Source organism: Streptomyces sp. NPDC021093, assembly GCF_044333135.1.
GTDB lineage: Bacteria > Actinomycetota > Actinomycetes > Streptomycetales > Streptomycetaceae > Streptomyces.
On the sequence record NZ_JBIRQJ010000013.1, the window covers coordinates 1 to 230686 of the forward strand.

The window sequence follows — 230686 nt, forward strand, 5'->3', positions numbered from 1 at the left end:
GCGCGCGGTCTGCTCCGCAGACACGACGCGCCGCCGCTACGCGGCGGGAAAGATGCAGCGCTTCGCGCTGCTGGCCGCCCGCTCCGCGGTCGTGGTGGCCAACTCCGTTGGCCATGGCTCGAATCGCTCCGCGATTCGGCCTGACGGAATTCGCTCCGCGAATTCCTGAAACCCACGGCAACAACAGGAGCGGTGCGTCAGGTGTTCCGGATTCCTTGGGAGTTGCTCAGTGGTCCAGCTGAGTCGGGTCGGCATCACGTCAGTTCTCAGCAGGGCTGACAATGTGGCGGCCTTACCTGGTGGGCGCAGACCGATCTGCTTCCAGAGCAGTCTTGGCGGTCTGTGAGTTCCTGCCCGGAGTTGTCGACCGGCTCACGGACGCCGTTTCCCCATCACCGTGGTTTGATCCCGCATGAGCGTGGCGTGTGGGTTGCCGGCGGGGTCGGTCACCACGATGAGCGTAGCGGCGCAGTCCTGTCGGGGCAGTGTCTGGAGCATTATGGAACTGTGTTAGATGATCCCAGAGGGTGGGTGGCTGTCCCGGGCCGCGTAGCCCCGGTCCGGATAGGGGGCCGGTACAGAGGCTGATGCCGCATCAGACGGTGGGAGTGGAGGCGGTCGTTCGTGCCCTGGAAGCTCCGGCCGGTGCAGTCCCTGACTACGGTCTGCGGGCGCAGGTACGGATGGCGTGTGGGACGGGTAAGACCCGGCTCGCGGCCGAGGTCGCCAACCGGGTAGCCAGGGGCGGACGGGTACTCATGGTGGAACTCGTACGCCAGAACCTGTCCGCCTTCCGACACGGAGGCGGACGCCGCGGCACGATGGCCACGGTGTGCTCCCTCAGGACTGGCGATCGGGCTTTGGTCCGGTACGGCGTCTCCTCCACTTCTGTGGCTCAACTGGCGTGGTGGCGGCAGCAGTTGGAGAAGCGGGGTCATCGGACCTGGACGGTGTTCACCACCTACGGCACCACGGGTCGGCCTGCCGCGGAGTTCTCGGCGGGCCGGAGCATCTCGTTCGCCAGCGACCGGAACGTCTCTTCAGGGTCCCGCCCGTCCAGCGGGCCGTCCAGGTTGTGGGAGAGCAGCAGCGTCGCGAAGCCGTGGGCCATCGACCAGGCCGCCATGAAGCCGACGGTCGGGTCGCCGCCGTAGCCTTTCACCGCCGTGCGGAGCTGACTCCGTGTCAGCTCGCGTGCCGTGAGCAGTTCCTGGTCGTCCGGGTGCAGAAGCTCCGGGCGGAACATGGTCTGGAAGTGTGCCGGGTGCACGGTGGCGAAGCGCACGTACCGGACGCCCAGGTCGCGCAGGCTCTCCGCTTCGGCGAGGGTGGCGGACAGGAGGCCGTAGCCCTCGGTCGCGATGACGGTGAGCAGGCCCGTGCGGTCCTTGAAGTGGTGTGCGGGCGCGGCGTGGGAGACGCCCGCGCGGCGGGCGAGGTCTCGCAGGGACAGGGCCGCTGGCCCTTCGGTGGTGATGACGTCGAGAGCTGCGGTGAGCACGGTTCGTCGCAGGTCGCCGTGGTGGTAGGTGCGCTCGGTGGTCATGGTCAGAAGGTTACGCTCAATCTAGGCATTGACAAGTTTGCGTGCCCGAATGCAATCTAGCCAGTGCCAAGATGTGCGGGTCGTGGGAAGAGGGATCGCCATGGTTATCGACAACGGACGCGTACGGCAGATGTGGCACCTGCTGGAGCCCCTGCACGCCGTCGTCTATTACGCGCCCGAGGTCTTTGAGGAGGTCAAGGCGCTCGGTTACGGAACCGGCGAGCGCTGGCCCAGCTACTTCGCCCTGCGGGCGGCGCCGCTCGGGACACCCGGATCCCGCCAAGCGGCCTCTGCCTTCTACAGCTTCAGCCCGCGCATGGTCGCCGAGCACATCCCCGCCGCCTGGGACGTCGCCGCACCACACGAGGTACTCGCGGCCCGGACGCGCGGCGTCGACCGGGCGTACCGCGCACTCATCGGCAGGCAGGCGGACAGCCCCGGTCTCGCCGAGGCCGCCGTGCTCGCCCGCCGGGCGGCGGAGGCCGCGCACACCGAGGGCCGCCCGCTCGCCGCCGCCAATGCCGCGCTGCCCTGGCCCCAGGAGCCTCACCTCGTGCTGTGGCAGGCCGCGACGATCCTGCGCGAACACCGCGGTGACGGCCACCTCGCCGCCCTCCTGACCGCGGGGCTCGACCCCGTGGAGGCGCTGGTGTCCTTCGCCGCGATCGGCGCGGCACCGGCCGAAGTCTTCGCAAGCCGCGGCTGGAGCGAGCCCCAGTGGGTGGCCGCCCGCGAACGGCTCGTTACGCGGGGAATGCTGGACACCGACGGCACGGCGACCGACGCAGGGCACGCCCTGCGCGCCGAGATCGAGCGCCGCACCGACGAACTGGCCACTGCCCCCTGGCAGGCGCTCGGCCCCAAGAGCACCGCGCGGCTCGCCGAACTCCTCGGCCCGCTCTGGCTGCAGATCCTCGACTCAGGAACACTGCCCCGCGAGACCACCCTCGGCATCGGAAAGATCTGACCTCTATCGGGTCCTGACATGACAAGTCGTGAGCGCTTCAGCCGGCCCGGTAGGGCCGGCGATTGTCCCGGCCGGTATCGGTATGTGGCCCTGGGGGGCGTCAGCCCTGCGTGGGGCGCGGTAGCGCGGGCGGGTGGAGGAGTCGCAGGCCGGCCTCGACCAGAAGCCAGCCGAGGCGGGTCTGGACCGGCCTGCCGTTTCGGCTTGGACGGTCGGCGGTCGCGGTCTGGCGCAGATCCCAGGCGCGGGCCTGTACGCACAGATCGGCGGCGCGGGCGGCGTGGAGGTAGGAGTGGATGTCCGGGTGGTGACTCATGACGCCTCCCCTCGGCGGTTGCGGAATGCGATGCGCAGTACGGTCACCGGCTCAGCCCCTTCCGGGCGTCGTGACGGGTCGTCGAACCTCTCGCCGTAAGGCTCCAGGAGCTTCGAGAACTTCTCTTCCAGCTCGGCGAGTTCGGTGGCGGTCAGGTAGACCAGGTCGTCCCCGAACTGCTCCGCCTCGCGCCACTCGCGCGGCAGTTGCTGCTGCGTCTCGATCGCGTGCGTGATCCGCTCGAAGTACAGCTCTGCCACAGCCATGTTGAGATCCTCGGCCGCCTCGCTGTCGGCACCTTTCCAGGTGGTGTAGCGGGCTGTGGCCCGCCAGGGCTTCGCCCGGCCCTGGCCTCCCTCTGCCTCCTCGACCAGACCGTACTTGGCGAGCATCCGAAGGTGGTAGGAGCAGCTGGCGACGGACTCGCCTGTGAGCTCCGCAGCGCGGGTCGCGGTGAACGGCCCCTCGGTGCGCAGCAGCCCGACCAGCTTCATCCGGGTGGGGTGGGCGTAGGCGCGCAGGGCGCGAGGGTCGGCAAGGTGGACGGAGTGCTGGGGTGTACTGGGCTCCGGCATGCATCTAAAGCTATCTTTCTAAAGACTCCTTTACAAGGAGTCGAGCGGACGGACCCATCCAGACGCGTCGTCCGGTGCATGCAGGGACAGGGGCGGAGAGGTCCGGCTGCGGCGGGCCTTCGTTGCAGACGACAACGGCGGGCCACGGCTGTGCCGGAAGTGCGGTGTGAACTCTCGCCCATCCTGTCGCGCTGTTCGCGGTCATCCCTGGGGCCAAGAGAGCGCACCTCCCCCAGATCACGTATCCGCGCGTGGACAAAAACGTTGGAGAGATCGTGACTCTCCCCAACCCCGCTCCGCTGGCGCACAGCATCCCCTGCCAGAACATCGCTCCCCGCCTGGCCCTGTTCACCCTCCCCGAGGCCCACGACCTCCTGCGGCTGCTCCAACTCGTCGCGGACGGGGACGACGAACTCGCCGAGGAGGCCCGCTGGTTCATCCAGCAGCTCGACGCCCGCATCCCTCCGGAGGACTGACCCCGGCGTCCCGGCCTGCCAGTCCCCTTGATCATCACGGCCTCAGCACAACGACGGCAAGAACAGCCGAATCGTCTGCTCGCGCAGGAGCGCGGCGATGACACACGTCGCTCCGACCGGTCAGGCCCGGCCTCGCCCCCGAGGCGACGAGGCCGGGCATAATCGCCGAGTCCCGCGTCGTCAGGCGACAAGGAAGCTCACCGTGATACGCACATCGCACCAGCCCCTGGCTGCCGCCGTCCTGGCCCTCGGGCTCCTCACGCTCACTGCGTGCGGCACCACGCACGCAGGCACAGGAACCGGACCGACACCTCCGGCCGCCCTCTCCTCACCGACGGCCCCCGACCTCGCGGCCAGCGCCGCCAAGACCGCCCATGACAAGGCGTTCCCGGGCGTCGCGGCCCGCTGCAAGGGCGTTGGCGGTACGAACCCGAGCACCGGGCCCGGTAAACCGGAGCCGTTGCCCACCGATCCCGAGGCTGCCAAGTACGCCGAGAACCACGCCTTCAAACAGCAGGTACGCCTCGCGCCGGAGGCGCGCTGCCGCGGCGAGGCCCATGCCCAGCGGATCAAGAAGGCACTCACCGGCCCGGGTGCTACTGCACCCGCTAACGAGGCGGACCTGACCACCGCCCTCACCCGGCTCGGCTACGAAGCCGACAACGGCAGCGTCCACCGCACCGGTGACGCACTCGGCTTCTCCCTCTTCGTCCCCGGGATCGGCCCCTGCGTCACCGGACAACTGGGCACGCCGGCCACGTTCGAGGCCCACGGGGCATACGTCGAAGGCGGCTGCACGGAACCCCGCGGCGGTCACTGACCCCGGACGGCGCCGCGGCGGAACGCTGCCACTCCAGCGCGGCCCGGTTGTCCGGCGGCTCATTCGTTCAGGCGGGTGATGAGGCCGTCGAGCGAGACGCGATCGCGGCCGGCCCCACCGGCCCGTCTTCGCACCGCGTGCGCAGTCGAGCGTCGCGATGCTCCGCAGGCGGCGTACGACCGTGGCCACGTGCTCCTCGTTGGCGGCCAGGCGATCGGCAGGACGGTGATCGTGTTCGACTGCTCGCCGATGAGGATGACGACGGCAGCGCGTCTGCGGGCCACCATGTGGGTGATCCCGTCGTCCTCGCCGCCGTCTGCGAAAGCGTCTGACGCACCACCCCAGGCACGACGGGGCAATTTCCAGGTCCTCTTCCCCGATCACGTCTGTCTGCGGGCCGCCCGTAGACTCAGCTCATGCCGCCCGAAGATGACTCGCAGAGCACCGTCAGGCACTGGCAGCAGCGCACTGATGTGTACGACGTCCTGGAACAAATCCGCCTGCGCCCCGGCATGTGGCTGCCGCCGCAAAGGTCCCTTCACCATCTGGAATCCATGCTCGTCGGCTACCAGGTAGCGCTGGGCGTGCACTCCATCGACGAACCCTTCCCCTTCCGGGGCGAGGGCCCGTTCAGCCAGTGGCTCTGCCAACACTTCGGCCGACCGAGCTCGCTCAACTGGGCCACTCAGATCGAACGGGAAACACCCGACGGAGCCTCGCCCGTCGAAAGGTTCTTCCGGCTGCTGGACGAGTTCCGCAGCCAGGAACACAACTCTGGCTAACGAGTTGGTGCGTGATAGCGGGTGAGCCATCTTTGCCCTGCCCACGGCCTGCTTCAAGTCATGCCCGACGGTCGGAGACGAGGCTGACGACGGCACGGTAGGTATCGGGAAGCCGGTCGCGCCGGTGAGTCCATCGGCGGAGTTGCTTCCAGTACTTGTGGTGAGCGAGGGCGTGTTCGACGGTGATCCGGTCGGACGAGTGCGCGTGTCGGTCGTGGTCCCACTGTTCGATCCTGCGTGCAGGCACACCGGGACGTGGTTTGCGAGGCGGGGTGATGGCTTGTCCGGGGTAGTCGCGGCTCAGGCCCAGATATCCGTCGTCCAGGAGCACTTCGACCTCGCCGAAGTACTCGAAACAGCCGGTGATGCCTGCGGCGCGGGCAGCCGTTGCGTCGTGCACCCGCCCCGGCCTGAGGGCATCGGCCCACAAGGTGCGGCCACGCCAGTCGGCGATGACGGTGGCCTTCATTGTGTTCTGCTTCTTCTTCCCCGAGACGAAAGCGCGCCGGCCGCCACGTCCGGCGGCGGGTCGCCGGACCTGGACCTCCGTGGCATCCAGGCGGAGCTCGATGCCCTCGGCCTGCGCGTAGGCGAACACGTCCTGAAGAGTGCGAAGACGCAGTCCAGGACAGTCCGGAACGGCGCATCCCCGCTGAGCGAGCAGCGCGCGTACCTCGCCGATACCGCGGGTGACCGTCGACCGGTCGACGTCGAACAGCAGGGCCAGCACCGCATGCGGCAGGTCGTGACGCAGATGGATCAGCGTGACGATCACCCGGTCCACGAACACCAGCCGGTACCGGGCGCCCGCGCCCGGTGCACGCCTCCTGAGCCCACCACGAACTTGACAGCGCCGTCCCTCTTCGGCAGCCGTCCACGGACTGGCCAACTCGGCCACCAGAGCAGCCAGATGCTCCATCGAGACGCCCGTAAACAAAGGATGCGCCAAGACCGCACGATCGACCATGCCCTCCATCACCAGAGCATGCCCACCCGCTATCACGCACCAACTCGTAAGAGTTGGGAAGCGCTTCCAGGGCGGGCGGCCCTCCAAGGTGGTGCCAGTACCCACCCGTGCAGAAGCGCCAACGGCGTCGTTCGTCGGCGACTCCCAGTACCGCGATCAACAGCCGGAACGCCTTGAGGCGTTCGTGGTCAGGGGACAGGAATGCGATCTTCCGGAGCTGCTCGTCGATCGGCCCACGGGAAATGAGGACGGCAGAGGGATGGGTTGGTCGGAGCCCGGAGCTTTGAATGCTCGCCGGTCCGTCTGCACTGGTGACGCCCGCCCGCGCACAGAAAGGCGCCAGAAGCCGCAGAGCCGCGGACTTCTCTTCGTCCTCAAGACCCGCGAACCGCCCGATGCCCTGCGGCGTCGGACGCAGCCCCTGGGCGAGCTCGTTGAACATCACGGCGGCTTCGGTCATTCCGGCACCCTTTGAAGGCCATGGAAGCAGCCACTGCGGGGGCATCCGGTGGGCTCGCACCGTTCGTCACGTAGCCGTGGCTCTCCACGCTGCGGTGACGCACCCTTCCTCCCAATGCCACCACCCCTTCATCTCACCGTGCTCCAGGAGCTTGCGGATCTTCTGAAGATCCGCACCCGGCGGAGCGTCCAGAGCAACCATCTGGAACCGGTCGATTCCCTCACCCGTCGTTCCCAGACCGTGAAATACCTTCAGCACGCTCTGCCGGACAGCGGCAGAGCCCTCATCCTTCAGAACCACGCGGATGACGTCGCCACATGCGACTTCGCGTACGAACCAGGGAGTGTTGTCCTACCGCACCGTCCCGTCGCCAAGGTCTACAGCCCACAGACTCTCGACAGTGCCGCGGCCGCGTGCGCAGAAACAACATCTGGGACGAGTCCTTCCCGTCGTTCCACTCATCGGCGGCGATCATCGACCATACGCCCCACTCAAGGAGCATGTACCGCTGCGACCTTCACCACGCCCAGAACCCGCAGCGCATCGCCGGGCAGCCTGTTGGGGATCCCGCCTCGTTCGTCGTCCGTCTGCCCGCCGTCCAGCCCTCCCTCCCCGGCTCTACGCCTCACCGGCGCTCACGCACGGCGACATGCATTCGGCGGTCGGTCGTGGCAGGGGGCTACGGGGACAGGGGGCGGCTTGGGCCGAGGACGGCCTGCATTTCTTGTTCGATGATCTGTGGGAACGGTGCGCCGTCCTGGTTGCCCAGGATGACGCCGACCCAGCCGGTGTCCGGGTAGATGTTCCAGCTCGCGAAGCTGCCGGGGTTGACGCCGGCGCGGCCTTTCAGCCATTGGCCGTTGACGATGCCGACCGGCATTTGGTACGCCCCGAACGACGCGTCGACGACGGTGGCCTGCCTCCTGGGTGCCAGGCCGCCGCCCTGTGGGGCGTGGGGGATCTTCGGCCCGGTGAGCAGTTCGGCGTAGTGCCGGTCCAGCACCGTTCCGTCGGCCAGCGCGTGCGCGAAGCGGATGAGGTCCGGCGCGGTCGCGAACCCGCCGTCCCCGGGAGCGTCGATGAAGGTGCGGGCAGGGTTCTTGCCCAGCTGGTACGGGTCCGCGCTGCCCTTGTCCAGGTTGCGGACGGCGTCCACCAGGCTGCCGTCGGCCTGCTGCATGTACGAGTGCGCGATGTGCTTGTCGGTGAGCCACTGCGGTCTGGTGAAGAACGCCGTGCCGGTCATGCCGCAGCGCCGGAAGATGTTCTCCTCGACGTAGTCCCAGTACGTCGTGCCGGTCACGGCCTCCACGATCATCGCGGGGATGGCGATCTCGGCGCCGACATGCTCGGTCGGCGTGCCGGGGGCGGCCACCAGTTTTGCTTGGCGGGCCCACCGCTCGTTGTACTCGCGTACCTCCTCACGGCTCTGGAAGACGCGTTCCAGGTCCTCGGGCGGGTTGTCCAGGCCTGAGGTGCCGGAGAGCAGGTGGTGGATGGTCACCTTCTCGGCGACCTCCTTGGCGAAGCCCTTCAGGTGGGTGCCCACCGTGTCCCAGAGGTGTATTTTGCCCTGCTGCACCAATTGCAGGACCGCCACCGGGCCGAACGGTTTGCCCGCCGAGGAGAGGTTGAACGCGATTCCCGGGTGGTTGCGGATGCCTCTCTCCTTGTCGGCCATGCCGTAGCTCCGTGACAGCACCGTCTGGCCGCGGTGCGACAGCATCACCACGCCGGAGAACTTGTCCTCCGCGGCCAGCTTCGCCACGTACCGGTCGTAGGCACCGCCGGGCCGGGTGTCCGGTGGGACAGTTCCCGGGTCGGCCGCGGCCACGGCCGGGGCGGCGTGACCCAGCCCGGCGCCCATCAGCTGCGCGCCGCCGGCCACCACTCCGGCGGCCGCCATCCCGCTCCATCCGAGCAACTGCCGCCTACCGACCCCACCTACGGAACCCGAGCCCATGACCACACTTCCCTTCTGATGCACTGTCTCCTGGCTGCCCGATCGACGAACCGGCCCTGCACACAGGGTGGTTCGTGTCTCCACTGAAGCCGGAGCGCTGGTGCGCCCGTGTATGCGTTCTTCGATACGCCCGCGATACGTGCGGACTGCCGTCCTCCCGCCGGGGTCCCTTCGTCGGGAGGACACGGTGGCGGCGCGATGAGATCACGACGCTGGTCGCGGGCCTGATCGCGGAGGTCGTCACCCGCCCCGTCCGCCTGACCGCGTCCGCTTGAGCGCGCGGCCGGTTCCGCCGCGAGCGCCGCGGGGAAAGCGCCGCGGGGCTATTTCGCCGACAGTACGATCCGTACCAGATAGGGAAGTTCTCCGCTCACCGGTGCCTCGTGGTCCAGCAGCACCGCCACCGGACTGTGGCCTTGGGAGCGTAGGGCGTCCAGGGGGTGGGACCACTGGACGCAGGGCTGCGGGCGGGGAGCGTCGCTTTCCTGTTCCCGGCCGACGGCGGGGAACGCGTGCGGGACGGGGCGCCCGGCCTCGCGGGCCCGTCTGCGGGACAGCGCGCGCTCGGTGGCAGTACGTACCGCCTCGGCCAGGGTCGCGCCCGTGGCGACTACCGTGTCCCGCGTGTCCCGCTCCGGATCCGGGGCGTGGTCAGCGGCCGGGGCCGGCTCGGTGCGCGGGATCGGTTCGGTGGGTGAGTTCCGTTCGGTGGGCGGGTTCGGTTCCGCGTGCGGGACCAACGTGAGTGCGCAGGCGGGCAGGGAGAGCAGTTCCGTCAGGTCGTGCGCGACGGGCTCGCCCTCGGTGTGCAGGGCGCGCAGCAGCGCGTCGGGGACCGCGTGGCGCTCCTCGGCGAGCCGCAGTCGGGGCACGCGGGTTCCGGGCGTGCCGAGGCCGCGGGCGAGGAGCGATTCGCAGTGCTGGGCGAGACCCGATTCGAGGGCGCTCACCCAGGTCAGTCCCGCCGCGACTCCCGCCGGGGGGCCGGATGCGGGGACGCGCACCTGGCGCAACGCGCCCGTGGACAGGTCGAGGCCCCAGACCGTGGGCGTGGCGGGTGTCGCGGGATCGGCGGGTGCCGGAAGCACCGTCGCCCGGGCGCGCATCGTCGCCCGGGCGGCCAGCTCGGTGAGGACCGTCTCGATGTCCGAGGCCGCGTCGACCCTGTCGGGCAGCAGTTCCGCCGCCCGGTCCCGCACCGTGCGTGCTGCGAGCGCGGGCCCGCCGGCCCGGGACAGGAACGCGGCCCGGGCCTCGGCTTCGGTCGCAGCGGCGCTCGAAGCCGCCCTCACGGCGGTCAACTCTTCGGTGGCCATTTTCGGTCGTCCCCCTCCATGGTGTTATTCAAGGCACCCCATGGAAGCGAGGGGGGATATTCACCGGATAGACGCACGGTCTCGGCCACTCGCTCACGTGGCCATGCTCCGCCCCTGTGCGCTCAGTTCCCGCCCCTGCTGCATGCTCAGTGCGCGGACAGCACCAGGCGGCGGGCGTCGTTGCGGTATCCGACACGCTCGAAGGCCGCGGCCATCGGTGTGTTCGTCAGGTCGGTGTCGGCGCGGACCTTCTCCGCAGCGGTTTCGGACACCAGGATCCGGGTGATCTCGGTCAGGATTTCGTCCACGTACCCATGGCCCCGGTGTTCGGGCAGCACACCCAGGTAACCGACCACGGGGAAGGCGGGGTTGCGCGAGGGGAGGCCGAAGCCGACGGGCTCTCCGTCGGGCGTACGGGCGACCCGCCACCAGGACCGGTCCCCCGGCATCGTGTCGCGGTAGAACTCCACGTCCCCGCGGGCCTGCACCTCGGCGCCGACGCTCTCGGCCTCCTTCACCGAGTCCGTGTCCAGGCTGTCGGTCAGGACCCGGCGGAAGAGGTCGACGAAGACCTCGTCGTCCGGTTCGGCGGTGAAGACCAGGCCTCCGGTGGGCTTCGGGAGAACGGTGCTCGGCGTCCACTCGTAGCGCAGCCGCTCCAGCGACACCGGGAGTCCGGCGCGCCGGGCCGCTTCCTGGCGCCAGGCCACGGCCTCGACTGCGTCGGGCCGGTCACGCCAGTCACCGGGAAGGGAAAGGTGGTACTCGGGCGCCGTGCTCGCGCCGGCATCGGCGAAGGCCGCGTGCGCGGTGACGAGCAACCCGGCTGCCAGCTCCGTACGTTCGTCGGACGACCTGACCGAGTCGTGGACGAACAGCCCGTCGAGGGCGCCGGGCAGGTCCGCGTCCGGGTCGCCCCACCAGACGGCGAGGGCCAACGGTGCGGCGTCGGCGGCGTCTTCCGCGATCCAGGTCCTGTCGGGGCGGTACTCCCCGGCCGACAGCCGGGCCGTGTAGGTGTCAGCTGTCATTCCGCCGGCCGCGTCGGTGACGATCAGCGGGAGGAAGCGGTCGAGGTCGGATGCTTGGGTGGGGCGGAAGATCACGGTGGCTCCGGGCGTTGGGGGGTGGGGGCGGGGTTGAGGGGCCTGGTCGGGGCGGTTCATCCCCGAGGGTAGGCGGGTCGCGGCGTACGGAAGGCGTGGCGGCCGAGGAGTGTCCGAAGTGTCTTTCAGGGGCGGGCAGGTGGGCTCGTCGCGACCGGGGGCCCGGCTGTGTTCACCGCGCTCTCCTGGTCGGCGGGTAGTGGACCCCCGGCAGGTGACGGGCACTCAGCGGGTGGCGAACTCCCTGCGGGTGACGGGCACTCGGCGGGCTGTGCGGGCAGGGCTGTGATGGTGTGGTGGCGTCCGGCCAGTGCGGTGACGGCCAGGATCAGGCCCGTACAGCAGAGGAGCAGGGCGCTGCCGCGGTCGCTGGTCGTGCCGAGGAGGCGGCCCAGACTGTCCGCGAGCGGTCCGCCGGGGTCCACCAGCGGGCCGAAGACGTGCGAGGCGAGCGGTCCGGCCACCAGGTAGCCGAGCAGGATGCCGCCCTGGGTGAACATGCGGCGCAGTGCGAAGACCCGGCCCTGGGCCTCCGCGGCCACCGCGGACTGCCAGAGCACCTGGGCGCAGCTGCTGACCACCGGCAGACCGACGAAGAAGACGAAGGCGGCCGCGGCCAGGGGAACCGGGCGCGGGAAGAACCCGGCCTGCAGAACCGCGATCCCGCTGAGGACGGTGGCCCCGGTGACCCAGGGCAACGGACGGCGCGGGGTGCCCCAGACGGACAGGGCGACGCTGCTGATCGCCAGACCCAGTCCCCCGGCGGTGCTGACCATGGCCACCGCGGCGTTCTGCTCCGCCTCGGGGGTGCCGGCGAGAACCAGGGGCAGCAGCAGGGCCGTGGCGGTGGCCTCGGCCGCGTTGAGGACGGTGACCAGGCGGAGCAGGTGTTTCAGTCCGGGCTGGTGGGTGAGCACCCGTCGGCCTTCGGTCAACTCGGCACGCCATCCCGGGCGTTCCCGGTGGCTTTCGGTCTGCTTCGGACGGCCGGTCGGCTCCGGGAAACGGGCGAACAGCAGGGTGAGCAGCCCCAGCCCGAACGAGGCGACGTCGACCACCAGGACGGCGCGCAGCCCGCCCACGCCGAGCAGGACAGCGGCGAGCATGGGGCCGAGCAACTGGGCTCCGGCCAGGGCGGTCTGGGTCATCGCACTGGCTCGGCCGCGTTGTTCCGGCCGGACCATACCGGTGACGGCGGCGGCGAGCGCGGGCCATTGGAAGGCCGCGCAGCCGGACTCCACGATGATGACCGCGTACACCTGCCAGACGGCCAGGTGTCCGGTCGTTTGGGAGACTGCCAGGGCCACGGCGCCCAGCATGGCCACCGCGTCCGCGCAGAGCAGCACGGTGCGGCGCCGGTAACGGTCCACCAGGACCCCGGCGGCCGGTGCGGCCAGCATGCCGGGGGCGAACGCGAGCAGCAGGCCGGTGGCGAACTGGGTGACGGATCCGGTCTGTTGGTAGATCCAGAGGCCGAGGGCGAATCCGGAGATGCTGGACCCGAGTGCGGTGGCCAACCGGCCCGCCCAGACGAGCACGAAGGTGGTCATGGCAGACCCACGGGGGACGGGGCGAGGGGCAGGGTCATGGACGGGCTCCGTTCGGAGACTGCGGCGGGCGGGAGGGAAAGGAAAGGCAATGGGCGGTGCGGGAGTACGGAGGTGCGGGGAGTACAGGGGTGCGAAATGCAGGGCTCTCGGGTCGAGTCGGCCGGAGGGCAGTCGGGCCTGGGAGGGGAGGGGGTACGGGAGTACGGGGTGGAGCGTCCGACTCAGGGGCCTTGGTCGGTCGGCCGGGGCCGGGGCGGGGGGACGCGTCCGGCGCCGGGTACCCCGGCCGGGTCGGTCGGGACCCAAGGCAGCCAGGCCCGCGGGGACGGCCAGGTCCCGGGATCAGCCGGGGCCGGCCGGGCCCGGGCCCAGGCTCGGACTCGGGCTCGGGCTCAAGCCCGGACTCGGACTCAAGCCCAGGCTCGGGCTCGGACTCAAGCCCAGGCTCGGACTCGGACTCGGACTCGGGCTCAGGCACGGACTCAGGCCCAGGCCCGGACTCAGGCCCGGACTCAGGCCCGGACTCAGGCCCAGGCCCAGGCTCAGGCCCGGACTCAGGCCCAGGCCCAGGCTCAGGCCCGGACTCAGGCCCAGGCCCAGGCTCAGGCCCGGACTCAGGATCGGGCCTGGGCCCTGGCTCGGACTCGGGATCGGGCCTGGTCCCTGGCTCGGTTGCGCCGTCCCCTGACACCACCCGTCAGCGCAGGTGGGCGGCCAGGACCGGGCCGATCTGGGCCAGGGCCTCCGGGGTGGTGAAGCGGCTGTGCGGGATGTCCAGCGGGTGGTTCTCCACCGGGCCGTCCACGTGCGCGGCCCAAAGGTCGGCCAGCGGGGTGCCGTCGGCGCCCCGCCCCGGCAGGGCCTCGAAGAAGAGCACGGGGCCCCGGTAGCGGCCCGGCTGCTCTCCCTGGGCCAGCGCTATGTTGTTGGCGGTCACCCTCACCAGTCGGCGCAGGGCCGCCGGGTCCAGCCCGCCCAGCACACTGCCGCGTTCCCGCAGCAGCTCCAGCACGGCGCCGGCGCCGGGGAGTCCGTCGCCCAGGACGTCCGTGGCGTCCGCCGGAGTGGTGGCGGCGAGCGCGTCCAGCTCGTCCAGGCCGAGTCCGTCCAGCGCCAGCGAGAGGATCTCCGCCGCGCTGGGGCGCCCTGCGTGCCGGAAGCGTCCGGTCGGGTGCGAGTCGAGCATCGCCAGCAGCGCCACCTCCTCGCCCGCCTCCTGGAGTTGACGGGCCAGTTCGTGCGCCACCGTGCCGCCGAAGGACCAGCCGAGCAGGTGGTACGGGCCCACGGGCTGTACCTCGCGGATCAGCCGCAGGTAGTCGGCCGCCATCTCCGGTACGGAGCCGGGCAGTTCGCCGTTCCCGTCGAGGCCACGGGCCTGCAGTGCGTACAGCGGCCGGTCGCGGTCCAGGTGCCGGGCCAGCCCGGAGTAGCACCAGCCGAGGCCGCCACCGGGGTGTACGGCGAACAGCGGCGGACGGGTGCCTCCGGCGCGCAGCGGCAGCAACTGGCCCAGCCCGTCGGAGGATCCGGTGTCGGGATCGGCGCTGATCCGCTCTGCCAGCAGGGCCACGGTCGGGGTCTCGAACAGGGCCCGCAGGCCGATCTGGACGCCCAGTTCCTCGCGGATCAGGGCGGTCAGCCGGGCGGCGAGCAGTGAGTGGCCGCCGAGGTCGAAGAAGTTGTCGTCGATGCCCACGTGGTCGACGGCGAGGGTGGTGGCGAAGAGCCCGCAGAGGATCTCCTCGCGGGGCGTGCGGGGAGCCCTGGTGGAGGTGGTGAACGTGCCGGGGACGGGCAGGGCGCGCCGGTCCAGCTTGCCGTTGGGAGTGAGCGGGAGGGTGTCGAGGACGACCAGGGCGGAGGGGACGAGATACGCGGGCAGGTGCGCGGCGGCATACGCCCGCAACTCGGCCGGATCGAGGACGGAACCCGTGCCGGTGCCGGTGCCAGCTTCGGCTCCGGAGGTACCGGCGCCTGTACTGGTCCCGGTTCCGGCGGTGTCGTCGGCGTCCGTGGTGGGGACGACGTACGCGACCAGGCGCTGGTCGCCCGGGCTGTCCTCCCGCAACACCACCGCAGCCTGCGCAATGTCCGCACGGCCGGTGAAGTGCGCCTCGATCTCGGCGGGTTCGATCCGGAAGCCACGCAGCTTGACCTGGTCGTCCGTACGCCCCAGGAACTCCAGCCGCCCCTCCCCCAGCCCGTCGTACTGCCAACGGCCCAAGTCGCCCGTACGGTACATCCGCCCACCCGGCACACCGAACGGATCCGGCACGAAACGCTCCGCCGTCAGACCCGGACGACCGAGATAGCCGCGTGTCACCAGGTCACCGGCGATGAAGAGTTCACCGCCGACGCCGACCGGCAGTGCGCGCAGGGACTCGTCCAGCACGTACATCCGGGTGTTCCAGATCGGGCGCCCGATGGTGATCACGCCGGAGGGCGCACTGTCTCCGGGCTCGATCCGGAACTCGGTGCAGCCGACCGTGGTCTCGGTCGGGCCGTACTCGTTGATCACGGTGGCGCCCGGGTGCCGCCGTCGCCACTCGTCCAGTACCTCGCCCATCAGGGACTCGCCGCCGAGCACCAGCTGCTCGCTGGGCGAGAAGCGCTCGGGCAGCGCGGTCAGCAGGGCCAGGTGGCTCGGGGTCGCCTTGACGAAGCTCGGGCGGTCGAACTCCCCGGCCGTGGGCGCCTGGTCGTCGAGTTCGATGAGGTGGACGGTGCCGCCGCTGGTCAGCGGGGCGAAGAGGCCGGTCACGGTGAGGTCGAAGGAGACCGGTGAGTGGACCAGCGCCCGGCCGGCCACGCTGCCGTAGGCCTCGCGGGCCCAGGCCAGATAGGCGTCGAGCGAGTGGTGCTCGACGACAACTCCCTTCGGGCGTCCGGTGGAGCCGGAGGTGTAGATCACGTAGGCCGGGTTGCGCAGCGACAGGGGGGCCGAGCGGTCGTCGTCAGTGAGGTCGTGGGCGGGCAGCGCGGCCAGCGCGGCAGCCGTGTCCGGCGCGTCGAGCAGCAAGTGCGGGTCGTCCGTGGCGGGAAGCTGCGCGGCCGCCCCGACGGTGGTGAGCACGCACAGCGGACGTGCGTCGGCCAGGGTGTACGCGATCCGCTCGGCAGGGTGGGTGAGGTCGATCGGCAGGTACGCCGCACCGGACTTGAGCACGGCCAGCACCGCGACCAGGGTCTCCGCCGAGCGCGGCACGGCCAGCGCGACGAGGCGCTCGGGACCCGCCCCCCGGGCCACCAGGTGGCGGGCCAGCCGGTTGGCGGCGGTGTCGAGCTCCGCGTAGCTGAGGGCGCCGGTCTCGCAGATGACGGCGGTGGCGTCGGGGGTACGGGCGACCTGGGCGGCGAACAGCTGGGGCAGGGTCCGGCCGGGGAGGGCGCGCGAGGGCCCGTTCCAGTCCGTGAACAGGGCCTTGCGCTCGTGCGCGGCGAGCAGGTCGATGTCGTGGAGGGGGGTGTCGGGGTGTTCGGCGGCGGTGCGCAGGATCCGCTGGAACTGGTCGGCCAACCGCGCCACCGTGGTGGGCTCGAAGAGGTCGGCGGCGTACTCGATCGTCACCGTCAGCCCGGCCGGAGCACCGTCGACGGTGCGGTGCTCGGTGACGGTGAAGGACAGGTCGAACTTCGCGGCGCTCCCCGACTCGGCTTCGGTCGTGGTGGGTTCACCGACGACGGGTCCGCCGAGGGTGGGGTCGCCGAGAGTCGGTTCGCCGTCCGCCCCGGTGGTGCTGTTGAACGTGAGGATGGTCTGGAAGAGCGGGTGGCGGTGCGGGGTGCGGCTGGGGTTGAGGGCCTCGACGAGACGCTCGAAGGGCAGGTCCTGGTGGGAGAGAGCCGAGAGGCCGACGTCCCGGGTACGGCGGAGCAGCTCGGTGTGGGTGGGGTTGCCGGTGGTGTCCGTGCGCAGGACCAGGGTGTTGACGAAGAACCCGACGAGCTGGTCCAGGTCGGCGTGCGTACGGCCCGCGGTCGGCGTACCGATCGGCAGATCCGTACCGGCACCGTTACGGGTCAACAGCACCGCCAGGGCGGCGTGCACGGAGTGGAACACGGTGGCCCCGTGCGTACGAGCGTGGGCCGTGAGGTCCCGGTGCACGGTGGACCCGGTGTGGGTGGTGAGGGTACGGGCCCGGTGCGTGGGGTGGGCGGGCCGGGTGTGGTCGGCGGGAAGAGCGATCTCCTCGGGCAGGTCTGCCAGTTCGGCTGTCCAGTGGGCGAGCTGCTGGTTCAACGGGCTGCCGGGGGTCTCCGGGTCACCGAGGTACTGGTGCTGCCACAGCGCGAAGTCCGCGTACTGCACCGGCAACGGCGACCAGTCCGGGGCCTCCCCGCCACTGCGGGCCTGGTAGGCGGTGGTGAGGTCCTCCATCAGAGGGCGCATGGACCAGCCGTCTCCGGCAATGTGGTGCAGGACCAGAACCAGCAGGTGGTCCTCCGGCGCGAGCGTGAACAAGGCTGCTCGCACAGGGAGTTCGGTATTGAGGTCGAAGGGCCGGGCCGACAGCTCCCCGATCCGCGCACGGGCACCGCTCTCGTCGGTCTCGACCCGGTCGAGGCGTACGAGCCCCGGGGTGGCGGGCCGGACCAGCTGGCACGGCGCACCATCGGCCTCGGGGAACACCGTGCGCAGGGTCTCGTGCCGCGCCACCACGTCGTCCAGCGCGGCCTGGAGCGCACCCGGGTCCACCGCTTCGGTCAGCCGCAGTTCCACCGGGATGTTGTAGGAGGCACGCTCGGTCTCCTCCATCCGGTTGAGGAACCAGAGCCGGGCCTGTGCGTTCGAGAGCGGGATGCGCGCCGGGCGGGGCTCGGTGCGCACCAGCGGCGGCAGTGCGGCGGTCGGCAGGGTCCGGCCCAGCCGCTCGGCCAGTGCGGCCACCGTCGGCGCCTCGAAGACGTCCCGGACACCGATCTCGTCACCCAATTCGGCCCGCACCGCCCCGACCAGACGCATCGCCAGCAGCGAGTGACCACCGAGGTCGAAGAAGCTGTCGTCGATGCCCGGCTCGCGCTCGGCGCCCAGCACCTCGGCGAAGAGCCCGCAGAGGATCTCCTCGCGAGGCGTGCGGGGAGCCCTGTTGGAGGTGGTGAACGTGGTGGGGGCGGGCAGGGCGCGCCGGTCCAGCTTGCCGTTGGGGGTCAGCGGGAGGGTGTCGAGGACGACCAGGGCGGAGGGAACGAGATACGCGGGCAGGTGGGCAGCCGCGTGGGCCCGCAGCTCGGCCGGATCGAGAACGACGTCCGTTCCGACGGTGGGGACGAGGTAGGCGACCAGGCGCTGGTCACCCGGGTTGTCCTCCCGCAGCACCACCGCAGCCTGCGCAACATCCGGACGGCCGGTGAAGTGCGCCTCGATCTCCGCGGGTTCGATCCGGAAGCCGCGCAGCTTGACCTGGTCGTCCGTACGGCCCAGGAACTCCAGCCGCCCCTCCCCCAGCCCGTCGTACTGCCAACGGCCCAAGTCGCCCGTACGGTACATCCGCCCACCCGGCACACCGAACGGATCCGGCACGAAACGCTCCGCCGTCAGACCCGGACGACCGAGATAGCCACGGGCCAGTCCTGCACCGGCGATGAACAGCTCGCCGGGCGCCCCGGGCGGCGCCTGCCGCAGCGCCGGGTCCAGCACCTGGACCCGCATGTTGTCCAGCGGCCGGCCGATCGGCACGGTGCTGCCGAGCGGGTCCCCGGCAGTGATCGCGTGCCGGGTGGCGAAGGTGGTGGTCTCGGTCGGCCCGTAGCCGTCGACCACCCGCAGTCCCGGGTGGACGGTGAGCACGCGGCGTACCGCGGCGGCAGGGACGACGTCGCCCCCGGTCATCACCTCGCGCACGCCGGCCAGAGCCTCGGGCGCGTCCTCGGCGAGCAGCCGGAACAGGCCGGCGGTCAGCCAGAGCGCGGTGACCCGGTGCTCGGCGATCAGCTGTCCGATACGGTCGGCGTCCAGGTCACCGGCGGGTGCGACGACGACCTGTCCGCCACTCAGCAGCGGTACCCACAGCTCGTAGGTGGCGGCGTCGAACGCCTGCGGGGAGTGGAACAGCACCCGCTCGTGGTGGCCGTCGCGCCGCCACCAGTGGTCGGCGGCCAGCGCGGCCACGTCGGCGTGGGTGACGGCGACGCCCTTGGGGGTGCCGGTGGAGCCGGAGGTGTACATCACGTAGGCGAGCCGGTCCGACTGGACGGCCGGGACGGGCAGGTACGGAGCGTCCGGCAGCGGGGCCGAGACGTCCACCACCCGGAGCCCGGCCGCAGCTTGGGCCCGGACGAACGGGAGGTCACGGGTGGCGGCGTCCACCAGGAGCAGTTCGGCGCCGGTGTCGGCCAGTACCAGGGCCGCCCGCTCGTCGGGCCAGCTCTCGGACAGCGGCACGTACGCGCTGCCCGCCCGCACCACGGCCAGCGTGCTGACCACCAGCTCGGCCGAGCGCTGCTGGAGCAGGGCGACCCGGCGCTCCGCTCCCGCTCCGAGGGCCACCAGGTGGCGGGCGAGACGGTCGGTGGCGGTGTCGAGCTCCGCGTAGCTGAGGACGCCGGTGTCGCTGACGACGGCGGGGGCGTCGGGGGTACGGGCGACCTGGGCGGCGAACAGCTCCGGCAGGGCGGTGTCGGGCAGCGGGTGGACGGATCCGGTGGCCAGCGCGGTCAGTTCGGCCCGGCCGGTCGTGCCCAGCAGGTCGATGTCGTGGAGGGGGGTGTCGGGGTGTTCGGCGGCGGTGCGCAGGATCCGCTGGAACTGGTCGGCCAACCGCGCGACGGTGGCGGGCTCGAAGAGGTCGGCGGCGTACTCGATCGTCACGGTCAGCCCGTCGGGAGCACCGTCGACGGTGTGCTGTTCGGTGACGGTGAAGGACAGGTCGAACTTCGCCGCGCTTTCGAACTCGACGTCATGGCTGGTGAGTTCGGTGGTCGCGGCGGTCGTGTTGTTGAGGGTGAGGATGGTCTGGAAGAGCGGGTGGCGGTGGGCGGTGCGGCTGGGGTTGAGGGCCTCGACGAGGCGCTCGAAGGGCAGGTCCTGGTGGGAGAGGGCTGCCAGGCCGACGTCCCGGGTACGGCGCAGCAGCTCGGTGTGGGTGGGGTTGCCGGTGGTGTCCGTGCGCAGGACCAGGGTGTTGACGAAGAAGCCGATGAGCCGGTCCAGGTCGGCGTGCGTACGGCCCGCCGTGGGGGTGCCGATCGGCAGATCCGCACCCGCGCCGTTGCGGGTCAGCAGCACGGCGAGAGCGGCGTGCACGGAGTGGAACAGGGTGGCCCGGTGCGTACGGGCGTGGGCCGTGAGCTGGTGGTGGGTCGCGCGGTCGGTGTGGAACGTGTGCGTGGCGGCCCGGTGGGTGGGGTGGGCGGGCCTGGTGCGGTCGGCGGGAAGAGTGATTTCCTCGGGGAGCTCCGCCAACTCGGCTGTCCAGTGGGCGAGTTGCTGGTTCAACGGGCTGCCGGGGGTCTCCGGGTCACCGAGATACTGGTGCTGCCACAGCGCGAAGTCCGCGTACTGCACCGGCAACGGCGACCAGTCCGGGGCCTCTCCACTACTGCGGGCCTGGTAGGCGGTGGTGAGGTCCTCGGTCAGCGGGCGCATGGACCAGCCGTCTCCAGCGATGTGGTGCAGGACGAGAACCAGCAGGTGGTCCTCCGGCGCGAGGGTGAACAGGGCCGCACGCAGAGGGAGTTCGGTGTTGAGGTCGAAGGGGCGGGCAGACAGCTCGGCGATCCCCGTACGGGCACCGCTCTCGTCGGTCTCGACGCGGTCGAGCGGCACCAGCGCCGGGGCGGCGGGCAGGATCAGCTGGCACAGCTCGCCGTCGGCCGCGGGGAACACCGTGCGCAGGGTCTCGTGCCGTGCCACCACGTCGTCCAGCGCGGCCTGGAGCGCGACGGCGTCCACCGCCTCGGTCAGCCGCAGCACCACCGGCATCGTGTACGCGCTGGCCTCGCCCTCCATCCCGTTGAGGAACCTGAGCCGGCGCTGAGCGAAGGAGAGCGGCAGGACCTCCGGGCGCTCGGCCCTGACCAGCGGCGGCAGCGCGTCGGCGGGCAGGGCCCGGCCCAGCCGCTCGGCCAGCCCGGCCACCGTCGGCACCTCGAACACGTCCCGGACACCCACCTCCGCACCCAATTCGGCCCGCACCGCCCCGACCAGACGCATCGCCAGCAGCGAGTGACCACCGAGGTCGAAGAAGCTGTCGTCGATGCCCGGCTCGCGCTCGGCGCCCAGCACCTCGGCGAAGATCCGGCACAGGGCGGCCTCCCGCTCGTCGCGCGGGGCCCGCCCGGCCTCGGCCTCCTGGCGCGGCGGGACCGGCAGGGCACGGCGGTCCAGTTTGTTGTGCGCGGTGAGCGGCAGCGCGTCGAGCGCCACCAGTGCGGACGGCACCATGTAGCCGGGCAGGATCTTCGCCAACTCCCTTCGCAGGCTGGCCGGTTCGATGTCTGCTCCCGGGTGCGGGACGAGGTAGCCGACGATCTGCAGGTCCCCCGGCCGGTCCTCGCGGACCACCGCGGCGGCCGCCGCCACCGGCTCCAGGGCGGCCAGGGCCGCTTCCACCTCGCCCAGTTCGATCCGGAAGCCGCGGATCTTCACCTGGTCGTCGAGTCGGCCGAGGAACTCGACGGCGCCGTCCGGCAGTCGGCGGGTCAGATCGCCGGTGCGGTACATGCGGGCGCCTCGCGCGCCGGCCGGGTCGGGGACGAACCTCTCGGCGGTCAGGCCCGGGCGGCCCAGGTAGCCCCGGGTGACCTGGGCGCCGCCGACGAACAGCTCGCCGGGCACGCCGACCGGCACCGGCTCGCCGTGCCCGTCCAGTACGTACGCCCGGACGTTGCCCAGCGGGCGGCCGATCGGCACGGTCGTGGTGGCGGCGAGTTCCGCGGCCAGGGGCCGGTGGGTGGTCACGCCGACGGTGGTCTCGGTCGGCCCGTAGTGGTTGAGCACCTCGCACTCGGCGCGGCCCAGCAGATCGCGTACGAAGGTGCTGGTCGAGCCCTCGCCACCCAGGATCAGGCCCTTGCGGGGCAGTACCCGGTGCGCGGCGCCCGGCCCCTCCAGGGCTGCCAGGTGCGAGGGGCTGATCTTCAGGTAGTCGATCGCGTGCTCGGCGAAGTAGGCGGCCAGCAGGCGTCCGTCCGATGCGGTGTCGGCGTCCACCATGTGCAGCGTGCCGCCGCCGAGGAGCGCGGACGCCAGGACCGTCACGCAGGAGTCGAAGGTGAAGGGCTGCACCATCGCGTACCCGGCTGCTTCCAGGCCCAGTCGGGAGACCACGGCGGTGTGGTAGTTGAGCACCTGCCGGTGCTCGACCACGACGCCCTTGGGCCGTCCGGTGGAGCCGGACGTGAACAGTACGTACGCCGCCTGGCCGGGGTCCACGGCCGCGTCCGGGGCGGTGTCGGGGGTTGCGTCGAGGGCGAGTTCCTCCACCGCGACCGCCCGCACGCCGGACGGCAGCCGGTCGGCTAGGGCGGTGCGGGTGATCACGACGGGGGCGGCGGTGTCGGCGAGTATCATCGCCATCCGGTCCTGCGGCTGGGCCGGGTCCACCGGCACGTAGCAGCCGCCGGCCTTGAGGACGGCGAGCAGCGCGACCACGGTCCAGGCGCCGCGCTCCAGGCAGATGCCGACGGGGGTCTCGCTCGCGACGCCGAGACCGCGCAGGTGGTGAGCCAGCCGGTTGGCGAGTCGGTCCAGTTCGGCGTAGCGGAGGGTGGCGTCGGCGCCGACCACCGCGACGGCGTGCGGGGTGCGGGCGGCCTGTTCGGCGAAGCGGCCGTGGAAGGTCCCGGCGGGCACCTGCAGCGCGGTGGCGTTCCAGGTGTCGAGGAGCAGTGTGCGCTCACCGGCGCTCAGCAGCGGCAGGCGGCCGACCTGGCGGTTTGGGTCGGCGCAGGCCTCGCGCAGCAGGGTGGCGTAGTGGGCGAGCAGGCGGTCGGCGGAGCGCTCTTCGTAGCGGTCGGTGCGGTGGACCAGGGTCAGCGTGAGGGTGTCGCCGGTCTCCGACACGGTGAAGGTCAGGTCCCGCTTGGCGTCGGCCGGGCCTTCTCCGTCGAGCGGGCGCAGGTGGAGTGCGCCGGGGTCGGCCGCGTCCCGGGTGAGGTCGGGCGCGGCTTCCGGGGTGTTCTGGTCGAGTACGAGCATGGTGCGGGCCAGGCCGTCCGGCGAGCCGGACCGCAGCTGGGCTGCCAGCTGCTCGAAGGGGACTTCCTGGTGCTGGAAGTCGCGTCGGGTGGCCTCGGTGGTCCGGTCGATGAGCTCGGCGAAGGTCGGTTCGCCGGACAGGTCGCCGCGCAGCAGCAGGGTGTTGACGAAGCAGCCGATCAGGCCTTCCAGCTCGCTGTGCCCGCGGCCGCCGACCGGGGTGGCGACCACCGGGTCGGGTCCGGCGCCGTACCGGTGCAGCAGTACGTGGAGTGCTGCGAGGGACACCGTGAAGAGGGTGGTCCTGTGCCGTGCGGCCAGCGCCCGCAGACCGGCGGCGACCTCGGCGGGCAGCTCCAGGCTGTGCGTCGCGGCGGCCGGGGCGTCCTCGGGCCGGCCCGTGGCGGTGGCGGGCGGCGGGGTGTCGGTCAGGCCGGCCAGCCGCTGCTGCCAGTAGCCGAGGCTCTCCTGGTGGGCGGCGCCTTCGAGGCGGCCGCGCTGCCAGGCGGCGAAGTCGCCGTACTGCACCGGCAGGGGCGGCAGCGCCGCGGCGGCGGTGTCGTCCGTGAGCCGGTAGGCCGTCGCGGCCTCGGCCAGGAGGACGTTCACCGACCAGGCGTCCGAGGCGATGTGATGGATCGTCAGCGCCAGGACGTGTTCCTGGTCGCCGGTGCGCAGCAGCGCGGCCCGCAGCAGTGGCCCGGCCGCGAGGTCGAAGGGAGTGTTCGCCTCCTCGGCCAGTCGGGTGCGCACCCGCGCCCGTACCTCGTCCGCCGTCAGGTCCCGCAGGTCGGTCACCGGAAGCTCGAACGCGGCTTCCCCGTGCACCAGTTGGACCGGCAGGCCGTCGGCACCCGCGGCGAAGGTGGTGCGCAGCACCTCGTGCCGGGTGATCACCGTTCGGAACGCCCGCGCCAGCCGCTCGGTGTCGAGCGGGCCCGAGCAGGTCACCGCCATCGGCACGTTGTACGCCGCCGACTCCGGGGCGATCTGCTGGGCCAGCCAGATCTGCTCCTGGGTGAAGGACAGCGGCACCGGCGCCCCCTCGGGGCGGCGCGGCACCCCGGCCGGCGCGGCCGGGCGCCGGGCCGACCGCTCGCGCAGCCGGGCCTCCAGCCGGGCCCGCTGGTCGGGCGACAGCTCGGCGATGCGGCGGGCGGTGTCGGCGGCGGTGGCCTCGGCGACGGCGGTCTGGGTGGTGCTCACGGTGCTCTCCTCGGAGGAAATCGGGCGGGCCCTGGGGCCCTGAGGCCGTGGGTGGAGGACGGGGATCGGTCGCCGGTGTCGGCGGTGGACGGGGACTGCGGGCCCCCGGTCAGGACGGGGGCTGCGGGCCCCCGGTCGGAAGGGGCCGCGGGCCCCCGGTCAGAACAGGACGCGGGAGGAGGCGGTGGCCCGTGCGTCCCGGGACCTGCGCAGGTCGCGGGTGACGTTGACCCGCTTGAGCCAGCGGTCGGTGCCGTCGAAGCGCGCCGCGAAGGAGCTACGGCCGTGCACGGCCCGGTAGTTGTCGACGAAGACGATCTCGCCGGTGGCCAGTGCGGCGCCGCCCAGGCGGCGGTCGATCTCGTCCGAGAGCCGTTGGAGGGCTTCTGCGGCCTGCGGGTCCAGCCGGTCCAGGTCCATGAAGTACGGGTCCAGGCACAGGTACGGATCGGTCGCCGAGCCGAACAGCACCGGCACGGGTGCGGCGGCGTCGCGCATCCGCTTCAGGCGCTCGTACGCCGCGTCCAGCAGGCGCGTACCGCCCTCCAGGGGGCGGCCGGGGCCGGTGTCGAGCATCTGGAGGTGCGAGTTGTCGGGCAGCATGTAGAAGCGCGGCTCGGCCAGCACCCGTCGGTCGTCGGCGGAGATCTCCAGGTCCTGCACGCCGACGAAGGTGGTGGGCACCCGGTCCGGGTTGCGCAGGCAGAGCAGGCCCACGTAGTCGCCCCGGTAGGGGTGGAAGGCGTCCTCGACGTGCCAGAAGATGGTCTGGTTGCTGCCGGTGCCGATCTGCTCGTCCTCGTGGCCCTTGACCGGCAGGACGTCGTGCACCAGGTAGCCGTCCTGCTGGGTGGCCCAGGCGACCGGCTCGCCGAGCAGCGCCCCGCACAGCAGCAGGAAGATCTCCTCGCGCAGCGCCGGGGAGACGCCGGGGCGGTCCTGCCAGTGCGCCGGGGTGGCGCCGATGCGGTCCTGGTCGACGCGGTATCCGGAGACCACGCAGGCGCCCGCCGGTTCGTGCAGCCGGAAATCGGTGAGGAATCGGCGCAGCGCGAGGGGCAACCGGTGCGACTGCAGGGTCAGTTCGTCCTGGAGGGCCTGGTCCTCCACGCTGTCGTGGCGCGCGGCCAGTTCGTCGAGCAGGACGGCGATCTCGTCGGCGTCGGCGGGGTCAAGGGTGAGGGTGTGCATGGGGTGGATCACCTCGGTCATCGGGTCTGCGGGGCGTGGTACTGCGGGTCGCGAGTACGCGGGCGCGGGTCGCTGGTCGCGGGTCGCGGAAGGGGTCAGCTGGGGTCGGGAAGCAGCGCGGCAAGCCGGTCGAGTCCGGCGGTCAGCTCATCGGCGGCGCCGCCGAAGCCGAGCCGGATGTGCCGCGGGGTGCCGAAGCAGACGCCCGGCACGACCAGCACGCCGTGCTCGCGGTCGAGCCGGTCGGCGAACGCGGTCACGTCCGCCACCGTGGTCAGCTCGGGGAAGGCGGTGACCCCGCCGGCGGGCAGGTCGGCCGAGACCCGGTCGCCGTGTGCGGCCAGCCAGTCGGCCAGTACGGCGCGGTTGGCGGTGGCCTGGGCGAGCCGGGGGCGCAGCAGTGCGTCGGCGTGCCGGACGGCGTGCGTGGCCACCGCTTCGACGAGCGGGGAGAGGGCCAGGCTGGTGTAGTCGCGGCGGCGCACGCAGCCGGCCAGGACCTCGGGCGCAGCGAGCGCCCAGCCGACCCGCAGCCCCGGCAGCCCGTACGCCTTCGACAGGGTGCCGAAGGAGATCGCCCGGGGGTAGCGGGCCGTCGGGTCGGGCAGCGGCGTGCGGTCGTACACCAGGTGCTGGAAGGCGTTGTCCCAGGCGAGCCAGGTGCCGTACCGGGCGCAGGTGTCGACGATCGCGGTCTGCTGGTCCTCGGTCACCGTGGCGCCGGTCGGGTTGTGCGGGAAGTTGACCACCACCATGGCGGTGTCCTGGCCGATCAGCTCCAGCAGTTCGTCCTCGTTGGTGACCACGCCGTGCTCGGTGCGCATCGCCCAGGGCACGATCCGGCAGCCCAGCGAGACGGCGACCTCGACCAGCGCGTGGTAGGCGGGCGCCTGCACCACGACCTCGTCGCCGGGCTTCAGCAGGGCGTGCATGACCAGGTAGATCGCCTCGCTTGAGCCCTGGGTGGCAATCACCGAACCGGGGTCGGTGTTGTACCGCTCGGCGAGCGCGGCGCGCAGCGGCTCGCCGCCCAGCGAGTGGCTGTCGCGGAACATGACGTCGCCGAGCGAGGCCGCGCTGGTGCCGGCCAGGGCGAGGACCTGGTCGACGGTGTAGTTCTCGACGCCGCTGCTGCTGATGTCGTACGTGGTGGTGAAGTACCGCTCGCGGAGCCAGTCCTCCAGCAGGGCCGGGGCGATGGTCATGGGGTTCCTCCAGTGGCCGGGGGGCCGGGGTTCGGGGTTCGGGGTGGGCGAGGGGACGGCACGGGCGGGTGGGGCGGGCCCGGCCGGGTCGGGGGCCGGGCCCGGGTTCGGGCCGCTTCGGGCTCAGGTGGGGCGGGTGAAACAGGCCTGTGGGGCGGGCCGGTCGGGGTTCAAGCCGCGCCGGTCTCCGGCCGACCGGACTCCGGCCGACCGGGCTCAGACGCACCGGGCTCAGACGCACCGGGCCCCGGCCGACCGGGCTCAGGTCGTGACGGGGCCTTCCTCCGCCTCCAGTTCGGCGAGCAGTTGCAGCAGCTCGTCCTGGTCGGTCGCCTCGGCCTGGAGCTGCACCACCCGCAGGGCCAGTTCGGCCACGGTGGGCGCCTCGTAGAACACCCGCAGGGGGACGTCGACCTGGCAGCTCTCGCGCACCCTGGCGGCGAACCGGGCGGCCAGCAGCGAGTGCAGGCCCAGGTCGAAGAGGTTGTCGTGGACACCGACGGACGGCAGGCCGAGCAACTCCCCCGCCAGTTGCGCGATTTCTGCTTCTGCCGGGGTACGGGGCGCCACCGCCGCGCCACCGGTCAGCTCGGCCCGGCCCGGCCGGGGCAGGGCGCCGCGGTCGAGCTTGCCGTTGCCGTTCAGCGGCAGCGCGGGCAGCAGCACGATCGAGGAAGGCACCAGGTAGGCGGGCAGCCGCTCGCGCAGCGCGGCGCGCAGCTCGAAGACGTCGGGCTCGGTGCCGGGGGCGGCCACCGCGTATCCGACCAGCCGCTTCTCCCCCGGCTCGTCCTCGCGGACGATCACCGCGGCGGCGCCGACCCCGGGCAGTGCGGCGAGCTGCGCCTCCACCTCGCCCGGCTCGATCCGGTGACCGCGGATCTTCACCTGCTGGTCCGCGCGGCCGATGAACTCCACGGCCCCGTCGGCCCGGTGGCGCGCCAGGTCGCCGGTGCGGTAGAGCCGGGCGCCCGGCTCGCCGAACGGGTCGGGGACGAAGCGTTCGGCGGTCAGTCCCGGGCGGCCCAGATAGCCGCGGGCCAGACCGGCACCGCCCAGGTGGAGTTCGCCCGGGGAACCGATCGGTACGGGTGCTCCGGCCGCGTCCAGCAGGTAGACGGTGGTGTTGGCCAGCGGGTGGCCGATCGGCAGGCCGTCGCCGGTCACCGGTTCGGTTTCGACCCGCAGGGTGGTCGAGGTGCAGGTCACCTCGGTCAGCCCGTACACGTGGACCAGCGGGACCCCGAGCCGCTGCCAGGCGGCCAGCCGGTCGCGGCGCACCCGTTCGCCGCCCATCGCGACGAACCGGAGGTCCGCGGGGAGCGCGGCGCCGGTGCGCTCCAGTTCGGCGGCCCAGTCGTGCCAGTAGGCCGTGGTCAGCTCCAGGCCTGTGATCCGGTGCTCGGCCAGGTAGCCGGTCAGGTCGATGCCTTCGGCCAGCAGCCGGGCGCCGGGCAGCACCACGGTGGCGCCTGCGGCCAGGGCCGGGAACAGCTCTTCCAGCAGTACGTCGAAGCCGGTGGAGGCCAGTTGCAGGAAGCGGTCGCCGGGGGCCAGGCGGAATTCCCCGGCCATCGCGAGGGTGAAGTTGACCAGACCCTGGTGGGTGAACATCGAGCCCTTGGGGGCACCGGTGGTGCCGGAGGTGAAGAAGACGCACGCCAGCGCAGACGGTGCGGTCGGGGCCGTCCTCCCTGCGGGCGCTACCGCGGCGTCGGCCGAATCCTCGATCGGGGCCACCGGGACCGCGTCCAGGAGTCCGCCGGACGGACTGCCGTCGGTGAGCACCAGCTGTGCGCCGGAAAGTTCGAGCAGCAGGCGCAGCCGCTGCTCGGGCAGCGCCGGGTCGAGCGTGGTGAACGCCGCGCCCGCCTTCAGCACCCCGAGCAGGGCGGTGACCAGCTGGGGCGTGGGGGCCGCGTGCACTGCGACCACGCTCTGCCCGCCGACGCCGAGGGCCCGCAGGCGGGTGGCGCACCGCTCGGCGGCGGCCTCCAGTTCGGCGTAGCTCGTCGTACGGCCCTCGTGCTCCAGCGCCGGGGCGCCGGGGGTACGGGCGGCGGCCGCCGCCACCAGGTCGTGCAGGCCGCCGGCCGGGAGGGGGCTGGCGGTGGCGTTCCAGTCGGTGAGTACCGTACGGCGCTCCGCGGCGTCCAGCAGCGGGAGCCGGGACAGCGCGGTGCGCGGTGCGTCGGCGGCGGCCTCCAGCAGCACGCCGAAGCGGTGTGCCAGGCGGCCGACGCTCTCCGCGTCGAAGAGGTCCGTCGCGTACTCGACCGTGAAGGCCAGCCGGCCGTCCCGCTCGGTGGCGGTGAACATCAGGTCCATCAGGCAGGAGCCGGTCTGCGCGTCCACAGGATCGACGTCGAGACCCTCGAATCCGGCCCGGGGCGGGCGGGCGTTCTGCAGGGTCAGCATGGTCTGGAACACCGGGTGCCGGGCGGGGTCGCGCTCGGCTCCGACGGCGTCCAGCACCTGCTCGAAGGGCACGTCCTGGCATTCGAAGTCGGTGAGCGCGCGGTCCCGGGTGCGCTCAAGCAGCTCGGCGAAGGCGGGGTCGCCCGAGAGGTCGCCGCGCAGTGCGAGGCTGTTGACGAAGCAGCCGACCAGGCCGTCCAGTTCGGGCCGTCCGCGGCCCGCGACGGGGGTGCCGACGATGACCTCCTGGGCGCCGGAGAGCCGTCCCAGCAGTGTCTGGTAACCGGCGAGCAGCACCATGAACAGGGTGGCGCCGTGCTGGGCGCCGAGGGCGCGCAGCCGCTGCGTCAGCTCCTCGGACAGGGTGAACTCGTGGACCGCCCCGGCCAGGCTCGGGGTGGCGGGGCGGGGCCGGTCGGTGGGCAGTTCGAGTACCGGCAGCGGTCCGGCCAGCCGCCCGCGCCAGTGCTCCAGCTGCTCGGTCCAACGGCCCTCGGCGGCCCGGTCGGCCTGCCACACGGCGTAGTCGGCGTACTGCACGGGCAGCGGGGGCAGGTCGTGGCCGTCGTAGAGCGCGGCGAGGTCCTCGACCAGGACACCCATCGACCAGCCGTCGAGCGCGATGTGGTGGATCACCAGGACCAGCAGGTGCTCGGCGGGTCCCGTGCGCAGCAGCAGGGCGCGCAGCGGCGCCTCGGCCGCCAGGTCGAACGGACGGGTGACGAACGCGTCGGCCAGGTCCTCGGCCCTTTCCCCGGTAGCGAGTTGACGGATCGTCAGCGGGGCTTCTTCGACCGGCAGGACGCGCTGCGCCGGGGCGTCATCCGTCTCGTACGCCACCGTGCGCAGCACCTCGTGCCGGGCCATCAGCGCGCGCAGGGCGGCGGCCAGCGCCACCGGGTCCAGGTCGCCGCCGATGCGTACCGCGGTGGGCACGTGGTAGGCCGGGTTGCCGGGGGCGAAGCGGTCGAAGAGCCACATCCGCTGCTGGGCGAAGGAGAGCGGCAGGGGGCGGGAGCGGTCCGCGGGGGTGACGGGCGGCAGCGGGTCGGCGGCCGCAGGGGCTTCGGCGGAGCGCAGCCGTCCGACGAGTGCGGCCTGCGCGGCCACCGTGGTCGCGGCGAACACCTCGCGCAGCCGCACCTCCACGCCGAACTCCGCGCGCACCGCGCTGACCAGCTGGTTGGCGAGCAGCGAGTGGCCGCCGACGGCGAAGAAGTCGTCGAGCACGCCGACCTCGGGCCGGTCGAGGAGACGCTGCCAGATCGCGGCGACGGCGGCCTCGTCGGGGGTACGGGGCGCGACTCGGTCGGCGGCGTCGTCCGCCGTGGCCGGCGCGGGCAGCGCGGCCCGGTCCACCTTGCCGTTGGGCGAGAGGGGCAGGGCGGCCAGCTCGGTCCACAGCGCGGGGACCAGGTGGCCGGGGAGGCGTTCGCGCAGCCAGGCGGCCAGCTCGGCACCGGAGACGGGGGCGGGGGCGCCGTCCGGGCGGGAGGCGTCCGGGCGGGAGGCAGGCACCCAGTAGGCGGCCAGACGCCGGTCCCCCGGGGTGGTCCCGCGCGTCACCACGACCGCTTCGGCCACTGCCGGGTGTCCGAGCAGGACTGCGGTCACCTCACCCGGCTCGACCCGGAAGCCGCGGATCTTGACCTGGTTGTCGGCCCGGCCGAGCAGTTCCAGTTCGCCGTCGGCGCGGCGGCGGGCCAGGTCGCCGGTGCGGTAGAGGCGCTCGCCCGGCACCCGGCCGAACGGGTGCGGTACGAAGCGCTCGGCGGTCAGTCCCGGGCGGCCCAGGTAGCCGCGGGCCAGGCCCTCGCCCGCCACGCACAGCTCGCCGGGGACCCCCGCGGGTACCGGACGCAGCAACTCGTCGAGGACCAGCAGGCGTTGGTTGAGCAGCGGGCGTCCGTACGGCACCGGGCCGTCCCCTGCGTCCTCGGGCACCAGGTGCTCGTTGTTGCAGAAGGCGGCCTCGGCCACGCCGGCCGAGTTGACCACGCGGCAGCCGGGGGCGGCGGCGCGCAGCCGCCGCGGCAGCGCGGGCGGCAGGACGTCGCCGCCGATCATGGCGGTACGGAGGCTGTCCAGGGGCAGGCCGTGCTCCTCGGCGGCGGCCAGCATCGCTTCGGTTCCGGCCGGCCCCATCGACCACACGGTCACCCGGTGGTGCGCGATCAGCTCGGCCCAGTGCCGCGGGTCGCGGACCGTGTCCTGGGCGGGGAAGACGACGGTGGCTCCGGCCACCAGCGGGGCGAGGCAGTCGTGCACGGCCGGGTCGAAGCTCGGCGAGTGCACGGCGATCATCCGGTCGCCGGGGCCGAAGCCGTGCGAACGGGCCAGTCCGGTGAAGGTGTTGACGATGGCGCGGTGGGACACGGCGACGCCCTTGGGGCGGCCGGTGGAGCCGGAGGTGTACACCAGGTAGGCCAGGTTGGCCTCGCCCGCCGTCGTCGGCCCGCCCGCGGGCGCGGCGCCTTCCCCGTCCGTACGGCCGAACTCGGGCCCGTCGTCGGGGATGTCCTCCAGCAGCAGGACCTCGGTGCCGGGCGGGAGCGCACCCGCGGTGGACCGGTGGGCCAGGACCACGGCCGGGTCCGCGTCGGCGAGCATGAAGGCCAGCCGGTCGGCCGGATAGGACGGGTCGAGGCCGAGGAAGGCGCCGCCCGCGCGCAGCGTGCCCAGCATGGCGGCGCTGAGTCCGGCCCCGCGCTCCAGGCAGAGCGCGACCGGTACGTCGGGCCCGACGCCCGCCAGGCGCAGCCGGTGGGCGATCCGGGCGGCCCAGGCGTCCAGGGTCCGGTAGTCGAGGGTCCCGGCCGCGTCGGTCACGGCGGGGGCGTCGGGGGTGCGGGCCGCCCGGCGGGCGAACAGCTGGTCCACCCGCAGTCCGGCGGGGAACTCGCCGTCGGTGTCGTTCCAGCCGTGCAGCTCCTGCTCCAGCTCGGCCGCGGTGAGCAGGGGCAGCGCGGACAGCCGGGTGCCGGGTGCGCGGACGGCCGCGCCGAGCAGGGTGGTCCAGTGGCCGAGCAGCCGGGCCACGGTCGGGGCGTCGAACAGGTCGAGGGCGAACTCCGCGAACCCGGTGAAGCAGCCGTCCTCCTCGGCCAGTTGGAGATCGAGGTCCAGGTGTGCGCTGTCCCGGGCCACGGGCACGGGCTCGACGGCCAGGCCGGTCAGCGCGGGGGTGGTGGCGGGCGCGTTCTGGAGTACGAAGCCGACCTGGGAGAGGGGGTTGCGCGACAGGTCGCGGCTGGGTGCCAGCTCCTCGACCAGCCGGTCGAAGGGCAGTTCCTGGTGGTCGAAGGCGTCCAGCGCGGTCCCCCGTACCCTCTCCACCAGCTCGGTGAAGGTGGGGTCGCCGGCCAGCGAGGTCCGCAGCAGGACCGTGTTGACCAGGGAGCCGACCAGCAGTTCGGTGCCCGGGGCCCGGGTGGCGGGCCCGGTCGCCACCACCACGTCCCCGGTGCCCGCGTGCCGTCCCAGCACCGCCTGGAAGGCGGCGAGGAGCACCATGAACGGGGTGGCCCCCGCCGCCTTGCACAGGTCGCGCACCGCCTGCGAGGCGGCCGCGTCCAGCCGCACCGGCACGCTCGCACCGCGGAAGGTGCGCACCGGCGGCCTCGGCCGGTCGCCGGGCAGCTCCAACGCCTCGGGCGCGCCGTCGAGTTGGCCGCGCCAGTAGTCGAGCAGCCGGTCGCCGAGGCCGCCGTCCAGCAGGGCCTGCCGGCCGGCCACGTGGTCGGCGTAGCGCACCGTCAGCTCGGGCAGCCGTACCGGCCGCTGTGCCACGAGGGCGGCGTAGCACTCGGAGAGTTCGGACATCATCAGGCCGAAGGACCAGCGGTCCACCACGATGTGGTGCAGGACCACGACGAGCAGGTGCTCCTGCGGGCCGAGCGCGATCAGTTCGGCCCGCATCAGCGGGCCCTTGGTCAGGTCGAACGGCTGCTCGGCGAGTTCTCCGGCCAGGGCGCGGATCTCGTCCTCGCCCGCGTCGGGGGCCTCGGTAAGGCCGAGGTCGAAGACGCGGCGCGGCAGCACCAGTTGGACCGGGGCGCCGTCGCGGGCCGGGAAGACGGTGCGCAGGGCCTCGTGCCGGTCGACGAGGAGCTGGAACGCCCGGTGCAGGTGCTCGGTGGCCAGCGGTCCGCGCAGCCGCAGCGCGGCGGCGGTGTTGTAGACGCCGCTGGGGCCCTCCAGGCGGTCGACCAGCCAGAACCGGCGCTGGGCGGCGGAGGTCGGCAGCACCTCTGCGGTACGGGGAGGGGTGGCCACGGGGTGCTCCTTCACGGGGGTGGGGGTCGGGGTGGGGACGTCGACGGGTACGGGGGCGGCGTCCGGGGTGCTCTCGGCGGTGCTCACAGGTCCCCGCCCATCAGTGCGGCCAGGTCGTCGGCCGACAGGTCGTCGAACCCGGCGTCGGCGGCCGGTACGGCCTCGCGCTCCGGTCCCGCCGCTGCGGCGGGCGCCTCGGCGGCCGGGGCGCTGCGCACCGTCTCGGCGTACTCGCCCAGGACCGGTGCCTCGAACAGCGCCCGTACCGTCAGTTCGCGGCCCAGCGCCTCGCGCACGGCGGCGGTCACCTGGACGGCGAGCAGGGAGTGGCCGCCCAGGTCGAAGAAGTCGTCGGCCAGGCCGATCCTGGCCACGCCCAGGACGGTGCTCCAGATCTCGGCGAGCGCCCGCTCGGTGTCGTCGCGCGGGGCGAGCAGTGCGGTGGAGCCCGTGGACCAGTCCGGTGCGGGCAGTGCGGCCCGGTCGAGCTTGCCGTTGGCGGTCAGCGGGAGCGCGTCCAGCGTGACGAAGGCCTCCGGGACCATGTAGTCCGGCAGCCGCTCCCGCAGGTGGGTGCGGAGCCTGGGCACCAGGCCGCGGGCGGCGCGGCCCTGGTGCGGGTCGTTGGCCCAGTGCGGCCAGGGCAGGTCCGTACTGTCCCCGGCGGGCGCCGGGGCCTGCGCCGGGTCGGTGCCCGCCGGGCGGAAGGCGGCGTCGAAGCGGCCGAGCGGGTCGCCGTCCGCCCAGCTCAGCTCGACGGTCAGGCCGAGGGATTCGGCCAGCTCGCGCAGCTTCTGCGGGTCGAGGGCGGTGAGGGCTGCGAGGTCCTCGGCGGCCCGGACGTCCTGGCCCCCGGTGGTGCCTTCGGCCGGGACCGTGCCCGGAACCGTGGCGGCGAGCCGGGCGGCGGTGCGGGCGTCGGCGTCCACCCGGGCGTTGGGGATGCCGGTGATCACGAGGGGGGAGCCGTCCAGCAGGGCCCGCGGGTCACCGCCGCTCCACGGCACGGTGCGTACCGCTGTCGTGGGGGTGGCCGGTGCCGTGTCCAGGTGCAGGACCACGTCGTAGCGGTACCGGGTCATCTCGTTGGCGTCCCGGCCCGGCTTGAGCAGCACCTCGACGCGGCCGATCCGGGGGATCTCCCGGCGCAGCGCCTGGAAGAAGCGCGGGTCGAGGAGCAGTTCGTCCTCCTGCCGTACGGCGAGGCGGACCTGGCGGGCCAGTTCGGCGTCGTCGGACCCCTCGGGCAGGCCCGGCCGGAGCACCGAGACCTGGAAGGCGTCGAGGAGGGCCAGGTGGCGTACGTCGCCGACCACGATCCGGCCGCCGGGGGCGAGCACGGCGGCGGCCTTGGTGAGCACCTCGACCAGGTAGCCGGCGCTCGGCAGGTACTGCGCCACCGAGTTGACGATCACGGTGTCGAATTCCTCGGCCGCCAGGTCGTCCACCTCGTGCCCCGCCCTGCGCAGCAGCCGTACGTGCGCCCAGTCGGCCGGGAGGTGGCTGCGTACGTGGGCGACGGCGGTCTCCGACAGGTCGAGGCCCGTGTACTGCTCGCACGCGCCGGCCAGCCGGAAGAGGAGCAGTCCCGTGCCGCTGCCGATCTCCAGGACCTTGCGCGGTCCGGTACGGCGGACCAGGGCGACGGTGTCGTCGACCCAGCGCCGCATCTCTTCGGCCGGGATCGGCTCACCGGTGTAACTGCTGGTCCAGCCGCGGATGTTGAAGGTGGGGTCGGTGCCGCCGACCTGCTCGTACTGGTCGTAGGCGGTGTCGAAGACGGTCTTCCACCGGTCGACCTGCTGGGTGTCGGCCGTGCGTCCCGCGTCCGGCGCCCGCTGTCCGGCCTCCTGGCCGGGGACCAGGTAGGCGACGAGTCCCGTGCCGCCGTCCGGGGTCTCGCGGGGCAGCACGGCCGCGTGCCGGATGCCCGGGTGCGCGCCCAGCTCCGCCTCGATCTCGCCGATCTCGACCCGGTGGCCGCGGACCTTGACCTGCTGGTCGATGCGGCCCAGGTACTCCAGCGTGCCGTCGGGCAGCCGCCTGGCCAGGTCGCCGCTGCGGTACAGCCGGGCGCCGTCGCCGAGCGGGGAGGGGACGAAGCGTTCGGCGGTCAGGCCGGGGCGGCCCAGGTAGCCGCGGGCCAGGCCGGGGCCGCCGACGCACAGTTCGCCGGGGACGCCGGGCGGCACCGGTTCGCCGCGCCGGTCCAGCAGGTGCACGGCCAGGTCGGCGAGCGGGCGGCCGATCACGCTGCCGGAGCCGGTCAGGTCGGCGGGGGCGAGGGTGTGCGCGGTGACGTGGACGGTGGTCTCGGTGATGCCGTACATGTTCACCAGCCGCGGTCCTTCGGGGTGCCGGGCGGCCCAGTCGCGCAGCGTGCCCGGCTCCAGTGCCTCGCCGCCGAACACCACGTGCCGCAGCGCGAGCGACGGGCCTCCCTGCACCTCGGCGTCGGCGTCGGCGAACTGGCGGAAGGCGGTCGGCGTCTGGCTGAGCACCGTGACGCCCTCGTCCCGTACCAGCGCGTGGCAGGCGGCCGGGGTGCGCCGGGCGTCCTGCGGCACCACGGCGATCCGGCCGCCGTGCAGCAGCGCACCCCAGATCTCCCAGACCGAGAAGTCGAAGGCGGCCGAGTGGTAGAGCGACCAGACGTCGTCCGGGCCGAAGGACACGTCCGCCGCGGCCGCGTCGAACAGCCGCAGCACGTTGGCGTGGGTGAGGAGCGCACCCTTGGGGCGGCCGGTGGTGCCGGAGGTGTAGATGACGTACGCGAGGTGGTCGGGGCCCAGGGGCGCGGGTTCCAACGGACGGTCGGACAGCGGCTGGTCGACGTCCAGGACCGCGATCCCGTCGGCGAGCACGGCGTGTTCCGGGTCGGCGACCAGCGCCACCGCGCCGGAGTCGGCGAGGGTGAAGGCCAGCCGCTCGGCCGGATGGCGCGGGTCGAGCGGAACGTACGCGCCGCCGCTCTTCAGGATGCCCAGGATCCCGGCGACCAGCCGCACCGACGGCTCGACGCAGATCGCCACCCGGCTCTCGGGGCCGACCCCCAGCTCGCGCAGCCGCCGGGCCAGCGCGTCGGAGCGGCGGTCCAGTTCGGCGTACGTGAGGCGCTGCGCACCGCAGCCGACCGCGATCGCGTCGGGCCGCAGCCGGACCTGTTCGGCGAAGGCCGCAGGGAGGCTGCGCGCGCCCGCCGCCGTGGCGGGCCGGGTTGCCGCGCCCGCCTCCTCGGTGTGCCGGGCCGCGGCGCCCGCCGCCAGTTCGGCGCTGCGCTCGGCGCCGCTCAGCAGCGGCAGCGCGTCCAGCCGGGTGTCCGGGTCGGCGGCCGCGGCGGCCAGCAGGCGCAGCCACTGGTCGATGAAGCGGCGTACGGTGCGCTCCTCGTACAGCTCGGTGCTGTAGTCGGCCAGGCCGGTCAGGCCCTGCGGTGTCTCGGTGACCTGGAGGTGCAGGTCGAACTTGGCGGTGCCGGTGTCCACGGCGGCCACGTCCATCCGCAGCCCCGGCAGCTCGATCCGCGTCTCGGGGGTGTTCTGGAGGACCAGCAGCAGGTTGGCGAAGGGGGTGCGGCCGCCCGCGTCCCGGTCCGGGCGGACCTCCTCGACGATCCGCTCGAACGGCACGTCCTGGTGGGCGTACGCGGCGAGCGCGGACTCCCGTACCCGGCCCATCAGTTCCCGGAAGGTGGGGTTGCCGGAGAGGTCGGCGCGCAGCGGCAGCATGTTGACGAAGAAGCCGATCAGGCCTTCGGTCTGCGGGTGGTTGCGGTTGGCGACCGGCGAGCCGACCACCAGGTCCTCCTGGCCGCTCCAGCGGTGCGCCACGGCCGTGAAGCCGGCCAGCAGGGCCATGTACAGGGTGGCGTCGTGCTCGCGGGCCAGCGCGGTCAGCCGGGTGGCGAGGTCGCCGTCGAGCTGCCACGGGAAGCTGGCGCCCGCGAAGCTCTGCCGGGCGGTGCGCGGCCGGTCGGTGGGCAGGTCCACGGTGCTGGGTGCGCCCGCCAGCCGCTCCCGCCAGTGCGCGAGTTGGGCGTCCAGTGCGTCGCCGGACACCCGCTCGTGCTGCCAGAGCGCGAAGTCGGCGTACTGGACGGGCAGTTCGGGCAGTGCGGCTGCGTCACTGCGGTAGTGGTGGGCCAGTTCGCGCACCAGGACGTCCAGGGACCAGCCGTCCGCCACGATGTGGTGGATGGCGAGCAGCAGCAGGTGCTCGTCGTCGGCGAGCCTGACCAGGCTGCCGCGCAGCAGGGGTCCCGCGGCGAGGTCGAAGGGGCGGCGGCTCTCCTGTTCGGTCAGTTCGGCGAGCGCGGCCCGGCGGGCGTCGTCGGCCAGGGCGGACAGGTCGGTGAGCGGCAGTACGACGGGGGCCGGGGCGTGGACGACCTGCTCGGGGCGGCCTTCCTCGACGCGGAAGGTGGTGCGCAGCGCCTCGTGCCGGGCCACCACCCGGCCCAGTGCTCCTTCGAGCGCGGCGGTGTCCAGCCGTCCGGTCAGCCGGACGGTGCAGGCGATGGTGTAGAGCGGGCTCGGACCTGCGAACTGCTCGACGAACCAGAGGCGCTGCTGGGCGAAGGACAGCGGCAGCACGGCCCCTTCGGGGCGGCGGGCGATCAGGTCGGCGGTGCCGGTGGCGAGGCCCTGCTGCTGGAGCAGCTTGGCGAGCAGGCGGCGCTTGTCGGAGGAGAGCGCGGAGCGCTGGGGTGACTGGCTCATAGGGTGGTCCCGGGTGGGTGCGGTGGCGGGAGGTGGGTCAGGCCGGCAGGTGGTGCGGCAGCGGGAACTCCCGGCAGAGCCGGGTGACTTCGCCGCGCACCTCGTCGCGTACGGCGGGGTCGAGGGTGAATTCGCGCTCGCCCCGGGGCACCACGGCGCCGAGCACCCGGTCGATCAGTGCGGCGCAGCGGCGCATTTCGGCCGGTCCCATGGCGCGCAGCGCGAGGGTGTTGGTGCCGAAGCGGATGCCGCTGGTGACCCGGGGGCCGTGCGGGTCGTCGGGTATCCGGTTGCGGTTGACCACGATCCGGCAGTCGGCCAGGGCGGTTTCGGCGATCGCGCCGGTCAGGCCGCTGGGGCCGAGGTTCAGCAGCACCATGTGGTTGTCGGTGCCGCCGGTGACCAGGGTGTGGCCGAGCCCGGTGAAGGCGTCCGCGAGTGCGGCCGCGTCGGCCACGACGCGCTGGGCCAGGGTGCGGAACTCCGGCTGGGCCGCGATGTCGAAGGCGCGTGCCTTGGCGGCGACCGCGCCCAGGTCCGGGGTGCCCTGGAGGAAGGGGAAGGTGCCGTGGGAGATCGCCTGGGCGAGGGTCCGCCGGGTGCCGGGCAGCGGGAGGTCGGCGTCCCTGCCGAGCAGGATCAGGCCGCCGCGCGGCCCGTACAGCTGCTTGTAGGTGCTGGTGGTGGTGGCGTGCGCGTGGTCCACCGGGCTGGGGTGCAGTCCTGCGGCCACCAGTCCCGCGATGTGCGAGATGTCGGCGAGCAGGAAGGCGCCGACCTCGTCGGCGATCCGCCGGAAGCGGGCGAAGTCCACGGTGCGCGGGTAGGCGCTGGCCCCGCAGACGATCACCTTGGGCCGGTACGCGCGGGCCAGTTCGGCGACCTGGTCGTAGTCCAGGATGCCGTCGGCGTCGGTGCCGTAGCCGACCGACTGGAAGAACCGGCCGGACACCGAGGCCGGGGAGCCGTGGGTGAGGTGCCCGCCGGCGCTCAGCTCCATGCCGAGGAGGGTGTCGCCCGGCTTCATCAGGGTGCACAGCACGATCTGGTTGGCGGTGCTGCCCGAGTGCGGTTGCACGTTGGCGTACTGGGCGCCGAACAGGTGCTTGGCCCGGTCCACCGCGAGGCGTTCGACCTCGTCGACCAGTTCGCAGCCCGCGTGGTAGCGGGCGCCGGGGTAGCCCTCGGTGGTGACGTTGGAGATGGTCGCCCCGGCGCAGGCCAGGACCGAGGGGTCGGCGCTGCTGGAGGCGGCCACCATGGCCAGGGTGTCGTTCTGCCGGGCGTGTTCGCGCTCCAGCAGGCCGGAGAGGTGCGGGTCCGCGGTGGCGAGGCGCCGCGCGCCGAGGCTCGCGTAGTCGGCCAGGACGCCGGTGCTCGTGGCCGTGCCGGAAGGCGTGCTCGTCCCGGAGGCCGTGCTCGTGCTCGCGCCGGAGGCCGTGCTCGTGGTCGTCGTGGTGGTGCTCATGCGTTGCTCTCCTCGTGTGCGGCCTCATGCGCGGCCTCGTGTGCGGCGAGCAGCCCGTGGGCCTCCTCGTCGGTCATCTCCAGCAGTCCGGCCGCGATGTGGGCCACGGCGGCGACGTCGGTGCCGCTCTCGCGGCCCCTGGCGGCGAGGCGCACCGCCTGTGCGGCGAGGGTGGGCGCCTCGAACAGGTCGCGCAGCGGCAGTTCGACGCCGAAGGTCTCGCGCAGCGCCGAGGCGAGCCGGGTGGCGAGCAGCGAGTGCCCGCCGAGGGCGAAGAACTCGTCGTCGGCGCCGACCCGGTCGACTTCAAGGAGCTCGGACCAGAGCGCGGCGAGCACCCGCTCGGTGTCGTCGCGGGGGGCCACGTACGCGGCGGTGGCACGGTCGGCCCGTGCGTCGGGCTCCGGGAGCGCGGCGCGGTCCACCTTGCCGTTCGGCGACAGCGGCAGCGCGTCCAGCGTCACGAAGGCCGCCGGGACCATGTGGGCGGGCAGGTCCGCCGTGAGCAGGGCGCGCAGCTCGGTGGCGGACGGGACGGCCGCGGCGTCCCCCGCGGGTACCAGGTAGCCGACCAGGCAGCGGTCGTCGCCGCTGCCGCGGGCGGTGACCACGGCCCGTTCGATGCCCGGGTGGCGGCGCAGTACGGCCTCGATCTCGTCCAGTTCGATCCGCAGGCCGCGCAGTTTGACCTGGTGGTCGAGGCGCCCGATGAGTTCGATCACGCCGTCGGCGCGGGTGCGGGCCAGGTCGCCGGTGCGGTACAGCCGCGCCCCTGCCGGTACGGGTCCCGTGCCTGCGCCCGGGTGGGGGCGGTAGCGGTCCGCGGTCAGGCCGGGGCGGTGCAGGTAGCCGCGGGTCAACCCGGTTCCGGCCAGGCAGAGTTCGCCCGGAACGCCGACCGGGGCCGGTTCCAGCGCGGGAGTCAGGATGACGGCCTGCTGGTTGGGCATGGGGCGGCCGTACGGGATGCTCGTCCACGCCGGGTCGCACTCGCCGACCGGGTGGGTGATCGAGTGGATGGACGCCTCGGTGGCCCCGCCGAGCGCGATGAAGGCCATGTCGGGGGCGAGGCGGCGGAAGCGCCCCGGCAGGGTGACGGGGATCCAGTCCCCTCCGAAGAAGGCCGCCTTGAGCCGGGGCAGGCGTACGCCCCGCTCCTCTCCGGCCCGGACGAAGGCGTCGGCCAGGGCCGGGGCCGAGTTCCACACCGTCACCTTGTGGCGGCGCACCAGGTCGACCCAGTGGTGCGGGTCGCGGGCCTTGTCCGGGTGCGGCATGACCACGGCGCCGCCCGCGGCGAGGATGCCGAGCGTCTCGTAGACGAACATGTCGAAGCTGGGGGACGACAGGCCGAGCACCCGGTCGCCGGGCTCGATGCCGTAGGTGTCATTGAGGTCGAGCAGGTTGTTGACGACGCCCCGGTGGGGGACGGCGATGCCCTTGGGCGTTCCGGTGGAGCCCGAGGTGTAGATGACGTACGCCAGGTGGTCCGGGGCGAGGCCGGCCGGACGCCGCCGGGCGACGGGCCAGAGCTCCGCGTCCTCGACCTCCAGCACCTCGGCCCCGACGGCGGGCAGCAGGGGGGCCAGGGCCCGCTCGGTGAGGACCACCGGCGGCGCGGCGTCCTGGAGCATGAAGGCCAGCCGCTGCGCCGGGTAGGCCGGGTCCAGCGGCAGGTAGGCGCCGCCCGCCTTGAGTACGCCGAGCACGGCTGCCACCAGGGCCGGGCCCTTGGCGAGGCAGAGGCCGACGGTGGTGTCGGGGCCCACGCCCAGCTCGGTCAGCCGTCCGGCGATCCGCTCGGCGAGCGCGTCGAGTTCCGCGTAGTCGAGCTCTCCCGCGGGGCCGACGACGGCCGGTGCCTGCGGGCTCCGGGACAGCTGCTCCTCGAAGAGTTCGTGCAGGCGGGCTCCGGCCCGCGGGTACGCGTGGGCCGTGTCGTTCCACTCCACCAGGGCGCGGTGCCGCTCCGCCGCGGTGAGCATCGGCAGGGCCGACAGCCGGGTGCCGGGGGCCTCGACGGCGGCGGCCAGCAGGGTGTGCCAGTGGCCGAGCAGCCGCTCGACCGTGGCCGCGTCGAACAGGTCGCTCGCGTACTCGACGGTGCCGGTGAACACACCGTCCGCTTCGCGGATCTGGAGGTTGAGGTCGATCTGCGCGCCGCCGCGCGGCACTTCCCGCACGGTGACCGCCAGGCCCGGCAGTTCGGGCGGTGCCAGCGGCGCGTTCTGCACCAGGAGCAGCGACTGGACCAGCGGGTTGTGGCTGAGTGCCGGGCCCGCCGCCCGCTCCGGGAGCATCCGCTCGAACGGCAGCTCCTGGTGCTCGAAGGCGCCCAGTGCGGCCGCGCGGACCCGGCCGAGCAGCTCGTCGAAGGTCGGGTCGCCGGCCAGCGAGGTGCGCACCGGCAGGATGTTGATGAAGCAGCCGATCAGCGCCTCGGCCTCGGCGGGGCGCACCGCCGCGCCGGTGCCGACCACGATGTCCTCGCTGCCGCTGTGCCGGGCCAGTACGGCCTGGAAGGCGGCCAGCAGCGCCATGAACGGGGTGACCCCGGCGCGTCGGCACAGGGCGCGGACCCCGGCGGACAGGTCCGCCGGGAGGGTCACGGGCAGCGCGGCCCCGCGCAGCGACTGCACGGCCGGGCGCGGCCGGTCGCAGGGCAGTTCCAGCAGCTCGGGCGCACCGGCGAGGGCGCGCTGCCAGTACGCGCGGCCCGTCCCGACGGTGTCGGAGTCGGTCTCGGTCTCGGTCTCGGTGTCGGCTTCGGCTTCGGCTTCGGCTTCGGCTTCGGCTTCGGCTTCGGCTTCGGCTTCGGCTTCGGCTTCGAGCGTCTCGCCCTCCCAGACCGCGAAGTCACCGTACTGGAAGGGGAGTTCGGGCAGTTCGGCGGAGCGTCCGGCATAGCACTGGGCCAGTTCGGCCAGCAGGATGCCGATCGACCACATGTCGGCCACCAGGTGGTGCACGGTGATCGCCAGTACGTGCCGCTCGGGCGCCGTCCTGTGCAGTACCGCGCGCAGCAGCGGGCCGCGCGCGAGGTCGAAGGGGCGCGCCGCGTCGGCTGCCAGGACGCCCTCCAGACCGGCGTCCGTGGTCTCGCGGACCTCCAGCGTGAACGGGGCGCTCTCGCCGACCAGTTGGACCAGCTCGCCGTCCGCCTGCTCGAAGCAGGTGCGCAGCGACTCGTGCCGCTGGACCAGTTCGGCGAGCGCGGCTCGCAGCGCGGCGGTGTCGAGCGGTCCTTCCAGGTGCAGGGCGAACGGCAGGTGGTAGGCGCTGGTGCCGGGGATCAGCCGCTCCACCAGCCAGATCCGGCGCTGGGCCGAGGTGGCGGGAAAGGCGAACTGCTGCATGGTCTGCTCTGCTCTCTGCCGACCGGACGGAGTGCGGTCGGAGTCGAAGTCGGGTACGTGGTCGGGGGCGGCAGCGGGGCCGGGGGCGGTCATGCGCCGGTCACCAGGTAGGCGGCGGCCTCGGCGCCCAGTCCGGCCGGGATGCGCAGGTCGGGGTGGACCGGGACGGGCGGGTGGGTGGCCGCGCGGCGGGCCCGGCCGCCTCCGGTGACGTGCAGCAGGACGGTCTCCCCCGGCCGGACGCGTCCGGCGGCGACCGCCTGTCGCAGCCCGGCCAGGGCGACCGCCGCGGCCGGTTCGATGTCGGTGCCCTCGGCCGCGGCGAACAGCCTTCCGGCGGCGGCCGCTTCGTCGTTGTCCACCGCGCGCATCTCCCCGCCGCTCTCCGTGAGGCACTCGCGCACCCCGCCGGCCACCGCGTACGGCGGCTTGCGCGTGGTCAGTTCCGGGGCGTGCGCGGCGGCCACCGCCGCCCGCACCTCGGTCCCCGAGCCGATGAGCGGCTCCGCCAGGCCGTCCTGCCAGGCCCGGACCATCGGCGCGAACGGAGCGCTCTGACAGAGCGTCAGCCGCGGCAGGTCGCCGGACAGGGTGCCCGGGTGCGGTGCCGCCGGGTGGAGCGCGGCCCGGTGGTGCGCGGCCGAGTGTTGCGCCGCCGAGTGGTGCGCCGCCGGGAAGCCGGCCGCCAGCAGCCGCTTGGCCGCCTGGTGCGCGGCGATCGCCCCGGCCCCGCTGCCCACCGCCTGCACGTAGTGGTCGGGCAGGCGGCCGATGGTCTCGGCGGCGGCCAGCAGGGCGGTGCCCAGGCCGTCGCGGCGGGCCACGTTGCGGGTGCCGCCCTCGGCCTGGAAGCCGGGCCTGGCGGCGACCGCGTCGGCCAGCTCGATCGCGTCGGTGTAGTCACCGGCCACCGTCACCAGCCGTACGCAGTCGGCCCGTTCACCCGCGGCGGCGAGTGCGGGCAGCGCCGCCTCCGGTACCACCAGCACACAGTCCACCCGCTGCCGCGAGCAGGCCCGCAGGAAGGCGGCGGCGGTGTTCCCGGCCGAGGCGACCACCAGGACCGGCGGGCGCTCGGGCAGCCGGGCCAGTACGGCCTGCGCCTCCAGCTCCTTGAAGCTGCCGGTCTCCAGGGCCGCGCCGCGCTCGGGCCAGTGGCCGCTGAACGCGACCCACAGCTCGGTCAGTCCCAGCTCGCGGCCGAGCCGCTCGGCCCGGTAGGTGGCGCCGATGGCGCCCTGCGGCAGCTCCCGGCCCGCGGTCGGCAGCCAGCAGGCGTAGCGGAAGGGGCCGCTGCCGGGGCCGGGGGCGAAGGCGCGGGCGTACTCGGTGCTCAACAGCCCCGGCCGGTGCGCCGGGCCGGTCCTGTGCGCCGCGGCGCAGTCAAGACGCAGCCCGTCGTCCTGGTGGCTCTCGTGGCAGACCGGACATCGCAGCTGGTACGGGCGGTCCGCCGGGGCGGCGACGGGGCCGCCGGCCGGCAGGCCGGCCCGCTCGGCCGGAAGGGAGGGGACGGAGGTCATCGTGCGTCTCCCTCGGCGGCCGCGCCGGTGAGCACCGGGCGCAGCGCGCCGTCGGCGCCGCGGCTGACGGCGTAGCGGGCACGGTCCACCCGGGCCGGGGCCGGCCGGGCGGCCGGTGCGGTCCCCCGCCGGTCCACAGCGTCGGCCGACGCGTCGACCAGGGCGGCCACCGCGGCCACCGTGGGCCGGTCGAAGAGCAGGTGCAGGGACGGTGCGGCGCCGAACTCGGCCCGCAGGCGCTCGGCGAAGCGGGCCAGCAGCAGCGAGTGCGCGCCCCGCTCGAAGAGGTCCTCGTGGCGGCCGATCCGCTCGGCCCCGAGCAGCTCGGCCAGCAGCGCGGCGATCCGCTGCTCGGTCGCCCCGACCGGCTGCTCCACGGCGCCCGTCGGGCGGGGGGCCTCCGGTGCGGGCAGCGCCCGCCGGTCCACCTTGGCGTTGGCGGTGAGCGGCAGCTCGTCGAGGGTGACCAGCAACGAGGGGACCGCGTATCCGGGCAGGGTGCGCCGCAGCAGCTCGCGCAGCTCGGCGGGGACCGCGGGCGTCCCGTGCTGTTCCAGGTAGCCGACCAGCCGGGCCCGCGCGCCCTCGCCGTCCACGACGACCGCCGCCCGGCGTACCGAGGGCAGCCGCTCCAACGCGGTCTCGATCTCGCCCAGTTCGATCCGGTGCCCGTGCAGCTTGACCTGGGTGTCGGCGCGGCCCACGAAGAGCAGCGCACCGTCGGGCCCGCGCCGCACCAGGTCTCCGGTGCGGTAGAGCCGTGCACCCGGAAGAGCACCGAAGGGGTCGGGTACGAAGCGCTCGGCGGTCAGTCCCGGCCGGTCCAGGTAGCCGTGGGCCAGGCCGTCGCCGCCGATCAGCAGCTCGCCTGTGACCCCGGCCGGGACCGGGTGCAGGTGCGGATCGACAACGTACAGCCGGGTGTTGGCGAGCGGTGTGCCCAGCGGCAGTTCCCCGTCGGCGGCGGTCAGTTCGCCGCGCGCCGACCAGACGGTGGTCTCGGTCGGGCCGTAGACCTGCCACAGGCGCGCGCCGCGGGCCAGCAGCTCGGCCGCCTGCTCCGCGGGCAGCCGCTCGCCGCCGCACAGCGCGGTCAGTCCCGGGGTGCCCTGCCAGCCCGCGTCCAGCAGCAGCTGCCAGGTCACCGGCGTGGCCTGGAGGTGGCTGATCCCGTCGTTCTCCAGGCAGGCGCGCAGCCGCGAGCCGTCGCCCGCCGTCGCCGCGTCCGCCAGGTGCACGGTCGCGCCGTTCACCAGCGGCAGGAAGTACTCCAGTGCGGCGATGTCGAAGGCCGGGGTGGTGACGGAGAGCCAGCCCGCACCGGGGGCGAGAGCGAGGTCGCGCCGGAAGGAGGCCAGCAGGTTGGCCAGGGCCCGGTGCGGGACCACGACGCCCTTGGGGCGGCCGGTCGACCCGGAGGTGTGCAGGACGTACACGGGGGATTCCGGGGCGATCTGCGTGTCGGCCGTGCGCCGTGCCTCGCCGATGGCGTCGGGCGCCAGCACGGTCCAGTCCCCGGCGGGGACCCGGTCGGCGGGCAGGTCAGTCAGGACCGCGGCGGCGGCGCCGTCGGCCATCACCAGGGCGAGTCGCTCCGCGGGGTGGCCGGGGTCCAGCGGCAGGTAGGCGGCACCGGACTTGAGCACGCCGAGCAGTGCGGCGAGCAGCCGCGGGGTGCGGGGCAGCAGGACGGCGACGGTGCGGCCGGGGCCGACGCCCAGGGTGCGCAGCCGTGCGGCGATCCCGTCGGCCAGCCGGTCGAGGGTGGCGTAGTCCAGCTGCTCACCGCCCTCGGGTCCTGCGGCGCGGACCGCCACGGCCAGCGGGGTGCGGGCGGCCTGGGCCTCGAAGCCGCGCACCACCCCGTCGGCCGGGTCGTAGGTGAGGGCGGTGTCGTTGCCCTCGGCGAGGACGGCGGCCCGCTCGGCCGGGGCGAGCAGCGGCAGTTCGCCGACCGGTCGGGCGGCATCGGCCGCGATCTCCGCCAGCAGGGTGGCGAAGTGGGCGGCGAAGCGCCGGGCGGTCTCCGGCAGGTAGCGGTCGGTGTCGTAGCGGACCGCACCGGTCAGGCCTGCCGCGCTCTCGCCCAGGGTCAGCTGGAGGTCGAACTGGCTGCCGCCGGTCGGCAGCGCCAGCGTCGAGCAGTCCAGGGCGCCGAGGGCGAAGGGGACGCCGCCTTGGCCGGTGGCCATCGCCACCAGTGCCTCGGCGTGCTCACCGGGTGCCTGCTGGAGGCTGAACAGGCTGCGCACCAGCGGTCGGCCGCCCTGGTCCCGGTCCGGGCGGATCAGCTCGACAAGGGCGGGGAACGGCACGTCCGCGCCGTCCAGCGCGAGCCGCGCGCCGTCGCGCACACGGGTCAGCAGGGCGGTGAAGGGCTCGGCGGTCTCGATCCGGGTGCGCAGCGGCACCGTGTTGACCAGGCAGCCGACCGTACGGGCGAACGCGGCGTCGTCCCGTCCGTGGGTCGGGGTGCCGACGACCACGTCCTGCTCACCGGTGCTGCGGGCCAGCAGGAGCTGGAAGGCGGCCAGCAGCACCGTGTACAGGGTGCTGCCCTCGCGCCGGGCCAGTGCGGTGAGCGCTTCGGTGGTGGCGGCGTCCACCGCGAGCGGTACCGCAGCGCCGCGCAGCCGCTGGGGCCGGGGCGGCAGGTCGGCGGGGAGCGAGGTGCCGGCCCGTACCCCGGCGAGGGCGGTACGCCACCGGGCCAGTCGGCGCTGTCCTGCCGCGGTGTCCTGGAGGTCTCTCTGACGGCGGGCGAACGCCGCGAACGGGGTGGTGGCAGGGGCCGTGGCAGGAGCCGTGGCAGAGGTCTTCCCGTCGGCGGCCGGTTCGGCGCGCAGCGCCGCCGGGTAGGCGGCGGCCAGCTCGTCGAGGAGCAGGGACAGCGACCACAGGTCGGCCACCAGGTGGTGGGCGGTCAGGACCAGCCGGTGACCGCCCTCTGCCCCGCTGAACAGCCGGGCCCGCAGCAGCGGTCCGGCCGCCAGGTCGAAGGGCTGCTCGGCCGCCGCGGTCAGGCGTGCGGCCAGCTCGGTCGCGCTCCAGCCGGATGCGTCGACCTGCTCGAAGGCGGGCGGGAGGTCGGCGTGCACCCGCTGGACCGGGCCGCCCGTTCCGGCCTGGGGGAAGGTGCTGCGCAGCACGGCGTACCGCTGGGTCAGGCCGGTCAGGGCGGTGCTCAGGGCTGCCGGGTCGAGCGCGCCGTGCACGCGGAAGGCGGTGGAGACCAGGTAGGCGGGGCTCTCGGGGGCGACCTGGTGCAGGAGCCAGAGGGCGGCCTGGTTCGGGGAGAGCGGGTGGTCGCCCGGCTCGGTGGGCTCCGTGCGGTCGGCGGGTTCGGCCACCGCGTCGGGTACGGGCGGCCCGGCCGCCGCTTCCTCGAACCGTTCGGCGAGCAGCGCGGCCAGTCCGGCCAGGTCCAGGTCGAGCGCCTCGGTCAGGGCCAGGTCCACGCCCAGGACGGTGTGCAGCTCGTGCCGCAGCCGGACCGCGCCGAGCGAGTCCAGGCCCAGTTCGGTGAGCCGGTGCTCGGGGGCGAGGTCCGCCACGGCCAGTTGGAGCCGGGCGGCGAGCAGCCCGTACAGCGCGGTCAGCAGCAGGGCCGGGCGCTCGGCCGGCTCGGCCGCCCGCAGTGCGGCGGCGTCCAGCGCCAGCGGGCGCTCGTCGGCGGCGCCCTGCGGCCGGCCGCTGTGCGCCAGCGCGGTGAGGTCGCCCTCGTGGTAGGAGGCGGCGCAGACGTGGCGCTGCACCTTGCCGCTGGAGGTGCGCGGCAGCGTCGCGGCGCGGATCAGCACCACGGCGGCGGGGCGCACCCCGTGCGCCTCGGCGACGGCCTGGCGCACGGCCAGGGCCAGCGCGGGCAGGTCGCCGTCCTGGTGGTCCCGGGACACTTCCTGGACGATCACCAGTTCGGCGGCGCCTGCCAGTTCGACCTGGACGGCGGCGCCGCAGTTGGCGCGCAGCGCGGGGTGGACGGCGGAGACGGTCTGCTCGATGTCCTGCGGGTAGTGGTTGCGGCCGCGGACGATGATCAGGTCCTTGAGGCGGCCGGTGACGTACAGCTCGCCCTCGTGCAGCAGGCCCAGGTCGCCGGTCCGCAGGAAGGCAGGACCTGGCTCGGCCGCGGTCTCGGCCGCGGTGTATTCGGTGGTGCTGTCCGCGGTGGTGCTGTCGTCGCTGGTGCTGTCGTCGGTGGCGAGGCGGGCGCCGAAGGTGGCAGCGGTGTGCTCGGGCCGGTTCCAGTAGCCCTGGGCCACGCTCGGTCCCGAGAGCCAGATCTCGCCGATCGCCCCGGCCGTCACCGGCCGCCGGGTGACCGGGTCGACGATCTCAAGGCGCTGGGAGTCGTCCGGGCGCCCGCTGCTGACCAGTTCGGTGGTCCCCTCCGTCGCGTCCGCCGCGTCCGCCGCGTCCGTCCCGGCCGCCGTGTCGCCGGTTCCGGCGAGCAGCGCGTTCGGGGCCAGGTAGCGGGCCGGGGCGGTGCCGTGCGGCTTGCACGAGACGATCAGGGTGGCTTCGGCCAACCCGTAGCACGGGGTGAGGGCCTCGGCCCGGAAGCCCGCCGGGGCGTACGCGGCGGCGAACCGCCGGAAGGTCTCGGCGCGCACCGGTTCCGCCCCGTTGAACGCCACCTCCCAGCTGCTCAGGTCGAGCCCGGCCAGTACCTCGGGGGTGGCCAGGTCTGCGCACAGGTCGTAGGCGAAGTTGGGGCCGCCGCTCACCGTGGCCCGGGTACGGCTGATCTCACGCAGCCAGCGCAGCGGGTCCTGCCCGAAGGAGGTGGGGGACATCAGCGAGCAGGAGCCCGCGTAGTACAGCGGCTGGAGCATGCCGCCGATGAGCCCCATGTCGTGGAAGAGCGGCAGCCAGGACATGCCGCGGGTACTCGTGGTGGTGCGGAACGCCCGCTGGATCAGGGCCGAGTTGTGCAGCAGGTTGCCGTGGGTCAGCACCACACCGCGCGGGGCCGAGGTGGAGCCCGAGGTGTACTGGAGGAAGGCCACGGTGTCGGCGCCGACACTCGGGTGCGCCCACTCCGCCGCTTCCTCGTCGGGCACCCGGTCGGTCGCCAGCAGCCGCAGTACGTCCATGACCGCGCCGTCCGGGTCGTCGGGCAGCAGCCGGTCGCGGACGGCGGCGGTGGTCAGCGCCACCGTCGCGCCGCAGTCCGCGACGATGTCGACCAGCCGCTCCAGCGAGCGCGGCCGACGGTTGGGCGGGTACACCGGCACGGCGACGGCCCGGGCGTACAGGCAGCCGATGAAGGAAACCACGTACTCCAGGCCCGGCGGCTGGAGCAGCAGGACCGGACGGTCGGTCAGACCGAGCCGTTGCAGTCGGGCGGCGACGGCCCGGGCCCGCCGGTCGAGCTGTCCGTAGCTCAGCCGCTCGGCCGGTGCGTCCTCCCTTCCGGAGAACTCGAAGGCCGTACGGTCCGGATCCGTCGCCGCGGTGGCGGCGATCGCCGAGATCCAGTCCTGATGCTCAAGTCGCGGGTCCACGCGTTCTTCCCTCACCGTTCGGTGTCCGATGCCCTGTTCCTGCTGCCGCCGTCGGCGACCGTTTTCCGTGCCGGTGCTCGCGCTCAGCCCGCGGCGGCCTCGGCGGCCTGCCGCTCCATGGCCCGGCGCAGGCTCAGCGGCCGCATGTCGGTCCACACCTCGTCGATGTGGGCCAGGCACTGCGCCTTCTCGGCCCGGGGGCCCTCGGCACGCCAGCCGGCCGGCAGATCGCGGTCGGCCGGCCAGATCGAGTACTGCTCCTCGTCGTTGACGACGACCTGGTAGACGGTGGTGTCCTCGCTGCTCATCACTGCGCTCCGATTCGATGGGTGGGTCGGGGCGGCGGGGTCCGTGCCGCCGCCCGGTGCGGGCCAGGACGGGCCCGCCGTTCTGTCTTCGATGCTGTCGTTCCGCCCTGACCGCGCCCTTGGCCCGGCCTGCACCTGTCCTGGGCGGGTGCGGATGTCCTTCCGGCGGTTTCCGGGCATCGGACCGGCGCCGGGCCGAGGTCCCGCCGACGGCTCACCGGCGGGTCGCTGACGGCTCACTGAACGTCGGCTGAAGGCCCCGGCGGGCCCGGCGGACTCAGCCGAGGGCGGGGAACAGCCGGGCCTCGGCCGCTTCGCGGAGATAGGAGGCACCCGCGGTGCCGCCGGTACCGCGGACCGCACCGATCACCTTCATCGTGATGCCCCAGTGGGTGCGCTTCATCGCACCCCACGAGGTGTCCAACTCCCCCATCGCAGAGGTGAGTTCAGGCCGCCGAAGGCCGCTGTGCAGCAGTGCGCGGTGCAGCTCCGGGGCGGACGTCTCGACGGTCCGGTAGGCCTCGGACTGGACCGCGCTGCGGCCGTCGGTATTGGCCCTGATCACCGCGAAGGCGTCCTTGGGCATGGTGGTCAGCACCCGGAAAACCCCGGAGGTCCCGGCCACCTGCCGGTTCGCGTCCTCCAGCAGCTCACGCGCCAGCTCGGCACGGCCGGCGGTCACCGCCTCGGTGGCGGCCGCTATGGCACGGGCGACGGCGGCGAAGACGGCCTCGAAGATCTGGATGACCCGGATGAACATCTGCTCGTCGTGACACCGGGTGGTCGGCGTCAGCGTCAGCTCCACCGCCCGCAGCACCCCGGACGGCACCGCGCTCCGCGCCGCACCGACCGCGTCGGCACAGGCCCCGACCAGCTCGGCCGTGTCGTCGTTCGCGGTCTGTGGTGCGGTGGCCGCCTCGCACCCGGCGGCGAGCCCCGCCGTCGCCGTGAGGGCGCGCAGGGCGGCCCGGGTACGGGCCCGTCCGGCCGGGGCTCCGGCCAGGGTGGCGGCCTCGATGGCCACCAGATCGGCGAGCAGGGCGGTGATCACCTGCCCGGTGCGCACTCCGGACCGGGCGAGTGAGGCGTAGACCGGGCTGCCCAGGTAGCTGTCGTAGTCGCCCTGCGCGCCGTCCACCACCTGGGGCAGCCAGTCGGTGAGCAGCCGCGCGGCCGGATCGGCGGTCCCGGCGGGGGCCGGTTCGGGTACGGCCGGGGCGGGGACGGCCGGGGCGGGGACGGCCGGTTCGACCGCGCGCAGGGCCGTCAGCAGCTCCGCGCCGACGGCGTTCTTGCCGACGGCCCGGTAGTGGCCGAGGACCGCGCCGTACGGGAACCGCGCGGCCTCCTGTCCTTCGGCCCGCCAGTGGGCCAGTTCGCGCAGCGCGCGGCGCGGGTCCAGGTCGGCCGGGTCCGGCCGGGCGGCGGTCAGGCTGGGGCCGCCGACCCCGGGCGCGCGGGCCGGGTCGACGGCGGGCGCGGGCCCGGCCGGGGCGGTGGGGGCGGGCCCGGCAGCGTGGGCCGGGGAGAAGGCGGTGGTCACGGGTGGCTCCGTTCGGTGGACGGCCGGGCCGGGAGCGGCCCGGTGCGACAGGGGCTGTCGGGCAGCGGCCTGTGGGGTCGTGGTGCGCTGTGCCGGGGGCGGGCACGACGGCGCAGCCCGGTCGGCGCGGGTCCTGGGGCGCCGACCGGGCTGCGGTGGTGGGTGGTTCAGGCGCGGTGCCCGGCCGGGTCGGCCAGCACGTAGCCGTCGCCCGCCCGGTGGGCGCGCGAGCGGCGCAGGTCGGCGAGGACGAAGGTGCGCTGGAGCCAGCGGTCGGTGCCGTCGAAGCGCGGGCTGAACGCGGTGCGCCCGTGCACGGTGATCCGGTTGTCGACGACGGCGAGGTCGCCGGGCTCCAGCCGGGCGGTCCTGGCGGTGCGTTCGAAGAGGAGCCGCAGTTCGGTCAGTGCGGCCGCGGCCCGTTCGGTGAGCGGTTCGGTGGCGGCCATGTCCACCCGCAGGTCCGGGTCCTCGTACGCGCCGGTGAGCACCGGGTGCGGCTCGGCCTGGCCGTCGGTGGCGCCGAAGGACGGCGGCGGCGCGGTGCGGTACTCCGGCCGGTGCAGCGCCGCCCGGGTGTCCGCGTCCATCAGCGGCAGCACCTCGCGCACGCAGGAGGTGCGCAGTCCGGCCAGCCCTTCCGGGTCGGCGCGCAGGCAGAGCAGCATGACGAAGTCCGGCCGGTGCGGGTGGAAGGCGTTCTCGTTGTGGAAGGTGAGCAGCACCGAGCCCGCGTTGCCCTGGAACTCCTCGTGCCCCGGCACCGGGACGACGTCCTGCACCAGCGCGCCGGTCTTCTCGGGGCGGAAGGCGGCGGGGTCGCCGAGTCCGCACGCGGCGAGCACCAGCAGCGCCGCCGGTACGGTGGCGGTGCGCTGCACCGAGCCGTCGGTCAGCGGGGTGTCACCGAGTACGGGGCCGCCGACCGGCAGTCCGCGCACCAGCAGGGCGCCGCCGGGACCGGGGTCCCGACGGAAGCCGCGCAGGGCCCGGCGCAGCCGGGTCGGCAGTTCCTCCCAGCGGTCGCGGGCCGAGGCCACCCAGGCGGGCTCGTCGACCAGAGCCCCTTCCGGTCGGCCGCAGAGCTGTGCGGCGACCCGTTCGGTGGCGGCCTTCTCGGCACCGGTGAGCACCAGGTCCGGCGCCGATACGTCTATGTCTGTGTCTATGTCTGTGTCTATGTCTGTGTCTATGTCTGTGTCTGTGTCGATGGACAGTGATACCGGCACGGATGCCAGCCTTTCTCTCAGCGTCTCTCTGCGGTTGGGGGTGGGCCGGTCAGTGCGGGGCGGCCTGGTCCAGCTGCCGGGCCACGACCTCCCACAGGCTGCCGACGGTCTCGAAGGCCTCCGGGCCCAACTCCTCGTCGGGTATGGCCACCTGGTAGGCCTCCTCCAGCCGCACCAGCAGCTCGACGACGGCCATTGAGTCCAGCCCGGCGCTCCGCAGCCCTCGGTCGGCGGGCAGCGGGCGTTCCTCGGCGAGCCGGGGCAGCAGTTCGGCCAGGACGTTCTCGTACCGCTCGTCCGGGCGGTGGTGTGTGGTCACGCTGTTCAGCTCCTTGCGGGGCGACCGGAGCGGTCGCGGTGGTGGTGGATCCAGTGCTGGATCCGGTGGCGGATCTCGTGGCGGGTCTCGTGGTGGGTCCGGCCGTGAGTGCGGTGGGGCGCGGTGGTCACGTCAGTGGCCGGTGGGGCGACCGGGCAGCGGCTCGCGCGTGAGGGTCAGCCGGTCGGCGCCGACCACCCGGCCGTCCCGGACGGTGATCTCGGCGGGGGCCGGGCGGCCGAGGAAGCCGAGCAGGCTCGCGGTGGCGCCGTACGCGCCGACGTTGGGCACGGCCAGCAGCGCGCCAGGCCGCGGCGGTACGGCTTCGGTGGCCCGGCTGATCACATCGGCGGGGGTGCAGAGCGGCCCGACCAGCGCCACCCGGCGGGTTCCGCCCTCCGCCGCCTCTGTCCCGGGGTCCACGCCGGACCCGCCCACCGCCGCGTCGGACCCGAGGCCCACGCCGGGCCCGGAGCCCACGCCAGGCCCGGAGCCCGTGAGGTGCAGCGGTTCGGCGCGCAGCGAGGGCAGCCGGCCCACCCCCGAAAGCCCGCCCAGGTGGTTGATCCCGCTGTCCAGCACGCCGTAGACGGTGCCGCGGCTCTCCTTGACCTCGGTGACGGTGCAGACCAGGCGCCCGCTGTCGCCGACCAGGTACCGGCCGGACTCGAAGGCCAGCTCCAACCGCCCCTGCCAGCCGGGCAGATGCTCGTCCAGCGCGGCTTCCAGCGGTGCGCGCAGCGCGCCGTAGAGCGGCCGCTCGCCCGGCGCCGCGTACGGACACGCGAAGCCGCCGCCGAGGTCGAGCATCCGCAGTGGACGGCCCCAGTGGGCCTCCAGCGCGGCGGCGGTCCTGATCGAGGCGACGGCTTCGGCGAGCAGCCCCTGCGGGTCGGCGGCGTTGGTCAGCGGGAAGAAGTGCAGTCCCCACAACTCCGTTCCCTCCACCGTGAATTGGTCGAGTCCCGGCAGGCCGTCCCCGATGTCGTGGCCGAACTGCGAGGCGCTGCCGGTCATCCGCAGACCGACGCCCGCTCCCGCTCCCGTGCCGTTGATCCGGAGCAGGCAGCGCGCGGTCACTCCGTGGGCCAGGGCCTCGGCGCCGACCCGGCGCAGATCGCCGGACGATTCGACCGAGAAGGTGCGCACCCCCGCGGCCAGCGCCTCGCGCAGCTCCTCGGCGGTCTTGCCCGGGCCGCCGTAGAGGCAGTCGGCGCCGTCGAAGCCCGCGGCCAGGGCGGCGGCGAGTTCGCCGGTGGAGCAGATCTCCGGCCGGCACCCGGCCAGGCGCAGGGTGCGCACCAGCTCGGGGTGCGGGTTCGCCTTGAGGGAGTAGTAGAGGCGGGAGCGCTCGGGCAGGGCCGTGCGCAGGTCCGCGGCGGCCCGCTCGACCCGGGTCAGGTCGTACACGTACAGCGGGCTGCCGTAGCGCCGCACCAGCTCGGCGGCCAGCAGGTCATCGGCGGGCGGCGGCACCGGAGTCGGGGGCGGGGCCGGGGCGGGAGCCGGGGCCGGGGCGGTGGGTCGGGGGTCAGTGCGCATCGGTCTCCAGCGCCTTCCGGTCGGTCTTGCCGTTGGGGGTGAGCGGCATCCGGGCGATGACCCGGCAGTCGGCGGGCACCTTCGCCGCCTCCAGTCGTTGTTCCAGGCCGTCCAGCACCTCGCGCGCGGTCAGTCCGTCCTCGCCGGTGACGACGAGGCGCAGGTCGAGCCTGTCCCGGGGCGGCAGTGCGGCGGCGGCCCGTACGCCGGGTACGTCCAGTGCGGCGGCCTCGATCTCCGGTGTGCTCATCCGGACGCCGCGCCGCTTGAACTGGTCGTCGAGACGACCGCTGATGTAGAGGTGCCCGTCCGCGTCCAGTCGTCCGTGGTCGCCGGTGTGCAGCCGGGTCCGTCCGGTGGACGGGTCGGGGCGGTAGCGTCGGGCGGTCTGTCCGGGCGCGTTCCAGTAGCCGGCCATCACGTGCGGGCCGCCGACGACGATCTCGCCGACCTCGCCCGGCGGCAGCGCGCGGCCCCGCTCGTCGAGCACCTCGACCGTGGTGCCGTCCAGGGGCAGCCCCACCGACCCGGGGCGCTCGCGGTCGGCGTCCGGTTCCGCGATCGTGACCCGCTTGCACTCGGTGATGCCGTACATCGCCACCACCGCCGAGCCCGGGAACCCGGAGCGCAGCGCTTCGATCGTCGGACCGGGCAGCGCCGCACCGGTGTTGGTGAAGAGCCGGACGTGTTCCGGTGGCGTGCCGCGGGCCGCCAGGCGGCACAGCATCTCGGCCAGTGAGGGGACCACCGGCACGACGGTGACCCGGCGCTCGCGCAGCACGCTCAGCACGCGCACCGGCGCGGCCGCGTCCGCCAGCACCACCTCGCAGCCGCCGATCGCGGCCAGCAGGAGCTGGTAGAGGCCGTAGTCGAAGGAGAGCGGCAGCGCGGCGAGCACCACGTCCCGCGGCCCGTAGCCGAGACGCCGGGCGATCGCGCGGGCGGCGAAGACCACGTGGCGGTGGGTGCAGACCACGCCCTTGGGGGCGGAGGTGCTGCCGGAGGTGTAGATCAGCTGGGCGATCGCGTCGGCGGAGGGGCGGCCGGGCGCGCCGGCCTCGTGCGGGTGCGCTCCCGTAGCGCTGTCCGGCGGTGGTCCGTCGAGGAGTTCGGCGGGCGCGAGCGCGCGGGCGCCGCAGGCGGCGACCGCCTCGCGGACCGGCTCCGTCTCGGCCGGGTCGAGCACCACCAGCGCGGGGGCCGCGTCCGCCAGCACCCCTTTCAGTACGAACGCCTTCAACTCCGGGTTCAGCGGCACCGCGACTGCTCCGGCGCGCAGGACGCCGTAGTACAGCGCGACGAACTCCCGCCGGTTGCCGAGCCGCAGCACCACCCGGTCCCCCGGTGCGATGCCCCAGGACCCGCGCAGCCGGGCGGCCACCGTCCGGCTGGCGTCGGCCAGTTCGGCGTAGCTCCAGGCACCGGAGTCGTCCCGGACCGCGGTCGCGGCGGGACGTGCGGCCGCGGCCGCGTCGAGCAGGTCGGTGACGAGCGGGTCAGTGACGAGCAGATCGGTGACGAGCGGGTCGGTGACGAGCGGGTCGGTGACGAGCGCACCGTCGACCTGCGCGGGCCCGCAGGGGACCTGGCTCGGTCCCGTCGTCGGGGTCGTGGTGCTCATGCCCACCCGCCCGAGGAGTCGGTGATCTCGACGACCGCGCTGGTGCAGCTGTATCCGGTACCGCCGCCGACCAGCAGCACCCGGTCCCCCGCCTCGACCTCGCCGGTCTCCAGCAGCTCGTTGAGTCCGGCGAAGTGGTCCCCCGCGCCCAGGTGGCCCACCTCGCGGCAGAACTCCCAGTTGGAGAACTTCTCCTCGACGCCCAGCTGGTGTTCGAGCTGCCAGCGCAGCCGCTGGTGCCCGGTGGCGTTGAGCACCACCCGGTCGATCCGTTCCATCGGCGTGCCGGCATCGGCCAGCGCGACCCTGATCGACTCGGCCGCCACCTCGGCGGTGCGCAGCGTCGCGGCCCGCATGTTGCGTTGTGCGCGGAAGTACGCATCCGCCCGCGCCCCCAGGTCCACCGGCCTGGCCTCCTCCCCCGGCCCGGCCCGGAACCCGGTGCCCCGGGCCAGGCCCTCCAGCGAGTTGTCCACCCGGGTCGCGGTGGCCAGCAGCCGGCCGGTCGCTCCTTCGGGGGAGGTACTCAGCACCAGCGCGGTGCCGCCGTCGCCGTAGACCAGGCCCCGTTCGGCCCGCCAGCGGTCGAAGGCGGGAGGCGCGAAGCGGTCGGCCGTGGTCAGCAGCACCGCCTCGTGGTCGTCGGAGCCGTCGGCCCCGCCCGCCGTACCGGATGCGCCCGACCCGCCGTACCGGAACTGCCGGGCCGCCAGCTCCAGGCCGGCCAGTCCCGCGTTGCACTGCTGCAACAGGTCGAAGGCGGGCACCGCCGAGCCGACCGTGTGCTGCGCCACGTAGGCGGCGGACGGCCACAACTCGGCCCCCTGGAACCACAGATAGCTGTGGAACACAGCGGTGATCCGTTCCGCGGCCCGGCCGGAGCGGTGCAGCGCGGTGCGGGCCGCGCGGACCGCCATCTCCGGCGCGGACAGGTCGTCCGGTCCGCCGGACACGGCCGAACTGACCGAGTGGATCTGATTGACGGCGTGTTCCCCGGCGTCGTACGCACCGGCCGCGACCGCCGCCGCGGCGTTCGTACGGTCGGCCAGCCAGACTCCCGTGCCGGCCAGGTACACCTGCTCCCAGCGCATGTCTCTCCGATCTCCGGCCCCGCGGCAGGGCGCCCGGGGCGACTGTCGGTGACGATGCTTCCGTCTGCCGCCTGCCGCGCGGTGGGCCTGTGCTGACGGCCGGTCGGTGCCACTCTGCCCGCCGTCCGGTCACGCACCGGTGCCCGGCTGCCGGTCCGCTGACGCACGACGGGCCGCCGGCGGTGACACCGCCGACGGCCCGCCTGTGCCGGGCTGAGACCCGGCCGACGCCCGACTGAAGCCCGACTGAAGCCGGACTGAAGCCCTGCGGGAAACCGGCCGAACGCCGGAAGGGAGCCCCGCCGGGAAACCGGCGGCCGCTACCGGAAGGGCCCGCTCAGGGAGTGAGGCGCAGCCGGTCTCGGCCCGCCGCCTCCACCGCTGCCTTCTTGTACGGCCAGGGCAGACTGCCCCCCTCGGCCCAGAGCCCGACCTGGTCGGTGTAGGTGTCCGCACCGGCGTGCCCTGACGCGCCGGTCAGGTTGATCCAGCGGGAGCGCTCGAAGTCCGCCAGGTCCACCACCATGCGCATGGAGGGCACCCAGATCACCTCGAAGCCCTTCTGCGGGTCCCAGCCGTTGGCGAGCACCGAGTCCGTGCCGCCGCCGACGCCGACCGGGTCGGCGTTCAGCAGCCACTGCAGCGGGGCCGGGCCGCCGGTGCCCAGCGTCGGGTTCTCCAGCGTGAGGGTGTGCAGGGCGCCCCAGCGCCACTTCCGGGGATCGTTGCCGAGGCGCTGCCCCAGTTCCTTGTCGGCCTGCTCCATCGCCTTGCGCAGCATCGCGTCCCTGCCGCGTACGGAAGGATCGGTGGCGCTTGTCCACCAGATGCTGTCCGGCTTGTCGAGCAGGTCGCGCACGACGTCGAACCAGCGGCCGCCGCCGTCCGGGTAGGCGTACCCCTTGACGCCTGCCCGGGACAGCCGGTCGGTGAACGCGATCTTCAGGAGTTCGCGCCAGACCGTGTTGAAGTAGGCGGCCGGGGCCGAGTCGGCGCCCTGGCTGAAGTCCCAGCCGCGCAGCAGGTCCTGGGCGGGTTCGGTGGCGGCGCGGACCTTGGTCCTGAGCAGGTGCGGCACCAGGTTGGCGGCGTTGCCGTTCCAGCTGTCCTGGGTGATCCGCTCCATCGCCGCGACGTCCAGCTTGCCGCCCTGCTCGATGAGCCGGGCGATCCGCTGGCTGCGGTAGCCGGTGCCCCAACTGCTGCCGATCAGGTGCGGGTACTCGGGCCCGACCACCGCGTTGTTGGCGGTGACGATGTAGCCCTCCGGCGGGTTGAAGCTCGTGGGCAGCTTGTCGAAGGGCAGGTAGCCGGTCCAGTCGTAGGCCCCGGTCCAGCCCGGTACCGGATGGCGGCTGTCACCCTTCTTGCGGACGGGTATGCGGCCCGGCGTCTGGTAGCCGATGTTCCCGGCCGTGTCCGCGTAGATCATGTTCTGCACGGGCGAGGCGAAGACCTTGGCGGCGGCCCGGAAATCGTCCCAGTTCTTGGCCCGGTCCAGGGCGAAGAGGGCGTCCATGGTGGGGGCCGGGTCGAGCGCGGTCCACTGCATGGCGACCGCGTAGTCCACCTCCGCCTTCGCCTTCGCGCCGCGTGGCGGGACGTCGGGCTCCTTGCCCTCCTCGGCCACCTCGTCGGCCGACTTGAGCACGTCGGAGATCAGCGGGCCGTGCAGGGTCGAGCGGACGGTCATGTCGACCGCGGGCGCCCCCGCCACCTTGATCCGTTCCTTGCGTTCGGTCAGGGGCTTCTGCTGCCCCTTGTGCTCATAGGTCGCCCCGCGGACCTTCTCCACGAACAGGTCGGAGTCGGCTGCGCCCAGGTCGGTGAAGCCCCAGGAGATGTCGGCGTTGTGGCCGATCACCACGCCCGGCATGCCGGCGAAGCTGAAGCCGGTGACGTCGTACGGGCATTCGGGGCCGGTCCGGGTGCAGTGCAGTCCGACCTGGTACCAGACGCCCGGCAGCGAGGGGGTCAGGTGCGGGTCGTTCTCCAGCAGCGGCTTGCCCGTGGTGGTGCGACTGCCCGACACCACCCAGGAGTTGGAGCCGATGCCGATGCCCTGCGGGCCGAGGACGGCGGCCAGTACTTTGCGCACGCCCGCGCTGTCGGCCAGCGCGGTGGAGGCCCCGGCGGGCACGGCGGGCGGCGCCCCGGCGGAGGACGTCGAGGAAGCGGGGGACGCCGAGCGAGCGGGTGATGTCGAGGAAGCGGGGGCCGGGCCCGAGGCCGGGGCCACCGCCTTGACGGGCCCTGCGCCGGGTGCGCGGTCGGGGACGATCGGCGACCAGCGCTTGTAGTCGTAGCCGGGGAAGAGGTCGTCGGCCGTGCCCGCGGGCAGCTTGGCCGCCAGCATCGCCTGCTGGAACTGGTCGATCATGCCGGTGTTGAGGTTCCAGGCCATGGTCTTCAGCCAGGACACCGAATCGGTCGGGGTCCACGGCTCCGGCCGGTAGTCGCCGGAGACGAAACCGAGCACCGGGTACTCCACCGAAAGATCGGCCCCCTCGTTCTGGGCGAGGTAGGCGTTCACTCCCTTGGAGAAGGCCCGCAGGTACTCCTGGGTCTGCGGCGACAGCATGGTCACCTCCTGCTCGGCCACCCGGTACCAGCCGAAGGTGCGCGCCACCTTGTCGGTCTGCACCTGGCTCGGGCCGAACATCTCGGCGAGCCGGCCCGAGGTGACGTGCCGCTGGGTGTCCATCTGCCAGAACCGGTCCTGGGCCATGGCGTACCCCTGGGCCATGAACAGGTCGTGCGCGGTGCCGGCGTAGATCTGCGGGATGCCGGAGGCGTCCCGGACGATCCGGGCCTCGCCCTTCAGACCGGGCACGCTGGTGCTGCCGGACAGCTGCGGCAGCGACTGCCGGACGGTCCAGTACGCGTATCCGGACAGGCTGCCGGCCGCCAGCAGCACCAGGGCGGTCAGGCCGACCGCGGTACGTACGAGGATCCGCCGCAGACGCCGGCGCCGGACGGGGCGCGCCGGCGCGGGCGCAGGCGTGCCCTCGTCTGCGCCGGTCTCGGCCGTGCCGCTGTCGGCCGGGGCCTCCGCGGCGGACTCCGGGGCAGTGGCCTCCCGGTCAGTGGCCTCCGGTTGGGAAGCCTCCGGTGCGGTGCCCGGACGGGGTTCGTCCGGCGGGGCCGTGTCGGTCTGGACTGTCATGGGGTGGCGCTTCCTTGTCTCGACGGGGTTCTGGCCATGGCGAACACCGCCGCGGACGGGCCCGGAGGCACGGCACACGGCGGTGGGACGGCGGAAGGGGAGAACGGAAAGGGAAGGAATGAAGGGAAGGAAATAAGGAAGGGGAAGGTGGTCGAACGGTGGCTCAGCGGGCCAGCCGGGCCGCCCCCGCGCTCCAGGGACCCCGGGTCCCGGCGTGCGGTGCGGATGCCGTGAGCGGGGCCGGGCCCACCAGGGTCAGGTGCGGACGGCCGTGCTCCGGCGCCCCGCCCGGCACCTCGGCCGGGACGGCGACGCGGGCGAACGGATCGGGGCGCCGTGCCAGGATCGCTTCCTCGATCCCGCGCAGCTCCGGACCGGGCAGCAGGCCCAGGTGCTCCCCCAGGGCGTGCCTGGCCCGCTGGTAGGCGGCCAGCGCGTCGGCCTGTCGGCTGCCCCGGTAGAGCGCGGCCATGAGCAACGCCCAGAGCCGTTCGCGGTACGGGTGTTCGGCGGTGAGGACGAGCAGGTGCGGCACCAGCCGGGCGTGGCCGCCGAGTTCGAGCGCGAGTTCGGTGTGCTCCTCGACGACCGCCAGCCGCAGCTCCGCGAGCCGGGTGCGTTCGACGTCGAGCAGTGGGCCGCTCACACCGGTGAGGGCGGGTCCCGGCCAGCGCGACAGGGCGGCCGCCAGGGTCCGTTCGGCTTCGTCGGGCTGCCCGGCGGCCCGCAGTGCCCGGGCGTCGGCCACCGACTGCTCGAACCGGCCGAGGTCGCACTGCTGGGGGCCGATGGAGAGCCGGTAGGAAGCGCCGACCCGGGTGAGCACGCCGCCTGCGGTGCGCGGAGCCCGGTCGGGCTCGACGAGCTTGCGCAGCTTGGAGACGTACGCCTGCACCAGGTTGGCACCGTCCAGCACGGTGGTGTCGCCCCAGATCCCGTCGATCAGGTGGTCGCGGCCGACGGGTGAACCGGCCCGCAGCAACAGGACGGCGAGCAGGGCCCGTTGGCGGGGTGCGCCGAGCGGGAGTTCGACGCCGTCGCGCCAGCCCCGGACCTCGCCCAGCAGTTCGAAGCTGAGATCGGCCGGGTGCGCGGCAGAGGAGAGCGCGGTCGAAGGAGACAGAAGGTCAGTCATGGCAACCTCCGCTGGCCCGGGTCCATCGTGTGGTGGTTCGGGTGCAGCTGTGGGAGTACGGTGCGTGGTCTGGCCGGCCGGGGCCGGGGCGGTGCGGCGTCCGGACGGACCGGTTGGTGGGTCCGGCGGGAAGCACCGGTTCAGTGGCCGACCGCCGCACTGTCCCCAGGCTGCACGGGGCACATATACGGAAGATCCTCGGGTGCGCGGACGTCGGGAGGGGGGCCGGTGATCGCGCGTATATCCGTCGTAGAGCGGACTGGATCAGTCTTGTTCCAGAGCAGCCGGGAACGACACGGTCCGACCGGCTCTCCCCCATACGCAGGCAGCATCGAACCCCGAAGCGGACGGCACCCCATGAAGCGATCCATCAAGAACCCGGTCCTGCGCAAGGCCGTCGTCCTCGTCACCTTCGGCTGCGCCGCCGCGCTGTTCTCGGTGGCCGTCCCCCAGCACGACGCTCCGGCACCGGGTCACACCGTGACCGTCCTCGCCGGCGGCGGCGGGAAGGAGCCGAACGAGTGGAACAGCCAGGGCTGAGTCACTGCCCGCCGCGGGCCCCGTTCAGCCCTTCGCGCCCACGGGCCCGCCGAGCGACCGCGCCAGCTCCTCGGCCTGGTCCGCGTCGGGCAGCCCCAACAGGGTGAACATGTCGCGGGCCTGGTGCGCGCGGGTCAGCGCCGCGGCGCCCTCGCCGGTCTCGGCCAGGGCCCTGGCCAGGGCGAGCAGGCAGTGCCCGCGCTCCCGCTGGGAGCCCAGTTCCTCACTCAGGGCCAGCGCCCGCTCGGCCTCCGCCAGCGCCTCGTCGTACCGGCCCAGGCCCCTCAGGCTGTCGGAGAGCCGGAACCTCGCCTGGGTCTCCCGTCCCCGCAGCCGGGCCGCCGCGCAGACCTCCAGGCAGGCGGTGTAGCTGACGACGGCGTCCGCGTGCCGCCCCAGCTCGTGCAGCGCCATGCCGTGTACGTACCAGGCGTACGAGGTCACGTGCGGGTCCTGTTCGGTGCGCAGCCGGTCCAGCGCGTCCTCGCACACCTGCACCGCGTCGGCGGGGCGGCCGCTGCGCAACCGGGCCTGGGCCGCGTTCAGTTCGGTGGTGAGTTCGCCCGAGCGGTGTCCCAGCCGCCGGGCCAGTTCCAGCGCGCGGTCGTAGAACTCCGCGGCGTCGGTGAAGCGCCGCTGCCACTGTGCGATCAGGCCCCGGTCGTTGAGGATCTGCCGCAGGATGACCTCGTCTCCTGCCCGGCCGCTGGCCTCGGTCGCCAGCCGGGTGTGCAGTTCGGCCTCGGCCAGCCGGGTGTACTGGAGCGCCGCGTTGCCGCACACGAACCGGGCCCGCGCCTCGGCCTGGTCGTCGCCGCACGCTGCCGCCGCGTCGGCCACCTTGCGCGCGGTCATGGCCAGTTGCAGGTACGGGATGTCCTGCCCGAAGGGGCTGAGCGCGACCAGCAGGTCGGCCGCGGTGCGCAGCATCCGGGTGTCGTCGCCCGGACCGGTCCTGCCCGCGAGGGCGGCCGCGTTGGCGGCGCAGTCGAACTCCTCGGTCACCCAGGTGCGCGCCTGCGCGAGCGTGGCGAACCGCGGCCCGGTCTCGGGCCTGCCGCCGAGGATCGCGCCGACGGGGTCGCCCGGCACCATCGTCTGGAACGCCGCGCAGGCCCCGTCCAGCAGGAAGTCGAGGAGTCGCCCCAGTGCCGCGGTCCCGTCGTCGCCGTCCGCCTCTTCGGACTCCGGCTGCCCGGACCCGGCGAGCTGGAGCGCGAAGGAGCGCACCAGGTCGTGGTAGCGGTAGTGGCCGGGCAGCGGTGCCTCCAGCATGGCCGCGTCGACCAGTGCCTCCAGCAGTTCCTCGGCGTCGTACTCGTCCATCCCCAGCGCGGCCGCCGCGGCGGCCGTTCCGATGCCCTGCCGGGTCACCGGCGCAAGCAACCGGAACGCGCGCGCCTGGGCACGGCTCAGCTGGCGGTGGCCGAGTTCGAAGACGGCCGCGACGGCGAGGTCACCGGCCCGCAGCTCGCCGATGCGGAGCCGTTCGTCGGCGAGGCGGCCGGTCATGGTCTCCACCCGCCACCGGGGCCTGGCCGCGAGCCGCGCCGCCACGATGCGCACGGCGAGCGGGAGGTGGCCGCACAGGGCGACCAGTTCGGCGGCGGCTTCCGGTTCCTCCCCGATGCGGTCCGCTCCGACGATCGTCCGCAGCAGGGCGATCGCCTCGGCGGTGTCGAAGACCTCCAGGTCGCTCTGGATGGTGGTGGAGAGCCCGGCCAGCATGGCCCGGCTGGTGACGATGACCCCGCAGTCGGCGGAGCCCGGCAGCAGGGGTCTGATCTGTGCGGGGTCGCGGGCGTTGTCCAGCAGGACCAGGGTGCGGCGTCCGTCGACGGTCGTACGGAAGAGCAGGGCCCGGTCCTCGGTCGAGGCGGGCATGGCCTGGCCGGGGACGCCCAGCGCGGTGAGGAAGCTGCCCAGGACGGCGCCCGGGTCGGCGGGCTCCAGGCCGTTGCCGCGCAGGTCCGCGTAGAGCTGGCCGCCGGGGAATTCCGGTTTGGCCTGGTGTGCGACCTGGAGGGCGAGCGTGCTCTTGCCGATGCCGCCCATACCGGTGACGGACACCACCGCGAGGGAGGCCCGGGCCGGGTCGGTGAGTGCCTGGTAGAGGTCCTGGACCTGGCCCGCGCGGCCGGTGAAGTCGGGGATGTCGGCGGGCAGCTGGGCGGGGCGGGTGGGCGCGGGCACTTCCCTGGGTGGCTCGGCGGCCGGTTCCGGTTCGACCCCGGCGAGGTCCGCAGGCTGGTCCCGTACCTCGGCCAGGTGACCCATCAGGAGCGGGTCGTTCGCGAGGATCCGCTCGTGGAGCGCGCTCAGTTCGGGCCCGGGGTCGACGCCCAGCTCCTCCGCCAGGACCCGGCGGGCGCGGCCGAACACGGCGAGCGCGTCGCCCTGACGCCCCATCGCGTACAGCGCCCGCATCAGGAAGCCGTACGGCCGCTCCTGGAGCGGGTGCTCGTGCGTGAAGCCGATGAGGTCCGGGATGACGAGCCCGTGCCGTCCCTGCCGGAGGTCGTGCTCGAAGTGCTCCTCCATCAGCGCGAGCCGCAGCGCGGCGAACCGCGAGCGCTGCTGCTCGGCGAACGGCCCCGGCACGCCCGCCAGGGGCTCGCCGCTCCACAGGAGGAGGGCTTCGGCGAGCAGCCTGCCGCACTCCTCCTCCTGCCCGGCCGCGCGGGCCCGCGCGGCGTCCGCCGCGAGTTCCTCGGCGTACAGCGCGTCCACCGAACGGGGCGGCACCAGCAGCTGGTAGCCGTCGCGCAGCGATACGAGCACCTTGGGCGCGGAGCGGTCCTCCTCCACGATCCGGCGCAGCCGCCAGGCGTAGGTGCGCAGGCTCGACAGGGCGGAATCCGGTGCTTCCTCGCCCCAGATCGAGGCGAGCAGCTCGTGCGCGGGCGTGGCCCGGCCGGCCCGCAGGAGCAGCGCCGTCAGCAGCGCCTGCTGCTGCGGCGACCCCGTGGTCAGGACGCCCCCGTCCCGGACGACCCGTACGGCTCCGAGCACGGTGAACCGGATGCCGTCTTCCCCCATGAGTCCTGTTTTCCTTCCCCACTGGTCTTCTGGTCTCGGTGGAGCGCCCCCCGGCAGCTCCACCGTGTACGGCCTGGCCGTCCCGCCAGGAAGGGAGACGAGAGCATCATCGAAGAGGTTCACTCGCCACCACACGCACTTCCGGGGGTGCCCCCGGACCTGGGCGGCGCCGGTACGGCGCTCCCTGGTGCCCTCGGCACCGGCCCGCGCGAGTCACCGCGCCACGGCTCCGGACGGACCCCGAAGAAATTGGGGTCGTCCCAGATTGCTCTGGAATGGCCCTTGATCATACGACTCTTTCGAGTCGGGCCGACAAGATGTGAACCTGTGCCTCCTTGCCCCCCGGTCGCGTGCGCCACGAAGCTGCGCCACGTCCCGGTACCCCTGCCACCTGGGGTTTCCCCCTCCGGGCTGCGATGTATGCGCATCCGGATGGAGCGGGCGTCGGCGAGGTGGCGGACCGAGCCGGGCCGGCCGGGGCGCGCGCGGGCCGTTCGGACGGACGGGTGGCGCACCGTCGCACAGTTGCCCGGATACTGTGGGCCCTCCCCCGATGTCTTCCGGCCCGGAGCCCACGTGAGCAAGCCCGACGGTCTGATCGAGGTCCCGCCGGGCATGTCGGCCGGCCGGGGTGCTCCACCGTCCTTCCTGGTCGCGGGGATCGTCTCGCCCCTGACCGACGTCACCGTGCACGGTGCGCAGGCACCGCCCGCCGACACCTGGGCGAAGGTCACCGGCACCTGGCACCCGGGCGGCACCCCCGGAACCACTTCGGCGTCGCTCGCGCTCGACGCCAGCAGCGTCGAGAGGATCCCGGCACCCGCCAGCCCGTACGCGGACAGGGCCCCCGGTCCCTGAGGCCGTCCGGGCGGCCGGCCGTCCCGGGTACTTGTCCGTTGCGCCGGCGCCCCACTAGCGTGCTCACGTGGATCTCTTCTCGCACTCCTGGTCGGCACTGCGGGCCGCGGTCGCCGGGCTCTCGGACAAGGACTTCGCGCAGCCGTCCGGCTGTTCCGGCTGGCTCGTGCGGGATCTGGTGTGCCATCTGGTCATCGACGCCCAGGACGTCCTGATCACTCTCGCCACCCCGGCCGGTACGGAGCCGACCCGCGACTCGGTGACGTACTGGGAGGTCGCCGAGGCACTGCCGACCGGCGACGATCCGCTCGATGCGCTGACCGTCAGGCTGGCTGCCGCCTACGAGGAGCCCTGGCTCCTGAAGTTCCATCTCGACGACGTCGGGTCCGCCGCAGGCCGGGCGGCCGGACTCGCCGACCCGGCCCTGCGGGTGGGCACGCGTGACGTCGTCCTCACCGCGGGCGACTTCCTCGGCGCGTACGTACTGGAATGGACGCTGCACCATCTCGACCTGGTCGCACACCTTCGGGGGGTGGCACCGCCGCCCGCGGAGGGGCTCGCCCGGACCCGCGACATGCTGGAGAGGATCGCGGGGGCAGCCTTCCCGGCGTCGTTCTCCGACACGGACGCGCTGCTGATCGGTACCGGGCGGCGCGCCCCGACCGGTGCGGAGGCGGCCGAGCTGGGCGAGCTGGCCGCGAGAATCCCGATCGTCCTCGGGTAGCTTCCCGCGACGGGGCGGCTTTCCCGGCGGGCGACAGGACAACTCCCTTACCCATACAGGTAGTTCGGCATGCGCTGCCCAGTGCGCGGACCTCTGATGACCTCCCGTCACGGCACTCCCATACGCACCAAGATCGGGCATAAGTTACCTATAGGTATGCAGTGACTTCCCATGCCTGCAGCAGTAGAACTCCCTCCTCTTCCCACAAGAGTGAGGAACCTCGTATGAGTCACCACTCCTCTCACGTCTCCCATCTCTCTCACCTCTCTCGCGTCATCGACGCCCACAGCGTGACGCGACGTCGCTTTCTCGCCGGGACAGGTTCCCTGCTGGGCGCCGCGGCCCTGTCCGGACCCCTCTCCGCCGCGTCGGCCCAGGCCGCACCGTCGCGAGGGGCGCTCGTCACCGGGGAGCGGGTTCCGGTGCTGGTGATCGGTACCGGGTACGGGGGTTCCGTCGCCGCCCTGCGGCTGGCGCGGGCGGGGGTCGACGTGCACATGGTGGAGATGGGCATGGCCTGGGACACCCCCGGACCGGACGGCAACATCTTCGCCAACACCACCAGGCCCGACTACCGCTCCTTCTGGCTCCGTACCAGAACCAAGCAGCCGCTGAGCAACTTCCTCGGCTTCCCGCTCGACAAGGACGTCCCCCGCCACACCGGAATCCTGGACGCCGAGGACTTCGCAGGCATCACCGTCTACCAGGGGCGGGGAGTCGGCGGCGGTTCACTGGTCAACGGCGGGATGGCGGTGACTCCGCGCAGGGAGAGATTCGGCGCCGTGCTCCCGTCCGTGAACGCGGACGAGATGTACGGCACCTACTACCCGCGCGCCAACGCGGGGCTCGGGGTGACCGAGGTCGACCCTGCCTGGTGGGAGTCGGCGGAGTGTTACCAGTACGCGCGCGTGGGCCGCAAGCACGCGGAGCGCTCCGGCTTCCCCTTCGTCTTCGTACCGAACGTGTACGACTGGGAGTACATGAAGCAGGAGGCGGCGGGGGCGGTGCCCCGGTCGGCGCTGGCGGGTGAAGTCCTGTACGGGAACAACCACGGCAAGAAGACGCTCCAGAAGACCTATCTCGCACAGGCCGTCGCGACCGGACGGGTCGTCATATCACCGCTGCACAGGGTGACTTCGGTGAGTCCGGTGGCCGGCGGTGGCGTCGGGTACACGGTCGTGGCCGAGCAGCTCGACACCGCTGGTGCGGTGATCGCCACCAAGGCGGTGACTGCCGACCGGGTGTTCTTCGCTGCGGGCAGTGTCGGTACCAGCAAGCTGCTGACCCGGCTGAGGGCGACCGGCGCGCTGCCCCGTCTGAACGACGAGATCGGCAAGGGCTGGGGCGACAACGGCAACGTCATGTGCGGGCGCGCCAACCACATGTGGGACGCGACCGGCAAGCTCCAGGCCTCCATGCCCACGGCCGGAATCGACAACTGGGACGCGGGCGGGGCGTTCGCCGAGGTCGCCCCGCTGCCCACCGGCATCGAGACGTACGCCTCCTTCTACCTGTCGATCACCAAGAACCCGCACCGGGCCCAATTCACCTGGAACGCGGCGGCGAACCGGGTCGACCTCGACTGGCAGACCGCCTGGAAGCAGCCGTCCATCGACGCCGCCCGCACCATCTTCGACAAGATCAACAAGAAGGAGGGGACGATCTACCGGACCGACCTCTTCGGCCTGTACAAGATCTGGGGCGACCATCTCACCTACCACCCGCTCGGCGGCGTGGTCCTGAACCGGGCGACCGACAACTACGGCCGTCTGCACGGCCATCCGGGGTTGTACGTGATGGACGGTTCGCTCATCCCCGGCAATGCCAGCGTGAATCCGTTCGTCACGATCACCGCGCTCGCCGAGCGCAACATCGAGAGGATCATCGCGGACGATCTGTAGGGCGTGCGTGGTGCGCGGCAAGGGGTGGCGAGGGCCTGAGCTCTCGCCACCTGGCGTTTTCGCCCCCTGGAGGGATCAACGGCCGAGGGGTCACGGCCGGCGGTGCAGGCGCGCCGAGAGGTGGTGCTGCAGGGGCTGCCCGACCGCTGCGAGGTCGTGGGTGAAGGCGAGTGTCCCGTCGTCGGTCAAGGTGTAGCGGCGACGGGTGGCGTCGACCTTCTTCGCGGTGGGGGTGAAGGCCACTTCGTGGGCGGAGAGGTCGACCGTGGTGGGGGCCGAGGTGGCGGTGCCGACCGCGATCTCGGCGATGCCGGTGGGCTGGGTGATCAGGGCTTCCACCCGGCCGTCGGGCTGGAGCCGCCACCAGCCGCTCTCGCGCGCGGACGGGCGCAGCGGCGTGCCGTCGGGGGCGAGGAGCCAGGCGCGGGCCTCGTAGTGGAGGAAGGGGCGGCCGTCGTGGGTGAAGGTGACTTCCTGGGCGTACGTGAAGTCCTCGTCGAGCGTGGGGTATTGGCCGCTTCCCTGGCCGCGCCAGGTCCCGAGGAGGGCAAGGACGGGGGTGAGGAGGGGGTGCGGGGCGGGGGGAACTTCCGGGTGGTGGGAATCGGGATAGGGGTACGGGGACGAGTCCGGGTCCGGGTTCTGTTGCGGGGACGGGGGCTGTGGGGCGGGGTGGGACACGGGGGTGCTCCTGGGGTGCGGATGGGTTGGCGTCTGAGGGGAAGCGTAGGGGGTTGGGCGGAGGTGGCGGAGCGGGGTGCCCCTCCGCACGGGGCCTCCCTGTACCCAGCCGCTCACGGGGCGTCAGCCCTCGAAGGGCTCGGGGTGCCGGGGCTCGGGGTGCCGGGGCTCGGGGTGCCGGGACTCGCGGTGCCGGGACTCGCGGTGCCGCGGCGCAGGTTGCGTTGGCGCAGGAGGAGGTAGAGGGGGAGGCCTACCGACGCTCCCAGGAGGCTGGCCAGGACGGTGAGGATGCGTTGGGCGCGGGTCAGGCTCGTGTCGACGACCGTCACGGTGAAGAGGAGCGCGACGACGGTGACGATCACGTCCCAGCCGAAGAAGCTGCTGATGCGGGTGGCGAACAGCTCGTCGAGGAGTCGGCCGAGGTCGGGGCCGTTCTCGACGAGCCAGGGCACGGCCTGCGAGAAGGGCAGGGCGATGCCTGCTGCCAGGAGGAGCGCGTAGGCCGCCTCCGTGGATCCGGTGGTGCGTCGCAGGCTGCCGGTCGGTGCTGCGCGACGGGGCGAGGTGGCGTGGCGGGGCAATGCGGTGTGGTCGTCCGGCAGTTGATCGTCGTCCGGTGTGCGGTTCGGCCGGTCCTCCATGTGTGCTCCTCTCATTTCCCCGAAGGATACGAATGCCGGGTGGACGGAGACAGAGGGAAGGCCCCGGTCAGCCGATGCGGGCCAGGCCGCGGGCGTCTCGGCGGGCGCGACCCCTGGAGATGCGCAGTGGGTCGAAGTCCGGGGTGCGGGGCGGGAGTTGGGACGGGTCGGCGAAGGTTGTGCCTGCGCAGACTTCGGAGAGCAGGGGGCGGTCGAGGATGCGGCCGGCTGCGGAGATGCCACTGAGGGCGGTGCCGAGGATCCCGGCGCCGAAGCTGGAGTTGGCGCCGACCGCGTACAGGCCCCGTACTCCGGTGCGGATGCTGGGGCGGCGGCCGTGCCCGCCCCAGTCGTCGAAGCCGTAGGGGGTTCCCGAACCGCCTTGGATGTAGCGGTGGTTGGTGTGTGCGGTGGCGGTTTCCAGGTGGGTGAGGTGGGGGCGGATCGGGCCGAGGGCGGCTTCGGCGATGTCGACGAGGTTGTCGCGGAGGCGGGTCTTGACGGCCTCGTAGGCGGGGTCGCGGCGGTAGCGGCCCGGGGGGCCTTCGAGGGGTGGCATCAGGGTCATGATCTGGAAGTTGCTGTGGCCCGGCGGGCAGACGGTGCGGCTGTCGGGGTCCTTGAGGGAGCCGAACGAGAGGAAGGCGAAGGTGGGGTCGGAGCCGTCGCCTTCGAGGGCCTGGGCGTAGGCGGCTTCGATGTCGGTGTGGGCCCACCACCAGATGTTGGTGTTGGGGAGGTCGAGGGGGCGGTCGAGGGCGATGTAGGCGGTGGCGACGGCGGCTCGCATGGTGGCGCGGCGGGTGCGTTCGACGACGGGGGCCGAGAAGCCCCGGCCGCCGCAGAGGTCCAGGACGGTGCGGCGGTAGTCGGCGTTGGAGATGACGAGCGGGGCGTGGACGGTCTCGCCGGTGGCGAGCCGTACGCCTTCGGCCCTGCGGTCGTCGGTGACGAGGATCTGCTCGACGGGGCAGCGGGTGCGGACCTGGCCGCCGTGTGCCTCGATGACCTCGACGAGCGTGGCGATCATCGTCTGGCCGGAGCCGACGGGGGCGTACGCGCCGCGCAGGTAGTGGTCGAGCATGGTGGCGTGCGTGGAGTTGAGGGTGCGGGAGGGGGGCGTTCCGTAGTTGCCGGACTGTGCGGCGATCAACGTCCTTGCCGCCGGGCCGAGTCGGCAGTCGGCGTAGAGGTCGCCGAGGGTGCGGCCGCCCCAGGACATCAGGGCCTTCGACATGGGGGCACGGTCGGCGCCCGGCGGGGTGGTCATGCCGCCGCGCAGGTCGGCGGCGATGTCGCGCAGGGTGTGGACGCAGCGGGTCAGGCCGGGCCGTTCCGCGGGGAGGGCCGCGCAGAGCCTCTTCAGGTACGCGTCCCAGCCGACCGGGACGTCGACGGTGCGGCCCGGCAGTACGAGGCGGTCGAAGCCGTCCGCGTTCAGCGGGCGGAAGGCGACCCGGTCGGCGCCGATGCCGAGTCCGGCGAGGATCGCGGGGAGCAGGCCGTCGGGCCCGCAGTCGCCGACGTAGTGCATGCCCACGTCGAACTCGTAGGCGCGGCGGCGGCGGAAGACCTGCGCGTTCCCGCCGGTGACGTCGTGCTGTTCGGCAAGGAGGACGCGACGGCCGGCGACGGCGAGGTAGGCGGCGCAGACCAGGCCGCCGACACCGCCGCCGACGATCACCGCATCGTACGAGCGGGGGGAGGAGGGCGAGGAGAAGGAAGGGGAGGAGTGGGTGGGCAGGCCGGTTTCAGAGTGCAATGCCACCGTGGACCTCCAGGACGCTTCCGGTGATGTACGAGGCCCGGTCCGACACCAGGAACGCGGCGAGGTCGGCGACCTCTTCCGCCGTGCCGAAGCGGCGCATGGCCACCGCGGAGAGCAGCCGGTCGCGGTCCTTCGCCGGGAGGGCGTCGGTCATGTCGGTGTCGATGAGGCCGGGGGCGACGACGTTGGCGCGGATGCCGTGGGCGCCGACCTCCTTGGCGAGGGCCTTGGTGAAGCCGATGATTCCGGCTTTGGCCGCGCTGTAGTTGGTCTGGCCGGGGTTGCCGTGGACCCCGGCGACGGAGGAGAGGGTGACGACGCAGCCGGTGCGGCGCTTGAGCATGGGGAAGACGGCGGCGCGGCAGGTGTGGAAGACGCCGTCGAGGTTGGTGTCCATGACCTGGTGCCAGTCGTCGTCGGACATCAGGACCAGGGGGCGGTCGCGGGTGATGCCCGCGTTGGCGACCACGGCGGAGACGGGGCCGAGTTCGTCTTCGGTGCGGGTCACCCAGGCCTTGGCCTCGGCGGGGCGGGAGACGTCGGCGCGGACGGCGAGGGCCCGGACGCCGAGTTCGCCTGCCTCCTTCTCGATGCGGCGGGCGGCTTCTCCGTCGGAGCGGTAGCAGAAGCCGACGTCCCAGCCGTCCTGGGCCAGCCGTCGTACGACGGCTGCGCCGATCCCCCGGGACCCGCCGCTGACCAGCGCGATCTTGGGGTGGGTTGGCTCGGTGCGCATTCAGCTGCCCTCTCCCATGCGCAGGACGGCGGCGGCCACCAGTCCCTGCCCGTCGACGGATGTGATCACCGCGTGTCCGCCCGGTGCGCGGTCGGCCGAGGCGACGGCGGACGCGAGCTGGAGGGCCGCGGAGGCTGCTCCGGTGTCGCCGAGCAGTGTGCCGAGTGCGGGCAGTGCGTCCCGGGCCCGGCGGGGGAAGAGCGCGTCCAGGGCCGCGCTCTCGGCGGGGTCGAGGCCTGTTCCGGCTGCCGCCCAGACGTCGGGGGCGGCGATCCCGGCCCGGTTCAGGGCCTCGACGACGGTGGTGCGTACCGCATCGGCCGGGTCGGTGCCCTCCGTGGTCTGGCGGGTGTGCACGGACAGGACCGAGGCCAGCGGGGGTCTCTCGGGCGGGGCGGTGCCGCCGGTCAGGCGCAGGACGGCCGCACCCTCGCCGAGCAGTGCGCCCGCCCCTGCGAGCACTACGGGCACCCCGCCGAGCAGCACGGGCACTCTGCCGCGCGGCCCGGAGGCTCCGTCCCGGCTGCGGGCCTCCAGCCAGGCGCGGGCCGTCGAGTACTCCTCTGCTCCCCCGCACAGGACGGTACGGGCCCGGCCGGCGCGCAGCAGGCGGTGGGCGTAGAGCAGGCCGAGGAGTGCGCCGGCCCGGCCGCCGGCGAGGGTGGTGTTGGGGCCCTGGATGCGGTGGCGGATGGCGCACTGGGCGGCGGCGCAGTTCATCACGCTGTTCGGGATGACGCCGGGCTCGACGTCGTACGGGCGCTCGCCGGTGAGGGACGAGCGGGTGAAGTCCGTCATGGACTGCACGCTTCCGGTGGTGGTGCCCAGGACGAGGGCGGTGTCGGGGCCGGGTTCGGTTCCGTCGTCGAGGACGGCGCCGACCGCGGTGACGGCGAGGGCGGTGACCCGGTTCATGTCCCGGGTGCCCTTCTTTCCGAGTACGGCACGGGGCTCGAAGTCCGGTACCAGACAGCCGAGTTGGCCCACTTGGCCGGGTACGGGTGCGGCGGTGGGGCGGCGGTCCCGTACTCCTGCCGTGAAGTCGGCCGCGTGGTGCCCGTAGGGGGAGAGCGCCGACCAGGCGGTGATGTGCAGCATGGGGTGGTCGTTCCTCGCGAAGGTCAGGGGAAGGTCACGGGAGGGTCAGGCGAGCGGGCCGGGGCGGCTGTCGTAGCGGCCCAGGACGACGGCGGCGTTGTTCCCGCCGAAGGCGAGACCGTTGTTCTGGACGATGCGCAGGTCCGCCTCGATCGCCTGGTTGGGTACGCAGTCCACGGCGCATTCGGGGTCGGTGGTGCGGTGGTTGATGGTCGGCGGGATGAAGCCGTGGGTGAGCGCGAGGGAGCAGGCGATGGCGCCGAGTGCGCTGGCGGCGCCCATGGTGTGGCCGAGCATCGACTTGAGGGAGATCGTGCGGGGCGGGGCACTGCCGTAGACCTGGCGGACGGCGCGGCTCTCCGTGACGTCGTTGGCCTTGGTGCCGGTGCCGTGGGCGGAGATCAGGTCGACCTCGCCCGGTTTCACCCCGGCGTCGTCCAGGGCGAGTCGGAGGCAGCGGGCGACGCTGTCCTCCTGCGGGGCGACGGGGTGGTACGCGTCGCAGTTGAGCCCGTAGCCGAGGACCTCGGAGTAGATGCGGGCGCCGCGGGCGAGCGCCGATTCGAGGCTTTCGAGGAGGAGCATTCCGGCGCCTTCGCCGGTGAGGATGCCCTGCCGGTCGGTGTCGAAGGGGCGGCAGCAGTCGGGGGCGATGGTGCCGAGCCGGTAGAACGCGGCGAACGTCTTGCGGCAGAAGGCGTCCGCTCCCCCGCACAGGGCGAAGTCGGCGTCGCCGTGCCGGATGGCGTCCAGGCCGTTGCCGATGGAGTAGTTGCCTGCGGAGCAGGCGGTGCCGATGGTGAGGACTTCGACGTCGGTCAGGCGCAGTTCGCGGGCGGCGGCGATGCCGAGGAGGGCTGCGGGGACACGGCGGGCGGCCCGGCCGGTGACGGCGGACGGGCCGCCGCGCAGATGGGCCTCGGTGATGCGGTCCAGATCGTAGGACTCGCCGTCGGTGGTGCCGACGGAGATCTGGCAGCGTACGGAGCGCAGGTCGTCGTCGGTGAGTCCGGCGTCCTCGACCGCCATGCGGGCGGCGGCGGCTGAGAACTGGGCGGCCCGCCCGTACGCACCGGGGTCGAGGCGGCGCAGCATGCGGGCGGGGTCGAAGTCGGGGACCTGGCAGCCGTTGCGACGGGCGAAGCCGGTGGTGTCGAACGCGGTGATGGGGCTGACTCCGCTGCGTCCGGCGCGCAGTCCCGCGGTGAACTCCTCGGTGCCGGTGCCGATGCTGGACACGGCGCCGAGACCGGTGACGACCACGCGGCGGGCTTCGGGGCGGACACCGGAGAAGCCGTCGGGGAAGCTGCTGGGAGAAGTGCTGGGGAAGGTGCCGGACAGGGAGCCGGAAAGGGAGCCGGGGCGGGACCCCGCGGACGGGGTCCCTTCGGCACGCGAAGGTCGGGAGGAACGGAAGGACACAGTCGCGGTTACCAGCCCGCCGTCTCGGCGAGGACCTGGCGCACGCCCCGGAGGTGGGCCATCCGGGGCATCTCGCTCTGGTCGATGGTGACCTTGAACTCCTTCTCCAGGGCGGCCAGTACGCCGATGAGGGCGAGCGAGTCCGCTCCGTACTCCTCGACGAACCGGTCGGTCTCGGTGATCTCGTCGGATTCGAGCTCCAGGCGGTCGCACACGATGTCGGTGATGCGGCTCTGGCGCAGGTCGATGGTCTGCATCGCGGTGAAGGCTCTTCTCTGTGTGTCTGTATGCCTGTGTGTCTACGTGTCTGTGCGTCTACATGTCTGCGTGTGTCCGCGGGCGGGGATCAGCAGTGGGCGGCTAGCCTGCGGGTGGACTTCCAGCCCCGCAGGCCGACTTCGTCGCGTACGGCCGCGCAGCCGGCCAGGATCCGGTCGAGGTCGTCGGCGGTCAGCTCGGAGTGCACGGACAGGCGTTGTACGCAGCGACGGACCGGCACGGACGGCGGGACGAAGGCGGCACCGAACACGCCCTGGGCGTCCAGGGCGTGCTGGAGGCGGCGTACGCCGGGTTCGGTGCCGGGCTGGAGGGGGATGATCTGGCTCTCGCTCGGGGTGATGTTGTAGCCGAGTGCGGTGAGGCCGTCGCGCAGGCGGCGGCTGTTGTGGTCCAGGCGCCTGCGGCGGTCGTCGGCGTTGACGAGGACGTCGAGGGCGGCGGTGAGGCCCGCCACGTCGTGGGGCAGCAGGGTGGACGAGAAGACCGCACCCAGGGAGTGGTACGGGAGGTAGCCCGCGATCTCCTGCGTACAGGCGACGAGTCCGGCCCGGCCGGCGAAGGCCTTGGCGAGGCTGGCGGTGCGGTAGGCGACCTTGTCGGTGAGGCCGAGTGAGGTCACCAGACCTGTGCCCCGACGGCCGACGACTCCGAGGGTGTGGGACTCGTCGGCGATGAGGTCGCTGCCGGTGCGGGCGGCGACGGCGGTCAGCTCCAGGAGCGGGCAGAAGTCGCCGGTGACACTGTAGAGGGTGTCGAAAGCGATGAGACCGGGACCGTACTGGCGGATCGCGCGTTCCAGGTGCTCGGTGTCGTTGTGGGCAAAGGGGCGGGCCACGGCCTGGGCGGCGGCGATGCCTTCCCAGAGGGAGGCGTGGGCGAGTTCGTCCACGTAGACGGGGCCGCCGGGCGGGCAAACGGCCTGGATGAGGCCGACGTTGGCCGCCCATCCCGACTGGCAGAGCATGACGGCCGGGGCGGCCAGCCAGTCGGCGAGTTCTGCTTCGAGCCGGCGCAGGGGGTCGGTGTCGCCGGTGAAGGCTCCGGACATCAGGGCGCCGTTGCCGTGGCTGCGGAGGCTGGCGATCTGGGCCTCGACGACAGCGGGGTGGCCGCCGAGTGCGAGGTAGTCGTTCGACATCAGCGCGAGGTCGGCGCGCCCCGGAGTCGCGCGCCCCCTGTAGAGCGGGCCGCCCCAGCTCGCCTGGCGGACTCCCCATGCCTTCAACCGGTCCTGGAGAAAGGACAGTTCGCCGGACATCACACCTCGCTCGGATCGACAGATGTTCTGAACTGACAAGACCGGCAAGACTTTAGGGGCGAATCGGATTTTCCATGAACCAGGGAATCTTTAGGACATATGTCCAACCGGGTGCAAAGTTGAGAATCCGCGCAGCTCAGGCGCTTTCCCGGCGATGCGGCGCACACCGGCGGTCGCCGTGTACTTCACCCCTCTGGATGCGCCCGCGCGCCCCCTTGAGCGCCCCTTCACACGCGACCCCGGGGAATCGGACAAGTTGCACGCCCGCTCTCCACCACCCCGGACGCCGCCCGTGGGGCGCGACTAGCGTGTGCGCATGGAGTTTCCGTACGGGGCGGTGGACCCCGAGCAGCTGGTCGTGATCACCGGAGGACCCGGCTCGGGGAAGAGCACGCTGATCGAGCGGCTGGCCGAGGAGGGCTTCGGCCGGTCGGACGAGGCGGGGCGCGGGGTCATCCGGGGGCAGACGGCGGTCGGCGGGCGGGGGCTGCCGTGGGGCGACCGCGCGCTGTTCGCCGAGCTGATGCTGAGCTGGGAGCTGCGGTCGTACGGGCTGGCGGCGGAGTGCGCGGGACCCGTGTTCTTCGACCGGGGAATGCCGGACGTGGTGGGGTATCTGCGGCTGGAGGGGCTGCCGGTGCCGGACCACGTGCATGCGGCGGCGCAGCGATTCCGCTACCGCAGGCGGGTGTTCGTCGCGCCGCCGTGGGAGCGGATCTACGTACGGGACAGCGAGCGGAAGCAGTCCTTCGAGGTGGCGGAGCGGACGCACGCGGCCATGCTCGCGACGTACGAGGAGTACGGGTACGAGCTGGTGCCGCTGCCGAGGACGGACGTCGAGGGGCGGGTGCGGTTCGTCATGGGCGAGCTGGGCAGACCCTGAAGCACCCCGAGATCCCTCTTCACGAAATACCCACATGCGCTCACTTATCGCGCACATATCACTACACTGTGGTCGAATTCGGTCATCGGTCGTGGGCGACTCTCAGCGTTCCGGACAGAATCGGCCATGCCCTGGGCATGCCTGACGACCGCTGAGCGGTGACTCCGTCGAGTCAGTTCGAGTGGGGCGCCGCGCGACCGGAAGGAAGTTGCCATGTTCAGAACGGCGTTCATCGGCGCAGCCGCCACCCTCGCGACCGCAGCTCTCGTCCCCACGACCGCCCCCGCGCCCTCGTCCGCCACACCGCCGCCGCCGGACCAGGTCACCATCAGCGTCGCTCAGGTCAACGGCTCCGGCTGTCGCCCCGGCTCCGCCTCGGTGGCCGTCTCACCCGACAAGACCGCGTTCACCGTCACGTACAGCGAATACCTGGCGCAGGTCGGCAAGGGCGCCAAGCCGACCGACTTCCGCAAGAACTGCCAGCTCGGGCTGCGCGTGAACGTCCCCCAGGGCTACACGTACGCCATCCTCCAGGCCGACTACCGCGGTTACGCGGACCTGGAGCGGGGTGCGTCCGCGACGCAGAACGCGAGCTACTACTTCCAGGGGATGTCCGGGACGGCCCGGCGTAGCCACGCGTTCAGGGGGCCGCTCCGGGGCAACTGGGAGGTCAGCGACAGGACCGGGATCGAATCGCTCGTGTTCGCGCGCTGCGGCACCACCCGGAACCTCAACATCAACACCGAGCTCGTCGTGAACGGCGGCAGCTCGGACCTCACCAACACCAACAGCTTCATGATGATGGACTCCACCGACGGCAGCTTCAGCACCGTGTACCAGTTCGCCTGGAAGAAGTGCCCGGTCCGCTGATCCCAGGACCTCACCCGGTTCCAGGACCTCGCCGTACACAGCCGGTGACCGCCTCCCGTGGTCACCGGCTGCTTCGTGCGAGTCCGGTCAGGACGACTCCAGGAAGCGCCGGAGCGAGACCTTGAGGCTGTCGACGAAGGCGTCGCGCGTACGGTCGTCGAGGCGGTCGAGCGAGAGGTAGGGGTTCAGGTCCTCCAGTTCGACCAGGAGGAGCTCGCCGTCCGGGGCGCGGCAGGCGTCGACGCGCTGGATGCCGTGGTCGAGGGTGTTCCAGTCAATGAAGCGGCGGGCGAAGTCGAGGTCGGCCTCGGAGGGTTCGTACGGGACGAGCTCCCAGCGGCGCTCCGGGTCCGGGGCGTGCAGCGCGTACTGGAAGGCGTCGTCGACGTACGTGAAGGACACCTCGTAGCGGAAGTCGATGCGCGGCTGGATCAGGTTCTCGCCGGTGGCGAGGCCGGGCAGGCTCTCGCGCGCCACGAATTCCAGGCCGATCGAGTCCGCCCCGGCCTTCGGCTTGACCGCGTACAGGTCGGTGTCCGGCAGGGCTGCCAGGTCCTGCAGGCGGTCGACGGTGGGGATGACGGGGAGTCCGGCCCGGGTCAGGTCGAGGAGGTACTGCTTGCCCGCCATGTCGCCGCGCCCGTTCAGCGGGTTGTAGACGCGGACGCCCTTCTCCAGGGCGCGGGCGCGGAAGGCGTCGTACTCCTGCGGGTAGTGCAGTACGGGGCCGCTGTTGCGGACCACGACCGCGTCGAAGCCGTCCATCAGGGCGGCGGCGTCCAGCGGGTGGCACAGGGCCACGTCGAAGTCCTCGCGCAGCCGGGAGGACAGCAGGATGTCCTCGTCGCAGTAGCGCCTGCCCCGCGCCGGATAGGCGAGGTCCGTGACGTACAGGATGTGCGGTCGGTGGCGGGGGTGCGCGGGCACGGTGGAGCTCCTCGAATGGCGGAAGATCATCCTATCGGGGGATGGCTTGACCTTGCCCCTGGGGCAGAGCACAGCATCGGTGGGGCCGGGCAGCAGGCCCGGTACGACGAGGAAGAAGAAGTGCGGGGAAACGGGCATGGGGGCACGAGCATGGGGCTGCTGACCATCGGAGCGTTCGCCAAGGCGTCGCGGCTGTCGCCGAAGGCGCTGCGGCTCTACGACGAGCTGGGGCTGCTGCCGCCGGCACGCGTCGACAGCGCGACCGGCTACCGCTTCTACGCGCCCGAGCAGCTGGAGCGGGCCCGGCTGGTCGCCTGGCTGCGGCGCCTGGACATGCCGCTGGCCCGGATCCGGCAGGTGTGCGCGCTGGACCCGGCCGGGGCGGCCCTGGAGGTGCGTGCGTTCTGGGCGCAGGTCGAGGCCGACACCGCGGTCCGCCGGGACCTCGCTTCCTTCCTCGTCGGCCAACTGTCACGAAAGGACACCGTCATGACCACCGCACCGCCTCTGGAGATCCGTTACGCGGCTCTGTCCGACTCCGGTCTCGTACGGGACACCAACCAGGACGCGGCGTACGCGGGGGCACGGCTGCTCGCCGTCGCCGACGGGTACGGGGACCGCGGTGCACCCGCGGCGGCCGCGGCCGTCGACGTGCTGAAGCGGCTGGAAACCGACGGTGTTCCGGCGGGCAGTCTGCTCAACGCGCTGGAGGATGCCGTCGAGCAGGCGCGGCACGCCGTGCACGGCGCGGCCGGCGACGCACCGCACGAGACACGGGAGGCGGGCACCACGCTCACCGCGATGTGGTGGACCGGGTCGCAGCTGGCCCTCGTGCACATCGGGGACTCACGCGCCTACTTCCTCCGCGACGGGGGCCTGTTCCAGATCACCCACGACCACACTCTCGTGCAGTCGATGGTCGACGAGGGGCGACTCACTCCGGCCGAGGCGGCCTCGCACCCCCAACGGGCCCTACTGGTAAGGGCGTTGACGGCCGACTCGGGCACCGGTCCGGTCGCGGCCGAGACGAAGCTGCACGACGCGCTGCCGGGAGACCGCTATCTGCTGTGCTCCGACGGGCTGTCCGCGGTCGTGCCCACCGAGAAGATCCGTGCGGTGCTGACGTCGGCCGATGACCCCGACGAGGCGGTGCGTGAGCTGGTCGCCCTGGCGAACGCCTCCGGCGGACCCGACAACGTCAGCTGCGTGGTTGCCGACGTGCTCCATTCGGGGTGTTGAACCACCCGGGGGAGGGAGCGCGCGTGACGGTGCGGCCGGGCGGGCGCGATGGTCTCCACGTGCACGAGTGATCAACGCCCGGGCACCCCGCCTTTTCTCACCAAGGAGATGCCCCATGCGTGTTCCCCGCTCCCTGCTGGCCGCCGTCGGCGCCGCCGCTCTCTTCCTCGGCACGACCACCGCGGCGACCGCCGCTCCCGGCGCGCAGAGCGCCGCGATGAACCCGTGCGGCTTCTACGAGACGGGCAGTGACGCCTTCTACCACCACTGCACGGGGGACGGTTCGCAGATCGTCATCAAGGTCGAGATCAACTTCGGCCCGGACTACGAGCGCTGCGTGGGCCCGGGCAATCACTGGCTGGGCAGCGCCAGCAAGATCGACGGGGCGCACTACACGGGTCGCCTCTGCTGATTCCGTCGGATCCACTCGCACACGGACGGGCCCGGGGACGGGCCGTCGCGGTCCTCCGTCACACGGACCGGGCGGCCGACACCCCGGGCCCGTCCCGTACGCGAGGAGCGGATGGGCTAGGACCGGTCCTTGAGACCGAGGACGACACCTCGTCCCGCGTAGAAGCGGTCCAGGTCGGCCCACGGAATGCGGGCGTACTCCTGCGACTCGCCCGGGAAGCCGGAGGGGTTGTGGACCAGCAGCGCGTCGGGCGTGGCGCCGACCGCGAGCACCAGGTGGCCGCCCCGACCGGGCGGGGACGGGTGCAGTTCGCGTACGGACGGGTGGACGGAGAGCATCAACAGCCGCCCCTTCGCAAGGAGTTGGGGGATCTCCGAGACGTCGAGACCGGGGCGGCACTCGGCGGTCAGGGGCCAGCTCGCCTCGACGTGGCGGGCGAAGGGTGCGTAGATCAGGCCGTCGAGGCCGCCGTCCTCCCGTCGTACGTACGCACCCGCCCGCTCGCACCCGGCGGCCAGCTCCATGGCGGTGGGCACGGGCTGCCCCCAGTGGGCGAGACACATGCGCAGACATGCCATGCCGCACAGCCGCCACGACCACCAGTCGTACTCCTCGGGTGAACTCGCCCCGTACGAGGCCCACTTCGGATCCCGGGTGGCGGAGAGGCCGCCCGTGACGATCTCCCGGACCAGCTCGGGCGAGGCCCACTGGGAGTAGTACGGGACGGGGTGGACGACGTCCGTGACCGTGGCCTGGGGTGCGGGTGCGGTGGTGGGGCCGGGTGTGGCCGTGGTGCGGTGTGTGGGCATGGTGTCGCATTCTGCCGGGGCTCCGCTGCCGGGCGCCACCCGCATCCCGGGCCGGGGCCGTGGCTCGGCATCGGCCCGCAGTCGCGGCCGCGGCCGCAGGTCAGGCCGGGGCGCCGTCCGTCAGCAGATGCACCGACTCCTGCTCGCTCGGGTCGGTGCGCGCCACGATGCACAGCACGGCCTCGTCGCGCGTGACCGGCATGTGCGGGGTGTCGGCCGGGATGAACACCATGTCTCCCGGGCCGAGTTCATCGCATTCGGCGAGGCCTTCGCCGTGCCGGATCTCGTGCCGTCCACTGATCACGTAGATGGCCGACTCGTGGCCCGCGTGCAGATGCGGGCGGCCGCTGGAATGGGGCGGTATCCGCACTTCGTGGAGGCAGAGCGCCTTGGTGTCCACCGTCTCGGCGGAGACGCCCTGGGTGAACACACCGCCCTGCACGCCCGGGTAGCCCTCGTCGGCGCGGCGCAGCACGACGGCCTTCGGGGTGGGCAGGGGTTCTCCCGCATGCCGTTCCTCCCGGCCCACGGAGACGCGGAATTCATTGCCCGCCGGGTCGGCCAGCACGGCCCAGCCGCCTTCCACCCCTTGCCCGTCTCCCCCGCAGCCCCCGTCTCCCCCGTCCCGGTCGATCTCTCCCACGAAGGTCGCGCCGAGCGCCGTCAGCCGCCGGATCTCCGCCGCCTGGGTTCCGTCCGGTTCCAGGTCGAGGAGCACCCGGTTCCGCTCCGACTTCTTCTCCGCGCCCCGTACGAACATCAGGGCGGGTGCGCCCGGAACGGCCGCTAAGGAGACCGTGTCGTCACCCGGTGCGTCCAGCGCGTCGACCGGTCTGTCCAACACCGCACTCCAGAACTCGGCGACCTCGTACGGCTCGTGGGGGTCGGTGCAGTCAAAGGTGATGTGCCGGACCGTGGACGCCATCCGAGGACTCCTTGTCGCTCACGCATGCGATTTTGCGGCGGACTCTACCCCCTTGGGGCGTACGGGGGTGGTGGTCCTGATGCGGTGCGCGAGCTGCGCGGTGCGGGTGGGGACGTCGACCGTGTAGGCGTCCACGGTCATCGCCTTCTCGGAGACCTTGAGGACCATGAAGCCGTGGTCGGAGAAGTTCTGCCAGGTCGCGGGGTGGTGCGAATGGGCCTTGCCGTCACCGGACTTGGACGAGGCGCCGCAGACGATCTGGCGGGTTCCGGCGGTGCGGGTGGTGGGCTCCAGGAGCTGGAGGGTGTGGTCGTGGCCGGAGAGGATCAGGTCGGCGCGGCCGACCACGACCTCTTCGTACAGCTCCTTGAGGTGGATGCCGCGGGTGTAGTGGCCGATGAGGAAGCCGTCGTACGAGCCCGCGCTGCCGTGCTTGCCGTTGTTGAGGTACGGGTGGTGGCCGATGACCACCTTCCAGCGGGCCCGGGAGGCGGTGAGCGCACCGTCGAGCCACTCGCGCTGGGCGCGCATGTACGGGCCGTCCCACTGGTAGTGCGGGTCGAACTGGGCGACGGTGGAGGCGACCGGGTTGGTGTCGAGGGCGAAGAACTCGACGACGGGATCGGTGCCGTCGGCGGGGAGTGCGGCGGTGTAGTAGCGGCTGGGCATGTACCAGCGGCGGGAGGATCTGGCGTACGAGACCTCGCGGTCGCCGCGGGAGGGGTCGCCGCCGCTGCCCGGGATCAGACCAGAGCAGTCGTGGTTGCCGAGGACCATCAGCCACGGGATGTCGATGCCGGTGTTGGGCTCTTCGAACTTGGTCTGGAATTCGGAGTCGTGGTCGGACTCGGGGCCGTTCTCGTAGATGTTGTCGCCGAGGCCGACGGCGAGGCCGATGCCCTCGGTACGGCAGACCTGGCGGGCGGCGGCGGCCACGGCGTGCTGGGCCTCCAGTCCTGTGCCCGCGTCACCGGTGATCAGTACGCTGAACTCCCCATCGGATCCCGGGCGTTGGGGGAACGGGAACTTCTCCACGTCCGCCCTCCGGGGCCGGGGTGCGCTGCCCGTCGGGCGGGCCTCGGCGGTGCCGCCGCCGGGCAGCACCGCGAGTGCGGCCCCCGCGACCGCACCGCCCAGCAGTGCCCGCCTGCGTACCGTGCTCATGGCGCGCACGCGGTCGCCCACCTGCCCATCGGCGAGCTCGGGCTCGGCGCGCAGCCACTGTTCTTCGGTCAGGTCCGCGCTGGGCGGGGTCAGGTCGTCGTCGCACATGGATGCGTTCTCCCACATCAGGGCGGAAGGACGGGAGGCCAAAGAGCGAACAGGGGGCGGAGGTATGGGGGCGACTTTGTGATCACCGATGCGGCGGGGAGGGTTTGTCCGGGGGCGTCCGGGGCGGAGGCCGGAGGGGCGGGCGGGGGCGGGCGTCCGGGGTGGGTCTCCCAGAGGCGTCCGGGGTCGGGCGTCCGGGGTGGGGTGTCCTGGGTGGGGTGTCAGTCGTCGCGTTCGAAGCAGTGGGAGCGGCCGATGACGGTGAAGCCGCGGCGCTCGTACCAGTGGCGCGGCCAGTCGTCCCCGTCGGCGGTCAGGAAGCGGGTGTCGCAGCCCGCTTCGGCCGCCAGGCGCAGGGCGGCGGCCACGACCGCGTCGGCGTGACCGCGGCGGAGGTGTTCCTCCGAGGTGACGAGGTCCTCGATCTGGGCGATTCCCGTGACGGGGTCCGCGTAGAGGTCGGCCCAGGAGGCGACCTCGCCCGTTTCCGTACGGGAGCCGATGAAGTGGACGATGTCGGCGCCGCGGAACCTGGCCTCGCGCCGGTCGACGAGTTGGCGTACGACCTCGTCGTGGACGTCCGGCAGGAAGCCGCGCCACCGGCGGGCGAGGGGTTCGCGGAAGGCGTCGAGATCGATCGGCCCGGCCTGCCGGGCGAGGGAGTCGGCCGGTTCCTGGCCGGTGTGGAGCATGATCAGGTCGACGCTGTGCCGGTATCCGGCCAGCGCCAGCGGGGGCGCGCACGCCGCGGCGGTCGCCTCGTCGTGGACGCAGATCATGCGGTGCGGCAGGTGGCCCAGGATCTCGTCGGCGAGGGCGGGCAGGGCCAGGGGGTCGTCCGGTATGCCGTCGACGACGAGGTGGTTGTTGCCGTGGGACTCCGGATACCTCTCGTCGAAGACGGCGAAACCGCCGGGGAACTCGACGGTACGGGAGGCCTGCCGGCGATCGAAGGCAGCCAGGAAGGCCTTGATACGGGGGACTTCGGGGGTGGGGCTCGACATGGAGGGAGACTATGCAGCCCAGGGCTCGGACGCTTGCGGAATTCCCGCCTTTGTTCCGGCTGACGGCTCCCGGCTCCTGGTGTTCCCGGCTGCCGGCTCCCGGTCCCTGTGCGAACTAGACGAAGATCTCCCGGTGTTCCGGGACGCCGGGGTGATCGGGGGCGAGGAAGACGGCGATGCTGCCTGCACCGCTGTCCGCGCCGGGCGGCGGTGCGATCTCGTGCCAGCCGCGCCGCCGGTAGAAGTTCACGGTGTCCGTGGCGAAGCGGGCCGTGAGCAGCCAGGCGCGGCCGTCGGGGGCCCCGGCTTCGACGGCCGCGGCCAGCAGCCGGCCGCCGAGTCCGGTGCGCCGGGCCCGGGAGCGTACGGCAAGCTCGTCGATCTGGTACGCACCGACGAGCAACGGGCGGAGATACGCGCCCAGTTGAGTCGCCGCCTTCCCGAAGGAGCGGTCCTGCGGGAAGGGGTCCGGCGTGGTCCAGCCGGTCACGAATCCGTCCACGTCGTCCGACCCGCTCACCCCGACAGCCGACGGGGCGGCCACCGCAAGGAAGCCGGGGCGCAGGCAGTCGACGGCGAGGCGGTCGATGAACTCCTTTGACGCGCCCGGCTCTTCGTTCCAGGGCGGAGCAGTGAACACCTCCTCGTAGACGGCGGCCATTTCGCCCGACACGTCGGCAATGTCCGATCGGTAGAAGCGCATGAGAAAAGACTAACGAGCACTTCCCCAAAGAAGTTCTGCAAAACTACTTTGGGAAAGAACTGCTCGCGCTCTACGCTCCCGTCCATGAGCGAAACGAAGCCCGTGCAGTCCGCGACGCACGACAAGCGCGTCCTCGATCCCGAGCAGGACTCCGCCGCCTTCAAGGCCCTCACCCACCCCCTGCGCATCCGGCTGCTCGGGATGCTGCGGAAGGACGGCCCGGCCACGGCGAGTGAACTCGCGGCCCTGACAGGTGAGTCGTCCGCTTCCACCAGCTATCACCTGCGGGTGCTGGCGAAGTACGCGTTCGTCGAGGAGGCCGAGCACCGGGACGGGCGGGAGCGGCGCTGGCAGTCGGTGCACTCGACGACCTCGTGGAGCAACGAGATCATGGGCGCCACCCCGGAGGGCCGCGCCTTCCTCGACTCCATGCGCAGGCTGCAGCTGGAGCATCTGGGCCGTTCCCTCGTTCAGCACGAGGAGGACCTGGCCACCGGGCGGCTCGGACCGGAGTGGGTGGAGCCGTCCGGCATCGGGGACTCGATGCAGCGGCTGACCCCGGAGTCCCTGAGTGAGCTGCGGGAGGCACTGGAGGCCAAGGTGGCGGAGTTGAGCGCGCGCGACGCGAAGCATCCGCGTGCCGAACAGGTCATCGTCGTCGTGGCGGGACTGCCACTGGCATCCCGTAACTCCGTTGTGGGAACGGGGACTTCGGACCTATTTGACGGTGAGTCATGAGCGAGTCACCGGCGCTGCGCACGGCCCGGCGCCGTTACCTCGCCGTCAGCGCGCTCTTCTGGCTGCCGATCGGGCTGGCCTTCGCCCCCGCCGTCCTCCTCTTCACCGAACGCGGCATGAGCCTGACGGCCGTCGCAGCCTTCTTCGCCGCCCATTCACTCACCGCAGCGGCGCTGGAACTGCCCACCGGCGGTCTTTCCGACGTGCTGGGCCGACGCTCGGTGCTGGCCGCCGCCGGGCTGCTCGACGTGGTCGCCCTCATGCTTCTGGGACTGGGCAGTTCGTACGCCGCGTTCGCCGTCGGCATGGGCCTGAAGGGGGTGGCCCGCGCCCTGTCCAGCGGTCCTGGCGAGGCCTGGTACGTCGACACCGTCCAGGCCCACTCGGGGCCGGACGCGGACCTGCGCACCGGCCTCTCCCGGGGCGGCGCCGCGACCTCTGCCGCGCTGGCGGCCGGCACCCTGGTCGGCGGCGCGGTGCCGTGGCTGCTGGGGCTCGGCCCCGACCTCGGCGCCCGGCTGAGCGAGGCCACCGGCGGGGTCGTACTGCCGCTGTCCGTGCCCGTGCTGGCAGGTGCCGCAGTCAGTATCGTCTTCGTGGTGTACGTCCTGACCATGCTGCGGGAACCACCGCGCAAGCCCGCCACGCCCAGCAGCGTCCTGCGCGGCGTACCGGCCACCATCTGCGCCGGACTGCGCCTGAGCATCAGTGAGTTGACGGTCCGTCGAGTACTGCTGAGTGCGGGGGCGGCCGGGGCCGCACTGGCCACGGTCGAGCTACTCATGCCCGGCCGGGCCGCCGGGCTCACGGGCACGGCCGAGTCGGGCGCGGTGCTCTTCGCCGCGCTGGCCTGCGCCGGTTTCGCCACATCGGGGCTCGGCAGCGCGCTCGCACCGCTCGCCGCCCGGCTGACCCGCAGCGGCGAGCATGCGGTACTGGCAGGCCTGGGGGTGAGCGCGGGTGGTCTGCTACTGCTCGGCGTGACGGCGACGTCCTCGGGGCCACTGTCACTGGTCGTCGCCGTGGGCGGGTTCATCCTGTTCTACCTGGGCCTGGGCGCGGCGAGCCCGAACGAGAACGAGTTGCTGCACCACCGCGTATCCAGCGAACAGCGCGCCACCGCCCTCTCCGTGCAGTCACTCGCACAGCAACTCGTCTATGCGCTCAGTGGGTTGGCGGTCAGCGCTCTGCCTGTCGGCCCGCTCCCCTGGCTGTTCGGCAGCGCGGCGCTGCTGGCAGGTGCCGCGTTGTGGATACGGCGACCGGCGCCGGTGCCCGCCCCGGTCGCGCGTATCGCTTCCGCTTCCCCGGTCGACGTTAGCGGTCGCCCAGGCACTCCCCCAACGCCGTGATCAGCCGGTTGGCGCGGGCGTCGCCGTGGCCGATCATCCGGTTGCCGGTGTAGGCGAAGCCGACTCCGAACTCGTCGTCGCCGAAGGCGAATTGGCCACCCGCTCCGTCATTGCCGAAGCTGCGCGCGCCGAGCGTGGGGCGGAACGGCGAGTCGAGCAGGAAGCCCGACCCCCAGCGTGCTCCCGCGTCGAAGCCCAGCCACGACTCGCCCGCCGACTGCTCCCGTACGGCATCGGCGACGGTGTCGGCGGTGAGCAGCCGGGGACCTCCGTCGATGCCGGTCGCGGCGGCCGCGTACAGAGCGGCCAGGGAGCGCGCGGAGCAGACCGCTCCGGCGCCCGGGATCTCGGCGCCCAGCAGGGCGGGGTCGTTCCAGCCGTGCGGTGCGTCGAGTCCGGGGAAGGCGAACGCCCCGTTCATGGTGACCATGCGGGTGAGCATCGACTCGGGGCCCGGCATCGGGGGCCGCCCCGCCGCCTCGACGAGCCGGGCGAGGCGGCCGGTCTCGCTGTCGGGCAGGCCGATCCAGCAGCTCAGGCCGAGCGGGTCGGCGACGGCCCGGCGGAAGTACGCGCCGGGGGTGAGACCGGTGATGCGCCGGATCAGCTCGCCGAGGAGGAAGCCGAAGACGTGTGCGTGGTACTCGTACGTGGTGCCCGGCACCCACAGGGGCTTCTGCTCCTCGATGGCGTGGACCACCGGGGTCCAGGCGGCGATCTCCTCGAAGCTCAACGTGCGGTCGAGGACGGGGAGTCCGGCGCGGTGGCCGAGCACCATGCGTGCCGTGATCTCTTCCTTGCCGGCCCGCGCGAACTCGGGCCAGTAGCGGGCCACGGGCGCATCGAGGTCCACTCGCCCTGCTGTGCCAGCAGTTGGACGCAGATGCTGACGATTCCCTTGGCGCAGGAGAAGACGGGGACGACGGTGTCCTCCTGCCACGCCCGCCCGGTGCGCTCGTCCGCGGTGCCGCCCCACAGGTCGACGACCTTGCGGCCGTCCGCGAACACCGTGACGGCGGCGCCGAGTTCACCGAAGTCCTCGAAGTTGCGGGCGAAGGTGTCGGCGACCGGTCCGAATCGCTGGTCGGCCCATCCGTTGAGCTGCACGGTGCTGTCTCTTCCGTCTTGTGGTGCGTGGCGCGCACGGGAGGCCTGTCGCCGCCCCGCCGCCGGTTGACCGGCACACGCTATGCAGGCCGACCAGGCCGCCACCAGCGGTTTTCGTGCCGCCCCCGCGGAGGGACCGGGTGGTGGAGGGGCGGAGTGGGTTGCGTACGGGGGAAGCCGGTTCATGGGGCAGGATGACGCTCGCGCCGCAGGACACCCATGCTCCTCCGGCGTGACCGCGCAACCCGGAATGAGCAGGTACCAAAGGTGACGACACCTCACATATGCCGCCCCCAGGGGCATTTCTATCTCTCTTTGCTTCCCGTACCCCGCACGTCCCGGGGAGCGCACCGATGAAGCGAGCCCTCGAACTGAGTGATCTGGTGGTCGCCGGAATCGCGGTGGCCGCCGGGCTCGTCGCGGCCCTGCTGCTGCGGGCCGTGCTGCGCTGGCTGGGCGAACGGGCCAGCCGGACGCGGTGGGGCGGCGACGACGTCATCGTCGACGCCGTACGGACGCTGGTCCCGGTCGCGGCGATCGCCTCGGGTCTCGCCGTGGCGGCCGCGGCCCTGCCGCTGACCGAGCGGACCGGGCAGAACGTGACCCGCGCGCTGACCGCGCTGCTCATCCTGGCCGGGACGCTCACGGCGGCCAGGATCACCACAGGACTGGTCCGGTCGGTGGCCCAGTCCCGGCAGGGCGTGGCCGGGTCGGCGACCATCTTCGCCAACATCACGCGCGTCGTGGTGCTGGCGATGGGCTTTCTCGTACTCCTCCAGACGCTCGGCGTCTCCATCGCCCCGCTGCTCACCGCGCTCGGCGTGGGCGGCCTCGCGGTGGCCCTCGCCCTGCAGGACACCCTCGCCAACCTCTTCGCGGGCGTGCACATCCTCGCCTCGAAGACGGTGCGCCCCGGCGACTACATCCGGCTGAGCAGCGGCGAGGAGGGCTACGTCGTCGACATCAACTGGCGCAACACGGTCGTGCGCCAGCTCTCCAACAACCTCGTGATCATCCCGAACATGCAGCTGGCCGGCACCAACATGACGAACTTCAGCCGCCCCGCGCAGGACCTGGAGATCTCGGTCCAGGTCGGCGTCTCGTACGACAGCGATCTGGAGCAGGTCGAGCGGGTGACGTCCGCGGTCGTCGCCGAAGTGATGCGGGACGTCGTCGGTGCCCTCCCCGAGCACAAGCCCGCCGTCCGCTTCCACACCTTCGGGGACTCCCGGATCGGCTTCACCGTGATCCTGGGCGTCGGGGAGTTCAGCAACCAGTACCGGATCAAGCACGAGTTCATCAAGCTCCTGCACCAGCGGTACCGGGCGGAGGGCATCCGGGTCCCGGCCCCCGCGCGGAACGTGACCGTCGTGCAGGGCAGTGTCCCGGAGGACGCCGTGCCCGGGATCCCCCGGCAGCGCCAGGCGCCGGAACAGGACCCGCTGCACCCCGCGCACTGAGCCGACGGGCCCGCCCACCGAGCACGGCGGGGCCCGCTCTCCGAGCACGGCAGGCCTTGTTCACCGAGACCCGGCGGGCCCTGTTCGCCGTGACCCGACGGGGCCCGCCGACCGACCGCGTCAGGGGCCTGGCAGCGGGTGATTCCTGTCATGCTGCCCCCATGCGCCCCCACACCTCCGTCGCATCGTCTCCCCCGCCCGGTCTGCGGATCGAGGCCCGCCGGGTCACCCAGCAGGTCAAGGGTGCCGGACGCGTGCTGCACGACGTGTCCCTGGACGTCGCCCCCGGCTCGCTCACCGTGATCGCGGGCAGCAGCGGGGCGGGCAAGACGGTCCTGCTCACCACGCTCGCCGGCCTGCACGCCCCGAGCGGGGGGACCGTGCGGCACGACGGGGCCCGACCGGGGCCTCCGGGGCGGGAGTTCGGCTTCGTACCGCAGGAGGACGTCCTGCACCTCGAACTCCCGCTGCGGGACACCCTCCGGTACGCGGCCGGGCTGCGGATGGAGCCGGGGACCGCCGCCGACGCGGTGGACGCCGCGGTGCGCCGGGTGCTGGCGTCGCTGGGCCTCGCCCACCGCGCGGACACGCGGGTACGGGACCTGAGCGGCGGCGAGCGCAAGCGCGCCGGCATCGCTGCGGAGATGCTCACCCGGCCCCGGGTGCTCTTCCTCGACGAACCCACCTCCGGCCTGGACCCGGTCACCGGCGCCGAACTGCTGCACACCCTGCGGGGGTTGGCGGACGACGGCACCACCGTCGTCCTCACCACCCATGCGCTGGCCGACCTCCCGCGCGCGGACCGGGTGGTGTTCCTCGCGCCCGGGGGCGAGGTCGCCTATGCGGGTGAACCGGGCGCGCTGTGCCCGGCGTTCGGGGTGGGCACTCTGGAGGAGGTGTACGGGGCCGTGGCAGGGGGCGCGAAGACGGCGTCCGCCACCGCCCCGTCGAACCAGGACGCGGCCTCCGGGCCGGTGGCCGCCGCCGCCCCCGCGGCGTGGCCCCGGGTCGGCCCCGTGCGGCAGTGGGCGCTGCTGACGCGGCGGGGAGCGGCGCTGCTGGTGCACAACCGGCTGTCGGTCGCGGTGCTCGCCGGGTCGCCCGTGATGATCGTGGCGATGTTCGCCGTGCTGTTCCGGGCGGGCGCCTTCGACCCGGCGGCCCCCGACCCCGGCTCCACCGCGATGATCATGTTCTGGATCGCGTTCGGCGCGTTCTTCTTCGGGCTGACGTACGGACTCCTCCAGATCTGCACCGAACTGCCGGTGCTGCGCCGCGAATGGCTGGCGGGGCTGCGGCTGGGGCCGTACGTGGCGTCCAAACTCACGCTCGTACTGCCGGTCCTCGCCGTCGCGGACGCCCTGCTGCTCGCGGTGCTGCGCGCCCTCGACCGGCTGCCCGCCGCGGGCTTGGACACCTTCCTCTCGCTCTTCACGACGAGCCTGCTCGCCTCGGCGGCGGCCCTCGCGCTGGGCCTGCTGGCGTCGGCCGCCGTGTCGGAGCCGGGGCAGGCGACGCTGATGCTGCCGCTGCTGTGCTTCCCGCAGGTGCTGTTCTCGGGGGCGTTCGTGCCGGTGCCCCGGATGACGGTCGCCGGCGAGGTGCTCAGCCTGGCGATGACCAACCGGTGGGCGTACGAGGCCCTGGGCAGCGCGGTCGGCCTTGAGGGGCTGTGGCGCGACGGCACCTCCCCGCTGGGACCGCCCCTGCTGGCCTCGTACGGCGACTCCTTCGCGCACCCGGCGTCCCGGGGGTGGCTGATCCTGGCCGGGTTCACGCTGCTCTTCCTGGTGGCGGCCTGGGCAGTGCTGGTGCGCAAGTGCCGCCGGGGGACGGCGGACGGGCGGGCCGGGCGGTAGGTCCGTCCGGCGCATCCTGCCGCCGTCAGCACCCCTCGCGCGGGGCCAGCCCCGCGGTCGTGGGCGTCCGGTCGCGGTAGGCGTCGGTCACGAACGTCAGGAACGCGTCGATGTCGGCGGGCTGGGAGGAAATGCCCAGCGAGAGACGGATCGCTCCCGCGGACGGCAGTCGCAACAGCTCCAAGTAGTCCTCCAGGGAGTCCGCTTGCCGCTTGGCCGCCGAGCGCAGACGGCGCAGTGGCAGGGCGAAGGCGGCTTCCCCGGCGCCCGGATTGCAGAAGCAGCCCGTGCGCAGGGAGATCCCGCGCTCTGCGCTGTCGCGGGCGACGATCCGCTCGTCGATCACCCGGCCGTCCGCCCCGAGCAGATTCAGCGCCACCGTCCCGCCGCGCGGTGCCCCGCCCCCGTCGCTCGGGGCTCCGCTGTCCGGGGCACCGCCGCCGTCCGGCCCGTACAGCCGGACCAGGGGTGAGCCGTCGCTGTGCCGCAGGGTGCGCAGCCCGGCCAGCAGGCGCCCGGTCAGGGCGGCGACGTGGGCGTGGACGCGGTCCATGCCGATGTTGTTGATCCACTCCAGTCCTGCGGTCACGTCGGGTATGGAGAGGAAGTCGACCGTGCCGTCCTCGAAGGCGGACTCGTCCCGGGCGAGTACGTGCCACTGCGCCTGTGCGCTCACCGCGTGGACGGTGCCGCCGGAGAACCACGGGCGGCGCAGCCGGGCCAGCGCCTCGCGGCGGGCGATCAGGCTGCCGACCCCCGTGGGGTGCCCGAAGACCTTGTACCAGCTGACCGCGACGAAGTCGGGGTGGTGGCGGCCGAGGTCGAGGGCGTTGGCGGGGACGAAGGCGGCGGCGTCGAGCAGGACGTCGTAGCCGCGGCGCTGCGCGGCCGCCGTCCACTCCAGCGGGTGCTGCACCCCGGTGAAGTTGCTCTGCGCGGGGTAGGCGAACAGTCCGCGCCGCCGCCCCTCCTCCCCTCCCTTTCGTCTGTGCGGCGGCAGGGCGGCCCTCAGGTGTTTCTCGTCGACGGTCAGCGCGGGCCCGTCGAGCGGGACGTACACCGTCCTGGCGCCCCGGGCCCGCGCGTGTTCCCGCAGACCGTTGACCGAGTTGTGGTTGTCCAGCGGCAGGACCAGGCGGTCGCGGGAGGTGAAGGGGTACGCCTCGCCGACCAGTCGCAGTGCGCCCGTCGCGTTGGGAGTGAAGATCACCGCGTACTCCGCCGGGTCCGCGCGGAAGTGCCGCAGCACCGCCCGGCGCGCCTCGGCGAGCAGCAGCCCGGAGGCCCGGGAGGCCGGGCTCTCGGAGTGCGGGTTGCCGTAACAGCCGCCGACCACCCGCTCCGCCGACGCCAGGACCAGGGACCTCGGGGGCAGCGCCGCGCCCGTGTGGTCCAGGTAGACGTGCCCACCCTCGTCGAGCCGGCCGAATTCGGTCGCCCGCAGGGCCGCGAAGAGCTCCGCGGCGGCGCTGTCCGGCGGAGGCGCGGCGGGCGGGCCGGTGCCGTCCGCCGCACCGTTCGTACGGGTCCTGTCCACGACGCCTCCTCGGGATGCCTCCTCCGTCTCTCCATCCTCCGCGCATCGGCCCCGTTCGCTCCCCGGAATGCGTCCCGCCCGGCAGGCGGTTCTTTCGGCCCCCCAGGTTGGGGTATTGTTCTCATGCGCGCTCAGCCAGGGGAAAAGCCCAGGTCAGGCGCGCACCGGGACGTGGCGCAGCTTGGTAGCGCACTTGACTGGGGGTCAAGGGGTCGCAGGTTCAAATCCTGTCGTCCCGACCAGCGTTCATTCGCAGGTCGGAGGCCGTATCAGAGATCAATTCTGATACGGCCTCTTCCGCGTTCCCGGGTGGTTCGGGGAGCGACAATGGGCGCCATGGACATGAAGCGGGACCGCGATGCCGAAGGGCGTGCACGCAACGCACGCCCGCGCGACGGGCTCGGGCGCCCGCTGCCGTACGGGACTCCGGGCGTGGAGCGGCAGCCGGAGGGTGTGGTGCGCTCCCCCGTGGAGACGGTGCGGGAGGCACAGCGGCTGCTGGACGCGGGGATGCCGTTCCATGCGCACGAGGTGTTCGAGGACGCGTGGAAGTCGGGCCCCGACGAGGAGGCCGCGCTGTGGCGGGCTCTGGCGCAGCTGGCGGTGGGGCTGACGCACGCGGCACGGGGCAACGCGGCGGGCGGGGCGCGACTGCTGCGACGGGGGGCTGCGGGCCTCGACGCGTACGAGCGCACGGGAACGGTCCACGGTATGGATCTGGGCGCGCTGGTGCGGTGGGCGCGGGAGCTGGCCGGGCGGGTGGACGCCCCGGGGGCGGGCCCGGTGGACGCGGGCACCGAGGCGCCGCGGCTCGGCGTGAGCTGAGGCCCGGCGTGCGCTGAGGCCCGGTGCGTGCTGGGGCGTGGTGCGTGCTGAGGTTCGCACCCCCGGCTTCCGCCCCGTCGGTCCGTTCAGTCCTCCGTGAGCAGGACCACCTCCAGGGCGCGGGGGCCGTGCACGCCCTCGACCCGGTCCAGTTCGATGTCGCTGGTGGCCGACGGGCCGGAGATCCAGGTCAGTGGGCGGGCCGGGTCCAGGCGGCCCATGGCCTGCGGGAGGGAGGCGACCACCTGGGAGGGGGCGCGGACCACGCAGATGTGGTGGTCGGGGACGAGGGTGATGCGGCGGCGGCCCTGGTCGGGGCTGCCGTCCAGGACGATCGTGCCGGTTTCGGCGACGGCCAGGGCGCAGCCGGTGACGACGCTCTCGACCTGGTCGAGGTCGGCGGCGGTGAGGGCCGCCCGGTCGTGGATGCGGGTGGGGTCGGCGGCCGACAGCCAGTGCGGAGGCAGCCGCGGCGGTACGAGGACGGAGGCCGAGCCGCGTTGTGCGAGCAGGCGCATCAGGAGGTGGGCGATGCCGTCCTCGGTGGTGCGGTGGACGACCGCCCGGTAGTCGGCGAGGTTCTCGTGGAGGAGGTCGAGGACGGCTGCCGGGTCGTCGGGGGTGTGGCTGGTGGCGTACGCGCGGGTGGGCTCGGGCACCTCGGGGGCGTCGGCGACGGCCGTACGGATACGGGCGAGGACGCGGTCGCGGCTGCTGGGCGGGGTGCGGGTGGCGCCGGTCGGCACGGAGGTCGTGGGGCCCGGCTTCGGGGTGGCGCCGGGCTGCGGGCTGGGGGTGGTCATGATGTGCGGTTCCTCTTCCACCAGTCGCGGAACGGCTCGGCGGGCAGTTCGGGCAGGTCTCGGGTGTTCGTCCAGGCGGCGGCGCCGGGGATCTTCCTGGGGTGGGCCTTGCGGGTCAGGGACGCGGCGCGTTCGGCGGCCGTGAGGGCGGCGGGGTGGTCGAGGACCCAGCCGGCGGCCTTGATCGCGGCCTTCTCCAGGCGGTGGCCCCGGCCGCCCTGGTCGGCGACCTTCTCGCGGAGGTGTACCAGGACCTCCGGGATGTCGATGGCGACCGGGCAGACCTCGTAGCACGCGCCGCAGAGCGAGGAGGCGAAGGGCAGGGAGGCGTCCAACTCCGTGGTCGTACCGCGTAGTTGCGGGGTGAGGATGGCGCCGATGGGGCCGGGGTAGACCGAGCCGTAGGCGTGGCCGCCGGCCCGTTCGTACACCGGGCAGACGTTGAGGCAGGCGGAGCAGCGGATGCAGCGCAGGGTCTGGCGGCCCACCTCGTCGGCGAGCACGTCGGTGCGGCCGTTGTCGAGGAGGACCAGGTGGAAGGTCTGCGGGCCGTCGCCCTCGGTGGTGCCGGTCCAGGTGCTGGTGTACGGGTTCATGCGCTCGGCGGTGGAGGAGCGCGGCAGGGTCTGGAGGAAGACCTCCAGGTCCTGCCAGGTGGGGACGGTCTTCTCGATGCCGACGACGGAGATCAGGGTCTCGGGGAGGGTCAGGCACATGCGGCCGTTGCCCTCGGACTCGACCACGACGAGCGTCCCGGTCTCGGCGACCATGAAGTTGGCGCCGGAGATGCCGACCTTGGCGCGCAGGAACTTCTCGCGCAGGTGCAGGCGGGCCGCTTCGGCGAGGTCGGCGGGGCGGTCGGTGAGGTCGGCGGGGGCCGGGCGGCCCCATTCGCTCATCGTGCGGGTGAAGATCTCGCGGATCTCGCCCCGGTTGCGGTGGATGGCCGGGACGAGGATGTGCGAGGGGCGGTCCTCGCCGAGCTGGACGATCAGTTCGGCCAGGTCGGTCTCGTAGGCGGTGATGCCCTCGGCCTCCAGGGCCTCGTTGAGGCCGATCTCCTGGGTCGCCATGGACTTGACCTTGACGACCTCGCGCTCGCCCGTGGCCTTCACGAGGTCGGTGACGATGCGGTTGGCCTCGGCGGCGTCGGCCGCCCAGTGGACGGTGCCGCCGGCCGCCGTCACGGCCTCCTCCAGCTGGAGGAGGTAGCGGTCGAGGTGGCGCAGTGTGCGGTCCTTGATCTGCTTGCCGGCCTCGCGGAGCTGTGCCCAGTCGTCCAGTTCGGCGACCGCTTTGGCGCGTTTGTCGCGGATGGTGTGGGTGGCGTGCCGGAGGTTGGCGCGCAGCGTTTCGTCCTTGACGGCCTCGCGGGCCGCGCGGGGGAAGGACGGCATGCCCAGATACATACCGTTCGCGCCGTTCGTACCGCTCACAGCAGGGGCTCCTCTTCGGTGCTGGCCAGGATTTCGGCGAGGTGCAGTGCGCGCACGGGGGCGTCCTGGCGGCGGAGCATGCCGCCGAGGTGCATCAGGCAGGAGTTGTCGGCGCCGCACAGGAAGTCGGCTCCGGTGGAGAGCGCGTTGCGGATCTTGTCCTCGCCCATCGCGGCGGAAACATCGGAGTTCTTCACGGCGAAGGTGCCGCCGAAGCCACAGCACTCGTCGGCCCCCGGGAGCTCCTTCAGCTCCAGCCCCCCGACCGCTTCGAGCAGTCTGCGGGGGCGCTCGCCGAGGCCGAGCATGCGCAGCCCGTGGCAGGACGGGTGGTAGGTGACGGTGTGCGGGAAGTACGCGCCGACGTCGGTGACGCCGAGGACGTCGACGAGGAACTCGGTCAGTTCGTACGTCCTCGGCACCAGCGACGCGGCGGCGAGCGCCAGGTCGCTGCCCCTTCCCTCCTTGGTCTGGAGGCGTCCGACCCGTGGATAGTTGTCGCGGATCATCGCCGCGCAGGAACCGGAGGGCGTGACCACGTACTCGTACCCCTCGAAGGCGTCGGCAGTCCTGCGCAGCAGGGGTTCGGTGTCGCGGCGGTAGCCGGTGTTGTACTGCGGCTGGCCGCAGCAGGTCTGTGCTGCGGGGAAGTCCACCTGGACGCCGAGCCGCTCCAGGAGCTTCACGACGGCGATTCCGGTGGCCGGAAACACCGCGTCGTTGACGCAGGTGACGAAGAGTGCGACGCGCATAGGTCGGAGGATATGCGGGCTGCGGCCGCCCCGATAGGGCAATGATCAAGATCGCGTGATCACGGTTGCGCATCCTCCGCGCATCCTCCCGGCCGAGGTCGCCCATCCGCCGGGCAGCGAGGGCCCGGAGGCGCGACCGGAGGCTTGCCCGGGGGCACGAATCGCCCACTTGGGGGAATTACGGGCGAAAGCTGCGGGAGCCGGGGAGGAATGTCGCCCAGGGGTACCCTTGGGGATTGCGCTCGGCCCGCTCCACCGGGGCTGAACCACCGGACAGGTCCTGGCTGTCAGGCTCCCGGAGGGCCTGTTTCACACCGGGACCGGGCCGGGGCAGGAAGAGTGGCTCAGGTCACTTCGTAAAAGGCGTAACGAAACAGCGCGGGTGCGCGATGAACCGACAGGTGCCGTCGCGCAGCCAGGCTTTCTGCAGAAGAAAGAGGCCCGGCTGGGGCCTCGCCCCGCCATCACACTTGTATTTCTCGCTACGAGAGGCTCTTCGTGTCGCTCAGTCCGTCCCGCCCGTTCCCTCAGGAGATCGCCGAATCGCCGTCCTTGGTCTCGCTCATCGAGCGCGGCCGGGACCAGGGCCACATCAATGGCGACGACGTCCGCCATGCCTTCGAAGCGGACAGCATCCCTGTCGACCAGTGGAAGCGGGTCCTGCGCAGCCTGAACCAGGTCCTCGACGAAGAGGGTGTGACGCTGATGGTGACGGCGGCCGCCGCCGCCAAGCCCGCGAAGGCCGCCAAGCGCGCCCCGCGCAAGGCCGCCGCGAGCGGTGAGGCCAAGCCCGCCGTGAAGCGCACCGTCGCCAAGAAGGCCGCCGTCAAGAAGACGACGGCCGCCGTGCAGACCACGTCCGCCGAGGTGGTCGCCGCCGACGACGACCTCGACGAGTCGACGGCCGCCGCGGAGAAGCCCGCTCCGAAGAAGCGCGCCACCAAGAAGACCGCGGCGACGAAGAAGACCGCCGCGAAGAAGCAGACCGACGAGTGGGCGGGTGACGGCGAGGAGGAAGAGGAGACCCCCAAGCCCGGTACCGCCGGCTACGTCCTGTCCGACGAGGACGAGGACGACGCACCGCCGCAGCAGGTCGCGGTCGCGGGTGCCACGGCCGACCCGGTCAAGGACTACCTGAAGCTCATCGGCAAGGTGCCGCTGCTCAACGCGGAGCAGGAGGTGGAGCTCGCCAAGCGCATCGAGGCGGGTCTCTTCTCCGAGCACAAGCTGGAGGGCGAGGACGGCGAGGGCGACGACCTCACCCCGCAGTTCCGCCGCGAGCTGGAGATCCTCGTCGAGGACGGCCGCCGCGCGAAGAACCACCTCCTGGAGGCCAACCTCCGACTCGTCGTCTCCCTGGCGAAGCGTTACACCGGCCGCGGCATGCTGTTCCTGGACCTGATCCAGGAGGGCAACGTCGGTCTGATCCGTGCGGTCGAGAAGTTCGACTACACCAAGGGCTTCAAGTTCTCGACGTACGCGACGTGGTGGATCCGGCAGGCGATCACCCGCGCGATGGCCGACCAGGCCCGCACCATCCGCATCCCGGTGCACATGGTCGAGGTCATCAACAAGCTGGCGCGCGTGCAGCGCCAGATGCTCCAGGACCTGGGCCGCGAGCCCACCCCGGAGGAGCTGGCCAAGGAACTCGACATGACCCCCGAGAAGGTCATCGAGGTCCAGAAGTACGGCCGCGAGCCGATCTCCCTGCACACCCCGCTGGGTGAAGAGGGCGACAGCGAGTTCGGTGACCTCATCGAGGACTCGGAGGCCGTGGTTCCGGCCGACGCGGTCAGCTTCACGTTCCTCCAGGAGCAGCTGCACTCGGTCCTCGACACCCTCTCCGAGCGCGAGGCGGGCGTCGTCTCGATGCGCTTCGGCCTGGCGGACGGCCAGCCCAAGACGCTCGACGAGATCGGCAAGGTCTACGGGGTGACGCGTGAGCGCATCCGCCAGATCGAGTCCAAGACGATGTCCAAGCTGCGTCACCCGTCGCGCTCGCAGGTGCTGCGCGACTACCTCGACTAAGAGGTACGAGGACTCCTGGGGCCTGCGGGACCGGGAGGCTCTCAGAAGGTCAGGTGCAGCGCCTGGGGCGAGCGGTGGATCAGAGTGGGTCGCATGACGGCCTGCTGGTCCGCCGCTCGCTCCAGGCGTTTCCCGGGCAGCGCCAGGCGCACTCCGGGCAGTCTGCGGACGAAAAGTTCCAGGGTGAGGCGCAGTTGGGCCTTGCCCAGCTGTGAGCCGGGGCAGCCGTGCGCTCCGTGCCCGAAGGCGACGTGGCGGGCCGGTGCGGTGCGGGTGAGGTCGAAGGTGTCGGGGTCCTCGTGCCGTCGCGGGTCGCGATTGGCCGACCCGTAGGCGACGAACACGACGGCACCGGCCGGGAGTTCGGTGCCCGCGAGGGTCACCGTACGGGTGGTGACACGGCGGAATCCCTGGAGCGGGCCGTCGTAGCGGGCGGCCTCGTCGATCGCGGCGGGGATCCGCTCGGGCTCCGCGCACAGCAGCTCCCACCGCGTGCGGTCGTGCAGCAGGTGGAGCATGGTGCTGCCGATCAGCGCGGCGGTCGTGAGGTGTCCGGCCAGCAGCAGGTTCTCGAACTGGGAGACCATCTCGCCGCGCTGCTCGCGGGTGAGGTCGCCGGTGCCGGGAACCAGAGCGGCGGTCATGGTGGAGATCAGGTCGTCGCGGGGGTGGGCGCGGCGCTCGCGGACGTAGTTGTCCAGCAAGTGCTGGAGGGTGACGACGTCGCGGGCGCAGGCGACCTGTTCGTCCTCGGGCAGCGGGCGGAAGAGCAGTTCCTCGGCGCGGCGGCCGCCGTGGACCGCGGTACGGGCGTCCTCCTCGGTGAGGCCGAGGAGCCGGCCGACGACGTCGCCCGGCAGTCTCTCCGCGTACTCCCCCATCAGCTCGACGTGCCCGCGCGGTGCGAAGGCGTCGATGAGTTCCTCGGCGCGGGCGGTGGCGTACGGCAGGACGGTGTGGACGCGGGCGGTGGAGAGCCCGCTGTTGAGGGGTGCGCGGTAGGTGCGGTGGGCTTCGCCGTCGGCGGTGACGACCGTGCCGCGCCCGCCGATGCCCTTCGCGAGCTCGGCGAGGGCGGCGGGTCCTGGGCGCACGTCGGGGCGCAGCGAGTTGGCGGAGGAGAAGTCCTCGGGGCGGCGCAGGACTTCGCGCACGTCCGCGTCGCGGGCAATGAGCCAGGAGTCCAGCTCGGGTACGAAGGTGAGGCCCTCGGCGGCCCGAGCGCGGGCGTAGAGGGGGTACGGGTCGCGTTGGAGCGCGTCGAGGGCGCGGTGCGCGGTCAGGTCCACGGGGGTCATCGTGCAGGAGGGGGCGGGGCGGGGGAAGGGGGCGGGGCAGGGGGTTTGGCGCGGGGCGGTTCACGGCTGGCGCCGGTGGGGGCGGGCCTCCCGGGCTGCGCCGCGTGTCCTCAACGCCGGACGGGCTGAAACGCCCCGTCAGGGGCGCGGGGAACTGCGCGAACAGCCCCCACGCACCCGCACGACCATGACGTACTAGTCCTTGCCGCCCTTGGACTCGTCGTGGGCGGTCCGTACCCCGGTCACGAAGTCCTCGATGAACGGGTCGCCGAGCCTGACCCGGCCGAGCTGGTGGTGCTCCTTCGGGTCGACGGTGATCTTCGTGGCGGCCGTGGCCCGCTCGTCCATCGCCCTGCGGGCGGTCTCCGCCTTCGCCGCGTCGCCGTGCTGGATCGCGGTCAGCGCGTCGAGCCCGTACCGCATCGACTGGCCCCAGAGCTTCGTGGCATCGAGCCAGTTGGCGGCGTCGGCGAGGAAGAGCTTGTCGGGGAGGCCTCCGCGCAGTGCGTCCGGGACGCGGGTGATCTCGTCGACGGCGGGGCGGAAGGCCTTGATCGCGCCGCGCGGGTCGGTCGCGTACCGCTTCCAGAAGGCCTCCGTCTTCGGGCCGAAGACCGGTGACTGCGGCTGCCACGGGGTGGTGCCGAAGGTGGGCGCGAGGTGGTTGAGGTCGACGAAGACCTGCATCGCGTCGGCCAACCAGGCGCCCCCACCAGCCAGTTGGAGTGCGGCCTGGCGGCCGGAGCGGGTGCGGTCGTAACCGCGGTCGTTCCAGGCGAAGTCGGACATGGTGAAGACGGCCGGCTTGCTGGCGGCCTCCTGGTTCATGGGATTGGAGATGAGGCCGGTGAGGTGGTCGGAGAGGCCGGGCTCGCGCTTGTCGTACGGGGCGAGCAGGAGGCGCCCCGCGGTCCGGCCGAAGTCGTTGACCGGGTAGTTGTCCCAGACGAAGACCTTGCGGCCGAAGAGCTCGGAGGCCTTCTTCGCCTGGTCGACGGTGATGGCGGGCGGGACGACGTCGGTGCCCGTCCACATCACCTCGACCGGCTTGTCGAGGGTGGCGCGCAGGATCTGCTTGTACGGGGAGTCCTTGAGGTCGCCGTACTCGGTGGGCACCATCTGGAGCGGCTGCATGCCCGGGTGGGTGGCGACGAAGTCCTTCTGGAGGGTGTTGAGGAGGCTGACCTGGGCCTTGGCGGCGGGTCCCTGGCCGGGGGCGCCGAAGGCCACCTTGTCGGCGTCGCAGTTCCACTTGGTGTAGCTGATGTCGTCGAGCGGGACGGAGACGGTGCGTACGCCCAGGTCGTACATGGCCTGGAGCTTGGCGGTCAGCGCCTTGGTGTCGGCCGGGTCGGAGTAGCAGATGGAAGCGCCGGGCGAGACGGCGAAGGTGAAGCGGACGTGGTTCGAGGTGGCGCGCTTGACGAGTTCGTCCAGCTCGGCCGCCTTGTCCGCGGGGTAGGGCTCGCGCCATTTGTCGCGGTGGTACGGGTCGTCCTTCGGCGCGTAGACATAGGTGTTGGACTTGACGGTGCCGAGGAAGTCCATGTGGTCGAGGCGTTCGGCCTTCGTCCACGGCGGGCCGTAGAAGCCCTCGATGGAGCCGCGCAGGGGCATCGAGGGGAAGTCGGAGACGGAAGCTCCGGCGATCCGGGCCCGGCCGCTGCGGCCGTGGCCGGGGCCGTGCGCCTCCTTCGGCACGATCAGCCGCTTCAGGGTCTGTACGGCGTAGTACTGGCCCGTGGCGTCGGTGCCGCCGAGTGCGACGGTCCCGCGCGCGGCGCGCAGCGCGTACCCCTCGGCGTGCTGCGGGACGGCGGTCCCGGTCAGGGCGCGGGCGATGTCGGGGCGGGCGGCAGGGCCGAGCAGGATGCTCAACTCCGCGTGCCGGGAGGGTCTTTCGCGTACGTCGACGTGGCGCACGCCGTGCGCGCGGAGGGTGTCGGCCAGGAGGGTACGGGCCGCCCGGTCGGTGTCCTTGCCGACGACGACCTCGACCCGCGAGGGGACAACGATGTCAGAGCCGACCCGCGTGATGCTCTGCGGCGTCGGGGACACGACGGGCAGCGGGGACGACCCGGCGGGGGCCGGCGCGGGCGCGGCCGGTGCGGGCGCGGCGGTCGCCGCGGGTGCCGTCAGGGCCAGGGAGCCGAGCGCGAGGGCGAGCGCGAGGCTTCGGGCGGCCAGGGATCGAGTGGCGAGGGATCGGGATACGACGGTCATGCGGCCTCCGGTGCGGGCGGGATGTGCGGTGGAGCATGCGGTGGAGTGTGCGCGGTCGTGAGCGGAACTGTTCGAAAGATCGGGTCTTTCTGAACTGCTGGACAGACTCGACCACTTGGCAATGACCCGTCAAGACCATGAGCCCCACCCGTCGCACAGTCCGGGGCCGTCCGCATTACGGACCCGCAAAGGCCTGTTACGGGACGGCACCCGCTTCCCGGCGGCTCGGTCGGTGCACAGAACAGCACCGACCGGCAACTCACCGACCGTACCGCCGAGTTCAGGGACGGTAGGTGCACCACACCGCGAATCGTCGACAACCTCGCGAGACGGATACATGCTGATTACAGCAGAGAGATACACCCATGTCCGCATTGGGTAACGCCTTGTTCGCGCGTCTCCCGGTACGCCCTCGACCGGTCCAGAGTGTGTGTTCTCGGCAACACGCCGGGGCTCCGCACCATCCCGTTCCCGCTCCGGCCAGGGGCGGACGGGCAGTTCCTAGGGGGAACCAGCATGACCAGTTCTCGCAAGCGCGTCGCCCGCCGCACCGCCGCCGCGGTCCTGACGGCCGGCGCGCTCGTCGGCATCACCGCCCTGCCTGCCACCGCCGCCGCTCCGGCCGCCGCGTCGACCTCCGCGTCGGCCGCCGCGTCGAAGGCGCCGCGTCCGTCGGTGGTCATCGGCCAGGTCCAGTACAACAGCCCCGGATACGACGACGGCTCCAACCGCAGCCTGAACGGCGAGTGGGTCGAGGTCCGCAACCTCGGCCGCCGCTCGGTGAACCTCGACGGCTACACGCTCACCGACCGGCAGGGCCACCGCTACTACTTCGACCACCTGCGCCTGGGGGGCCGTGACAGCGTGAAGGTCCACACCGGCTACGGCCACGACCGCTACGGCCACGTCTACCAGGACCGTCACCGCTACGTGTGGGACAACGACCGCGACACGGCGACCCTCCGCAACGACTGGGGCCGCGTCATCGACCGCGTCTCCTGGAACCGCCGCTGACGGAGCACCGGCGGAAGCGACCGGGCACCGGCACGAGAGATGAGGGCGGTGTGCCGCGGCGAACCAGCCGCAGCACACCGCCCTGCCGCATGCCCGCGAGCGACCAACTCACAGGCCCCCTTGGCTGGACCACACCGAAGTGGTAACGCGGTTCGTAGCCGCGCAGCTGCCAGCGCCCTCCGTCCTGAGGTGGGCCGGGGGCGTCCACCTCCTGTGTCCGGAATCAGGCTCCGTACGCGTCCAGTTCCGCCAGCAGCTCGTCCTTGACGGTCGGCGGGGCCCAGGAGATCTCGACCGTGTTGCGCTCCAGCTGGATCAACTCGGCGTCGGTGAGACCGAGTTCGGTGCGCAGTGCGGCGAGGTTCTCGGCGACGTACCCCAGGAAGTAGGCGGGGTCGTCGGAGTTGACGGTGACCTTGATGCCGAGGTCGAAGAGCTGCTTGATCTCGGCCGCCTTCATGCCCGGGGTGACCACGCCGTTGGAGATCGGGCAGGTGGTGAGTCCGATGCCGCGGCGCCGGATCTCCTCGACGAGCGCCGGGTCTTCGAGGGCGTTGGTGCCGTGGTCGATCCGGTCGACGCCGATGACGTCGAGGGCCTGGCGGATGTGCTCGGTGGTGTTCTCCTGGTCGATGTCGCAGTGCATCGTCAGGCGGAACCCCTCGGCGCGTGCGCGGGCGAACACGGCCGCGAACTTGACCGGCGGGTTGCCCTGCTCGTCCGAGTCGAGGCCGACGCCGACGATCCACTCCCTGTACGGGAGGGCCTGGACGAGGGTCGCCATGGCGAACTCGGCCTGGAAGTCGCGCAGGAAGCACAGGATGAGGTGACCGCGGAAGCCGGTGGCGCGGCGGGCGTCGTCCAGCGCGCGGGTGAGACCCCGGACGACGGTGTCGAAGGAGACGCCGCGGGCGGTGTGCGCCTGCGGGTCGAAGAAGATCTCCGCGTACCGGACGTTCTGCGAGTGGGCCTTGGCGGCGTACGCGGCGGCCAGGTCGTAGAAGTCCTGCTCGGTGACGAGGACGGACATGCCCTCGTAGTACTGGGTGAGGAAGGACGGCAGGCTGTCGAAGGCGTACGCGGCGCGGACGGCGTCCTCGTCGGCGTACGGCAGCCCGATGCCGTTGCGGGCGGCGAGCGCGAGCTTGAGTTCGGGCTCCAGGGTGCCCTCGATGTGCAGGTGCAGCTCACACTTGGGCAGGCCCGCGATGAAGGGGTCGACCTCGATGGCGGTCATGAGTTCTCGCTCTCCGGGAAGGGGTTGAGAAGGAGCTGAAAAGTGGGCGAAGCGGTGGCGTCGGGACAGACGTACCGCACGGAGGCCCGTGGGCAGAGGGCGTCCCACAGGTCCCTTGCTGCTTCCCCGTGCCCGTGCGATAGGTTTTGCGTCGCCTTTAACACGCGCGCCCCCGAGGCGCGCCTCACCACGGGGACTGACTGCGCACATGGAAGACATCGTCAACGGAATTGGCCGTGCCGCCGCCTACGGCGCCCTCGGCGTCGTCCTCCTGACCCTCGGCATTTTCCTGGTGGACGCGCTGACTCCGGGCAAGCTCGGCCGACAGATCTGGGAGCAGCGCAACCGCAACTGTGCGGTACTTCTCAGCTCGGCGCTGCTGGGTATCGGCGGGATCGTCTTCACCTCGATCTGGACGACGTACAACGACTTCGGCAAGGGCCTGGTGTCCACGGCCTGCTTCGGCGTGCTCGGCCTGGTGATGATGGCGCTGGCGTTCTGGGTGGTCGACGTGGTGACGCCCGGCAAGCTGGGCAAGACGCTGGTGGAGCAGGAGCCGCACCCGGCGGTGTGGGTGACGGCTTCCTGCAACATCGCGGTGGCGGCGATCATTTCGGCGTCCATCGCCTGATGCGGCGGCCCTGACCCGCTTGGATCGGCTTGGGCCTGCTTGGACCTGCTTGGACCTGCTTGGACCTGCTTGGATCCGCTCGGATCCGCTCGGATCCGCTTGTGCGGCGCCCCGACCGCGCGGAAGGCGCTTGGTACGCTGTCGGGCGTGAGAGACGACCGTTCAAGTGCCGCACTGTTGAAGGCCCTTGGCCACCCGGTGCGGCTGGGCATCATGCGCACGCTCGCCGAGCGGCCCGAGACCTGCGCCTGTGACTTCACGGAGTTCTTCACCGTGTCCCAGCCGACCATCAGCCAGCACCTGAAGGTGCTGCGCGAGGCGGGGCTGGTGAGTTCGCGCCGGCGCGGCGTGCAGATCTGTTACTCGGTGGTGCCGGAGACGGTCGCCGAGCTGCACGAACTGATGGCGGTACTCGCGCCGGCGAGGCTCGCCGAAGCGGGCTGAGGCGACTGAGCGGACCGAGCCGACTGAGGCGACTGAAGCCGACTGGCGAGGCGGACCGAGCGGGCCGAGGCTGGTTATCGGCGCCGCCCGGGCGCACTGACAGGCGGGCGGCTCAGTCGGCGAGGCGTTCGAGGATGCGGTCCATGCCGCTGTTCCAGTTCTCCTTGAGCGCCCGCACCGCGTTCGGTACGTCGCCGTTCACCAGGTGTTCGGCGATCCGCTCGTGCTCCTCCGCCGACCGTTCCAGTACGTCCTGGTCACCGAGTGCGACCTGTTCGTAGCGGTGCATGGTCAGTTTGAGCGAGGCGATCAGGCCCATCAGCCGGTCGTTCGGGCAGCCGGAGAGCAGCAGGGCGTGCCAGGCGTCGTCGTACCGTTCGATGACGTCGTGCGGCGCCTGCGGGGCCGAGAAGGCGCGGGCCTCTTCGAGCAGCTTCGGGGCGAGCGCGGCGAGTTGGGCCGGGTCGGTGGTTTCGAGGGCGAGGGACTCCAGGGTCGCGACGATGGTGGTGAGGTCGCGGAACTCCTGGGCGCTCAGCGGTGCGAAGCGGAAGCCCTTGCCGCGTTCGCTGGTGATGATGCCCTCGCGTTCCAGCGAGATCAGGGCCTCGCGGAGCGGGGTGCGGCTGACTCCGAGTTCGGTGGCGAGACGGCCCTCGTTGATGGATTCGTCGGTCGGGATCGTGCCGCGTCCGAGCCGTTTGATCAGCTCTTCCTTGACCTGCTCGCGCAGGGGGCGGTTCTCGATCGGCATGTCGGCGGCCCTTCCTTCGTTCGGCTCAGATTATCGGCCGCCCGGGGTACGGCCGTACCCCGGGTGGCCTGCGCGCGGACCCGGCCGCGCTGCTACGCGGTACCGCCCCCGTCGACCGGGATGATCGCGCCGCTGATGAACGCGGACGCGTCGGAGGCGAGGAAGGCGACGGTCTGGGCGATGTCGCGGGGCTGGCCGATGCGGCCGAGCGGGCGGTCGGCCGCGTCCTCGTAGAACGCGTCGGCGCGCTCGCCGAGTTGACGCGCTTCCTCGGCGAGCATGCCGGTGGCGGTGTCGCCGGGGCAGACGCAGTTGACGCGGACGAGGTCGGGACCGTGGTCGATGGCCATGGCGCGGGTCATGTTGACGACGGCCCCTTTGGACGCACAGTACGAGACCGCACGCGATCCGCCTGAAATGCCCCATCCTGAGCCGGTGTTGACGATCGACCCGCCGCCCCGGGACACCATGCCGGGGATGACGAGACGCGACATCAGCAGGATGGAGCGGATGTTGACGGCCATGACGAGGTCCCAGTCGTCGTCGCTGATCTCGCAGACGGTGGACCGTCGGATGATGCCGGCGTTGTTGAACAGGACGTCCACGCCCCCGAGTTGGTTCTGCGCGGTCCTTACGGCTTGCTCGCAGTCGGTACGGCGTGAGACGTCGCAGCGTACGAAGGTACCGGCCACCTCCTTGGCCGTGGACGCGCCGGCCTCGGTGTCGATGTCGGCGACGACGACTCGGGCGCCGAGTTCGGCGAGGAGCAGTGCGGTGGCGCGGCCGATGCCCGCGCCGCCGCCGGTGACGAGGGCGCGCTTGCCGGAGAGGTCGATCATGGTGCTCCTTCGGGGCGGGAGGGTCAGCGGGAGACGGTCGGTGGGAGACGGTCGGCGGGAGGAGGGTCAGTGGGCGAGGCGGTACAGGGCTGTGCGGCCTCTTCCGGTGAGGACCGTCACGTAGCCCGCCAGGGCGTCGTCGAGGTCCTCGTCACCGGTGTCGACGAGGAGGGGGCGGCCGTGCAGGGCAGCGAGTTTGGCCTCGGTGGCGAGGACGAGGAGCTTGTCGGGGCCGACGGCCCGGAGGAGCTCGGGGGATATCTGCTGATTGCCCCGGCCGAGGAGAAAGCCTTGGCCACCGATCGGCGAGAGGGCGAGGAGGAGGCGGTGACGGTGGGCGAGGGCGAGGAGGGCGGCGGAGTCGAGGTGGGTGGCGACGGGGCGGTACGAGCGGGTGGTGCGCGGCCGGGACCCGGATGGGGAGTGGCTCTGGTGCCCGAGGAGGCTGCGCAGTGGGGAAGGGGCTGCGGGGAACACCCCAGGGGCGCGGGGAACCGCGCGACCGGCCACGGCGCACCCGCACGGACCCGCCCCCTCTCCTGGCCCCCGCCCCGGCCCCGCAGGCCACGCGGCGGAGCCGCACACGTCACAGCCGTGAAGGAGCGGGGCCGGGGCAGCCCGCACAGCGGAGCCCGGGAAACCCACCGCCCCGCACTCGCCCGCCCGGCCGGGAATTCCCGCCGCGTCCGCACGGATCAGAGCGCTCACTCCCGTCAGCGGAACGTCCGCCCCCAGCGCCGCCGCCACCGCCCGGGTGGTGGTCCCGGGCCCCAGGATCAGGAGGTCCTCCGGGGCAAGGCGGGAGGTGAGTTCGGCCGCCATGCCGCCGATCGCCTCCGGGGAGGTGGCGGTGGAGCCCGCCTTGCGCTGCTGGACGCGTACGGGTACGTACGGGACGGGCAGCCAGCCGTAGAGGCGGGAGCCCAGGCGGCCCTTGCGGAGCTGTTCCTCGTCCCGGTCCATGACCTCGGCGCCCCGGAGCTCCGGGCGGCCGTGCGGGGCGAGCCAGGCGGCCGCGATCTCCCCCGCCGCGCGCGGGTTCACGGCGAACACCGCCGAGTGCATCTTGACCCCCGTCGGGATGCCGAGCACGGGCTGTGTGCTCCCCTCCCCCAGCGCACCGAGCACATCGCGGGCCGTGCCGTCGCCTCCGGCGAAGAGGAGGAGGTCCACGTCGGAGGCGGCCAGCGCGCGTACGGCGGCGACGGTGTCGCTCGGGCCGGTCCCTGTCCCGGTCCCTGTCCCCGTCCCCGTCCCTGTCCCTGTCCCCGTCGCTGTCCCCGTCGCTGTCCCTGTCCCGGCCCCGACGGGCTGGGCCCGGTGCACGACCCTGGCCCGCAGGCCTGCCGCGCGCGCCGCCCGCTCGCCCATCGCCCCGGCAGCCGTCAGCAGCTCGAACTCGCCGCCCCTCGCGGTGAGTTCGCACAGCGCCGCCGTCGCCCGCTCCCCCGCCTGCGGCACCGCCCCCAGCTCCAGGGCCCGGCGCTGGGTGTCCGTGCCGTCGCTGCCGCCCAGGCCGACCCGGCCGCCGAGACCGGCGACCGGGTTGACCACCAGGCCCAGGCGGACGGAGCGGCTCATGTGGCGTCCGCGGCGCCCAGCACCTTGCGCCGGTAGGCGCGCCAGCTCGGGGACCAGACGGCCGGGTCGTCCAGGGCCTCCGGGCGGACCCGGTGGATGGTGGAGCGGTGCGGGGCGGTGCGTACCGTCTCCGGGTCCTCGTACGCCTCGCGGGCCACTTCGGCGAGGATCGCCGCGTACTCGTCCAGATCAGCCATGGAGTACGACTCGGTGGGCTCCAGGGTCATGGGCTCGGGGACGACGTACGGGTGGTGGCTGGTCCAGTAGTGGGTGCCGAAGTCGGCCGCGCGCACGCCGAGTTGCTCGCTGTGGATACCGGTGTCGGCGTTCAGCCGCTCCCAGCTGTAGCGGACCTGTTCGACGCGCGGGCGCCCGGCCGCGTACGGGACGCCGACGCCGCGGATCTGCTTCACCTTGTGCAGGAGGTAGTTGTTGTTGAGGACGGCGGTCTCGGCGACCTCGCGCAGTCCTTCGGCGCCCATCGACATGATCCAGGCGTAGGCGCGGACGAGGTTGGGGACGACGCCGTGGTGCGGGCGGATCTTGCCGACGGAGTGCGGGCGGTCCTCGTCGAGCCAGTAGCACTCACGCTCGGCGTCGAACTCGACGGTGGGGCGCGGGAGATAGGGGGCCAGTGCGGCCGTCACTCCGCAGGCGCCGGCCGCCGGGCCGCCGCAGGCGTGCGGGGTGGAGAACGTCTTGTGCAGGTTGAAGTGGCACAGGTCGAAGCCCGCCTCGCGGGCCCGGGTGATGCCGAGGATGCCGTTGGCGTTGGCCTGGTCGTACGCGGCGAGGCCGCCCGCCTCGTGGACGATGCGGACGAACTCCGCGATGCGCGGGTTGTAGATCCCGGTGTCCTCGGGGTTGGTGATGAGGAGTGCTGCGGTGCGCGGGCCGACGGCGGCGCGCAGGGCCTCGATGTCGGGGTAGCCGTCGGCGTCGGGGTGGAGGGTGATGACCTTGAACCCGGCGGTCTTGGCGCAGGCCGCGTTGGAGGGGTGGGAGAAGATGGTGGTGATGATCTCGTCCCGGGTGTCCGCCTCGCCGCGGTCGGCGAAGTAGCCGCGGATCATGGCGACGTTGGCGTAGATGGCGGCGGAGCCCGCGCCGGGCTGGAGGGAGACGCGGTCCATGCCGGAGATCTCGGCCAGCAGCCCTTCCAGCCGGTGCAGGACCGCGAGGACTCCCTGCACGGTGGACTCGTCCTGGCGGGGGTGCAGACCGGCGATGCGTTCGTCCGTCACGAAGCGGTCGTTGACCTTGGGGCTGTACTTCATGGTGCACGTGCCCTGCCCCACGTCGACGTTGAGGTCGGCGCCGAGGGTTTCCTGGGAGAGCCTGAGGTAGTGGCGCAGGACCTGCTGCTGGCCGATCTCGGGAAGTGCGGGCGGGGTGCGGCGGCGGAGGGCGGCCGGGATCAGATCCGTACCGACGGCTTCGGTGATCTCCGGGTCGACGGCGGGCACGAGGATGCCGCGCTCGCCGGGAGAGCCGAGTTCGAAGATGAGCTTCTCGTCCCAGGAGGCCTGGTGGAAGCGGCGCAGGGGAGGTTTCGCGGCGATGCGGGCGTCCTGCGGGGAGACCGGACCCACTGCGGCGTGTGCGCTCATTTGACGATCTCCTCCAGGACTTGGGCCAGTTGGTCAATGTCGGCCTTGGTGTGGACTTCGGTGACGCAGTACAGGGCCTGGTCCGAGGACAGCGGGATGCCGCCGAAGATGGAGCGTTCCAGCAGGTCGGCGTGGATGTCGGCGGTGCTGCGGCCGCCCCTGTAGCGGACCGGGAAGTCCGCGAAGTGGATGCCGTCGGCGTGCGGGATCTCGATGCCGGGGATGCGGGCGAGGCGCTGTTTCGCGTACGCCGTGTGGGCGAGGATCGTCTCGCCGATGTCCCGCATGCCCTGCGGACCCATCAGGGACAGGTACACGCCCGCGCCGATGCCGTGCAGGGCGGCGGCGGTGCCGACCCACTCCTTGCCCTCCTCGCGCACGGCGAAGGAGGTGCGCTCGTACGCGACGTCGCCGAAGCCGTACTCGCCCTCGACGTCGGTGGGGACGAGCCCGAAGAGCCGGGTGGGGTACTCCGCGACGAGGCGCTCCTCGTCGTTCGCACCGATGAAGCCCGCGTTGCCGCCGCCGTAGCTCATCCGGATGCCGAGCGGCTGGATGTCGCCGCAGGTGAGGTCGGCGCCGTACGAGGAGGGCGGGGCCAGCACGCCGAGGGTCATCGGGTTGCAGCCGACGACGTACAACGCACCGGCTTCGTGGGCGAGTTGGGCCAGGTCGGGCAGGGACTCGTCGAGTCGGCCGAGGCGGGTCGGGGACTCCGCGTACAGGGCGGCCACATCACCCTCGGCGAGGACGGCGCGTACGGCGTCGAGGTCGGCGCGCCCGGTCGCCGGGTCCGCGGGGACCAGGACCACGTCGTGGTCGGGGCGTACGTAGTCGCGGATCTTGGAGATCTTGTCGGGGTCGACGTCTCCGCTGATCAGCAGTCTGCGCAGGCCGGTGACGCGGCCCGCCATGCGCAGGGCGGTGCCCACGGCCTGGAAACCGTCGTAGACGGGGACGTTGACCACGTCGACGTCGAGGAGTTCGGCCATCAGCGACTGGTACTCCCACATCGTCTGGAAGCGGCCGTGGTCCTCGTAGGGCTCGCCGGCGTACGCGGTGAGGAATTCGCTGCGACCCATGACCTCGTCGACGACGGCGGGCACGTGGTGCGGGTAGCAGCCGCCGCCGAGGAAGCTCAGGGTGCGCGAGGCCGGGGTGTTGCGCCGTAGCAACTCCTCCATGTGGCGCACCAGTTGGGCTTCCGAGCGCAGGGGTTCCGGCAGGTCGAGGGGGCGGCGGAGCCGGAGCTCCTCGGGGATGTCGGCGTAGAAGTCCTCGACGCCGGCGGCGCCGACGGCGTCCAGCATCGCCCGCCGCACGGCGGGGACCGAGTTCGGGATGTACGGGTGGACGGGGGACTGCTCGGGTGGGGTCATGCCGCGCCTTCCGCGTGCGGTGAAACACCGGTCCGTTGCCGGTGATTTCAGGGGCAGTTGACGTACGACCTCTTGACGCAGCGAGGCGTCATTCAGTGTTCTGTATACAGCATTAGGCATTCCGACGGCAGGAGACAAGGGTGTCAACTCGACCTGGACGACGCGCAGTTCTGGCATCCGGTCTGGCGGCGGGGGCCACGGCCGCACTCGGCGGCTGTGCCACCGGGGGTGCCGGAAGCAGGGGCGGACCGGCCCCGGAGGTGACGAAGGGCGACTCCAAGGAGCTCACGGGGTCGATCACCGTCTGGTCCTGGGACGTCGCGGCCAAGGCGATGCGGCGGCTGGCGAAGGACTTCCGGCAGAAGCACCCGGGGACCACCGTCAAGGTCACCGACATCGGCTACGACAGCGCCTACGACAAGATCACCGTCGGACTGAAGGGGGGCAGCGGTCTTGCGGACGTGCTGACCGTCGAGGGCCCGCGCATGGCCACGTACATGGGGACCTTCCCACAGGGCTTCTACGATCTGAGCAAGCCGGCCGGTCCTTACGAGAAGGACTTCGACAAGGCCGCCTGGCGGACGGTGGTGAACCCGCAGGGCAAGGTGGTGGCCCTGCCGTGGGACATCGGCCCGTGCGGGCTGTTCTACCGGCGGGACCACTTCCGGCAGGCCGGGATCACACCCGAGTCGCTCGCCACCTGGGACGACTTCGTGCGGGCAGGCGAGCAGCTGAAGAAGCGCACCGGGCGCAGGATGCTGATACTCGACCCGGTGGAGGACTCCACCTTCGCGATGCTGCTCCAGCAGCAGGGCCAGCACCTCTACGTCGACGGCAGGGTCGCCGTCGACACCCCCGAGGCCCTGCGGGCGGCGACGCTGCTCAAGACGCTCGCCGACAAGGGCCTGGTCGACTACCAGAAGCAGTGGGACGGCCTGGTCACCGGTACGAAGGAGGGCAAGGCGGCCACCACCCCGACCGCCGCCTGGTGGATGGGCACGCTCGCCGCCGACGCACCCGAGCTGAAGGGCAGATTCGGGGTGATTCCGCTGCCCGCCTTCACCGCGGGCGGTGTGCGCACCTCGAACAGCGGCGGGTCGGTCCTCGCCGTCCCCGCCCAGAGCAAGAACCCCGAACTCGCCTGGGCCTTCGTCGAGTTCCTGCTCACGAATGTGGACCGGCAGATCTCGATGCTGAAGCAGGAGGGCCTCTTCCCCGCCTACCTTCCCGCGCTCGCCGACCCGTACATGAGCAGCCCGCAGGAATACTTCGGCGGGCAGAGCGCGCTCAAGGTGTTCGCCTCTCTCGCACCGACGACGCCCCCGGTCGAGTACACGAAGGACGGCGCCAAGGCGACCGAGATCATGAACTCGACGATCACCGGCATCCTGCTGCGGGACAAGGACCCGAGGCAGGCGCTGGACTCCGCCGCCGCGCAGATCGCCGCGGGCACCGGCCGGCAGCGGATCGTGGGCTGAGCGGACCATGGCCGCACCCACGCGCACACCTGCCGCCGCTTCCGCCGCTTCCGCCGGTCAGCCACCGCCGTCGAAAGGGGTCGTCCGCCACCGAAGCCGCCACCGGGTCGTCCCCTGGCTGTTCGCGGGCCCGGCCGCCGTCCTGTTCGCCCTCTTCTTCGCGTACCCGCTGGGCGCGAGCCTCTGGACGAGCTTCACCGCCGAAAGCGACGGCGTCCCGGTCTGGGTGGGGTTCCAGCAGTACCGACGGATGCTCCAGGACCCGGCGTTCCTGGAGTCCCTGCTCAACGTCGGGCTCGTCCTCGTCGTCCAGGTCCCGCTCATGGTCGCGCTCGCGCTGCTCCTGGCGGGGCTGCTCAACCAGTCCTGGCTGCGGTTCCGGGGGACCTGGCGGGCGATCTACTTCCTGCCCGCCGTCACCACGCTCGTCGCGTACGCCGTCGTCTTCCAGGTGCTGCTGAAGACGGACGGCGGGCTGGCCAACCAGTTCCTGTCCGTGTTCGGGCTCGGTCCGATCGACTGGCTCAACGACCCGGCCTGGGCCCGGATCTCCCTGATCGCCTCGCTGACCTGGCGCTGGGCCGGGTACAACGCGGTGATCCTGCTCGCCGGGCTCCAGTCGATCGGCAAGGAACAGTACGAGGCGGCCTCGCTGGACGGCGCGGGGACCTTCACCACGTACCGCAGGGTGATCGTCCCGCAGCTGCGTCCCGTGATCCTCTTCTGTGCGGTCACCTCCACCATCGGAACGCTCCAACTCTTCGACGAGAACTACGTGTTGACCCGTGGCGGGCCCGACAACGCGACCCTCTCCCCCGTCGTCTACCTCTACCGGACCGGCTTCGAGCAGCTCGACTTCGGCTACGCGGCGGCGATCGCCTGGGCGGTCGTGGTGATCATCGCGCTGCTGTCCCTCGCCCAGTACTTCCTGTTCGGACGGGAGAAGCGCCGATGAGCACGGTCACGCTCGACAAGGACCTCCCCGCGGTGCACAAGAGCCCTGCGGTGCGCAAGAGCCCGGCTCGGCGGCTCGCGGGCGCCGCGGTCGCGCTGGTGCTGGTGGTCGGCGCGGCGATCAGCCTGGTGCCTTTCGTGTGGATGGCGATCGCGTCCACCCACTCCACTTCCGAGCTCTTCCGCTCTCCTCCGCCGTTCCTGCCGGGTGGTCAGCTCCTCGACAATCTGGCCCGGCTGGAGGAGACCATCGGCTTCAGCCGGGTCATGCTCAACAGCATCGGGATCGCCCTGGTGCACACCGCCCTGAGCGCCCTGATCTCCGCGATGTGCGGATACGGTCTTGCGAAGTTCCGGTTCCGGGGGCGCGGGCTGCTGCTCGGGGTGATCCTGGCGACGATGATGATCCCGTTCCAGGTGCTGCTCGTGCCGCTGTTCCAGATGATGGCGAGCCTGGGCTGGGTCAACTCGTACCAGGCGGTGATCCTGCCGTTCCTGGCCAGCTCCTTCGGGATCCTGCTGATGCGGCAGGGCTTCCTGGACTTCCCCGACGAGCTTCTCGAATCGGCGCGGATCGACGGTTCGAGCGAACTGCGCACCTTCTACACGGTCGTACTGCCCTGTGTGCGGCCGCAGTTGGGGGCGCTGGTCATCTTCACCTTCATGAGCGCCTGGAACAGTTTCATCTGGCCGCTGCTCATGCTGAACTCGGAGGACAAGTACACCGTGCCCGTGGCGCTCAACACCCTGACGGGGCTCTCCCGTGTCGACCATTCCGGGCTGATGCTCGGCTCACTGCTCGCTACGCTGCCGCTCATGATCCTCTTCCTGTGCTTCCAGCGACAGTTCGTGTCCGGCCTGCTCGGCGGGGCGGTGAAGCAGTGACCCGCCCCTTCCCCGCGGGCATCCAGTACGGCGGGGACTACAACCCCGAGCAGTGGCCCGAGGAGGTGTGGGCCGAGGACGCGAAACTGATGCGGGAGGCCGGGGTCACCATGGTGACGGTCGGGGTCTTCTCGTGGGCGAAGCTCCACCCCTCCCCCCACACCTGGGACTTCGGCTGGCTCGACCGGCTGATGGACCTCTTCGCCGCGCACGGCATCGCCGTGGACCTGGCCACGGCGACCGCCTCGCCGCCCGCCTGGCTGGTGCGCTCCCACTCGTACGGGCTGCCGGTCACCGCCGACGGCGTGCGTCTCGAATTCGGCTCCCGTCAGCACTACTGCCCGTCGTCGGACACCTACGCCGCGGCCGTGGACAAGCTGGTCCGCAGACTCGCCGAGCGGTACGGCAAGCACCCCGCGCTCGCCCTCTGGCACATCCACAACGAGTACGGCGACCACATCACCGAGTGCTTCTGCCCGGAGTCGGCCGCGCACTTCCGCAAGTGGCTCAGGAAGCGCTACGCCACGGTCGAAGCCCTCAACCACGCCTGGGGCACCGCCTTCTGGTCCCAGCGCTACGGAAACTTCGAGGAGATCGAGCCGCCCCGGACCGCCCCGGGACCGGTGAATCCCACGCAGGTCCTCGACTGGCGGCGGTTCTGCTCGGACGCGCTCCTGAGGCTGCACCGCGAGGAGCGGGAGATCCTGCGCCGCCTCTCCCCCGACGTCCCCGTCACCACCAACTTCATGTCGATGATGGAGTCCCTCGACTACTGGGAGTGGGCCGAGCACGAGGACCTCGTCTCCGACGACGCGTATCCCGACCCGGCCGACCCGACGTCGTACGTCGGCGCCGCGCTGAACTACGACCTGATGCGCTCCCTCAAGGGCGGAAAGCCATGGCTGCTGCTGGAGCAGGCCCCTTCGGCGGTGAGCTGGCGGCCCGTCAATGTTCCCAAACCCCCTGGTCTGCAACGCCTTTGGTCGCTCCAGGCGCTCGCGAGGGGTGCGGACGGGATCATGTACTTCCAGTGGCGGCAGTCCAGGGCGGGTGCGGAGAAGTTCCACAGTGCGATGCTTCCGCACCGGGGCACCGCATCGCGCGGCTGGCAGGAGACCGTGCGCTTCGGGGCGGAGCTGGGACGGCTCGCCGAGGTGGCGGGCACCCGGATCAGCGCGCGGGCGGCGATCGTCCTGGACTGGGAGTCCTGGTGGGCGCTGGAGGGCACCGACCACCCCTCGGAGCGGATGCGCTGGCGGGATCTGCTCCGTCCCTGGTACGAGGCCCTCCACGCGCGCGGCGTCACCGTGGACTTCGTACCGCCGCACGCCGAGCTCGCCCCGTACCGGCTGGTCCTGGCCCCGAACCTCTATCTGCTGCGCACCGAGCACGCCGAGCGGATCGCGGCGTACGTGCACGGGGGCGGGCACCTGGTGTGCGGGCCGTTCACCGGGGTCGTCGACGAGCACGACCACCTGCACGACGGGGGCGCGCCAGGACCGCTGCGGCAGGTGCTCGGGGTGGTCGTCGACGAGTTCTGGCCGGTGCCGGACGGGGAGTCGGTGCGGGTCGGGGAGTGGGTGCAGGTCGGGGAGTCGGCACTGGGCGCGGCGGACGCCGAGGCCACGCTGTGGAGCGAGTGGCTGGTGCCCGAGGGGGCGGTCACCCTCGCCTCGTACACCTCGGGGGTACTGGCCGGACGGCCCGCCGTCACCCGCCACACGTACGGAAGGGGCAGCGCCCGGTACGTGAGCTGCCACCTCGGTGCGGGCATCGCCGCCGTGCTGGACAGGGCACTGACCGAGGCGGAGGTGCTGCCGGTGCTCGACGGACCGGTGCCCGCCGGGGTCGAGGCCGTGCTGCGCGGCCCGTACCTCTTCCTCCTCAACCACACCGGTCAGGAGACCGAAACCCCGGCACTGCCCGGCACCGACCTGCTGACGGGTGAGCAGGTGCACAGCCGGGTCCGGCTCGGTCCGCTCGGCGCGGCCGTCGTCCGAACCTCTGCGTCCACCACAGATAGGTGATCATGAAATCTCGTTCCCGCACTCTGGCGGTGGCCCTGCTCTCCGGCACGCTCCTCGCCGGAGTCACCGCGGTCCCCGCCTCGTCCGCCCTCCCCAGACCGGCCGACCGCACCGACGCGGCGCACATCAACAACTACGCCGACATGCTGGACCGGCACGGCTCCCCCACCGTCGCGCTCCCCGGCGACGCCGACGACAACAACCCGGTGAACGTCTTCGCGGACCGGGGCGCCTGGCACGCGTACGCGCTCCCGAAGGCCGGGGACAGGGCCGCGTACGGCGGGTTCACCGGTCCGCTGTATATCGCGCAGGAGTACCCGTGGTGGCTGAGCAAGGCCTTCAGCCGGATCCGGCTGACCGAGTCGGGGAAGGTACTCGACCTGGCGGCGGGCGGGGCGCCGCACTTCACCTCGCTGCCCGGCCGGCTGCTCCAGTCGTACGATCTCGGGCGCGGTCTGCGCCTGACGCTGGAGCTCCGCTTCTCCTCGCGGCGCACGGCGCTGGTGCGTGCCGAGGTCCGCAACACCGGGCGGGAGAGCCGTACGCTCGGCGCGGGCTGGACCGGTTCGCTGCTGCGGCCGGCCGAGGCCCCGATGAAGGACGCGCCCTCGCTGAGGGCGACCGGGCGCGGCGTGGGCGTCGACTTCGCGAAGGTCCGCGAGACCTGGGACTACCTCACCGACGGCACCGAACGCTTCGAGATCACCCACCGCGAGCCGGTCCGCACGACCGTCGACGGGGACACGTACCGCACCGAGGCGGCTGCTCCCGTCACCCTGAAGCCGGGCGGCAGCCACTCGTTCGACTGGACCGAGTCCTACACCTTCACCGCACAGGAACGTTCCCGCGAGGCGTCGGAGGTGCGCTCCGCGCTCGCCCGGCCGGCGGCCGCGGCAGGTGCCGGGAACGCCCGGTGGCATCGTTATGTCGACTCGGTGACGCGCGGGGTGCCCGCGGGGCAGCGGCGCACGGCCGTGAAGTCACTCGAAACGCTGGTCACCAACTGGCGCGGTGCGGCGGGGAGGATCGAGCACGACGGCATCACGCCCTCCCTCTCGTACAAGTGGTTCACCGGCGGGGTGTGGTCCTGGGACACCTGGAAGCAGGCGGTCGGCACGGCCCGCTTCGAGCCGGCGCTGGCCCAGGAGCAGATCCGGGCGATGTTCGACCACCAGATACGGGCGGACTCGGCGGTGCGCCCGCAGGACGCCGGGATGATCCCGGACGCGGTCTTCTACAACGACACGTCGCAGGGCGGCGGCAACTGGAACGAGCGCAACTCGAAGCCGCCGCTGGCCGCCTGGTCGGTGTGGGAGGTGTTCACCAGGTCGGGGGACATCCGGTTCCTGCGCGAGATGTACCCGAAGCTGACGGCGTACCAGGCGTGGTGGTACCGCAACCGGGACCACGACCGAAACGGCCTCGCCGAGTACGGGGCGACCGTCGACCCGCTGAACGCGACGCCCGAGGACCAGCGGCTCGCGGCTGCTTGGGAGAGCGGCATGGACAACGCGCCGCGCTTCGACAAGGAGCTGGGGACGGGCGTCCTCCCCAACACCGGCCCCGACGGGAAGGTGGTGGGCTACTCCGTCAACCAGGAGTCGGTCGATCTGAACGCCTATCTGGCTGCTGACCAGGGGTACTTGGCGAGGATCGCGGGCGTGCTCGGCAAGCGCGGCGAGGCGAAGCGGTGGGGCGACAGGTCCCGGGCGACGCACACCGCCGTGCGGGAGCAGATGTACGACCCGGCTTCGGGGTGGTTCTACGACAAGGCACTGGGCGGTCCCGGGCTGTTGACCGCGCGCGGGCGGGGCATCGAGGGTGCGCTCCCGCTGTGGAGCGGATCGGCGTCGAAGGCGCAGGCGAGGGCGGTGCGCGGGAAGCTGACCGACCCGGCGGAGTTCGGGACGAGAGTGCCGTTCCCGACGGTGGCGAAGAGTTCGCCGTACTTCGCGCCGACCCGGTACTGGCGGGGTCCGGTCTGGCTCGACCAGGCGTACTTCGCGCAGGGCGGGCTGCGGCGGTACGGGTACGGCCGGGACGCGGACGCGCTGACCGGCCGGCTCCTCACGAACGCGGGCGGTCTGAGCGGCAACGGTCCGGTCATGGAGAACTACGACCCGACGACCGGGGCGCCCTTGAACTCCCCCAACTTCAGCTGGTCGGCGGCGCTCCTGCTGCCGATGCTGACGCGGGGAGAGTAGCCGACCCGCCCCTCAACAGCCCTCCTTCTCCGGCCTGTTCGCCCTTCTGGGCGGGCAGGCCGGTTCGCGTGGTCGGGCCGACGGGTTGGTCGTGGTCGGGCCGACGGGTCTGTCGTGGACGGGCCGAAGGGTCCGCGTTATCAATCCCCGCCGGTCACTGTCCTGCGCTTGCGGCATATTCCTTCCATCCGGTGACTCGTCGTGCACAACCGAGCGCCGAACGTACAAAGTCGGTGAGTGTATGCCTGGGACGACGATCGGTGCAGGGGGTTGAAGGAACCGGCCGACGCACTGATCCCATCGGGCTAAGCTCGCTGCCCAACAAGCCGAGTTGATGTGAATTCATCCACTTGTTCCCCTAGGTCGCACTTGTTTGAATACGTCCCCCAATTACCGCCAGAGGCTCTCCATGGTTCGGGTTGATTCCCCCCCACGTCAGGCAGCACACCAGGCACGACAGGCACCTCAGCAGGATCCCCCCCTCGCGCGGCCGGTCGCCCTGGCCGTCGTCCTGACGGTCGCGGCGACAGCAGCCGCCGCGTTCGCCGTCAGCGACTCCGCCCGGATACCCGTCGTCTGGGCAGGCGCCGCGGCGACCGCCGTCGTCGCCGTACTGGCCGCCGAAATCGCGCGCCGTGGACGGCTGTTGACCCGCGCGAAGGCGGAGCACGCCCGGCGGACCGCCTCGCTGGAGCGGCGGCTCGCCGAGCACGACGACGAGACGGTGCGGCTGGCCAAGGAACTGATGCCGGCCGCGATCCAGCGGCTGCGGTCGGGCGAATCGCCCGCCGAGGTGATCCGGGACGTCGTCGACGCCGACGAGCGCTACCGCGATCTGCCGTACGCACAGCGCGAGTTGCTCCGTACGGTGCTCGACATCATCGACCTCGAAGAGGCCCGACGCGAGTCCGCGCAGCGCGCGTTCGTCAACATCGCCCGCCGGGTGCAGGCCATCGTCCACCAGCAGGCCAGTGAGCTGCGGCAGATGGAGGAGGACCACGGGCGCAACCCGGAGGTCTTCGACGACCTGCTGCGGATCGACCACGGCACGGCCCTGATCGGCCGGCTCGCCGACTCCATCTCGGTGCTCGGCGGCGCCCGCCCGTCCCGTCAATGGCCGCGTCCCGTACCGCTGTTCAGCGTGCTGCGCGGCGCCATGTCGCGGATCCTGGAGTACCGGCGCGTCGATCTGCACTCGATCGCCAAGGTCGCCATCATCGGCACCGCCGTCGAGCCGCTCATCCACGCGTGTGCCGAACTCCTCGACAACGCCACCCGCTACTCGCCGCCGCAGACCCGGGTGCACGTCACCGCGGTCGAGGTGCAGACCGGCATCGCCATCGAGATCGAGGACGGCGGCGTCAGCCTCAGCGAGGAGGCGCGCGGCCGGGCCGAGAACATGCTCGCGCAGGCCCAGGCCGGCATCGACCTCAACGCGCTCGGCGACACCCCCCGTCTGGGCATGGCCGTCGTCGGACGGCTGTCCCAGATGTACAACCTTCAGGTGTCGCTGCGGCAGTCCGCGTACGGCGGTGTCCGGGCGGTCCTGATCGTGCCGCGCGACATCGTCACCACCGGCCCCGCCCCCGGCATCGCCCACGGCATCGGCGCATCCGCCGTGCCGCGCGGCGGAGTGAGCCAGGGAATGTCCCCCGAGGAGGCCCGGGTGCCGCAGCGCAAGCCCCGCCCGGCCGCGCCGAAACCCCCGGCGGCGACCCCGACGCCGACCTCGACGCCCGTGCCGGGCCCGGTCTCCCTACCGAGGTCGGCCATGGAGGATGACGTCCCCGTGGTCACGGAATGGACCGAGAACGGGCTGCCGCAGCGCCGCAGCCGCGGCCGTGCGCCGCTCGGTTCCCACAACCTTCCGGCGCAGGAGCGCCAGGCGGCCGCCGAGGCGGCAGCAGCAGCCGCGGCCGAGGCCGCGGCGGCCGGTCAGCCGGTCAAGGAAGAACCCGAGCCGGGCATCTGGCTCGAAGCATTCACCAAGGCGGCCAACGGAGTGCCGCTGGATCCGCCGGCCGAGGCGGACGGCCCGCCCTCGCAACAGGCCGGCCACACAGGCGACGACATGTGGGACAAAGGAGATCTGAAGTGATCCAGCAGCGGGCCAATTTGGACTGGATTCTCAAGGACCTGGCCACCGGAGTGCCGCAGATCTACCAGATCGTGGTCCTCTCGGCGGACGGCCTGCGGATCGCCCGGCACGGCGGCGACCCCGACGTCGCCGACCGGCTGGCGGCTGCCTGTGCCGGGCTGCAGAGCCTGGCAGCGGCGGTCGCCGCCGAAATCCCGGACAGCGACGGGCGGATGAGACTGGTCGTGATCGAGGTCGACGGCGGATTCTTCTACCTGATGGCGGCGGGCGCGGGCGCGTATCTCGCGGTGCTCGCCGACGAGACGGTGGACGCAGGCCTGGTGGGTGCCCGGATGCGTGATCTGGTCGTACGGATCGGAGCGCACCTGACCAGTCCGCCCCGGCACGACGGGCACAGCGGATGAAACACCCCCGCCGCGAACGCCGCGAGAAGCTGCCCGCCCCCTCCCCCGACAGCGAGTCGGCGAAGGGGGATCCGGAACGGCTGTACGTGATCACCGGCGGCCCTGACGGCGGGGAGCGAGCCGCGCTCGACCTGGTCACCATGGTCGTCGCCTGTTCCACCCCGTCACCCACGGTGCAGCCCGAGCAGGCCGCGATTCTGCGGCTCTGCCGGGCCCCGCTGTCGGTGGCGGAGATCTCCGCGTACCTGCGCCTCCCGTTCAGCGTGGTCACCTCGCTGCTGACCGACCTCCTCGCTACCGAACTGGTCGAATCGCGTGCGCCCATCGTCCGCGCCGTACTCCCTGACCGGTCCCTTCTCGAAGCGGTGATGCATGGACTTCAAAGGCTCTGACACCATCACGGGCCCCCGGACCGAGGACGTACTGCCGAGCACGGCCACCGCCGCGGTCAAGGTGGTGATCGTCGGCGGCTTCGGCGTCGGGAAGACCACGATGGTCGGCTCGGTCTCCGAGATCCGCCCGCTGACCACCGAAGAGACCATGACCCAGGCCAGCATCGGCGTGGACGACAACTCGCGGATCGAGGGCAAGACCGCCACGACCGTCGCCATGGACTTCGGCCGGATCAGCATCAGCGAGCAGCTGATCCTCTATCTGTTCGGCACACCGGGCCAGGAGCGCTTCTGGTTCCTGTGGAACGGGCTGTTCGAGGGCGCCCTCGGTGCGGTCGTCCTCGTGGACACCCGCCGTCTGGAGGTCAGCTTCGACGTGATCGGGCGCCTTGAGGAGCGCGGGGTGCCCTTCGTGGTCGCCGTGAACACCTTCCCGGACGCCCCTGGCCACCCGATGGAGGCCCTGCGGCACGCGCTGGACCTGCCCGACGAGGTGCCGATGGTGCACTGCGACGCCCGGCAGCGGGCGTCCAGCCGCGACGTGCTGATGACGCTCATGCACTATCTGCACTCGCTCGCCCTGCAGCGGTCCTGAGCCGCCCCACACCCCCGACTTCCCCTTTCCTTCCAGGAGTTGCCGTGACTTCCCCCTTCGACCCCTCCCCCGTCCCGCCCCCCGAATGCCCCGCCCACGCCGTGGGCAACGGCCTCGGGGCCCCGCGGGGCGCCGAGATCGGCGAGATCGGCCCCGGCGGGCTGCGCCGGCTGTACGGGCCCGCGCACGAGAAGGACCCGATGGGTCTCTACGAGAAGCTGCGCGCCGAACACGGTCCGGTCGCCCCCGTCCTGATCAACGGGGACGTGCCCGCCTGGCTGGTGCTGGGCCACAGCGAGAACCTGCACATGACGCGCACGCCGTCGCTGTACTCGCGGGACTCGCGGCGCTGGCGGCTGCTGCACGACGGCACCGTCACCATGCACAACCCCCTGGCGCCGGTCTTCGCGTACCAGCCGATCTGCGTGTTCGCCGACGGCGCCGAGCACGAGCGCCAGCGCGGCGCGGTCACCGACTCCATCGCCCGCATCGACCACCGGGGGGTGCGCCGCTTCATCAACCGGTTCAGTAACCGGCTGGTCAACGACTTCTGTCAGGCCGGCCACGCCGACCTGGTCAGCACGTTCGCCGAGCACCTCCCGATGATGGTGATGTGCCAGATCCTCGGCATGCCCGAGGAGTACGACGAGCGCCTGGTGCAGGCCGCCCGCGACATGATCAAGGGCACCGAGACCGCGATCGCCAGCAACGAGTACGTGATGGCGGCCCTGACCCGCCTCGTGGTGCGGCGCAGGGCCGAGCCCGAGGAGGACTTCGCCTCCTGGCTCGTGCACCACCCGGCCGGGCTCTCCGACGACGAGGCCGCGCAGCACCTGCGGCTGGTGCTGATCGCCGCGTACGAGACGACGGCCAACCTGATCGCCAACGTGCTGCGCATGGTCCTCACCGATCCGCGGTTCCGCGCCCAGCTCAGCGGCGGGCACATGACGCTGCCGGAGGCGGTCGAGCAGACGCTGTGGGACGAGCCGCCGTTCACCACCATCCTCGGCCGGTGGGCGGCCGGGGACTCCGAGCTCGGCGGCCAGAAGATCAAGGCGGGCGACGCCCTGATCATCGGGATGGCCGCGGCCAACGTGGACCCGGTGGTACGCCCCGACCCGTCGGCCTCGATGCAGGGCAACCGCGCCCACCTCGCGTTCAGCGGCGGGCCGCACGAGTGCCCGGGGCAGGACATCGGGCGCGCCATCGCGGACACCGGGGTCGACGCGCTGCTGATGCGCCTGCCGGACATTCAACTCGCCGTGGAGGAGAGCGAGTTGCGCTGGCGCAGTGCGCTGATGTCCCGTCATCTGATTGAACTGCCGGTGTCGTTCGCGCCGCGCCCGCCGCAGGAGATCACCGGGCCCGCGATGCCGACGCCGCGCGGTGCGCCGCGCCAGGACTGGCAGGTCGGCACGCCAGGGCCCGCGGTGCCCGCGGCGGCGGCCGCTCCGGCCGCCGCCGGGCCCGTACCGGCGGCCTCCTCCTCCGTACCGCAGCCCGGTCCTGTGCCCCAGGCGCCCGCGACCGCGCCTCCGGCGACCGCGATCCCGGCCCAGCGGCGGGGTTCGGCACCGGTACGGCTGTGGCGTCGGCTGGCGACCTGGTGGCGCGGCTACTAGGCGGCTGCTGAGCGGTTGTTGAGCGGTTGGTTGAAACGAACCCCGGAGGCCGTGCCGGGGCGGCGTGTCGGGCCGCCCCGCGGTGCGCTCAGGCGGCGTGTCGCAGGGTGGTGGTGCCGGAGTCCAGCTGATCCCACCACCAGGCGATCGTCGGCAGCGGCAGCGGCTCCCCGCTGTAGTCGGCCGCCCGGTGCTTCCACCAGCTCACCGGCTTCGCGGCGGCGCCCGGGGGCAGCGGGACCGAGTACCGCGGGCAGCGCGCCGCCCAGTCGAGGTGGCCGCGCACGAACTGCCCCAGGTCGTGTACGTAACGCCGCAGTTCGGCGCCGCCCTCGCACAGCACCTGGTCGCGCAGCCGCAGGAACAGCACCATGACGCGGTCGCGCATCGCGACCGCCTGCGCCAGGGCCTGCTCGGGGCCGCAGCCCAGTTCGTGGCAGAGGACGTCGATGAGGTTGAGGTCGTCGTCGGCGCGCAGCAGTTCCTTGTTGCGCGAGTAGAGGTCGTTGTCCCAGCTGACGAGGGTCCAGGTGATCTCGGTGAGGGCCCGCACCCGCGGGTCCTCCATGTCCTCGTCGGGCACCGAGTATCCGGCGACGATCTCCATCATCGCGGTGGAGGGCGCCATGCCGATGGCCCGCATCCACAGCGTGACGTAGTCGTCGAGGGAGGGCTGGCCGGGAGTGCGGCGGCACTCCGCCTCCCAGACGAGACCCGAGGTGTAGACGCGCATGGCGTCGACCCAGCGGCGCAACTGGCGCGGCGTGGCGTACCTCTCCAGTTCGAGCCGGAGTTCCCGCAGCGCCGCGGTGTGTCGCGACTCGCCGGCCGACAGGACGCCGGGCGCTTCGACGGCACGCATTATTCGGGCGGTCTCCCGGGCCAGCTGGCCCGCGGTGGGCCGGGCCTCGTCGCAGACGCCGTCGTCGAGCGAGAACAGTACGGCGTGGAACTTCGCCATCAGGGCGAGCGGGGCGAGCCTGCCGTAGGGCATGGTCGCGGCGGTGAGTCCGCCGAAGTCGCAGAGGGCGAGGCGCCGTCGCTGCTCTGCATCGGCGTCGAGGTGCTGTCGGAGCATCCAGTCGACGGTCAGCTCGTTCAGCACCCCGGCCGCCGGGTGCACGGCAGGCGGCACCGGGCAGTAGAAGGGAGCGTGGGGCAACTGTTGAACCAGCCGGTGTTCCGAAGCAACGGTCATGGAAAATCCCCCTGGAGTCCAGGTTTCAACGTGCAGTGCGGTGTTCTGCTCTGTGCTGGGGCCTATATGCCCATGTCCGATCGTCAATAACGATGCAACTGCCCACGACCTGACTCAACTTGAGCGCCGGTTGTCCGGGCCCGCCACCGGAGCGGATTTCGGTCCGTCCGCGCGCTGTGAATGTTCTGCGCGGGGCGGGCGGGGCCATCGAGGCGGATCTTTACCCGTAGACCTCTTGCCATCGAGGCCCAGTGGGGGGTGAATCCGCCTGGTCAGGCCGTTCCGGGGCGTCCGGCCCGGGGTGCGGCGCCGTATGGCGTCCGCGCGCCCGAGAGGCGCTCCTGGGCATGTCCGCTCTGGCCGAATACAGCCTTGCTGTGGGCCGGGTGTTCGAAATATCCCGCTCCTTACCGCTGCCACCTGCGCCGTTCGTCAGCCGCACCGCACGCTGTGCGGGCCCGCCCTGATCCTCCTTCGCCCGCGCGGCCGCGTTCGAATGGTTTCGGATCCGGTGGAAAGTGTCCGCGGGTGCGTCCACTCCGTGGGACCCCGGTTCAGCCCCGTACGAGTGTCAACAAAGACACCCACCCGTAAGGCGTGTCCAAGCGCGACCGGAGGACTTCTAGCCGGCCGAGAACCACGCCTCGGCGACGGAGTCCCACGTCTGCTCGGCCGGTGCGGGCAGCTCGCGGAAGTACCAGGTGAAGTTCGAGTAGACGTGCAGCAGGGCGTACGCGAGGAGTTGGCGCGGATCGAAGGCGTGTCCGTACGCCTTCTGGAAGCGGGCCATCAGGCCCGGCTCGCCGCGGGTGACGAAGAGTCCGACGGCGACCAGGTCGTAGGCCGGGTCGCCGATCATGGCGGGCTCGAAGTCGAAGAGTCCGGTGAGCCGCCAGGTCCGCGGGTCGACGAGGAGGTGCTGGCGCATGAACTCGGTGTGCAGCAGGACGCGCCGGGGGCCGGCGGGCAGCGCGACCGTGTCGAGGAACGCGGGGATCCGCGCGACCCACTCCTCGGGGAGGCCGCGGCTGCGCTGCCGCTCGACGGCGCCCGCCCGCTGCCGGGCCAGAAACTCCTGCCAGTCGCCCGGGCCGAGGTGCGGGGCGAGCGGCGCGGGGTCGAGCGCGTGCAGCGCGGCGAGTGCCTCGCCCGCCTCCGCCACGAGGCGCGCCCGGTCGGCGGCGGGGATGCGCGGCCAGGCGACTGCCAGGTCCTCGCCGGGGAGCCGGGACATCAGGACGTACCGCCAGCCGTGGGCGTACGTGCCGATGCCGTGCACCTCGGGGGTCCGCAGCGGGAGCCGGCCCGCGAGGTGGCCGAGGACGTGGCCCTCCCGGACGCCGTCCGCCGCGGCGGCGCCCGGGTACAGCTTGAGGACGTGGTCGGCGCCGACGGCGTAGACCGGCTGCGAGCCCTCGGAGTAGCGGGTCAGGGGTGCTCCGGCGAGCCCCAGACGGGAGCAGAGGTCCGCCGCGCCGGGCCGCACGATCGCGTCGTCCGGGACGACGGCGTCCCACTCTTCGTCGGTGTTCACCTCGGGGAGCATGCGCGGACAGTAAACCGATGATCATCCCGACTGCAACGGATTTCCCCGCGGGCTGCGCTACGCTGCGCGATAGATTTGCGCCTTAAATCCGTATTTGCGCGTTGCTTCGGACCGACTCCCGGAGGTTCCCTTGCTGTCCAGCCGCCGTCGTCTCGCACTCGCCGTACTGCTGGTGGCCTCGCTCGCCGCCGGTCCCTTCCCCGCGACCGCGGACGCCCCCGCCTCGTACACCATCGAGCACGCCGCCACGCTGTCCCCGGAGGCCGAGGCCGCACCGGGGACGAACCTGCTGGTCGTCGGCATCGACCGGCGCCGCGGGATGACGCGGGAGCGGATCCAGCAGCTGCACGTCGGCGGCCAGGAGTGCGACTGCACCGACGTGATGATGCTGGTGCACCTCGCCGAGGACGGCAAGCGGATGAGCGTGGTGTCCGTCCCCCGTGATTCCTATGTGCCGTTCGCACCGCACGACCACCCGCAGCACTCCGGGAAGATCAACGCGGCGTATCAGCACGGCGGCCCCGACCTCGCGGTGCGGACCGTGGAACAGGTGACGGGGCTGCGGGTCGACCACTATCTGGAGACGGACTTCAGCGGCTTCGCCGAGGCCGTCGACGGGCTCGGCGGCGCGCAGGTCTGCACCGACCAGCCTCTGGCGGACCGCAACTCCGGTCTGCGCCTCGCGCCCGGCACCCATCTGCTCGACGGACCGCAGGCACTGCGCTACGCACGGGCGCGCAAGGTCTCCCCGCCCGGTGACCTGGGGCGGGTGCGCCGTCAGCAGCGGCTGCTGCTCGGCATGCTGACGCGGCTGTCCGCAACGGATGCCTTCCGCAATCCGGTGACGCTGGTCGAGACGGCCCGCACCCTGCTCCCGCAGCTGCGCACGGACACCGGCACCGACCTCGCCACGCTGTTCTCGCTGGGCTGGTCGATGCGTGAACTGCGCCCGGAACAGCTGGAGTTCACGACCGTGCCGATGTCGGCGTTCGACCATCGGGTGCCGGAGTGGGGTTCGTCGCTGCTCTGGGACGAGGCGCGCGCCGCCAAGATGTTCGCCGCGGTGCGCGAGGACCGGTCCTTCGCCGCGGAGATCACCCTGCAGGCGGTGCCGGTCGAGATGGCGCCGAGCACGGTTCCGGTACGGGTGGACGACCCCGACGTGGCCGAGGCGCTGCGGCGCAACGGCTTCGACGTGACGAAGGAACAGCCGCCGACCACCCGGGCGGACGGCCCGACAGTGATCACGTACGACCCCTACTGGGAGCGGTACGCATCGACGCTGGCCGCCGCGCTGCCCGGCGCGCAGCTGCGGCCGGTCACGGGGCACGGGCACACCTTCCGGGTGACGGTGGGTTCCGGAAGCCGGGGGGTGACCCAGGTGACGCACGACCGGAGCATGGTGGAGGGTGCGCCGATGACCGGGGAGCAGCTGCGCTGCCGGTAGGGGCCGGGGCGGGAGCGGATCCGCCGGTCCAACTTTCCTTGTCGTCGCGGGAGTCGGCAGGTAGGAATGGGTCCCATGACTACTCTCGGCGCGGTGTTCCGTCCTCAGCTGGCTCCCGAACGGCTCCGTCCTCTGGTGCGTACGGCGGAGGAGGCGGGGCTTGAGGAGCTGTGGCTGTGGGAGGACTGCTTCCTGGAGAGCGGCATCGCCGCCGCGTCGGCCGCGCTGGCGTGGACGGAGCGGCTGCACGTGGGGGTGGGTCTGCTGCCGGTGCCGCTGCGGAACGTGGCCCTCGCCTCGATGGAGGCCGCCACGCTGTACCGGCTGTTCCCCGGCCGGGTGTCCCTGGCCGTCGGGCACGGGGTGCAGGACTGGATGGCCCAGGTCGGCGCCCGGCCCGACTCGCCGATGACGCTGCTGGGCGAGTATCTGGCGGCGATGCGGGGGCTGTTGCGGGGTGAGCGGGTGACGACCGACGGGTCGTACGTGACGCTGGACGGCGTGGCCCTGGACTGGCCGCCGGCCGACGCGCCGCCGGTGTTCGCCGGGGGTGTCGGGCCGCGCACACTGCGGCTGACGGGCGCGGCCGCGGACGGCACGGTACTCGACACCTCGGTGTCGGCGGACGGGGTGCGCCGGGCGCGCCGGCTGATCGAGGAGGGCCGGGCCGCGGCGGGCCGCACCCAGGAGGGCCACCACAAGGTGGTGGTGTACCTCCTCGCGGCGACCGGCCCGGGGGCGGCGGACCGGCTGCACGACGAACTGGTGCGGGACGGACGGGAGTCGGTGCCCGGCCTCGGGGCGGCCGGGGACGCGGCGACGGTCGCGAAGGCGGTGCGGGAGCTGGTGGACGCGGGCGCGGACACGGTGGTGCTGCAGCCGACCGCGGACGAGCCGGACCCGGAGGGGTTCGTGCGGTTCGTGGCGGAGGGGGTGCGGGGGTTGGTGCCTTAGCCCGTGGGCGGTTGCCCCGGCTCGTGGGCTGCTGCCTCAGCTCTTCGGGCGGCGCTCTTCGACCGGTGTTCTTCGTACAGGGCGCGGACCGTCGCACCGCACTCCGCGCCCTGGCAGTGGCCGGACTCCACGCGGGTGCGGCGGCGCAGGCCGCCCGGGGAGCGGGCCGGGACGGTGGCGGTGAGGGCGTCGCGGATCTCGCCGCGGGTGACGGATTCGCAGGGGCAGACGATGTCGCCGTAGGCGGAGTCCTCGGCGATGAGGTCGGGACGCTGGTGGGGGCGGGGGAACGCCTCGCCGATGTTCGGCATGCGCGGTGGCTCCAAGTCATCGTCCTCGTCGGAGAGTTGGAGTTCTCCCTCCTCCTTGAGGAGAGCGACGACGTATGAGGCGATGCCCATCGAGGCGCTCAGGCCCGTGGAGCGGATGCCGCCGACGGTGACGTACCGCCGTCCGGGGTGGAGACGGATCCGGAAGTCGTCGTGCTCGGTGGCCGCGCGCAGGCCCGCGTACGAGGTGATGACCTGCTCTTCGAGGAGGTCGGGCATGATGCGGCGGCCGTGGTCGAGCAGGTACGCGATGCCCTCGGGGGTGGTGTGGTGGGCCGTCTTGGCGTCGGCGCCGGTGAGGTCTTCGGCGGTGGGGCCGAGGAGAACGTTGCCGAAGACGGTGGGCGCGACGAGTACCCCCTTGCCGAGGGCGGTGGGAACGGGCAGCAGGATGTGCCGGACGAGGGCCCGGGACGGCATGGCGAAGACGAGGAGCTGGCCGCGGCGCGGGGTGACGGTGAAGTCGGCGATGCCGAGGAGGCGGTCGATGTCGTCGGCGTGGAGTCCGGCGGCGTTGACGAGGTGTCGGGTGCGGAAGGTGCCGCGGGTGGTGTGGAGGAGATGCCCTTCGGCTGCTGAAGTGACCTTCTGTACCCGGGTGTTGAGGTGCAGTTCGACTCCGGCCCTGACGGCCTGGGTGGCGTAGGCAAGGGTGGTCGTCCAGGGGCAGACGATGCTCTCGTCCGGCACTTCGAGCGCACCGAGGGCGCCGGGTCCGAGGTGCGGCTCGCGGGCGTAGAGCTCTGCTCGGGTGAGGTGGCGGGTGGCGGTGCGGCCGTTGCGCGCGGCCTTGTCGGCGAGGGAGGGGAGGGCGGTGAGCTGTTCCTCGGTCCAGGCGACGAGGAGGGCGCCGACCCTTTCGACGGGGATGCCGGACCGGGGCGCGTAGGCGAGGAGTTGACGCTGTCCGTCGCGTACGAGACGGGATTCGAGGGTGCCGGGGGTGGCGTCGAAGCCGGTGTGGAGGATGGCGGTGTTGGCTTTGGAGGTGCCGTTGCCTACGTCGTCGGAGGCGTCGAGGAGGGCGATCCGGAGGCGGGAATGACGGGCCGCCTCACGGGCGATGGCGGTGCCGACCACACCGGCGCCGATGATGGTGAGGTCGTAGGGGGCGGGGGGTGGCATGGGGGCTCCTGGATGGGGGCGGGGAGGGTGCTGGGGTGGTCCGGGGCGTGCGGGACGCTGGGATGGTCCGGGGGCGTGCGGGGCGGCCGAGGGACGCCTGTGCGGCCAGGGGGTACGTGTGGGGGCTGCCGGTGGGTACGCGTGGGAGCGGCCAGGGGGTACGGGCCAGCGCGGCCGGTGCGGGACGCGCAGGAGCAACGTGGAGCACGCGCCCGTACGAGCAAGGGGTATGGGTGCGACCGAGGGGACACGCGGGCGCGACCGGGGGTACATACCGGGTCACCACGGAGCGCCCGGTAGGACGCGCAGGCACGACCAAGGAGCGCGTACCAGTACGGGCAGGGGGCACACCAGCACAGGCGCGCCCTGGGCAGGCCATGCCCTTTGCCCCTTGTGACACCGTGCCGCTCTGCCGCGCAACGCCGACCGCCGGGCCGCGGGCAGCACCGCCTGCACCGCCTGCACCGCCTGCACCGCCTGCACCGCCTGCACCGATGGAGCCCGGGTTCGGGGTTCCCCTCGGGCACAGGCCTTCGGACGCGCATTCTCGAACTTGCCAAAGCGAGAAGGAAAGGCCTTGAGCACCAGGGGATACATGCCGGTGCGGCCCGGGCGGTACGTACGGGCGTGGCCGGTGGGGTGGTACATGCGGTCCCGGCCGCGCCCACTGGGGGCAGCACGGCCTGCACCGGCGGGGCCGGGGTTCGAGGCTTCGTCCCGGGGACGGGCTGCAGCCGTGCGCATCCTCCGGCCCTCTCCCTCCAGGCGTTAAAGGCCATGAGGTACCCCTCGGCGGGCCGAGTGTGCGCCTCGCCCACCAGCCCCCGTCGGCCCGTTCAGGGTTCGCCCACCGCTGTACGGAATGCCGCCCTCCGGTCTGCCGCTTCCGCCGGTGAGATCGTCGGTTCGTAGACCGCCGACGGCTTCCCCCGTCGGGGCAGCACGTCCGTGATGCTCAGCTGCGGGTTCAGGCCGAGACGGGCCGCCGACGCCACTCCCAGTGCCGTCGCGTCCGGCAACTCCGCTACAACGACCGGTAGTTGGAGCAGGTCGGCCTGGGTCTGCATCAGCAGGGACGAGCGCGTCAGGCCGCCGTCCACTCGCAGTTCCACCGGCCCCGCCCCCAGATCCCGTCCCGCCGCGTCCGCCAGTTCCGCGACCTGGGCCGCGATCCCTTCGCACAGTGCCCTGACCAGGTGACCCGCCGTGGTGTCCAGGCCGAGGCCGGTGAGGGAGCCCCGTGCTTCGGGGCGCCACCACGGTGCGGCCAGTCCTGCCAGCGCCGGGACGAAGGTCACTCCCCCGGTGTCGGGGACGCCGGAGCCCACCCTGTCGAGGTCCTCCGCTCCCCCGATGACGCCGAGATCCGTCAGCCAGCGCACCGCCGACGCCGCCGTGTAGACCTGGCCGTCGAGGCAGTAGGACGTGTGTCCGCCCAGCTGCCAGGCCACGCAGCCGACCAGGCCCGACGCCGGGCGCACCGGATGGCTGCCAGCCTGGGCGAGCAGGAACGCCCCTGTTCCGTAGGTGCACTTGGTGGATCCGGCCTGCAGCGCGTGCTGCGCGAGGAGTGCTGCCTGTTGGTCCACCAGGAGTCCTGTCAGCGGGAGTTCGCCACCCAAGGCCGTTGTCGTACCTGCGTGGCTGTCGGAGGCGACGACCTCCGGGAGGTGTTCCTGCGCGAGCCCGTAGATGTCCAGTGCGGCCGGGGACCACGCCACCCGGTCCAGGTCGAGGAGCTGGGTGCGGCCGGCGGTCGACGCGTCGGTGACGAAGGCTCCGGTGAGGCGGTGGACGAGCCAGGCGTCGCTGGTGGTGACCACTCCGGCGCGGGTGAGGTGGCGGCGTATCCACGCCATCTTGGGCGCGGCGAAGTAGGGGTCGAGGGGAAGTCCGGTCAGTGCCCGCAACTCGTCGGCGTGCGGGGCGAGTTCGGCGCACAGTTCCGTGGCTCTGCGGTCCTGCCAGACGATCGCGTCCGTGAGCGGTTCGCCCGTCGCGGGGTCCCAGGCCAGTACCGTCTCGCCCTGGTTGGCGAGTCCGACGGCGGCGACCGGCTCGCCCGCCGCCGCGAGGGCGCCCCGGCCGGCCTCCAGCACGGAGGCGTACAGCTCGGCGGGGGCGACCTCGACCCGGCCGCCGGGCAGGTGACGCGGGCGTACGGCAGCCTCGCCCGATCCGATCACGCCGCGCTCCGGGCACACGACCAGCGCCTTGGTCCCGGAGGTGCCCTGGTCGACGGCGAGCACGGGGCCGTCCGCCGCCGCAGCGCTGGTGGGCATGTGCATCTCCGTATCCCCGTCCCGGCCCGACCGGTGGTGGACCATCCCGCCTGACCCATGGTCAACTGCTGGGCGCAGTTTGCCACTTCAGTCTCTTCCCCGCCCCACCGGAGGCAGATTCATGACCATGTCGGCCGCGATGCCACCATCCCCGGAAACGCACGAGGACGACCAGCGGCTGCGTCGTCTCGGGTATCAGCCGGTGCTGGCGCGCCGGATGGGCGGCTTCGGCAACTTCGCGATCAGCTTCTCGGTGATCTCGGTGCTGTCCGGCTGCATGACGCTCTACGGCTTCGGCCTCGGCACCGGTGGGCCCGCCGTGATGATGTGGGGCTGGCTCGGCGTCGGGCTGTTCGTGCTGTGCGTGGGGCTCGCGCTCGCCGAGGTGACCAGCGCGTACCCGACGTCCGGAGCGCTCTACTACATGGCCGACCGGCTCGGCGGCCGCAAGTGGGGCTGGTACACGGGGTGGTTGAACCTGCTGGGGCTGCTCGGGGCGGTCGCCGGCATCGACTACGGCGCGGCGCTGTTCACCGGTGCGTTCCTGAATCTGCAGTGGGGGTTCGAGCCGACGCCCGGCTCCACGATGCTCATCTTCCTGTGCATCCTGCTGCTGCACGCCACGCTGAACCTGTTCGGCGTGCGGCTGGTCAGCGTGCTGAACTCGGTCAGCGTGTGGTGGCACATCGCCGGGGTCACCGTGATCGTCGGCGTGCTGGCGTTCGTGCCCGAGCGGCACCGGTCGCCGGGGTTCGTGTTCACGGAGTTCGTGAACGACACCGGTATCGACAGCCCGGTGTACGTGGCCGCGATCGGACTGCTGCTCGCGCAGTACACCTTCTCCGGCTACGACGCCTCCGCCCACCTGTCGGAGGAGACCTCGAACGCGTCCCGGTCCGCGCCGCGCGGCATCGTGCGCGCCATCTGAGTGTCGTGGCTCGCGGGCTTCGCCCTGCTGGCCGGCCTCACCTTCGCCATTCAGGACTACCGGGGCGCCCAGGAGAGCGCGACGGGGGTGCCGCCCGCGCAGATCATGCTGGACGCGCTCGGTTCCGGCGGGGCGACGGCACTGCTGCTCGTGGTGATCGTGGCGCAGTTGTTCTGCGGCAACGCGGAGGTCGCGGCGGCCAGTCGGATGGTGTTCGCGTTCAGCCGGGACAACGCGCTGCCCTGCTCGAAGCTGTGGCGCCGGGTCAGCGGCCGTACCCGTACGCCGGTCCCCGCGGTGTGGCTGACGGTCGGTGCGGCCGGCCTGCTGGCGGTGCCGTCCCTGTACTCGGCGACGGCGTACGGCGCGGTGACCGCGATCAACGTCATCGGCATCACACCCGCGTACGCCCTTCCGATTCTGCTGCGGCTGCGGGCGGGCGACCGGTTCGAGCCGGGGCCGTGGCACCTGGGCCGGTGGAGCAGGCCGATCGGCTGGACGGCCGTGTCGTGGGTGGCCGTGGTGACGGTGCTGTTCCTGCTGCCGCAGAAGGCGCCCGTGACCTGGGACTCGATGAACTACGCGGTGATCGCGCTGGCCGCGGTGCTGATCCTGGCGACGGTGTGGTGGTACGCGGCCCGGGACGCGTACGGGACTCCGGAGCACGACCGCACGGAGACCCCCATATCGTCCCCTTGACGATAAAGAGCACTCCCCTTATCGTCGCAATGACGAGAAAGAGGGGTCCTCCTCATGGCCGACATCACCCGGCGCTTCGGCCGGCACCATCTGCGCTCCGCGCCCACCGCTCACGTACGCCACCACAAGCGCGGCAGGCTCGTCCACGACGGTCCCGGGCTGAGCTTCTGGTTCCGGTCGCTGACCGCCGCACTCTCCGAAGTGCCCATCAGCGACCGGGAGTTGGCGATGGCCTTCCACGCCCGCACGGCGGACTTCCAGGACGTGACGCTGCAGGCCACGGTGACGTACCGGATCAGCGACCCGGCCGTCGCCGCCGCCCGTCTCGACTTCTCCGTGGACCCGGACACCGGCGCCTGGCGCGGGGCGCCCCTGGAGCAGCTGGCGACGCTGCTCACCGAAACGGCGCAGCAGCACGCGCTGGACACCCTGGCCCGTATCCCCTTGTCCGAAGCGCTGGTCGACGGGGTGTCGGCGGTACGGGAGCGGATCGCGGGCGGACTCGCGGCGGAGCCCCGGCTGCCCGCCACCGGCATCGAGGTCGTCGCGGTGCGCGTGGTGGCGATCCGCCCCGAGGCGGACGTGGAGCGGGCGCTGCGCACTCCGGCCCGGGAGCAGATCCAGCAGGAGGCGGACCGGGCGACGTACCAGCGGCGCGCCGTGGCCGTGGAGCGCGAGCGGGCGATCGCCGAGAACGAGCTCGCCAGCAGGATCGAACTGGCCAGGCGGGAGGAGCAGTTGGTGGACCAGCGCGGCACCAACGCCCGCCGCGAGGCGGAGGAGCTGGCGGCGGCCGACGGCGTGAGCGCCGAGGCGGAGGCGGCCCGTACGGTACGGCTCGCCCGCGCCGAGGCCGAGGCGGCGCGCGAGGTCGGCGAGGCCCGCGCCCAGGCACAGTCGGCCTGGCTGCGGGTGCACGGGGAGGTCGACCCGGCCACTCTGCGCGCCCTGGCGACGACCCGGCTCGCGGAGAACGTGCCGCGCATCGAGAGCCTCACCCTGTCGCCCGACGTGCTGACCGGGCTCCTCGCGAAGCTCGGCGGCGGACGGTCCGGCGGCGCGTCGTGAGCCTGGCGCCGCGCGCCGTGCTCGTCCACCGCACCAGCGAGTACGAGGAGTTGCTCGCCCGGCACGGTACGCGCGGCCAGGCCGAGTTCTTCCTCGGCTCGCGCGGCCGCAGCGTGCGCGAGGCGCAGGAGCGGTACGAGCGGACCCGGCGGGCCCTCGCCGAGGTGGCGGGGGCGGTGCCGCTGCAGTGGCGGCAGGCCCGGGTGGAGCGGGCGGACCTGGACCGGTTCCTGTTCGGTCCCGAGGACGTCGTGGTGGTGGTCGGGCAGGACGGACTCGTCGCGAACACCGCCAAGTACCTGGACGAACAAGCGGTGTTGGGGATCGACACGGACCCCGGCCGCAACCCCGGCGTACTGGTGCGGCACCGGGCCGCGGACGCGGCGAAGCTGCTGCGGTCGGCGGTGAGCGGCGGCGCGGCCGACACGCTGACCATGGTGGAGGCCGTCGCCGACGACACGCAGCGGCTGCTCGCCCTCAACGAGATCTACCTCGGTCCGCCAGGACACCAGACGGCCCGCTACCGCATCGGCCAGGACGGGGAGCGGGCCGCCGCCGAGGCGCAGGCGTCGTCCGGCGTCCTGGTGGGGACCGGCACCGGGGCCACCGGGTGGCTGCGCTCGCTGTGGCTTGAGCGGGGGTCCGCGCTGCACCTGCCGGACCCGGTGGACCACCGGCTGGTGTGGTTCGTACGGGAGGCGTGGCCGTCACCCGCGACCGGTACGTCCCTGGTGGAGGGCGTGCTGTCGGGGGACGAGCGGCTGCGGCTGACGGTGGAGTCGGACCGGCTGGTCGCGTTCGGCGACGGCATGGAGGCGGACGCGCTGGAACTGACGTGGGGGCAGACGGTGCGGGTGGGACGGGCGGCGACGGCGCTGCGCCTGCTGGGGTGAGCGCGGCGCACTGCGGGCCTCCGCTTCATTGACATGCCACTTCATTGACATGCCACTTCATTGACACGCACCCGCAGCGGACGGACACTCATGCCACCTGTTCGGCGAAGCAAAGTTCACTGGACGAACGAGACTCCCGCCGGATCCGCCAACTCCCCCGTACTGCAAGGAACTTGCATGACATCCTCCGGAGCCCGCGCCCCGTCTCCGCAGCGCGCCCACACCTTCCGCTCGGTCCTGCCCGTGCTCGCCCTGTGCTGGCTGGCCGTCTTCTTCGACGGCATGGACGTCAACATCTACGGCGCCGTCATGCCGCACATGCTCGACGACCCGTCCCTCGGCCTGACCCAGTCGAGCGCGGGCAGCATCGGCAGCTGGACCACCTTCGGCATGCTCATCGGCGCGCTCGCCGCCGGGAACCTCACCGACTGGCTGGGGCGGCGTCCCATGCTGGCGGGCAGCGTGGCCCTGTTCTCGCTGGGGTCGGCGCTCTGCGCGCTGGCGGGGACGCCGGGGCTGTTCGGGGCGGGCCGGTTCGTCGCCGGGCTCGGGCTCGGCGGGCTGATGCCGCTGTGCCTGGCGATGGTGATGGAGTTCGCGCCGCCGCGCCGGGTCGCGCTCACCACGGGGCTGCTGATGACCTCGTACCACGCGGGCGGCATGGTCGCGACAGCGCTCGGGCTGACGCTGGCTCCTGCGGCGGGCTGGCGCTGGGTGTTCTGGGCGGGCGTGCTGCCCGCAGTGATCGCCGTACCGCTGCTGCTGAAGCTGATGCCGGAGTCGCCCGGGGTGCTGCTCGCGCGCGGCGAGCGGGCGAAGGCCGATGCGGTAGCGGACCGGTTCGGGCTGGTGCGTCCGACGGCGGTGGAGGCTCCTGCGGCCGGTGCGAAGGGCCGGCTGGCCGCTGTGGCGGCGCTGTTCCGGCCGGAGTCTCGGTGGGCGACGCCGCTGCTGTGGCTGGCGTCGTTCTGCGGGCTGCTGCTCGTGTACGGGGTGTCGACCTGGCTGCCGCAGATGATGCGCGCCTCGGGGTACGGCATGACGTCGTCGGTGAGCTTCCTGCTGGTCATCAACGCGGGCGGCATCGTCGGCATGCTGATAGCGGGCCGTACCGCGGACCGCTTCGGGGCGGTGCGGGTGTCCGCGATCTGGTTCGTACTGACGGCCGTCGGCGCGCTCCTGCTGAAGTCGCACCTGTCGCTGGGGCTGACGTACGTGGTCGTGGCGGTCACCGGGGTGTGGCTGTTCAGCGCGCAGGTGATGGTGTACGCGGCGAGCAACACGGTCTACCGGGACAGCGAGCGGGCCGCCGGGCTCGGCTGGGTGACCGGTGTCGGCCGCACGGGTGCGGTGTTCGGGCCGTGGCTGGGCGGGGCGCTGGCGTCGAGCGGCAACCAGAGCTGGGGGTTCACCTCGTTCGCGCTGGCCGGGCTGCTCGGTGCGGTGGCGATCGCCCTGGTGCCGGTGGCGGCGAGGCTCGGAGGACGGAGCCGTACGGCGCCGCCGTCCGAGGCCACGAGCGCTCAGCCGGTGAAGGGCAACCCCGTGTAGTTCTCCGCGAGTTCGGCCGCCGCGTGCTCCGACGAGGCGATGCGGTCGAGCTGGGAGATCTGCAGCCGGGTCTGGAAGGCGGACTGTTCGGGGTCCGTGTGCAGCGTCGTCGTCATGAAGTACGAGAAGTGCTCGGCGCGCCAGACCCGGCGCAGCGCGGCATCCGAGTAGGCGTCGAGGAGGTCGGCCCGGCCGGTGGTGTGCAGCAGGGCGAACGCCTCGGCGAGCCGGACGACGTCGGCGGCGGCCAGATTGAGGCCCTTGGCGCCGGTCGGCGGGACGATGTGGGCGGCGTCCCCGGCGAGGAACACGCGCCCGTACCGCATCGGCTCCGTGACGTGACTCCGCATGGGGAGCACGGACTTGGCGGTGACGGTGCCGCGCTCCAGTTTCCAGCCGGGGTCGGCGGCCGTCGCGAAGCGGGCGTCGAGCTCGTCCCAGACCCTCTCGTCGGACCAGTCGGCGGGGTCGGTGCCGTTGGGGACCTGGAGGTAGAGGCGGCTGACGGTGGGCGAGCGCATGCTGGCGAGGGCGAAGCCGCGGTCGTGGTGGGCGTAGATCAGCTCGTCGTAGACGGGGCGCGCGTCGGCGAGGATGCCGAGCCAGGAGTACGGGTAGGTGCGCTCGTACGTCGTACGGACGGACTCCGGGACGGCGGTCCTGGTGACGCCGTGGAAGCCGTCGCAGCCGACGACGTAGTCACAGGCGAGGGTCTGCTCCGCGCCCTCGTGGACGTAGCGGACGGTGGGCCGGTCGGTGTCGGCGCCCTCGACAGCGGTGACCTGCGCCTCGAACAACAGCGGCCCGCCGTCGCCGACTTGAAGGGCTATCAGGTCCTTCACCACCTCCGTCTGGGCGTACACCATGACGCTGCGGCCGCCGGTGAGGGCGGGGAAGTCGAGGCGGTGGGCGCGGCCGTCGAAGCGGAGTTCGATGCCGTCGTGCGGCATGCCCTCGACGTCCATGCGCCCGCCGGCTCCGGCGGCGCGGAGGATGTCGACGGTGCCCTGTTCGAGGATTCCGGCGCGCTGACGCTGCTCGACGTAGGCGCGGTCGCGGCTCTCCAGGACGACGCTGTCGATGCCGGCGTTGTGCAGGAGGCGGGCGAGGAGGAGACCTGCCGGGCCGCCGCCGATGATGCCAACTGTGGTGTGCATGAGGTCAGTTGTCCGTTTCACTGAGGGGCGCGCCGAGTACGCGCTGGGCGATGCCGAAGGCGGCGTTGGCTGCGGGTACGCCGCAGTAGACGGCGGACTGCAGGAGCACTTCGCCGATCTCCTCGTGGCTGAGCCCGTTGCGCACCGCGGCGCGGACGTGCATCGCCAGTTCGTCGTGGTGGCCGCCGGCGACGAGCGCGGTGAGGGTGACGCAGCTGCGGGTGCGCCGGTCGAGGGTGTCGCCGGTCCAGATCTCGCCCCAGGCGTAGCGGGTGATGAAGTCCTGGAAGCGGGCGGTGAAGGGGGTGGTGGCGGCGAGGGAGCGGTCCACGTGGGCGTCGCCGAGTACGGCGCGGCGCACGACCGTACCGTCGGCGTGGGCGCTCCTCGCGGTACGTGCGCCGGGGTCGCCTCCGCCCCCGAAGTGCCCCTGGAGCGCGGCGAGTACGGCGCCCGGCTGCTCCACCCCGGCGAGGTGTGCGGCGTGCGGGATCTCGACGAGCCCCGCGTCGGGGATCGAGTCGGCGAGGAGGCGGGCGTCGGCGGGCGGGGTCGCGGCGTCCGAGCGCCCGGCGACGACGAGCGTGGGGGCGGTGATCCTACCCAGGTCGTCGCGCAGGTCGAAGGCGGCGAGGGCGTCGCAGCAGGCGGCGTACGCGGCCGGGTCGGCGGCGCGCTGGTCGGCGACCAGGCCCGGCAGGGCCGCGCCGTCGAAACCGGGCGTGAACCAGCGGGCGGGCGCGGTCGCCGCGAGCGGACCGACGCCCTCGCGGCGCACCAAGTCGGCGCGCTCGGACCACATTTCGGGCGTTCCGAAGCGTGCGGACGAGCAGACGAGGGCCAGCCTCTCGACGCGCGCGGGGTGGTGCACGGCGAGCCAGGCGCCCACCGCACCGCCGAGCGAGATCCCCGCGTACGAGAACCGCTCGATGCCCAGCGAGTCGGCGAGCGCGAGGACGAGCATCGCGAGATCACCCACGCCCGCCCCGGCCCCGACGAGCGACGCGACGGAGCCGCCGTGCCCGGGAAGGTCCCACCGCACGACCCTGAACCGACGCGCGAGCGCGGGCACTTGAGGCTCCCACACGGCAAGGGACGTACCGAGGGAGGGCCCGAGGAGGAGGGCCGGGGCATCGGCGGGGCCGTCGGTGCGGTGATGGAGGAGGGGCTGGTTCATCGGGGGTCCTGACCGGGGGTACGGGGACGAGAGGACTGGCTCGACCGAGTCGGCCGACGACGGCCCAAGGGCTGTCGGCTCAGGGCGCGGTCGACGAGTGCGGGGGCGGAACCGAGGTAGCGCGTGGGGTCGGTGAGATCGAGGAGAACGGCGAGCGCGGCGCGCTCCGCACGGTCGGAGCGGTCGGCCTCGGGGCGGGGGTGGGAGGTGGCGGTCTCTGCACCGTCGGCCTCGGGGCCGGGGCGGGCGGCGGCGCTCTCCCCACGATCGATGCGATCGGCCTCGTGGCCGGGGCGGGCGGCGCTCTCCGCACGATTGCCCTCGGGGCCGGGGCGGACCACCACTGCGGGCCGAGCGCCGAGGGAGGCGGGGCTGAGCACCGTTCCGCGGGCGCTGCCCCGGGAAGGGGGGCCGGAGGCTCCCCCGCGCGCGCCGCCCACGCCCGCATGGGCTGCCTCGTCGGTCCCCTCGACACTGCCGGTCCGGGCGCCACCACCAGTCCGGGTGTCACCACCGTCGCCGACGTCTGCTCTCGCGTCTGCGCCTGGGCCTGCATCTGCACCGGGGCCAGCGGGCCCACCGTGCGGGGTGGCCCCGCACAGCCCGGCTGCTTCGGCCCGCTCGGCAGCCTCGCCCGCGCGCCGAGCATCAGCACCGGCACCAGCACCGACATCGGCACCGCCCCCCGGCGCCAGCGCCGCAAGTACCTCCGGTTCACGGGCGAGGGCTTCCGCCAGGCCCACGTCCTGTTCGGCCGCGTACCGGGTGGCCCGGTTCAGAGCCTGCCTGGCCGTGGCCCGGCCGAGCAGTGGGGTGAGCGCGGCGCCGAGGCGTTCGGAGACGATCAGGCCGCCGGTGCGGTCCAGGTTGGCGCGCATGCGGTCCGGGTGGACCGTCAGACCTCCGACGAGTTCCGCCGCGTCCCGGGCCGCGCCGCCCGTGAGTCGGAGTGCGTCGCGCAGTGGCTGCCACTCCGCGTGCCAGGCTCCGGCGGGGCGCTCGTCCTCCGCGGCGAGGGAGGTGAACAACACCGATGCGAGGGAGGGGACTTGGCGTGCCGCAGCGGCGATCAGAGTGGCGCGGACCGGGTTGCTCTTGTGCGGCATCGCGGACGAACCGCCGCCGGCGCCTTCCGCGAGTTCGCCGATCTCCGTACGGGAGAGGACGAGCACATCGGCGGCGATCTTGCCGAGCGCGCCCGCCGTGAAGGCGAGTGCACCCGCCAGGTCGGCGACCGGGGTACGGAGGGCGTGCCAGGGCAAGTGGGGTGCGGCAAGACCGAGTTCGGACGCGAAGGCGGCGGGCAGGTCGAGCGGGTCCGCGCCCTGCGGGGCGTACTCGCCGAATGCGGCCAAGGTACCTGCGGCGCCGCCCAGTTGGGCGGGGAGGGTGTCGCGTACCGCTGCCAGCCGGTCGTGCGCGTCCACGACGAGGGACCGCCAGCCCGCCGCCTTCAGCCCGAAGGTCGTCGGCACGGCGTGCTGGGTGAGCGTGCGCCCCGGCATGGGGGTGGAGCGGTGCCGGGCGGCGAGCGCGGCCAGCTCCGTGGCGGTGTCGGACAGGTCGGAGAGGACGGGGGCGAGCGCGCGGGTCGCCATCAGCATCAGGGCCGTGTCGAGGATGTCCTGGCTGGTCGCTCCCCGGTGCACGAACTCGGCATGGACCGGGGCGAGTCGGGCGACCTGTGCGGTCAGGTCGGCGATCAGGGGGATCACCGGGTTGCCGCCCGCCCTGGCCCGCAGCGCCAGGTCGCGGGCGTCGTAGCGGGACGCGTCGGCCACCGCCGTCACCATTTGCGCGGCGGCTGCCGGGGCCGCGCCGATCCGGACCTGCGCCCGGGTCAGTGCGGCTTCGGCGTCGAGCAGGGCCTGGAGGAAGGCCGTGTCCCCGGTCGCGGCCTCGGCCGCACCGCCCACCGCACCCGGCGAGAAGAGGTCGGCGGAAGTCTCAGTGGAAGTCAAGGAACACCGTCTCCCGCTCCCCCTGGAGGTGGATGTCGAAGCGCCGTACGCCGTCCCGCTCCGGCGACGCGAGCAGCGTGGCCCTGCGGGGCCCTGGCAGGGCGGCGAGCGGACCCTGCCGCACGTCGTCCGTGAAGTAGGCGCGCGTGTAGAGGTGGTGCATCAGGCCGCGTGCGAAGACGCAGACGCAGAGGTAGGGGGTCCCGGCGGGCGGGGCCAGCGTACGGACCGCCCAGTGGCCGTCCGCGTCCGTGGCGACCCGGCCGAAGCCGGTGAAGTCGACGCCGTTGCGGCCGAGGAAGCCCCCGGTCACCGGGGAGCGGCGGAGCGAGCCCGGACGGCCGGCGAGGGAGCCGTCGGGGGCCGCCTGCCACGTTTCGACGATCGCGTCCGGGACCGGCGCCCCGCTTCCGTCGCGTACGTGGCCGTGCACGGTAACGGTGTCCGGGTGCCCCGCCGGGGCGATGTCGCCGCCGCCCGCGAAGGGCAGCGCGTAGCCGTAGAACGGGCCGACGGTCTGGGAGGGCGTCGGGGGAAGCACGGGACCGGCAGGCATCAGTGGTTCTCCTCGGGGTCGGGCAGCGTGGCGGCGGGACCGTCCAGGACGATGTCCCAGCGGTAGCCGAGCGACCACTCGGGGCGGGAGCGGGCGTGGTCGTAGGTGGCGACGAGGCGGTCCCGGGCGGCCTGGTCGGTGACCGACTGGAGGATCGGGTCGTACGGGAAGAGCGGGTCGCCGGGGAAGTACATCTGGGTGACCAGGCGCTGGGTGAAGGCGGTGCCGAAGAGCGAGAAGTGGAGGTGGGCGGGCCGCCAGGCGTTGGTGTGGTTGCGCCAGGGGTATGCGCCGGGCTTGATCGTGGTGAAGGAGTAGTTGCCCTGATCGTCCGTCAGGCAACGTCCCACACCGGTGAAGTGGGGGTCGAGCGGGGCGGGGTGCTGGTCGCGCTGGTGGGCGTACCGGCCGGACGCGTTGGCCTGCCACAGCTCGACGAGCTGGCCGCGCACGGGGCGCCCGTCGCGGTCGAGGACCCGGCCGTCGACGGTGATGCGCTCGCCGAGCGGCTCGCCCTGGTGCTGGCGGGTGAGGTCGGAGTCGAGGTCGGTGATGTCGGTGACCCCGAAGACGGGGCCGTGCAGCTCGGCGGCCTCCGGGTCGGCGGCGCTGCCGAGCGCCACGAGCGGTTGCTGCGGGTGGCGGAGCAGGCTGCTGCGGTACGGGGCGAAGTCGCGCGGCGGGTGGTGCGGGGCGGGGGCGCCTTCCGCGACCGCCCTGGCGACGGCCGCGTGTCGCTCGGCCATCTCGGCAGTGATGTGATCCTGCGTCAATTCGACGGAGCTCAAGTGATGTTCACCTTTCAAGGACGAGTGCGAGGCCCTGCCCGACGCCGATGCACAGGGTGGCGAGGCCGGTGCCGGAGCCCGCGGCGGCGAGCTGGTGGGCGACGGCGCCGGTGATGCGGGCACCGGACGCGCCGAGGGGGTGGCCGACGGCGAGGGCGCCGCCGCGCGGGTTGACGACGGCGGGGTCGAGGCCGGGCCACTGCGACAGGCAGGCGAGGGCCTGTGCGGCGAAGGCCTCGTTGAGTTCGAGGACGCCCAGGTCGGCCAGGTCGCGGCCGGCCTTCTTCAGGGCGCGGTGCACCGCTTCGACGGGGCCCGCGCCGAAGTACTGCGGTTCGATGCCGGTGACTGCGGAGGCGCTGATCCGGGCGAGGGGCTCGCGGCCGGTGGCGCGCAGGCCGTCCTCGTCGACGAGGAGCAGGGCGGCGGCGCCGTCGTTGAGCGGGGAGGAGTTCCCGGCGGTGACGGTGCCGTCCTTGCGGAAGACCGGCCCCAGCTTGGCCAGTGCCTCGACGGTGGAGGACTCGCGGACGCATTCGTCGCGGGTGAGGTCGATGCCGTCGACGGGCACGACCTCGCCGTCGTACAGGCCCTTCTGCCATGCGGCGGCGGCCTTCTGATGGCTCGTCAGGGCGAAGGCGTCCTGGGCCTCGCGGGTGACGGAGTACCGGTCGGCGACGAGTTCGGCGCCTTCGCCCAGCGCGACCGTCCATTCCTCGGGCATCCGGGGGTTGGTCATCCGCCAGCCGAGGGTGGTGGAGTACATCTGCTGGTGCCCGGCGGGGAAGGCGCGCTCGGGCTTGGGCAGCACCCAGGGGGCGCGGCTCATGGACTCCACGCCGCCGGCGACGGCGATCGACGCGTCGCCGACTGCGACGGCGCGGGCGGCCTGGATGACGGCTTCCATGCCGGAGCCGCAGAGCCGGTTGACGGTGACGCCGGGCACGGACACCGGGAGTCCGGCGAGCAGGACCGCCATGCGGGCGACGTCGCGGTTCTCCTCGCCCGCCCCGTTGGCGTTGCCGAGGAACACGTCGTCGATCCGGGCCGGGTCCAACTCGGGGGTACGCGCGAGAAGTTGGCGCAGCACGGTGGCGGCCAGGTCGTCGGGCCTCACCTCGGCGAGCGCGCCGCCGTACTTGCCGACGGGTGTGCGTACGGCATCCACCACGTATACGTCGCGAAGCGTTGTCATCGGCCCACTGCCTCCCCGAGACCCGCTGCCTCTCCGAGACCCGCTGCCTCCCCGAGGCCCACTGCCTCTCCGAGGGCGACGGGCGCCCCCGTCTTCCCGATCAGCTCTTCGGCGCTCACGCCCGGTGCGGTCTCGACCAGTACGAGCCCGGCGCCGGTCACGTCGAGTACGCCGAGGTCGGTGATGACGCGGTGCACGCAGCTCTTGCCGGTGAGCGGCAGGGTGCACTCCCCCACGATCTTCGGGGTGCCGTCCTTGGCGGTGTGGTCGGTGAGGACGATGACGCGGCGGGCGCCGTGGACGAGGTCCATGGCACCGCCCATGCCCTTGATCATCTTGCCGGGAACCGACCAGTTGGCGAGGTCCCCGCCTGCGGAGACCTGCATGGCACCGAGGATCGCGGTGTCGATGTGGCCGCCGCGGATCATCCCGAAGGAGAGCGCGGAGTCGAAGAACGACGAGCCCGGGAGGACGGTGACCGTCTCCTTGCCCGCGTTGATGAGGTCGGGGTCGACCTGGTCCTCGGTCGGGTACGGGCCGACGCCGAGGAGCCCGTTCTCGGAGTGGAGGACGACGTCGATGCCGGAGGGGAGGTGGTTGGGGACGAGGGTCGGCAGTCCGATGCCCAGGTTCACGTAGCTGCCGTCGGTCAGCTCGGCCGCCGCGCGGGCGGCCATCTCTGCGCGGTTCCAGGCCATCAGACGCCCACCGTCCCTCGTGCCGGAGGCGCGGAGACCACGCCTCGTGCCGGAGGCGCGGAAACCATGCCTCGTGCCGGAGGCGCGGAGACCATGCCTCGTGCCGGAGGCGCGGAGACCATGCGCCGCTCGATCTGCTTGTCGGCGGCCTGGGCCGGGGTCAGTGCCACGACCCGCTGCACGAAGACGCCCGGTACGTGCACCGCGTCCGGGTCCAGCTCCCCCGGTTCGACGAGTTCCTCCACCTCGGCGATCGTCACGCGCCCCGCCATCGCGGACAGGGGGTTGAAGTTGCGGGCCGAGCGGTGGAAGACGAGGTTGCCGTGCCGGTCGCCCCTGGCGGCCCGTACGAGGGCGAAGTCGGTGCGGATGCCACGCTCCATGACGTACTCCTGCCCGTCGAAGGTGCGCACCTCCTTCGCCGGGGACGGCAGCGCGACCGAGCCGTCCGCTCCGTAACGCCACGGCAGTCCTCCGTCGGCGACCTGGGTGCCGACGCCCGCCGGGGTGAAGAACGCCGGGATCCCCGCGCCGCCCGCGCGCAGCCGCTCCGCGAGGGTGCCCTGCGGGACCAGCTCGACCTCCAGTTCGCCGCCGAGGTACTGGCGCGCGAACTCCTTGTTCTCGCCCACGTACGAACCGGTGACGCGGACGATGCGGCCCGCGGCGAGCAGGAGCCCGAGGCCTCCGCCGTCCACGCCGCAGTTGTTGGAGACGACGCTGAGGCCGTCGGGCCCTGACTCGTGGAGCGCCTGGATCAGCACGTTCGGTACGCCGCTGAGCCCGAAGCCGCCGACCGCGAGGCACGCTCCGGAGGGGATGTCGGCGACTGCTTCGGCGGCAGTGGCCCTGACCTTGTCCATGAAGGAATTCCTGACCCCAGGCTGTTCGCCTGATGAACTAGAGTTCACACTTGACTCGTCCAGAGTCTGCGTCGGCCCGTCCGGCCTGTCAATGCCCCGCCACGGGCCCGGCTACGGTTGCCGCAAGATCAGTCACGGAGAGCCGATGCCCGACACGAACCGCACCACCGCCCCCCTGCCCGCGAGCGACGACATCCCCGCCGAGGCCGTCGGCCCGCTGCTGCGCGGCCTCGACGTGCTGCGCCGGCTCACCGACGCGGGCGGCCGGCTGAGCCTCGGCGATCTCGTACGGTCCACCGGCCTGGCCCGCTCGACCGTCGACCGCATCACCCAGACCCTGGCCCGGATGGGGCACCTGCGGCTGGACGGCCGGGACGCCGCGCTCACCCCGCGGCTGATGGAGCTCGGCAACGCCTACCTCGCCTCGATCCGTCTCCCCGACCTGCTCGGCCCGCACGCGGAGCGCCTCGCGGACGCGCTCGACGAGTCGGTGTCCCTGGCGGTGCCCGACCGCGACGGCATCCGGTTCGTCCACCAGTCGACGCGGCGCCGGGCCATGTCGCTGAGCTTCCGCATCGGCGACCTACTGCCCGCCGAACGGACCGCGCCCGGCGCCCTGTTCGCCGCCGACTGGGACGCGGCCGCGTGGGCGCACTGGCGGGAGCGGCGCGCGGCCGATCCGCAGGGGCTCGGCTTCCACGCCGTGCCACCCCTGACGGATGCTCAGGACACCCCGGACGAGGCGCACTTCGCGGACCGTACGCACCGGGCGGGGGATCAGGGGTGGGCGCTGGACGACCAGTTGATCGAGCCGGGTCTCGTCGCGCTCGCCCTGCCGGTCAGCGGCCCCGACGGGCGGCCGGTGTGCGCGGTGAGCGTGGTCAGCCACACCAGCAGGCACAGCGCGGCCTCGCTGCGGAAGGCGATGCTGCCCCGGCTGCTCACCGCCGTGACCGGCATGGAGCGCGCGCTGCGCGAGGCACCGGCGACGGAGCCGGTCAAGTCGGCTACAGCGCTGGCGAGTTGGACCACCGCGTCCAAGCAGGAGCTGGGTGCCGGTTTCGTGGAGTCACTGGCGCGCGGGCTGACCGTGCTGACCGCGTTCGGCGAGGGCAGGTCGGCGCTGACGCTGACCGGTGTCGCCGAGGCGTGCGGGCTGGCGCGGGCGACCGCGCGGCGCGCGCTGATCACGTTCGAGCACCTGGGGTACGTGGAGGCGCGCGCGGGCCTTTTCCGGCCGACTCCGCAGGTGCTGGGGCTCGGCTTCCCGCCGCTGTCGCGGCTGACGCTGCCGCAGTTCGCGGAGCCGCACCTGGCCGCGCTGGCGCAGCAGGTGCACGACTCGACGTCGCTGTCCGTGCTGACGGGCACGGAGATCCAGTACACGGCGCGGGTCGCCACCAGCCGCGTCATGAACGTCAACATCACGGTGGGCACCCGGTTCCCCGCTTACGCGACCTCCATGGGCCGGGTCCTGCTGGCGGACCTGCCCGAAGGGGAGCGCGCGGAGCGGCTCGCCGGATCAAAGCCGCAGGCGCTGACCCGGCACACGGTGACCTCCGTCGAGGACCTCGGGGCACTTCTGGAGCGCGTGCGGGAGGAGCGGTTCGCCATGACGGACGGTGAGTTGGAGGAGGGCCTGCGGTCGGTGGCCGTGCCGGTGCGGGACCGGTCGGGCCGGTCGGTGGCCGCCGTCAACGTCGCCATGCACAGCAGCCGGCGCACCGCCGCGCAGTGCCGCAGCGAGGTGCTGCCCGCGCTGCGGGCGACGGCCGCGCGGATCGAGGAGGACCTCGCCGCGGCCGGGAGGTTCACCCGTACCGCGGCCTGCTGAGGCAGCAGATCAGGAACACTTGGGGCATTTGTCCGTATGCTCCGTATTTCGGTTCCTTATTCTGCGTGCTCCGGAGGTGAGATGCGGCATGGCCCGCACCTCTGTCGTCAGGCCCCGGCTTCGGTACTGGTTCGACAAGACCATGTCCCGCGGCACCCCGGCCCTGATCGGCTGGCTCTCGATGATCTGCCTGGCGATCGTCGTCCCGGTGAGCGCACTGCTGGTCTGGGCGGACCGGCGGCGGCCCACCACGCTGCACAACCAGGCCCTGGAGATCTGGAAGAACGTGAGCTGGGCGTTCAAACTGGGCGGCGGCGCGGTCGGTACGCCGGTGTTCGTGGCGCTGTCGGTCCTGCTGGCGCTGGTCGGGCTGTTCTTCGCGAGCTGCCTGGTCGGGCTGATCGCGGCCGGGGTCAACCGCAAGATCCTGGATCTGCGGCGCGGCAGGTCCATGGTCCTTGAGGACCACCACACGGTGCTCCTCGGCTGGTCGGAGCAGGTCTACCCGGTCCTCAGCGAGCTGGTGGAGGCAAATGCCACCAAGCGCCGGAGGGCGGTCGCGATCCTCGCCCCCAAGGACAAGATCGAGATGGAGGAGCTGATCCGGGCCCGGGTGCCGAGCACCCGCAACATCCGGGTGATCTGCCGCACCGGAAGCCCGGCCGACCCCGCGGACATCGAGCGGGTCAACCCGAAGGGCGCCCGGGCGGTGATCGTGCTGACGCCGGGCGGCGAGGACGGGGACGCCGATCTCGTGAAGACGCTGCTCGCCGTCACCAAGAGTCCGGGCATGCAGGACCAGCCGCACCTCGTGCTGGCCGCCGTGCAGGACGTGCGCAACCGGGACGCGGCCCGGCTCGCGGCGGGCCCGGGGGCGTGCGTGCTCAGCATCGACGACATCGCCGCCCGGCTCGTCGTGCAGACCTGCAGACAGCCCGGTCTCTCGGTGGTCTACATGGAGCTCCTGACCTACGAGGGCAACGAGTTCTACCTCACCGAGGAGCCACGGCTGGTGGGCCGCAGCTACGCCGACGCCCTCATGGCGTACGCCACCTCCGCGGTGATCGGCCTGCGCCGGGCCGACGGCTCGCTCGCCCTCAACCCGCCGTCCCAGACCCCGATCCGTGCGGGCGACGAGATCATCGCGATCTCCCGGGACGACGGCACGGTGGTCCTCTCCGACGATCCGTGGACGGTCGACACGGCGGCGATCGTCACCCCGGCGCCGCGCGTCCCGCAGCCCGAACGGACCCTGATGCTGGGCTGGAACCGGCGGGCCGCCCTGGTCATCACCGAGCTCGACCAGTACGTCGCCGAGGGCTCGGCCCTCGACGTGATCGCCCGCGAGCCCGAGCTCGCCGACACGGTCGCTTCGGTGCCGCTGGAGCGGGGGGCGCTGACGGCAGGCTTCCGGACCGGCGACGTGACCGAGCCCGGGGTGCTGCGCGGCCTGGAACTCGGGGCGTACGACCACGTGATCGTGCTCAGCGACGACGCCGACGGCACGATGGGGCTGCGCGCCGACAACCGCACCCTGGTGACCCTGCTCCAGCTGCGGCACATTGCGGGCGGGCTGGCCCGCGGGCTGCCGGTGGTCGCGGAGCTCAGCGACGACCGCAACCGGGCGCTGGCACCGATCAGCCGGAGCGACGACTTCATCGTCAGCGACCGGCTGATCAGCCTGCTGATGACCCAGGTGTCGGAGGACCGGCACCGGGCCGCGCTCTTCGAGGACCTCTTCCGGACGGAGGGCAGCGAGATCTACCTCAAGCCCGCCCGGGACTACGTGCGGCTGGGGCACGAGACGGACTTCTACACGGTGGTGGAGTCGGCCCGCCGCCAGGGGCAGTCGGCGATCGGCTACCGGCGGCTGTCGGAGGCGGCCGGGCCGCCGTCGTTCAGCGTCCACCTCAACCCGGACAAGAGGCGGACGCTGCGGTTCGCCGAGGGCGACAGCGTGATCGTGATGGCGGAGGACTGAGCGCGCAGGCGAATCGATTCCGCGCGCCGGTTCCGCGCACCGGCAGCGGGATGCGGCGATGTGCTGTAGTTGACACCGCAATTGGCCCGCAGTCCCGCACCGAAGGAGCCCTCGTGGCACTCTCCCGCGAAGAACGCGCACGCTTCCTGGCCGAACCGCACATCGGCGCCCTGTCCGTGGAGGGCGGCCCCGGCCGCGCCCCGCTGACCGTGCCCATCTGGTACCAGTACGCCCCTGACGGCGAGCTGTGGATCCTCACCGGCATCAACTCCCGCAAGGCGGAGCTGATCCGGGCCGCCGGCCGCTTCACGCTCATGGCCGACGTCACGGAGCCGACCATCCGCTACGTGTCCGTGGAGGGCCCCCTCGTCTCCTCGGAGAAGGGCACCCGGGAGCAGCTGACCGAGATGGCCGCCCGCTATCTGCCCGCCGACAAGGTCGAGGGGTACGTCGACTGGTCCTGGAAGGAGCACGGGGAGCAGGTCGCCTTCACGATGCGCCCCGAGCGGTGGCTGAGCGCGGACCTGGGCTCGGTCTGAGCGTCCCGCGTGACGCAGTGATCCTGACGGGACTGCCGGGGGTGACGTGGCGATTCTGACAGGACGACCTGGTTCCGGATCTCAGGGCTGGCCCTGATGCCAGGCCCGCCCCGGCTGCCTATGGTTGTTCTCACCGGCACCGTTCCGGGGACGACGACGGGGGAAGACGGGGGTCTCGGGGGAGACGTCGTCCCGGAACGGTTCGCTGGTACCTCTTGCTGCGGGCGGCCTGGCCGCCCACGAAGCCGCTCAGGCCGCCCGCAGATACGTGAGCACGGCCCGCACCCTCCGGTGGTCGTGCAGATCGGTCTCCAGCGCCAGCTTGGCGAGGATGTTGCGGACGTGCGTCTCGACCGTCTTCGCACCGATCACCAGGGAACGGGCGATGGCGTCGTTGCTCCGGCCCTCGGCCATCAGGGCCAGCACTTCGCGTTCCCTGGCGGTGAGTTCGTCGAGCGGGCCCGGTGCGCGCGGGGTGTTCAGCAGCCGGTCCACCACCTGCGGGTCCAGGACGCTCTCCCCCGCCGCGACGCGCTTGAGGGCGCTGCCGAGTTCGTCGATGTCGGCGACCCGCTCCTTGAGGAGATAGCCGAAGCCGCGCGGATCCTCGGCCAGGGCCCGTACCGTGTCGGTCGCCTCGACGTACTGGGACAGCAGCAGGACGCCCGTGCCCGGCCACCGGGCGCGGATCTCGGCGGCTGCCCTGAGGCCCTCGTCGGTGTGGGTGGGCGGCATCCGGATGTCGAGGAGGACGGCGTCCGGGCGGTGTTCGGCGACCAGGGCGGGCAGCCCCGTCGCATCGCCGAGTTCGGCGGCGACGTCGAATCCGGCGTCGGTGAGGAGCCGTACGATCCCCTGTCTGAGGATCGCCGAGTCCTCGGCAACTATCACCCGCACGGAAGCTCCGCCCTGATTCTGGTCCCGCCGCCTGCGGGAGAGTCCACCTGCAGTATCCCGTCCACGGCGGCCAGCCGGTCGGCCAGGCCCCGCAGTCCGCTGCCGCGCGCGGTGTCGGCGCCGCCGATGCCGTCGTCGACGGTCTCGACGACGAGCCGGTCCCCGCTCTGCCGGGCGGAGACGCTGACGGCCCTGGCGCGGGCGTGCTTGGCCGCGTTGGCGAGGGCCTCGCAGACGGTGAAGTACGCGGTGGACTCCACCACCGGGTCGTAGCGCCGGGGTTCGGCGGCGACCACCACGGGCACCGCGGCCTGCTGGGCGAGGGCCCTGAGCGCGGGGCCGAGGCCCTCGCGGGTGAGGACGGCGGGGTGGATGCCGTGGGCGATGCCGCGCAGTTCTTCGAGGGCCATGGTGAGGCTCTCCTCGACCTCGCCGACGGAGCGGCGCAGCGACGGGTCGGGGTGGTCGGCCAGGCCCTTGTCGACGCGGCGCAGCGCCATCAGGGCGAAGACGAGGCGGGCCTGCGCGCCGTCGTGCAGGTCCCGCTCCAGGCGTCCCCGCTCGGCGTCCGCCGCCCGTACGATCCGCGACGTGACCTCCTTGGCCTGGGTCCGCAGCCATACGTTCTCCAGGGCGAGCCGCAGTGCCGCGCCGACGGCTTCGAGGAGCTCGGGGTCCTCGTCGAGCGCGGGGTCGTGGTGCAGGAGGGCCAGCGGGGTGCCCCGGGAGGAGTCGACGCGGGTGCGTCCCGCACCCTCGCCGCGCACGGTCTCGCCCGCCCCGTCGGCGTACGCGCCCTCCTCCTCCTGCCAGAGGCCGAGCCGCAGCCCGGGGTCGCCGAGCACCCGGCCGAGCACGTCGCGCACCCGGTCCTGGTCGGGGTCGGTGCCGAGGTCGATGACGAGGTCGCCGACCTCGGCGCGCTGCAGGCGCATCCGCAGCAGCCCCACCAGGAAGGCGACGGGGACGGCGACCTGGGCGAGGTCGGACAGCAGGAAGACCGCTTCCTGGAAGGTGCCGGCCGGGGGCATGGGAAGCAGCACGAACAGCAGGTCCCACAGGAGGAACGCGGAAGCGAGCGCGATGGCGATCCAGGCGGGCAGCAGGGCTCTGCGGCGGGCCACCGAGGCCTGCTGCCAGCGCCGCACGATCGCACCGACGAGCACGATCGAGACCACCCAGCCGATCACGCGGTAGACGGTGTCGACGGGGGTGAAGAGGTCGGCGAGGGCGGGGACGTGCAGCAGGTTGGGGCCGCAGTCGTCGCAGGACAGGTACGTGGCCTCGGTGGCGACGGCGGCGGGGTCGTAGGTCAGCGCGCGCAGCAGACCGCCGAAGGCGACCAGGCCGTACGAGAGGGCGACGAGGCGGCGGGCGAGCGCGGAGCCGAGGCGGCCGTCGGGGAAGGAGAGGACCAGGTGGACGAGGACGGCCATGTTGAGCGCCTCCCACCAGGCGCCCAGCGCGAACAGGGCGGGCGCTCCGGTGCCCTGGAGGTTGCCCAGGAACCAGGTGATGCCCTCGGCGATCATCAGCTGTCCGGTGCGGTTGGCGGGCCGGTGCCACCAGGCGGTGAGGCCGCCGCCCGCGTAGGCGAGGCCGACGGCCAGGTCACGGGCGACGTCGCCGGCTGAGCCGCCCGCGCGCACGTACGCCCAGCTGCCCGCGGACGCGGAGACGGCCGCGACGAGTGCCGCCGCGGCCATGCGTATCCGGAGGGTTCTGGTGCTGGTCCGGGGGGTGCCCGGGAGTCTGTCTCTCTGCCGTTCCACGGCCCACACGGTAGGCCATCGGGGGCGCGGAGAGATCCGTCGCGGGAGTGCTTCCGATAGATGTCCAGGGCACCTTTCACCGGGACGGCGAGACCGGTGCGGAGCGGGTCGGGCTGCTCGTCGGTGAGGGGGAGGGTGCGGCGGTCGGCGGGGAGGGCGGACGGGCCCCACCTTGCGCCGCCACGGCATGGTGACCGCGCTGCCGGTGTTGAGGACGAGGATCGTGCGCGGGTTGGCGGCGGACACCGCGTCGATGAGTTCGTCCTGGTGAGCGGGGAGGGCGAGGGAGGGGAGGTCGCCGCTGCCGCCGAGCGCGCCGTCCTCGCCGTTGAAGGCGAGGACGACCGGGGTGTGTACGCGGCGGGCGGGCTTCGCCGCGGCGGCGGGCGAGTCGGCGCGCTGCTCGGGCGTCGCCAGGCCGAGGCGGACCGGGACCGGGCCTCGGCCGAGCACGGTTCCGTCCCGGCCGATGGCCACGGTCGTGCGCCCGCACGACGTGCTGCCGGTCGGCCCGACCGGGGCCGCCCTGGCTCTCGGCGGAGCCCGCCCCCGCCGTCCCCGGCCTCCCGCCGGACGCGCTCCACACCGTGCACTCCACGCTGTGCACTCCGCGCCGTGCTCGCCACACCCTGCACTCCGCGCCGCGCGCTCCAGACCGTGTACTCGGCACCGCGTACTCCGCACCGCACTCCGCGCTGTGCCGCGGCCCCCTCCAGGTCCACCCCCGCGGCCTGTGATCCTCAACGCGCCCTCGAATGCGCCCACTTCGGCGGATCAGGACTAGTCTCACCATTCCTTGCACCCGCCATGGAATCGGAGCGAGCCGTGCCGATGCCCCTGCCGGACCAGCCCGACGACTGGACCGAACCCGGCGCCCACGCCGTGAGCGACCGCGTCCACCGCATTCCGCTGCCACTCCCCCTGGACACCCTCGCCGCCGTCAACGTCTACGTGATCGAGGACGCCGAGGGCCCGGTCCTGATCGACTCCGGCTGGGCGCGCCCGGAGACCGAGAAGGCCCTCGCCAAGGCGCTGTCCACGCTCGGGTACGGACTCGGCGACATCTCCCAGATCCTGGTGACCCACGCCCACTGGGACCACTACACACAGGCGCTGGCCCTGCGCGCGTCCCTGGGCTCCCGGGTGCGCATCGGGCGCGGCGAGCGGCACTCCATCGAGGGCTTCGACCTGAGCCGGGGCCCGCACCCCCGGCAGGCCGCGCAGCTGCGGACCTGTGGCGCGGGCGAGTTGGCGGACCGGGTCGACGCGTGGCCGGTCACGCCCGAGGAGCGGGCGATGCCGTGCGGCCCGCCGGACGCCTGGCTCGACGACGGCGAACAGGTCCGGCTCGCCGACCGGCGGCTGTCGGTGGTGGCGACGCCGGGGCACACCCGGGGGCACGTGGTGTTCGGCGACCCGGCGGCGGGCCTGCTGTTCGCGGGCGACCACGTACTGCCGCACATCACGCCGTCCGTGGGCTTCGAGCCCGTACCGGAGAAGTCCCCGCTGCGCTCCTTCCAGCAGTCCCTGCGCCTCGTACGGGAGTTGCCCGACGCGCTCCTGCTGCCCGCGCACGGCGGGGTGACCACCAGCGTGCACACCCGCGTCGACGAACTCCTCGCCCATCACGAGGAGCGGCTGGACGCGGTGCTCCGCGAGGTGCGGGCGGGGGCCTTCACCGCGTTCGCCGTGGCGCGGGCGCTGCCGTGGACCCGCAGGCTGCGCCGTCTCGACGACCTGCCCGACCAGCACCGGATGCTGGCGGTCCTGGAGATCGACGCGCACCTGGAGGTGCTGACCGAGGCGGGCGTGCTGTCCTGGGCGCACGTCGAGGGGGTACGGCACTTCGCCGTGCGGGGCTAGGACGACGCCACAGCGGTACGGGGGCGGAGCGCGGGACCGGTTATGCTCCGGCCGCCCGCTCCCGCACCTGCCGCACCTGTCATACCCGAAAGGACACTTCCGTGATCGTCGTCGCCGGTGAGGCCCTGATCGACCTCGTACCGCAGGCCGGGGGCGACGCCCTGGCTCCGCTGCTGCCCGCGCGCGGCGGCGGTCCGTACAACACGGCCGTGGCGCTCGGCCGGCTCGGCGCGGACGTCGCCTTCTGCTCGCGGATCTCGACCGACGCCTTCGGCGCCTCGCTCGTCGAGCGGCTGCACCGGGAGAAGGTGTCCACCGATCTGCTCCAGCGCGGCCCCGAGCCGACCACGCTCGCCGTCACCTCGATCGGCGCGGACGGCTCGGCGGCATACAGCTTCCACGTCGAGGGCTGCGCGGACCGGCTCTTCGAGACGCCCGCCCACCTCCCGGACACCGTACGGGCGTTGTCGTTCGGCACCTGCTCCCTCGTGCTCGAACCCGGGGCCTCCGCCTACGAGGAGCTGATGCGGCGGGAGGCGGCGCGCGGCACCTTCGTCGCGCTCGACCCGAACATCCGGGCGGGGCTGATCTCCGACCCGGACGCCTACCGGGCCAGGTTCCGCGGCTGGCTCCCGCACGTCTCGCTGCTGAAGCTGAGCGAGGAGGACGCCGACTGGCTGGGGCACGACGTCGAGGGCTGGCTCGCGGCGGGTCCAGCGGCGGTCGTCGTGACCCGGGGCGCGGCGGGGCTGACCGCGTTCGTACGGGGCGGGGAGCACTCCGTGCCCGGCGTCCCGGTCGACGTCGTCGACACCATCGGGGCGGGGGACACGGTGAACGCGGCGCTTCTGCACGCCCTGTCCGCACGCGGCCCGCTGACCGCGCGGGCGCTGGCCGGGCTGGACGGCGAAGGCTGGCGCGAGGTGCTGGGGCTCGCCGCCCGTGCGGCGGCGCTGACCTGCTCGCGGGCGGGTGCGGAACCGCCGTACGCACACGAGCTGCAGGCCCTCCCTGGCCGTGATGTGCGCCCCACCCGGAGCGGTTGACACGAAGGCGGCCAAGAGGCCAATTCCCTGTGCCGTACCGGTGAGTTCGTGAAACGATACTGCCTCCGCGATCACTCCTGTCCCAGGGAGACCGGATGTCCCAGAGTTCGAGCACTCCCCCCGCCGGTCAGGCGGAGATCACCGCTTTCGTGCGCGACTGCTGGCAGCGTACGAAGGCGGCCAGGCCGCTGCCCGTGGTCGTCCTCCTCGGGCGCCCCGGCAGCGGCAAGACGCATGCGCTCGACCATCTGGCCCGGCAGGGGGCGCGGTTCCTCACCGCCCGGGTCGACTTCGGGCCGCGCGGTGCGCAGCGCCCGTACGAGACCGCCAGGCACCTGGCGTTCCTGCTCGCCCGCAAGCACGACAGCGTGCACGCGCCGCGGTTCCCCCGGCTGATGCTCGGGCTGCTCGCGGTCAGCATTCCGCCGCTGTCCCGCGACAGCCGCGTCGTCGCGCGCCGTGAGCTCAAGGAAGCGCTGAACTCGGCCCGTTCCGGCGAACTGGCCCAGACCGCGGAGGGTGCGGCGGAGGCCATCGAGTCCCTGGGGCTGGTCCCGTCGGGGATCCCCGTACCGCTGCCGCTGCTGGCCGGTCTGCTGCTGCGCGGCGTCCGGCGGCTCCCGTCGTCGGCCGCCTTCAACCCGTTCCTCAAGAGCGCGCTGAAGTCCTTCGGCGACGACAGCGCCCCGGCGGGCTTCGACGCCCTGATCGACCTCAACCACCTGCACCACGGCGGGATCCCGGAGGACGCCAAGGACGTCGACGCCATTCTGTGCAAGGCGTTCCTCGACGACCTCGGCGCCGCCTTCACCGGCGGCGACCGGCTCTACCACTGCCTCGTCCTGCTCGACAACATCGCTTCCCCGCACGGCACCCCGTTCCTCGAACTGCTCTGCGACCTCCGTCAGGAGCGCGCCTCCCGGGGGGCGTACGACCCGCTGCTGGTCGTCGCCACCGGCGCCACCACCCGTGTCCTGCCGGAGTCGGCCGACGGCAACGGCAACGGCACGACCCTCCGGATCTTCGCGCCCGGCCAGCTGTCGTACGCCGCCTGGCGGCCCCGGCCGGACGCACCTCCGCCCAGCTGGTGGTGTCCGGTGCTACTGCGCGACCTGACGGAGACCGAGGTCGCGCGGGAGGCCACCGAGTACGAGGCGGCGCGGCCCGGCGCGGCGGGCCGCCCGGCGGCGCGCGTACTGCGGGGCACGGCTCCGCTGGTCCACCGGCTGACGTACGGCCACCCGTGGAGCGTCAGCACGCTGCACACGTTCCTGGCGGGCATACGCGCCGGGGGCCCGACCGACGACGATCTGCGCGGCCTGCTCCAGGCGCACCCGCAGGGGGCACAGTCCGACCCGTCGCTGGCCGAGGCCATCCGCCGCCGGCTGCTGTCCGGGTTCACCTCGGACCAGCGGCAGGCCGCCGCGTTCGTGGCCGCGGCCCGCACCCCGAGGGCCGCCGTCAACGCGGGGCTGCTGAACGACCGGCCCGAGCACGCCAGGGACACCCTGATGCGGGAGCTGCGGGACCGGCTGTGGCTGTCGGTCCGGGTGCCCGAGGACGCCCACACCCGGGGCGGGCGCGGCCCTTCGGGCTATCTGCTGCCCAGCCGCCGTTCGGACTCCGCCCGCACCACCGACCACACCTACGACGAGCAGCCGGTCCTGCACCCGTGGCTGCGGCTGCTGCTCCTCGACGAGCTCGCCGAAGTGCCGGGCGGCTCCCTGGAGCGCTGGACCAGGCTGCACGGCGACCTCGCGCGGTGGCACAGGGACCAGCACCAGCCGCTCGACGAGCTCTACCACCTGCTGGCGAACAATCAGCTCGACACCGTCGTCGGCCGTTTCCTGGCGGGGCTGGACGCGGGGGACCTGGTGCCCTGGCTGCGCGAGCTGTACCACGTGACCGCCGCGCCCATGTACACCGTGCACCTGTCCGACGCCTCGCCGCAGCGGCTGGCTGGCGAGCTCGCCCACGACTACGCGCCGCGCGCGTACGCCGACCCGGCCAGGGGCCGACCGCTCGCCGAGCTCTGTGCCGCGCTGTGGCTGGCGGGCGACCCGCGCCGCCGACTGCCGGCCGGTGCGCCGGAGCTCAACCACAAGATCGGCGCCATGTTCCGGCAGGTGGCCATGGTGGCCGACTCGGACGCCACGTCCTTGCTGGCCGAAGCCGTCCGCTACACGGACTGACCGGGCGACACGGCAGACCGGCCCCGCCCGGCGCTGTCCGGCCCGATCCGGCAGACCGGCCCCACCGAGCAGAGGAGCTTCGCAGATGCAGTGGCCCTGGAGCAGGTCCCGCCCCCGGCCCGACGACTGGGGCACCGTACTGCCGCCCTGGTGGCGGCGGAGGCGGAGCAGAGCGGTCGCCCTCGTCGCCGCGCTCGCGGTGCTGGGCGGCGGGCTGTTCCTGCTGCTGCGGCCCGACCCGCCCAGGCCTCCGGTGGACACCTCGTGCGCGACGGGCGTCGAACGGGTCGCGGGCGTCTGCGTCGGCGTCACCGACGGCAGTTACGTCTTCGACAAGAAGAACCTCGGCAGCCTGTTCGCCAAGATCCACCAGGAGAACGCCGCGGTCGAGGCCCAGTCGACGAAGAGCGACCGGCCGAGCAGCCGCGTCAGCATCGTCTACCTGATGTCGATGGTCCCGGGCGAGAAGGACTCCAACACCCTCGATTCGGTGCGGCACGAGATACAGGGCGCCTACACCGCGCAGATGGAGGCCAACCGGTCCAACAAGTACGGCGACGTACCGAAGATCAAGCTGTTGCTGGCGCACATCGGCAACGGCGCCGCCCAGGCCTCCGCCACGCTGGAGCAGATCCGGCTGCGCACGCCCAAGGACCGCATCGTCGCGGTCGCGGGTCTCGGCACCAGCACGGACGCCACCGAGGGCCTGATCCGCAGGATCACGGCGGAGGCGACGCCCCCGGACGGGTCGACGGCGAAGCCCGCCGCGCCCGGTCTCGACCTGGGCGCCGTGGGTTCGGTGCTGACCGCCGACACGCTGAGCGGAGTGCCGGGTCTGGTCCGCGTCGCGCCGGTCAACTCGGACGAGGCGTTCGCCGCGGCGGCGTTCCTCCAGAAGGAGGAGTACGCGAAGAAGCGGGTGCTGGTCGTCCAGGACAAGCGGAAGGACGACCAGTACACGCAGACGCTGGGCGACAGGTTCCTGGCCGCCTTCCCCAAGAACCGGCTGGCCGCCGCGGAACCGGAGATGTACGACTCGTCGCGGGCCGGGGTGGCGACCGCGTTCAAGACCCGGATGTCGACCATCTGCGCGGCGAAACCGGACGTCATCTACTTCGCGGGCCGCGGCATCGACCTGCCGCGCTTCCTCGCGCCGCTGAAGGACCGCCCGTGCGCGAAGGACCGCCAGGTGCTGGTGATCTCCGGCGACGACGCCTCGCAGACCGCGCAGGCGGCGGGCTTCCAGGACATCAAGGACACGCTGAAGCACGGCAACGTGCGGCTGGTCTACACCGGCCTCGCACACCCGGGGAGCTGGGCCCTGCGGCAGGACGCGTACCCGGGCGCGGCGCAGTCGTCGTTCGGTGCCGGCGGCCGGTTCCGTACGTCGTTCAAGGGGGAGGCGCTGGACGACGGGCAGGCCATCATGGGCCATGACGCGGTGCTCACGGCGGTCGCCGGGATCCGGCTCGCCGCCGCCAACTCGGAGACCAACGGCACGGTGACCGGCTCGGACGTCATCCAGATCTGGGGTTCCCTGAGAGGCACGGAGATGGTGCGCGGCGCCAGCGGGCTGATCTCGTTCAAGAACGACGGGTCCCCCGAACAGAAGGCGATCCCGATCATCGAGATCGCATCCGACGGCTCGGTCCGCACCCTCGCGGTCTCGGCCCGGGGCGGAAAGCCGCTGACGTGACCGAGTGCCGCACCGGGGCACCCGGCCACTGACACCCGGCGCTGACGCGACCAGGTGCCGCACCGTGGCACCCGGCCACTCGTGTCACCGGGGGCTTCCCCGGCACGTCCACCGGGCAGAGAGGAAGGGTGACTCCCTCGGCCGAGCATCCCGCCCCGTCCGTACCACCGGTCCCGCCCGGTCGTGCGCCCGGCGATGCGCCCCCGCCACCCGTCCGCTCCCGCCGGGCGCTGGTCGCGGGGTCGGTCGGGAATTTCGTCGAGTGGTACGAGTTCGGCGTCTACGGCTACTTCGCGACGGTCATCGCGGCGAACTTCTTCACCCCCGAGGGTGGCGGCGACGCGGAGGCGCTGGTCAAGACGTACGCGTCGTTCGCGCTGGCGTTCTTCTTCCGGCCGGTGGGGGCCGCGCTGTTCGGCCGGCTGGGCGACCGGATCGGGCGGCGGCCGACGCTGATCGTGGTCATCGTGCTGATGACGGCCGCGACGACGCTGATCGGTCTGCTGCCGACGTACGCCACGATCGGTGCGGCGGCGCCCTGGCTGCTGACCCTGCTGCGGATCCTCCAAGGGCTCTCCGCGGGCGGGGAGTTCGGGGGTGCGGTGTCGCTGCTGACGGAGTTCGCCCCGGCCGGGCGGCGCGGGCTCTACGGGTCGTGGCAGTCCTTCACCGTGGCGCTCGGGCTGCTCGGCGGCGCGGGCGTGGCGGCGCTGCTCGCCACCGTGCTGACGGCGGACGCGCTGAACGACTGGGGCTGGCGGGTGCCGTTCCTGCTGACCCTGCCGCTGGGCCTGGTCGCGCTGTGGCTGCGGCTGCGCCTGGAGGAGACACCCAACTTCCGCACGGAGAAGGAGATTTCCACCGAACCACCCCGCACGGTCGACGTGCTGCGGGCGATCGTGCTGGGCGCCGGACGGATCATGGGGTGGGCGGCCGCCGGTTACACCTTCCTGGTCGTCCTGCCGTCGTACCTCCAGTCCACCCTGCACGCCTCCTTCCGGGAGGCGCTCGTGGCCACCGTGCTCGCCAATCTCGGCTTCGCCGTGTCGATCGTCCCGGCGGGTCTGCTGAGCGACCGGATCGGGCGGCGGGCGGTCATGCTGACCGGGGCGGTCCTGGTCGCCGCGCTCTCCCTGCCGCTGATCAACCTCCTCCAGGATCCGGGGACTTCGACGGCGGGGAAGGGCGCAGCCGTCTTCGTCGCGGGTGCGGTGGTCGGACTGATGGCAGGACCCGGGCCCGCGATGCTGGCCGAGATGTTCCCGACGTCCGTCCGCTGCACCGGCCTCGGCCTCGCGTACGCCCTGTCGAACGCGGTGTTCTCCGGCTGCGCGGGCCTCATCATCACCGAGCTGATCAAACGGACCGGCGACGCGGACATCCCCGCCTACTACGCGGCCGGGGCGTGCGCCGTCAGCGTGCTCGCCCTGCTGACACTGCGCGGCGACGACCACCGGCAGCCGCTGCGATGAGGGTCGTCGGGCTGATGTCGGGGACGTCGTACGACGCGATCGACGCGGCGGCAGCGGAACTCACCCTGAACGAGGGCGTGTTGACCATGTCTCCGCTCGGGATGATCAGTGCACGGTACGACGAGGGGCTGCGGGCCGCACTCGCCGGCGCGCTCCCCCCGTCCCGTACCACCCTGGCCGAGGTGTGCCGCCTGGACACCCTGATCGGGCAGGCCTTCGCCGCCCTGGCCGCCCGCGCGGACCGAGAACTGTGCGCGGGGCAAGCGGAGTTGATCGCCTCGCACGGGCAGACCGTCTACCACTGGGTGGCGGAAGGCCGGGCGTACGGCACGCTGCAGATCGGGCAGAGCGCCTGGATCGCGGAGGCGACGGGCCGCCCGGTGGTGTCCGACTTCCGTCCTGCCGACCTCGCGGCGGGCGGGCAGGGCGCTCCTCTGGTGAGCCTGCTGGACCTGCTGTGGCTGCGCGGGCGGCCCGGGGTGCCGGTCGCCCTGAACCTGGGCGGGATCGCCAACGTCACCGTCCCCTCGCCCGGTGCCCCGCTCGCCTTCGACACCGGCCCGGCCAACGCCCTCCTCGACGCGGCCGTCCAGGACCTGACGGGCGGCCGGTTCGGGTACGACGCGGAGGGTGCGCTCGCTGCGGCCGGGAAGGTCCACGAGCCCTTGCTGCGGCGGCTGTTGGCGGAACCGTACTACCGTCTGCCCGCCCCGAAGACGACGGGCAAGGAGCTGTTCCACCTGCCCTATCTGCGGGCCGCCCTGGAGGGGTTCGGCGCGCTGCCCGCGGCCGACGTCCTCGCCACGCTGACCCGGCTCACCGCGCGGACGGTCGCCGACGCGGTACGGCCGCTGGGCGCGACCGAGGTGATCGCCTCGGGCGGCGGCACCCGCAACCCGGTCCTGCTGGCGGCGCTGCGGGACGAGCTGGGCGGCAGGGTGCCGGTGCGGCCGTCGGACGAGCTCGGGCTGCCGTCCGACGCGAAGGAGGCGTACGCCTTCGCGGTGCTGGGCTTCCTGACCCTGCACGGGCTGCCGGGCAACGTGCCGCAGTGCACGGGGGCCGCCGGGCCGCGCGTCCTGGGGAAGATCACTCCAGGGCGCGGGGGCCTGCGGCTGCCGGAGGCGGACGGCCCGGTCGAACGTCTCATACTGCGCTGAGGCGCGCCCTGCCCCGCACCGGAAGCGCGCCTCTCCCCCGCACGGGAAGCGAGCCCCGCCGCCCCGCCGCGCCGACGCGCCGACGCGCCGACCTACTGACCCGCCGACCTACTGACCCGCTGGCCCGCCGGCCCGCTGGCCCGCCGGCCGCCGTATACGCAGACGTGCCGGGGCCCCTGAGCCCCGGCACACCACCACCCCCCACCGAAATACGTGCGTTACGCACGGGACCGTGGCCGGAAACACCCGCTGCCTACTGTCGCCGACCACGTACCCCCACCCTCATTGGAGGCCCCCGTGACGGTCGATCAGCCGCCCACCGTCGAGTCCCTGAAGGCGGCCCCCGCCCCGGAGTCCGACGGCGCGGGCCGGGCCGCGAAGGAGACGCTGGAGGACTACACCCTCCGCTTCGCGCCCCGCAGTTACCGCCGCTGGACCCCGGCCGTGGTCGGCGCGTCCGCGCTCGGCGGCATCGCGTACATGGCGGACTTCTCCATCGGCGCGGGCATCGGCATGACCCACGGCACCGGCAACGCGCTCCTCTCGATCCTGCTCGCCGCGGCCGTCATCTTCGTCTCCGGCATTCCGCTCGCCTACTACGCGGCCCGCTACAACCTCGACCTGGACCTGATCACCCGCGGCTCGGGCTTCGGCTACTACGGCTCGGTCGTCACCAGCGTCATCTTCGCCAGCTTCACGTTCATCTTCTTCGCCACCGAGGGCGCCATCATGGCGCAGGGCCTCAAGTTCGCTCTGGGGATGCCTCTTTGGGCCGGGTACGCCCTCTCCACCTTCGTCATCATCCCCCTCGTCATCTACGGCATGAAGGCGCTCACCAAGCTCCAGTCCTGGACGAACCCGCTGTGGATCGTCCTGATCGTCGCACCGCTGGTGTACGTCGTCGCCGCCGAGCCCGACTCGGTGAGCCGGTTCCTGGCGTACGGGGGGAGCTCGGGCGGCGCCGGAATCTCGACGGCCGCGGTGATGCTGGGCGCCGGCGTCTGCCTCTCCCTCATGGGCCAGATCGGCGAGCAGATCGACTACCTGCGCTTCATGCCGCCCAAGACCGCGGAGAACAAGCGCTCCTGGTGGGCCGCGACGCTCCTGGCCGGGCCCGGCTGGGTGGTCTTCGGCGCGCTGAAGCAGACCATCGGCGTCTTCCTCGCCGTGTACATCGTGGACGCGGTCGGCGTCGCGGCCGCGGTCGAGCCGATCGAGCAATTCACCGCCGCCTTCAAGCAGTTGATGCCGGGCTGGCTGGTCGTACCGCTGGCGCTCCTGCTCGTCGTGCTCAGCCAGGTCAAGATCAACGTCACCAACTCCTACTCCGGCTCCCTCGCCTGGACGAACTCGTACGCCCGCGTGACGAAGCACTACCCGGGCCGGATCGTCTTCGTCCTGGTGAACCTCGCGATCTCGCTGATCCTGATGGAGGCGAACATGTTCGCCTTCCTCAACAACGTGCTGAGCTTCTACTCGAACTGCGCGATGGCCTGGGTCGTGACGGTCGCCACCGACATCGGCGTCAACAAGTACCTCCTGAAGCTCTCCCCGAAGCAGCCGGAGTTCCGCCGCGGCATGCTGTACGCGGTCAACCCGGTCGGCGTGGTCTCGTTCCTGGCCTCCTCCCTCCTCTCCGTCGCCGTCTACTTCGGCCTGTTCGGGGACGCGGTCCAGCCGTACTCGCCGCTGGTCGCAGTCGCCGTCGCCGTACTTCTGACCCCGGCCGTGGCGGTGGCCACCAAGGGCCGCTACTACCTGCGCCGCACGGACGACGGCATCGAGGAGCCACTGCTCGACGAGGACGGGAACCCGAGCGCCACGACGTACGACTGCGGCGTCTGCGCCCAGCCCTTCGAACGCCCGGACGTCCTGGCCAACGCCTCGGGCGGCATCATCTGCTCGCTGTGCCTCACGACCGACAGGTCGGGCACGCACGTCCTGCCGGCGCAGCCGCACTGACGCCGCTTCAGAATCCGGCAGTCCTTGGCACGATTGTCACCCTCCGTGTTACGATCTTCGGCAAAATTTCGGATCGGGATACGGGATATGTGCGGGGGGTGACGTTCCGTCCCATGGCTGGCGCTATTGGATTAGCAGGCTTCCTGGAACGACTGAGCTGGTCGCCGGAGCGGCTCGCACGCGAAATCAATCGGCTCTGCGGCGAGGGCACGGTCAGTGCCAAAGCCCCTTATCACTGGCTGCGCGGTACGTATCCGCGCCGAGAAATTCCTGAAGCCGTCGCCCAGGTCCTGTCACAGCACCTGAAAGAGACGGTCGACATCGCTTCGGTATGGCCGCGGTCACGCCCGGACGGGACGGCGCGCGTCGCGGCCGCACCTCGGGAACCGGGCCTCACACCGCTCGTCCAGGACTCGTGCAGCTCGGCCCGGCTGGTCCAGTACGCCTCCGAAACCAATGCGGACGACTCGACCCTGGAGCAGTTGCGGCGCGAACTGAGCAGTATTTCCAGCTCCTGTCTGCATGTGCCGCCCAGCTCGCTGGTCTATCGCGCGGTGATGCTGAGGGACCGGCTGGGGCGCCTGCTCCAAGGGCGGCAGAAGCCGGCCCAGCGGCGCGTGCTCCTGGCGCTGAGCGCCAAGTCCTGCGCGCTGCTGGCCTGGATGTCGGACGACCTGGGCGACGGCAACGCCGCGTACAACCAGGCGATGGCCGCCTGGGACCTGGCGGACCTCGCGGACGACAACGAGGCCCGGCGCTGGGTGCGCGTCGTGCAGGCCCGGCAGTCCTACTGGTCGCGGAATTTCGTCGAGTCGGCCGAACGCGCCGTCGACGGCACGACCTGGCCCTCCCGGGACGGACTCGACGTCTTCCTCACACTGATGGCCGCGCGGTCCTGGGCTGCGGCCGGTCTCGCCGACCGGGCCCTGGAGGCGCTGCGTGAGTGGGAGCGGGCAGGTGAGGGCGACGCCGTCGGCGGCCGCACGGGCCTCTTCTCCCTCCAGTGCGACAGACAGCGCTACCTCGCCGGGTCCACCCTGTTGACGCTGGGCGAACCCGAGCGGGCGCTGCGCGAGTTGACCGCGTCGCTGGAGTGGGCCGGGCGCCTCCCGGCGGGCCAGAGCTTCTACGCCGTGGACGCGCTGGCCCGGGTCGGCCTGATGCGAGCCAGGCTGCGGCTGGACGATCCGGACGGGGCGCGCGAAGTCCTGGAGCCCGTCTTCGCCCTGGAACCGGAGAAGTTGATCAACATGGTCGTGCTCACGTTGCGGGAAGCGGCGGCCGAACTGCGCCGCGACGCGGCCGGCGGCAACGGCAGGGTCACTCCGAAGAACCGGGATGAACCGGGCCGCCGGGCCCGCACCGCGACCGTTCATGAAATCGCGGACAGGATCGACGATTTCCTCGGATCGGTCCTCGAAGTGTCCCGCCCGGCACATCTGGAGGGCTGAGCGGACCGAGCCGTTTCCACGGCGCCGCGCACGGGCGTTGATACGGGCACCTGCTCCTCAGGAGCAGGTGCCCAATTTTCGTCCCCACTGCCCCGACAGGGCCACGCCCACCAGTGGTGCGCCCGGTCAGGTTGACCAACCTGACCGCGTTCTCACGAAGTTGACCCCGGAATCCCTGTCCTGGGCACCGCGCCTCCCCATTGGATACAGGAGATGCTCCAACTGGTCCCGGAGGAGAGCGGAGAATCATGGATCGAGTTCCGCCGACGACAGAGGCCGAGTTCTCGCACGAGCACATTCTCTCGGTGGCAAACAACGACTGTGTGCGCGGGAACGGGGCGGCGTGATTACGGAGACCAACCGGAAGTGGTGGGTGCTGGTCGGTGTCAGCACCTTGAGCTTCTTGGGCTGCATCGATCTGACGATCGTGAACACGGCCGCACCGGCCATCCGTCAGGAGCTGGATGCTGGCGTCGCCCAACTCCAGCTGATCGTCAACATCTTCATCGTCGCGCTGTCCATGTTCATGGTGACGGCGGGCCGGCTCTCCGACCTGTTCGGCAGGCGGCGGGTGCTCTACGTCGGGGCCGGACTGTTCGGTCTCGCGTCGCTCGGCGCGGGGCTGGCCACGGAAATCGAGTGGCTGATCGCCTTCCGCTTCCTCCAGGGAGCGGCCTGCTCTGTGCTGTACACCAGCTCCAGCACCATCGTCGCGGACGCCTTCCCCGAGGAGCAGCGGGGCCGGGCGATCGGTGCGCTGTTCGGCGTCAACGGCGTCGGGCTCGCGGTGGGGCCGATGCTCGGCGGGTTCATCGTGGGCTGGCTGGACTGGCACTGGGTGTTCTGGATCAATGTGCCGCTGACCGCCGTCGCGCTGCTGATCTGCGCGTTCAGCGTCCGTGAGTCGCGCGGCGGCGAGGACGGCGCGCGGATCGACTGGCCGGGGCTGGTCCTGGTCGGGCTCGCGCTGTCCGGGCTGATCTTCGGGCTGACCTTCAACGACACCTTCGGGTGGGGTTCCTGGCAGGTGCTCGGTCCGCTGGCGGTCGGGGTCCTCGCGCTCGTGCTGTTCGTCCTGGTGGAGCGGAGGGCGAAGTTCCCGATCATCCGCTTCGAGCTGTTCCGCAACCGGCTGTTCGTCAGCGCCCTGTCGGCGGACTTCGCGCTGGCGTTCTTCTACACCCTCGCGCTGTTCCTGATGCCGCTGTACCTGAGCTGGGTGCGGGGCTACGGCGAACTGACCATCGGGCTGATGATGCTGCCCACCACGGCGACGATGGCGATCGCCTCGCCGTTCGTGGGGCGGCTCGTCGAGCGGGTCGGGCCGCGGCCGCTGCTGTCCTTCGGCTTTGGCGCCTTCGCGCTGTCGGCGTTCTGCCAGTCCCTGCTGAAGCCCGACAGCGACCTCGGGTTCGTCGTCCTCTCGTTCGCCCTGATGGGGGTCGGCTGGGCGTTCGTCCTGGGCCCGGCCGCGGTGGCCGCCCTGTCGTCGGTGCCCGACAGGATGGCCGGGCTCGCGGTCGGCTCCACCTGGACCTTCCACAACTTCGGCGGCGCGGTCGGTCTCGCCCTGGGCATGACGGTCTACCGGTCGTTCGCCGAGGGCTCCCTGGTGCACGATCTGACCACCAGAGGAGTGGAGGCCGGCGCGTGGACCAAGGAGGCCGTCACCAATCCCGACTCGGCGGTGGACCTGCTCAAGGAGCACGGCTCGATCACCGGCAAGGACGCCGACGCCCTGCTGAACTCGCTCTTCACCGCGGGCGAGCAGGCCGCGATGTGGCTGCTGGTCGGCACCTCGCTGGCCGCGCTGCTGATCATCCTGCTGCTCGGCCGCGGTGGGCGCGGCGAGGCGGGGGCGGGCGCCGTCGACGTACCGCAGCAGGCGTCGGACGCCGGTGCCGGTGCGGTGCCCGAGGTCGAGCCGGATGTGAGGGCGCGGTGAGCGGGCCGGGCGCGCTCACGCCGGGTCGCGGTGGCGGCGGCGCTGCGCTGCTGGTCCTCGTCGCGGTGGGCCCACCGATCAACCCGCCGGCCGTCAAGTAGCCCACCACCGGCGGCCGTTCGGCATGCCCACGGCGATCTCGCCGACGACCGCGGGCTGCCCGAGCCGGCGGGCCAGCCACCGGCCCAGGTACGCGACCACCAGCACGACGGCCAGTGCGGCGAGCACATGGCCGCCCACCGCGGGCGCGGGATGATCAGCAGCCCGCTGGAGAAGCCCGGTGCCGCGGCGAGCGGCTCGATGTCGTCGAAGCCCTGCGCACCAGCCCGTAACATGACTTGACTGACCGTCAGACCCTGGGGACCCGAATCAGCAACCCGTCCCCCTGTCCCCCACCACCGCACAGCGCCGCCGCACCGAGACCGCCGCCACGGCGCCGCAGCTCGTACGCCAGGTGCACGACGAGCCGGGCACCCGAGGCGCCGATCGGATGGCCGGGCGCGATCGCTCCGCCATCGACGTTCACGATGTCCGGGCTGATGCCCAGTTGCTCGATGGGCACGATGCCGACCGCGGAGAACGCCTCGTTGATCTCCACCAGGTCCAGGTCGCCGGGGAGCAGCTTGGCCTTGGCCAGCGCCGCCTTGATGGCGTTCGACGGCTGCTCGTGCAGGCCGGCGTCCGGCCCGGCCACGACGCCGTGAAGAAGTTCACGGTCGGTAACTTGCTTACCCCGCACGCGAGTTGAGTAGCGTCCCCCGGCGTGTGAAGCGCGGCACAGCAGCCGGAGCCGTACCGCTTCCCGTGGCCCGGACTCTGAGGTCCGGGCCACGGGCCAGTGTCACTCGTGGTGCCGTGTCACTCGGTGGCGCCGCGCGCCAGAGCGCGGGCCTTGCCCGCCCACTCCCCCATGCACGTGATGGCCGTGGTCATTCGGTGCACGGCGTCAGAGATGTCCTTCACCGGCTTGCGCAGGTGTCGGCTCATACGGCCCATGCCGCTTGCGGACGTTCCGAAGAACCGGAGGTGTTCCAGCCCTTCCTGAGCAGTCTCCTCCAAGGCCATGAGCTGCTGGAGGAACTCTTCCGCCCCTTCGCCGCGCTCGTCCGGCGGGGTGACCTCGATGATCCCCAGCGCGGCCCTCACCCCGCTGTCCAGCGACACCATGCGTTCCGCGAAAGCCCCTGCGACGGTGTTCAGTTCCCCGGCCGGCGCACTGATCGACTGTGCGTACCGGGCCACCGCCGCGAGCCGTGCGCTCATCGGCGCGTTCGCCTGGGTGAGATCGAGCATCTCGGTGTTGGACTTCTCGGTCAGCGCTCCGATCGTCTCGATGGTCTGGGTGATCGCTTCCATGTCCGCGGTCATCTCGTCCAGCCCGTCGTCGATCGCGGCGAAGTCGTCGAGCAGACCGGGCGCGTCCTCGTCCTCCGCATTCCCGCTCTCGTCGGATGTCGACGGCCCGTCGACGGTCTGGAGTCCGCGCAGCACCCGTGCCGGGGTGAGGAGTTCGAAGCCGTCCCGGAGCCCGGCTTCGAGCGCGATCTCGATCTCCTTGCGCGCGCCGGCCAGGTGGCTGCGCGCCCGTTGGTACCGGATCGTCCTGATCGACGCGATGTCGAAGGGCAGCTGTCCGGCCTCCCCGATGTGGACCGTCGCCTTGCCGGTGATGTGCCGCAGCCCCAGCTCGTACATCACGTTGGGGTTGCCGCCGCTGACGTCCGCGATGACGAGGTCGGACTCGATGACGTGCCGGCAGATCTGATCGTTGATGTCGCCGGCGTGCGCGATGCGGTCCGCGCGCACGGCGGTGATCCCGTACCTCTCGCAGGCGGGGACGATCACCTGCTCGAAGATGCCGAGGTGGTGCTCGTACGCCTCGTGCTCGGGACTGCCGTGCACGGCGTACGAATCGCCGATGGGGCCGATGACGAAGCATGTGCGGGGCCGGTCGGGCTCCTGTCGAAGAGCTGGTGTCGCGTTCATGCGAGGTCCTCCGTTCCGTGCGGACGGGTGTGGTCGAACGTGGCCGCGTGCGAGGCACCTGCTTCCAGGTCGACCGCGTACACGGGCCGCTCCTCTATGCCGAGGGAGCGCAGCAGGTACGAGGTCGGGATGCGATAGCGACCGCCGACGCGCAGCACCGGGCAGGGGAAGGTACCGAGGCGGATCAGCTTGTACGCCGTACCGGGGCAGACTCCGAACGCACGGGCAGCCGTCCGCAGATCGACGCTCAGGGGCAGGTCGAAGGCCTCGGCGAAGCCCAGGGGCGGGCCGGACCGCGCGCTCACCGCCGGACTCCCGCGGGGCGCAGCACCAGGGTGCCGATCAGGTCGACCTCCTCGTGACGGCGGGCCCGGAACACCAGGTCGGGCAGGCCCGCCCAGTGCGCGAGCGCGCCGAGCCTCGTCCCTTCCCGCCGGGTGCGTGACTCGGCGAAGCGGAGCGTCGCGGCCATCCCGTCGCGACGGGCCGGGGGCGTGACGTGCAGCTCCCACCCTTCGGCCGGACGCGGTTGCTCCTCCGGCTCAGTGGTGGCGTTGCGGGCTTCGGCGAAGGCGGCGACGTCCACGACGGGAACCTCCCGCCTGATGCGGTTCGCGTAGGCCCACATCCCGTTCACCGCCTCCTTGATGATTCGGCCGCCCGCTTCCGGGTCGTCCGGGTCCGCGGCGTCGACGGCGGCGAGCAGCGCCAGGACGGCCTCCGCCTCAAGATCGACCCGCTCGACCCGCAACCGGCGCAGGATCCGGTGCAGATTCCGGTAGAGCCCGGGCAACGCCAGCCAGACGGCGAGCAACCGCCCCGTCCCGTCGCCGCCCACGGGCTCCCGCCGGGCCTCGATGACCGCCTGCCGCCAGACCGCCGCGCCCAAGGCCTTGTTCCGGCGCGGGCCGTACAGTGCCGCCCTGCACTCCTCCGGGGACAGCCGGACCGTGTGCCCGCCGACACTCACCACGAGGGACGGCCGCACACCCCCGTCTGCTCCGAGAAGCTCCGTGCCGATCAGGGCGAACACGCCCCTGGGGTCAGTCGATGTCATCACTCCTCCTCTCCGGCCACAGCGGGCCGGCCAAGGACAGCGCCGCTGCGGCTCGTGCGCATGCACGCACAAGGGCTTTCAGCGCCGACCTCGCTGCCGCGTGGCGTGCCGCCGAGACCGGGCTCGCCGTCCCGCGCCGGGTCCGGGAGGGCCGGTTCGCGAGGGCGCATGCGTGAACGTGGATGTCGCCGTACATGCCGTGCCCGACGTTGACCCCGTAGTCCACCCACTGGGAGCTGTCCCTTTCGAGCCAGGGCGGGGCTTCGTACGGGGCCGTCACGAGGCAGGCCCGGGATCGGTCGGCGTGGGGCCGGCGGGCGGCCCGACGGTGAGCCCGCCGCTGACGTCGCGTCCGACGGCGACACCCTGGTTCACGTACTGGGAGAGTGCCGTACGGTGCGGGCCGGGGCGGTCCGGCAACGTCCGGCCCGCTTCCGCCATGGACCGCCTCACCGCATCCGGCCCGTAGCCGGGTACGCAGATCCAGCCGTAGCCGCCGAACTCCTTCACCCGCACATGGACCCGGACGTAGTGGGCCGGATCAAGGCCGGAGTGCCCGGAGCCGGAGTGCCCGGAGCCGGAGTGCCCGGACCGCACCACGTCCTGGTACAGCCGGTCCGACACGATGACGGCGAGGTCCGCCGAGGTGAGGGCAGCCAGTACGGCCTTCAACTGGGGTGCGTTCACCAAACGTGCCACGGAGACCGGCGCCGGCCCGGCGTGGCCGAGAGCGGCGTCCGCGACGACACCGGTGTCGACGGCCAGCCGCAGCCTGACCCGAGGGGCGGCCGGACGGGCGTTGAGAGCACCGAGCCGGGCTGCCAGATGGTGCACGAAGGGTCCGAGGACGGTGGCTTCCGGTGTGTCCTCGGGGAGAACGGCGAACTCCTGGTCGCCCTGCGGCTGTCGGGCCCAGGCGGCCCGGTTCAGCCCGGTGAGCGCCGCCGCGTCGTCCAGCAGCCGGACCAGGACGGACTGGACCGCCGACTGGGTCCGGGTGTCGAGCCGGCCGTACTGCTCCATGTCCGCGGCCAGGCAGAGCCGACGGTGCGGGATCGGGTCCCGGGGCCGGGGGGAGGGGGTTTCGTTCACGACAACTTGCCACCTTCCAGGCTTTGTTGGGTGTGGTGCACGCCAACTGTGCGGGGAAGGAGCCGAACCGTCGAGAAACCCGCATTATTGCGACTTGTGCCCGTGGCGCTGGGCGACCGGCATGCTCAGCCGGGCAATCTTCCGCAGTCGGGCCAGGTCGTTCACGTAGGTCTGCCGGCAGCCGGTGGTGATGAGTTTGTCCTTGCGCAGCTGAGCGAGTGCCTTGTGCACGGTGTGCGCAGTGGACCCGACAAGAGCGGCGAACTCGTCCTGGGACAGGTTCACGTCGATCCGTACCGCGTTCCGTTCCTGCCGCCCGTACGACACCGCCAGTTCGACGAGTACGCGCGCCAGCCGGACCAGAACCGGGTAGCCGCCGAATTCCAGCCGCAGCCGGTCCGACCGACGCACCCGGCAGCAGAGCACCCGGAACAGGGCCAGCGACACCTCGGGGTCGGCAAGCAGAGGCCCCAGCGGGACGACGGTGGCGACCACATCGCCGCAGGCGGTCACCGTGGCCGAGCGCGGCCCGAGGTCCACGGCCGCCACCTCGCCCACGATGTCCCCGGCGATCCTGATGTCCATGAGCCGTTCGCCGTCCAGTCGGCCGGTCACCTTCACCAGTCCCTCCTGCAGCACCATCACCTCCTGCGCGTGGTCGCCTTCACTGATCAGTACGTCACCCACGGAATAGCTGCGCCGGCTGCCGAGCCGCGCCAGGACCCCGCGCGCCCCCTCCGACAGCGTCTCGAAGAACGGTGCGCGACTCTCAAGGTTCGAGCTGTGCATCATGCGCTCAGCAGAGCACTTCACGGACGCGGCGGCGTGCGTTTCAGACCGGCCCGGAGGTGCGCCGAATGCACGTCGGGGCGCACGGCAGCGCACAGCCGAAGCAGCCCCGAACGGCCCGGCGCCGATGAACGGTCGGCCCTCTCAGCCCCGGTCGATGTTGCCGATCGCCTCGGCCACCCCGTAGGCCCCCACGAGCAGCAACCGGTCCAGCAGATCGAGGATCTCGGAGCGGCGCGCGGCCGATGCTGCCTGTGCATGGGCGCGGACCAGCAGCTCACCGATGTGGTGGGCGTCGGCCGCCGCACTGGTCCGCAGGTCGGCCGAGGCAGGGCCGAACACCTTGAGGAATCTCCTGACACAGGTCAGCACCAGCTCGTCGACCCCGTCAGGGGCGTCCTCAAGAGTGATCAGCAGCTGGGGCAGGGCAGGTCCGAAGGCGCGAGAGTCCATCAGTGCGATCACCGTCCCGCGGAAGGGACCCAGACGTCGGCCTCTCAACTCGGCCGCGACCTCCCCCGCTGCCGCCCGCACGTCCTCCTCGGGATCGTGGAAGAACTGGACGAGTGCGCGGTGGGCCAGGGCGGTGTCCCCGCTGTTCACCAGACGCTGAGCACACACCTCCGCGGCTCCCTGCCGCTGGGCTCCGTCCCTCCCGGCGAGCACCGTCTCCAGCAGATCGGTCGTCTCCCATTCCATCGCGGCCAGTGCGGCGACCTGCCCACCGACCCGACGCACCTCTGCCACAGGGGAGTTCAGCATCCGTTGCATCACGGGTCTGCCCGCCACCGGGTCCCCGTGGCACAGGGCCACGACGAGGCGCCTCACATACGGTGACGCCAGAAGTCGGTCGGGGGCCGCCGTGAGCACCGTGCAGGCAGCGGCCGCCGCAGGGCGGTCGCGACGCATCGCGGCATGCAGCAGATGCGCCACGCACGCCCGAACGGAGAGGGAGGGATCGGCTGCCAGGCGGCTCAGTCGAGGTACGACAAGGGCAGCCCGCGTCCCGTCCGCGTCGTGGATGAGCAGGTCCCCCAGGCTCTCGGCCGCGCTGCCCCGCACGGTGTTGATCCCCGCGGTGAGCAGGTCGTGCTCCGCGTCGCCTGCGTCCTCACTGAACGCGGCACCGCCGTCGTCGGAGTCGAGAGCGCGGTTCAGGAGCGCCTGCACCAGATCGAGGGGCCACGAGGTGAGGTAGGTGCGCACCGCCCACCCCAGCCAGCGGTCGTGCGCCGCCCTGCCCTGGCCGGCGAAATGGCGGATCGCCGCGAAAACGACGTGCGGATCGCCGCACGGTTCCGCGTCGCCGAAGCCGCGGAGCAGCGCGGCTCCGTAGGCAGGATGCGTCCCGGCGTCCACCCGCGCGGCGAGTCGTGCGAAGCGGCCGGGATCCGCCGTCGTCATGTTCCGCAGTACGTGGGACAGCTCCTCGGCCCCACCCGTGCCGGTCGCCCAGTCGGTGCGGTCCCGGCTGTGCTTCCTCATCGCGCTCAGCCACTGGTCGTCACTCATGTGCCGGGCCGCTTCCAGCGGGATGGGCGACCCGATGGTCCCGCCCGTGATCCCCTGCGGCTCGTCCGGCTCCCTCAGGTTGTCGTGACGTCTGCGGAGTTCTCCGAGCCGACGTGCGGCCCGCGCGGAGAGACGTCCTTCGGGGAGCGCCGTCAGCAGCGTGAACTCGTGCCAGGGCGAAGGTTTCCCGTCCGGGGGGATGCGCAAGTGCAGGAGGGCTTCCTCCAGCCGCCGGAGGACGTCGTCGGACACGTCGTCACCGACAGCGCGGAGGACCTCGCGTGCGCCCCACGCGGCGTTGGCCACGTGGCCCGAGAGGAGACGGTGCCTGCCCTGGAGGAGGATCTCGGCCGACCAGGGCGCGAGGGCGGGTCCCGCCTCGATCAGCGCCTGGTAGAGGAGCCATTGCGCCGCCTCGTACGGAACGCTCTCAAGCCCTTCCAACAGCCCGCGCACACGCGCGACGTCCCGGCCCACAAGGATGCGCAACGCCTCGGCCGCGCTCTGGAACAAGGCATCGCCCAGGTCCCTGGGGCTGTCGTGGAGCTGACGGAACGCGAAGTGCTTGTCGAAGACCGGCCGGCCGGCCCGTGCGGGGAGAGCGGTCGCGGTCATGACGTCCAGCAACACGGGCAGGAGCCGGACACAGAACTCCTCGGGCGCACCCACCGCGGCACCCTCCACCAGGCGGAGTGCCTCACGGTCGCTGGTCAGCAATACGGTTGCCCTGCCCTGATCACCGAGCTGAAGGGCGTCGGGACGATCCGCCAGCAGCGCGCCGAGCAACTCGACCGCCCAGGTGGGCTCTTCGGCCGCCAGGTCGCCCTCCGCGAACCAGAGGTCGTGTTCGTGGCCGGTGAAGAGACCGGCACGCACGCCGTCGAGCACGAGGTCGAAGAACCGCCGACTGCCGGCCAGCCGGGCGCGGAACATGATCCGGGTCAGCCAGGATCCGTACGCCGGGTCCGAGGTGTGCGGATCCAGGAGGCGAGCCACCCGGTCCGGGAAGGTGTCGACGGCTGCGACCATCATCCGCACCCCCCAGTCACGTTCTCTCTCGTCCGCGCTGGTCAACCAGTTCTCGATCACTCCCTCGTCGTCCGCGCAACGGAACCAGTCCGCGTTGCTGACCGCGTTCACGAGATGGACCTGGAAGGGAGGGCGGGTGTCCAGCACTCGCGCGACGGCTCCCCACTCAGAGGCGTTGGGGGACTCCAGGCCTCGCACCACCGCCAAGGTCACGTCCTTGAGGTGGTAACGGATTTCCGGGCCGGTCAGCAGCGCCTCGACCTCCTCGGAGAACCGCTCGGGGTCCAGATCTCGCAGGTGATCGAGAACCTGCCGCACCTGGCCACGACGGAAGAGCTCCTGCTCGCCACCCGTGAGGTAGGAGACCAGGCTCTCGTCACGCCGGAGCCAGTCCCGAGCGAAGGCGTAGTCGAAGAAACTCTCGTGGAAGAAGGCCAGTTGGCGACCGTCACGCACGAGAACCTGCTCGGACACCAGCACGTCCCCCGTGGCGGCGAGGTCGTCCGCGTCGAGCACGCTGTGCGGGACGTACAGCCGTTGGCGAGCGCTCATGTACGCCGCGACGGCCGACACCGCCTCGTGGAACCGCACGGAGGGCAGGCGGTGTCTGCACTCCTTCCGCTTCGTGTCCCAGAAGGCGTCGAAGAGGTGCCTGGTGGTGCGGAAGGAGAGAGCCGCTTCCTGGTCCGCGATGTGGGCCAGGAGAACCAGATGCAGCGGTGACCGCAGCAGCACCCGCTGCGGCGGGGCCATCCGGGAGGCGTCCAGGCCCATGTTCGTGACCGCGGTGTCGACCTCGGCGTCCGAGAGCGGCCCCACTGTGACGCGGGCCCAGTCGTCCGACGCGGTGAGTTGGCGAATGCGAGGGTCGGCCTGTGCGTCGAACGCCCGGCACACCAGGACGATGCGCATGGCAGGGTGCGCCTGGGCCTCGCTCACCAGGTCCGCCACCGCGTCGAAGGTGTCGGGGATACGTCCCGACGCGAGGCTCACCGCGTCGAGCTGATCCACGATCAGCACACAGGGCTGCCCGTCCGCCACGGCTCCGAGGGCGCCGACCGGGGACATGGTCAGGCCGATGCGCCGACCCAGCTCAGAGGTCGAGGAGAAGGGGGCCAGCCGGTCGAGACGGAAGGCGAGCGACGGCACGGCCCGCTCACCGAGCGCGGCGACGGCCTGGTGCAGCACGGCACTCTTGCCACTGCCCGCGGCACCCGTCAGGAGCGTGAGCTGCTCGCTGCCCCCGGTCACCCGGTCCACCAGCCGGCCGGCCTCGTCACGGGGGATCGACGGCCGGAGCAGGCCCCGTTCGACACTTGCGGCCCAGTGGGTCGTGGCCTCCCCCACCGCGTCGGCGACCGCCTCGCCGTCGACCCGGGTGACCCGTCGCAGTCCGTACTCTCCCAGCCGGGAGGTGAGGGCCGAGGCGTCGAGAGTGGTTCCCAGATTGTTCAGCAGGAGGTCGCCGAGTCCGACAGCCGCGAGCCGGCCGGTGGCCCCGGCGAGTACCTGTTCGGCCAGGACCGCGTTGGTTCTCACGAGGTCCCGTTCGTTGTGCCACTCCACCCAGAGCCCTCGCAGCATGCGCCAGGCCGTCGCGGCGGAGCCGTAGACGTCCGTCGCGGCGAGCGCGTCGAAAGGACCGCGGAGTTCCGACGTCAGCCAGTCGGCTTCGAAGGAGGCGAAGTCGTCGGAGCGACGGGCACGGTCGGCGAGCTCGTCGAGCGCGCGGGCGGGGACCAGCGAGACGAAGTGGAAGGCGCGGCCGGCGTCGACGTGGGAACGCAGGCTCTTCCAGACCTCCTTGTCACGGAGGGAGGCCACGTTCCAGCTGTTCGCGTTCCGGTTCTGCCGCTTGACCTGGTGCACCTCCACCCGGCCCTCGTGCCGGTGGACGAACTCGACGCCGTCGCCCAAGGGGGCGACCGCTTCCAGGGTGATCGAAGTCCCCATGCCGAGGAGCACGTACAGGGCGTGCCTGACCGTCCAGGCTCCCTCGTAGCGGTTGCCGAACTTGTCCGTCTCGCCACCCGGCCGCGGTGTCACCGTGCCCCTCACCCCTCCCCCGGTGCGGTCAATGGCCCTGTGCGCCCGATGGCCCCGAAAACGCATCAGAGGCTGTACCGGATTCTCTCCGGTACAGCCTCTGAATCTACGACTCTTACGAGTCGGGACGACAGGATTTGAACCTGCGACCCCTTGACCCCCAGTCAAGTGCGCTACCAAGCTGCGCCACGTCCCGATGCCCGCCTGACCTGGGGTTTCCCCTGGCTGAGCGCGCATGAGAACGATACCGCACTTCAGGAGGTGGTTGCGAACGCCTTTGCCCGCCTGTCGGACTTGACCTCAAGTCTGATTGAGGTTGCATCGTCGTCTTCATGGACACAAAGACGAGGACAGCCACGCACGACGCCCCCTCCACCCCCGGCACCCGCACCACCTACGGATATCCGGATCTGCCGCGCCTGATGTCGCTGATGACCGGCGACGAGAAGCACGGCCCCGCCGCGACCTCGACCCTGGACGCGCTGTGGGTGCTCTACGACCGGGTGCTGCGGGTGACGCCCGACACCGCCGAGGACCCCGGGCGGGACCGGTTCCTGCTCTCCAAGGGACACGGCCCGATGGCCTATTACGCGGTGCTCGCCGCGAAGGGGTTCTTCGGGGAGGAGCTGCTGCCGGGGTTCGGGGCGTACGACTCGCCGCTCGGGCACCACCCCGACCGACTCCTCGTGCCCGGCGCCGAGATCGGCAGCGGCTCGCTCGGGCACGGTCTGCCGCTGGCGGTCGGCACCGCACTGGGGCTGCGGGCCCAGGGCCTGACGGAGCCCGCGGTGTGGGTGCTCGTCGGGGACGCGGAGCTGGACGAAGGCAGCAACCACGAGGCGCTCGCGTACGCAGGACCGGCCGGGCTCGACCGGTTGAACGTGGTCGTCATCGACAACTCGTCCGCGACACACGGCTGGCCCGGCGGGATCGCCTCCCGCTTCGAGGCCGCCGGATGGTCGGCGGAGACGGTCGACGGGCGGGACCACGAGGCGCTGTACGCGGCCTTCAGCGCACCGCATCCCGGACGGCCGCGGGCAGTCGTGGCCCGCGTCGAACCCAGGAGGTAGGCCGCGCCGGAGACGGCCGAGCAAGCAGGTCAACCAGGCACACCAGGCCAACCGGGCCAACCGGGCCAACCGGTTAGAGGACAGGGGAATTTGTCATGGATACGATGCGGGACCGCTTCATCGCGACCACCGGCCGACTGCTGGACGAGGACCCCCGGGTCGCCGTCGTACTGGCCGACATCAGCGCGGACGGGTTCGCACCCGCCGGGCGCAAGCACCCGGACCGGGTGGTGAACGTCGGGATCCGGGAACAGCTGCTGGTCGGCGCGGGTGCCGGGATGGCGCTCGCCGGGATGCGGCCGGTGGTGCACACCTTCGCCAGCTTCCTGGTGGAGCGGCCCTTCGAGCAGGTGAAGCTGGACTTCGGCCATCAGGGGGTGGGCGGAGTGCTGGTCAGCGCGGGGGCTTCGTACGACTGGCCGGCCGGCGGGTTCACGCACATGGCGCCCGGCGACGTGGCGCTGATCGACACCCTCGACGGGTGGACGGTGCACGTCCCCGGGCACCCCGACGAGGCCGAGGCGCTGCTGCGGCACGCCGTGGCCGCGGGGGACGACCAGGTCTACGTACGGCTGTCGCTGCAGAGCAACCGGCACGCGGTGGACGTCCGTGGGGAGGGCGGGTTCCACGTCCTGCGGGAGGGGCGGCGGGGCACCGTCGTCGCGGTCGGGCCGATGCTCGACAACGTCATGGCGGCGACCGAGGGGCTGGACGTGACGGTGCTGTACGCCGCCACGGTGCGGCCGTTCGACGGGGCCGCGCTGCGGAAGGCCGGGCACGGTGACGTCGTGCTCGTCGAGCCGTACCTCGCGGGGACGTCCACCGCCGCCGCGAACGACGCGCTCGCCGATCTCCCGCACCGGGTGCTCGGCCTCGGCGTCGCACGGCGCGAACTGCGGCGGTACGGACAGCTGGACGAGCACCTCGCCGCGCACGGGCTCGACGTGGTTTCGCTACGGCAGCGGATCGACTCCTTCCTCGTCGCGTGATATCCCCGCCGACCCCCTCCGTCTCCCCGCCCCGTCAGACGAGTTCCGGATGGGCGGCGAGGAGCCGGCGCGGGGCGGCCTGGCGCCAGGAGTCGAGGAGGATGGCACGGAGTTCCTCCTCGTCCTCCAGGGCGGCCAGGTGCGCCCGCAGCCAGTCGTAGTTGTCGTCGTGGCCCGCGCGGACGAAGAACTTCTCCGGTTCCGCCTCGATCAGCTCGGGCCGTTCCTCCTTCGGGCACTTGAAGGCCATCGATCTGTCGTCGTCGCTCAGCGCGGCGAAGATCTTCCCGGCGACCCGGAAGGTCGGGCTGCCCCAGGCGAGCTTCTCCGCAGTGTCCGGCAGGGCGAGCGCCACCCTGCGCACATCCTCGGAAGTGGTCATGGGGAAACCGTACGGGCCACCACTGACAATCGCCTCTGACGGCCGCCGGTCGCCCCCTCCCCCCGCTGCCGACCGCCCTGCACGTACGCCTCAGACGTGCTTGTCCAGCCAGGCCGTCAGGTCGTCCTGGACCTCGTCCCGGTTGGTCTCGTTGAGGATTTCGTGGCGGGCCCCCTCGTACCCCTTCCAGGTGAGGTCCTCGATGCCCGCGTAGCGCAGGTCCTCCAGGAGTTCATGGACGAGCGTCATCCCCTGGTTGCAGGGGTCCTCGGTGCCGACCGCGAGGTGGAAGGGCAGGTCGGCGGGGATGCGGGCGAGGTTGCGCGGGTCGTTGAGCTTGCGGATGCCGTGCACCCAGTCGAGGGAGAGGCCCGCGCTGAAGGGAAAGCCGCAGCGTTCGTCGGCGGCGTAGACGTCGACCTCGGCCTCGTCGCGGGAGAGCCATTCGAACCCGGTGCGGTGGGGGAACGCGTCGTTGAAGGAGGCGAACCGGTCGGCGGTGAACGACGCGGGCGCGTCCCGGCCGTCCGCCTCGATCCTCCGCTCCAGCTCGGCCGCCGCCGCTTCCAGGTCCGTGCCCGGCAGCGTGCGGAAGACCCCGGAGAGGATCACTCCGGCCAGGTCGTCCGGATGCTCCTGCGCGTAGTCGCGGGCCAGCATCGCGCCGAGGCTGTGGCCGAGCAGCACCACGGGGACACCCGGGTGGAGGGCCCGCGCCTGATCGCCGACCGTACGCAGATCGGCGACCGTGCGGCGCCAGCCGTCGTCGCCCGCCACGCCGAGCCCGCCGGTGCCCGTGGCGGTCGCGCCGTGGCCGCGGTGGTCGGAGGCGATCGCCCCGTAGCCTTGGGCGACGAGGTGGCGGGCGAACCGGTCGTAGCGCAGGGCGTGTTCGGCGGCGCCGTGCGCGAACTGGACGAGGGCGCGCGGGCGTCCGCCGTCCGGGAGCCAGGTGTACGTCGCGATCTGAACGCCGTCGTGCGCGGTCGCCGTGCCGGGGGTGGTCATGGGTCGTCCTGCCTCTCTCCGTGGCGGGGGTACGGTCCTGACCCTCCCCCGGCGCCGGGCGGTTATGCCGGAGTCTGCCCGCGCCCGAAGTACGCGATCAGCTCGGCGTCCAGCTCCGGCACCCGGCGCGGCGTCCCGCCGTCGCGCAGCGATTCCGTCGCCCGGCAGCCCGCCGCGACGGCCATCCGGGCCGCCACCGGCGAGGTGTCCGTCGTGCCCCCGTCCCGTACGAAACGGAGGAACTCGTCGATGAGGAGCGGGTCCGCGCCGCCGTGCCCCGCGTTCTCCTCGGCCGCCGGGATCTCGTGGACCTCGTCGGCGTCGAAACGGTGCGAGGAGCGGCAGGTGTTCCACACCTTGACGTGACCGCCGGGGCCGTCGCCGAAGTTCTCCAGGCGGCCCGCGTCGCCGATGACGGTGTAGTTCCGCCAGTAGTCGGGGGTGAAGTGGCACTGCTGATAGGCGGCCAGCACCCCGTTGTCGAGCCGCATGTTGAGGAGCGAGACGTCCTCGACGTCGATGACCGGGTTGAGGGCGCGCTGCGTGTGCGGCGGCCAGTGGCCGTCCTTCGTGTACCAGTCCTCCGCCTTCGGCTCACCGGGCGCGCGGCGGTGCGGGTTGTCGCCGTAGACCATCAGATCGCCCATCGCCTGCACGTCCCTGGCGTAGCCGCCGGCCAGCCAGTGCAGTACGTCGATGTCGTGGGCGGCCTTCTGGAGCAGCAGCCCGGTCGTGTGCTCGCGCTCGGCGTGCCAGTCCTTGAAGTACCAGTCACCGCCGTAGCCCACGAAGTGACGGATCCACACCGTCTTCACCTCGCCCACCGCACCGCCCGCGATCAGGTCGCGCATCAGGCGCACCACCGGCATGTGCCGCATGTTGTGCCCGACGTACAGCCGCGTCCCCGTCTCGAAGGCCGTCCGCAGAATCCGGTCGCAGTCCTCGACCGTGGTCTCCAGGGGCTTCTCGACGAACACCGGCTTCCCCGCCCGCAACGCCTGACACGTCAGATCGGCGTGGGTGTGATCGGGGGTGAGGATCAGCATCGCGTCGACGGACGGGTCCTCGATCACCTTCCGGTGGTCGGCCGCCGTGACCGCACCGGGGAAGGCCTCCGCCGCGAGCGCGCGGGCGCGGTCGTCGGGGTCGGCGAGGGCGACGACGCGCGCTCCGGCACCGGGCCGGTGGGCGGTACGGGCGAGGCTGCCGCGCATCCCGTAGCCGAGGACACCGATACGGAGGTCGGGCAGGTCGGGCAGGTCGGCCGGGCGGGGCAGGCCGGACGGGGCGGACGCAGCGGACCGGGCGGGCGGTTCGGGCAGGTCGGTCATCGTTCGTACTCCCTTGGCAGAGTCCCCTATGAGGTACGGGAGTTGACGTTAACGCCCTCGTGCGCTGCGCGGCGGACCGGGCTCGGACCGCGCCGTCCGCAGACCGCTCCGCCCTCGGACCGCGCCGCCCTCAGACCGCTCTGTCCGCACGGCGCTCGATCTCCGCCATCAGCTCGGCCGCCATCGCCTTGATGGTCTCCAGACCCTCCTTCCCCCACTGCCGGGGCCGGGTGTCGACGACGCAGATGGCGCCGAGCGCGATGCCCGAGCGGTCGATGAGCGGGGCGCCGAGGTAGGAGCGGATGCCGATCTCGTCGACGACCGGGTTTCCCGCGAAGCGCGGGTAGTCGCAGACGTCCTCCAGGACGAGGGCCTTCCTGCGGGCCACGACGTGCGGGCAGTACCCGTGGTCGCGGGCCATGGCGCGCCCGATCCGCCCGGCCGCGGCGGCGGCCCCGAGGTCGCTGCCGGAGAGGGTGCCGTGCGGGGTGTGCAGTCCGGCGAAGAACTGCCGGTTCTCGTCAATGAAGTTGACCATGGAGTACGGCGCGCCGGTCGCCTCCGCGAGCCGTACCGCGAACGCGTCGAGCACCGGGTCGGGTCGGCCGCCCAGACCCAACTCCCTGAGCCTGCGCGCCCGTTCGGGGCCCTCGCGGTCGGCGGGGGTGAGCAACAGGTGGCCGATCCTGTCGTACGTCATATGTGGGCTCCCGTCATGGGTGGGCTCCGTGGGTCGTGGGCGGGACAACGGGCGTGCTGCTGAGGAGGTGCTTGACGAGGGTGACCAGGGTGGCGATGCCGGAGCTGGCGAGCCGGGCGTCGCAGATCACGATCGGGATCTCCGGGTTGAGGTCGAGGGCGCCGCGCACCTCCTCGGGTTCGTACCGGAAGGCGCCGTCGAACTCGTTGACGGCGACGACGAATCCGATGCCGCGCTGCTCGAAGAAGTCGACGGCGGCGAAGCAGTCCTCCAGGCGCCGGGTGTCGGCGAGGACGACGGCGCCGAGCGCGCCCTTGGAGAGCTCGTCCCACATGAACCAGAACCGCTCCTGCCCCGGGGTGCCGAAGAGGTACAGGACGTGCTGTTCGTCGAGGGTCATACGGCCGAAGTCCATGGCGACGGTCGTCATGGTCTTGTTCTCGACGCCCTCCAGGCTGTCGGTGGCGGCCCCGGCCTGGGTGAGGAGTTCCTCGGTGCTGAGCGGGTCGATCTCGCTGACCGCGCCGACGAAGGTCGTCTTGCCGACGCCGAAGCCGCCCGCGACGAGGATCTTGAGCGCGGTGGGGAAGACCTCGGGCCCGGGGGCCGGTCCGCCGCCCCCGTATCCCTCGTAGCTGTCGGAGCCGTAGTCAGAGTTGTCGTCGTAGACCATCGAGCACTGCCTCCAGCAAGTCGCGGTCGGTCGGGGGGTGTTGGAGGATCGGCGCGTGCGTGATGACCGCGCCGCAGCCCACCAGGTCGGACAGCACGACCTTGGTGACGACGGCGGGGAGCCGCAGATGGGCCGCGATCTCCGCCACCGGCACGGGGTCGTCGCACAGGCCGAGCGCGGTGATGTGCTCGGGGCCGAGGTGCACGGGCAGTGCGGCGCCGGTGGCCATCACCATCGTCAGCAGGTCGAGTTCGGTACTGGGGCGGGTGCGGCCGTTGCTCACCGTGTACGGACGGATCAGCCGGCCTGCCGCGTCGTCGAGCCACGGCCCGTCCTGCGGGGCCGCCACGTTCAGTGCCCCGGTGCGTTCGCCGCACTGCCGGCCCGTTGCCGTGCGGGCGTCGCCAGGTACGGCCGTACGCTCTTGACCAGCATCGCCATCTCGTACCCGAGGACGGCGGCGTCGGCCTCCCGCCCGGCGAGTACGGCGAGGAAGGTTCCGGATCCGGCCGTCGAGACGAACAGCAGCGTGGAGTCGAGCTCGACCACCACCTGCCGGACCTCGCCGCCGTCGCCGAACCGCATTCCCGCGCTGCGGCCCAGCGAGTAGAGGCCGGAGGCGAGGGCCGCCATGTGGTCCGCGCTGTCGGTGTCGAGGCCGTGGACGGACTTGACGAGTCCGTCGGAGGAGAGCAGGACGGCGCTACGGGTGTAGGGGACCCGCTGCACCAGGCCGCTCAACAGCCAGTTCAGGTCGGTCGCTTGACCGGTCGGCGCATCGCTCACCATGGGGCTACTCCTTGGGGGGGGGAAAGTTCACGTCGTCGGGGTGGGCGTCTTCGGGGCGGACTGAGCGGTCCGTGAGGTCGATGCGGTCCGTGCGGTCCGCGCGGTCGGTGCGGTCCGCGCGGTCGGTGCGGTCCGCGCGTTCGCCGAGGGATCCCTCCGGGGGAAGGTCCTCCGTGCGCGCGTCCGCCGCCTCGGCCAGGCCGATGCCGCGCTGGAAGGCGGCCATCAGACCGGGGTCGTGCAGGACGGGCTGGTCGTCCTCCTTCCGGGGCGCCGGACCGTCCTTGAGCTGCGGCACGAGGTTCTCCTGGCTGCGGCGCCTGGGCAGCCGGGGCCGGCTGACCCGCCCGCGTACGGCGCCTTCGGCGGTGGGCCGGGCGGCACTGTGCACCGGCTCGGCCGGAACGGTGAACTCCGGGGGTGCGGCGAGTCCGTGGGTGACACCGGGGACGGCGGCCGCGGGGTTGGGCCGTTCGCCGCGCCTGCCGCGGACGGGAAGCGGGTGGTTGCCCGTGGTCCCGGCGGGGGCGCCGGCCGGGCTCCCGCTCGGGCTCCCGGTCGGGCTCCCCGCCGGAGTCCCCGTCGGGTCCCCCTTGGGGGTCCCCACCGCGGTCCCGGGCCCCGGGGCGTCCTGCTGCTCGCGTCCGTACGGAGCCGCCGGTTCGGGCTCCGGTGCTGCGGGCGCCCGGGATATCGGCACCCGGTCGCCCTGCTGCTGCGCGGGCACCGGGGCCGGCCGGTGCGACGCGGCCGTACCGGCGGCCGCGGCCTCGTGGTCGTCGCCCAACAGGCCCTCCGGGAGCACGAGTACGGCCTGCACCCCGCCGTAGATGTTGTTCTGCAGCCGGACCGCGATGCCGTGCCTGCGGGCCAGCGCGGACACCACGAACAGTCCGATCCGGCCGTCCTGCAGCAGATGCTGCACATTGACCTGGTCGGGATCGGAGAGCAGTGCGTTCATCTTGTTCTGCTCGGTGACCGGCATGCCCAGGCCGCGGTCCTCGACCTCGATGGCGAGCCCGGCGGTCACGAACTGGGCGCGCAGCAGCACCGTCGTGTGCGGGGCGCTGAACACCGTCGCGTTCTCGACGAGTTCGGCGAGGAGGTGGATGATGTCGGCGACCGCGTGGCCGCGCAGGGTGCCGTCGATCGGCGGCACGAGCTTGACCCGCGAGTACTGCTCCACCTCGGCGATCGAGGAGCGCATCACCTCGCTCATGCTGACCGGGTTGCTCCACTGCCGGCGCGAGATCGCCCCGCCGAGCACGGCGAGGTTCTCGGCGTGCCGGCGGATGCGGGTGGCCAGGTGGTCGACGTGGAAGAGGCCCTTGAGCAGGTCCGGGTCCTCGACCTCGTTCTCCAGTTCGTCGAGGAGCTGGATCTCGCGGTGCACCAGCGACTGGAGACGGCGGGCCAGGTTGACGAAGACCTCGACCTTCTGGTCGGTGCCCGCGCTGCTGGAGAACTGTGACGCCTGGACGACGGCGGTCACCGCGGCGTCGTGCGCGCGCCCCATCTCCTGTGCCAGGAGGTCGAACTCATCGCCCGTACGAGGGACGCCGGGCGGGACGGTGCGCCGTATGTCGGGGCTCTCGCCGCGTCGCAGACCGTCCACGACGGCCCGCAGCTGGTCCTGGCTGCGGGCGCTGGCGCGGCGCAGTTCATTGCACCGTACGTACACGGATCCGGCGGCGCGGCGGGCGGCGAAGGCCGCCACGAGCACCGCGAGGGCGGCGAGCACCGCGGCCACGGCGAGGCCCGCCCATAAGCTCTGCGTGGGCCGGGCGCCGGTGGTGCGGACCGTGTGGAGCACGGCGCCCGCCCCGCTCAGTGCGACGACGACCGCCGGAAGCACGGCGGCGCGCAGCAGCTGCGCACGCAGGTGCGCTTCGGGAGTGGACGCCACGGGGGTACGTGCCCCCGGCCGGCCGTGCCGCCCGCCCTCGCGGCGGTCCGCTCGCGCGCCAGGTGCGCGAAGTTGAGACATCAGCGTCCTCGGTACGTGGGGCCCCAGGGATTTCGGCGTGTCTTCGACAGGTGTGAGCGCGCACGCAGGCTGCACTCAACTTGGGTGATGTGGGCCCCTGTTGATCACCGGGCACTCACAGTAGTCGGGAGCGTTCCCCGGGTGATGGGCTGTTGCCAAACTTGCCCGCCCCGGGTCCCGCTCTGGTATGAGGCCTCGTACGGGCGAACGAAAACCGGCCGCCCCTGGATCGGGGACGGCCGGTTCACCGGAAGCACGTGGCTCTCACGCGGCGGCGACGCTCACGCGGTCACACGGGCGGCGACGCTCACGCGGACGCGGCGGTCTCCTTCTGGACGACGGCTGCGGACGTCACCGGGCGTACGGACCCGGGCACCAGGTCACCCGGTCCGCGGGCGGCGACGCCGCGCCACCAGGGCGCCGACGGGACCACGTCCGACGTGGGTTCGAAAGGTTCGCCCGGACACGGCACGGCAATCCGTGCCCCGGCCCCGGCAGCCGCGGTGAGGGTGCCCTCGGCGGGCTCTTCCCACGGGTGCGGGGCGAGGTTGAAGGTGCCCCAGTGGATCGGCAGCATGATGCCGCGCGGGCTGCCGCCCTGGAGGTCGAGGTGGGCCCGCATGCCCTCCTCGGGGGTCATGTGGATGTCCGGCCAGTGCGGGCTGTACGCGCCGATCTGGATCATCGTCGCGTCGAACGGGCCGTGCGCGGCACCGATGTCCTTGAAGCCGTCGAAGTACCCGGTGTCGCCGCTGTGGTAGATCCGGTGCTCGGATCCGGCGACCGCCCAGGACGCCCAGAGGGTGTGCTGCTGGTTGCGCAGCCCTCGGCCGCAGAAGTGCCGGGCGGGGGTGGCGGTGAGGCTGATCCCGGCGACGTCGGTGGTCTCGTTCCAGTCCAGTTCGCGGATGCGGCTGAGCGGTACGCCCCAGTGCTCCAGGTGCGCGCCGACGCCGAGCGGGACCGCGAAGACGGTACCGGTGCCGGTCAGGGCGCGGATGGTGGGCATGTCGAGGTGGTCGTAGTGGTCGTGCGAGATGACGACGACGTCGACCTCGCCGAGCGAGCGCAGCGGTACGGGCACGGGGTGCAGCCGCTTGGGGCCCGCGAAGTTGAACGGGGAGCAGCGCTCGCCCCAGACCGGGTCGAAGAGCACCCGCCGCCCGTCGATCTCGGCGAGGACGGTGGAGTGGCCCATCCAGGTCAGGCGGAGCCCGGAGGCGGGCGGCTCGGCGATGTCGGCGAGCGTGGTCGCGTACACCGGGACGGTCCCCGCCGGGGCGCGCCGGACGCGCTCCTCCTTGCGGAAGTACGTCTTCATGAGGTCGGCCATGGATGCGGACGAGGGCCGGGCGGCCCGGGTGCCCTCGGGATTCTGGAAGACGCCGTCGGCGAAGTTCGGCGAACGGCGGATGCGCTCCCAGCGCTCCCCTGCCGGGTCGGCTCCGAACGCCGCGGTCCTCAGCCCGCGCAGCTTCGCGCGCAATGGCATCTGCGGGGAATCCGCGCTGGTCACGGCACCTCCAAGGGGGTCGGCTTCAGTCCATTATGTGCACCGTGTTCGACGGCCGGGGAACGGGGCCGTTACGGGGCGTCGCACGGCACGGGGCGACTCCCTCCTCACCAGAACGGTCGCGGGCCCGGTGGTATGCCCGGACCGTTCCGTCGTGACGCGCCGTGACGTGTGTGGCGTACGGGGCGCGTATGGCGTACGGGCCGTGGGGCGGGGTCAGTCCAGTTCGTAGACCGCGGTGACCGTCACCTGGTCCTGGATCTGGCCGGGGGCGACCGGCACGGCCTCGTCGGCGGCCGCTCCCGGGGGCATCTCCACCGGGGTCGGCCGGCCGGCGTCGGACTCCACGATCGAGACCAGCCTGCCGAGCTCGCGACCGCTGAGCTTCGCGAACTGGGCGGCCTTGCGCCGGGCGTCCTGGAAGGCCGCCGCGCGCGCCTTGTTGCGCAGCGCGGTGGAGTCCTCGACGTCGAAGGTCACGCCGTTGATGCGGCCCGCTTCGCCTGCCGCGTCCATGGCGGCCTGGATGACGGCGCCGGTGCGGGACAGGTCGCGCACCTTGACGGAGAAGCCCTGCGCCGCCTGGTAGCCGGTCAGTTTGGCGACGCCGTTCTCGTAGCTGTGGACGGCGTTGAGGGTGAGGTTCTCGGTGCGTACGTCGCGGTCCGCGACGCCCTGACGCTTGACCGCGGCGAGCAGTGCCTTGGCCGCGGCCGACTGGCCGGCGAGGGCCGCCTTCGCGGTGGGCGCCGTCACCTCGACGCCGACGTTGACGACGGCCATGTCGGGAGCCGCGGTGGCCGCACCCGATCCGGTGACGGACACCGTGGAGGGCGCCGGGCTCACGACGCCCGCCGCGACCGGGGCCGGGCTCTGCGCGGCGGCGGGCAGCGCGCCCGCCACCAGCAGCCCGCCGGCGAGGGCGGTGGCGACGAGGGCGCGCGTGGTGACGGACGCCCGGGTCGTGGGGGTCGTGGGGGACGGTGCTGCGGTGGGGGATGCGGACATGCGGCAGGGTTCCTTCCGGAGGCCGGGCGCCCGGAGCGGCCCGGCTGGACAGTGCGGGGACATCCCAGCACCGCCCGGGCCCCGGCAGGCCACGCCACTCTGGAGCGCTCCGAAATTCACCTCCCGCCACCCGCGCGCACTCGCATGCGGTCCGCACCCCCGTTCGACCCGGCCGCCGCCCGCCATACTGAGGCGCGTCGGCGTGAATCGGGGCACGGGAAGGGGTACGCGGTGTCGCAGCGGACGCAACAGGGGCAGCAGCAGGACGGTCCGGACGGGGAGAGCACTGCCGGGCAGCACGCGTACGACGTCCTGGTGCTCGGCGGCAGCGGGGTCGACACGGTGGTGCGGGTGGACGCGCTGCCGGTGCCCCTCGCGGACTCGGTCGGGGTCTCCCCCATCAGCGAGTGGCCGGGGCACACGGGCGGCAACGTGGCGCTGGGCTGCCAGGCGCTGGGGCTCGGCGTGAAGTTCCTGGACGTCATCGGCGACGACTGGATCGGCGGCCAGGTCCGGGAGCGGCTGGCCAAGGGCGGCGTGGACTTCGAGCCGCTGATCTCGCCAGCGGGCACCCGTCGCGCCGTCAATCTGGTGGATGCGACGGGCCGTCGGATGTCGTTCTACGACGCCCGTGACCCCGATGACCTGCGGATGCCGGCCGACTTCTGTCTGCCGCACGTGCGTCGTGCCCGGCATGTGCACGTCTCCATCATGGGCTTCGCCCGCCATCTCCTGGACGACCTCGTGGCGACCGGCGTCCCGTTCTCCACCGACCTGCACGACTGGGACGGGGCCGACGAGCACCACCGTGCCTTCGCGCTCCGCGCCGACCTGGTGTTCCTCAGCGCGGCGGGTGCGGGCGAGCGGATCGGCGACCTGATGCGGGAGATCCTGCGCGAGGGCCGGGCCGGGGCGGTCATCGCGACGGCGGGCGCGGGCGGCTCGTACCTGCTGACCCGCGACGGCGGCAGCACTCCGCGTCCGGTCCCGGCGACCGTCCCGCCCGCTCCGGTGGTGGACTCCAACGGTGCGGGCGACGCGTATGTCTCCGGGTTCCTGTACGGGCGCCTGGCAGGCCGGAGCCTGGAGGAGTGCGCCCGGCTCGGCGCGCTGGCCGGGGCGTACGCCTGCACCGTCCCCGGCAACACGTCCCTGATCGGCCCGGACGCGCTGCTCGCCGAACCCGCGGGGCCGCAGGCCTGACCCTCCGTGCTCGCCGAACCCGCGCGGCCGCAGGCCTGACCCTCCGTCAGGGAAGCGCCCCGGGCCCCCGCGGCCCGGCCTTCCCCCCCCGGAGGGCCGGGCCCGACTCTCCGTCAGAGAGGCAGCAGGTCGGGCCGCTTGGCCTCGACGTGGTCCCCGGAGCTCTCGCCGCGCAGCCGTCGGCCGATCCACGGCACCAGGTGCTCGCGGGCCCAGTCGATGTTGTCGCGGCGCGCTTCGAGCCTGCCGCGCGGCGCCATCGGCGGCCACGGCTGGTCGGGGTCGGCCGGGATGTCCAGGCCGAGCACCTGACCGGCCCGCAGCGCGACCCGGGTGTGCCCCTCGGGCGAGAGGTGCAGCCGGTCGGAGTCCCAGGCCCGCCGGTCCTGCACGGACTTCAGCGACCACAGGTCGAGGACCGGGCAGTCGTAGCGGTCGGCGATGGACCGTACGTGCGCCGAGTACGTGGCGACCTTGCCGCGCAGATGGCGCAGTACGGGGACGCCCCGGGTGTCGAAGCCCGTGGTGATCATGACCGTGCCGACCGCCGACGTGAGGTCGGCGACGGCCTTCTCGAAGCGCTCGGCGACGTCGTCGGGGTCGGTGCCGGGCCGGATGATGTCGTTGCCGCCCGCACAGAAGCTGACCAGGTCGGGGGCGAGCTCCTTGGCCCGCGGGACCTGCTCGGCCACGATCTGGTCGAGGAGCTTGCCGCGTACGGCGAGGTTCGCGTATCGGAAGGTGTGCTCGGGTACCCGGTCGTCCAGGAGGACGGCAAGCCGGTCGGCCCACCCGGTGAACGCACCGTCGGGGCCAGGGTCTCCGACCCCTTCGGTGAAGCTGTCCCCGATCGCCGCGTACGACCCGATGGTGCCTGTGCTGAATGATCTCGAATCGTCTGCCACGTCGACACATCCTTCACTTCCGCAAGTGACTTACGCCACCGTAGGGAGGGGTTGACGGAGGGTGAGATATACCACCGGTCAAGATTCATTCAACCCGGAATACGCAGGTGATGCCGCGAGAACGGGGCTCGCCCCCGCACCGGGACCGGTGCGGGGGCGAGAAAAACCGTGTGCCGGAAGGGCCGAAGCCCGCCGTCGGCGTGCGGTCAGACCGGGACGCCGTTGCTGCGGAGGTAGCCCAGCGGGTCGATGTCCGAGCCGTATCCCGGGCCGGTGCGGATCTCGAAGTGCAGGTGCGGTCCCGTGGAGTTTCCGGTGGAGCCGGAGTAGCCGATCTGCTGGCCGCCGGAGACGCTCTGGCCGGAGCGGACGTTCAGCGCGGACAGGTGGGCGTACTGCGAGTAGCGGCCGTCGTTGTGCTTGATGACGATCTCGTTGCCGTACGCGCCGCCCCAGCCGGCGGAGACGACGGTGCCCGCACCGACGGCCTTGACCGGCGTGCCGGAGGAGGCCCGGAAGTCGACACCGGTGTGGTAGCCGCTGGACCAGCTGCCGCCGGAGGCGCGGTACGGGGTGGAGACGCCGGACGGGACGGGCGCGGAGAAGCCGGAACCGGAGCTCTGCTGCCGCTCGACCCGCTTCTGGGTGCGCTGCTCCGCACGCTTCTCGGTGCGCTGCTCCGTGCGCTGCTCGACGCGCTGTTCCGTACGCTCGGTGCGCTCCGTGCGGTCGGCCTGCTTCTGCGGGGCGGGCGCCGTGGCCTTCGCCCCACCGGCGCTGCCCGAGCCCGCGGGCGCCTTGCCGCCGAGGGTGAGCTTCAGACCGGGGAAGATCATCGAAGGGTCGTCGCCGACGACCGACTTGTTGTCCGTGTACAGCTTCTGCCAGCCGCCGCGCACGTTCTCCTCCGCGGCGATCTTCGACAGGTTGTCGCCGGTCACCACGGAGTACGTACGGGTGTCGGTCTTCTTGGAGTCGGCCTGCGGCGCGGCGGCCGGGCGCTCCGCCGTCCGCTGCTGGGGCACCTGCTGCAGCGGCGCCTTCTGCGGCAGCGCGACGGGAGCCGCAGCCTTGTCGGCGGCGTGCGCCCCCGTGGCCCCGATCAGCGGGAGCGCCAGTGCCGCACCGCCCGTACCGGCGGCGACGAAGCCGCGGGTGAGCGACGAACTGGACTTGGGGCGGCGGTGCTTACCCTTTGCAGGCATGACGGATTCCTCTCCGGCGCCTGCGAGGTGAGCTGTCGGGTTCGGGCTGGAGATGCCCGGCCGCGCTCCCTGAAGAGCACGACTTCACCCCTAGCCGTACCGGAGGATGGAGCGCTTCCGGTGCCGGCGTACTACCTGGGTCCCCCGCTCCTGCCACACGAAGAAGTCATGGGTGCGGATTCCGGGCGGTGGCAGGATTCGGCGGTCCACCCGGATTGACGGTGAACCTAGGCGAGTGCGGACCTCCCGAACAAGCCGTTCCCTTCTTCTCCTTCCCCTCAGCACTCCTTCTCCACGGTTCTCCCGCTGCGCCGCACCCGTCACTTCCGCCATCTCCCGCCCCTGACCTGGCCTTTGACGCCCCGGCAGTTCCCGGCAGCCCCGCCCTATGATTCTGCTCACTCGCCCCCGCCCCGGGGCCAGGTGGGTGCCTTAGGCACCTATTTTGACCCGTCATGTCGTATCGTCGGTCCGTGCCCGGCCGGTGCGCTTCGCCCCGGCGAACGACCGCGTGAGGAGCACTCGTGACGCAGCAGGCATCGCCGTCGGCCGAGCCCGACCTGGCAGGTGTACGGAACTTCCGGGACGTCGGCGGGCTGCCGACGGTGGACGGCCGGTCGACGCGGTACGGACGGCTCTTCCGCAGCGGTCACCTGGCGCACGCCACCGAGGCGGACACGGTGTTCTTCGACTCGCTCGCGCTGCACACGATCTTCGACTTCCGCAATGCCGCGGACCAGAAGCTGGAGGGCCCGGACGTCGCGCTCACCGGCGTGCGGAACGTGAACATCCCGCTCAGCGACCCGGCGGACGGCACCGAGTTCTGGCGGATGGTGCGCGACGGCAACATCGACCAGCTGCGCGAGATCCTCGACGACGGCAAGGCAGCCGCCCGTATGACGGGCTCGTACCGGCGGATGATCGTGGAGCGAACGGCCGAGCACAGCCGGGTGCTGCACGCCCTCGCCGAGGACAGCGTGCCCGCACTGATGCACTGTGCGGCGGGCAAGGACCGGGCGGGCCTGGCCATCGCGGTGACGCTCCTGGCGGTGGGCGTCGAGCGCGAGGCGATCGTGGCGGACTACGTGAAGTCGAACGACCCGCACCGGCGCTACAAGGTGCGCCGCGGCAGCGACTCCCCCGAGGCGATGAACGCCGAGGTGATGGGCCTGCTCGCGCCGCTCTTCGACGCCCGCGCCAGCTACCTGGAGGCCGCCTTCACCGTCATCGCGGACACCTGGGGCGACACCGACACGTATCTGACGCAGGGCCTCAAGCTCACGCAGGGGACGCGCGAGGCACTGCGCGAGCGGCTCACCGAGTGACGCGCACCGCCGCGCAGCACCCGCTCAGCCCTCACCGCCGAGCGTGAACAGCAGGTAGATGAAGGCCGCGAAGGCGTGGCCCACGGCGACGTACAGGAAGACGCGCAGCACCAGCCCGCGCGGCGCCCTGTCCTCGACGAAGCCGAGCACGCCGGACTTCCCCGCGCCGTCGTTCCAGTCGGCCTTCTTACTGGTCCTGGAGTTCTCGTCGTGGGCCGCCTCCTGGGCGGCCCTGGCGATCGCGGCCATCGCAGCAGTCTGTGACTCGGTGAGATCCGGCATCTCATGACTCCTGGGGCAGGCAGAGCCCGGCGACGGTGCTCTGCATCAGTGTGTGGACGAAAAGCAGCTCGGCCCCGGCCGGCGTCACCGAGGTGATCCGGTGCGGGGTGAGCGAGTCGAAGTGGGCGCTGTCGCCCTCGTCCAGGAGGTGGACGGTCTCTCCGAGGACGAGCCGCAGCCGCCCTTCGAGGACGTACAGCCACTCCTCCCCCGGGTGCACGCGGACGAGATCGCCCTGGGCCGCGTGCGGGACGTGCACCCGCAGGGCCTGCATGGCCCGCCCGGAGCCGCCCGCCTGCCGGTACGTCCAGCCGTCGGCCTCGCGCGCGGACATGTCCCCGGCCCGCAGGACGGCGTCCCGGTCGCCGGTGGTCTCGCCGAGCAGTTCGGAGACGGTCGTACCGTAGATACGGGCGAGCGCGAGCAGCATCGGCAGCGAGGGCTGGCGCCGGCCGGTCTCCAGCCGGGAGAGGTGCGCGGGCGAGAGCGAGGCGCGGCGGGCCGCCGCCTCCAGGGTGAGACCGCTGCGGCGGCGGAGTTCGCGCAGGTGGGGGGCGACCGGAGGCATGTCACCCGGGCCCTCGCCCGAGCCTTCGACCGCCTCGTCGAGGCGTGGCGTCATGGATCCATTGAGCCAGAAGGATTGCCTCTGAGGCAAACTTCTTGCCTCAGAGGCAAAAACCTTCGGGCCGTACGGCTCACCGGTCCGCGAGCCGCCGGGTACCTCTCGCCGGCCCGCGGGCCGCCGGGCGCCTCACCGGTTGGCGACCGCCTGCTTCACCAGTGTCCTGCCGAAGTCCCACATCAGGCCACCGCCGCCGTGTGCGTCGTCCATCACCGCGGTGAACGCTTCGACGAAGCGGTCGACCTCCTTCTCCCCCACGGTCAGCGGCGGGATCAGCTTGATCACTTCGAGGTGGTCGCCGGAGACCTGCGTCAGGATCCGGTGCTTCTGGAGCAGCGGCACGACGACCATCTGCGCGAAGAGCCCCTTGCGGGCGGCCTGCAGCATGGCCCAGCGGCCGCGCAGCTTGAACGACTGCGGACGGCCGAACTCGATGCCGATCATGAGTCCGCGCCCGCGCACGTCGTGCAGCAGCTCGTACCGGTCGATCAGCGCGGCCAGCCGTGACTTCAGCAGCTCGCCGGTCCGCCGGGCGTTCGCGACGACCTCCTCGTCCTCCATCACCGTCAGCACCGCGAGCCCGGCGGCCATCGCCTGTGCGTTGGACCCGAAGCTGGCCGAGTGGACGAGCACCCGGTCCATCGACGAGTACACCTTCTTGAAGATCCAGTCCTTGCCGAGGGTCGCCCCGACCGGCACGTACCCGCCGGACAGCGACTTGGCGACGCACAGCAGGTCCGGCTCGACGCCGTCCTCGTGCTGGTACGCGTAGAAGTCCCCGGTCCGCCCGAGGCCTGTCTGCACCTCGTCGGCGATCAGCAGTGCCTTGTGCTGGTGCAGCAGTTCCTGGGCGGCGCGCAGGAAACCGGGCGGCGTCTCGCGCACCCCCTTCCCCTGGATCGGCTCCACGACGAAGCCCGCGACGTCGCCGCGCTTCAACTCCCTCTCCAGCGCGGCCAGATCGCCCATGGCGATCGCCGTGTCGGGCAGCAGGGGGGCGAAGCCGTCCCGGAATCCGCTCTCCCCGTTGACCGAGAGCGAGCCGGTGGTCAGCCCGTGGAAGGCGTGCGCGCAGTACAGGATCCGCGGCTTCCCGGTCGCGTAACGGGCGAACTTCAGCGCGGTCTCGACCGCTTCGGTCCCGCTGTTGCCGAAGAACACCCGGTCCAGGTGCGGACTGTGCGCGAGGAGCTTCTCCGCGAGCAGTCCCGGCAGCGGCTGGCAGTCGAAGCGGGTCAGGTCCGCGAGCGACGCGTCGAGCACGTCGTGCAGGGCCTTGCGCACGACGGGGTGGTGGCGGCCCAGCCCCATCACCCCGAAGCCGGCCAGCATGTCGAGGTAGTCGTTGCCGTCGGCGTCCCAGAAGTACGCGCCCTCGGCCCGCTCGTAGACCCGGTCGAAGCCGATCGTGTGCAGCATGCGCGGCAGTTGGTGGTTGAGGTACCGCGTGTGCAGCTCGTACCGCTCCCCGCCGCGTGCGGCGAGCAGCCCTGCCAGGTCGAAGCCCTTGCGGCCGGAGCTCCCTGCGGCCCCGAGGTCCTTGGGCGCGTCCTCTGTCATTGCTGTCAGTTCTCCTTCTCCACCGGTCGGTCGGATGCGTACGGAGTGAGGGCGGCACCGATGCGCCCCGCGATCTCGACGGGCGTGAGCCCGATGTCGGCCAGTACTTCACCGCGCTTGGCGTGCGCGAGGAACTGCTCCGGAATGCCGAACGTCCGCAGCGGTACGTCGACGGAGGCGTCCCGCAGCGCCTGGCCGACCGCCGAACCGACGCCTCCCGCCCGGGAGTTGTCCTCCACGACCGCCACCAGCGAGTGCAGGGCGGCGAGCGGTGCGAGGGCCGGGTCGACCGGCTTCACCCAGCGCGGGTCGACGACGGTGCACCGGATGCCCCGCTCCTTGAGCAGCTCCACGGTCTGCAGGCACACTCCCGCGAACGCGCCGACCGAGACCAGCAGCACCTCGGGGTCCTCGTCCCGGTGCAGCACGTCGAGGCCGCCGACCCGGTCCACCGCCGGGTACTCGGGACCCACCGACTCCTTGGGGAAGCGCACCACGGTCGGTGCGTCGTCGACCGCGACCGCCTCCCGCAGCTGCGCCCGCAGCTGTACGGCGTCGCGCGGTGCGGCGATCCGCAGGCCCGGCACCACCTGGAGGATCGACATGTCCCACATGCCGTTGTGCGAGGGCCCGTCGGCGCCGGTCACGCCGGCCCGGTCGAGTACGAACGTCACACCGCACTTGTGGAGGGCGACGTCCAGCAGAACCTGGTCGAAGGCACGGTTGAGGAATGTCGCGTACACCGCGAACACCGGATGCAGGCCGCCGGTCGCCAGACCCGCCGCCGACACCGCACCGTGCTGCTCGGCGATGCCCACGTCCCAGACCCGGTCGGGATACGCCGCGGCGAACTTGGTCAGCCCCACCGGATGCAGCATCGCCGCGGTCAGCGCCACCACGTCGGGCCGCTCCGCCCCGACCTTCACCATCTCGTCCCCGAACACCGAGGTCCACGAAGGCCCGTTGGACGGCGACAGCGGCTCGCAGGTCAGCGGGTCCATCGCCCCCACCGCATGGAACCGGTCGGCCTCGTCCTGCTCGGCGAAGGCGTACCCGCGGCCCTTCTGGGTGAGGCAGTGCACCAGCACGGGACCGTGGAAGCGCTTGGCGCGCCGCAGCGCGGACTCCATCGCCGCCACGTCGTGCCCGTCGATCGGTCCGACGTACTTCAGCCCCAGGTCCTCGAACATGCCCTGCGGTGCGAAGGCGTCCTTGAACCCCTTCTTGGCGCCGTGCAGCGATTCGTACAGCGGCTGTCCGACGACCGGGGTGCGCTGCAGCAGTTCCTTGCCCCAGGACAGGAACCGCTCGTAGCCGTCCGTGGTGCGCAGCGTCGCCAGGTGGTTCGCGAGCCCGCCGATGGTGGGCGCGTACGACCGTTCGTTGTCGTTGACGACGATGATCAGCGGCCGGTCCTTGGCGGCGGCGATGTTGTTGAGCGCCTCCCACGCCATGCCGCCGGTCAGTGCCCCGTCGCCGATGACCGCCACGACGTGGTCGGGCCGTCCCAGCACCTGGTTGGCCTTGGCCAGCCCGTCCGCCCAGCCGAGGACGGTCGACGCGTGCGAGTTCTCGATGACGTCGTGCACCGACTCCTCGCGCGACGGATAGCCGGACAGGCCGCCCTTGCCGCGCAGCTTCGAGAAGTCCTGACGGCCCGTCAACAACTTGTGCACATAGGACTGGTGGCCGGTGTCCAGCAGGATCCGGTCGACCGGCGACTCGAAGACGCGGTGCAGCGCGATCGTCAGCTCCACCACGCCGAGATTGGGGCCGAGATGGCCCCCGGTCCTGGCCACCGCGTGAATCAGGAACTGCCGGATCTCCTCGGCCAGTTCGACGAGCTCTTCTTCGTCCAGCGCCTTCAGGTCCCGCGGACCCCGGATACCTTCCAAGATCGCCACGTTCGGCCCCCTCTCGGATTACTGTTCGGCTCACCGTGACGCCGGGCCGGCCCGAGGGCTCCCCGGCGTCCTCCATGCCGTCGGACCGGGCCGTCGCCCCGTCGGCCGCACCGTGTGCGGCCGCGTCCCGCCGACCGCCGCCGGCCCGACCCGGACGCGCCGCGGGGTGCGGCGCGTCGCGAGCGGTCGGGCCGGCGGCACGGGGAGCACCGGTCTCACCGGCGCTCCGGCGCTCTCACCTCACCCGCGGTTTCCGGCGACGGTCTCGCGGGCGGCCCGGATGGACTCCTTGAGCGAGCCCATGGTGGCGAGGACGGCCGTGGGCTCGTACCCGCAGTGCGCCATGCAGTTCGCGCACCTCGGGTCCTTGCCGCGCCCGTACTTCTCCCAGTCGGTCTCCTCGATGAGCTGCCGGTACGTCGGTACGTACCCGTCGCTCATCAGGTAGCAGGGCCGCTGCCAGCCGAACAGGGAGTAGTTCGGGATCGCCCAAGCGGTGCACGGGAAGTCGGCCTTGCCCTCCAGGAAGTCCAGGAAGAGCGGCGAGTGGTTCAGCCGCCACTTCTTCCGGTTCCCCCCGGCGAACGACTTCTTGAAGAGCTCCCTGGTCTGCTCGACGCCCAGGAAGTGCTCCTGGTCGGGGGCCTTCTCGTAGGCGTAGGCGGGCGAGATCATCATCTCGTCCACCTCCAGGTCGTCATTGAGGTAGTTGAGCACCTCGATGATGTTCTGGGGGGTGTCGGTGTTGAAGAAGGTCGAGTTGGTGGTCACCCGGAAGCCGCGCCGCTTGGCCTCCTTGATCGCTTCCACCGCCTCGTCGAAAACGCCTTCCTTCGCGACCGACTCGTCGTGCCGCTCGCGCAGCCCGTCGATGTGCACGGTGAAGGCGAAGTACGGCGACGGCGTGAACTTCTCGATCTTCTTCCGCAGCAGCATGGCGTTCGTGCAGAGGAAGACGTATTTCCTCTTCGCCACCAACTGCCGCACGATCTCGTCGATCTGAGGGTGCATCAGCGGTTCGCCACCGGCGATGGAGACCATCGGGGCGCCCGATTCGAGCACCGCCCCCACGGCCTGCGCCACCGGCATGCGCTGTTTCAGCACCCCGGCCGGATGCTGGATCTTTCCACAGCCCTCGCACTTGAGGTTGCACGCGAAGAGCGGTTCCAGCTCGACGATCAGCGGGAACTTCTCGCGTTTGCGGAGCTTCTGTTCGAAGAGATACGTCCCGACCCTGATGGTCTGACGGAGCGGCATTGCCATCTGGCTCACCTCCTGGGGAGCAACAAAGAACGGTGCCATTCATAGAACGCGGGCAGTACTTGGCGAAGAACACGGAAGGCCGATATTCCTCCGCCGAGCGTGCCGAGTCGAACGAGTTCGTGCCCGGGGGCGTCCACGACCACCCGGACGGCGGCCACGGGCCGGGGCCCGACCCGCAGGGCCCCGGCGAGGGTCGCTGCGGACTCCATGTCCACGCCGACCGCCCCGGTGGCCCGCAGCGCGGCCCGTTCGGCCGTGCCGCGTACGACGTGGTCGCTGCCGACCAGCGGCCCGGTGTGGACCGCCCGTCCCGGCAGTGCTCTGGCCACCGCGTCGGCGAGCAGCTCCACGTCCGTACAGGCGGTGGAGCCGCGGCTGTCGCGGGTCTCGGTGGCGACGACCACGTCACCGGGGTGCATGCCGTCCGCGAGCCCGGCGCAGAACCCGGACGCGACGACTGCCGCGTCCCGGACCGGGCCCGCTTCGCCGAGCGTGCGGGCGACCGCGTAGTCGGCCGCTTCCGCACCCATCCCCGTACGGAGTACGAGGACGGGTCCCGCGGCGCCGCTGCGGTCGCCGCCGCGCAGGGCGAGGCGTTCGATGCCGAGCGCGCAGGCGATCAGCAGCGGCTTGGTACTGCCGGGTCCAGCTGAACCCGGGGTTCGGGTCAATTCAGCCCCCTCAGCGGGCGTTGCGGGTGTCTTGCCTGGTCCGGGTTGGTCAGGTGGCCCGGGAAGTGGGGAACACGGGTTCCCCGTGGACGTACCGGCCGAGTGCGGTGAGCGGGAACACCTGCCGGTACAGGTGGTAGTTGATGGAGAAGTCCCAGGGGAACCCGGTGCCGGTGAAGTACGGCTCGTCCCAGGAGCCGTCCGGGAGCTGGGTCTCGGCGAGCCAGGCGACGCCCCGCTCGGTGGCCTTGGAGCCGCTCTCCCCCGCCGCGATCAGCGCGAGGAGCGCCCAGGCCGTCTGTGAGGCGGTGGACACCCCGTGTCCCGCCCAGTCTGCTTCCTTGTAGGAGCGCAGGTCCTCGCCCCAGCCGCCGTCGTCGTTCTGCACGGACTCCAGCCAGGTCACCGCCCGTCGGATCGCGGGGTGCGACACCGGCAGTCCGGCGGCGGTGAGGGCGGGCACCACCGACCCCGTGCCGTAGACGTAGTTGACGCCCCAGCGGCCGAACCAGGCGCCGTTGGGCTCCTGTTCGGCGAGCAGCCAGGTGATGCCGCGCCGGGTGCGCGGGTGGTGGGCCTTGCCCTCGACGGCCAGCATCTCCACGACGTGCGCGGTGACGTCCGCGGACGGCGGGTCGATGACCTCGCCGAAGTCGCAGAACGGCAGCCGGTTGGGAAAGGCGCTGGTGTTGTCGGCGTCGAAGGCGCCCCAGGCTCCGTTCTTGGACTGCATCCCGAGGTTCCAGCGCACACCGCGCGCGATGGCTCCCTCTATCCGCTCCCGGTCCGGGTGGGCGACCCGGCGCAGCGCGAGGATGACCTCGGCCGTGTCGTCGATGTCGGGATAGTTGTCGTTGTGGAACTCGAACGCCCAGCCGCCCGGCGCCAGTTGCGGCCTGCGCACCGCCCAGTCACCGGGCCGTACGATCTCCTCGGCGAGCATCCAGTCGGCGGCCTTGACGAGCGCCGGGTCGTCGGCCGGCACGCCCGCGTCGGCGAGCGCGATGGTGGCGAGGCAGGTGTCCCAGACCGGGGACTGACAGGCCTCGATCATCCGGGAGCCGTCCTCGCGCCAGACCGCGAACCGGTCCAAGGACTCCAACCCGGCCCGCATCACCGGGTGTTCGAGGTCGTAACCAAGGAGATGCAGGGCGATCAGCGAGTACACGGCGGGCGGCTGGATGCCGCCCCAGCAGCCGTCGTTCTCCTGCCGCTCGATGATCCACCGTGCGGCGGACTTCATTGCCGAACGCCGCACGGGCGGCGGTGCGAACCGGTGATAAACGTGCAGCGCCTTGTCGAGCCGCTGGAAGACGCCGTCCCAACTGGCGGGCGAAGCAAGGCGCTTGGGCGGATTCGGATGGCGCGGATCGGTGTGCAACTCGTCGAGGGCGAACGGTGCGGGACGGACCGGCCGCTTCGCCGAGACCACCGTCAACGGCACGATGGTCTGCCGCGCCCAGCACCCGAAATCGTAGATATTGAGAGGGACCCACTTGGGAAAAAAGAGCAACTCCGGTGGCAGCTCGGGGAGATCGTCCCACTTCCACCAGCCGAAGAGCGCCAGCCAGATCCGGGTGAAGACCCGGCTCGCGGCGATCCCGCCGCGGGCGCGCACCCAGGCCGCGGCCCGGGTCATGTGCGGTTCGTCCGGGAGGTCCCCGGCCAGCCGGAGGGCGACGTAGGCCTCGATGGTGGCGGAGAGGTCACCGGGTCCGCCGTAAAAAGTGGCCCAGGTGCCGTCGTCGCGCTGCTCGCCCCGGATGAAGAGGGCGGCGGCCTGGACGGTCTTCTCGTCCTGGATGCCGAGGAACTGACGGAGCAGCAGGTCTTCGGCGTCCATGGACACATTGGTTTCCAGGTCGCCCTTCCACCAGCCCTGGGCGTCCTGCCGGGCGAGCAGATGGCCCACCGCCCGGTCCGTGGCCCGCCGCGCGGCGTCCATGACGTCGGGTGCGGCGGTGGAGCGTGCATCGGTCTGGCTGGCCGCAGTCGTTCCGGGGTCCACGGCCCCGGAACTTCCGTCGGTCGTCGCTGTCATGGTTTCCCCTTCGTGCAGTTGGACTATCTGCTGTGCTGGGGTTTCCGTCGCCCGGCACCCACGGGGGGCGCCGGGCGGCGACTGCGAGTCATATACGCCGGGTGGTCGTCACCTCTTTCGTACGACCACGAAGTCGGCGAGCGCGGTCAGCTGCGCCCGTACCTCCTCCGGCATGTCGACACCGTGCAGTGCCTCGATGGCCACTGCATGCTGGCGGCGGGCCTCCTGTGCGGTCCACTCGCGACCGCCTGCTTCCTCGATGAGGGCCGCCCGGGTGGCGAACTCCTCCTCGGAGAAGGTGTCGAAGTCATGGGACTCGGCGTCCGCGGCCAGCAGTTCACCGAGCTTCTCGGACGCCGGGCCGCCCGCGGCGAGCGCGGCGACGACCGGCAGCGACTTCTTGCGCTGGCGCAGGTCGCTCCAGGTCTGCTTGCCGGTGGAGTCCGGGTCGCCCCAGATGCCGAGCAGGTCGTCGACGGCCTGGAAGGCGAGGCCGAGGTGGTAGCCGTACGCCTCCAGGGTGTCGGCGGTCCTGTCGTCGGCGCCGCCGAGCACGGCGCCGATGGAGACGGCGCAGGCGAGGAGGGCGCCGGTCTTGTTGCCCTCCATCTCCAGGCACTCCTCGACGGTGACCCGGTCGCGGTGCTCGAACGAGATGTCCTGCGCCTGGCCGTCGATCAGCTTCCTCGTGGCGGTGGTGAGCCGGCGCGTCGCACGCCCCGCCTCGACCGTGCCGATCTCCAGCAGGAGCTCGTTGGCGAGCGCGAAGAGCGCGTCGCCGACGAGGATCGCCTGGGCCGGGCCGTGCACCTTCCACACGGTGTCGCGGTGCCTGCGCTGCTCGTCGCCGTCCATCAGGTCGTCGTGCAGCAGTGAGAAGTTGTGCACGAGCTCCACGGCCACCGCGCCGGGCACGCCGACCTCGGCGGCGACGCCGGCCGCCTCCGCGGACAGCAGGGCGAGCGCCGGGCGGACGGCCTTGCCGCCGTCGCCGTCGACGGGGCGGCCCTGGGCGTCGATCCACCCGAAGTGGTAGGCCGCGACGGTGTCCATGGGCGGCGCGAGCCGGTCCACGGCGGCACGCAGCACCGGGGCGGACATGGCCCTGCCGCGCTCCAACAGCGCAGCGATGTCCACGGTGTCGACAGCCGGGTTCGCCGGGGTCACAGGCTCTCCTCTTGTTCCAGTGCTGATGCTCATGCCGCCTCCAGTGGCGGAATTTCATAGGGGCGGCCGAGTGTGGAGAGCGCTGCTTCGGCGGCAACGAGACCGCTGCGCACGGCGCCCTCCATGGTCGCGGGCCAGCCGGTGGCGGTCCACGCGCCGGCCAGGTAGAGCCCCGGCGCACGGGTGCGCGTCCCGGGGCGCAGGCGCCCGACGCCGGGTGTGGGGGCGAACGTCGCGGTCCGCTCCCGGGTGACGAAGAAGTCCCGCACCCCGGCGCCGCGCGTGGCGGGCAGCAGCCGTTCCAGCTCGGGGAGGTAGCGCTCCCTCAGCTCCGCGACCGGCAGGTCGATCTCGTCGCCCGCGTCCGACTGCGACAGCGCCAGGTACTGCCCGCCGCCGGTCAGCCCGGACGCCTCGGTGCGGTCGAAGACCCACTGCACGGGCGTGCCGAGTGCGGCGAAGAAGGGTTTCCGCAGGACCTTGCGGTCGTACACGACGTGGACGTTGAGGATCGGCGAGACGCCGATGCCCAGCAGCCGGTCGGGCTCGTCGAGCGCACCCTTGGGCAGCAGGCCGTGCGTCTCCTTCTGCGGTACGGCGAGGACGACGGCGTCGGCGGTGAGCATCTCGCCGCCCGCCTCGACGACCCAGCTGCCGCTCTTGGTGCGGGACAGCGAGTCGGCCTTGGTGCGCAGTTCGGTGCGCACCCCCGCCGAGTCGAGTGCCTTGCGGGCCAGCGTGTCGTGGAGTTCGCCCAGCGGTACGTGCGCCCAGCCGATGTCCGCGGCGCCCGGGTCGGAGAGCAGGCCGGTCTTGAAGACCTTCGCGGCGAGCCCCAGCGAGGCCTGCGGTGCCCGCACGTTGAGGGTGGCCACGCCGACCAGGTCCCAGAGCGCCTCGATCGTGCGGTCCGACTGTCCGTGCTTCCCGAGCCAGGTCGCGAAGTCGATGTCGTCCAGCGCGGGGTCTGCCGGGTCGAGGCCCTTGAGCGCGAGCGCGGCCCGCCCCACGGAGGCCCGTTCGGCGAGCGACAGGTGCGGGTACGTGGCGAGGCTGGCGGCCAGGTGCAGCGGTACGGGCAGCGCGGTGCGCCGCAGCCGCCCGAGGCGGGGGCCGCTCGGTGCGCCGACGTCCAGCACGGGGACGTCCAACCGGTGCTGCAGCGGCGCGAGTTCGGCGCCCTCGACCCGGTCGAGGAACCACCGGTAGGCGGTGCAGCAGCGCAGGTAGACGTGCTGTCCGTTGTCCACGGTGAGGTCGCCGCGCTGGAAGGAGAACGCGAGGCCGCCGAGCCGGGGCCGCCCTTCGAGCAGGGTGACGCGCACGCCGGCACCCGCGAGTTCGAGTGCGGCGGTGACTCCGGCGAGGCCGCCGCCGATCACGACGGCGGTGGGCACGGGTGGCTGCGGGGTGTGCGCGGACGGCATGCCGTCGTGTGTCATGCGCTCTCCCCCGAACTGTTCGTGCAGCAGGCCCAGTGGGCCGTTGCAGTCAGGGACGCGTCAGGTCGCCGGAGGGTTGCGCACCGGTTCGACGAATCCCACGGATTCCCCGGGTTCCGCCGCTTGCACGACGAATCCCACGGTTTCACGTGAAACGCTCTCCCTGGCCCCTTCAAGGACGCCTCCTGGCGGTCTGCCGGGAAATGTGCCGCGCGTCCAGACCGGAGAGTCCGCGCACGGCAACGTACGCCTTCTCCCGGCCGGGCAGCGAGACCCGGCCGCGCAGGACGGCCTCGGGGTCGCGCTCGATGCGGTCCAGGAGCCTGCGGTAGATGCCCGCCATGGCGGCCACGCAGGCGCCGCTGCGCCGGTCGAGGTGCGGCAGCAGCCGGTAGCCCTCGGCGAACAGGGTGCGGGCGCGCCGCACTTCGAAGTGCACGAGGCCTGCGAAGTCGGAGCCGGGCGGCGGCGTGGAGCTGTGGAAGCCCTCCGCGCAGCCGAACTTGGCGAGGTCCTCGGCGGGCAAGTAGGTCCGCCCGTTGCCCGCGTCCTCGCGGACGTCCCGCAGGATGTTGGTGAGCTGCAGGGCGAGGCCGAGCGTATCGGCGTACTCGGGGGCGCGGTCCGCGTCCCGGGCGCCGGACGGCATGCCGAACACGCCGAGCGACAGCCTGCCGATGGCGCCCGCGACGCACCGGCAGTACACCTTCAGATCGTCCCAGGTCTCGTACGTCGCCTCGTGGACGTCCATCAGGACGCCGTCGATCAGCTCGTCGAGCCCGCCGAGCGGGATCGGGAAGCGGCGGGCGGCATCGGTGAGTGCGACGGCCACCGGGTCGGTGTCGTCGTCCTCGATGTCTCCGGCGCTGATCCGGGCGAGCAGCGCCCGGGTCTCCCCGAGCCGCTTCTCCTTGACCTCCGGCGGCAGCGTGCCGTCGCCGATGTCGTCCACGCGCCGGGAGAAGGCATAGAGCGCGGACATCGCGTGGCGCTTGTCGGTGGGCAGCAGCCGGATGCCGTAGGCGAAGTTGCGTGCCTGCTGTCCGGTCACCGCCTCGCAGTAGCTGTACGCGGCGAGTACCGGTGCGGACATCTCGTCGAGTCCCTCCACTGTCCGGCTCACCCCTCTCTTCGCAGAGTCGCTCCCACTTCGCGCAGCAGACTGAGCTTGGTGGGCTTGGGCGGTCCAGGGAGTACGTCGAATCCGGCGGTGTGTACCGCCTTGAGGGCGGCGCGGCCACCGGCGACGAAACCGGCCAGCAGAAGCTTCAGTCTGCCGTGCACGCTACCCACGAGTGGGGGGCCTTCATTCAGGAGGCGGGAGGCGCGTTCTGCTTCGAATGCGACCAGTGAGCGCACTGAGGAGTTGGCACTCGGCGCCGCAAGGTCATTTTCGGACACATGGAAGCGCGCCATGTCCTCGGCCGGGAGGTAGATGCGGTCCCTGGCCAGGTCCTCCGCGACGTCCTGGAGGTGCTCGACGATCTGGAGCGCCGTGCAGACGGCGTCCGAGCGGCGGACTCGTTCGGGGCTGGTGGTGCCGGTGAGGGCGAGGACGAGGCGGCCGACGGGGTTGGCCGACTTCTCGCAGTAGGCGAGCAGCTCCTCGTACGTGGCGTAGCGGCGGACCGTCTGGTCCTGCCGGTTGGCCTCGATCAGGCCGAGGAACGGCTCGGGGGTGAGGGCGCGGCGGCGGACGACCGGCTGGAGGGCCGCGAGCAGCGGGTGCCGGGGCGTTCCGCCGAAGACCCGGTGCAGGTCGGCCTCGAAGGCGTCCAGCATGGCGGGCCGGTCGTCGCTCTGCCCGGCCTCAAGACCGAGGAGTTCGGCGTCCCGGCCGCCGGGGGCGAGGTCGCCGTCGCCGATGTCGTCGACCAGGCGGGCGTATCCGTACACCGCCATCAGGTCGTCGCGCCAGGCGCGGGGCAGGAAGAAGGGCGCCACGGGGAAGTTCTCGTCCGCGGCCTTGTCGAGGGTGGTGCGCGTGGGGGCGCCGGGGCGCGCGTCCCGGACCGAGGTCATCGCCGACTGCCCTCCACGAGGACGGCGAGAGCATCTCGGAGCTGGAGTGTTTCCCAAGCCATTGCCGTCACACCTCCCGTTCTACACTGCTGACTCAAAACATCCCATTTCGGACACGCCGCCCACCCTCGGACGACGGCGAGTGCTCTGGGACAAGGGCCCCAGGGGGGCATTAGCCCCACTTGCCGCGAATCAGCACCGGTACAGCTTACGTTGTACAACGCGAAGCATCTCCGCGGGGTGTTGCGCGCATTACAACAACACTCCAATCCATTCCAACCTTCCCCTGCAATGGGCCAGTTGGCGGATCGGCCGGATTCTGACGCTCCGTAGGGAGCGTCTACCGGAGTACACAGCCGCAGGGCCCCCGCCGGTTCCGGCGGGGGCCCTGCGACCGAAGGGTTCCGGCTACTTGCCGGTTTCCTTCTCGTACGCCTTGACCACTTCTTCCGTGGGACCGTCCATCAGGAGCTCGCCCTTTTCCAGCCACAGGACGCGGTCACAGGTGTCCCTGATCGACTTGTTGCTGTGGCTGACCAGGAAGACCGTGCCGGCCTCCTTGCGGAGCTCGCGGATTCTCTGCTCGGAGCGGATCTGGAACTTCCGGTCACCGGTGGCCAGGGCCTCGTCGATCATCAGGACGTCGTGGTCCTTGGCCGCCGCGATGGAGAAGCGCAGCCGGGCCGCCATGCCGGAGGAGTAGGTCCGCATGGGCAGCGTGATGAAGTCGCCCTTCTCGTTGATCCCGGAGAAGTCGACGATGTCCTGATAGCGCTCGCGGATCTGCTCGCGCGACATGCCCATGGCGAGACCGCCGAGGATGACGTTGCGCTCGCCGGTCAGGTCGTTCATCAGGGCCGCGTTGACGCCGAGCAGCGAGGGCTGGCCGTCGGTGTAGACCTTGCCGCTCTCGGCGGGCAGCAGGCCCGCGATGGCGCGCAGCAGCGTCGACTTGCCGGAACCGTTGGATCCGATCAGGCCGATGGCCTCGCCCCGGTAGGCCGTGAAGGACACCCCGCGCACGGCGTGCACCTTGCGGACACCGCGGGTGTCCTGGCCCTTCTTGCCCCGCACGATGCGGTTGAGGGCCGCGGTGGCGCCGCCCTTCCCGCCGCCGCCGGTGTGCACCCGGTAGACGATGTGCACGTCGTCTGCGATGACCGTGGGGACGCGCCCCTGGTTGTTGTCCTCGGCGTTGTTGTCCTCAGCCACGGCCGTAACGCTCCTCAGCCTTCCAGAAGTACACGAAGCCGAGCGCTCCGAAGAGCACCGCCCAGATCACCGCGGCGAGCCAGACGTGCGGGGGCAGGTGCTCCGCCCCGTACCCGTCGATCAGCGCGAAGCGGACGAGGTCCATGTAGACGGCTGCCGGGTTCCACTGGAGGACGTCGGCGATCCAGGCCGGCTGCTCCTTCAGCTGCTCCGTGATGCTGAACATGACGCCGGAGGCGTACATCCAGGTCCGCATGATGAACGGCATCAGCTGGGCCAGGTCGGGGGTCTTGGCCCCCATCCTCGCCATGATCATCGCCAGGCCGGTGTTGAACATGAACTGGAGCACCAGCGCCGGGATCACCAACAGCCACGACAGGCGCGGCAGGTTGCCGAAGCAGACCACGATCACCAGCAGCACGATCATCGAGTACAGCAGCTGCTGGAGCTGCTGCAGCGAGAACGAGATCGGCAGTGACGCCCGCGGGAAGTGCAGCGCCCGCACCAGTCCCAGGTTCCCGGAGATGGCCCGCACGCCCGCCATCGCCGAGCTCTGGGTGAAGGTGAACACGAAGATGCCGGTGACCAGGAACGGAATGTAGACGTCCGTGGTCATCCCGCGCCCGGCCTTCAGGATCAGCCCGAAGATCAGGAAGTAGACCAGCGCGTTGAGCAGCGGGGTCGCCACCTGCCACAGCTGGCCCAGCTTGGCCTGGCTGTACTGAGCCGCCAGCTTCGCCGAGGAGAAGGCCATGATGAAGTGGCGCCGCCCCCACAACTGCCGTACGTACTCGGCGAATCCGGGCCGGGCGCCGCTCACCGAGAGGTCGTACTTGGCGGCGAGCTCCGCCGGGGTCAGGCCCTCGTCGGGAGAGGGAGGGGCGCTCATAGCGACCGCTCCGTCTTGGGAAGTGTCACTCACAAGTGGAAACTTTCGTCTTCAAAGATGCGCAAACCGGTCGGGCGCGGGAGCGCGGATGGCCGGGTACCAGGGGCATGTCCGGTGCTCGTCGACCCGAGCTTGTCAGATGACGGGTGGTCGGCCCAGTCGGGTCAGCCGCCATACCGTACGCCACTTCATGGGGCGGCGCGGACCCGCGGGGGTCGTCCAGCCCTCCTTGAAGCCGCCGAACCACGCCTTGAGCGCCTCGCCCGAGGGACGCCTGGCGAGGGTCAGCAGCAGCCACACCCCGACGTAGACGGGCACCAGGGGGGCGGGCAGGTTGCGGCGGGCCAGCCAGACCCGGTTGCGGGCCACCATGCGGTGGTACGTCGCGTGCCGGGCGGGCGAGGTGGTGGGGTGGTTGAGGACCATGTCCGCGCGGTAGTCGATCATCCAGCCCGCGTCGAGGGCCCGCCAGGCCAGGTCGGTCTCCTCGTGCGCGTAGAAGAACTCGTCCGGGAGTCCGCCGACCTCCGCGAGCACCTTCGTACGGACGGCGTTGGCGCCGCCGAGGAAGGTCGTCACGCGGGAGGAGCGCATCGGGTCCGCGGCGCGCAGCCGGGGGACGTGCCGACGCTGGGTGACGCCGGTGTCCGGGTCGGCGATGCGGAAGCTGATGATGCCGAGCTGCCGGTCCGCCTCGAAGGCCTGGCGGCACAGCTCGGCGGTGTCGGTGTTCGGCAGGAGGCCGTCGTCGTCCAGGAAGAGGAGGACGTCGACGTCGCAGCCGGAGGGGCCGAAGGCCTCGATGCCGACGTTGCGGCCGCCGGGGATGCCGAGGTTCTCCGGCAGGTCCACGGTGCGTACGTCGTCGGGGACGCCGGTGACGGGGGCGCCGTTGCCGACCACCACGATGTCGACGGGGTCGCCGTCCTGCTTGCGGACGGAGTCGATCAGGGCGTTCAGGTCGTCCGGGCGGGTGCCCATGGTGATGATGACCGCGCCGACCTTGAGGGGGGTGCCGCCCCGGCCGCCGCTCACTTGAGCCTGCTGGAGGCGAGGATCGACACCAGGTGCAGCAGCGTCTGGAGCAGCGCGATGCCCGCGAAGACCGCGACGCCGAGCCGGGTGAAGAACAGGTCGTCCCGGACCGCGTCGAAGACCGCCAGGACCAGGATCAGCAGCGACGCCTCGATGCCGAGGATCAGCCGGTGGAACTGGAGCATGGAGGCCAGCTTGCGGGCGAGCGCCATCTTCGAGGAGCGCGGCACGCTCGCCGACTCCGCGACCGGAGGCTTGCCGCCCTGGTGGCGGGCGACGGCGACGAGGTCGGTCTCCGCCTTGATCAGGATCGCGCCGAGCGCGGCCAGCGTGCCGAGGAAGGCCCACAGCCAGTCGATCCGCCCGGTGCCCCACAGGTCGGCGGCGCGCAGGCCGACGCCGACCAGTACCGCGGCGTCCGTCAGGTAGGCGCCGACCCGGTCCAGATAGACCCCGTTGAGCGAGAACTGCTTCTTCCAGCGCGCCACTTCGCCGTCGACGCAGTCGAGGAGCAGGTAGAGCTGGACGGCGACGACGCCGAGCACCGCGCCCCAGACGCCGGGCACCAGGAGGGCCGGGGCGGCGAGCACGCCGCACACGGTCATCACGTACGTCAGCTGGTTGGGGGTGATGCGGGTGTTGACCAGGTACCGGTCGACGCGCAGGGAGATCTCGCGCATGTACAGGCGCCCGCCCCAGTGCTCGCCGCTGCGCCGGTCCTTGACGCCTGCGGGGTGAACGACGGGACGGAGTTCAGCTACTGATGGTCGTCTTGACATAGTCGGCGTAAGCGTCCCTGATCTGGTCTGCGGACAGGTCGAGGTGTTCCAGGATCGTGAAGCGTCCCGGACGGGTCTGCGGGGCGTACTCGACGGCCTGGACGAACTCGTCGGCGGTGAAGCCGATGTCGCCCGGCAGTACGGGCAGTTCGTGTCTGCGCAGTACGTCGGCGAAGAGCGCGGCCTCCTCCCGGGCGCCGCGCAGGTGCATGGCGAAGGTGGCGCCGATGGCGACCTGTTCGCCGTGCGGGGCGGCCCGCCTGGGGAAGAGCAGGTCGAAGGCGTGGCTGATCTCGTGGCAGGCGCCGGATGCCGGGCGGCTGTCGCCGGCGACGGTCATCGAGATGCCGGTGAGGACCAGGCCCTCGGCGAGCACCTTGAGGAAGGCGTCGTCGCGGATGGTGCCGGGGTGGCGGAGTACGGCTTCGCCGGCCTGGCGGGCCATCGCGGCGGCGAGGCCGTCGATGGGGTCGCCGTGCACCTCGTGGGCGAGTTCCCAGTCGGCGACGCAGGAGATGTTGGAGATGGCGTCGCCGATCCCGGACCGTACGAAACGGTCGGGGGCCTGGCGGATCACGTCGAGGTCGATGACGACGGCGATCGGGGTGGGGACTCCGTAGGAGCCGCGCCCGTTGTCGTTGTCGAGGGTGGCGACCGGGGAGCAGAGGCCGTCGTGGGCGAGGTTCGTGGCGACCGCGACCATGGGCAGGCCGACGCGGGCCGCCGCGTACTTGGCGACGTCGATGATCTTGCCGCCGCCGAGGCCGACGACCGCGTCGTAGCGCTGCTTGCCCTTGATGTCGTCGGCGAGCTTGACCGCCGAGTCCAGGGTGCCGTCGGCCACCGGGTACCAGTCGGCGTCCGGCAGGACCGGGGCCAGGCGCTCGCGCAGGGCCTGGCCCGAACCGCCGCTGATGGCGATGGCCAGACAGCCCGAGCCGGAGATCCGCTGGTCCGCGAGGAGACCGGCGAGATCGTCCAGGGCGCCCCTGGAGATGTCGACGGTGAGCGGCGAGGGGATCAGGCGGGTCAGTACAGGCACGCGATCTCCCGGCCCTTGGCGAGGTCGTCGTGGTTGTCGATCTCGACCCACTTGACGTCACCGATCGGGGCCACGTCGATCTGGAAGCCGCGGTTGACGAGCTCCTGGTAGCCGTCCTCGTAGTAGAGGTCGGGGTCCCGCTCGAAGGTGGTCTTCAGGGCGTCGGCCAGCTCGTCGGCGGCCTCGCCCTCGATGAGGGTGACACCGATGTACTCACCGGTGGCCGTCGCCGGGTCCATCAGCTTGGTGATCTTCTGGACGCCCTTGGCGGGGTCCACGATCACCTTCATCTCCTCGTCGGCGAGCTGCTTCACCGTGTCCAGCGCGAGGATGATCCTCTTGCCGTCGCCGCGGGCGGCGAGCAGGGTCTTCTCGACGGAGACGGGGTGCACGGTGTCGCCGTTGGCGAGGATCACGGTGTGCCGGATCGAGTCGCGGCCGCACCACAGGGAGTAGGCGTTGTTCCACTCCTCGGCCTTGTCGTTGTCGATCAGCGTGAGCTTCAGGCCGTACTTGGCCTCCAGGGCCGCCTTGCGCTCGTAGACGGCTTCCTTGCGGTAGCCGACGATGATCGCGACGTCGGTGAGGCCGATCTCGGCGAAGTTGCCGAGCGTGAGGTCGAGGATGGTGGTGTCACCGTCCACGGGCACGAGGGCCTTGGGCAGCGTGTCGGTGTAGGGGCGCAGACGCCGTCCGGCGCCCGCCGCCAGTACCAGGCCGATCATGCGGGTTCTCCTTCGTCGTGTACGGCGGGTGCTCCCGAGGAGACCCAGAAACGGATGCTCTCGGCGAGCACCACCAGGGCAACGGCCACGGCGAGCACCGTGAGCGCGAGGGGGAAGTCGAGGGTCGACGACAGGGCGGCGAGAACGGCCACCAGGAGGGTGCGGCCCTCGTGGCCGCCGACCGCGCGCACCAGCCAGCTCGGCGGCGCGCCGGTGCCGCCCTTGATGCGGTACACCGTGTCGTAGTGATGGTAGGCGACCGCCGCGACCAGCCCGAACGCCGCGGGCAGCGCCCCAGCGACGTCCGCCTTGACCGCGAGGATCAGGATCGTGCAGTACTCGGCGATCCGGAATATCGGGGGAACCAGCCAGTCGAGCGCGCCCTTGAGGGGGGCCCTGACGGCGAGGCCGCTGAAGAAGGCGTACAGCACGGCGGCGCCGACGAAGGTCCAGGTGCCGCCGTTGACGAGTGCGTCCACCACCAGGATCGTCCCGCCGACGAAGGCGAGGACCGGAGCGAGGAAGCCCCCGCCCGCCCGGCCGTTCCGGGAGGTGGCGGCCACGGACTCGGCGAGCGGCCCCGAGTCGGCCAGGTCCGCCAGCGCCTGCGCGGCCCGGTCGGTGCGGGTGGCGCGCCTGGTCAGCGAGCGCAGGACGCGGCCGGCCGTGGTGTAGCAGGCGGCGAAGGCGCAGCCGACGAGGAGTGCGTAGAAGACGATGCGGGGGGTGGTGACGGCCGTCAGGACGGCGATCATGGCCCAGCGCTCACCGATCGGCAGGACTATCATCCGGCGCACCCAGACCGTCCAGCCGACGCTGTCCAGCTTTCCGGAGAGGGCGGCGGTGGGGCTGGTGTTGCCGGTGGCGTCGTGGTTGGCCTCGTTGAAGGAGAAGTCCACGACGTGCCGGCAGGTCTGCAGGACCATCGCGCCGAGCGCCAGCGCCCATACGTCGTCGCCGCCGCGGATCGCGCCGAGGGCGAGGCCCGCGTAGTAGGCGTACTCCTTGGCGCGGTCGAAGGTGGCGTCGAGCCAGGCGCCCATCGTCGAGTACTGCAGCGAGTAGCGGGCGAGCTGCCCGTCGGTGCAGTCCAGGACGAAGGAGAAGAGCAGCAGCACACCGGCCGCGACGTAGCCGCCCCGGGTGCCGGTCGCCGCGCAGCCCGCCGCGATCAGCGCGGTGATCAGGGAGGCGGTGGTGACCTGGTTCGGGGTGAAGCCGCGGCGTGCGCACCAGCGGGCGAGGTAGCGGGAGTACGGGCTGATGCAGTACGTGGTGAAGAACCCGTCGCGGGACTTCACGGCCGTACGCAGCCGGATCGCCTCTTCGTCGACGGCGGCGACGGCCTGCTCGGCCTCCGTGCGGGAGACCTGGCCGTCCGGGACGGCGGCGACGAGGGCACCGAGTTCGGGGCGCTGTACGGCGACGCCCTCGGCGTCGAGTGCGGCGGCGACCGCGTCGGGGGTGCCCGCCGCCGGTGCCGTACGCAGCACGCGGTGGAGCGCGCCGCGCGCCTCGGGCTGGGCGGTGAACGCCCCGGGGACGGCCGCCGCGGGGAAGCGGGGGTCGGTCAGGCCCAGGCGCAGCGAGTGCAGATGGCCGACGAAGCGGGGGTCGACGAGGGCGACGCGCTCACCGGAGGGCGCCTCGTCGAGGAGCTTCGCCGCTTCGGAAGGATCGGCGGCGGACCGCACGTCGAAGCCCAGCGAACGCAGATCGCCTTCGAGCGACGATCCGGGTACCGGCGGGCCGGTGAGGATGGCGGTCGACAGACGAACTCACTCCTTGAGCAATGGCTGCGTGCATGACTGCGGGCGCGGCTTCGGAAACCGCACGGTGCGCCCGCACACGGGCGGGCGGGGCGGCATCGGCAGAGGCTATCGGATGATCGGAAGCGGGATTTCACTGCCCGTTCACGCTTCCGCAGGGGCCGGGCCCGGCGGCCGTACGGCCGCCGCGATCATCATCGTCGATCATCGGCCCGCGCCACAAACCGCGTGCGGGACCCCGCCGGAGCGCGTGGGGGCGGTGCCCCTGGCCCCGCTCCCAACCGGCTCGCGCCCCGCTTGAGGTGATCGGCCCAACGCCCTGACCTGGGCTCATTTCCGCAGGTCAGAGCACATGACAACGGTGTTCAGTCCCGGCTTGCTCATACCCCCCACCCGTAGTTCACTGAGGTGTCAGAGCGATCGTTTCGTCATGTCTCGGGAGGCGGCTTTCATGGGGGCTGGGCACAATCATGGGCATTCGCACGGGGGGCCGCCGCCCACCGGAACCGCGGCTTCTGCCTACAAGGGGCGGCTTCGAATAGCCCTCGCCATCACTTTGAGTGTGATGGTCGTCGAGATCGTCGGCGGTCTGCTGTCCGATTCCCTCGCCCTCATCGCGGACGCCGCGCACATGGCGACGGACGCGCTCGGGCTGGCGATGGCGCTCCTGGCGATCCACTTCGCCAACCGGCCCGCCACCCGGAACGCCACCTTCGGGTACGCCCGCGCCGAGATCCTCGCCGCGCTGGCCAACTGTCTGCTGCTGCTCGGCGTCGGCGGCTACGTACTGATCGAGGCCGTCGAGCGGTTCATCACGCCGGCCGAGACCAAGGGCGGGCTGGCGATCGTCTTCGCCCTCGTCGGCCTGGTCGCCAACATGATCTCGCTGTCGCTGCTGGTCAAGGGGCAGAAAGACAGTCTCAATGTGCGCGGCGCCTATCTGGAGGTGCTGGCGGACGCGCTCGGTTCGGTGACCGTGCTGGTCTCGGCGGGCATCATCCTGGCGACGGGCTGGAGCTACGCGGACCCGATCGCCTCGCTCGTGATCGGCCTGATGATCGTCCCGAGGACGGTGAAGCTGCTGCGCGAGACCCTCGCCGTACTGCTGGAGACGGCACCCAAGGGCGTGGACATGGTGGAGGTGCGCGAGCACATTCTGCGGACGCCCGGCGTGGAGGACGTGCACGATCTGCACGCGTGGACGATCACCTCGGGGATGCCGGTGCTGTCCGCGCACGTGGTGGTCAGGCAGGACCTGCTGGACTCGGTCGGGCACGAGAAGGTGCTGCACGAGCTGCAGGAATGCCTCGGGGACCACTTCGACGTCGAGCACTGCACGTTCCAGCTGGAGCCGAGCGGCCATGCGGCGCACGAGGCGAAGCTCTGCCACTGATAAATCACTGGGAAGCTGTCATTGTCGGCTGTTAAGGTGATCGAAGAGACGTTCGGTCTCGGACAAGCTTCTCTGGAGAAGGGTGATGAGTTGATGACTGTCACGATGCCCGCTGCTTCCCGTGGCATACGGTCCATCCTCATTTCCCGGGCCCTCGGCTGACCCTTTCTCCGCGGGCCCCTTCCTTCAAGGGATCCACGTTGTCCGACAACGTCATCTTCGACGCCTTCATGACTCTTCACCGCGGCCTGCCCAGGCAGAGCCCCGGTTCCGACGCCACCACCAGGCGTCTTCTCTCCCTCGCCTCCCTCGCGGGGCAGCTCCCCGAGCAGCCGCGCGTCCTCGACCTGGGCTGCGGCCCCGGCCGGGCCGCGCTGCTGCTGGCCGCCGAGTCCGGTGCGCGGGTCACCGCCGTCGACCTCTACGAGCCGTTCCTCGACGAGCTGCGGGAAGCCGCCGCAGCCCGTGGGCTCGGCGACTCGATCCGTACCGTCAACGCCGACATGGGCACGCTCGAAGGCCCCGCCTTCGAGGACGGGTCGTACGACCTGGTGTGGGCCGAGGGCGCGGCGTACAACATCGGCTTCGACACCGCCCTGGAGCGGTGGAAGCGGCTGCTCGCCCCCGGCGGCGTGCTCGTCGTCTCGGAGGTCGAGTGGACTGCCGAGCGGCCTTCCGAGGGCGTGCGCGCCTTCTGGGACCCGCAGTACCCGCTGCGCACCCGCGCGGCGAACGCGGCTGCGGCCGTCGCCGCCGGGTACGACGTCCTCGCTGCGTTCCTCCAGCCGGAGAGCGACTGGGACGAGTACTACGGCCCGCTCGGCGAACGCAACGAGTCCGCCGATCCGACCGCGCCCGGCATGCCCGAGGCCCTCGCCAGGACCCGCGAGGAGATCGAGGTGCGCCGCGAGCACGGGACGGAGTACGGCTACACCGGGTACGTCCTGCGCCCCGCCGACCCGCGCTGGCGCACCCGGCCGGAGACCGCCGCCGACGTCCCGGCGGTCCACGCGGTCAACGTCGCCGCCTTCCCGACGGAGGGCGAGGCCGACCTCGTGGAGGCGTTGCGGAAGGATTCCGGCGCCTGGCTGGACGGCCTTTCGTACGTCGCCGAGGCCCCGGACGGATCGGTCGCGGCCTATGCGCTGATCACCCGTTGCCACGTCGACGGGGTTCCCGCGACCGCGCTCGCACCGGTCGCGGTGTCCCCGGAGTTCCAGCGGCAGGGGGCGGGGGCCGCGGTGACGCGGGCCGTGCTCGATGCGGCTCGGGTCGCGGGCGAGCGGCTGGTGCTGGTGCTCGGACACCCGGAGTACTACCCGAAGTTCGGGTTCACGCCCGCCTCCGCGCTGGGCGTCAGGCCCGGTTTCGAGGTGCCGGACGAGGCCATGATGGCGCTCGTGCTCGACGACGCGGCCGTGCCGCCGCTCGGCGAGATCCAGTACCCGTCGGCATTCGGGGTCTGATCGCACGCTGAAGTGGGAAGTCCTGCCTCTGTCGCATCCGCGACAGGGGCAGGGCCATTTTCCTGCCCCGGAACGGCCGAAGTACGGACAAGCGGCTTTTGTACGGCAGACTTGGCAGCCGGGAACCGAAGCGAAGGATGGTTATGCCGACCTCACCAGCCACCGCGGCGAACAGCGCTCAGAACGGATCAGCCGGAGAGAGTCCGGAGATCCTCCTAGAACTGGTCGACGAGAGCGGCAACACCATCGGCACCGCGGAGAAGCTCTCCGCCCACCAGCCCCCCGGGCAGTTGCACCGCGCGTTCTCCGTCTTCCTCTTCGACGAGGCGGGACGGCTGCTGCTCCAGCAGCGCGCGCTCGGCAAGTACCACTCCCCCGGTGTCTGGTCCAACACCTGCTGCGGCCACCCCTACCCGAACGAGGGTCCCTTCGCGGCCGCCGCCCGGCGTACGTACGAGGAGCTGGGTGTCTCGCCGACGCTGCTCGCCGAGGCGGGCACGGTGCGCTACAACCACCCGGACCCGGCGTCCGGGCTGGTCGAGCAGGAGTTCAACCACCTCTTCGTCGGGCTGGTGCAGTCACCGCTGCGGCCGGACCCGGAGGAGGTCGGGGACACCTCGTACGTGACGCCGCAGGAGCTGGCCGAGCAGCACGCGAAGGACCCGTTCTCGGCGTGGTTCATGACGGTGCTGGACGCGGCTCGGCCGGCGATCAGGGAACTGACGGGAGACGCGGTGGGCTGGTAGCCCCCCGTACCGCTACCGGACTTCCGGACTACTGGCCCGCGGCGAGCGGCAGGGCCGCCCAGATGACCTTGCCGCCGCTCGCGGTGTGCTCGACGTCGCAGACACCGCCGGCCTCGCCCGCGATCTCCCGTACGAGCAGCAGACCGCGCCCGCCGGTCTGCGCGTAGTCGGTCTCCAGCGGCTTGGGCCGGTAGGGGTGGCTGTCCTCGACCGAGACCCTTATCCACTCGGCACCGATGGCCACTTCCACGGCCAGCTCCGGGGAGAGCAGCGCCGCGTGCTTGACGGCGTTGGTGACCAGTTCGGAGACGATCAGCAGCAGCCCCTGCAGCAGGTCGTCGGAGACCGGTACGCCCTGACGCCTGATCAGGTCGCGTACGGCGTGCCGGGCCTGCGGTACGGAGACGTCGACCGCCGGGGCGGTGAACCGCCAGACGCCTTCGTACGCCCGCGGATGTCCCGCCGAATCCCCCGCGCCGCCACCCGGTGGGGCGCCGACGGCCCCGGCAGGCCCGGTCGTACCAGCCGCACCGGCGGCACCGGCCGCACCGGCCGCACCGCCAAGGGGCGGGGTGCTCCCACGGCTCTCCCTCATCGGGCTCCCGCCCTCACGCTCGGTCGTGACCACGGTTCGAGTCTTCGTGGCGGGGCGGTCCGTACCAGCGCACCGATCAGAAGTCGGCGGCAATCGACGCTTCGCGACCGTATCTGCCCCTACTGGGGGTCGTTGCAGATCGGTTCTTCATTGGTTGGACGACCGGTCCTGATCTTCGGACTTGGTGAAGTCGGGCTGGCCCGTGGGCCGTTCCGGGGGTTCGGGGGCTTTGGGGGATTCGGATGCTTTCGGGGATTCGGGGGGTTCGGAGGCTTCGGGTGTGTCCGGCCGCATCGCCTCCGACACCATGGTGACGACCCTGCGTCCGCCGACGCCGATCGAGACCAGGCCGAGCCCGTCGAAGAGCAGGGCCAGCGAGAAGAAGGTGCCGAGCACGTACAGGCTGGAGTGGGGCCAGTCGAACAGCACCAGGATGCCGAGCAGCAGGCCGAACGCGCCCTGGACGAGGGTCCACCCGAACTGCGGGCCGCGCACCACCACGCTGCCGACCACCCGGAAGAGACCGCCGGTCAGGAACAGCAGGGCGGCGAACATGGTCAGCGCTTCGGCGGTGCCGACCGGGTTGCGGATCACGACGACGCCGGCCGCGATGTTGAGGGCCGCGACGACGACGCCGAGCCAGAAGAAGTTGGTGCCGCGCGACTGGACGGCCTGGAGCAGGCCGACGAGGCCACCGACCAGCAGCAGCCAGCCGAAGAGCACCATCGAGGTGAGGGTGGCGAAGCCGGTGTAGACGAGCCCGATCAGTCCGCCGATGACCAGCAGAATGCCGAGGAACGCCAGCCAGCCGAAGTTCCGGCTCAGTTTCTTGCTCTCGCGGGTCGGTTCCACCATGTGAGCGCTCCTCGGTCGGCCCCCGTGCCTGCCTCGGCCCCCCGATGCTCCGATCATAGGTTCGGGCGCGGCCTATAGCATCCGGTGCATGCAGCTGTCTCCCCAGGTGAATCACACCGTCGTCGACTCCGTAGCCACCGTCGTGCTCAGCAATCCGGCCAAACGCAATGCGATGACGGCCGGAATGTGGCGCGCGCTGCCCGAACTGCTGGAGCGGCTGGCCGCCGACCGGGAGGTGCGGGTGCTGGTCCTTGTGGGTGACGGCGACACCTTCTGTGCCGGGGCCGACATCTCCTCACTGCGGGAGCCGGGGGACGGGGACGCCGGCGGGCACGGAGGTGGTGCCGCGGGCGGGACGACGCAGGAGCTGGCCGTGCGTGCCGAGGAGGCCCTGGCCGCCTTTCCGAAGCCCACGCTGGCGGCCGTGCGAGGGTACTGCGTGGGCGGCGGGAGCCAGCTCGCGGCGGCGTGCGATCTGCGGTTCGCCGAGGAGGGGGCGCTCTTCGGGGTGACCCCGGCGAAGCTCGGCATCGTCTACGCGTCGTCGTCGACGCGGCGACTGGCATCGCTGGTGGGTCCTTCTGCCGCCAAGTACCTGTTGTTCTCGGGTGAGTTGATCGACACGGAGCGGGCGCTGCGCACCGGCCTGGTCGACGAGGTACTGCCGGAGGGCCAACTCGCCAAGCGGGTCGCGGAGTTCACCCGCGTACTGGTGTCGCGGTCGCAGCTGACGCAGGCGGCCGCGAAGGAGTTCGCGGACGGGCACACCGACCGGGACGCTTACTGGGCGGAGCAGCAGCGCGGCAGCGGCGACACCGCGGAGGGTGTCGCCGCCTTCCTGGAGCGGCGCGTGCCGCACTTCGAGTGGAACTCACCGGAGCGGTGATCCCACGTGCGCCACAGGCGAGTTGAGTGACCGTCAGTTGTTGGCGTGGCGGCTGTTGGCGCGCCAGTACTCGACGATGTCGGCCGGGGCCTTCTCCGGGGAGCCCGCGTCGTACGGCGGCTGCGGGTCGTACTCGGTCAGCAGCTGGATGGTCTGCGCGGCGCGTTCGCCCGCGATCTTCCCGACCAGGGTCAGCCCCATGTCGATGCCCGAGGAGACACCGGCCGCGGTGACGTACTTGCCGTCGACGACGACCCGCTCCCCCGTCGCCTCCACGCCGAGCCCGGCCAGGACCTCCAGCGCGAGCCAGTGCGAGGTGGCGCGGCGGCCCTTGAGGAGCCCGGCGGCGGCCAGCGCGAGGGAGCCGGTGCAGACGGACGTGGTCCAGGTGGTGGTGGCGTCGACGGCGCGGAGCCAGTCGAGCAGGGCTCCGTTCTCCATCTGGTTCTCCTGTCCGGGACCGCCGGGGACGAGCACGATGTCCGGGCGGGTCACCTCGGCGAACGTCTTGGTGGCGACGATCGAGAGCTGGCTCTGGTCGTTGAGGACCGGTCCTGCCTGCTCGGCGACGAAGACGGTCTCCGCGCCGGGAAGGCGGCTGAGGATCTCGTACGGTCCGACGGCGTCGAGGGCGGTGAAGTTCGGGTACAGGACGATGGCGATCTGCATGGTGCGGCTCCCGTGTGCGGAGTGGGCGGATTCGGAGTGCGGACAAGGCCCGGCATGCGGACAAGGCCCGGCATGCGGACAAGGCCCGGCATGCGGACGAGGTCCGGAGTGCGGAAATCGGTTCAGGGGACGGAAACGGTCCGGAAGCGGCGGCGGTACTCGGCCGGGGCCGTGCCGAGCGCCTTGACGAAGGCGCGCCGCATGGCCTCGGGGGTGCCGTAGCCGCAGGTGCGGGAGATGCCCTCGACGCCGTCGGGGCTGTCCTCCAGGAGCCGGCGGGCGTGTTCGAGGCGTACCCGCTCGACGTAGCGGCCAGGAGTGGTGCCGGTCTCGGTGTGGAAGGCGCGGGCGAAGTGCCGGGGCGAGAGGCGGGCGCGGGCGGCGAGGGCCTCCACGCAGAGGTCGGCGGCCGGATGCTCGGATATGTACTGCTGCACGTCGCGGAGCGGTTCGCGCTGCGCGGTCTGGGCGGCGAGCTGGGCGCTGAACTGGGCCTGGTTTCCCGGCCGTCGGAGGAAGACGACCAGGTGGCGGGCGATGTTCAGGGCGACGTCGCGGCCGTGGTCCTCCTCGACGAGGACCAGTGCGAGGTCGATGCCGCTGGTCACTCCGGCGGAGGTGGAGACGCTGCCGTCCCGCACGTAGATGGCCTCGGGGTCGACCTCGACCGCCGGGTGGTCGCGGGCGAGGCGGTCGGTGACCGACCAGTGCGTGGCGGCGCGGCGCCCGTCGAGCAGCCCGGCCTCGGCGATGACGAGCGCTCCTGAGCAGACGGAGACGAGACGGTCGGCATGGGGCGCGTGCGTACGCAGCCAGTCGACCAGGCGGGGGTCGGGGCTGCGGGTGGCAGGGCCACCGGGGACGAGGAGGGTGAGGGCGGGTACCGGGGCGGGGTCGGAGCCAGGATCCCGGTCGGAGCGGGGGTCGGAGCAAGGGTCGGAGCCGGAGCAGGGCGTGGCGGCCGCCGTGAAGCGTGGCGCGAAGTCCGCGAGGCTGCCGTCCGGGACGAGGGTGAGGCCGCTGCTGGTGCGGACCGGGGCGCCGTCGAGGGAGGCGGTACGGATCTCGTACGGGGTGCCCGTGGCGGTGCCCGCGCCCGCGAAGACCTCCACGGGGCCGGTCACGTCGAGGCTCTGTACGTCGTCGAAGAGGACGACCAGTACGAGCGGGGGTCGCAGCGTCATGCCGCCATCCTTCCTGGCACGTGACGGTGGCTGCAATGACGAGTTCCCCACCTTTCCTGCCATTGCGGCCCACCTCTTGCCACGTACTAAGCAGTCGGTAACGTGCCCGTATGACTTCGAACTCCTCGCTGCCCGCACGCGCCGGGCGCCGCTGCCACAACCCCCTCAACTCGCTGCACTCCACGGTCTACTTCTCGCCCGAGTACGCCAAGGAGCTCACCTCGATCGGCATCGTGGACGACGAGGCGCCGTTCGTGGTGGGCCGGGTCGCGGCGCTGGGCACCGTGGGTCCCGGCGTCGTCGCCGCGGCCTTCTACAACTACAGCTACGACCTGATCGCCAAGGTCGTCCCCGCGGTCTGGGCGATCGCGTCGCCCGAGGCGGTTCTCGGGGCCCGCGTGCGGGCCGCCGACGCGGCGCTGCGGCGGCTGCTCGGGGACGAGGTCCTCGCCTCCGACGAGATGGTGGAGGCCGCGGGGCTGGCGCGGCGGGCGAGCGAGGCCTGCACCCGGCACGCCCGGCCGCTGTACGCGGCCCACGCCGACCTGCCGTTCCCCGAGGAGCCGCACCTGGCGCTCTGGCACGCGGCGACGCTGCTGCGCGAGCACCGGGGCGACGGTCACCTGGCCGCGCTGCTCACCGTCGGGCTCGACCCGGTGGAGGCGCTGGTCAGCCACACCGCCACCGGCCGGGGCATGAACCCGAGCTGGGTGCTGCGCACCCGCGGCTGGTCGCAGGCGGACTGGGAGGCGGCCGCCGACCGGCTGCGCGGGCGTGGACTCCTGGACGCCGAGGGCGAGTTGACGGAGGCGGGCACGGCGCTGCGGGCCGACCTGGAGGACACCACGGACCGGCTGGACCTGGCCCCTTACGAGCACCTTGGCGCGGCGGGCGTGGAGCGGCTCACGGAGCTGGGCCGGGGCTTCCTGATGAAGGCCGCGGCGGCGGGGGCGTTCCCGGAGACGCTGCTCGGGAAGGGCTGAGCCGAGCCGTGGTCACGGGCCGCACACGACCGGTACCGGCCGGGCCGGGCGGTCCCCTGCGTGGCCTGTGCGTGGTCCCGTCCGTGGTCCCGTGCGTGGTCACGCGCCCGTGCACGGCAGAATGCAGGTGCACCTCGACGACATCACCGTGAGGTGCACCATGCACTGCCCGCAGGAGAAGGCGAGTCGGTAACACCGTGACGACGTCCATCGAAAGCATCGAAAACAGGATCGCCGGGGAACTCGGCGTCAAGGACCGGCAGGTCAGGGCCGCCGTCGAGTTGCTCGACGGCGGCTCGACCGTGCCGTTCATCGCGCGCTACCGCAAGGAAGCGACCGAGATGCTCGACGATGCGCAGCTGCGCACGTTGGAGGAGCGGCTGCGGTATCTGCGGGAGCTGGAGGACCGCCGCTCGGCGATCCTCGATTCCGTACGGGAGCAGGGCAAGCTGGACGCTGCCCTGGAGGCGCGGATCCGGGCGGCCGAGACGAAGGCGCGGCTGGAGGACATCTACCTCCCGTTCAAGCCGAAGCGGCGCACGAAGGCGCAGATCGCCCGTGAGGCGGGGCTCGCTCCGCTGGCCGAAGGACTGCTCGGCGACCCGTCGGTGGACCCGCTCGCGGCGGCTGCCGCCTTCGTCGACGCAGACAAGGGCGTGGCGGACGCGGCAGGTGCGCTGGAGGGTGCGCGGGCGATCCTGACCGAGCGGTTCTCGGAGGACGCGGACCTGATCGGCGAGGTGCGCGAGCGGATGTGGACGCGCGGCCGGCTGGCGGCGAAGGTGCGCGAGGGCAAGGAGGAGGCGGGCGCGAAGTTCGCCGACTACTTCGACTTCACGGAGCCGTTCACGGCGCTCCCCTCGCACCGGGTGCTGGCGATGCTGCGCGGCGAGAAGGAGGACGTGCTCGATCTGGTCCTGGAGCCGGAGGAGCCGTCGGACGAGCCGGGCCCGAGTGCGTACGAGCGGATGGTCGCGCGCCGTTTCAACGTCGCCGACCGCGGCAGGCCCGGCGACAAGTGGCTTGCGGACACGGTGCGTTGGGCCTGGCGGACCCGGATCCTGGTGCACCTGGGGATCGATCTGCGGCTGCGGCTGCGTACCGCGGCCGAGGACGAGGCGGTACGGGTCTTCGCGGCGAACCTGCGCGACCTGCTGCTGGCCGCACCGGCCGGGACGCGGGCCACGCTGGGCCTGGACCCCGGGTTCCGTACGGGCGTGAAGGTCGCGGTCGTGGACGCGACGGGCAAGGTCGTGGCGACGGACGTGATCCATCCGCACGTGCCCGCGAACCGGTGGGACGAGGCGCTGGGCAAGCTGGCGCGGCTCGCGAAGGAGCACGCGGTCGAGCTGGTCGCGATCGGGAACGGGACGGCTTCGCGGGAGACCGACAAGCTGGCCGGTGAGCTGATCGCGAAGAATCCCGAGCTGAAGCTGACGAAGGTGATGGTTTCGGAGGCGGGGGCCTCGGTCTATTCCGCTTCGGCCTTCGCCTCGCAGGAACTGCCGGACATGGACGTGTCGCTGCGCGGGGCCGTTTCCATCGCGCGGCGCCTGCAGGATCCGCTGGCGGAACTCGTGAAGATCGACCCGAAGTCGATCGGGGTCGGGCAGTACCAGCACGACTTGTCGGAAGTGAAGCTTTCGCGGTCGCTGGACGCGGTCGTCGAGGACTGTGTGAACGGGGTCGGGGTGGACGTCAATACGGCTTCCGCACCGCTGCTTTCACGGGTTTCGGGCATTGGAACGGGGCTGGCGGAGAACATCGTCGCGCACCGGGACGCCCAGGGGCCCTTCCGGTCGCGGAAGGCGCTGAAGGACGTGGCGCGGCTGGGCCCGAAGGCGTACGAGCAGTGCGCGGGGTTCCTGCGGATCCGGGACGGGGAGGACCCGTTGGACGCGTCGAGCGTGCACCCGGAGGCGTATCCGGTGGTGCGGGCGATGACGAAGTCGACCGGCGCCGCTTCCCTGGTGGGGAATTCGGACGTGCTGCGGGGGCTGCGGGCGGCGGACTTCGTGAACGAGAAGTTCGGACTGCCGACGGTGACCGACATTCTCAGGGAACTGGAGAAGCCGGGACGGGACCCGCGGCCCGCTTTCAAGACGGCCACCTTCAAGGACGGCGTCGAGAAGATCGGTGATCTGGCGGCCGGCATGGTGCTTGAAGGCGTCGTCACGAACGTGGCGGCATTCGGTGCCTTTGTGGATGTCGGGGTGCATCAGGACGGGCTGGTGCATGTGTCGGCGCTGTCGAAGACGTTCGTCAAGGACCCCCGGGATGTGGTGAAGCCCGGGGACGTGGTGCGCGTGAAGGTGATGGACGTCGACATTCCGCGGAAGCGGATCTCGCTGACGCTGAGGCTGGAGGACGAGGCGGGGGCTTCGTCCGGGGCGGGCGCCGGACGGGGTGCACGGGATTCGTCGTCCGGGGCGTCGTCCGGGGCGTCCTCGTCGTCCTCGTCGCGCTCCGGTGGGGGGCGTCCGCCGGAGCAGCGGCAGGGCGGCGGCCGCGGCCAGGGGCAGGGTCGGGGTGGCCAGGGCCGTGGCGGCCAGGGGCAGGGCCGCGGTGGTGGCGGTGGTCGGCCGGCACCGGCTGCGGCTCCGGCGAACAGTGCGATGGCGGATGCGCTGCGGAAGGCGGGGCTGGTGGACCGGGGGAAGCGGGGCTGAGTGGGGGAAGGGGCGGGGCGGGGCCACTGCGCGGGGCCTTCTCCCCGCCCCGCCCCTTCCCGGCTGTGACATTTGCGGCTCCGCCGCGTGAGGGGGCGAGCCCCCGGGCTCCCAGGTCGGTGTGCTCGTGCGGGTTCGTCGTGGCTGGTCGCGCCCACGCGGCGAAGCCGCAAATCGATACTGCCCCGCGCCCCTGACGGGGCACTTCAGCCCGTCGAGGCAGCCTGGGACACCCGCCCCCCACCGGCGGGGTCAGGCCTCCGTCACACGGCCCGCCACGACCTCCAGGCGCCGCGTGGTCCGTACCGCCTCCAGCATGCGGCGGTCGTGCGTGACCAGCAGCAGCGTCCCCTCGTACGATTCCAGCGCCGACTCCAGCTGTTCGATCGCCGGGAGGTCGAGGTGGTTGGTCGGTTCGTCCAGGACCAGGAGGTTGACGCCACGGCCCTGGAGGAGGGCGAGGGCCGCACGGGTGCGTTCGCCCGGGGAGAGCGTCGTGGCCGGGCGCAGGACGTGCTCGGCGCGCAGGCCGAACTTGGCCAGCAGCGTGCGGACTTCGGCCGGTTCCGTGTCGGGAACGGCGGCCGAGAAGGCGTCCAGGAGGGTTTCCGCGCCGTAGAAGAGGCCGCGAGCCTGGTCGACCTCGCCGACGACGACGCCAGGGCCGAGCGTCGAGTCCCCCTCGTCCAGCGGGAGTCGGCCGAGCATGGCCGCCAACAGGGTCGACTTCCCTGACCCGTTGGCGCCGGTGATCGCCACCCGGTCCGCCCAGTCGATCTGCAGCGAGACCGGGCCGAAGGTGAAGTCGCCCCGGTGGACGGTCGCCTGACGCATCGTCGACACCACTGCCCCGGAGCGCGGGGCCGACGCGATCTCCATCCGCAGCTCCCACTCCTTGCGGGGCTCCTCGACCACGTCGAGGCGTTCGATCATGCGCTGCGTCTGGCGGGCCTTGGCGGCCTGCTTCTCGCTCGACTCGCTGCGCATGTTGCGGCCGAGCTTGTCGCCGTCGGTGGACTTGCGACGGGCGTTGCGCACGCCCTTGTCCATCCAGCCGCGCTGCATCTGCGCCCGGCCTTCCAAGGCGGCCTTCTTGTCGGCGAACTCGTCGAACTCCTCGCGGGCGTGCCGGCGCGCGGTCTCCCGCTCCTCCAGGTACGCCGCGTACCCGCCTCCGTACAGCTTGATCTGCTGCTGGGCGAGGTCCAGCTCCAGGACCTTGGTGACCGTACGGGTGAGGAACTCGCGGTCGTGGCTGATGACGACCGTGCCCGCGCGCAGCCCCTTGACGAAGGTCTCCAGCCGGTCGAGGCCGTCCAGGTCGAGGTCGTTGGTGGGCTCGTCGAGGAGGAAGACGTCGTAGCGGGAGAGGAGGAGCGAGGCGAGACCGGCGCGGGCGGCCTGGCCGCCGGAGAGGCCGGTCATCGGCTGGTCGAGGCCGACGGTCAGGCCGAGGGACGCGGCGACCTCCTCGGCGCGTTCGTCGAGGTCGGCGCCGCCGAGATCGAGCCAGCGGTCGAGGCTGACGGAGTAGGCGTCGTCCGCACCCGGTGTGCCGTCGACGAGGGCCTGGGTGGCGGTGTCCAGGGCGAGCTGGGCGTCGGCCACGCCGGTGCGCCGGGCCAGGAAGTCCCGTACCGTCTCGCCCTCGCGGCGCTCCGGCTCCTGCGGGAGGTGGCCGACGGTGGCGGTGGGCGGGGAGAGCCGCAGCTCGCCGCCCTCGGGGGTGTCCAGGCCGGCGAGCAGGCGCAGCAGGGTGGACTTGCCCGCCCCGTTGACCCCGACGAGACCGATCACGTCGCCGGGGGCGACGACCAGGTCGAGGTCGGAGAAGAGGGTGCGGTCGCCGTGGCCGGCGGCGAGGTCTTTGGCGACGAGAGTTGCAGTCATGAGGGGGCCGATCCTAATCGAGAGAGGGTCGGGGGTTCGGTCGGAGGTGGCCGCCGCAGGGGTGGGCACGGTGCGGGCGGGCGCGGCGCGGCGCGGCGCAGCGCAGCGCCTGGGGATTGCGTACGGGAACCCCGTGGCGGGTCCGTCCGCCACGGGGCGGCCCACCGGCTGCGGAGGGCCGCCCTGCGCGCCGTACGGCGGAACCCCGTACGGCGGAACCCCGTACGGCGGACGTCCTGACGTCGGGTGCGACGGCCCTCGGCGGGCTTACCTGGCCATCGGTGTCACCAGCACGCCGCCCATCGTGCGTGCCACGATGAAGGACCGCCCTCTCGTCGCCTTCTCGTCCAGTGGAATGCGGTGCTTGCCCGCCTCCAGCAGGCCCTCGAAGACGACCTCGGCGTGCGTGCGGTGCAGCCGGTCCTGGCGGTACGCGACCAACTGCACCCGGCAGGTCGAGGTGACTTCGACGCCCGCCTCGTCGTCCGCCGCGACCAGGCGGGTCAGGCGGCGCTGTTCCAACGGGCTGCGGTCCAGGGCGTGTTCTATCTGTGCGACCAGCAGCGGGATGATCGGGGCGAGGCCGTCCACGTACGCCGGTTCGACGCCCGCGCGGTCGAAGGCCGCCCGGACCGCCGCCTTCTGGTGCTCGGCGATCGAACGGCCGAAGGCGACCGCGCCGTACGTCCTGATCTCGACCGGCGGGACCCGGTCCGCGTCCTCGGCGATCTCCGCGCCGATGTTGATCGTACGGAGGGCCGCCGCCAGCTTGGCGAGTACGGCGACCCGGGCGCCGATGAGCAGGACGCGGCGGCGGAGGGGCCGGCCGTCGTCCTCGTGGATCGCTGCGGAGCCCGCACCCAGGTCGCCGTCCCCGTCCTCGTCGGTGTCCGGGAGGAGCCTGGCGAGCTCGGCCCGGTACTGGCCCGCGTCGAAGCGGAACGGCCCTATCCCGTGGTAGCCGTCGCGTTCGAGGTCGGCGGTCTCGGTGGTCTGCCAGGCGAAGTCGCGCCAGACGATGTCGGGGCCGTCGCGTTCGATGACGGCGGTGACCGCCCCGCATTCGAGGCCTTCGCACTCCGGGCAGCCGTAGATGACATACCGGCCGTCGGGGAGCGGAGGGGCAGCCTCCAGGAGGAGTCTGCGGACGTGCGTGGTGAAGATGGCCGGCGGAACGTCGGAGGCCAGCGGGGAGACGGCGTCGAGGTCGGCGAGCTGGTGCAGGAGGGGGTGGCCGTCGACGATGAAGTCCATGAAGTCGCGGTGAACTTGGTAGGCACCGTTGACGAGTACTCCCCCGGCCCGCATTGCCGGAGCCAGCCCGAAGGTCGCGTGCGCGGCAGACATGGGGTGAGTATTCCCGGTGAAGTCGGGTTGTGCGCACGACATTGCGATTTCGGCCGGACGGGCCTGGTGGGGACAGTGCCGGACGGGACCGGTGAGGGCGGCGCCGGACGGACTCGGTGAGGGCAGCGCCTGACGGGACCAGTGAGGGCCGTCAGAAGCACCCGGTGAAGGCGGCGCCGGAAGCGCCCGGAGCCGGGCGGGCACGAGGGACGGGCATCCGGCTGAACTCGGGCGGCCGGGGCGGCGCGGGGCCTGGGGCGGACGAGGTGCGGGAGCGCTGCCGGGGCGGGCGAGGCGCCTGGGCGCGGCGGGTTGGGGCAGGGCTGGGCCGGGGCGGAGCCGGAGCCGGGCTAGGGCGGAGCGGGGCCGGGGCGGAGCGGAGCCGGG

168 protein-coding genes, 2 tRNA genes, 5 pseudogenes and 1 riboswitch are annotated in these 230686 nt (G+C 72.2%); of the genes and pseudogenes, 60 read left to right on the forward strand and 115 right to left on the reverse strand.

Annotated features, from left to right (window positions below):
* Positions 1–961: 961 nt before the first annotated feature.
* A complete protein-coding gene (locus ACH4SP_RS34075) occupies positions 962–1546 on the reverse strand; it encodes a TetR/AcrR family transcriptional regulator (protein ID WP_398420815.1) in 585 nt (194 codons plus the stop codon).
* Between the two features lie 100 nt (positions 1547–1646).
* On the opposite strand from ACH4SP_RS34075, the gene ACH4SP_RS34080 reads away from it, so the two are divergent.
* On the forward strand, positions 1647–2513 hold the full coding sequence (locus ACH4SP_RS34080; RefSeq protein WP_398420817.1) for a hypothetical protein: 867 nt from the start codon (positions 1647–1649) through the stop codon (positions 2511–2513).
* A gap of 100 nt (positions 2514–2613) precedes the next feature.
* On the opposite strand, the gene ACH4SP_RS34085 is transcribed toward ACH4SP_RS34080, so the two are convergent.
* Complete coding sequence (locus ACH4SP_RS34085) at positions 2614–2829, reverse strand: hypothetical protein (RefSeq protein ID WP_398420819.1); 216 nt, start codon at positions 2827–2829, stop codon at positions 2614–2616.
* Positions 2826–3404 (reverse strand): winged helix-turn-helix domain-containing protein, encoded by a 579-nt coding sequence (locus ACH4SP_RS34090; protein ID WP_398420821.1) that lies wholly within the window; start codon positions 3402–3404, stop codon positions 2826–2828. Before ACH4SP_RS34090 ends, ACH4SP_RS34085 begins: the two co-directional genes overlap by 4 nt.
* 275 nt (positions 3405–3679) lie before the next feature.
* Here ACH4SP_RS34090 and ACH4SP_RS34095 point away from each other — a divergent pair, with 275 nt between their 5' ends.
* From ACH4SP_RS34095 to ACH4SP_RS34105, 3 genes are all read left to right on the forward strand, one after another.
* Positions 3680–3880, forward strand: coding sequence for a DUF6417 family protein (locus ACH4SP_RS34095; protein ID WP_398420823.1), 201 nt, complete (start codon positions 3680–3682; stop codon positions 3878–3880).
* A gap of 202 nt (positions 3881–4082) precedes the next feature.
* Complete coding sequence (locus ACH4SP_RS34100) at positions 4083–4700, forward strand: hypothetical protein (RefSeq protein WP_398420825.1); 618 nt, start codon at positions 4083–4085, stop codon at positions 4698–4700.
* Between the two features lie 416 nt (positions 4701–5116).
* On the forward strand, positions 5117–5482 hold the full coding sequence (locus ACH4SP_RS34105) for a hypothetical protein (protein WP_398420827.1): 366 nt from the start codon (positions 5117–5119) through the stop codon (positions 5480–5482).
* Positions 5483–5540: 58 nt separating this feature from the next.
* Here ACH4SP_RS34105 and ACH4SP_RS34110 read toward each other — a convergent pair whose 3' ends face one another.
* The 25 genes and pseudogenes from ACH4SP_RS34110 to ACH4SP_RS34230 form a co-directional block, all read right to left on the reverse strand.
* Positions 5541–6449 (reverse strand): transposase family protein, encoded by a 909-nt coding sequence (locus ACH4SP_RS34110; RefSeq protein WP_398421195.1) that lies wholly within the window; start codon positions 6447–6449, stop codon positions 5541–5543.
* 103 nt (positions 6450–6552) lie between these two features.
* Positions 6553–6954, reverse strand: a pseudogene (locus tag ACH4SP_RS34115) (DUF5958 family protein); the annotation flags it as partial.
* Positions 6955–6975: 21 nt separating this feature from the next.
* Positions 6976–7209 carry a DUF4265 domain-containing protein gene (locus ACH4SP_RS34120; protein ID WP_398420828.1) on the reverse strand — a complete coding sequence of 78 codons (234 nt, stop codon included), beginning with the start codon at positions 7207–7209 and terminating at the stop codon, positions 6976–6978.
* Between the two features lie 379 nt (positions 7210–7588).
* Entirely contained in the window at positions 7589–8815 is a 1227-nt protein-coding gene (locus ACH4SP_RS34125) for a serine hydrolase domain-containing protein (RefSeq protein ID WP_398420830.1), read from the reverse strand.
* Between the two features lie 380 nt (positions 8816–9195).
* A complete protein-coding gene (locus ACH4SP_RS34130) occupies positions 9196–10188 on the reverse strand; it encodes a hypothetical protein (protein ID WP_398420832.1) in 993 nt (330 codons plus the stop codon).
* A gap of 146 nt (positions 10189–10334) precedes the next feature.
* Positions 10335–11294 (reverse strand): GNAT family N-acetyltransferase, encoded by a 960-nt coding sequence (locus ACH4SP_RS34135; RefSeq protein WP_398420834.1) that lies wholly within the window; start codon positions 11292–11294, stop codon positions 10335–10337.
* A 125-nt stretch (positions 11295–11419) separates the two neighbouring features.
* Complete coding sequence (locus tag ACH4SP_RS34140) at positions 11420–12844, reverse strand: MFS transporter (protein WP_398420835.1); 1425 nt, start codon at positions 12842–12844, stop codon at positions 11420–11422.
* A gap of 697 nt (positions 12845–13541) precedes the next feature.
* Positions 13542–24191 (reverse strand): amino acid adenylation domain-containing protein, encoded by a 10650-nt coding sequence (locus ACH4SP_RS34145; RefSeq protein ID WP_398420837.1) that lies wholly within the window; start codon positions 24189–24191, stop codon positions 13542–13544.
* Positions 24192–24350: 159 nt separating this feature from the next.
* The gene (gntD, locus tag ACH4SP_RS34150; protein WP_398420839.1) at positions 24351–25382 is read right to left on the reverse strand and encodes a guanitoxin biosynthesis L-enduracididine beta-hydroxylase GntD; all 1032 of its coding nucleotides are present in this window, start codon (positions 25380–25382) and stop codon (positions 24351–24353) included.
* 95 nt (positions 25383–25477) lie between these two features.
* A complete protein-coding gene (gene vioD / locus ACH4SP_RS34155; protein ID WP_398420841.1) occupies positions 25478–26587 on the reverse strand; it encodes a capreomycidine synthase in 1110 nt (369 codons plus the stop codon).
* Between the two features lie 261 nt (positions 26588–26848).
* Complete coding sequence (locus ACH4SP_RS34160; RefSeq protein WP_398420843.1) at positions 26849–33367, reverse strand: amino acid adenylation domain-containing protein; 6519 nt, start codon at positions 33365–33367, stop codon at positions 26849–26851.
* Complete coding sequence (locus tag ACH4SP_RS34165; RefSeq protein ID WP_398420845.1) at positions 33364–37998, reverse strand: amino acid adenylation domain-containing protein; 4635 nt, start codon at positions 37996–37998, stop codon at positions 33364–33366. Before ACH4SP_RS34165 ends, ACH4SP_RS34160 begins: the two co-directional genes overlap by 4 nt.
* Before the next feature lie 37 nt (positions 37999–38035).
* The gene (glyA, locus tag ACH4SP_RS34170; protein WP_398420847.1) at positions 38036–39466 is read right to left on the reverse strand and encodes a serine hydroxymethyltransferase; all 1431 of its coding nucleotides are present in this window, start codon (positions 39464–39466) and stop codon (positions 38036–38038) included.
* A complete protein-coding gene (locus ACH4SP_RS34175) occupies positions 39463–42915 on the reverse strand; it encodes an amino acid adenylation domain-containing protein (RefSeq protein ID WP_398420849.1) in 3453 nt (1150 codons plus the stop codon). Before ACH4SP_RS34175 ends, glyA begins: the two co-directional genes overlap by 4 nt.
* Positions 42912–44345 (reverse strand): pyridoxal-phosphate dependent enzyme, encoded by a 1434-nt coding sequence (locus ACH4SP_RS34180; protein ID WP_398420851.1) that lies wholly within the window; start codon positions 44343–44345, stop codon positions 42912–42914. The genes ACH4SP_RS34175 and ACH4SP_RS34180 overlap by 4 nt, the downstream gene beginning before the upstream one ends.
* On the reverse strand, positions 44342–49852 hold the full coding sequence (locus tag ACH4SP_RS34185; RefSeq protein ID WP_398420852.1) for an amino acid adenylation domain-containing protein: 5511 nt from the start codon (positions 49850–49852) through the stop codon (positions 44342–44344). The genes ACH4SP_RS34180 and ACH4SP_RS34185 overlap by 4 nt, the downstream gene beginning before the upstream one ends.
* An 83-nt stretch (positions 49853–49935) precedes the next feature.
* Positions 49936–50160, reverse strand: coding sequence for an MbtH family protein (locus tag ACH4SP_RS34190; protein WP_398420854.1), 225 nt, complete (start codon positions 50158–50160; stop codon positions 49936–49938).
* Between the two features lie 277 nt (positions 50161–50437).
* Entirely contained in the window at positions 50438–51703 is a 1266-nt protein-coding gene (locus ACH4SP_RS34195) for a hypothetical protein (RefSeq protein ID WP_398420855.1), read from the reverse strand.
* Positions 51704–51870: 167 nt separating this feature from the next.
* Positions 51871–52872 carry a TauD/TfdA family dioxygenase gene (locus ACH4SP_RS34200; RefSeq protein WP_398421196.1) on the reverse strand — a complete coding sequence of 334 codons (1002 nt, stop codon included), beginning with the start codon at positions 52870–52872 and terminating at the stop codon, positions 51871–51873.
* Between the two features lie 109 nt (positions 52873–52981).
* Complete coding sequence (locus ACH4SP_RS34205; RefSeq protein ID WP_398420857.1) at positions 52982–53251, reverse strand: phosphopantetheine-binding protein; 270 nt, start codon at positions 53249–53251, stop codon at positions 52982–52984.
* A 132-nt stretch (positions 53252–53383) separates the two neighbouring features.
* Positions 53384–54793, reverse strand: a complete 1410-nt coding sequence (locus tag ACH4SP_RS34210; protein ID WP_398420859.1) for a type III PLP-dependent enzyme — start codon at positions 54791–54793, stop codon at positions 53384–53386.
* The gene (locus ACH4SP_RS34215) at positions 54783–56414 is read right to left on the reverse strand and encodes a class I adenylate-forming enzyme family protein (RefSeq protein ID WP_398420861.1); all 1632 of its coding nucleotides are present in this window, start codon (positions 56412–56414) and stop codon (positions 54783–54785) included. The genes ACH4SP_RS34210 and ACH4SP_RS34215 overlap by 11 nt, the downstream gene beginning before the upstream one ends.
* Positions 56411–57505, reverse strand: a complete 1095-nt coding sequence (locus tag ACH4SP_RS34220; RefSeq protein ID WP_398420863.1) for a ketoacyl-ACP synthase III family protein — start codon at positions 57503–57505, stop codon at positions 56411–56413. The genes ACH4SP_RS34215 and ACH4SP_RS34220 overlap by 4 nt, the downstream gene beginning before the upstream one ends.
* 337 nt (positions 57506–57842) lie before the next feature.
* The gene (locus tag ACH4SP_RS34225; protein WP_398420865.1) at positions 57843–60671 is read right to left on the reverse strand and encodes a penicillin acylase family protein; all 2829 of its coding nucleotides are present in this window, start codon (positions 60669–60671) and stop codon (positions 57843–57845) included.
* 163 nt (positions 60672–60834) lie between these two features.
* On the reverse strand, positions 60835–61806 hold the full coding sequence (locus ACH4SP_RS34230) for a BTAD domain-containing putative transcriptional regulator (protein WP_398420867.1): 972 nt from the start codon (positions 61804–61806) through the stop codon (positions 60835–60837).
* A 357-nt stretch (positions 61807–62163) separates the two neighbouring features.
* On the opposite strand from ACH4SP_RS34230, the gene ACH4SP_RS34235 reads away from it, so the two are divergent.
* Positions 62164–62346 carry a hypothetical protein gene (locus ACH4SP_RS34235; RefSeq protein WP_398420869.1) on the forward strand — a complete coding sequence of 61 codons (183 nt, stop codon included), beginning with the start codon at positions 62164–62166 and terminating at the stop codon, positions 62344–62346.
* 24 nt (positions 62347–62370) lie between these two features.
* On the opposite strand, the gene ACH4SP_RS34240 is transcribed toward ACH4SP_RS34235, so the two are convergent.
* Entirely contained in the window at positions 62371–65385 is a 3015-nt protein-coding gene (locus ACH4SP_RS34240) for an AfsR/SARP family transcriptional regulator (protein ID WP_398420871.1), read from the reverse strand.
* Between the two features lie 576 nt (positions 65386–65961).
* Between ACH4SP_RS34240 and ACH4SP_RS34245 the strand changes: the two genes are divergently transcribed.
* The 3 genes from ACH4SP_RS34245 (at position 65962) to ACH4SP_RS34255 (ending at position 68868) form a co-directional block, all read left to right on the forward strand.
* Positions 65962–66243, forward strand: a complete 282-nt coding sequence (locus tag ACH4SP_RS34245) for a hypothetical protein (RefSeq protein WP_398420872.1) — start codon at positions 65962–65964, stop codon at positions 66241–66243.
* A gap of 67 nt (positions 66244–66310) precedes the next feature.
* Positions 66311–66967, forward strand: a complete 657-nt coding sequence (locus tag ACH4SP_RS34250) for a maleylpyruvate isomerase N-terminal domain-containing protein (protein WP_398420874.1) — start codon at positions 66311–66313, stop codon at positions 66965–66967.
* 290 nt (positions 66968–67257) lie between these two features.
* Positions 67258–68868: a GMC oxidoreductase gene (locus ACH4SP_RS34255; RefSeq protein WP_398420876.1), complete on the forward strand. Its 1611-nt coding sequence runs from the start codon at positions 67258–67260 to the stop codon at positions 68866–68868.
* Positions 68869–68958: 90 nt separating this feature from the next.
* Here the strand turns inward: ACH4SP_RS34255 and ACH4SP_RS34260 are convergent, their stop codons facing one another.
* From ACH4SP_RS34260 to cqsA, 8 genes are all read right to left on the reverse strand, one after another.
* Positions 68959–69549 carry an FABP family protein gene (locus ACH4SP_RS34260; protein ID WP_398420877.1) on the reverse strand — a complete coding sequence of 197 codons (591 nt, stop codon included), beginning with the start codon at positions 69547–69549 and terminating at the stop codon, positions 68959–68961.
* Between the two features lie 113 nt (positions 69550–69662).
* Complete coding sequence (locus ACH4SP_RS34265; protein ID WP_398420879.1) at positions 69663–70208, reverse strand: DUF2834 domain-containing protein; 546 nt, start codon at positions 70206–70208, stop codon at positions 69663–69665.
* A 52-nt stretch (positions 70209–70260) separates the two neighbouring features.
* Positions 70261–71961, reverse strand: coding sequence for a phytoene desaturase family protein (locus ACH4SP_RS34270; RefSeq protein ID WP_398420881.1), 1701 nt, complete (start codon positions 71959–71961; stop codon positions 70261–70263).
* Complete coding sequence (fabG, locus tag ACH4SP_RS34275; protein WP_398420883.1) at positions 71945–72697, reverse strand: 3-oxoacyl-[acyl-carrier-protein] reductase; 753 nt, start codon at positions 72695–72697, stop codon at positions 71945–71947. Before fabG ends, ACH4SP_RS34270 begins: the two co-directional genes overlap by 17 nt.
* Positions 72698–73795 (reverse strand): beta-ketoacyl synthase N-terminal-like domain-containing protein, encoded by a 1098-nt coding sequence (locus ACH4SP_RS34280; RefSeq protein WP_398420885.1) that lies wholly within the window; start codon positions 73793–73795, stop codon positions 72698–72700.
* Between the two features lie 45 nt (positions 73796–73840).
* Positions 73841–75058, reverse strand: a complete 1218-nt coding sequence (locus tag ACH4SP_RS34285) for a beta-ketoacyl-[acyl-carrier-protein] synthase family protein (RefSeq protein ID WP_398421198.1) — start codon at positions 75056–75058, stop codon at positions 73841–73843.
* Between the two features lie 167 nt (positions 75059–75225).
* The gene (locus ACH4SP_RS34290; protein ID WP_398420887.1) at positions 75226–75474 is read right to left on the reverse strand and encodes an acyl carrier protein; all 249 of its coding nucleotides are present in this window, start codon (positions 75472–75474) and stop codon (positions 75226–75228) included.
* Positions 75475–75563: 89 nt separating this feature from the next.
* Positions 75564–76754 carry an alpha-hydroxyketone-type quorum-sensing autoinducer synthase gene (cqsA, locus tag ACH4SP_RS34295; protein WP_398420888.1) on the reverse strand — a complete coding sequence of 397 codons (1191 nt, stop codon included), beginning with the start codon at positions 76752–76754 and terminating at the stop codon, positions 75564–75566.
* A 316-nt stretch (positions 76755–77070) separates the two neighbouring features.
* On the opposite strand from cqsA, the gene ACH4SP_RS34300 reads away from it, so the two are divergent.
* Both ACH4SP_RS34300 and ACH4SP_RS34305 read left to right on the forward strand, forming a co-directional pair.
* Positions 77071–77637, forward strand: a complete 567-nt coding sequence (locus ACH4SP_RS34300) for an AAA family ATPase (protein WP_398420890.1) — start codon at positions 77071–77073, stop codon at positions 77635–77637.
* A 213-nt stretch (positions 77638–77850) separates the two neighbouring features.
* A complete protein-coding gene (locus ACH4SP_RS34305; protein WP_398420892.1) occupies positions 77851–78507 on the forward strand; it encodes a DUF4360 domain-containing protein in 657 nt (218 codons plus the stop codon).
* An 87-nt stretch (positions 78508–78594) separates the two neighbouring features.
* Here the strand turns inward: ACH4SP_RS34305 and ACH4SP_RS34310 are convergent, their stop codons facing one another.
* Positions 78595–79464, reverse strand: coding sequence for a hypothetical protein (locus ACH4SP_RS34310; RefSeq protein ID WP_398421200.1), 870 nt, complete (start codon positions 79462–79464; stop codon positions 78595–78597).
* A 120-nt stretch (positions 79465–79584) separates the two neighbouring features.
* Here ACH4SP_RS34310 and ACH4SP_RS34315 point away from each other — a divergent pair, with 120 nt between their 5' ends.
* The gene (locus ACH4SP_RS34315) at positions 79585–80673 is read left to right on the forward strand and encodes a MerR family transcriptional regulator (RefSeq protein ID WP_398420894.1); all 1089 of its coding nucleotides are present in this window, start codon (positions 79585–79587) and stop codon (positions 80671–80673) included.
* A gap of 115 nt (positions 80674–80788) precedes the next feature.
* Positions 80789–81085 (forward strand): DUF6355 family natural product biosynthesis protein, encoded by a 297-nt coding sequence (locus ACH4SP_RS34320; RefSeq protein ID WP_398420896.1) that lies wholly within the window; start codon positions 80789–80791, stop codon positions 81083–81085.
* 116 nt (positions 81086–81201) lie between these two features.
* On the opposite strand, the gene ACH4SP_RS34325 is transcribed toward ACH4SP_RS34320, so the two are convergent.
* The 5 genes from ACH4SP_RS34325 to ACH4SP_RS34345 all read right to left on the reverse strand — a co-directional run bounded on the left by ACH4SP_RS34325 (position 81202) and on the right by ACH4SP_RS34345 (position 85798).
* The gene (locus ACH4SP_RS34325; RefSeq protein ID WP_398420898.1) at positions 81202–81894 is read right to left on the reverse strand and encodes a C39 family peptidase; all 693 of its coding nucleotides are present in this window, start codon (positions 81892–81894) and stop codon (positions 81202–81204) included.
* A 100-nt stretch (positions 81895–81994) separates the two neighbouring features.
* Entirely contained in the window at positions 81995–82819 is an 825-nt protein-coding gene (locus ACH4SP_RS34330) for a VOC family protein (protein ID WP_398420900.1), read from the reverse strand.
* Between the two features lie 18 nt (positions 82820–82837).
* Entirely contained in the window at positions 82838–84091 is a 1254-nt protein-coding gene (locus ACH4SP_RS34335) for a metallophosphoesterase (protein ID WP_398420902.1), read from the reverse strand.
* A gap of 221 nt (positions 84092–84312) precedes the next feature.
* Positions 84313–85095, reverse strand: a complete 783-nt coding sequence (locus ACH4SP_RS34340) for a GNAT family N-acetyltransferase (protein WP_398420903.1) — start codon at positions 85093–85095, stop codon at positions 84313–84315.
* 115 nt (positions 85096–85210) lie between these two features.
* Positions 85211–85798: a GNAT family N-acetyltransferase gene (locus ACH4SP_RS34345; RefSeq protein ID WP_398420905.1), complete on the reverse strand. Its 588-nt coding sequence runs from the start codon at positions 85796–85798 to the stop codon at positions 85211–85213.
* Between the two features lie 84 nt (positions 85799–85882).
* On the opposite strand from ACH4SP_RS34345, the gene ACH4SP_RS34350 reads away from it, so the two are divergent.
* Together ACH4SP_RS34350 and ACH4SP_RS34355 are read left to right on the forward strand one after the other, a co-directional pair.
* Positions 85883–86536, forward strand: coding sequence for an ArsR/SmtB family transcription factor (locus ACH4SP_RS34350; RefSeq protein ID WP_398420907.1), 654 nt, complete (start codon positions 85883–85885; stop codon positions 86534–86536).
* The gene (locus tag ACH4SP_RS34355) at positions 86533–87888 is read left to right on the forward strand and encodes an MFS transporter (protein ID WP_398420908.1); all 1356 of its coding nucleotides are present in this window, start codon (positions 86533–86535) and stop codon (positions 87886–87888) included. The genes ACH4SP_RS34350 and ACH4SP_RS34355 overlap by 4 nt, the downstream gene beginning before the upstream one ends.
* Here the strand turns inward: ACH4SP_RS34355 and ACH4SP_RS34360 are convergent.
* Positions 87854–88995 (reverse strand): annotated as a pseudogene (locus ACH4SP_RS34360) (serine hydrolase domain-containing protein). The gene ACH4SP_RS34355 and the pseudogene ACH4SP_RS34360 sit on opposite strands and share 35 nt — an antisense overlap.
* 353 nt (positions 88996–89348) lie before the next feature.
* Here ACH4SP_RS34360 and ACH4SP_RS34365 point away from each other — a divergent pair.
* Together ACH4SP_RS34365 and ACH4SP_RS34370 are read left to right on the forward strand one after the other, a co-directional pair.
* Complete coding sequence (locus ACH4SP_RS34365) at positions 89349–90455, forward strand: mechanosensitive ion channel family protein (RefSeq protein ID WP_398420910.1); 1107 nt, start codon at positions 89349–89351, stop codon at positions 90453–90455.
* 161 nt (positions 90456–90616) lie between these two features.
* Entirely contained in the window at positions 90617–92314 is a 1698-nt protein-coding gene (locus ACH4SP_RS34370; protein ID WP_398420912.1) for an ATP-binding cassette domain-containing protein, read from the forward strand.
* Positions 92315–92339: 25 nt separating this feature from the next.
* Here the strand turns inward: ACH4SP_RS34370 and ACH4SP_RS34375 are convergent, their stop codons facing one another.
* Positions 92340–93851 (reverse strand): aminotransferase class V-fold PLP-dependent enzyme, encoded by a 1512-nt coding sequence (locus ACH4SP_RS34375; protein WP_398420914.1) that lies wholly within the window; start codon positions 93849–93851, stop codon positions 92340–92342.
* Between the two features lie 165 nt (positions 93852–94016).
* Here ACH4SP_RS34375 and ACH4SP_RS34380 point away from each other — a divergent pair.
* Positions 94017–94093, forward strand: a tRNA-Pro gene (locus ACH4SP_RS34380).
* A 94-nt stretch (positions 94094–94187) separates the two neighbouring features.
* Positions 94188–94676, forward strand: a complete 489-nt coding sequence (locus ACH4SP_RS34385; RefSeq protein ID WP_398420916.1) for a DUF309 domain-containing protein — start codon at positions 94188–94190, stop codon at positions 94674–94676.
* A gap of 86 nt (positions 94677–94762) precedes the next feature.
* On the opposite strand, the gene ACH4SP_RS34390 is transcribed toward ACH4SP_RS34385, so the two are convergent.
* The 3 genes from ACH4SP_RS34390 to ACH4SP_RS34400 are packed head-to-tail and all read right to left on the reverse strand — an operon-like array spanning position 94763 to position 97667.
* Complete coding sequence (locus ACH4SP_RS34390; protein ID WP_398420918.1) at positions 94763–95479, reverse strand: lactate utilization protein C; 717 nt, start codon at positions 95477–95479, stop codon at positions 94763–94765.
* Complete coding sequence (locus ACH4SP_RS34395; protein WP_398421202.1) at positions 95476–96888, reverse strand: LutB/LldF family L-lactate oxidation iron-sulfur protein; 1413 nt, start codon at positions 96886–96888, stop codon at positions 95476–95478. The genes ACH4SP_RS34390 and ACH4SP_RS34395 overlap by 4 nt, the downstream gene beginning before the upstream one ends.
* Positions 96889–96911: 23 nt before the next feature.
* Complete coding sequence (locus tag ACH4SP_RS34400) at positions 96912–97667, reverse strand: (Fe-S)-binding protein (protein WP_398420920.1); 756 nt, start codon at positions 97665–97667, stop codon at positions 96912–96914.
* 498 nt (positions 97668–98165) lie between these two features.
* Between ACH4SP_RS34400 and ACH4SP_RS34405 the strand changes: the two genes are divergently transcribed.
* Positions 98166–99695: an RNA polymerase sigma factor gene (locus tag ACH4SP_RS34405; RefSeq protein ID WP_398420922.1), complete on the forward strand. Its 1530-nt coding sequence runs from the start codon at positions 98166–98168 to the stop codon at positions 99693–99695.
* Positions 99696–99736: 41 nt separating this feature from the next.
* Here ACH4SP_RS34405 and ACH4SP_RS34410 read toward each other — a convergent pair whose 3' ends face one another.
* Both ACH4SP_RS34410 and ACH4SP_RS34415 read right to left on the reverse strand, forming a co-directional pair.
* Positions 99737–100984: a cytochrome P450 gene (locus ACH4SP_RS34410; protein WP_398420924.1), complete on the reverse strand. Its 1248-nt coding sequence runs from the start codon at positions 100982–100984 to the stop codon at positions 99737–99739.
* Between the two features lie 204 nt (positions 100985–101188).
* Positions 101189–103216 (reverse strand): beta-N-acetylglucosaminidase domain-containing protein, encoded by a 2028-nt coding sequence (locus ACH4SP_RS34415; protein WP_398420926.1) that lies wholly within the window; start codon positions 103214–103216, stop codon positions 101189–101191.
* Between the two features lie 516 nt (positions 103217–103732).
* Here ACH4SP_RS34415 and ACH4SP_RS34420 point away from each other — a divergent pair.
* Positions 103733–104230 carry a lamin tail domain-containing protein gene (locus tag ACH4SP_RS34420; protein WP_398420928.1) on the forward strand — a complete coding sequence of 166 codons (498 nt, stop codon included), beginning with the start codon at positions 103733–103735 and terminating at the stop codon, positions 104228–104230.
* Between the two features lie 223 nt (positions 104231–104453).
* Here the strand turns inward: ACH4SP_RS34420 and add are convergent, their stop codons facing one another.
* Positions 104454–105467, reverse strand: a complete 1014-nt coding sequence (add, locus tag ACH4SP_RS34425) for an adenosine deaminase (protein ID WP_398420930.1) — start codon at positions 105465–105467, stop codon at positions 104454–104456.
* 208 nt (positions 105468–105675) lie between these two features.
* Between add and ACH4SP_RS34430 the strand changes: the two genes are divergently transcribed.
* Both ACH4SP_RS34430 and ACH4SP_RS34435 read left to right on the forward strand, forming a co-directional pair.
* On the forward strand, positions 105676–106098 hold the full coding sequence (locus ACH4SP_RS34430; RefSeq protein ID WP_398420932.1) for a DUF350 domain-containing protein: 423 nt from the start codon (positions 105676–105678) through the stop codon (positions 106096–106098).
* A 147-nt stretch (positions 106099–106245) separates the two neighbouring features.
* Positions 106246–106542: an ArsR/SmtB family transcription factor gene (locus ACH4SP_RS34435; RefSeq protein WP_398420934.1), complete on the forward strand. Its 297-nt coding sequence runs from the start codon at positions 106246–106248 to the stop codon at positions 106540–106542.
* Between the two features lie 112 nt (positions 106543–106654).
* On the opposite strand, the gene ACH4SP_RS34440 is transcribed toward ACH4SP_RS34435, so the two are convergent.
* From ACH4SP_RS34440 to gcvPA, 5 genes are all read right to left on the reverse strand, one after another.
* Positions 106655–107296, reverse strand: a complete 642-nt coding sequence (locus ACH4SP_RS34440; RefSeq protein WP_398420936.1) for a GntR family transcriptional regulator — start codon at positions 107294–107296, stop codon at positions 106655–106657.
* A gap of 92 nt (positions 107297–107388) precedes the next feature.
* Positions 107389–108135, reverse strand: coding sequence for an SDR family NAD(P)-dependent oxidoreductase (locus ACH4SP_RS34445; protein ID WP_398420938.1), 747 nt, complete (start codon positions 108133–108135; stop codon positions 107389–107391).
* 66 nt (positions 108136–108201) lie between these two features.
* The gene (locus ACH4SP_RS34450) at positions 108202–109716 is read right to left on the reverse strand and encodes an ATP-NAD kinase family protein (RefSeq protein WP_398420940.1); all 1515 of its coding nucleotides are present in this window, start codon (positions 109714–109716) and stop codon (positions 108202–108204) included.
* Positions 109713–111326, reverse strand: coding sequence for an aminomethyl-transferring glycine dehydrogenase subunit GcvPB (gcvPB, locus tag ACH4SP_RS34455; protein WP_398420941.1), 1614 nt, complete (start codon positions 111324–111326; stop codon positions 109713–109715). The genes ACH4SP_RS34450 and gcvPB overlap by 4 nt, the downstream gene beginning before the upstream one ends.
* Positions 111323–112705 carry an aminomethyl-transferring glycine dehydrogenase subunit GcvPA gene (gene gcvPA, locus ACH4SP_RS34460; RefSeq protein WP_398420943.1) on the reverse strand — a complete coding sequence of 461 codons (1383 nt, stop codon included), beginning with the start codon at positions 112703–112705 and terminating at the stop codon, positions 111323–111325. Before gcvPA ends, gcvPB begins: the two co-directional genes overlap by 4 nt.
* A gap of 140 nt (positions 112706–112845) precedes the next feature.
* Here gcvPA and ACH4SP_RS34465 point away from each other — a divergent pair, with 140 nt between their 5' ends.
* From ACH4SP_RS34465 to ACH4SP_RS34510, 10 genes are all read left to right on the forward strand, one after another.
* The gene (locus ACH4SP_RS34465) at positions 112846–114183 is read left to right on the forward strand and encodes an ABC transporter substrate-binding protein (RefSeq protein ID WP_398420945.1); all 1338 of its coding nucleotides are present in this window, start codon (positions 112846–112848) and stop codon (positions 114181–114183) included.
* A gap of 7 nt (positions 114184–114190) precedes the next feature.
* The gene (locus ACH4SP_RS34470; protein WP_398420947.1) at positions 114191–115138 is read left to right on the forward strand and encodes a carbohydrate ABC transporter permease; all 948 of its coding nucleotides are present in this window, start codon (positions 114191–114193) and stop codon (positions 115136–115138) included.
* A complete protein-coding gene (locus ACH4SP_RS34475; RefSeq protein ID WP_398420949.1) occupies positions 115135–116022 on the forward strand; it encodes a carbohydrate ABC transporter permease in 888 nt (295 codons plus the stop codon). Before ACH4SP_RS34470 ends, ACH4SP_RS34475 begins: the two co-directional genes overlap by 4 nt.
* Positions 116019–118049 (forward strand): beta-galactosidase, encoded by a 2031-nt coding sequence (locus tag ACH4SP_RS34480; RefSeq protein ID WP_398420951.1) that lies wholly within the window; start codon positions 116019–116021, stop codon positions 118047–118049. The genes ACH4SP_RS34475 and ACH4SP_RS34480 overlap by 4 nt, the downstream gene beginning before the upstream one ends.
* 2 nt (positions 118050–118051) lie before the next feature.
* Complete coding sequence (locus ACH4SP_RS34485) at positions 118052–120253, forward strand: MGH1-like glycoside hydrolase domain-containing protein (protein ID WP_398420953.1); 2202 nt, start codon at positions 118052–118054, stop codon at positions 120251–120253.
* Between the two features lie 409 nt (positions 120254–120662).
* Positions 120663–122351 (forward strand): ATP-binding protein, encoded by a 1689-nt coding sequence (locus tag ACH4SP_RS34490; protein WP_398420955.1) that lies wholly within the window; start codon positions 120663–120665, stop codon positions 122349–122351.
* Positions 122348–122755, forward strand: a complete 408-nt coding sequence (locus ACH4SP_RS34495; protein ID WP_398420957.1) for a roadblock/LC7 domain-containing protein — start codon at positions 122348–122350, stop codon at positions 122753–122755. Before ACH4SP_RS34490 ends, ACH4SP_RS34495 begins: the two co-directional genes overlap by 4 nt.
* A complete protein-coding gene (locus ACH4SP_RS34500; protein ID WP_398420958.1) occupies positions 122752–123147 on the forward strand; it encodes a DUF742 domain-containing protein in 396 nt (131 codons plus the stop codon). Before ACH4SP_RS34495 ends, ACH4SP_RS34500 begins: the two co-directional genes overlap by 4 nt.
* Positions 123128–123742, forward strand: coding sequence for a GTP-binding protein (locus tag ACH4SP_RS34505; RefSeq protein WP_398420960.1), 615 nt, complete (start codon positions 123128–123130; stop codon positions 123740–123742). The genes ACH4SP_RS34500 and ACH4SP_RS34505 overlap by 20 nt, the downstream gene beginning before the upstream one ends.
* 44 nt (positions 123743–123786) lie before the next feature.
* Positions 123787–125364, forward strand: a complete 1578-nt coding sequence (locus ACH4SP_RS34510) for a cytochrome P450 (protein WP_398420962.1) — start codon at positions 123787–123789, stop codon at positions 125362–125364.
* An 88-nt stretch (positions 125365–125452) separates the two neighbouring features.
* On the opposite strand, the gene ACH4SP_RS34515 is transcribed toward ACH4SP_RS34510, so the two are convergent.
* Both ACH4SP_RS34515 and ACH4SP_RS34520 read right to left on the reverse strand, forming a co-directional pair.
* On the reverse strand, positions 125453–126562 hold the full coding sequence (locus tag ACH4SP_RS34515; protein WP_398420964.1) for a hypothetical protein: 1110 nt from the start codon (positions 126560–126562) through the stop codon (positions 125453–125455).
* A 622-nt stretch (positions 126563–127184) separates the two neighbouring features.
* The gene (locus ACH4SP_RS34520; RefSeq protein WP_398420965.1) at positions 127185–128108 is read right to left on the reverse strand and encodes a phosphotransferase family protein; all 924 of its coding nucleotides are present in this window, start codon (positions 128106–128108) and stop codon (positions 127185–127187) included.
* 130 nt (positions 128109–128238) lie between these two features.
* On the opposite strand from ACH4SP_RS34520, the gene ACH4SP_RS34525 reads away from it, so the two are divergent.
* Positions 128239–129555: an LCP family protein gene (locus ACH4SP_RS34525; RefSeq protein ID WP_398420967.1), complete on the forward strand. Its 1317-nt coding sequence runs from the start codon at positions 128239–128241 to the stop codon at positions 129553–129555.
* Between the two features lie 75 nt (positions 129556–129630).
* Positions 129631–130509 carry an LLM class flavin-dependent oxidoreductase gene (locus ACH4SP_RS34530; protein WP_398420969.1) on the forward strand — a complete coding sequence of 293 codons (879 nt, stop codon included), beginning with the start codon at positions 129631–129633 and terminating at the stop codon, positions 130507–130509.
* Here the strand turns inward: ACH4SP_RS34530 and ACH4SP_RS34535 are convergent.
* Entirely contained in the window at positions 130506–131963 is a 1458-nt protein-coding gene (locus ACH4SP_RS34535) for an NAD(P)/FAD-dependent oxidoreductase (RefSeq protein ID WP_398420971.1), read from the reverse strand. The genes ACH4SP_RS34530 and ACH4SP_RS34535 overlap by 4 nt on opposite strands.
* An 836-nt stretch (positions 131964–132799) precedes the next feature.
* A complete protein-coding gene (locus ACH4SP_RS34540; RefSeq protein WP_398420973.1) occupies positions 132800–134245 on the reverse strand; it encodes an FGGY family carbohydrate kinase in 1446 nt (481 codons plus the stop codon).
* A 127-nt stretch (positions 134246–134372) separates the two neighbouring features.
* Between ACH4SP_RS34540 and ACH4SP_RS34545 the strand changes: the two are divergent.
* From ACH4SP_RS34545 to ACH4SP_RS34560, 4 genes and pseudogenes are all read left to right on the forward strand, one after another.
* Positions 134373–135872 (forward strand): annotated as a pseudogene (locus tag ACH4SP_RS34545) (amino acid permease).
* Between the two features lie 54 nt (positions 135873–135926).
* A complete protein-coding gene (locus tag ACH4SP_RS34550) occupies positions 135927–136940 on the forward strand; it encodes an SPFH domain-containing protein (RefSeq protein ID WP_398420975.1) in 1014 nt (337 codons plus the stop codon).
* Positions 136937–137833, forward strand: a complete 897-nt coding sequence (locus ACH4SP_RS34555) for a hypothetical protein (RefSeq protein WP_398420977.1) — start codon at positions 136937–136939, stop codon at positions 137831–137833. Before ACH4SP_RS34550 ends, ACH4SP_RS34555 begins: the two co-directional genes overlap by 4 nt.
* A 177-nt stretch (positions 137834–138010) precedes the next feature.
* The gene (locus ACH4SP_RS34560; RefSeq protein WP_398420979.1) at positions 138011–139384 is read left to right on the forward strand and encodes an MFS transporter; all 1374 of its coding nucleotides are present in this window, start codon (positions 138011–138013) and stop codon (positions 139382–139384) included.
* On the opposite strand, the gene ACH4SP_RS34565 is transcribed toward ACH4SP_RS34560, so the two are convergent.
* The 8 genes and pseudogenes from ACH4SP_RS34565 to ACH4SP_RS34600 form a co-directional block, all read right to left on the reverse strand.
* Positions 139357–140541, reverse strand: a complete 1185-nt coding sequence (locus ACH4SP_RS34565) for a 4-hydroxybenzoate 3-monooxygenase (protein ID WP_398420981.1) — start codon at positions 140539–140541, stop codon at positions 139357–139359. The genes ACH4SP_RS34560 and ACH4SP_RS34565 overlap by 28 nt on opposite strands.
* Positions 140542–140545: 4 nt before the next feature.
* The gene (gene pcaD / locus ACH4SP_RS34570; protein WP_398420984.1) at positions 140546–141718 is read right to left on the reverse strand and encodes a 3-oxoadipate enol-lactonase; all 1173 of its coding nucleotides are present in this window, start codon (positions 141716–141718) and stop codon (positions 140546–140548) included.
* A gap of 617 nt (positions 141719–142335) precedes the next feature.
* Positions 142336–143679 (reverse strand): annotated as a pseudogene (gene pcaB, locus ACH4SP_RS34575) (3-carboxy-cis,cis-muconate cycloisomerase); the annotation flags it as partial.
* Positions 143666–144235, reverse strand: coding sequence for a protocatechuate 3,4-dioxygenase subunit alpha (pcaG, locus tag ACH4SP_RS34580; protein WP_398420987.1), 570 nt, complete (start codon positions 144233–144235; stop codon positions 143666–143668). The gene pcaG and the pseudogene pcaB, both read right to left, overlap by 14 nt.
* A complete protein-coding gene (gene pcaH, locus ACH4SP_RS34585) occupies positions 144235–144981 on the reverse strand; it encodes a protocatechuate 3,4-dioxygenase subunit beta (protein WP_398421203.1) in 747 nt (248 codons plus the stop codon). Before pcaH ends, pcaG begins: the two co-directional genes overlap by 1 nt.
* A gap of 49 nt (positions 144982–145030) precedes the next feature.
* Entirely contained in the window at positions 145031–146218 is a 1188-nt protein-coding gene (locus ACH4SP_RS34590; RefSeq protein ID WP_398420988.1) for a thiolase family protein, read from the reverse strand.
* Complete coding sequence (locus tag ACH4SP_RS34595; protein ID WP_398420990.1) at positions 146215–146916, reverse strand: 3-oxoacid CoA-transferase subunit B; 702 nt, start codon at positions 146914–146916, stop codon at positions 146215–146217. The genes ACH4SP_RS34590 and ACH4SP_RS34595 overlap by 4 nt, the downstream gene beginning before the upstream one ends.
* Positions 146916–147779 (reverse strand): CoA transferase subunit A, encoded by an 864-nt coding sequence (locus ACH4SP_RS34600; protein ID WP_398420992.1) that lies wholly within the window; start codon positions 147777–147779, stop codon positions 146916–146918. The genes ACH4SP_RS34595 and ACH4SP_RS34600 overlap by 1 nt, the downstream gene beginning before the upstream one ends.
* Before the next feature lie 145 nt (positions 147780–147924).
* Here ACH4SP_RS34600 and ACH4SP_RS34605 point away from each other — a divergent pair, with 145 nt between their 5' ends.
* The 3 genes from ACH4SP_RS34605 (at position 147925) to ACH4SP_RS34615 (ending at position 152133) form a co-directional block, all read left to right on the forward strand.
* Positions 147925–149613 (forward strand): IclR family transcriptional regulator C-terminal domain-containing protein, encoded by a 1689-nt coding sequence (locus ACH4SP_RS34605; protein WP_398420994.1) that lies wholly within the window; start codon positions 147925–147927, stop codon positions 149611–149613.
* Between the two features lie 88 nt (positions 149614–149701).
* Positions 149702–151594, forward strand: a complete 1893-nt coding sequence (locus ACH4SP_RS34610; RefSeq protein ID WP_398420996.1) for an NAD-binding lipoprotein — start codon at positions 149702–149704, stop codon at positions 151592–151594.
* A 113-nt stretch (positions 151595–151707) separates the two neighbouring features.
* Positions 151708–152133: a pyridoxamine 5'-phosphate oxidase family protein gene (locus ACH4SP_RS34615; RefSeq protein WP_398420998.1), complete on the forward strand. Its 426-nt coding sequence runs from the start codon at positions 151708–151710 to the stop codon at positions 152131–152133.
* A gap of 249 nt (positions 152134–152382) precedes the next feature.
* On the opposite strand, the gene ACH4SP_RS34620 is transcribed toward ACH4SP_RS34615, so the two are convergent.
* Positions 152383–153024 (reverse strand): LuxR C-terminal-related transcriptional regulator, encoded by a 642-nt coding sequence (locus ACH4SP_RS34620; RefSeq protein WP_398421204.1) that lies wholly within the window; start codon positions 153022–153024, stop codon positions 152383–152385.
* Positions 153021–155567: a histidine kinase gene (locus tag ACH4SP_RS34625; RefSeq protein ID WP_398421000.1), complete on the reverse strand. Its 2547-nt coding sequence runs from the start codon at positions 155565–155567 to the stop codon at positions 153021–153023. Before ACH4SP_RS34625 ends, ACH4SP_RS34620 begins: the two co-directional genes overlap by 4 nt.
* A gap of 66 nt (positions 155568–155633) precedes the next feature.
* Between ACH4SP_RS34625 and ACH4SP_RS34630 the strand changes: the two genes are divergently transcribed.
* The 9 genes from ACH4SP_RS34630 to ACH4SP_RS34670 all read left to right on the forward strand — a co-directional run bounded on the left by ACH4SP_RS34630 (position 155634) and on the right by ACH4SP_RS34670 (position 169589).
* Positions 155634–156665, forward strand: coding sequence for an MBL fold metallo-hydrolase (locus ACH4SP_RS34630; RefSeq protein WP_398421206.1), 1032 nt, complete (start codon positions 155634–155636; stop codon positions 156663–156665).
* A gap of 101 nt (positions 156666–156766) precedes the next feature.
* Positions 156767–157711 (forward strand): carbohydrate kinase, encoded by a 945-nt coding sequence (locus ACH4SP_RS34635; protein ID WP_398421002.1) that lies wholly within the window; start codon positions 156767–156769, stop codon positions 157709–157711.
* A 95-nt stretch (positions 157712–157806) separates the two neighbouring features.
* Complete coding sequence (locus ACH4SP_RS34640) at positions 157807–159903, forward strand: hypothetical protein (RefSeq protein ID WP_398421004.1); 2097 nt, start codon at positions 157807–157809, stop codon at positions 159901–159903.
* 85 nt (positions 159904–159988) lie between these two features.
* A complete protein-coding gene (locus ACH4SP_RS34645) occupies positions 159989–161599 on the forward strand; it encodes an ABC transporter substrate-binding protein (RefSeq protein ID WP_398421006.1) in 1611 nt (536 codons plus the stop codon).
* Between the two features lie 230 nt (positions 161600–161829).
* A complete protein-coding gene (locus tag ACH4SP_RS34650; RefSeq protein ID WP_398421208.1) occupies positions 161830–163071 on the forward strand; it encodes an MFS transporter in 1242 nt (413 codons plus the stop codon).
* Positions 163068–164231, forward strand: coding sequence for an anhydro-N-acetylmuramic acid kinase (locus ACH4SP_RS34655; RefSeq protein WP_398421008.1), 1164 nt, complete (start codon positions 163068–163070; stop codon positions 164229–164231). Before ACH4SP_RS34650 ends, ACH4SP_RS34655 begins: the two co-directional genes overlap by 4 nt.
* 330 nt (positions 164232–164561) lie before the next feature.
* Complete coding sequence (locus tag ACH4SP_RS34660; protein WP_398421210.1) at positions 164562–166193, forward strand: purine-cytosine permease family protein; 1632 nt, start codon at positions 164562–164564, stop codon at positions 166191–166193.
* A gap of 113 nt (positions 166194–166306) precedes the next feature.
* Positions 166307–167644 carry a hypothetical protein gene (locus ACH4SP_RS34665; protein ID WP_398421010.1) on the forward strand — a complete coding sequence of 446 codons (1338 nt, stop codon included), beginning with the start codon at positions 166307–166309 and terminating at the stop codon, positions 167642–167644.
* A gap of 343 nt (positions 167645–167987) precedes the next feature.
* Positions 167988–169589: an MFS transporter gene (locus tag ACH4SP_RS34670; protein WP_398421012.1), complete on the forward strand. Its 1602-nt coding sequence runs from the start codon at positions 167988–167990 to the stop codon at positions 169587–169589.
* Between the two features lie 93 nt (positions 169590–169682).
* Here the strand turns inward: ACH4SP_RS34670 and ACH4SP_RS34675 are convergent, their stop codons facing one another.
* The 9 genes and pseudogenes from ACH4SP_RS34675 to ACH4SP_RS34715 all read right to left on the reverse strand — a co-directional run bounded on the left by ACH4SP_RS34675 (position 169683) and on the right by ACH4SP_RS34715 (position 179296).
* Positions 169683–169829 (reverse strand): hypothetical protein, encoded by a 147-nt coding sequence (locus ACH4SP_RS34675; protein ID WP_398421014.1) that lies wholly within the window; start codon positions 169827–169829, stop codon positions 169683–169685.
* Between the two features lie 109 nt (positions 169830–169938).
* A pseudogene (locus tag ACH4SP_RS34680) lies at positions 169939–170292 on the reverse strand (acetyl-CoA C-acyltransferase); the annotation flags it as partial.
* 155 nt (positions 170293–170447) lie between these two features.
* The gene (locus tag ACH4SP_RS34685) at positions 170448–171575 is read right to left on the reverse strand and encodes a hypothetical protein (protein WP_398421016.1); all 1128 of its coding nucleotides are present in this window, start codon (positions 171573–171575) and stop codon (positions 170448–170450) included.
* The gene (locus ACH4SP_RS34690; RefSeq protein ID WP_398421018.1) at positions 171572–171880 is read right to left on the reverse strand and encodes a helix-turn-helix domain-containing protein; all 309 of its coding nucleotides are present in this window, start codon (positions 171878–171880) and stop codon (positions 171572–171574) included. The genes ACH4SP_RS34685 and ACH4SP_RS34690 overlap by 4 nt, the downstream gene beginning before the upstream one ends.
* On the reverse strand, positions 171877–172632 hold the full coding sequence (locus ACH4SP_RS34695; protein WP_398421020.1) for a hypothetical protein: 756 nt from the start codon (positions 172630–172632) through the stop codon (positions 171877–171879). The genes ACH4SP_RS34690 and ACH4SP_RS34695 overlap by 4 nt, the downstream gene beginning before the upstream one ends.
* Positions 172633–172908: 276 nt before the next feature.
* A complete protein-coding gene (locus tag ACH4SP_RS34700; RefSeq protein WP_398421021.1) occupies positions 172909–173724 on the reverse strand; it encodes a hypothetical protein in 816 nt (271 codons plus the stop codon).
* 84 nt (positions 173725–173808) lie between these two features.
* Positions 173809–174516: a Crp/Fnr family transcriptional regulator gene (locus ACH4SP_RS34705; protein ID WP_398421023.1), complete on the reverse strand. Its 708-nt coding sequence runs from the start codon at positions 174514–174516 to the stop codon at positions 173809–173811.
* 141 nt (positions 174517–174657) lie between these two features.
* Positions 174658–179100, reverse strand: coding sequence for a hypothetical protein (locus ACH4SP_RS34710; protein ID WP_398421025.1), 4443 nt, complete (start codon positions 179098–179100; stop codon positions 174658–174660).
* A gap of 122 nt (positions 179101–179222) precedes the next feature.
* A tRNA-Pro gene (locus ACH4SP_RS34715) sits at positions 179223–179296 on the reverse strand.
* Between the two features lie 226 nt (positions 179297–179522).
* Between ACH4SP_RS34715 and ACH4SP_RS34720 the strand changes: the two genes are divergently transcribed.
* Together ACH4SP_RS34720 and ACH4SP_RS34725 are read left to right on the forward strand one after the other, a co-directional pair.
* The gene (locus tag ACH4SP_RS34720) at positions 179523–180170 is read left to right on the forward strand and encodes a transketolase (RefSeq protein ID WP_398421211.1); all 648 of its coding nucleotides are present in this window, start codon (positions 179523–179525) and stop codon (positions 180168–180170) included.
* Between the two features lie 95 nt (positions 180171–180265).
* Positions 180266–181159 carry a transketolase family protein gene (locus ACH4SP_RS34725; protein ID WP_398421027.1) on the forward strand — a complete coding sequence of 298 codons (894 nt, stop codon included), beginning with the start codon at positions 180266–180268 and terminating at the stop codon, positions 181157–181159.
* A 34-nt stretch (positions 181160–181193) separates the two neighbouring features.
* Here the strand turns inward: ACH4SP_RS34725 and ACH4SP_RS34730 are convergent, their stop codons facing one another.
* From ACH4SP_RS34730 to ACH4SP_RS34775, 10 genes are all read right to left on the reverse strand, one after another.
* A complete protein-coding gene (locus ACH4SP_RS34730; RefSeq protein ID WP_398421028.1) occupies positions 181194–181541 on the reverse strand; it encodes an MmcQ/YjbR family DNA-binding protein in 348 nt (115 codons plus the stop codon).
* Positions 181542–181631: 90 nt separating this feature from the next.
* A complete protein-coding gene (locus tag ACH4SP_RS34735) occupies positions 181632–182549 on the reverse strand; it encodes an alpha/beta fold hydrolase (protein WP_398421029.1) in 918 nt (305 codons plus the stop codon).
* A gap of 62 nt (positions 182550–182611) precedes the next feature.
* Positions 182612–183799, reverse strand: a complete 1188-nt coding sequence (locus ACH4SP_RS34740; RefSeq protein ID WP_398421213.1) for a Gfo/Idh/MocA family protein — start codon at positions 183797–183799, stop codon at positions 182612–182614.
* A gap of 211 nt (positions 183800–184010) precedes the next feature.
* Positions 184011–184580 carry a GAF domain-containing protein gene (locus ACH4SP_RS34745; protein WP_398421030.1) on the reverse strand — a complete coding sequence of 190 codons (570 nt, stop codon included), beginning with the start codon at positions 184578–184580 and terminating at the stop codon, positions 184011–184013.
* 13 nt (positions 184581–184593) lie between these two features.
* Positions 184594–185253 (reverse strand): GTP-binding protein, encoded by a 660-nt coding sequence (locus ACH4SP_RS34750; RefSeq protein ID WP_398421032.1) that lies wholly within the window; start codon positions 185251–185253, stop codon positions 184594–184596.
* On the reverse strand, positions 185231–185602 hold the full coding sequence (locus tag ACH4SP_RS34755) for a DUF742 domain-containing protein (protein WP_398421033.1): 372 nt from the start codon (positions 185600–185602) through the stop codon (positions 185231–185233). Before ACH4SP_RS34755 ends, ACH4SP_RS34750 begins: the two co-directional genes overlap by 23 nt.
* Positions 185603–185604: 2 nt before the next feature.
* Entirely contained in the window at positions 185605–186042 is a 438-nt protein-coding gene (locus ACH4SP_RS34760) for a roadblock/LC7 domain-containing protein (protein ID WP_398421035.1), read from the reverse strand.
* A gap of 4 nt (positions 186043–186046) precedes the next feature.
* Positions 186047–188029: an ATP-binding protein gene (locus ACH4SP_RS34765; RefSeq protein ID WP_398421037.1), complete on the reverse strand. Its 1983-nt coding sequence runs from the start codon at positions 188027–188029 to the stop codon at positions 186047–186049.
* Between the two features lie 307 nt (positions 188030–188336).
* Positions 188337–189521 (reverse strand): MBL fold metallo-hydrolase, encoded by a 1185-nt coding sequence (locus ACH4SP_RS34770; protein ID WP_398421215.1) that lies wholly within the window; start codon positions 189519–189521, stop codon positions 188337–188339.
* Positions 189522–189758: 237 nt separating this feature from the next.
* Complete coding sequence (locus ACH4SP_RS34775; RefSeq protein WP_398421039.1) at positions 189759–190550, reverse strand: SIMPL domain-containing protein; 792 nt, start codon at positions 190548–190550, stop codon at positions 189759–189761.
* A 312-nt stretch (positions 190551–190862) separates the two neighbouring features.
* Here ACH4SP_RS34775 and ACH4SP_RS34780 point away from each other — a divergent pair, with 312 nt between their 5' ends.
* Positions 190863–191753, forward strand: a complete 891-nt coding sequence (locus ACH4SP_RS34780) for a carbohydrate kinase family protein (protein WP_398421216.1) — start codon at positions 190863–190865, stop codon at positions 191751–191753.
* 113 nt (positions 191754–191866) lie between these two features.
* Here ACH4SP_RS34780 and ACH4SP_RS34785 read toward each other — a convergent pair whose 3' ends face one another.
* Positions 191867–192658: an SGNH/GDSL hydrolase family protein gene (locus tag ACH4SP_RS34785; RefSeq protein ID WP_398421041.1), complete on the reverse strand. Its 792-nt coding sequence runs from the start codon at positions 192656–192658 to the stop codon at positions 191867–191869.
* A gap of 206 nt (positions 192659–192864) precedes the next feature.
* Positions 192865–193863 (reverse strand): peptidoglycan DD-metalloendopeptidase family protein, encoded by a 999-nt coding sequence (locus tag ACH4SP_RS34790; RefSeq protein ID WP_398421043.1) that lies wholly within the window; start codon positions 193861–193863, stop codon positions 192865–192867.
* A 4-nt stretch (positions 193864–193867) separates the two neighbouring features.
* Positions 193868–194077: riboswitch (cyclic di-AMP (ydaO/yuaA leader) on the reverse strand.
* A 310-nt stretch (positions 194078–194387) separates the two neighbouring features.
* Between ACH4SP_RS34790 and ACH4SP_RS34795 the strand changes: the two genes are divergently transcribed.
* Positions 194388–195188: a tyrosine-protein phosphatase gene (locus ACH4SP_RS34795; protein WP_398421045.1), complete on the forward strand. Its 801-nt coding sequence runs from the start codon at positions 194388–194390 to the stop codon at positions 195186–195188.
* 24 nt (positions 195189–195212) lie between these two features.
* Here ACH4SP_RS34795 and ACH4SP_RS34800 read toward each other — a convergent pair whose 3' ends face one another.
* From ACH4SP_RS34800 to ACH4SP_RS34885, 18 genes are all read right to left on the reverse strand, one after another.
* Complete coding sequence (locus ACH4SP_RS34800) at positions 195213–195470, reverse strand: DUF6126 family protein (protein WP_398421047.1); 258 nt, start codon at positions 195468–195470, stop codon at positions 195213–195215.
* Position 195471: 1 nt separating this feature from the next.
* Positions 195472–196092 (reverse strand): helix-turn-helix domain-containing protein, encoded by a 621-nt coding sequence (locus ACH4SP_RS34805; protein WP_398421049.1) that lies wholly within the window; start codon positions 196090–196092, stop codon positions 195472–195474.
* 132 nt (positions 196093–196224) lie between these two features.
* Complete coding sequence (locus ACH4SP_RS34810; RefSeq protein ID WP_398421051.1) at positions 196225–197655, reverse strand: aspartate aminotransferase family protein; 1431 nt, start codon at positions 197653–197655, stop codon at positions 196225–196227.
* Positions 197656–197660: 5 nt separating this feature from the next.
* Positions 197661–199559 carry a 1-deoxy-D-xylulose-5-phosphate synthase gene (dxs, locus tag ACH4SP_RS34815; protein WP_398421053.1) on the reverse strand — a complete coding sequence of 633 codons (1899 nt, stop codon included), beginning with the start codon at positions 199557–199559 and terminating at the stop codon, positions 197661–197663.
* Positions 199560–199799: 240 nt separating this feature from the next.
* Entirely contained in the window at positions 199800–200822 is a 1023-nt protein-coding gene (hpnH, locus tag ACH4SP_RS34820) for an adenosyl-hopene transferase HpnH (protein WP_398421054.1), read from the reverse strand.
* Positions 200823–200827: 5 nt separating this feature from the next.
* Positions 200828–201493 (reverse strand): 1-hydroxy-2-methyl-2-butenyl 4-diphosphate reductase, encoded by a 666-nt coding sequence (locus ACH4SP_RS34825; protein WP_398421056.1) that lies wholly within the window; start codon positions 201491–201493, stop codon positions 200828–200830.
* A 49-nt stretch (positions 201494–201542) separates the two neighbouring features.
* A complete protein-coding gene (shc, locus tag ACH4SP_RS34830; protein WP_398421058.1) occupies positions 201543–203534 on the reverse strand; it encodes a squalene--hopene cyclase in 1992 nt (663 codons plus the stop codon).
* Positions 203535–203642: 108 nt separating this feature from the next.
* Complete coding sequence (locus ACH4SP_RS34835) at positions 203643–204734, reverse strand: polyprenyl synthetase family protein (RefSeq protein WP_398421060.1); 1092 nt, start codon at positions 204732–204734, stop codon at positions 203643–203645.
* Positions 204731–206143 carry a hydroxysqualene dehydroxylase HpnE gene (gene hpnE, locus ACH4SP_RS34840; protein WP_398421061.1) on the reverse strand — a complete coding sequence of 471 codons (1413 nt, stop codon included), beginning with the start codon at positions 206141–206143 and terminating at the stop codon, positions 204731–204733. The genes ACH4SP_RS34835 and hpnE overlap by 4 nt, the downstream gene beginning before the upstream one ends.
* A gap of 172 nt (positions 206144–206315) precedes the next feature.
* A complete protein-coding gene (hpnD, locus tag ACH4SP_RS34845; protein WP_398421063.1) occupies positions 206316–207266 on the reverse strand; it encodes a presqualene diphosphate synthase HpnD in 951 nt (316 codons plus the stop codon).
* Complete coding sequence (gene hpnC / locus ACH4SP_RS34850) at positions 207263–208165, reverse strand: squalene synthase HpnC (RefSeq protein ID WP_398421065.1); 903 nt, start codon at positions 208163–208165, stop codon at positions 207263–207265. Before hpnC ends, hpnD begins: the two co-directional genes overlap by 4 nt.
* A gap of 408 nt (positions 208166–208573) precedes the next feature.
* Positions 208574–209377 carry an ABC transporter ATP-binding protein gene (locus ACH4SP_RS34855; protein ID WP_398421067.1) on the reverse strand — a complete coding sequence of 268 codons (804 nt, stop codon included), beginning with the start codon at positions 209375–209377 and terminating at the stop codon, positions 208574–208576.
* Positions 209370–210299: an ABC transporter permease gene (locus ACH4SP_RS34860; protein ID WP_398421068.1), complete on the reverse strand. Its 930-nt coding sequence runs from the start codon at positions 210297–210299 to the stop codon at positions 209370–209372. Before ACH4SP_RS34860 ends, ACH4SP_RS34855 begins: the two co-directional genes overlap by 8 nt.
* A 102-nt stretch (positions 210300–210401) precedes the next feature.
* Entirely contained in the window at positions 210402–211247 is an 846-nt protein-coding gene (locus ACH4SP_RS34865) for a glycosyltransferase family 2 protein (protein ID WP_398421218.1), read from the reverse strand.
* 50 nt (positions 211248–211297) lie between these two features.
* Complete coding sequence (locus tag ACH4SP_RS34870; RefSeq protein WP_398421069.1) at positions 211298–212080, reverse strand: CDP-alcohol phosphatidyltransferase family protein; 783 nt, start codon at positions 212078–212080, stop codon at positions 211298–211300.
* A complete protein-coding gene (locus ACH4SP_RS34875; RefSeq protein ID WP_398421070.1) occupies positions 212055–213122 on the reverse strand; it encodes an iron-containing alcohol dehydrogenase family protein in 1068 nt (355 codons plus the stop codon). The genes ACH4SP_RS34870 and ACH4SP_RS34875 overlap by 26 nt, the downstream gene beginning before the upstream one ends.
* Complete coding sequence (locus tag ACH4SP_RS34880; RefSeq protein WP_398421071.1) at positions 213110–213847, reverse strand: sugar phosphate nucleotidyltransferase; 738 nt, start codon at positions 213845–213847, stop codon at positions 213110–213112. Before ACH4SP_RS34880 ends, ACH4SP_RS34875 begins: the two co-directional genes overlap by 13 nt.
* Positions 213844–215619 (reverse strand): DUF5941 domain-containing protein, encoded by a 1776-nt coding sequence (locus ACH4SP_RS34885; protein ID WP_398421221.1) that lies wholly within the window; start codon positions 215617–215619, stop codon positions 213844–213846. The genes ACH4SP_RS34880 and ACH4SP_RS34885 overlap by 4 nt, the downstream gene beginning before the upstream one ends.
* A 448-nt stretch (positions 215620–216067) precedes the next feature.
* Here ACH4SP_RS34885 and ACH4SP_RS34890 point away from each other — a divergent pair, with 448 nt between their 5' ends.
* The 3 genes from ACH4SP_RS34890 (at position 216068) to idi (ending at position 219221) form a co-directional block, all read left to right on the forward strand.
* Positions 216068–217009: a cation diffusion facilitator family transporter gene (locus tag ACH4SP_RS34890; protein ID WP_398421073.1), complete on the forward strand. Its 942-nt coding sequence runs from the start codon at positions 216068–216070 to the stop codon at positions 217007–217009.
* A 230-nt stretch (positions 217010–217239) separates the two neighbouring features.
* Positions 217240–218475: a GNAT family N-acetyltransferase gene (locus ACH4SP_RS34895; protein WP_398421222.1), complete on the forward strand. Its 1236-nt coding sequence runs from the start codon at positions 217240–217242 to the stop codon at positions 218473–218475.
* Between the two features lie 143 nt (positions 218476–218618).
* Positions 218619–219221, forward strand: a complete 603-nt coding sequence (gene idi / locus ACH4SP_RS34900) for an isopentenyl-diphosphate Delta-isomerase (protein WP_398421075.1) — start codon at positions 218619–218621, stop codon at positions 219219–219221.
* A 28-nt stretch (positions 219222–219249) separates the two neighbouring features.
* Here idi and ACH4SP_RS34905 read toward each other — a convergent pair whose 3' ends face one another.
* On the reverse strand, positions 219250–219816 hold the full coding sequence (locus ACH4SP_RS34905) for an ATP-binding protein (protein WP_398421076.1): 567 nt from the start codon (positions 219814–219816) through the stop codon (positions 219250–219252).
* A gap of 147 nt (positions 219817–219963) precedes the next feature.
* Positions 219964–220671 carry a DUF308 domain-containing protein gene (locus ACH4SP_RS34910; protein ID WP_398421078.1) on the reverse strand — a complete coding sequence of 236 codons (708 nt, stop codon included), beginning with the start codon at positions 220669–220671 and terminating at the stop codon, positions 219964–219966.
* A gap of 94 nt (positions 220672–220765) precedes the next feature.
* Here ACH4SP_RS34910 and ACH4SP_RS34915 point away from each other — a divergent pair, with 94 nt between their 5' ends.
* A complete protein-coding gene (locus ACH4SP_RS34915) occupies positions 220766–221557 on the forward strand; it encodes an enoyl-CoA hydratase/isomerase family protein (RefSeq protein WP_398421223.1) in 792 nt (263 codons plus the stop codon).
* Between the two features lie 33 nt (positions 221558–221590).
* Here ACH4SP_RS34915 and ACH4SP_RS34920 read toward each other — a convergent pair whose 3' ends face one another.
* The gene (locus ACH4SP_RS34920) at positions 221591–222226 is read right to left on the reverse strand and encodes a DJ-1/PfpI family protein (RefSeq protein ID WP_398421080.1); all 636 of its coding nucleotides are present in this window, start codon (positions 222224–222226) and stop codon (positions 221591–221593) included.
* 122 nt (positions 222227–222348) lie between these two features.
* Complete coding sequence (locus ACH4SP_RS34925; protein WP_398421082.1) at positions 222349–223410, reverse strand: GlxA family transcriptional regulator; 1062 nt, start codon at positions 223408–223410, stop codon at positions 222349–222351.
* Between the two features lie 110 nt (positions 223411–223520).
* On the opposite strand from ACH4SP_RS34925, the gene ACH4SP_RS34930 reads away from it, so the two are divergent.
* Positions 223521–224393: a hypothetical protein gene (locus ACH4SP_RS34930; protein ID WP_398421084.1), complete on the forward strand. Its 873-nt coding sequence runs from the start codon at positions 223521–223523 to the stop codon at positions 224391–224393.
* A 197-nt stretch (positions 224394–224590) separates the two neighbouring features.
* A complete protein-coding gene (locus ACH4SP_RS34935; RefSeq protein ID WP_398421086.1) occupies positions 224591–227062 on the forward strand; it encodes a Tex family protein in 2472 nt (823 codons plus the stop codon).
* 252 nt (positions 227063–227314) lie between these two features.
* On the opposite strand, the gene ACH4SP_RS34940 is transcribed toward ACH4SP_RS34935, so the two are convergent.
* Positions 227315–228952 (reverse strand): ABC-F family ATP-binding cassette domain-containing protein, encoded by a 1638-nt coding sequence (locus tag ACH4SP_RS34940; protein ID WP_398421088.1) that lies wholly within the window; start codon positions 228950–228952, stop codon positions 227315–227317.
* 267 nt (positions 228953–229219) lie between these two features.
* Positions 229220–230299 carry an oxidoreductase gene (locus tag ACH4SP_RS34945; protein ID WP_398421090.1) on the reverse strand — a complete coding sequence of 360 codons (1080 nt, stop codon included), beginning with the start codon at positions 230297–230299 and terminating at the stop codon, positions 229220–229222.
* Positions 230300–230686: the final 387 nt, after the last annotated feature.

Bases quoted from the DNA above. Each gene is read 5' to 3' on its own strand.
- ACH4SP_RS34330 (WP_398420900.1), bottom strand. From the start codon at position 82,819: ATGGCGTCCACGGTCCGGCACATCACCTTTGACTGCACCGACCCCCAC.
- ACH4SP_RS34760 (WP_398421035.1), bottom strand. From the start codon at position 186,042: ATGGTGAGCGATGCGCCGACCGGTCAAGCGACCGACCTGAACTGGCTG.
- ACH4SP_RS34390 (WP_398420918.1), bottom strand. From the start codon at position 95,479: ATGACCACCCCCAGCCCGCAGCCCGGCGCCACCCCGAAGCCGGGCCCC.
- ACH4SP_RS34520 (WP_398420965.1), bottom strand. From the start codon at position 128,108: ATGCTCCCCGAGGTGAACACCGACGAAGAGTGGGACGCCGTCGTCCCG.
- gcvPA (WP_398420943.1), bottom strand. From the start codon at position 112,705: ATGACCCCACCCGAGCAGTCCCCCGTCCACCCGTACATCCCGAACTCG.
- ACH4SP_RS34695 (WP_398421020.1), bottom strand. From the start codon at position 172,632: ATGACATCGACTGACCCCAGGGGCGTGTTCGCCCTGATCGGCACGGAG.
- pcaD (WP_398420984.1), bottom strand. From the start codon at position 141,718: ATGAACCAGCCCCTCCTCCATCACCGCACCGACGGCCCCGCCGATGCC.
- ACH4SP_RS34610 (WP_398420996.1), top strand. From the start codon at position 149,702: ATGGCCCGCACCTCTGTCGTCAGGCCCCGGCTTCGGTACTGGTTCGAC.
- ACH4SP_RS34645 (WP_398421006.1), top strand. From the start codon at position 159,989: ATGCAGTGGCCCTGGAGCAGGTCCCGCCCCCGGCCCGACGACTGGGGC.
- ACH4SP_RS34370 (WP_398420912.1), top strand. From the start codon at position 90,617: ATGCGCCCCCACACCTCCGTCGCATCGTCTCCCCCGCCCGGTCTGCGG.
- ACH4SP_RS34075 (WP_398420815.1), bottom strand. From the start codon at position 1,546: ATGACCACCGAGCGCACCTACCACCACGGCGACCTGCGACGAACCGTG.
- ACH4SP_RS34190 (WP_398420854.1), bottom strand. From the start codon at position 50,160: ATGAGCAGCGAGGACACCACCGTCTACCAGGTCGTCGTCAACGACGAG.
- ACH4SP_RS34750 (WP_398421032.1), bottom strand. From the start codon at position 185,253: ATGGTCTACGACGACAACTCTGACTACGGCTCCGACAGCTACGAGGGA.
- ACH4SP_RS34880 (WP_398421071.1), bottom strand. From the start codon at position 213,847: ATGATCGGCCTGGTACTGGCGGCGGGCGCCGGACGGCGTCTGCGCCCC.
- ACH4SP_RS34590 (WP_398420988.1), bottom strand. From the start codon at position 146,218: ATGACAACGCTTCGCGACGTATACGTGGTGGATGCCGTACGCACACCC.
- ACH4SP_RS34725 (WP_398421027.1), top strand. From the start codon at position 180,266: ATGGATACGATGCGGGACCGCTTCATCGCGACCACCGGCCGACTGCTG.
- ACH4SP_RS34265 (WP_398420879.1), bottom strand. From the start codon at position 70,208: ATGAGAGGAGCACACATGGAGGACCGGCCGAACCGCACACCGGACGAC.
- hpnE (WP_398421061.1), bottom strand. From the start codon at position 206,143: ATGACACACGACGGCATGCCGTCCGCGCACACCCCGCAGCCACCCGTG.
- ACH4SP_RS34665 (WP_398421010.1), top strand. From the start codon at position 166,307: ATGGCTGGCGCTATTGGATTAGCAGGCTTCCTGGAACGACTGAGCTGG.
- ACH4SP_RS34540 (WP_398420973.1), bottom strand. From the start codon at position 134,245: ATGCCCACCAGCGCTGCGGCGGCGGACGGCCCCGTGCTCGCCGTCGAC.
- ACH4SP_RS34475 (WP_398420949.1), top strand. From the start codon at position 115,135: ATGAGCACGGTCACGCTCGACAAGGACCTCCCCGCGGTGCACAAGAGC.
- ACH4SP_RS34745 (WP_398421030.1), bottom strand. From the start codon at position 184,580: ATGACGTACGACAGGATCGGCCACCTGTTGCTCACCCCCGCCGACCGC.
- ACH4SP_RS34605 (WP_398420994.1), top strand. From the start codon at position 147,925: ATGCCCGACACGAACCGCACCACCGCCCCCCTGCCCGCGAGCGACGAC.
- ACH4SP_RS34765 (WP_398421037.1), bottom strand. From the start codon at position 188,029: ATGTCTCAACTTCGCGCACCTGGCGCGCGAGCGGACCGCCGCGAGGGC.
- ACH4SP_RS34300 (WP_398420890.1), top strand. From the start codon at position 77,071: ATGGAGTTTCCGTACGGGGCGGTGGACCCCGAGCAGCTGGTCGTGATC.
- ACH4SP_RS34775 (WP_398421039.1), bottom strand. From the start codon at position 190,550: ATGTCCGCATCCCCCACCGCAGCACCGTCCCCCACGACCCCCACGACC.
- ACH4SP_RS34090 (WP_398420821.1), bottom strand. From the start codon at position 3,404: ATGCCGGAGCCCAGTACACCCCAGCACTCCGTCCACCTTGCCGACCCT.
- ACH4SP_RS34870 (WP_398421069.1), bottom strand. From the start codon at position 212,080: ATGTCAAGACGACCATCAGTAGCTGAACTCCGTCCCGTCGTTCACCCC.
- hpnC (WP_398421065.1), bottom strand. From the start codon at position 208,165: ATGACCTCGGTCCGGGACGCGCGCCCCGGCGCCCCCACGCGCACCACC.
- ACH4SP_RS34175 (WP_398420849.1), bottom strand. From the start codon at position 42,915: ATGACCGCCCCCGGCCCCGCTGCCGCCCCCGACCACGTACCCGACTTC.
- vioD (WP_398420841.1), bottom strand. From the start codon at position 26,587: ATGACCATCGCCCCGGCCCTGCTGGAGGACTGGCTCCGCGAGCGGTAC.
- ACH4SP_RS34210 (WP_398420859.1), bottom strand. From the start codon at position 54,793: ATGCGCACTGACCCCCGACCCACCGCCCCGGCCCCGGCTCCCGCCCCG.
- ACH4SP_RS34835 (WP_398421060.1), bottom strand. From the start codon at position 204,734: ATGAGCATCAGCACTGGAACAAGAGGAGAGCCTGTGACCCCGGCGAAC.
- ACH4SP_RS34910 (WP_398421078.1), bottom strand. From the start codon at position 220,671: ATGGTGGAACCGACCCGCGAGAGCAAGAAACTGAGCCGGAACTTCGGC.
- ACH4SP_RS34180 (WP_398420851.1), bottom strand. From the start codon at position 44,345: ATGACCTCCGTCCCCTCCCTTCCGGCCGAGCGGGCCGGCCTGCCGGCC.
- ACH4SP_RS34865 (WP_398421218.1), bottom strand. From the start codon at position 211,247: ATGGGCACCCGCCCGGACGACCTGAACGCCCTGATCGACTCCGTCCGC.
- idi (WP_398421075.1), top strand. From the start codon at position 218,619: ATGCCGACCTCACCAGCCACCGCGGCGAACAGCGCTCAGAACGGATCA.
- ACH4SP_RS34240 (WP_398420871.1), bottom strand. From the start codon at position 65,385: ATGGGGGAAGACGGCATCCGGTTCACCGTGCTCGGAGCCGTACGGGTC.
- ACH4SP_RS34535 (WP_398420971.1), bottom strand. From the start codon at position 131,963: ATGCCACCCCCCGCCCCCTACGACCTCACCATCATCGGCGCCGGTGTG.
- ACH4SP_RS34505 (WP_398420960.1), top strand. From the start codon at position 123,128: ATGGACTTCAAAGGCTCTGACACCATCACGGGCCCCCGGACCGAGGAC.
- ACH4SP_RS34220 (WP_398420863.1), bottom strand. From the start codon at position 57,505: ATGCGCTGGGAGCAGGTGTACCTGGCCGGCACGGGAGTCTGGCTGGCC.
- ACH4SP_RS34215 (WP_398420861.1), bottom strand. From the start codon at position 56,414: ATGAGCACCACGACCCCGACGACGGGACCGAGCCAGGTCCCCTGCGGG.
- ACH4SP_RS34550 (WP_398420975.1), top strand. From the start codon at position 135,927: ATGGCCGACATCACCCGGCGCTTCGGCCGGCACCATCTGCGCTCCGCG.
- ACH4SP_RS34105 (WP_398420827.1), top strand. From the start codon at position 5,117: ATGCCGCCCGAAGATGACTCGCAGAGCACCGTCAGGCACTGGCAGCAG.
- ACH4SP_RS34560 (WP_398420979.1), top strand. From the start codon at position 138,011: ATGACATCCTCCGGAGCCCGCGCCCCGTCTCCGCAGCGCGCCCACACC.
- ACH4SP_RS34085 (WP_398420819.1), bottom strand. From the start codon at position 2,829: ATGAGTCACCACCCGGACATCCACTCCTACCTCCACGCCGCCCGCGCC.
- ACH4SP_RS34730 (WP_398421028.1), bottom strand. From the start codon at position 181,541: ATGACCACTTCCGAGGATGTGCGCAGGGTGGCGCTCGCCCTGCCGGAC.
- ACH4SP_RS34895 (WP_398421222.1), top strand. From the start codon at position 217,240: ATGACTCTTCACCGCGGCCTGCCCAGGCAGAGCCCCGGTTCCGACGCC.
- ACH4SP_RS34565 (WP_398420981.1), bottom strand. From the start codon at position 140,541: ATGCACACCACAGTTGGCATCATCGGCGGCGGCCCGGCAGGTCTCCTC.
- cqsA (WP_398420888.1), bottom strand. From the start codon at position 76,754: ATGTCCGGCGAACTGTCCTTTCTCCAGGACCGGTTGAAGGCATGGGGA.
- ACH4SP_RS34355 (WP_398420908.1), top strand. From the start codon at position 86,533: ATGAGCGAGTCACCGGCGCTGCGCACGGCCCGGCGCCGTTACCTCGCC.
- ACH4SP_RS34125 (WP_398420830.1), bottom strand. From the start codon at position 8,815: ATGGCGGCCGCCGGAGTGGTGGCCGGCGGCGCGCAGCTGATGGGCGCC.
- ACH4SP_RS34415 (WP_398420926.1), bottom strand. From the start codon at position 103,216: ATGACCGTCGTATCCCGATCCCTCGCCACTCGATCCCTGGCCGCCCGA.
- ACH4SP_RS34130 (WP_398420832.1), bottom strand. From the start codon at position 10,188: ATGGCCACCGAAGAGTTGACCGCCGTGAGGGCGGCTTCGAGCGCCGCT.
- ACH4SP_RS34630 (WP_398421206.1), top strand. From the start codon at position 155,634: ATGCCCCTGCCGGACCAGCCCGACGACTGGACCGAACCCGGCGCCCAC.
- ACH4SP_RS34320 (WP_398420896.1), top strand. From the start codon at position 80,789: ATGCGTGTTCCCCGCTCCCTGCTGGCCGCCGTCGGCGCCGCCGCTCTC.
- ACH4SP_RS34470 (WP_398420947.1), top strand. From the start codon at position 114,191: ATGGCCGCACCCACGCGCACACCTGCCGCCGCTTCCGCCGCTTCCGCC.
- ACH4SP_RS34310 (WP_398421200.1), bottom strand. From the start codon at position 79,464: ATGATCTTCCGCCATTCGAGGAGCTCCACCGTGCCCGCGCACCCCCGC.
- ACH4SP_RS34445 (WP_398420938.1), bottom strand. From the start codon at position 108,135: ATGATCGACCTCTCCGGCAAGCGCGCCCTCGTCACCGGCGGCGGCGCG.
- gntD (WP_398420839.1), bottom strand. From the start codon at position 25,382: ATGCACACCCTCACCCTTGACCCCGCCGACGCCGACGAGATCGCCGTC.
- ACH4SP_RS34685 (WP_398421016.1), bottom strand. From the start codon at position 171,575: ATGAACGCGACACCAGCTCTTCGACAGGAGCCCGACCGGCCCCGCACA.
- fabG (WP_398420883.1), bottom strand. From the start codon at position 72,697: ATGCGCACCGAGCCAACCCACCCCAAGATCGCGCTGGTCAGCGGCGGG.
- ACH4SP_RS34430 (WP_398420932.1), top strand. From the start codon at position 105,676: ATGGAAGACATCGTCAACGGAATTGGCCGTGCCGCCGCCTACGGCGCC.
- ACH4SP_RS34790 (WP_398421043.1), bottom strand. From the start codon at position 193,863: ATGCCTGCAAAGGGTAAGCACCGCCGCCCCAAGTCCAGTTCGTCGCTC.
- ACH4SP_RS34395 (WP_398421202.1), bottom strand. From the start codon at position 96,888: ATGTATCTGGGCATGCCGTCCTTCCCCCGCGCGGCCCGCGAGGCCGTC.
- ACH4SP_RS34305 (WP_398420892.1), top strand. From the start codon at position 77,851: ATGTTCAGAACGGCGTTCATCGGCGCAGCCGCCACCCTCGCGACCGCA.
- ACH4SP_RS34705 (WP_398421023.1), bottom strand. From the start codon at position 174,516: ATGATGCACAGCTCGAACCTTGAGAGTCGCGCACCGTTCTTCGAGACG.
- ACH4SP_RS34230 (WP_398420867.1), bottom strand. From the start codon at position 61,806: ATGACTGACCTTCTGTCTCCTTCGACCGCGCTCTCCTCTGCCGCGCAC.
- ACH4SP_RS34235 (WP_398420869.1), top strand. From the start codon at position 62,164: ATGAAGCGATCCATCAAGAACCCGGTCCTGCGCAAGGCCGTCGTCCTC.
- ACH4SP_RS34920 (WP_398421080.1), bottom strand. From the start codon at position 222,226: ATGCAGATCGCCATCGTCCTGTACCCGAACTTCACCGCCCTCGACGCC.
- ACH4SP_RS34450 (WP_398420940.1), bottom strand. From the start codon at position 109,716: ATGAGCCGCTCCGTCCGCCTGGGCCTGGTGGTCAACCCGGTCGCCGGT.
- ACH4SP_RS34600 (WP_398420992.1), bottom strand. From the start codon at position 147,779: ATGGACAAGGTCAGGGCCACTGCCGCCGAAGCAGTCGCCGACATCCCC.
- ACH4SP_RS34140 (WP_398420835.1), bottom strand. From the start codon at position 12,844: ATGACCACCTTCGTGCTCGTCTGGGCGGGCCGGTTGGCCACCGCACTC.
- ACH4SP_RS34655 (WP_398421008.1), top strand. From the start codon at position 163,068: ATGAGGGTCGTCGGGCTGATGTCGGGGACGTCGTACGACGCGATCGAC.
- ACH4SP_RS34420 (WP_398420928.1), top strand. From the start codon at position 103,733: ATGACCAGTTCTCGCAAGCGCGTCGCCCGCCGCACCGCCGCCGCGGTC.
- ACH4SP_RS34440 (WP_398420936.1), bottom strand. From the start codon at position 107,296: ATGCCGATCGAGAACCGCCCCCTGCGCGAGCAGGTCAAGGAAGAGCTG.
- hpnH (WP_398421054.1), bottom strand. From the start codon at position 200,822: ATGGCAATGCCGCTCCGTCAGACCATCAGGGTCGGGACGTATCTCTTC.
- ACH4SP_RS34640 (WP_398421004.1), top strand. From the start codon at position 157,807: ATGTCCCAGAGTTCGAGCACTCCCCCCGCCGGTCAGGCGGAGATCACC.
- pcaH (WP_398421203.1), bottom strand. From the start codon at position 144,981: ATGGCCGAGCGACACGCGGCCGTCGCCAGGGCGGTCGCGGAAGGCGCC.
- ACH4SP_RS34290 (WP_398420887.1), bottom strand. From the start codon at position 75,474: ATGCAGACCATCGACCTGCGCCAGAGCCGCATCACCGACATCGTGTGC.
- glyA (WP_398420847.1), bottom strand. From the start codon at position 39,466: ATGAGCACCACCACGACGACCACGAGCACGGCCTCCGGCGCGAGCACG.
- ACH4SP_RS34805 (WP_398421049.1), bottom strand. From the start codon at position 196,092: ATGACGCCACGCCTCGACGAGGCGGTCGAAGGCTCGGGCGAGGGCCCG.
- ACH4SP_RS34810 (WP_398421051.1), bottom strand. From the start codon at position 197,655: ATGACAGAGGACGCGCCCAAGGACCTCGGGGCCGCAGGGAGCTCCGGC.
- ACH4SP_RS34400 (WP_398420920.1), bottom strand. From the start codon at position 97,667: ATGCGCGTCGCACTCTTCGTCACCTGCGTCAACGACGCGGTGTTTCCG.
- ACH4SP_RS34385 (WP_398420916.1), top strand. From the start codon at position 94,188: ATGGACATGAAGCGGGACCGCGATGCCGAAGGGCGTGCACGCAACGCA.
- gcvPB (WP_398420941.1), bottom strand. From the start codon at position 111,326: ATGAGCGCACACGCCGCAGTGGGTCCGGTCTCCCCGCAGGACGCCCGC.
- ACH4SP_RS34340 (WP_398420903.1), bottom strand. From the start codon at position 85,095: ATGTCGAGCCCCACCCCCGAAGTCCCCCGTATCAAGGCCTTCCTGGCT.
- ACH4SP_RS34800 (WP_398421047.1), bottom strand. From the start codon at position 195,470: ATGCCGGATCTCACCGAGTCACAGACTGCTGCGATGGCCGCGATCGCC.
- ACH4SP_RS34515 (WP_398420964.1), bottom strand. From the start codon at position 126,562: ATGACCGTTGCTTCGGAACACCGGCTGGTTCAACAGTTGCCCCACGCT.
- ACH4SP_RS34165 (WP_398420845.1), bottom strand. From the start codon at position 37,998: ATGAGCCAGTCACCCCAGCGCTCCGCGCTCTCCTCCGACAAGCGCCGC.
- ACH4SP_RS34530 (WP_398420969.1), top strand. From the start codon at position 129,631: ATGACTACTCTCGGCGCGGTGTTCCGTCCTCAGCTGGCTCCCGAACGG.
- ACH4SP_RS34945 (WP_398421090.1), bottom strand. From the start codon at position 230,299: ATGTCTGCCGCGCACGCGACCTTCGGGCTGGCTCCGGCAATGCGGGCC.
- ACH4SP_RS34110 (WP_398421195.1), bottom strand. From the start codon at position 6,449: ATGGTCGATCGTGCGGTCTTGGCGCATCCTTTGTTTACGGGCGTCTCG.
- ACH4SP_RS34345 (WP_398420905.1), bottom strand. From the start codon at position 85,798: ATGCGCTTCTACCGATCGGACATTGCCGACGTGTCGGGCGAAATGGCC.
- ACH4SP_RS34325 (WP_398420898.1), bottom strand. From the start codon at position 81,894: ATGCCCACACACCGCACCACGGCCACACCCGGCCCCACCACCGCACCC.
- ACH4SP_RS34315 (WP_398420894.1), top strand. From the start codon at position 79,585: ATGGGGCTGCTGACCATCGGAGCGTTCGCCAAGGCGTCGCGGCTGTCG.
- ACH4SP_RS34940 (WP_398421088.1), bottom strand. From the start codon at position 228,952: ATGACTGCAACTCTCGTCGCCAAAGACCTCGCCGCCGGCCACGGCGAC.
- ACH4SP_RS34365 (WP_398420910.1), top strand. From the start codon at position 89,349: ATGAAGCGAGCCCTCGAACTGAGTGATCTGGTGGTCGCCGGAATCGCG.
- ACH4SP_RS34905 (WP_398421076.1), bottom strand. From the start codon at position 219,816: ATGAGGGAGAGCCGTGGGAGCACCCCGCCCCTTGGCGGTGCGGCCGGT.
- ACH4SP_RS34720 (WP_398421211.1), top strand. From the start codon at position 179,523: ATGTCGCTGATGACCGGCGACGAGAAGCACGGCCCCGCCGCGACCTCG.
- ACH4SP_RS34485 (WP_398420953.1), top strand. From the start codon at position 118,052: ATGAAATCTCGTTCCCGCACTCTGGCGGTGGCCCTGCTCTCCGGCACG.
- add (WP_398420930.1), bottom strand. From the start codon at position 105,467: ATGACCGCCATCGAGGTCGACCCCTTCATCGCGGGCCTGCCCAAGTGT.
- shc (WP_398421058.1), bottom strand. From the start codon at position 203,534: ATGACAGCGACGACCGACGGAAGTTCCGGGGCCGTGGACCCCGGAACG.
- ACH4SP_RS34225 (WP_398420865.1), bottom strand. From the start codon at position 60,671: ATGACAGTCCAGACCGACACGGCCCCGCCGGACGAACCCCGTCCGGGC.
- ACH4SP_RS34735 (WP_398421029.1), bottom strand. From the start codon at position 182,549: ATGACCACCCCCGGCACGGCGACCGCGCACGACGGCGTTCAGATCGCG.
- ACH4SP_RS34930 (WP_398421084.1), top strand. From the start codon at position 223,521: ATGACTTCGAACTCCTCGCTGCCCGCACGCGCCGGGCGCCGCTGCCAC.
- ACH4SP_RS34890 (WP_398421073.1), top strand. From the start codon at position 216,068: ATGGGGGCTGGGCACAATCATGGGCATTCGCACGGGGGGCCGCCGCCC.
- ACH4SP_RS34490 (WP_398420955.1), top strand. From the start codon at position 120,663: ATGGTTCGGGTTGATTCCCCCCCACGTCAGGCAGCACACCAGGCACGA.
- ACH4SP_RS34500 (WP_398420958.1), top strand. From the start codon at position 122,752: ATGAAACACCCCCGCCGCGAACGCCGCGAGAAGCTGCCCGCCCCCTCC.
- ACH4SP_RS34595 (WP_398420990.1), bottom strand. From the start codon at position 146,916: ATGGCCTGGAACCGCGCAGAGATGGCCGCCCGCGCGGCGGCCGAGCTG.
- ACH4SP_RS34925 (WP_398421082.1), bottom strand. From the start codon at position 223,410: ATGACGCTGCGACCCCCGCTCGTACTGGTCGTCCTCTTCGACGACGTA.
- ACH4SP_RS34350 (WP_398420907.1), top strand. From the start codon at position 85,883: ATGAGCGAAACGAAGCCCGTGCAGTCCGCGACGCACGACAAGCGCGTC.
- ACH4SP_RS34280 (WP_398420885.1), bottom strand. From the start codon at position 73,795: ATGCTGCACATCACCGCCTGGTCGGCGCTCTCCCCCTACGGGCACCAC.
- ACH4SP_RS34080 (WP_398420817.1), top strand. From the start codon at position 1,647: ATGGTTATCGACAACGGACGCGTACGGCAGATGTGGCACCTGCTGGAG.
- pcaG (WP_398420987.1), bottom strand. From the start codon at position 144,235: ATGCCTGCCGGTCCCGTGCTTCCCCCGACGCCCTCCCAGACCGTCGGC.
- ACH4SP_RS34335 (WP_398420902.1), bottom strand. From the start codon at position 84,091: ATGTGCGACGACGACCTGACCCCGCCCAGCGCGGACCTGACCGAAGAA.
- ACH4SP_RS34770 (WP_398421215.1), bottom strand. From the start codon at position 189,521: ATGCCATTGCGCGCGAAGCTGCGCGGGCTGAGGACCGCGGCGTTCGGA.